The sequence below is a fragment of the Streptomyces manipurensis genome (assembly GCF_049570255.1).
Lineage (GTDB): Bacteria > Actinomycetota > Actinomycetes > Streptomycetales > Streptomycetaceae > Streptomyces > Streptomyces manipurensis.
Genome location: NZ_CP186950.1, coordinates 2,640,381 through 2,866,817 on the forward strand (window position 1 = coordinate 2,640,381; position 226,437 = coordinate 2,866,817).

198 protein-coding genes, 7 tRNA genes, 1 pseudogene and 1 riboswitch (2 of these 207 running past the window's edge) are annotated in these 226,437 nt (G+C 72.7%); of the genes and pseudogenes, 91 read left to right on the forward strand and 115 right to left on the reverse strand.

Annotated features, from left to right (window positions below):
- Positions 1–1,378 carry the 5' portion of a dynamin family protein gene (locus ACPU2J_RS12110; RefSeq protein ID WP_420080768.1) on the reverse strand. The gene continues 284 nt to the left of window position 1, outside the view, so 1,378 of the gene's 1,662 nt are visible here — the first part of the coding sequence; its start codon is at positions 1,376–1,378; its stop codon lies beyond the left edge, outside the window.
- A 332-nt stretch (positions 1,379–1,710) separates the two neighbouring features.
- On the opposite strand from ACPU2J_RS12110, the gene ACPU2J_RS12115 reads away from it, so the two are divergent.
- The 4 genes from ACPU2J_RS12115 (at position 1,711) to ACPU2J_RS12130 (ending at position 5,087) form a co-directional block, all read left to right on the forward strand.
- A tRNA-Arg gene (locus ACPU2J_RS12115) sits at positions 1,711–1,783 on the forward strand.
- 181 nt (positions 1,784–1,964) lie between these two features.
- Positions 1,965–2,321: a carboxymuconolactone decarboxylase gene (locus ACPU2J_RS12120; RefSeq protein WP_420080767.1), complete on the forward strand. Its 357-nt coding sequence runs from the start codon at positions 1,965–1,967 to the stop codon at positions 2,319–2,321.
- Between the two features lie 281 nt (positions 2,322–2,602).
- The gene (locus ACPU2J_RS12125) at positions 2,603–3,874 is read left to right on the forward strand and encodes a phosphoribosyltransferase family protein (RefSeq protein WP_420080766.1); all 1,272 of its coding nucleotides are present in this window, start codon (positions 2,603–2,605) and stop codon (positions 3,872–3,874) included.
- 94 nt (positions 3,875–3,968) lie between these two features.
- Complete coding sequence (locus ACPU2J_RS12130) at positions 3,969–5,087, forward strand: sulfite oxidase (RefSeq protein ID WP_423833231.1); 1,119 nt, start codon at positions 3,969–3,971, stop codon at positions 5,085–5,087.
- Between the two features lie 7 nt (positions 5,088–5,094).
- Here the strand turns inward: ACPU2J_RS12130 and ACPU2J_RS12135 are convergent, their stop codons facing one another.
- Positions 5,095–6,147 (reverse strand): ArsR family transcriptional regulator, encoded by a 1,053-nt coding sequence (locus tag ACPU2J_RS12135; protein ID WP_423833232.1) that lies wholly within the window; start codon positions 6,145–6,147, stop codon positions 5,095–5,097.
- A 47-nt stretch (positions 6,148–6,194) separates the two neighbouring features.
- Here ACPU2J_RS12135 and ACPU2J_RS12140 point away from each other — a divergent pair, with 47 nt between their 5' ends.
- The gene (locus ACPU2J_RS12140) at positions 6,195–7,109 is read left to right on the forward strand and encodes an oxidoreductase (RefSeq protein ID WP_423833233.1); all 915 of its coding nucleotides are present in this window, start codon (positions 6,195–6,197) and stop codon (positions 7,107–7,109) included.
- Positions 7,110–7,160: 51 nt separating this feature from the next.
- On the opposite strand, the gene ACPU2J_RS12145 is transcribed toward ACPU2J_RS12140, so the two are convergent.
- Positions 7,161–7,625, reverse strand: a complete 465-nt coding sequence (locus tag ACPU2J_RS12145) for a phospholipase (RefSeq protein ID WP_420080762.1) — start codon at positions 7,623–7,625, stop codon at positions 7,161–7,163.
- A gap of 218 nt (positions 7,626–7,843) precedes the next feature.
- On the opposite strand from ACPU2J_RS12145, the gene ACPU2J_RS12150 reads away from it, so the two are divergent.
- The 6 genes from ACPU2J_RS12150 to ACPU2J_RS12175 all read left to right on the forward strand — a co-directional run bounded on the left by ACPU2J_RS12150 (position 7,844) and on the right by ACPU2J_RS12175 (position 14,298).
- The gene (locus ACPU2J_RS12150; RefSeq protein ID WP_420080761.1) at positions 7,844–8,377 is read left to right on the forward strand and encodes a hypothetical protein; all 534 of its coding nucleotides are present in this window, start codon (positions 7,844–7,846) and stop codon (positions 8,375–8,377) included.
- Between the two features lie 44 nt (positions 8,378–8,421).
- Positions 8,422–8,949, forward strand: coding sequence for an N-acetyltransferase family protein (locus tag ACPU2J_RS12155; RefSeq protein WP_423833234.1), 528 nt, complete (start codon positions 8,422–8,424; stop codon positions 8,947–8,949).
- Positions 8,950–9,153: 204 nt separating this feature from the next.
- The gene (locus tag ACPU2J_RS12160; protein WP_420080759.1) at positions 9,154–10,356 is read left to right on the forward strand and encodes a S8 family peptidase; all 1,203 of its coding nucleotides are present in this window, start codon (positions 9,154–9,156) and stop codon (positions 10,354–10,356) included.
- A gap of 264 nt (positions 10,357–10,620) precedes the next feature.
- Entirely contained in the window at positions 10,621–11,916 is a 1,296-nt protein-coding gene (locus tag ACPU2J_RS12165; protein ID WP_361592186.1) for a hypothetical protein, read from the forward strand.
- Positions 11,917–12,002: 86 nt separating this feature from the next.
- Positions 12,003–13,067 (forward strand): WxL protein peptidoglycan domain-containing protein, encoded by a 1,065-nt coding sequence (locus ACPU2J_RS12170; protein ID WP_420080758.1) that lies wholly within the window; start codon positions 12,003–12,005, stop codon positions 13,065–13,067.
- A 64-nt stretch (positions 13,068–13,131) separates the two neighbouring features.
- Entirely contained in the window at positions 13,132–14,298 is a 1,167-nt protein-coding gene (locus ACPU2J_RS12175) for a hypothetical protein (protein WP_423833235.1), read from the forward strand.
- Positions 14,299–14,408: 110 nt separating this feature from the next.
- Here ACPU2J_RS12175 and ACPU2J_RS12180 read toward each other — a convergent pair whose 3' ends face one another.
- From ACPU2J_RS12180 to iolC, 4 genes are read right to left on the reverse strand one after another with little or no spacing between them, the layout of a single operon-like run.
- Complete coding sequence (locus tag ACPU2J_RS12180; RefSeq protein ID WP_423833236.1) at positions 14,409–15,908, reverse strand: CoA-acylating methylmalonate-semialdehyde dehydrogenase; 1,500 nt, start codon at positions 15,906–15,908, stop codon at positions 14,409–14,411.
- Positions 15,909–15,921: 13 nt separating this feature from the next.
- Entirely contained in the window at positions 15,922–17,805 is a 1,884-nt protein-coding gene (iolD, locus tag ACPU2J_RS12185; RefSeq protein WP_420080755.1) for a 3D-(3,5/4)-trihydroxycyclohexane-1,2-dione acylhydrolase (decyclizing), read from the reverse strand.
- The gene (gene iolB, locus ACPU2J_RS12190; protein ID WP_423834955.1) at positions 17,802–18,686 is read right to left on the reverse strand and encodes a 5-deoxy-glucuronate isomerase; all 885 of its coding nucleotides are present in this window, start codon (positions 18,684–18,686) and stop codon (positions 17,802–17,804) included. Before iolB ends, iolD begins: the two co-directional genes overlap by 4 nt.
- Before the next feature lie 7 nt (positions 18,687–18,693).
- Positions 18,694–19,653 (reverse strand): 5-dehydro-2-deoxygluconokinase, encoded by a 960-nt coding sequence (iolC, locus tag ACPU2J_RS12195; RefSeq protein WP_420080754.1) that lies wholly within the window; start codon positions 19,651–19,653, stop codon positions 18,694–18,696.
- Between the two features lie 40 nt (positions 19,654–19,693).
- Here iolC and ACPU2J_RS12200 point away from each other — a divergent pair, with 40 nt between their 5' ends.
- The 3 genes from ACPU2J_RS12200 to ACPU2J_RS12210 all read left to right on the forward strand — a co-directional run bounded on the left by ACPU2J_RS12200 (position 19,694) and on the right by ACPU2J_RS12210 (position 22,085).
- On the forward strand, positions 19,694–20,608 hold the full coding sequence (locus ACPU2J_RS12200; protein WP_420080753.1) for a sugar phosphate isomerase/epimerase family protein: 915 nt from the start codon (positions 19,694–19,696) through the stop codon (positions 20,606–20,608).
- A gap of 20 nt (positions 20,609–20,628) precedes the next feature.
- Positions 20,629–21,642 (forward strand): Gfo/Idh/MocA family protein, encoded by a 1,014-nt coding sequence (locus tag ACPU2J_RS12205; RefSeq protein ID WP_423833237.1) that lies wholly within the window; start codon positions 20,629–20,631, stop codon positions 21,640–21,642.
- Between the two features lie 242 nt (positions 21,643–21,884).
- A complete protein-coding gene (locus ACPU2J_RS12210) occupies positions 21,885–22,085 on the forward strand; it encodes a helix-turn-helix transcriptional regulator (protein WP_361592201.1) in 201 nt (66 codons plus the stop codon).
- 35 nt (positions 22,086–22,120) lie between these two features.
- Here ACPU2J_RS12210 and ACPU2J_RS12215 read toward each other — a convergent pair whose 3' ends face one another.
- On the reverse strand, positions 22,121–23,344 hold the full coding sequence (locus ACPU2J_RS12215) for a cation:proton antiporter (protein ID WP_423833238.1): 1,224 nt from the start codon (positions 23,342–23,344) through the stop codon (positions 22,121–22,123).
- A gap of 178 nt (positions 23,345–23,522) precedes the next feature.
- Here ACPU2J_RS12215 and ACPU2J_RS12220 point away from each other — a divergent pair, with 178 nt between their 5' ends.
- Together ACPU2J_RS12220 and ACPU2J_RS12225 are read left to right on the forward strand one after the other, a co-directional pair.
- Entirely contained in the window at positions 23,523–23,756 is a 234-nt protein-coding gene (locus ACPU2J_RS12220) for a heavy-metal-associated domain-containing protein (protein ID WP_365077029.1), read from the forward strand.
- Between the two features lie 119 nt (positions 23,757–23,875).
- On the forward strand, positions 23,876–26,134 hold the full coding sequence (locus ACPU2J_RS12225; RefSeq protein WP_423833239.1) for a heavy metal translocating P-type ATPase: 2,259 nt from the start codon (positions 23,876–23,878) through the stop codon (positions 26,132–26,134).
- A 390-nt stretch (positions 26,135–26,524) separates the two neighbouring features.
- Here ACPU2J_RS12225 and ACPU2J_RS12230 read toward each other — a convergent pair whose 3' ends face one another.
- Both ACPU2J_RS12230 and ACPU2J_RS12235 read right to left on the reverse strand, forming a co-directional pair.
- Positions 26,525–27,814, reverse strand: a complete 1,290-nt coding sequence (locus tag ACPU2J_RS12230) for a citrate synthase (protein ID WP_350995241.1) — start codon at positions 27,812–27,814, stop codon at positions 26,525–26,527.
- A 182-nt stretch (positions 27,815–27,996) separates the two neighbouring features.
- Positions 27,997–30,252, reverse strand: coding sequence for an SF1B family DNA helicase RecD2 (locus tag ACPU2J_RS12235; protein WP_365077022.1), 2,256 nt, complete (start codon positions 30,250–30,252; stop codon positions 27,997–27,999).
- A 279-nt stretch (positions 30,253–30,531) separates the two neighbouring features.
- Here ACPU2J_RS12235 and ACPU2J_RS12240 point away from each other — a divergent pair, with 279 nt between their 5' ends.
- Positions 30,532–31,113: a DUF937 domain-containing protein gene (locus ACPU2J_RS12240; protein ID WP_423833240.1), complete on the forward strand. Its 582-nt coding sequence runs from the start codon at positions 30,532–30,534 to the stop codon at positions 31,111–31,113.
- An 85-nt stretch (positions 31,114–31,198) separates the two neighbouring features.
- A complete protein-coding gene (locus ACPU2J_RS12245; RefSeq protein ID WP_420080748.1) occupies positions 31,199–31,738 on the forward strand; it encodes a GNAT family N-acetyltransferase in 540 nt (179 codons plus the stop codon).
- Here the strand turns inward: ACPU2J_RS12245 and ACPU2J_RS12250 are convergent.
- On the reverse strand, positions 31,689–32,609 hold the full coding sequence (locus ACPU2J_RS12250) for an EamA family transporter (RefSeq protein ID WP_420080747.1): 921 nt from the start codon (positions 32,607–32,609) through the stop codon (positions 31,689–31,691). The two genes, ACPU2J_RS12245 and ACPU2J_RS12250, sit on opposite strands and share 50 nt — an antisense overlap.
- Positions 32,610–32,709: 100 nt before the next feature.
- Between ACPU2J_RS12250 and ACPU2J_RS12255 the strand changes: the two genes are divergently transcribed.
- The gene (locus tag ACPU2J_RS12255) at positions 32,710–33,621 is read left to right on the forward strand and encodes a LysR family transcriptional regulator (protein WP_361592214.1); all 912 of its coding nucleotides are present in this window, start codon (positions 32,710–32,712) and stop codon (positions 33,619–33,621) included.
- A gap of 103 nt (positions 33,622–33,724) precedes the next feature.
- Entirely contained in the window at positions 33,725–35,542 is a 1,818-nt protein-coding gene (locus ACPU2J_RS12260) for a glycoside hydrolase family 3 protein (RefSeq protein WP_423833241.1), read from the forward strand.
- Positions 35,543–35,601: 59 nt separating this feature from the next.
- Here ACPU2J_RS12260 and ACPU2J_RS12265 read toward each other — a convergent pair whose 3' ends face one another.
- The 3 genes from ACPU2J_RS12265 to ACPU2J_RS12275 all read right to left on the reverse strand — a co-directional run bounded on the left by ACPU2J_RS12265 (position 35,602) and on the right by ACPU2J_RS12275 (position 41,594).
- Positions 35,602–37,035 carry an aminopeptidase gene (locus tag ACPU2J_RS12265; RefSeq protein ID WP_361592218.1) on the reverse strand — a complete coding sequence of 478 codons (1,434 nt, stop codon included), beginning with the start codon at positions 37,033–37,035 and terminating at the stop codon, positions 35,602–35,604.
- A gap of 84 nt (positions 37,036–37,119) precedes the next feature.
- The gene (locus tag ACPU2J_RS12270) at positions 37,120–37,485 is read right to left on the reverse strand and encodes a hypothetical protein (RefSeq protein ID WP_361592220.1); all 366 of its coding nucleotides are present in this window, start codon (positions 37,483–37,485) and stop codon (positions 37,120–37,122) included.
- A 239-nt stretch (positions 37,486–37,724) separates the two neighbouring features.
- Positions 37,725–41,594 carry an ABC transporter ATP-binding protein gene (locus ACPU2J_RS12275; RefSeq protein ID WP_423833242.1) on the reverse strand — a complete coding sequence of 1,290 codons (3,870 nt, stop codon included), beginning with the start codon at positions 41,592–41,594 and terminating at the stop codon, positions 37,725–37,727.
- A 280-nt stretch (positions 41,595–41,874) separates the two neighbouring features.
- Between ACPU2J_RS12275 and ACPU2J_RS12280 the strand changes: the two genes are divergently transcribed.
- Positions 41,875–42,093 carry a hypothetical protein gene (locus ACPU2J_RS12280; protein ID WP_423833243.1) on the forward strand — a complete coding sequence of 73 codons (219 nt, stop codon included), beginning with the start codon at positions 41,875–41,877 and terminating at the stop codon, positions 42,091–42,093.
- Between the two features lie 34 nt (positions 42,094–42,127).
- Here ACPU2J_RS12280 and ACPU2J_RS12285 read toward each other — a convergent pair whose 3' ends face one another.
- Both ACPU2J_RS12285 and speB read right to left on the reverse strand, forming a co-directional pair.
- Positions 42,128–43,813, reverse strand: a complete 1,686-nt coding sequence (locus ACPU2J_RS12285) for a thiamine pyrophosphate-binding protein (RefSeq protein WP_399822556.1) — start codon at positions 43,811–43,813, stop codon at positions 42,128–42,130.
- An 18-nt stretch (positions 43,814–43,831) separates the two neighbouring features.
- A complete protein-coding gene (gene speB, locus ACPU2J_RS12290; RefSeq protein ID WP_030655465.1) occupies positions 43,832–44,794 on the reverse strand; it encodes an agmatinase in 963 nt (320 codons plus the stop codon).
- Between the two features lie 116 nt (positions 44,795–44,910).
- Here speB and ACPU2J_RS12295 point away from each other — a divergent pair, with 116 nt between their 5' ends.
- Positions 44,911–46,407: a helix-turn-helix domain-containing protein gene (locus ACPU2J_RS12295; protein WP_423833244.1), complete on the forward strand. Its 1,497-nt coding sequence runs from the start codon at positions 44,911–44,913 to the stop codon at positions 46,405–46,407.
- A gap of 24 nt (positions 46,408–46,431) precedes the next feature.
- Here ACPU2J_RS12295 and ACPU2J_RS12300 read toward each other — a convergent pair whose 3' ends face one another.
- Both ACPU2J_RS12300 and ACPU2J_RS12305 read right to left on the reverse strand, forming a co-directional pair.
- Entirely contained in the window at positions 46,432–46,719 is a 288-nt protein-coding gene (locus tag ACPU2J_RS12300) for a hypothetical protein (protein ID WP_423833245.1), read from the reverse strand.
- Positions 46,689–46,883: a hypothetical protein gene (locus ACPU2J_RS12305; RefSeq protein ID WP_420080739.1), complete on the reverse strand. Its 195-nt coding sequence runs from the start codon at positions 46,881–46,883 to the stop codon at positions 46,689–46,691. Before ACPU2J_RS12305 ends, ACPU2J_RS12300 begins: the two co-directional genes overlap by 31 nt.
- Before the next feature lie 453 nt (positions 46,884–47,336).
- Between ACPU2J_RS12305 and ACPU2J_RS12310 the strand changes: the two genes are divergently transcribed.
- The 5 genes from ACPU2J_RS12310 (at position 47,337) to ACPU2J_RS12330 (ending at position 54,763) form a co-directional block, all read left to right on the forward strand.
- The gene (locus ACPU2J_RS12310; protein ID WP_423833246.1) at positions 47,337–48,494 is read left to right on the forward strand and encodes an acyl-CoA dehydrogenase family protein; all 1,158 of its coding nucleotides are present in this window, start codon (positions 47,337–47,339) and stop codon (positions 48,492–48,494) included.
- 5 nt (positions 48,495–48,499) lie between these two features.
- Positions 48,500–49,375 (forward strand): acyl-CoA thioesterase II, encoded by an 876-nt coding sequence (gene tesB / locus ACPU2J_RS12315; protein WP_423833247.1) that lies wholly within the window; start codon positions 48,500–48,502, stop codon positions 49,373–49,375.
- Between the two features lie 390 nt (positions 49,376–49,765).
- On the forward strand, positions 49,766–50,761 hold the full coding sequence (locus ACPU2J_RS12320) for a glycosyltransferase family 2 protein (RefSeq protein WP_361592236.1): 996 nt from the start codon (positions 49,766–49,768) through the stop codon (positions 50,759–50,761).
- 221 nt (positions 50,762–50,982) lie between these two features.
- On the forward strand, positions 50,983–53,292 hold the full coding sequence (locus ACPU2J_RS12325; protein ID WP_423833248.1) for a hypothetical protein: 2,310 nt from the start codon (positions 50,983–50,985) through the stop codon (positions 53,290–53,292).
- Positions 53,293–53,482: 190 nt separating this feature from the next.
- Positions 53,483–54,763, forward strand: a complete 1,281-nt coding sequence (locus ACPU2J_RS12330) for an acyltransferase family protein (protein WP_423833249.1) — start codon at positions 53,483–53,485, stop codon at positions 54,761–54,763.
- Between the two features lie 96 nt (positions 54,764–54,859).
- On the opposite strand, the gene ACPU2J_RS12335 is transcribed toward ACPU2J_RS12330, so the two are convergent.
- Positions 54,860–58,762 (reverse strand): FG-GAP-like repeat-containing protein, encoded by a 3,903-nt coding sequence (locus ACPU2J_RS12335; RefSeq protein WP_423833250.1) that lies wholly within the window; start codon positions 58,760–58,762, stop codon positions 54,860–54,862.
- A 429-nt stretch (positions 58,763–59,191) separates the two neighbouring features.
- Between ACPU2J_RS12335 and ACPU2J_RS12340 the strand changes: the two genes are divergently transcribed.
- Positions 59,192–65,533, forward strand: a complete 6,342-nt coding sequence (locus tag ACPU2J_RS12340) for an RHS repeat-associated core domain-containing protein (protein WP_423833251.1) — start codon at positions 59,192–59,194, stop codon at positions 65,531–65,533.
- Positions 65,534–66,084: 551 nt separating this feature from the next.
- Here ACPU2J_RS12340 and ACPU2J_RS12345 read toward each other — a convergent pair.
- Both ACPU2J_RS12345 and ACPU2J_RS12350 read right to left on the reverse strand, forming a co-directional pair.
- Positions 66,085–66,897: a phosphatase gene (locus ACPU2J_RS12345; RefSeq protein ID WP_423833252.1), complete on the reverse strand. Its 813-nt coding sequence runs from the start codon at positions 66,895–66,897 to the stop codon at positions 66,085–66,087.
- A gap of 56 nt (positions 66,898–66,953) precedes the next feature.
- Positions 66,954–67,532, reverse strand: coding sequence for a TetR/AcrR family transcriptional regulator (locus ACPU2J_RS12350; RefSeq protein WP_420080732.1), 579 nt, complete (start codon positions 67,530–67,532; stop codon positions 66,954–66,956).
- A gap of 99 nt (positions 67,533–67,631) precedes the next feature.
- Here ACPU2J_RS12350 and ACPU2J_RS12355 point away from each other — a divergent pair, with 99 nt between their 5' ends.
- The 10 genes from ACPU2J_RS12355 (at position 67,632) to ACPU2J_RS12400 (ending at position 80,828) form a co-directional block, all read left to right on the forward strand.
- Complete coding sequence (locus ACPU2J_RS12355) at positions 67,632–69,248, forward strand: carboxyl transferase domain-containing protein (protein ID WP_399312531.1); 1,617 nt, start codon at positions 67,632–67,634, stop codon at positions 69,246–69,248.
- Positions 69,249–69,274: 26 nt separating this feature from the next.
- Complete coding sequence (locus tag ACPU2J_RS12360) at positions 69,275–71,287, forward strand: acetyl/propionyl/methylcrotonyl-CoA carboxylase subunit alpha (protein WP_423833253.1); 2,013 nt, start codon at positions 69,275–69,277, stop codon at positions 71,285–71,287.
- An 11-nt stretch (positions 71,288–71,298) separates the two neighbouring features.
- Entirely contained in the window at positions 71,299–72,216 is a 918-nt protein-coding gene (locus ACPU2J_RS12365) for a hydroxymethylglutaryl-CoA lyase (RefSeq protein WP_401163607.1), read from the forward strand.
- 7 nt (positions 72,217–72,223) lie between these two features.
- Complete coding sequence (locus tag ACPU2J_RS12370; protein ID WP_361592254.1) at positions 72,224–73,384, forward strand: acyl-CoA dehydrogenase family protein; 1,161 nt, start codon at positions 72,224–72,226, stop codon at positions 73,382–73,384.
- A gap of 144 nt (positions 73,385–73,528) precedes the next feature.
- Positions 73,529–74,569: an ABC transporter substrate-binding protein gene (locus ACPU2J_RS12375; RefSeq protein WP_420080730.1), complete on the forward strand. Its 1,041-nt coding sequence runs from the start codon at positions 73,529–73,531 to the stop codon at positions 74,567–74,569.
- A gap of 65 nt (positions 74,570–74,634) precedes the next feature.
- Positions 74,635–75,543, forward strand: coding sequence for a siderophore-interacting protein (locus tag ACPU2J_RS12380; protein ID WP_423833254.1), 909 nt, complete (start codon positions 74,635–74,637; stop codon positions 75,541–75,543).
- A 147-nt stretch (positions 75,544–75,690) separates the two neighbouring features.
- On the forward strand, positions 75,691–77,181 hold the full coding sequence (locus tag ACPU2J_RS12385; RefSeq protein WP_420080728.1) for a pyridoxal phosphate-dependent decarboxylase family protein: 1,491 nt from the start codon (positions 75,691–75,693) through the stop codon (positions 77,179–77,181).
- Entirely contained in the window at positions 77,165–78,466 is a 1,302-nt protein-coding gene (locus ACPU2J_RS12390; protein WP_420080727.1) for a lysine N(6)-hydroxylase/L-ornithine N(5)-oxygenase family protein, read from the forward strand. The genes ACPU2J_RS12385 and ACPU2J_RS12390 overlap by 17 nt, the downstream gene beginning before the upstream one ends.
- Entirely contained in the window at positions 78,463–79,050 is a 588-nt protein-coding gene (locus ACPU2J_RS12395) for a GNAT family N-acetyltransferase (RefSeq protein WP_365497329.1), read from the forward strand. Before ACPU2J_RS12390 ends, ACPU2J_RS12395 begins: the two co-directional genes overlap by 4 nt.
- On the forward strand, positions 79,047–80,828 hold the full coding sequence (locus ACPU2J_RS12400; protein WP_365497331.1) for an IucA/IucC family protein: 1,782 nt from the start codon (positions 79,047–79,049) through the stop codon (positions 80,826–80,828). The genes ACPU2J_RS12395 and ACPU2J_RS12400 overlap by 4 nt, the downstream gene beginning before the upstream one ends.
- A 156-nt stretch (positions 80,829–80,984) precedes the next feature.
- Here ACPU2J_RS12400 and ACPU2J_RS12405 read toward each other — a convergent pair whose 3' ends face one another.
- Positions 80,985–82,565, reverse strand: a complete 1,581-nt coding sequence (locus ACPU2J_RS12405; protein WP_423833255.1) for a beta-N-acetylhexosaminidase — start codon at positions 82,563–82,565, stop codon at positions 80,985–80,987.
- A gap of 52 nt (positions 82,566–82,617) precedes the next feature.
- Here ACPU2J_RS12405 and ACPU2J_RS12410 point away from each other — a divergent pair, with 52 nt between their 5' ends.
- The 3 genes from ACPU2J_RS12410 (at position 82,618) to glmS (ending at position 85,756) form a co-directional block, all read left to right on the forward strand.
- Complete coding sequence (locus tag ACPU2J_RS12410; protein WP_391345142.1) at positions 82,618–83,499, forward strand: DUF4429 domain-containing protein; 882 nt, start codon at positions 82,618–82,620, stop codon at positions 83,497–83,499.
- A 97-nt stretch (positions 83,500–83,596) separates the two neighbouring features.
- A complete protein-coding gene (locus ACPU2J_RS12415; RefSeq protein ID WP_361592272.1) occupies positions 83,597–83,872 on the forward strand; it encodes a hypothetical protein in 276 nt (91 codons plus the stop codon).
- A 66-nt stretch (positions 83,873–83,938) separates the two neighbouring features.
- Entirely contained in the window at positions 83,939–85,756 is a 1,818-nt protein-coding gene (gene glmS / locus ACPU2J_RS12420) for a glutamine--fructose-6-phosphate transaminase (isomerizing) (protein ID WP_361592274.1), read from the forward strand.
- A 73-nt stretch (positions 85,757–85,829) separates the two neighbouring features.
- On the opposite strand, the gene ACPU2J_RS12425 is transcribed toward glmS, so the two are convergent.
- Together ACPU2J_RS12425 and ACPU2J_RS12430 are read right to left on the reverse strand one after the other, a co-directional pair.
- Positions 85,830–86,399, reverse strand: a complete 570-nt coding sequence (locus tag ACPU2J_RS12425) for an acetate uptake transporter (protein ID WP_365497333.1) — start codon at positions 86,397–86,399, stop codon at positions 85,830–85,832.
- A gap of 98 nt (positions 86,400–86,497) precedes the next feature.
- Complete coding sequence (locus ACPU2J_RS12430; protein ID WP_361592278.1) at positions 86,498–87,031, reverse strand: universal stress protein; 534 nt, start codon at positions 87,029–87,031, stop codon at positions 86,498–86,500.
- A gap of 482 nt (positions 87,032–87,513) precedes the next feature.
- Here ACPU2J_RS12430 and ACPU2J_RS12435 point away from each other — a divergent pair, with 482 nt between their 5' ends.
- From ACPU2J_RS12435 to ACPU2J_RS12450, 4 genes are all read left to right on the forward strand, one after another.
- The gene (locus tag ACPU2J_RS12435; protein ID WP_401163495.1) at positions 87,514–87,789 is read left to right on the forward strand and encodes a hypothetical protein; all 276 of its coding nucleotides are present in this window, start codon (positions 87,514–87,516) and stop codon (positions 87,787–87,789) included.
- Positions 87,790–88,165: 376 nt separating this feature from the next.
- On the forward strand, positions 88,166–89,338 hold the full coding sequence (locus ACPU2J_RS12440) for a helix-turn-helix domain-containing protein (protein ID WP_361592282.1): 1,173 nt from the start codon (positions 88,166–88,168) through the stop codon (positions 89,336–89,338).
- A 104-nt stretch (positions 89,339–89,442) separates the two neighbouring features.
- A complete protein-coding gene (gene orn, locus ACPU2J_RS12445; protein WP_361592284.1) occupies positions 89,443–90,045 on the forward strand; it encodes an oligoribonuclease in 603 nt (200 codons plus the stop codon).
- Between the two features lie 108 nt (positions 90,046–90,153).
- Positions 90,154–90,226, forward strand: a tRNA-His gene (locus tag ACPU2J_RS12450).
- An 89-nt stretch (positions 90,227–90,315) separates the two neighbouring features.
- Here ACPU2J_RS12450 and ACPU2J_RS12455 read toward each other — a convergent pair.
- Positions 90,316–91,443 (reverse strand): LacI family DNA-binding transcriptional regulator, encoded by a 1,128-nt coding sequence (locus ACPU2J_RS12455; protein ID WP_423833256.1) that lies wholly within the window; start codon positions 91,441–91,443, stop codon positions 90,316–90,318.
- A gap of 103 nt (positions 91,444–91,546) precedes the next feature.
- Here ACPU2J_RS12455 and ACPU2J_RS12460 point away from each other — a divergent pair, with 103 nt between their 5' ends.
- From ACPU2J_RS12460 to ACPU2J_RS12475, 4 genes are read left to right on the forward strand one after another with little or no spacing between them, the layout of a single operon-like run.
- On the forward strand, positions 91,547–92,893 hold the full coding sequence (locus ACPU2J_RS12460; RefSeq protein WP_423833257.1) for an ABC transporter substrate-binding protein: 1,347 nt from the start codon (positions 91,547–91,549) through the stop codon (positions 92,891–92,893).
- A 7-nt stretch (positions 92,894–92,900) separates the two neighbouring features.
- Positions 92,901–93,896 (forward strand): carbohydrate ABC transporter permease, encoded by a 996-nt coding sequence (locus ACPU2J_RS12465; protein ID WP_420080722.1) that lies wholly within the window; start codon positions 92,901–92,903, stop codon positions 93,894–93,896.
- Positions 93,893–94,717 carry a carbohydrate ABC transporter permease gene (locus ACPU2J_RS12470; RefSeq protein ID WP_365076943.1) on the forward strand — a complete coding sequence of 275 codons (825 nt, stop codon included), beginning with the start codon at positions 93,893–93,895 and terminating at the stop codon, positions 94,715–94,717. The genes ACPU2J_RS12465 and ACPU2J_RS12470 overlap by 4 nt, the downstream gene beginning before the upstream one ends.
- Positions 94,714–96,069, forward strand: coding sequence for a GH1 family beta-glucosidase (locus ACPU2J_RS12475; RefSeq protein ID WP_365137631.1), 1,356 nt, complete (start codon positions 94,714–94,716; stop codon positions 96,067–96,069). The genes ACPU2J_RS12470 and ACPU2J_RS12475 overlap by 4 nt, the downstream gene beginning before the upstream one ends.
- Before the next feature lie 25 nt (positions 96,070–96,094).
- On the opposite strand, the gene ACPU2J_RS12480 is transcribed toward ACPU2J_RS12475, so the two are convergent.
- Positions 96,095–96,712 carry a hypothetical protein gene (locus ACPU2J_RS12480; protein WP_423833258.1) on the reverse strand — a complete coding sequence of 206 codons (618 nt, stop codon included), beginning with the start codon at positions 96,710–96,712 and terminating at the stop codon, positions 96,095–96,097.
- A gap of 117 nt (positions 96,713–96,829) precedes the next feature.
- On the opposite strand from ACPU2J_RS12480, the gene ACPU2J_RS12485 reads away from it, so the two are divergent.
- The 3 genes from ACPU2J_RS12485 to ACPU2J_RS12495 all read left to right on the forward strand — a co-directional run bounded on the left by ACPU2J_RS12485 (position 96,830) and on the right by ACPU2J_RS12495 (position 98,157).
- Complete coding sequence (locus tag ACPU2J_RS12485) at positions 96,830–97,399, forward strand: MarR family winged helix-turn-helix transcriptional regulator (RefSeq protein WP_423833259.1); 570 nt, start codon at positions 96,830–96,832, stop codon at positions 97,397–97,399.
- 203 nt (positions 97,400–97,602) lie between these two features.
- Positions 97,603–97,962, forward strand: a complete 360-nt coding sequence (locus tag ACPU2J_RS12490) for a hypothetical protein (RefSeq protein ID WP_420080717.1) — start codon at positions 97,603–97,605, stop codon at positions 97,960–97,962.
- A gap of 12 nt (positions 97,963–97,974) precedes the next feature.
- Positions 97,975–98,157 (forward strand): hypothetical protein, encoded by a 183-nt coding sequence (locus tag ACPU2J_RS12495; RefSeq protein WP_420080716.1) that lies wholly within the window; start codon positions 97,975–97,977, stop codon positions 98,155–98,157.
- Between the two features lie 365 nt (positions 98,158–98,522).
- Here ACPU2J_RS12495 and ACPU2J_RS12500 read toward each other — a convergent pair whose 3' ends face one another.
- The 4 genes from ACPU2J_RS12500 to ACPU2J_RS12515 are packed head-to-tail and all read right to left on the reverse strand — an operon-like array spanning position 98,523 to position 101,477.
- Positions 98,523–99,176: a disulfide bond formation protein B gene (locus tag ACPU2J_RS12500; protein WP_365497351.1), complete on the reverse strand. Its 654-nt coding sequence runs from the start codon at positions 99,174–99,176 to the stop codon at positions 98,523–98,525.
- A 2-nt stretch (positions 99,177–99,178) separates the two neighbouring features.
- Positions 99,179–99,343 (reverse strand): DUF5993 family protein, encoded by a 165-nt coding sequence (locus tag ACPU2J_RS12505; RefSeq protein ID WP_365076925.1) that lies wholly within the window; start codon positions 99,341–99,343, stop codon positions 99,179–99,181.
- A gap of 36 nt (positions 99,344–99,379) precedes the next feature.
- Complete coding sequence (locus ACPU2J_RS12510) at positions 99,380–100,774, reverse strand: sensor histidine kinase (protein WP_420080715.1); 1,395 nt, start codon at positions 100,772–100,774, stop codon at positions 99,380–99,382.
- A 13-nt stretch (positions 100,775–100,787) separates the two neighbouring features.
- Positions 100,788–101,477, reverse strand: coding sequence for a response regulator transcription factor (locus tag ACPU2J_RS12515; RefSeq protein WP_423833260.1), 690 nt, complete (start codon positions 101,475–101,477; stop codon positions 100,788–100,790).
- Positions 101,478–101,580: 103 nt separating this feature from the next.
- Between ACPU2J_RS12515 and ACPU2J_RS12520 the strand changes: the two genes are divergently transcribed.
- A complete protein-coding gene (locus ACPU2J_RS12520; protein ID WP_420080714.1) occupies positions 101,581–102,114 on the forward strand; it encodes a hypothetical protein in 534 nt (177 codons plus the stop codon).
- Here the strand turns inward: ACPU2J_RS12520 and ACPU2J_RS12525 are convergent, their stop codons facing one another.
- The 3 genes from ACPU2J_RS12525 to ACPU2J_RS12535 form a co-directional block, all read right to left on the reverse strand.
- Positions 102,115–102,750, reverse strand: a complete 636-nt coding sequence (locus tag ACPU2J_RS12525; protein ID WP_361592306.1) for a class I SAM-dependent methyltransferase — start codon at positions 102,748–102,750, stop codon at positions 102,115–102,117.
- A 162-nt stretch (positions 102,751–102,912) separates the two neighbouring features.
- The gene (locus ACPU2J_RS12530; RefSeq protein WP_399312505.1) at positions 102,913–103,785 is read right to left on the reverse strand and encodes a spermidine synthase; all 873 of its coding nucleotides are present in this window, start codon (positions 103,783–103,785) and stop codon (positions 102,913–102,915) included.
- Positions 103,786–103,819: 34 nt separating this feature from the next.
- Complete coding sequence (locus tag ACPU2J_RS12535) at positions 103,820–104,227, reverse strand: hypothetical protein (protein WP_423833261.1); 408 nt, start codon at positions 104,225–104,227, stop codon at positions 103,820–103,822.
- Positions 104,228–104,476: 249 nt separating this feature from the next.
- On the opposite strand from ACPU2J_RS12535, the gene ACPU2J_RS12540 reads away from it, so the two are divergent.
- A complete protein-coding gene (locus ACPU2J_RS12540; RefSeq protein WP_423834956.1) occupies positions 104,477–105,790 on the forward strand; it encodes a tetratricopeptide repeat protein in 1,314 nt (437 codons plus the stop codon).
- Positions 105,791–106,410: 620 nt separating this feature from the next.
- Here ACPU2J_RS12540 and ACPU2J_RS12545 read toward each other — a convergent pair.
- Complete coding sequence (locus ACPU2J_RS12545; protein ID WP_420080711.1) at positions 106,411–107,025, reverse strand: histidine phosphatase family protein; 615 nt, start codon at positions 107,023–107,025, stop codon at positions 106,411–106,413.
- Between the two features lie 152 nt (positions 107,026–107,177).
- Between ACPU2J_RS12545 and ACPU2J_RS12550 the strand changes: the two genes are divergently transcribed.
- Genes ACPU2J_RS12550 through ACPU2J_RS12560 form a run of 3 tightly spaced genes read left to right on the forward strand, consistent with a single transcriptional unit; the run spans position 107,178 to position 111,267 of the window.
- Positions 107,178–108,359 carry a hypothetical protein gene (locus ACPU2J_RS12550; protein WP_423833262.1) on the forward strand — a complete coding sequence of 394 codons (1,182 nt, stop codon included), beginning with the start codon at positions 107,178–107,180 and terminating at the stop codon, positions 108,357–108,359.
- Positions 108,347–109,930 carry a hypothetical protein gene (locus ACPU2J_RS12555; protein WP_420080709.1) on the forward strand — a complete coding sequence of 528 codons (1,584 nt, stop codon included), beginning with the start codon at positions 108,347–108,349 and terminating at the stop codon, positions 109,928–109,930. Before ACPU2J_RS12550 ends, ACPU2J_RS12555 begins: the two co-directional genes overlap by 13 nt.
- A complete protein-coding gene (locus ACPU2J_RS12560; RefSeq protein WP_361592317.1) occupies positions 109,927–111,267 on the forward strand; it encodes an AAA domain-containing protein in 1,341 nt (446 codons plus the stop codon). Before ACPU2J_RS12555 ends, ACPU2J_RS12560 begins: the two co-directional genes overlap by 4 nt.
- A gap of 17 nt (positions 111,268–111,284) precedes the next feature.
- Here ACPU2J_RS12560 and ACPU2J_RS12565 read toward each other — a convergent pair whose 3' ends face one another.
- Positions 111,285–111,761 carry a MarR family winged helix-turn-helix transcriptional regulator gene (locus tag ACPU2J_RS12565; protein WP_389073215.1) on the reverse strand — a complete coding sequence of 159 codons (477 nt, stop codon included), beginning with the start codon at positions 111,759–111,761 and terminating at the stop codon, positions 111,285–111,287.
- Positions 111,762–111,872: 111 nt separating this feature from the next.
- On the opposite strand from ACPU2J_RS12565, the gene ACPU2J_RS12570 reads away from it, so the two are divergent.
- From ACPU2J_RS12570 to ACPU2J_RS12585, 4 genes and pseudogenes are all read left to right on the forward strand, one after another.
- A complete protein-coding gene (locus tag ACPU2J_RS12570) occupies positions 111,873–112,442 on the forward strand; it encodes an NADPH-dependent FMN reductase (RefSeq protein ID WP_420080707.1) in 570 nt (189 codons plus the stop codon).
- 299 nt (positions 112,443–112,741) lie between these two features.
- Positions 112,742–113,086: a hypothetical protein gene (locus ACPU2J_RS12575; protein WP_361592322.1), complete on the forward strand. Its 345-nt coding sequence runs from the start codon at positions 112,742–112,744 to the stop codon at positions 113,084–113,086.
- A gap of 134 nt (positions 113,087–113,220) precedes the next feature.
- Positions 113,221–113,845, forward strand: a pseudogene (locus tag ACPU2J_RS12580) (bifunctional DNA primase/polymerase).
- Positions 113,836–113,909, forward strand: a tRNA-Lys gene (locus ACPU2J_RS12585). Before ACPU2J_RS12580 ends, ACPU2J_RS12585 begins: the two are co-directional and overlap by 10 nt.
- A gap of 54 nt (positions 113,910–113,963) precedes the next feature.
- Here ACPU2J_RS12585 and ACPU2J_RS12590 read toward each other — a convergent pair.
- Positions 113,964–115,199, reverse strand: a complete 1,236-nt coding sequence (locus tag ACPU2J_RS12590) for a M6 family metalloprotease domain-containing protein (RefSeq protein ID WP_420080705.1) — start codon at positions 115,197–115,199, stop codon at positions 113,964–113,966.
- 345 nt (positions 115,200–115,544) lie between these two features.
- Here ACPU2J_RS12590 and ACPU2J_RS12595 point away from each other — a divergent pair, with 345 nt between their 5' ends.
- Together ACPU2J_RS12595 and ACPU2J_RS12600 are read left to right on the forward strand one after the other, a co-directional pair.
- Positions 115,545–117,521 carry a putative bifunctional diguanylate cyclase/phosphodiesterase gene (locus tag ACPU2J_RS12595; protein WP_423833263.1) on the forward strand — a complete coding sequence of 659 codons (1,977 nt, stop codon included), beginning with the start codon at positions 115,545–115,547 and terminating at the stop codon, positions 117,519–117,521.
- Between the two features lie 153 nt (positions 117,522–117,674).
- A complete protein-coding gene (locus tag ACPU2J_RS12600) occupies positions 117,675–118,382 on the forward strand; it encodes an ALF repeat-containing protein (RefSeq protein ID WP_423833264.1) in 708 nt (235 codons plus the stop codon).
- 58 nt (positions 118,383–118,440) lie between these two features.
- Here the strand turns inward: ACPU2J_RS12600 and ACPU2J_RS12605 are convergent, their stop codons facing one another.
- The 4 genes from ACPU2J_RS12605 to ACPU2J_RS12620 all read right to left on the reverse strand — a co-directional run bounded on the left by ACPU2J_RS12605 (position 118,441) and on the right by ACPU2J_RS12620 (position 122,751).
- Positions 118,441–118,701: a DUF397 domain-containing protein gene (locus ACPU2J_RS12605; RefSeq protein ID WP_423833265.1), complete on the reverse strand. Its 261-nt coding sequence runs from the start codon at positions 118,699–118,701 to the stop codon at positions 118,441–118,443.
- Positions 118,661–119,509: a helix-turn-helix domain-containing protein gene (locus ACPU2J_RS12610; protein ID WP_389073229.1), complete on the reverse strand. Its 849-nt coding sequence runs from the start codon at positions 119,507–119,509 to the stop codon at positions 118,661–118,663. Before ACPU2J_RS12610 ends, ACPU2J_RS12605 begins: the two co-directional genes overlap by 41 nt.
- A 158-nt stretch (positions 119,510–119,667) precedes the next feature.
- On the reverse strand, positions 119,668–121,350 hold the full coding sequence (locus ACPU2J_RS12615) for a glycosyl hydrolase family 18 protein (protein WP_423833266.1): 1,683 nt from the start codon (positions 121,348–121,350) through the stop codon (positions 119,668–119,670).
- 255 nt (positions 121,351–121,605) lie between these two features.
- Entirely contained in the window at positions 121,606–122,751 is a 1,146-nt protein-coding gene (locus ACPU2J_RS12620) for an LLM class flavin-dependent oxidoreductase (protein ID WP_420080699.1), read from the reverse strand.
- 249 nt (positions 122,752–123,000) lie between these two features.
- On the opposite strand from ACPU2J_RS12620, the gene ACPU2J_RS12625 reads away from it, so the two are divergent.
- On the forward strand, positions 123,001–123,759 hold the full coding sequence (locus ACPU2J_RS12625; RefSeq protein ID WP_420080698.1) for an IclR family transcriptional regulator: 759 nt from the start codon (positions 123,001–123,003) through the stop codon (positions 123,757–123,759).
- Positions 123,760–123,875: 116 nt separating this feature from the next.
- Here the strand turns inward: ACPU2J_RS12625 and ACPU2J_RS12630 are convergent.
- The 5 genes from ACPU2J_RS12630 to ACPU2J_RS12650 all read right to left on the reverse strand — a co-directional run bounded on the left by ACPU2J_RS12630 (position 123,876) and on the right by ACPU2J_RS12650 (position 129,916).
- Positions 123,876–123,949: transfer RNA gene (locus tag ACPU2J_RS12630), tRNA-Lys, on the reverse strand.
- 48 nt (positions 123,950–123,997) lie between these two features.
- A complete protein-coding gene (locus ACPU2J_RS12635) occupies positions 123,998–125,698 on the reverse strand; it encodes an AMP-binding protein (RefSeq protein ID WP_423833267.1) in 1,701 nt (566 codons plus the stop codon).
- A gap of 26 nt (positions 125,699–125,724) precedes the next feature.
- On the reverse strand, positions 125,725–126,318 hold the full coding sequence (locus tag ACPU2J_RS12640; protein WP_361592363.1) for a lytic polysaccharide monooxygenase auxiliary activity family 9 protein: 594 nt from the start codon (positions 126,316–126,318) through the stop codon (positions 125,725–125,727).
- 221 nt (positions 126,319–126,539) lie between these two features.
- Complete coding sequence (locus ACPU2J_RS12645; RefSeq protein ID WP_423833268.1) at positions 126,540–128,525, reverse strand: SPFH domain-containing protein; 1,986 nt, start codon at positions 128,523–128,525, stop codon at positions 126,540–126,542.
- Between the two features lie 11 nt (positions 128,526–128,536).
- The gene (locus tag ACPU2J_RS12650; protein WP_423834957.1) at positions 128,537–129,916 is read right to left on the reverse strand and encodes a peptidoglycan-binding protein; all 1,380 of its coding nucleotides are present in this window, start codon (positions 129,914–129,916) and stop codon (positions 128,537–128,539) included.
- Positions 129,917–130,132: 216 nt separating this feature from the next.
- Between ACPU2J_RS12650 and ACPU2J_RS12655 the strand changes: the two genes are divergently transcribed.
- Positions 130,133–130,206: transfer RNA gene (locus ACPU2J_RS12655), tRNA-Lys, on the forward strand.
- 75 nt (positions 130,207–130,281) lie between these two features.
- Here the strand turns inward: ACPU2J_RS12655 and ACPU2J_RS12660 are convergent.
- From ACPU2J_RS12660 to ACPU2J_RS12720, 13 genes are all read right to left on the reverse strand, one after another.
- Entirely contained in the window at positions 130,282–130,896 is a 615-nt protein-coding gene (locus tag ACPU2J_RS12660) for a class F sortase (protein WP_420082430.1), read from the reverse strand.
- A gap of 60 nt (positions 130,897–130,956) precedes the next feature.
- Positions 130,957–131,571, reverse strand: a complete 615-nt coding sequence (locus ACPU2J_RS12665) for a hypothetical protein (RefSeq protein WP_420080695.1) — start codon at positions 131,569–131,571, stop codon at positions 130,957–130,959.
- A gap of 114 nt (positions 131,572–131,685) precedes the next feature.
- On the reverse strand, positions 131,686–132,465 hold the full coding sequence (locus tag ACPU2J_RS12670) for an HAD-IIA family hydrolase (protein WP_361606071.1): 780 nt from the start codon (positions 132,463–132,465) through the stop codon (positions 131,686–131,688).
- 128 nt (positions 132,466–132,593) lie between these two features.
- A complete protein-coding gene (locus ACPU2J_RS12675; protein WP_423833269.1) occupies positions 132,594–134,114 on the reverse strand; it encodes an alkaline phosphatase family protein in 1,521 nt (506 codons plus the stop codon).
- A gap of 267 nt (positions 134,115–134,381) precedes the next feature.
- Positions 134,382–135,464: a 2-aminoethylphosphonate ABC transporter substrate-binding protein gene (locus ACPU2J_RS12680; RefSeq protein ID WP_420080693.1), complete on the reverse strand. Its 1,083-nt coding sequence runs from the start codon at positions 135,462–135,464 to the stop codon at positions 134,382–134,384.
- A gap of 78 nt (positions 135,465–135,542) precedes the next feature.
- On the reverse strand, positions 135,543–136,340 hold the full coding sequence (locus ACPU2J_RS12685) for an ABC transporter permease (RefSeq protein ID WP_420080692.1): 798 nt from the start codon (positions 136,338–136,340) through the stop codon (positions 135,543–135,545).
- Positions 136,327–137,169 carry a 2-aminoethylphosphonate ABC transporter permease subunit gene (locus ACPU2J_RS12690; RefSeq protein ID WP_420082429.1) on the reverse strand — a complete coding sequence of 281 codons (843 nt, stop codon included), beginning with the start codon at positions 137,167–137,169 and terminating at the stop codon, positions 136,327–136,329. The genes ACPU2J_RS12685 and ACPU2J_RS12690 overlap by 14 nt, the downstream gene beginning before the upstream one ends.
- Positions 137,170–137,275: 106 nt before the next feature.
- Positions 137,276–138,325, reverse strand: a complete 1,050-nt coding sequence (locus ACPU2J_RS12695; protein WP_420080691.1) for an ABC transporter ATP-binding protein — start codon at positions 138,323–138,325, stop codon at positions 137,276–137,278.
- Entirely contained in the window at positions 138,322–139,047 is a 726-nt protein-coding gene (locus tag ACPU2J_RS12700) for a phosphonatase-like hydrolase (RefSeq protein WP_420082428.1), read from the reverse strand. Before ACPU2J_RS12700 ends, ACPU2J_RS12695 begins: the two co-directional genes overlap by 4 nt.
- A 23-nt stretch (positions 139,048–139,070) precedes the next feature.
- Positions 139,071–140,198, reverse strand: a complete 1,128-nt coding sequence (locus ACPU2J_RS12705) for a TIGR03364 family FAD-dependent oxidoreductase (RefSeq protein WP_391348665.1) — start codon at positions 140,196–140,198, stop codon at positions 139,071–139,073.
- Between the two features lie 158 nt (positions 140,199–140,356).
- Positions 140,357–141,121: a GntR family transcriptional regulator gene (locus ACPU2J_RS12710; protein ID WP_420080690.1), complete on the reverse strand. Its 765-nt coding sequence runs from the start codon at positions 141,119–141,121 to the stop codon at positions 140,357–140,359.
- 162 nt (positions 141,122–141,283) lie between these two features.
- The gene (locus ACPU2J_RS12715) at positions 141,284–142,036 is read right to left on the reverse strand and encodes a hypothetical protein (RefSeq protein WP_420080689.1); all 753 of its coding nucleotides are present in this window, start codon (positions 142,034–142,036) and stop codon (positions 141,284–141,286) included.
- A 214-nt stretch (positions 142,037–142,250) separates the two neighbouring features.
- Positions 142,251–143,576, reverse strand: a complete 1,326-nt coding sequence (locus tag ACPU2J_RS12720) for an ROK family protein (protein WP_423833270.1) — start codon at positions 143,574–143,576, stop codon at positions 142,251–142,253.
- A 55-nt stretch (positions 143,577–143,631) separates the two neighbouring features.
- Here ACPU2J_RS12720 and ACPU2J_RS12725 point away from each other — a divergent pair, with 55 nt between their 5' ends.
- The gene (locus ACPU2J_RS12725) at positions 143,632–144,744 is read left to right on the forward strand and encodes a Gfo/Idh/MocA family protein (protein WP_420080687.1); all 1,113 of its coding nucleotides are present in this window, start codon (positions 143,632–143,634) and stop codon (positions 144,742–144,744) included.
- 78 nt (positions 144,745–144,822) lie between these two features.
- Here ACPU2J_RS12725 and ACPU2J_RS12730 read toward each other — a convergent pair whose 3' ends face one another.
- The 4 genes from ACPU2J_RS12730 to ACPU2J_RS12745 form a co-directional block, all read right to left on the reverse strand.
- Complete coding sequence (locus tag ACPU2J_RS12730) at positions 144,823–145,680, reverse strand: fumarylacetoacetate hydrolase family protein (RefSeq protein WP_420080686.1); 858 nt, start codon at positions 145,678–145,680, stop codon at positions 144,823–144,825.
- A 122-nt stretch (positions 145,681–145,802) separates the two neighbouring features.
- A complete protein-coding gene (locus tag ACPU2J_RS12735; protein ID WP_423833271.1) occupies positions 145,803–146,567 on the reverse strand; it encodes a hypothetical protein in 765 nt (254 codons plus the stop codon).
- 114 nt (positions 146,568–146,681) lie between these two features.
- Positions 146,682–147,038 (reverse strand): DUF6412 domain-containing protein, encoded by a 357-nt coding sequence (locus tag ACPU2J_RS12740; RefSeq protein WP_361606104.1) that lies wholly within the window; start codon positions 147,036–147,038, stop codon positions 146,682–146,684.
- Between the two features lie 151 nt (positions 147,039–147,189).
- Entirely contained in the window at positions 147,190–148,002 is an 813-nt protein-coding gene (locus ACPU2J_RS12745; protein WP_420080684.1) for a class E sortase, read from the reverse strand.
- Between the two features lie 56 nt (positions 148,003–148,058).
- On the opposite strand from ACPU2J_RS12745, the gene ACPU2J_RS12750 reads away from it, so the two are divergent.
- Positions 148,059–149,054, forward strand: coding sequence for an SEC-C domain-containing protein (locus ACPU2J_RS12750; protein WP_361606110.1), 996 nt, complete (start codon positions 148,059–148,061; stop codon positions 149,052–149,054).
- A 272-nt stretch (positions 149,055–149,326) separates the two neighbouring features.
- Positions 149,327–149,710: a very short patch repair endonuclease gene (locus ACPU2J_RS12755; RefSeq protein WP_423834958.1), complete on the forward strand. Its 384-nt coding sequence runs from the start codon at positions 149,327–149,329 to the stop codon at positions 149,708–149,710.
- Positions 149,711–149,759: 49 nt separating this feature from the next.
- On the opposite strand, the gene ACPU2J_RS12760 is transcribed toward ACPU2J_RS12755, so the two are convergent.
- Complete coding sequence (locus ACPU2J_RS12760) at positions 149,760–150,062, reverse strand: hypothetical protein (protein ID WP_420080682.1); 303 nt, start codon at positions 150,060–150,062, stop codon at positions 149,760–149,762.
- Between the two features lie 39 nt (positions 150,063–150,101).
- Complete coding sequence (locus ACPU2J_RS12765) at positions 150,102–150,293, reverse strand: hypothetical protein (protein WP_361606119.1); 192 nt, start codon at positions 150,291–150,293, stop codon at positions 150,102–150,104.
- A gap of 186 nt (positions 150,294–150,479) precedes the next feature.
- Here ACPU2J_RS12765 and ACPU2J_RS12770 point away from each other — a divergent pair, with 186 nt between their 5' ends.
- The gene (locus tag ACPU2J_RS12770) at positions 150,480–151,016 is read left to right on the forward strand and encodes a GNAT family N-acetyltransferase (protein WP_361606122.1); all 537 of its coding nucleotides are present in this window, start codon (positions 150,480–150,482) and stop codon (positions 151,014–151,016) included.
- Between the two features lie 35 nt (positions 151,017–151,051).
- On the forward strand, positions 151,052–152,074 hold the full coding sequence (locus ACPU2J_RS12775; RefSeq protein ID WP_420080681.1) for a hypothetical protein: 1,023 nt from the start codon (positions 151,052–151,054) through the stop codon (positions 152,072–152,074).
- Here ACPU2J_RS12775 and ACPU2J_RS12780 read toward each other — a convergent pair.
- The 5 genes from ACPU2J_RS12780 to ACPU2J_RS12800 all read right to left on the reverse strand — a co-directional run bounded on the left by ACPU2J_RS12780 (position 152,044) and on the right by ACPU2J_RS12800 (position 157,618).
- Entirely contained in the window at positions 152,044–153,438 is a 1,395-nt protein-coding gene (locus ACPU2J_RS12780; RefSeq protein WP_423833272.1) for a DUF445 domain-containing protein, read from the reverse strand. The two genes, ACPU2J_RS12775 and ACPU2J_RS12780, sit on opposite strands and share 31 nt — an antisense overlap.
- Positions 153,439–154,052: 614 nt before the next feature.
- Positions 154,053–154,745, reverse strand: a complete 693-nt coding sequence (locus ACPU2J_RS12785) for a DUF1707 SHOCT-like domain-containing protein (protein WP_420080679.1) — start codon at positions 154,743–154,745, stop codon at positions 154,053–154,055.
- A gap of 158 nt (positions 154,746–154,903) precedes the next feature.
- On the reverse strand, positions 154,904–155,872 hold the full coding sequence (locus ACPU2J_RS12790) for an ABC transporter ATP-binding protein (protein ID WP_420082426.1): 969 nt from the start codon (positions 155,870–155,872) through the stop codon (positions 154,904–154,906).
- A gap of 5 nt (positions 155,873–155,877) precedes the next feature.
- The gene (locus tag ACPU2J_RS12795; RefSeq protein ID WP_423833273.1) at positions 155,878–156,810 is read right to left on the reverse strand and encodes an ABC transporter permease; all 933 of its coding nucleotides are present in this window, start codon (positions 156,808–156,810) and stop codon (positions 155,878–155,880) included.
- The gene (locus ACPU2J_RS12800) at positions 156,803–157,618 is read right to left on the reverse strand and encodes an ABC transporter permease (RefSeq protein ID WP_420080677.1); all 816 of its coding nucleotides are present in this window, start codon (positions 157,616–157,618) and stop codon (positions 156,803–156,805) included. The genes ACPU2J_RS12795 and ACPU2J_RS12800 overlap by 8 nt, the downstream gene beginning before the upstream one ends.
- A 175-nt stretch (positions 157,619–157,793) precedes the next feature.
- Here ACPU2J_RS12800 and ACPU2J_RS12805 point away from each other — a divergent pair, with 175 nt between their 5' ends.
- Positions 157,794–160,229 carry a transglycosylase domain-containing protein gene (locus ACPU2J_RS12805; protein WP_423833274.1) on the forward strand — a complete coding sequence of 812 codons (2,436 nt, stop codon included), beginning with the start codon at positions 157,794–157,796 and terminating at the stop codon, positions 160,227–160,229.
- Positions 160,230–160,285: 56 nt separating this feature from the next.
- Here ACPU2J_RS12805 and ACPU2J_RS12810 read toward each other — a convergent pair whose 3' ends face one another.
- The 3 genes from ACPU2J_RS12810 to ACPU2J_RS12820 all read right to left on the reverse strand — a co-directional run bounded on the left by ACPU2J_RS12810 (position 160,286) and on the right by ACPU2J_RS12820 (position 161,471).
- Positions 160,286–160,606, reverse strand: a complete 321-nt coding sequence (locus ACPU2J_RS12810) for a DMT family transporter (protein WP_030009036.1) — start codon at positions 160,604–160,606, stop codon at positions 160,286–160,288.
- 31 nt (positions 160,607–160,637) lie between these two features.
- Positions 160,638–160,709, reverse strand: a riboswitch (guanidine-III (ykkC-III) riboswitch).
- A 56-nt stretch (positions 160,710–160,765) separates the two neighbouring features.
- Positions 160,766–161,107: a GroES family chaperonin gene (locus ACPU2J_RS12815; RefSeq protein ID WP_030009035.1), complete on the reverse strand. Its 342-nt coding sequence runs from the start codon at positions 161,105–161,107 to the stop codon at positions 160,766–160,768.
- A gap of 43 nt (positions 161,108–161,150) precedes the next feature.
- Positions 161,151–161,471 carry a DUF3618 domain-containing protein gene (locus ACPU2J_RS12820; protein WP_361605058.1) on the reverse strand — a complete coding sequence of 107 codons (321 nt, stop codon included), beginning with the start codon at positions 161,469–161,471 and terminating at the stop codon, positions 161,151–161,153.
- A gap of 104 nt (positions 161,472–161,575) precedes the next feature.
- On the opposite strand from ACPU2J_RS12820, the gene bcp reads away from it, so the two are divergent.
- The 4 genes from bcp (at position 161,576) to ACPU2J_RS12840 (ending at position 163,767) form a co-directional block, all read left to right on the forward strand.
- Complete coding sequence (gene bcp, locus ACPU2J_RS12825) at positions 161,576–162,043, forward strand: thioredoxin-dependent thiol peroxidase (RefSeq protein ID WP_423833275.1); 468 nt, start codon at positions 161,576–161,578, stop codon at positions 162,041–162,043.
- Positions 162,044–162,185: 142 nt separating this feature from the next.
- Positions 162,186–162,812: an HNH endonuclease signature motif containing protein gene (locus ACPU2J_RS12830; protein ID WP_420080675.1), complete on the forward strand. Its 627-nt coding sequence runs from the start codon at positions 162,186–162,188 to the stop codon at positions 162,810–162,812.
- Positions 162,809–163,681 carry an HNH endonuclease gene (locus tag ACPU2J_RS12835; RefSeq protein ID WP_423833276.1) on the forward strand — a complete coding sequence of 291 codons (873 nt, stop codon included), beginning with the start codon at positions 162,809–162,811 and terminating at the stop codon, positions 163,679–163,681. Before ACPU2J_RS12830 ends, ACPU2J_RS12835 begins: the two co-directional genes overlap by 4 nt.
- Positions 163,682–163,692: 11 nt before the next feature.
- Positions 163,693–163,767 (forward strand) — tRNA-Leu (locus ACPU2J_RS12840).
- Between the two features lie 57 nt (positions 163,768–163,824).
- Here ACPU2J_RS12840 and rdgB read toward each other — a convergent pair.
- The 4 genes from rdgB to ACPU2J_RS12860 all read right to left on the reverse strand — a co-directional run bounded on the left by rdgB (position 163,825) and on the right by ACPU2J_RS12860 (position 166,005).
- Positions 163,825–164,439: an RdgB/HAM1 family non-canonical purine NTP pyrophosphatase gene (gene rdgB, locus ACPU2J_RS12845; RefSeq protein ID WP_420080673.1), complete on the reverse strand. Its 615-nt coding sequence runs from the start codon at positions 164,437–164,439 to the stop codon at positions 163,825–163,827.
- A gap of 7 nt (positions 164,440–164,446) precedes the next feature.
- Positions 164,447–164,827 (reverse strand): hypothetical protein, encoded by a 381-nt coding sequence (locus ACPU2J_RS12850; RefSeq protein ID WP_361605073.1) that lies wholly within the window; start codon positions 164,825–164,827, stop codon positions 164,447–164,449.
- A gap of 118 nt (positions 164,828–164,945) precedes the next feature.
- Positions 164,946–165,671: a ribonuclease PH gene (gene rph, locus ACPU2J_RS12855; protein ID WP_361605076.1), complete on the reverse strand. Its 726-nt coding sequence runs from the start codon at positions 165,669–165,671 to the stop codon at positions 164,946–164,948.
- Between the two features lie 100 nt (positions 165,672–165,771).
- A complete protein-coding gene (locus ACPU2J_RS12860; protein ID WP_361605079.1) occupies positions 165,772–166,005 on the reverse strand; it encodes a PTS glucose/sucrose transporter subunit IIB in 234 nt (77 codons plus the stop codon).
- Positions 166,006–166,236: 231 nt separating this feature from the next.
- Between ACPU2J_RS12860 and ACPU2J_RS12865 the strand changes: the two genes are divergently transcribed.
- Positions 166,237–167,538, forward strand: coding sequence for a PTS transporter subunit EIIC (locus ACPU2J_RS12865; RefSeq protein WP_399823374.1), 1,302 nt, complete (start codon positions 166,237–166,239; stop codon positions 167,536–167,538).
- Positions 167,539–167,908: 370 nt separating this feature from the next.
- The gene (locus tag ACPU2J_RS12870; protein ID WP_423834959.1) at positions 167,909–169,132 is read left to right on the forward strand and encodes a PTS transporter subunit EIIC; all 1,224 of its coding nucleotides are present in this window, start codon (positions 167,909–167,911) and stop codon (positions 169,130–169,132) included.
- 74 nt (positions 169,133–169,206) lie between these two features.
- On the opposite strand, the gene ACPU2J_RS12875 is transcribed toward ACPU2J_RS12870, so the two are convergent.
- On the reverse strand, positions 169,207–169,959 hold the full coding sequence (locus tag ACPU2J_RS12875) for an MBL fold metallo-hydrolase (protein WP_399823373.1): 753 nt from the start codon (positions 169,957–169,959) through the stop codon (positions 169,207–169,209).
- Positions 169,960–170,154: 195 nt separating this feature from the next.
- On the opposite strand from ACPU2J_RS12875, the gene ACPU2J_RS12880 reads away from it, so the two are divergent.
- The 3 genes from ACPU2J_RS12880 (at position 170,155) to ACPU2J_RS12890 (ending at position 172,033) form a co-directional block, all read left to right on the forward strand.
- Entirely contained in the window at positions 170,155–170,574 is a 420-nt protein-coding gene (locus tag ACPU2J_RS12880) for a hypothetical protein (RefSeq protein ID WP_365497161.1), read from the forward strand.
- The gene (locus ACPU2J_RS12885; protein ID WP_423833277.1) at positions 170,571–170,927 is read left to right on the forward strand and encodes a DUF488 domain-containing protein; all 357 of its coding nucleotides are present in this window, start codon (positions 170,571–170,573) and stop codon (positions 170,925–170,927) included. Before ACPU2J_RS12880 ends, ACPU2J_RS12885 begins: the two co-directional genes overlap by 4 nt.
- 173 nt (positions 170,928–171,100) lie before the next feature.
- Positions 171,101–172,033, forward strand: coding sequence for an aminoglycoside phosphotransferase family protein (locus ACPU2J_RS12890; RefSeq protein WP_423833278.1), 933 nt, complete (start codon positions 171,101–171,103; stop codon positions 172,031–172,033).
- A gap of 50 nt (positions 172,034–172,083) precedes the next feature.
- Here the strand turns inward: ACPU2J_RS12890 and ACPU2J_RS12895 are convergent, their stop codons facing one another.
- The 7 genes from ACPU2J_RS12895 to clpS all read right to left on the reverse strand — a co-directional run bounded on the left by ACPU2J_RS12895 (position 172,084) and on the right by clpS (position 176,802).
- Entirely contained in the window at positions 172,084–173,034 is a 951-nt protein-coding gene (locus ACPU2J_RS12895) for a PLP-dependent cysteine synthase family protein (RefSeq protein WP_365081013.1), read from the reverse strand.
- The gene (locus ACPU2J_RS12900) at positions 173,034–173,321 is read right to left on the reverse strand and encodes a MoaD/ThiS family protein (protein ID WP_361605100.1); all 288 of its coding nucleotides are present in this window, start codon (positions 173,319–173,321) and stop codon (positions 173,034–173,036) included. The genes ACPU2J_RS12895 and ACPU2J_RS12900 overlap by 1 nt, the downstream gene beginning before the upstream one ends.
- 87 nt (positions 173,322–173,408) lie before the next feature.
- Entirely contained in the window at positions 173,409–173,516 is a 108-nt protein-coding gene (locus ACPU2J_RS12905) for a putative leader peptide (protein WP_311736929.1), read from the reverse strand.
- Positions 173,517–173,593: 77 nt separating this feature from the next.
- The gene (locus ACPU2J_RS12910; RefSeq protein WP_361605103.1) at positions 173,594–174,016 is read right to left on the reverse strand and encodes a M67 family metallopeptidase; all 423 of its coding nucleotides are present in this window, start codon (positions 174,014–174,016) and stop codon (positions 173,594–173,596) included.
- 122 nt (positions 174,017–174,138) lie between these two features.
- Positions 174,139–175,578, reverse strand: coding sequence for an amino acid permease (locus ACPU2J_RS12915; protein WP_361605106.1), 1,440 nt, complete (start codon positions 175,576–175,578; stop codon positions 174,139–174,141).
- Between the two features lie 319 nt (positions 175,579–175,897).
- On the reverse strand, positions 175,898–176,491 hold the full coding sequence (locus tag ACPU2J_RS12920; protein WP_399823383.1) for a DUF2017 domain-containing protein: 594 nt from the start codon (positions 176,489–176,491) through the stop codon (positions 175,898–175,900).
- On the reverse strand, positions 176,488–176,802 hold the full coding sequence (clpS, locus tag ACPU2J_RS12925; RefSeq protein ID WP_030852121.1) for an ATP-dependent Clp protease adapter ClpS: 315 nt from the start codon (positions 176,800–176,802) through the stop codon (positions 176,488–176,490). Before clpS ends, ACPU2J_RS12920 begins: the two co-directional genes overlap by 4 nt.
- Positions 176,803–176,882: 80 nt before the next feature.
- Between clpS and ACPU2J_RS12930 the strand changes: the two genes are divergently transcribed.
- Positions 176,883–178,211 (forward strand): nicotinate phosphoribosyltransferase, encoded by a 1,329-nt coding sequence (locus ACPU2J_RS12930; RefSeq protein ID WP_423833279.1) that lies wholly within the window; start codon positions 176,883–176,885, stop codon positions 178,209–178,211.
- A gap of 190 nt (positions 178,212–178,401) precedes the next feature.
- A complete protein-coding gene (locus tag ACPU2J_RS12935; protein WP_361605115.1) occupies positions 178,402–179,001 on the forward strand; it encodes an isochorismatase family protein in 600 nt (199 codons plus the stop codon).
- 26 nt (positions 179,002–179,027) lie between these two features.
- Here ACPU2J_RS12935 and ACPU2J_RS12940 read toward each other — a convergent pair whose 3' ends face one another.
- Complete coding sequence (locus tag ACPU2J_RS12940) at positions 179,028–179,330, reverse strand: hypothetical protein (protein ID WP_360878562.1); 303 nt, start codon at positions 179,328–179,330, stop codon at positions 179,028–179,030.
- A 115-nt stretch (positions 179,331–179,445) separates the two neighbouring features.
- Positions 179,446–181,797, reverse strand: a complete 2,352-nt coding sequence (locus ACPU2J_RS12945) for an immune inhibitor A domain-containing protein (protein ID WP_423834960.1) — start codon at positions 181,795–181,797, stop codon at positions 179,446–179,448.
- Between the two features lie 484 nt (positions 181,798–182,281).
- Here ACPU2J_RS12945 and ACPU2J_RS12950 point away from each other — a divergent pair, with 484 nt between their 5' ends.
- Complete coding sequence (locus ACPU2J_RS12950; protein ID WP_399823370.1) at positions 182,282–182,569, forward strand: hypothetical protein; 288 nt, start codon at positions 182,282–182,284, stop codon at positions 182,567–182,569.
- Between the two features lie 100 nt (positions 182,570–182,669).
- On the opposite strand, the gene ACPU2J_RS12955 is transcribed toward ACPU2J_RS12950, so the two are convergent.
- Positions 182,670–183,401: an RDD family protein gene (locus ACPU2J_RS12955; RefSeq protein ID WP_420080668.1), complete on the reverse strand. Its 732-nt coding sequence runs from the start codon at positions 183,399–183,401 to the stop codon at positions 182,670–182,672.
- Positions 183,402–183,500: 99 nt separating this feature from the next.
- Positions 183,501–185,006 (reverse strand): RDD family protein, encoded by a 1,506-nt coding sequence (locus tag ACPU2J_RS12960; protein ID WP_420080667.1) that lies wholly within the window; start codon positions 185,004–185,006, stop codon positions 183,501–183,503.
- 260 nt (positions 185,007–185,266) lie between these two features.
- Between ACPU2J_RS12960 and ACPU2J_RS12965 the strand changes: the two genes are divergently transcribed.
- Positions 185,267–185,746, forward strand: coding sequence for an SsgA family sporulation/cell division regulator (locus ACPU2J_RS12965; protein ID WP_365081033.1), 480 nt, complete (start codon positions 185,267–185,269; stop codon positions 185,744–185,746).
- 65 nt (positions 185,747–185,811) lie between these two features.
- Here the strand turns inward: ACPU2J_RS12965 and ACPU2J_RS12970 are convergent, their stop codons facing one another.
- On the reverse strand, positions 185,812–187,194 hold the full coding sequence (locus tag ACPU2J_RS12970; protein WP_365141578.1) for an FAD-binding oxidoreductase: 1,383 nt from the start codon (positions 187,192–187,194) through the stop codon (positions 185,812–185,814).
- Positions 187,195–187,290: 96 nt separating this feature from the next.
- Here ACPU2J_RS12970 and ACPU2J_RS12975 point away from each other — a divergent pair, with 96 nt between their 5' ends.
- Positions 187,291–188,829 carry a tetratricopeptide repeat protein gene (locus ACPU2J_RS12975; RefSeq protein ID WP_420080666.1) on the forward strand — a complete coding sequence of 513 codons (1,539 nt, stop codon included), beginning with the start codon at positions 187,291–187,293 and terminating at the stop codon, positions 188,827–188,829.
- Between the two features lie 186 nt (positions 188,830–189,015).
- Here the strand turns inward: ACPU2J_RS12975 and hppD are convergent, their stop codons facing one another.
- On the reverse strand, positions 189,016–190,170 hold the full coding sequence (gene hppD / locus ACPU2J_RS12980; RefSeq protein ID WP_423833280.1) for a 4-hydroxyphenylpyruvate dioxygenase: 1,155 nt from the start codon (positions 190,168–190,170) through the stop codon (positions 189,016–189,018).
- A 141-nt stretch (positions 190,171–190,311) separates the two neighbouring features.
- Here hppD and ACPU2J_RS12985 point away from each other — a divergent pair, with 141 nt between their 5' ends.
- From ACPU2J_RS12985 to ACPU2J_RS12995, 3 genes are all read left to right on the forward strand, one after another.
- The gene (locus tag ACPU2J_RS12985; RefSeq protein WP_420080664.1) at positions 190,312–190,797 is read left to right on the forward strand and encodes an Lrp/AsnC family transcriptional regulator; all 486 of its coding nucleotides are present in this window, start codon (positions 190,312–190,314) and stop codon (positions 190,795–190,797) included.
- Between the two features lie 75 nt (positions 190,798–190,872).
- Positions 190,873–191,508 carry an ArsR/SmtB family transcription factor gene (locus tag ACPU2J_RS12990; RefSeq protein ID WP_420080663.1) on the forward strand — a complete coding sequence of 212 codons (636 nt, stop codon included), beginning with the start codon at positions 190,873–190,875 and terminating at the stop codon, positions 191,506–191,508.
- A 127-nt stretch (positions 191,509–191,635) separates the two neighbouring features.
- Positions 191,636–192,991, forward strand: a complete 1,356-nt coding sequence (locus tag ACPU2J_RS12995) for an MFS transporter (protein WP_423833281.1) — start codon at positions 191,636–191,638, stop codon at positions 192,989–192,991.
- Here ACPU2J_RS12995 and ACPU2J_RS13000 read toward each other — a convergent pair.
- Both ACPU2J_RS13000 and ACPU2J_RS13005 read right to left on the reverse strand, forming a co-directional pair.
- Entirely contained in the window at positions 192,921–193,718 is a 798-nt protein-coding gene (locus ACPU2J_RS13000) for a S16 family serine protease (protein WP_361595422.1), read from the reverse strand. The genes ACPU2J_RS12995 and ACPU2J_RS13000 overlap by 71 nt on opposite strands.
- 170 nt (positions 193,719–193,888) lie before the next feature.
- Positions 193,889–194,530 (reverse strand): IclR family transcriptional regulator, encoded by a 642-nt coding sequence (locus ACPU2J_RS13005; protein ID WP_030662724.1) that lies wholly within the window; start codon positions 194,528–194,530, stop codon positions 193,889–193,891.
- Positions 194,531–194,905: 375 nt separating this feature from the next.
- Here ACPU2J_RS13005 and ACPU2J_RS13010 point away from each other — a divergent pair, with 375 nt between their 5' ends.
- Positions 194,906–196,273 carry a hypothetical protein gene (locus tag ACPU2J_RS13010; RefSeq protein ID WP_423833282.1) on the forward strand — a complete coding sequence of 456 codons (1,368 nt, stop codon included), beginning with the start codon at positions 194,906–194,908 and terminating at the stop codon, positions 196,271–196,273.
- Positions 196,274–196,421: 148 nt separating this feature from the next.
- Here ACPU2J_RS13010 and ACPU2J_RS13015 read toward each other — a convergent pair whose 3' ends face one another.
- The 4 genes from ACPU2J_RS13015 to ACPU2J_RS13030 form a co-directional block, all read right to left on the reverse strand.
- Complete coding sequence (locus ACPU2J_RS13015; protein WP_361595426.1) at positions 196,422–198,206, reverse strand: DEAD/DEAH box helicase; 1,785 nt, start codon at positions 198,204–198,206, stop codon at positions 196,422–196,424.
- Positions 198,207–198,341: 135 nt separating this feature from the next.
- On the reverse strand, positions 198,342–198,731 hold the full coding sequence (locus tag ACPU2J_RS13020) for a type II toxin-antitoxin system death-on-curing family toxin (RefSeq protein ID WP_423833283.1): 390 nt from the start codon (positions 198,729–198,731) through the stop codon (positions 198,342–198,344).
- Positions 198,728–198,928: a hypothetical protein gene (locus tag ACPU2J_RS13025; protein WP_420080659.1), complete on the reverse strand. Its 201-nt coding sequence runs from the start codon at positions 198,926–198,928 to the stop codon at positions 198,728–198,730. The genes ACPU2J_RS13020 and ACPU2J_RS13025 overlap by 4 nt, the downstream gene beginning before the upstream one ends.
- Positions 198,929–198,960: 32 nt before the next feature.
- Entirely contained in the window at positions 198,961–200,544 is a 1,584-nt protein-coding gene (locus tag ACPU2J_RS13030) for an MFS transporter (protein ID WP_423833284.1), read from the reverse strand.
- 185 nt (positions 200,545–200,729) lie between these two features.
- Here ACPU2J_RS13030 and ACPU2J_RS13035 point away from each other — a divergent pair.
- Positions 200,730–200,801: transfer RNA gene (locus ACPU2J_RS13035), tRNA-Cys, on the forward strand.
- A gap of 67 nt (positions 200,802–200,868) precedes the next feature.
- Here ACPU2J_RS13035 and ACPU2J_RS13040 read toward each other — a convergent pair.
- The 12 genes from ACPU2J_RS13040 to ACPU2J_RS13095 all read right to left on the reverse strand — a co-directional run bounded on the left by ACPU2J_RS13040 (position 200,869) and on the right by ACPU2J_RS13095 (position 216,573).
- Positions 200,869–201,456: a hypothetical protein gene (locus ACPU2J_RS13040; RefSeq protein ID WP_423833285.1), complete on the reverse strand. Its 588-nt coding sequence runs from the start codon at positions 201,454–201,456 to the stop codon at positions 200,869–200,871.
- Positions 201,457–201,614: 158 nt separating this feature from the next.
- Positions 201,615–203,903 (reverse strand): hypothetical protein, encoded by a 2,289-nt coding sequence (locus ACPU2J_RS13045; RefSeq protein WP_423833286.1) that lies wholly within the window; start codon positions 203,901–203,903, stop codon positions 201,615–201,617.
- A gap of 14 nt (positions 203,904–203,917) precedes the next feature.
- Positions 203,918–204,355 carry a hypothetical protein gene (locus ACPU2J_RS13050; protein ID WP_420080654.1) on the reverse strand — a complete coding sequence of 146 codons (438 nt, stop codon included), beginning with the start codon at positions 204,353–204,355 and terminating at the stop codon, positions 203,918–203,920.
- A 50-nt stretch (positions 204,356–204,405) separates the two neighbouring features.
- Entirely contained in the window at positions 204,406–205,539 is a 1,134-nt protein-coding gene (gene mycP / locus ACPU2J_RS13055; RefSeq protein WP_423833287.1) for a type VII secretion-associated serine protease mycosin, read from the reverse strand.
- Between the two features lie 51 nt (positions 205,540–205,590).
- Complete coding sequence (locus tag ACPU2J_RS13060; protein ID WP_423833288.1) at positions 205,591–207,027, reverse strand: WXG100 family type VII secretion target; 1,437 nt, start codon at positions 207,025–207,027, stop codon at positions 205,591–205,593.
- Positions 207,024–207,587 carry a hypothetical protein gene (locus ACPU2J_RS13065; protein ID WP_423833289.1) on the reverse strand — a complete coding sequence of 188 codons (564 nt, stop codon included), beginning with the start codon at positions 207,585–207,587 and terminating at the stop codon, positions 207,024–207,026. The genes ACPU2J_RS13060 and ACPU2J_RS13065 overlap by 4 nt, the downstream gene beginning before the upstream one ends.
- Before the next feature lie 141 nt (positions 207,588–207,728).
- Complete coding sequence (locus ACPU2J_RS13070; RefSeq protein WP_423834961.1) at positions 207,729–210,014, reverse strand: xanthine dehydrogenase family protein molybdopterin-binding subunit; 2,286 nt, start codon at positions 210,012–210,014, stop codon at positions 207,729–207,731.
- Positions 210,015–210,064: 50 nt separating this feature from the next.
- Positions 210,065–212,596, reverse strand: a complete 2,532-nt coding sequence (locus ACPU2J_RS13075) for a 2Fe-2S iron-sulfur cluster-binding protein (protein WP_423833290.1) — start codon at positions 212,594–212,596, stop codon at positions 210,065–210,067.
- On the reverse strand, positions 212,593–213,510 hold the full coding sequence (locus ACPU2J_RS13080) for an FAD binding domain-containing protein (RefSeq protein WP_391348562.1): 918 nt from the start codon (positions 213,508–213,510) through the stop codon (positions 212,593–212,595). Before ACPU2J_RS13080 ends, ACPU2J_RS13075 begins: the two co-directional genes overlap by 4 nt.
- Before the next feature lie 371 nt (positions 213,511–213,881).
- Positions 213,882–215,525 carry a beta-N-acetylhexosaminidase gene (locus ACPU2J_RS13085; protein WP_423833291.1) on the reverse strand — a complete coding sequence of 548 codons (1,644 nt, stop codon included), beginning with the start codon at positions 215,523–215,525 and terminating at the stop codon, positions 213,882–213,884.
- Positions 215,526–215,698: 173 nt separating this feature from the next.
- The gene (locus ACPU2J_RS13090; protein ID WP_402696614.1) at positions 215,699–215,983 is read right to left on the reverse strand and encodes a DUF3039 domain-containing protein; all 285 of its coding nucleotides are present in this window, start codon (positions 215,981–215,983) and stop codon (positions 215,699–215,701) included.
- Positions 215,984–216,012: 29 nt separating this feature from the next.
- The gene (locus ACPU2J_RS13095; protein WP_361595452.1) at positions 216,013–216,573 is read right to left on the reverse strand and encodes a YqgE/AlgH family protein; all 561 of its coding nucleotides are present in this window, start codon (positions 216,571–216,573) and stop codon (positions 216,013–216,015) included.
- Positions 216,574–216,848: 275 nt separating this feature from the next.
- Here ACPU2J_RS13095 and murA point away from each other — a divergent pair, with 275 nt between their 5' ends.
- The gene (murA, locus tag ACPU2J_RS13100; protein WP_361595454.1) at positions 216,849–218,195 is read left to right on the forward strand and encodes a UDP-N-acetylglucosamine 1-carboxyvinyltransferase; all 1,347 of its coding nucleotides are present in this window, start codon (positions 216,849–216,851) and stop codon (positions 218,193–218,195) included.
- A gap of 356 nt (positions 218,196–218,551) precedes the next feature.
- Here the strand turns inward: murA and ACPU2J_RS13105 are convergent, their stop codons facing one another.
- From ACPU2J_RS13105 to ACPU2J_RS13135, 7 genes are all read right to left on the reverse strand, one after another.
- On the reverse strand, positions 218,552–218,833 hold the full coding sequence (locus ACPU2J_RS13105) for an HU family DNA-binding protein (RefSeq protein ID WP_007264399.1): 282 nt from the start codon (positions 218,831–218,833) through the stop codon (positions 218,552–218,554).
- A 300-nt stretch (positions 218,834–219,133) separates the two neighbouring features.
- On the reverse strand, positions 219,134–220,570 hold the full coding sequence (locus ACPU2J_RS13110; protein ID WP_361595456.1) for an NAD-dependent malic enzyme: 1,437 nt from the start codon (positions 220,568–220,570) through the stop codon (positions 219,134–219,136).
- A 492-nt stretch (positions 220,571–221,062) separates the two neighbouring features.
- Complete coding sequence (locus tag ACPU2J_RS13115) at positions 221,063–223,381, reverse strand: HelD family protein (RefSeq protein ID WP_420080648.1); 2,319 nt, start codon at positions 223,379–223,381, stop codon at positions 221,063–221,065.
- A gap of 103 nt (positions 223,382–223,484) precedes the next feature.
- Positions 223,485–224,045, reverse strand: coding sequence for a CGNR zinc finger domain-containing protein (locus ACPU2J_RS13120; RefSeq protein ID WP_423833292.1), 561 nt, complete (start codon positions 224,043–224,045; stop codon positions 223,485–223,487).
- Between the two features lie 135 nt (positions 224,046–224,180).
- Positions 224,181–224,729 (reverse strand): GNAT family N-acetyltransferase, encoded by a 549-nt coding sequence (locus ACPU2J_RS13125; RefSeq protein ID WP_361595462.1) that lies wholly within the window; start codon positions 224,727–224,729, stop codon positions 224,181–224,183.
- 98 nt (positions 224,730–224,827) lie between these two features.
- A complete protein-coding gene (locus ACPU2J_RS13130; RefSeq protein ID WP_420080646.1) occupies positions 224,828–226,003 on the reverse strand; it encodes a uroporphyrinogen-III synthase in 1,176 nt (391 codons plus the stop codon).
- An 89-nt stretch (positions 226,004–226,092) separates the two neighbouring features.
- Positions 226,093–226,437, reverse strand: partial view of a nitrate/nitrite transporter gene (locus ACPU2J_RS13135; protein ID WP_365497217.1) — the 3' end only. The gene runs 1,026 nt beyond the window's last position; only the last 345 of its 1,371 coding nucleotides appear in the window; the start codon falls outside the window, past its right edge; it ends in the stop codon at positions 226,093–226,095.

Consider the following 226,437-nt stretch of genomic DNA (forward strand, 5'->3'; position numbering starts at 1 on the left):
TGTCGAGCTTGGCCACCTCCTCCTCGGCGAGTTCCTCCAGCACGCGCCGCCAGCGGCGCACGGCCACGTCGATGCGGTCGCCGGCCTCCCGGTCGGGTGCGGGCAGCGGCACGGCGCCGGAGGCCGGTTCGCGGCGCCAGGACTCGGCGATCCGCTCGTCGGCGGCGGCGACGGCGCACTGCAGGAGTGCGGAGAGGGATTCGGCGAGGGAGTCGAGGAGTTCGGCGGCGCTGGTGTCGAGGGGGTAGCCGCGCCACCGGGTCAGGGCGTCCCCGGCCAGTACGGCGCCGTTGTCGAGGCGGCCCCGGACCCGCTTGCCCTCGCGCCGGTACGCGTCCTCGACGGCCGAGGTCAGCCGTACGGCGGCGGCGTGCTGGGCGGCGACGGCGGAGGCGAGTTCGGGCATCCGGCGGCGCAGGGAGTCCAGCGCCCCATGGGCGGTGCGCCCGACGGCGTACTGGCGGGCGGCCGGGTCCTGGGCGTGGTGGGCGAGCCAGGCGTAGAGCGGGGCGACGGCGCTGGCGGGCAGCAGCCCGCCCCCGCCGGTCGATTCGGGGAGTTCGGGGACGGTGAAGCGGGGCACCTCGCCCAGGCCGGCCTTCGTGAGCAGGGCCCCGTACTGGCGGGAGACCTCGGCGAGCACCTGGTGGGGGACCCGGTCGAGGACGGTGACGAGTGTGGCCCGGTACTGCTTGGCGGTGCGCAGCAGGTGCCAGGGGACGGCGTCGGCGTACCGCGAGGCGGTGGTGACCATCACCCAGACGTCGGCGGCGCAGATGAGTTCGGCGGCCAGCGTCCGGTTCTCGACGACGAGGGAGTCGATGTCGGGGGCGTCGAGGATGGCCAGTCCGCGCGGGAGGCTGGAGACCGTCTCGATCCGCATCTCGCGGGTCTCGTGACCGCCGCGGCCGGTGCTCCGGGCGCCGGACCGACCGCGTCCCGGCCCGTGGAGCCCGTGGGCGGCGCGGCCCGCGGAGGAGGCGGGCGCCAGGTCCTCGTCCTCCTCGTGCGGCACCCAGACCCGCATCAGGTCGGGGAGCACCCGCATCCCGGCGAACCAGTGGTGGTCGTCCGGGTGGCAGACGAGCACCGGTGTGCGCGTGGTCGGGCGGAGCACGCCGGCCTCGCTGACCTGCCGGCCGACGAGGGAGTTGACGAGGGTGGACTTACCAGCCCCGGTGGACCCGCCGACGACGGCGAGCATCGGCGCCTCGGGCGCTTTCAGGCGCGGTACGAGGTAGTCGTCCAGCTGCGCCAGCAGCTCGGCCCTGGTCTGGCGGGCCCTGGGGGCGCCGGGCAGGGGCAACGGCAGACGTACGGACGCGACCCGGTCGCGCAGGGCGGACAGGGCATCGAGCAGCTGAGGCCGAACATCCAAGGTCACCACATGCGAAGAATGCCCAATTTAGGACCATTTTTGAAGCTTATACGTCCTCTGCGCGCCGACCGCGACTCCAGCGGGACAATCCAGTCACCGCGGACGAGTGGGGCGCAGGCATAACGAGTGCACAACACCAGGGGCGTCGCGGCGCAAAAGCGATGCGAGAATCGCACCTGCCTGCGATTATCGGGACCGCTTCACCGAACCTCCACATCGTGGCCCGCGAGTGAAGCAACCGGGACAAGGCGACCGGAGCCCTATCCTTGACCCGGCACGGAGCACAGCCCCACCCCCACCAGGGGCTCCAGGCCCACCACGGCCACCTTCCGGCCCCCGTAGCTCAGTGGATAGAGCAGGTGCCTTCTAAGCACTTGGCCGCAGGTTCGAGTCCTGCCGGGGGCACATCTTCTCCACCTCCCGAAGCCCTCCCCCAGCGGAGGGCTTCCGTGCAGGTCAGGGGTGTTCCGCCGAACTCCCTCCGGACGGCGCCGATATGCGGGCGGTCCGGGGCGACCGTACGGTGAGGAGGCAATGCGCCGGCGCGCCGCGCGCCGGCTCCCCCCGCACCTAAGGCGGAACGAGCATGGCCACTGCCTCCGACGCTCCCGTCCTCGAGACGCTCGCCGCGATGACGATCGATTCCATCGAGCACTGCAACATGGACCGGGAGACCCTGATCATCACCCGAATCGCCGCACTCGTGGCGATGGACGCCCCCGCCATCTCGTATATGGCCCACATGGATCCCGCCATCAAGGCCGACATGACGGTGGAAAAACTTCAGGACGTCCTGGTCGCGATCGCCCCCGTCGTCGGAACCGCGCGCGTGATGTCGGCCGCGGGCCACATCGCGCAGGCCTTCGGCGTCGCGATCGCCATGGCCGAGTCCGAGGCCGAGGCCATGGCCGCGGCCGAGTCGCGCAGCCAGGGCAGGGGCTGATCAGGAGCCGTTCCGGAACCCAACGGGGCTGCCACCGGGCCCCGTTGGCGCTCTACCGGTGGACACCGTGCGACGGCCCACCGGGGCCGTCGTACACCGTGGGAGCCCTCCCTGCGCGGAGGGCTTTCGCACGCGTCCCGTGCCTGTGCCCGTGCCCCGTGCCCGCTGTCCGTCGCCCGGGCCGACTTGCGGGTGTGCCGCGCATGGGGTTGCGTCGAAGTGTGTGCGGGCGGCCGCGCACGTGGTGCTCCTTCCCCTCCCCGGTTCGGGGGTGAACCGTCGTGCTGTTCCCCCATCGCGCGGGCGCCGGCGAACGTCTCGCCGCCGCGCTGCGGCATCTGGAGGGCGAGCGTCCCGTCGTCCTGGGCCTGCCCCGCGGGGGCGTCCCGGTGGCCTTCCGGGTGGCGCGTGCGCTCGGCGCCCCCCTCGACGTGATCGTGGTGCGCAAACTCGGCGTACCGCACCACCGGGAGCTCGGGTTCGGTGCCATCGGGGAGGGCGGCGTACGGGTCATCAGCGAGGACATCGTCCGGACCAGCCGGCTGACGCCGCAGGACCTGGAGGCCGTCGAACGCGCCGAGCAGACGGAGCTCGCCCGGCGCGCCCGGGCCTTCCGCGGGGACCGGCCGCGGGTGGCCCTGGACGGCCGGACGGTGATCGTGGTCGACGACGGGATCGCGACCGGGGCGACGGCCGCCGCTGCCTGCCAGGTCGTCCGCGCGCAGGGCGCGGCTCACGTGGTGCTGGCCGTGCCGGTGGCGCCGCCCGACGCGGTGGCCCGGCTGGGCGAGGCGGCGGACGAGGTGGTGTGCCTGTCCGCGCCGGCCGCCTTCCGGGCGGTCGGCGAGTGGTACGAGGACTTCTCCCAGACCTCAGACGAGGAGGTCGTCACCCTGCTCGCCCGCGCGGCGGCCTCGGCCAGGTCGCCGGCCTCGACCCCGGTGGAGGTGGACGCGGGCGGCACCGCGCTCGCCGGGGACCTCGCCGTGCCCGTGGGGGCCGCCGCCGTCGTGATGTTCGCCCACGGTTCCGGCAGCGGCCGCCGCAGCCCCCGCAACCGCTCGGTGGCGGCGGAGCTGAACCGGGCCGGGCTCGGCACGCTCCTCTTCGACCTGCTCACCCCCGCCGAGGAGGGTGACCGCGCCAACGTCTTCGACATCGGCACCCTCGCCGCACGGCTGACCGGGGCCACCGCCTGGCTGCGCCGCCGCGAACCGCTGGCCGTCGGCTACTTCGGGGCCAGCACCGGGGCCGCGGCCGCGCTGTGGGCCGCGTCCGCCGCCGACGCCGACATCGGCGCCGTGGTGTCCCGGGGCGGCCGCCCCGACCTCGCCGCGGGCAGGCTCGGCGGCGTACGGGCGCCCACGCTGCTCGTGGTCGGCGGCCGGGACCCGGCGGTGCTCGACCTCAACCGCCGGGCGCAGGAGGAGCTCCGCTGCGAGAACCGCCTGGACGTCGTGCCCGGGGCGACCCACCTCTTCGAGGAGCCCGGGGCGCTGGACGAGGTGGCCAGGCTCGCCAGGGACTGGTTCGTCGGCCACCTCACGCCGTAGGCCGTGTCCGCAGGCGTCCTCAGGTGTCCTCAGGGGCACGGCTCCGGCGGGCCGAGGAGGTGCCGTGCGGGGCGGACCGCGCGACGATGGGGGCATGGAACAGGTGTCCGTACGGGATGCCAGCGCCCCCGCGCGGACCGCGGCGGCCGGTGAGGGCATCAGCCGGGAGGAGCTGGCGCTCGCGGCCCGCAACCACGGCCTTCCACTGGAGGCCCTGCGCTACGAGGTCACCCCGCCCGGGCTGCACTACGTCCTGGTCCACTACGACATCCCCGCCGCCGACCCGGACGACTGGCGGCTCGCCGTCCGCGGGCTGGTCCGTGCCCCGCTGTCGCTGGACCTCGCGGCACTGCGGGCGCTGCCCTCCGTCACCCACCGCGTCACCATGGAGTGCGCGGGCAACGGCCGGGCGCTGCTGTCGCCCCGGCCGGTCAGCCAGCCGTGGCTGACCGGGGCCGTGGGCACCGCCGACTGGACCGGCGTCCCCCTGCACCTGGTCCTCGCCGAGGCGGGGGTGCGGCCGGAGGCCGTGGAGGCCGTCTTCACCGGCGCCGACCACGGCGTGGAACGCGGGGTCGAGCAGGACTACCGGCGCAGCCTTCCCGTCGGCGCCACCGGGGAGGGCTCCGGGGTGCTCCTCGCCCACACGATGAACGGCCTGCCCCTGCCGCCGCAGCACGGATCCCCCCTGCGGCTGGTCGTCCCCGGCTGGTACGGGATGGCGCACGTCAAGTGGCTGCGCGAGATCACCCTGGTCGACGCGCCGTTCACCGGCTTCCAGCAGTCCGTGGCCTACCGCTACCGGCGGGCCGACGAGGCCCCGGACTCCCCCGGTGAGCCGGTCACCCGGATCGAGCCGCGCGCGCTGATGGCCCCGCCGGGCTTCCCCGACTTCATGTCCCGCACCCGGGTCGTGCACCCGGGTCCCGTACGGCTGCACGGGCGGGCCTGGTCCGGGTACGGGCCCGTCGTACGGGTGGAGTTCAGCGGCGACGGGGGCCGCACCTGGACGGAGGCCGCGGTGGAACCGCGGGGGCCGCATCCGTGGGCCTGGCAGGCCTGGACCTGCGTGTGGGAAGCCGTACCGGGCCGGCACACGCTCAGCGTGCGCGCCACGGACGGCGAGGGCCGCACCCAGCCCCTCGAACAGCCGTGGAACCGCGGGGGTTTCGGCAACAACCTCGTCCAGCGGGCGCCCGTGCTGTGCTGCTGAGCGGGCGTCACGCTCCCCCGGCGCCCGCCCGCGTAGCGGCGGAGGCGGAGGCGGAGGCGGCGAGCAGGGTCTCGGCCGCGGCCGTACGGGCGTACAGCACACAGCGCCCCGCCCGGTGCGCACTCACCAGGCCGGCACCGCGCAGCGCGCCGAGGAACTGCGACACCGCGGGTGCCGACAGCGCGGTGCGGCGGGCGAGTTCGGCGGTGGTCGCCGGGGATTCCAGCTCGGCCAGCAGCAGGGCGCGCGACCTCCCGAGCACGGCGGCCAGGGCGTTGTTGCCGCCGTCCGCCCGCCGGACCTCCCACAGGGTGCCCGTACCGCGCGCCGGATAGGCCAGCTGCGGCGGATCGGGCGGCGTCACCCGGGTGAACGGGACCGGCCCGGTGAACACGGACGGGATCAGCAGCAGTCCGGGGCCGGCGCCGCGCCGGGACAGCGGCCGGTGCCGCCCGGACAGCCGCAGCGTGCTGTCGCCCCAGCTCACGGACGAGTGCAGGTCGTTGAAGAGGCGGCCGGCGCCGTGTTCGGCGACCTGCCGGGTGCGGTGGAAGACGTCCGCTTCGAGCACGGCGCGGATCCGGGCCCAGTAGGGGGCCAGCGCCACCTCCCAGTAGGCGGCGATCTCCTCCGTGAGGGCGGACAGGGCGTCGTCACGGCCGTCGTGGAGGGCGCGCAGCCGGGGCCCGAGGGAGCCCTGTTCGCCCGCCAGGCGGTCCAGTTCCGCGCGGATCCGCCCGAGGGGCGTCGCGCGGATCGCGGCCAGTTCCTCCTCCAGGGTGGGGGCCGGGCCGGCGGGCGCGGGGTTGAGGAAGTCGGGCACGTACCCGGTGGGCGGGACCAGTTCGGCGAGCCGGCCCCGGTCCAGGCCGGCGGCGGCCAGCCGCGGCCGCACCTGCGCGGTCCACCTGCGGTGCACGGGGTGGTCCCGGCCGGAGCGGAGCAGGCGCAGGCCGGGCCCGACCTCCCACATCGGCGAGACCGAGAACCGCATCTGGGCGAGGTCCCCCACCGAGAACGCCAGCTCCGCCCGCACCCTCGCCCCCCGGGATTCACACATGACTTAATCGTTGGCCCGGCAGCCTACCGGGCGGCCATCCTCCCGCCATGACCTCACAGACGATCACTGCGGGCGGCACCTGGACGCTCGGCGACCGCACGGTCCACCGGATCGGTTTCGGTGCCATGCGCCTCGCCCAGACCGGCGAGGCCCTCGTCGGCGACGCCGTACCCCGCGACCGCGACCGGGCCGTCGACGTCCTGCGCCGCGCCGTGGAACTCGGCGTCAACCACATCGACACCGCGGCCTTCTACTTCTCGCCGCTGCGCTCAGCCAACGAGCTGATCAACCGCGCCCTGGCCCCGTACCCGGAGGACCTCGTACTGGTCACCAAGGTGGGACCGGGCCGCGACGCCTCCGGGGAGTGGATCCCCCACGCCCGGCCGGACCAGCTGCGCGGCCAGGTCGAGGAGAACCTGCGCCAGCTCGGCCGGGACCACCTCGACGTGGTGAACCTCCGCATCGTCGGCTCCGATTCGATCGCCGAGCGCTTCGGGGCCCTGGCGGAGCTGCGGCAGGCCGGGCTCGTACGCCACCTGGGCCTGTCCAACGTGCAGCCGCACCACCTGGCGGAGGCGCAGGCCATCGCGCCGGTGGTGTGCGTGCAGAACATGTACGGCATCGGGGTACGTCCCGACCAGGACGCCTTCGTCCGCACCTGCGGCGAACAGGGCATCGCCTTCGTGCCGTTCTACGCGATCGCCGGCACCGGCCGGGAGGGGGGCGCGGACGCCGGCGGGGCGGAGCCCCCGCAGGTGTCGGCCGTGGCCCGGGAGCACGGGGTCAGCACGGCGCGGGTCCGGCTGGCCTGGACCCTCCGGCAGGGGCCGCACGTCCTCGCGATCCCCGGCACGGGCGACCCCGCCCACCTCGCCGACAACGTGGCGGCGGCCACCCTGCAGCTGACCCAGGACGACCTGACCCGCCTGTCCGCGGCGCACCGGGGGCAGTCACCCCGCTAGTGCTGTGGCCGGAGGGTTTTCGGGGCGCGGTGAACTTCTGCGGTCACCGCACTAGGAGATGCCGAGGAGGCGGACGGCCTGGTAGTAGGTCCAGGCGGTGCCCTCGCAGGAGGTGCGGCGCTTGCCCGGGTACGGGGCGCAGACCGCCTTCATGTCCGCGTGGAAGGCCAGGTCGAGGCGTGCCTTGGCGGCGGGGAAGAGGCCTGCCGCACGGTGGTTGCGGTAGCCGAAGTCGTGGCGGGCGCAGGCCATGGCGAAGGGGAAGCCGAAGGGGTTGTCCGGGGAGGAGGTGCAGTAGTCCGTCGACCAGTCGAAGGCGTACGCAGCCCAGGCGTCGCGGTGTGCGCGGGCGTCGGCCCAGGCGTCGCGGCTGGCGGCGTCGGGCTGTGTCCAGCGGCTCAGCACCTGCGGCTTGTCGGCGGGGACCGCGGGCGCGGCCCAGGCCGTGGGGGCGAGCGCGAGCACGGCGGTGGCCGCGGTGGTCGCGAGGGCGGGAAGGAGGCGGCGACGGCGCATGGGGTCCTCGGAGGGGGGCGGGGATGGGACTTGGGCGGGGACGGGGCCGGAACGGATCACTCCGGCCAACGGCGCGGACCGGCGTGCGGTTACTGCGCGTTGCGCTTCCCTGACCCGCACCCCTCCCAGGTATGACGCCGTGTGGGACCTGCGGCGCACGCCTGGTTCGTTCTGAGGAGGGACGCGCCCGGAGGGTGCGGCGGCCGAGAATGGTGGGCATGAACCGCCGTCCGCTCGTCATCGCCGCCGCCACCGTGGGAGTGCTCGCCACGGCCGCCTTCGCGCTGCCCAACCTCCCGCCCAACCCCGTGACCGACACGATCGACCACAAGGTCTACAAGGAGAAGGGCAGGCGCTTCGCCACGGCCGCCGACGCGCCGGTACGGGCCGAGGCGGCGTTCGCGCTCCCGTCGTGGATACCCAGGGACGCGACGGACGTCCGCATACGGGTGCGCACGACGGGCGAGGCCCGGCTGATCCGGTTCACCCTGGGCGAGACCCCGCTGGACGGCCCGCAGTGCACCGCGGGCACGCCGAAGAAGCTCGGCGATCCGGAGCTGCACGCCAAGTGGTGGCCGGGAGCGCTGCGGGCCGGGGTGCGCTCCGAGTGCCGTGACGTCCACCAGTACCAGGTGGCCGTGCGCGGCAAGCGGGTCTACGCCTGGACCGACGGCACCAGGTCCCCGGGCGCCCCCGCGCAGCCGGCCGCCCACACGCCCCGGACGCCGCAGGCACCGCGCACGACGGGCTGACCTCTCGCGGCGATGCCCGGCAACTGTGCGGTGGCCGCAGGTGGTTGCGCGGTGGGCAGTCGGGGGGACGGAGGAGGACCGGAGGGGTCCGCGGCGGACGGACGCGTCGTGCCCGGCTTCGGCTCGGAACGGGGCGGGCGCGCACTATCGTGACCGCCATGGACATCCGACGGGCCCTCACCACCGCCGAACTGTCGGCCGCAGAAGCCCTCTTCGACGGGCCTGCCCGCGAGGAGTGGTCCGAGCGCTTCCTCGCGGCGCCCGGACACCTGATGCTCATCGCCTACGTGGACGGCGTCCCGGCCGGGATGGTCTCCGGCGTCGAGATGAGCCATCCCGACAAGGGCACGGAGATGTGCCTGTACGAGCTGTCCGTGGACGAGGGGTACCGGCGGCGCGGCATCGGCCGCGCGCTGACGCTGGCGCTCGCGGAGGAGGCGAAGGCGCGCGGCTGCTACGGCATGTGGGTGGGGGTCGACACGGACAACGAGGCGGCCCTGGCCACGTACGACTCCTCGGGCGCGCGCGACGAGGGCGTGTTCACCATGCGCGGCTGGCCCCTCGAACCCTGACCCCGAGCCTGCCCCGACCCCTGGGGCCGGGGCGCCCACGGGCCGGGCGGGCGCGGGTAACCCGAGGCCGGGGCGCGGCTCCGGCTCTCCCCCGCGCCCCCGCGACCCTGGCCGGAGGGCGGTTCGCTCGGGGGGCGGCGTGTCGTGGGGCCAGTCGGCGCACCCTCCGCGCGGGCCGCGCACCGCTCGCCGAGCATCGGCCGCATGACCCCCATCGCCCCGCTGCTCCCCGCCGCCGCGCTCCTCGCCGTCGCCGCCACGGCCACGGCCGCACCGCCGCGCTCCGAAGCGCCCCTCGCCCCTTACGTCGTCGTCCTCAAGGACACCGCCTCGCGCGTGCCGACCCGTGCCCTGGTCGCCGAGGTGACGGCGGCCGGAGACCGGGTCCTGCACATGTACGAGGCCGCGCTGGACGGGTTCGCCGTGCGTACCACCGCCGCGCGGGCAGCCGCGCTGGCCGCCGACCCCCGGGTGGCCTCCGTGGAGCCGGACGCCGAGTTCCGCATCGCCCCCGCGGCGCCCGTTGCGCCCGACGCCCCCGACGCCCCGGCGGCGCAGGCGGCCGCTCCCTGGGGGCTGGACCGGATCGACCAGCGCGAACTGCCGCTGGACGGCTCGTACACGTACGCCACGAAGGCCGAGGGCGTGACCGTCTACGTCCTCGACACCGGGATCAACACCGGCCACCGCGAGTTCGGCGGCCGGGCCCGCAACGGCTACAACGCGGTGCGGACGGAGGGCTCCCGCGACTGCAACGGCCACGGGACGCACGTCGCGGGGACCGTGGGCGGGGAGACGTACGGGGTCGCGAAGGGCGTCTCCCTCGTGGCCGTCAAGGTGGCCGACTGCCGCGGCTCCGGGAGGGTGTCCGGGATGGTCAAGGGCCTCGACTGGATGATCAAGGACGCCGGCCGGAACCCCGCCACTCCGGCGGTGGCCAACCTGAGCATGGGCGGCAGCCGCAGCCGCGCCCTGGACGCCGCGGTGCGCCGGGCCGTCGCCTCCGGGATCACCTTCACCGCGGCCGCCGGGAACGGCGGCAAGGACGCCTGCAAGGGGTCCCCGGCCGCCGTCCCGCAGGCCCTCACCGTCGCCGCGACGGATGCCGCGGACGGGCGGGCCCGGTTCTCCAACCACGGCCGCTGCGTGGACCTCTCGGCGCCGGGGGTGGCCGTCACCTCCGCCGGGAAGGACTCCGCCAGCGCCACCGCCCGGGCCTCCGGCACCTCGATGGCCGCCCCGCACGTGGCGGGGGCCGCCGCGCTGCTGCTGGCGCGCGGCGCCGCCCGGACACCGGCGCAGGTGTCCGAGGCGCTGCGGCAGGCTGCCGTCCCGGACCGGATCACCGGACTCCCGGCCGGCACCGCGAACCTGCTGCTGCACACCTCGCCGACGGCCCACCGCTGATCCCGGCCGCCCCCACAGCCCCCACCGCCCCCACCGCCCCGCCGATCGCCACCCGTGCCACCCGTGCACCGGCCCGACCGGTCGGTACCGGGTGGCTCATCAGACCGTCCCTGATGGGCCATCAATTTGTGTGTGCTTCGGGCGAAAGCAAGTCATTGACTTCTCATCACCGCGACGCGTCAATGTCGGCCACCGCACCGGCTCGGCCTCCCCCACACAGCGGGTGGGGGGAGGGGTTCGTCATGACGAAGGAGTCGCGACCCAGTGAGTACGAGAACGCTCAGACGAAGAGTGCTGGCCGGGGCCGGGGCCCTCTCCCTGGCCCTGACGGGCGGAGTGATGGGCCTGGCGGGCTCCGCGCAGGCCGCGACCAAGACCACGACCGTCTTCGAGAACTGCGACGCCCCGGCGCCCCAGCCGGACGGCTCGGGCAACCAGAACTGGACGGTCACCCTGCCCGACGGAGCCAAGGCCGGCGACGTCGTCCCGATCACGATCGACCCGGGCGCGAGCCCGCTGATCCCCGGGTTCTCCGTCACCACGGTGAACACCACCAAGCTCACCCTGAAGGTCGGTGCCACCACCCAGACGGTCACCAGCCCGCCGGAGACCGTGTCGGTCGTCGCCGGCCAGCCGCTCGACCCGAAGCCGTTCTCCGGGACGATCAGGATCCCGGACGGTACGGAGGGCACCTCGGTCGGCGTCGCGCTGGACCTGGCGGTGACCGACGCGGACCTCTCCGGTTCGGTCTTCACCACCACCTGCACCCCGGCGCCGCGTCCGAGCGCCTCGCTCGGCTCGGTCGCGGTCGAGGCCCTGCCCAAGGATCCGGTGACCACGAGGCTGACGCCCAACAGCGGTGCGGCGGGCACCGCGGTCGTCGTCAACGGCGCCAACTTCGCCGCCGGTCCGGTGACCTGTTCCGCGCTGCTCGCCGGGACGGCGACCGGTGACACCGGCACCGGCACGGCGGACGCCTCCGGCGCCGCCACCTGCAACATCACCGTCACCAAGAAGGCCGACGCGATCCGGATCGACGGTTCGGTCACCCCGTACAAGTCCTTCGTGTTCATGGAGGACCAGCCCGGGGTGAAGAACCCGGTCGACGTCGAGGTCCTGCCCGGGCCGCTGGCCCTCGGGCCGAAGGACGGCCAGCCGGCCGTCAGCTTCGGCTCGGTCACCATCAACGGCAAGGCCCAGTCGGTGGTCGGCGTCTTCAACGCCGCGACCGTCCAGGACTTCCGCGGCGGCTCCCTCGGCTGGGACGTGACGGCGACGCGCACGCCGTTCGTGAACCAGGCGACCGGCCACTCGATGGCGAAGGCGCAGATCGGCATCCAGCCGTCCTGCACCGTGACCAACCCCGACAGCCCGAGCACCTGCACCGCGGGCACGCCCGGCGCGATCACCGACGTCCCGATGAAGGTGGCCTCCCAGGCCGCCGGGGGCGACGAGCTGACCGGCGGTGAGTTCGCCGTCGGCGGCGCCGGGATGATCCAGCTCCCGCCGTTCATGTTCGCGGACACCTACCAGTCGGTCGTGACCTTCTCGATCGCCTGACCCGTACGGCCGCTCCTCCCCGGGTGGTGCGGCGCTCCGGCGCCGCACCACCCCTTCCCCTTTCCGCGCCCGACTGGAGACCGCCCATGCGCACCCGCAGCAGCAGCCTGGCCCGCACCGGCACCGGCACCCACGCCTCCCCCTCCGCTCTGCTCCTCGGGCTGCTGCTCCTGGGCGCGGTCCTGCTGCCGGCCGGGCGGGCGGCCGCGGCCGACAACGGCACGTGGGGGGTGTTCCCGACGCCCGCCGCCGGCGCGGCCACGACCGACCGCGCGTACTTCTTCCACCAGGGCGCGGCCGGCACCACCCTGCGCGACAGCGTCACCGTCCTGAACTCCTCCGACCGGGAGCTGACGTTCCGGGTCTTCGCCACCGACGCGGTGAACACGCCCGCGGGCGGCGCGTTCGCCCTGCTGCCGGTGGAGGCGAAACCGAAGGACGTGGGGGCGTGGATCGCGCTGGAGGCCGGGCCGGACGCCACCGTCACCGTGCCCGCGAAGGGCCGCAAGGACCTCCCGTTCACCGTGACGGTCCCCGCGGACGCGACGCCCGGCGACCACGTGGGCGGGATCGTCGCCCTCGGCACGACCGTGGAGGGGGTGCAGCGCGAGGGCAAGGTCCAGGTCGGGGTGAAGCGGTCGGTGGGGGCCCGCGTCTACTTCCGGGTCCCGGGGCCCGTCACCGCGGGCCTGAGCGTGGAGGACGTACGCGTCAGCCGGTCGGCGCCGCTGCTGCCGTGGGTGGGCGACGCCCGTGCGACCGTCTCGTACACGCTGGTCAACCGGGGCAACGTGGTCGTCGAGCCGAAGGTGGCGGTGTCGGCGGAGGGGCTCTTCGGCCGTCGTGTCCTGGACCGGCCGGACCGTGATCTGCGGCTGTCCCTGCTGCCGGGCCAGCGGATCGAGCTGACCGAACCGTGGCCGGACGCACCCCAGTCGGACCGGGTGACCGTCCGGGTCAGGGCGGGCGCCGCGGCCCACCCCGATCTGGTCTCCGTGGCCGGGACGGACTTCGTGGCCGTGCCCTGGCCGGCCGTGGGCCTGCTCCTGGTCCTGACGGGCGCGGGCGCCGGCTGGGTGGTACTGCGGCGGCGCCGCCCCGTCGAGGGCGAACAGCACGAGCCCCTGGCGGACTTGGCTGGAACCCGCTGACCGGCGACAGTGTCCCCGGGTGACGGTATTCGGCCATCACCGTCGCGAGGGGGAGGCTCCTGCAATGGAACAACGGCACGGCGACGCGGCCAAGGGCACGGGACTGCTGTCCCGCATCGAACGGGCCCTGGGCACCGGCACCGCGGCCTACCTCCCCGGCGCAGGCTGGATCCGGCTGACGCTCCCGCTCGACGACGGCGGCCCGGCGCCCGTCACGGTGGACGTGGTCGCGGACACCGCGCGGGCCCCGCAGGGGATCGTCTACCTGCTGCCGGGCGGCGGGCTGAACTTCGCTGCCGACTTCTTCACCCCCGGCGGCCCCGGTGGGCACCACCTCGCGCACACCCTGCGCCGCCGGGGTTTCCTCGTCGTCGGGGTCACGCCCCGCGAGGACGCCGCCGCCGCTGCCGACATCACGGCCGACCGGGGGCTGGAGGCGTACCGCCGGGACCTGTCGGGGGTGGTGCGCGCGCTGGACTCGCTGCTGGAGCTGCCGTACACGTACGCCGGACACTCCGCCGGAGCCCTCCTGGCCCTGGACGCGGCCTCGCACGACACCTGCCCGCGGCTGCGCCGGGTGGTGGCCCTGGACACGACCGGGCCGTACACGGGTGAGCTCGCCGAGCGGGCCGCCGCGACCCGGGACGCGTACGCCACGCAGCTCGCGCAGGGCGTCACCACCGTCGATCCGGGGCTCGCGGCCGTGGTCGCGAAGGCGGTCGCCGACCCGGACGGGGTCTCCGCGGCGCCCTGGCCGCCGGACCCCTCGCTCCGTTTCACCCACGCGGGGCTCGCGCACTTCGCGCTGGTCCGCACGGCGTCGCTCCCGGGGCCGGCGAACTGGATCTACGTCCGGGGCCACGCCGCGGGCAGCCACTCCTTCGGCTCCTCGCCCGCCGAGGACCGGTTCACCCTGGCCCACACCCCGCTGCCCGTCTGGCACGCGGCCACCTCGGCCCTCGGCAGCGGGCTGGTGCCGACCGCGCTGATGCGTGATCTCGCCGCGGTCTGGGCGGGCGACGGCGAGCTGTACGCGATCGCCTGGGACCGGATCCGGGCCGAGGTGGCCTGGGTCAACACCGAGCTGGGGCGGGGCGACCACCCGCGCGGCGCCGAGCTGATCCGGGAGGGCGGCAACGACCGCGTCTCCTTCGGCGTGGTCCCCGGCTACGGCCACGGTGACGCGGTCTGGGGGAGCCGGGCCGCGGCGGACGTCTGGTCGAGGTTCTGAAGCCTGCCTCGGCCCCTGCCCCGGAACGGAACCGGCCCCCGCGGCGAGGTGCGCGGGGGCCGGTCGGTACGGAGGGGCGAAGGCCCCCGGGGGCCGGGGGGCCCGGTCGGTCAGTGGTTGCGCGGGAAGCCCAGGTCCACGCCGAGGTGGCCCTCGGACGGGTCCGGCCAGCGGGTCGTGACGACCTTGCCGCGGGTGTAGAAGTGCACGCCGTCGTTGCCGTAGACGTGGTGGTCGCCGAAGAGCGAGTCCTTCCAGCCGCCGAAGGAGTGGTAGCCCACCGGCACCGGGATCGGGACGTTGACGCCGACCATGCCCGCCTCGATCTCCAGCTGGAAGCGGCGGGCGGCGCCGCCGTCACGGGTGAAGATCGCGGTGCCGTTGCCGAACGGCGAGGCGTTGATGAGGGCCACGCCCTCCTCGTAGGTCTCCGCGCGCAGGACGCACAGCACCGGGCCGAAGATCTCGTCGCGGTAGGCGTCGGAGTCGGTGCGCACGTGGTCGAGGAGGGACAGGCCGATCCAGTGGCCGTTCTCGTTGCCCTCGACGGTGTAGCCGGTGCCGTCCAGGACCACGTCGGCGCCCTGGGCGGCCGCGCCCTTGACGTACGAGGCGACCTTGTCGCGGTGGGCCGCGGTGATCAGCGGACCCATCTCGGAGGCCGGGTCGTTGCCGGGGCCGATCTTGATCTTCTCGGCGCGCTCGCGGATCTTCTCGACCAGCTCGTCGCCGATGGCGCCGACGGCCACCACCGCGGAGATGGCCATGCAGCGCTCGCCCGCGGAACCGTAGGCGGCGGAGACCGCCGCGTCGGCGGCCGCGTCCAGGTCGGCGTCGGGCAGCACCAGCATGTGGTTCTTGGCGCCGCCGAGCGCCTGCACGCGCTTGCCGTTGGCGGAGGCGGTGGTGTGGATGTGGCGGGCGATCGGGGTGGAGCCGACGAAGGAGACGGCCGCGATGTCGGGGTGGGCGAGCAGCGCGTCGACGGCGGCCTTGTCGCCGTGGACGACGTTCAGCACACCGGCCGGCAGTCCGGCTTCGGCGGCCAGCTCGGCGAGCTTGTTGGCGGCCGACGGGTCCTTCTCGCTCGGCTTGAGGATGAAGGTGTTGCCGCAGGCCACGGCCAGCGGGAACATCCACATCGGGACCATCGCGGGGAAGTTGAACGGGGTGATGCCCGCGACCACGCCCAGCGGCTGGCGGATGGCGGCCACGTCGACCCGGTTGGAGACGGAGGTCGACAGCTCGCCCTTGAGCTGGGTGGTGATGCCGCAGGCCAGCTCGACGATCTCCAGGCCGCGGGCGACCTCGCCCAGCGCGTCCGAGTGGACCTTGCCGTGCTCGGCGGTGATCAGCTCGGCGATGGCGTCGCGGTGGGCGTCCAGCAGCGCCCGGTAGGCGAAGAGGACCTTGGTGCGGGCGGCCAGCGAGGACTGCCCCCAGGTCTGGAAGGCCTCCTTCGCGACGCGTACCGCGGCGTCGACCTCCTCGGCCGAGGCGAGCGCGACCTGCGTGGTGACCTCGCCGGTGGCCGGGTCGGTGACCGGGCCGTAGTTGCCCGACGCGCCCTCGACGGTCTTGCCACCGATCCAGTGGTTGACGGTCTTCATGCCTATTGCTCCTTCACAGATGGCGACGTCGCTGCGCGGCTTGCCGGTCGTACTCTTCACGGGCCTCGGCCGCCGCCTTGCGGGTCGCGGTCTCGGCCACAGGAACATCCCACCACGCCTGTGCCGGGGGCGGGCCCGACACAGTGTCGGGCGTTCGGGTCTGTACGTAGACACATGTGGGAACGGTCGCCGCACGCGCCGCCGCGAGGGCTTCTCGCAGGTCACGCGTGGTGCGGGCGCGGATCACGGCCATGCCGAGGGAGGCCGCGTTGGCCGCGAGGTCCACCGGAAGGGGGTCCCCGGTGTACGTCCCGTCGGGTGCCCGGAAGCGGTAGCCGGTGGCGAAGCCCTCCGCGCCGACCGCCCCCGACAGCCCGCCGATGGAGGCGTAGCCGTGGTTGTCGAGGACGACCACCTTGATCGGGACGCCCTCCTGGACGGCCGTGACGATCTCGGTGGGGTTCATCAGGTACGTCCCGTCGCCCACCAGCGCCCACACCGGCCGGCCGGGGTCGGCCAGCGCGACGCCGATCGCCGCCGGGATCTCGTAGCCCATGCAGGAGTAGCCGTACTCGACGTGGTACTGGTCGGCGGAGCGGGCGCGCCACAGCTTGTGCAGGTCCCCCGGGAGGGATCCGGCCGCGTTGACCAGGACGTCGCTGCCGTCGACCAGGGCGTCGAGCAGCCCGAGGACCTGCGTCTGGGTGGGCGGGAGGTCCTCGTCGGCGCCGGAGACGGCATAGGCCCGGTCGACGCGCGCCTCCCAGTGCCGCCACTCCTGCCGGTACGCGGTCTCGTACGCGGGGTCCGCGCGGTGCCCGGCCAGCGCCTCCCGGAGCGCGTCGAGGCCCTCGCGGGCGTCGGCGACCAGCGGGCGGGCGGCGAGTTTGTGGGCGTCGTACGGGTCCAGGTTCAGGCCGACGAACCGGACGGCGGGATGCCGGAAGAGGGTCGCCGAAGCGGTGGTGAAGTCGGTCAGCCTGGTGCCGGCGGCGATGACGAGGTCGGCCTCCCGGGCCAGCGCGTCGGCGGTGGCGGTGCCGGTGTGCCCGATCCCGCCGACGTCGGCGGGGTGGCCGTACGGGAGCACTCCCTTGCCCGCCTGGGTGACGGCGACCGGGATCCCGGTGGCCTCGGCGAACGCGGCGAGGGAGGCTTCGGCCCCGCTGTGCCGGATCCCGCCGCCGGCGACGATCAGGGGGCGGGCGGAGCCCCGTACGGCGTCGGCGGCCGCGGCGAGCTCGGCGCGGTCGGGCCGCGGGCGCCGCACCCCCCACACGCGCTCGGCGAAGAACTCCTCGGGCCAGTCGTACGCCTCCGCCTGGACGTCCTGGGGCAGGGCGAGGGTGACGGCGCCGGTCTGCACGGGGTCGGTGAGCACCCGCATGGCCTGGAGGGCGGCCGGGACCAGCGCCTCGGGGCGGGTGATCCGGTCGAAGTGGCGGGAGACCGGGCGGAGGGCGTCGTTGACGGAGAGGTCCCCGGCGTAGGGCACTTCGAGCTGCTGGAGCACGGGGTCGGCCGGGCGGGTGGCGAAGGTGTCGCCGGGCAGCAGCAGCACGGGGATGCGGTTGACGGTGGCGAGGGCGGCGCCGGTGACGAGGTTGGTGGCGCCCGGCCCGATGGAGGTGGTGACGGCGTGCGCGGAGAGCCGGCCGCTCTGGCGGGCGTAGCCGACGGCGGCGTGCACCATGGCCTGTTCGTTGCGGCCCTGGAGGAAGGGCATGGCGCCGGTCCCGTCCCGGCCGGTCTCCAGCAGGGCCTGCCCAATCCCGGCGACGTTGCCGTGTCCGAAGATCCCCCAGGTGGCGGCGACGAGCCGACGGCGCCGCCCGTCGCGTTCGGTGTACTGGGCGGCGAGGAAGCGGACGAGGGCCTGGGCGACGGTGAGCCTCATCGGGGGTCCTCCGCTGCGGTGGTGGGGAAGGGCAGCCGGGGGTCGACGGCCTGGTCCCGCCAGGTGCCGCGGATCCAGCCGTGGTCGGGGTGGTCGCGGATCAGCCACTCCCGGGTCTCGCCGGGGCCCGCCATGACGTTCAGGTAGTACATGTCGTGTCCGGGGGCGGCGATGGACGGGCCGTGCCAGCCGTCCGGGATCAGCACGGCGTCGCCGGTCCGCACCTCGGCCAGGACGTCGGTCTTCCCGGCCGGGGAGGGGCTGACCCGGTGGTAGCCGAAGCCGGGGGTGTCCCCGTGCGGGGCGATCTCGAACCAGTAGATCTCCTCCAGGCGGGATTCCTCGCCGGGGTGGTTCTCGTCGTGCTTGTGCGGCGGGTGGGAGGACCAGTTGCCGCCGGGGGTGAGCACCTCGACGGCGATCAGCCGGTCGCAGTCGAAGCCGTCCGGGCCGGCGGCGGCGAAGTTGTTGACCTGCCGTGAGCAGGTGCCCGCGCCGCGCAGTTCGACGGCCACGCCGGCGGCCGGGCCGTACCGGGCCGGCAGCCTCGCCGTGCACCGCGCCCCGGCGAGTGCGAACCGGCCGCCCGCCGCGGAGCGGATCTCCGCGTGCGCGTCGCGCGGCACGTAGGCGAAGTCGGTCGGCCCGCCGAAGACCCCGCTCCGCCCCCGCAGCTCGAACACCTGCGGTCCGTTGCCGGGCCCTGCCCCCACCCGTGCCCCGCGCGCCGGCGGGGCCGGTTCCGCGTCCGGGGCGGCTTCCCGGCAGCGGACCTCGCACCCGCCCGACAGCGGGAGCACGATCCATTCGCACTCCCCCGACGGGAACGCGTACGTCTCCCCCGGTTCCAGCGCGAGCACCCGCAGCCGGGTCCACTCCATCTCCCACTCAGACAGCACCGGCACGGCCCAGCACCTCCTCCACCTCGTCCGGGAACGGCATCGCGCTCGAACACTCCAGTCTCGACGCCACGATGGCCCCCGCCGCGTTGGCGTACCGCACGACGCGCCCCAACTCCCACCCGGACAGCAGACCGTGGCAGAGCGCGCCGCCGAACGCGTCACCCGCCCCGAGTCCGTTGACCACGTCGACGGCGACGGGCGCGGCCTCCGCCACCGTCCCGTCGCGGTGGACCGCGAGCACGCCCTCGGGCCCCCGTTTGACCACCGCGAGCTCGACCCCGGCGGCGAGCAGGGCGCGCGCCGCCGCGTGCGGTTCGGACTCGCCCGTGGCGATCTCGCACTCCTCGACGTTGCCGACGGCCACCGTCGCCCCGGCGAGCGCCCGTTCGTAGTGGGGCCCCGGCTTCTCCCGCCACAGCATGGGCCGCCAGTCCAGGTCGAAGACCGTGGTCCCGGCCCGGCCCCGGGCCTCCAGGGCGGCCAGCGTCGCCGCCCGCGAGGGCTCCTGGCTCAGGCCGGTGCCCGTCATCCAGAACACGCGGGCCGCCCGTACGGCGTCCAGGTCCACCTCGTCCGCCGCGATCTCCAGGTCGGGGGCCTTCGGCAGCCGGTAGAAGTACAGGGGGAAGCGGTCGGGCGGGAAGATCTCGCAGAAGGTGACCGGGGTGGGGTGGGCGGCGACCTCCGTCACCCAGCGCCCGTCCACCCCGAACCGGTCCAGCTGCGTGCGCAGGTAGGCCCCGAAGGGGTCCGCGCCGGTCCGGCTGACCAGGGCGACCCGCCGTCCCAGGCGGGCTGCGGCGACGGCCACGTTGGCCGCGGAGCCGCCGAGGAACTTGCCGAAGGTCTCCGCCTCGGCCAGTGGTACGCCGGTCGTCAGCGGGTAGAGATCCACCCCGATCCGGCCCATCGTGATCAGGTCGAACGCGAACGGATCACCGGTCACAGTCAGTCCTTCCCTCGTCCCCCACCCTAAGGTGGCCGCTATGACGTCCTCCCCGCCCGCGTTGACCCGTATCCGCGTCGGTTCGGCTCCGGACTCCTGGGGTGTCTGGTTTCCCGACGACCCCCTGCAGACGCCCTGGGAGCGTTTCCTCGACGAGGTGTCCGGTGCCGGATACGAGTGGATCGAGCTCGGTCCGTACGGCTACCTGCCCACCGATCCCGCCCGCCTCACGGAGGAGACGGCCCGGCGCGGACTGCGCGTCAGCGCGGGAACGGTCTTCACCGGACTCCATCACGGGCCGGCCGTGTGGGAGGAGACCTGGGAGCACGTGTCGCGGATCGCGGCGCTGACGCAGGCCATGGGCGCGGCCCACCTGGTGGTCATCCCCTCGTTCTGGCGGGACGACAAGACGGGGAAGGTGCTGGAGGACCGGGAGCTGACCGCGGGGCAATGGCGCGAACTGGCCTCGCAGACCGAGCGGCTCGGGCGGGAGGTGCTCGAGCGCTACGGACTGCGGATCGTCGTCCACCCGCACGCCGACACCCACATCGACACCCCCGGGAACGTGGCGCGCTTCCTGGACGCCACCGATCCCGAGCTGGTCTCGCTGTGCCTGGACACGGGGCACTACGCCTACTGCGGCGGCGACAGCGTCCGGGCGATCGAGACCTTCGGCGAGCGCATCGGCTACCTCCACCTCAAGCAGGTGGACCCCGCGGTGCTCGCCGAGGTCGTCGCGCGGGAACTGCCCTTCGGTCCGGCGGTGGGGCTCGGGGTGATGTGCGAACCGCCGTCGGGGGTGCCCGCGCTGGAGCCCGTCCTGGCCGCGGCCCAGCGTCTGGGCGTGGACCTGTTCGCCATCGTGGAACAGGACATGTACCCCTGCCCGCCCGACCGGCCGCTGCCGATCGCCCGCCGCACCCGCGACTACCTGCGCTCCTGCGGCGCCCGCTGACACTCCGGAGGGAACACGACATGACCAGCACGCTCGGCATCGCCGTCATCGGGGCCGGGAAGATGGGCGCGGACCACGTGCGCCGGTTCGGGCGGACCGTGGGCGGCGCGCGGGTGGTGGCCGTGGCCGACCCGGACGGGGACCGGGTCAAGGAGGTCGCGGGCGGCCTGGAGGGAGCGAGTGCGCACACGGACCCCGCGGCCGCGATAGCCGCCCCGGGGGTGGGGGCCGTGCTGATCGCCTCGCCCGGACCGGCCCACGAGGAGGCCGTCCTCGTGGCCCTGGAACGGGAACTGCCGGTGCTGTGCGAGAAGCCGCTGACCCCGGAGCCCGAGGGGGCCCTGCGGATCATGGAGGCCGAACAGCGGCTGGGGCGGCGCCTGGTGCAGGTGGGGTTCATGCGCCGGTTCGACGCGGAGTACGAGCGGCTGAAGGAACTCCTGGACGCGGGCGGTATCGGTCGGCCGCTCTTCCTCCACTGCCGGCACCGCAACGCCTCGTCCCCCTCCTTCTTCACCAGCGACATGCTGATCAGCGACTCCGTGGTGCACGAGGTGGACGCGGCCCGCTGGCTGCTCGGCCAGGAGATCACCGCCGTCACCGTGCTCTCGCCGAGGCCCACGGCCGCCGCCCCCGAGGGGCTGGCGGACCCCCGGCTGGTGCTGATGGAGACCTCCGGCGGCGCCGTGGTCGACGTGGAGATCTTCGTGAACTGCGGTTTCGGCTACCAGGTCCAGTGCGAGGCGGTCGGCGAGACGGGCAGCGCCCGGATCGGCGACGGCCACGCCATGGTGGTGCAGTCCGCGGGACGGTGGGGAGGCGAGATCGACCAGGACTTCACGGTGCGCTTCGCCGACGCCTACGACCGGCAGCTGCGGCGCTGGGTGGCGGCCGCCGGCCGCGGCGGGGTGGCGGGGCCGGACGCCTGGGACGGCTACGCGGCGGCCGCGGTCTCACGGGCGGGACTCGCGGCCGCGCGCAGCGGTGCGCGCACGGCGGTGGAGCTGGTGCCGCGCCCGGCCCTGTACCGCTGACCGGCGGGTCTTCCGTAGGGCCGGGGCCGCGGCCCCTGTGACGTGCGGGTCACAGAGGTCACCCCCGTGTCCGGGATGTCCGCATCACGCGGGTCTTCCGTCACAGGCGGGCGACAGCCCCGCCCCCGGCCCCGTCCCGCGTCGTTCCCCGGGCACAACCCGAGTGATCGTCAGCGTCCACGCGCGGTCTCCCCCGACGGCCTCCCGGCCGCACCGCGGCGTGGACAGGGAGGTGCCCCCGCATGAGCGACCGACAGCTGTGGTCGTACAAGGAGATCGCTGCCCACATCCGGGTCCAGCCGGACACCGTGCGCTCCTACCGCAAGCACGGCCTGCTCCCCCCGCCCGACCACGTGGAGGGCGGCAAGCCCTATTGGTACGCCGACACGGTCCGCGACTGGGTGGCCCGCCGCCCCGGCAACCGGGGCCGCCGCGAGGAGTAGGCGGGGAGCGGCGGCGGCGCGGGCCCGGGTCCGCCTCACCAGGACTCGTCCCCGCCCGCCCACGGCTTCGTACGGGTGCCGGTGCGGCCTTCGGCACCGGACCTCAGCCGCAGTGCCGCGAGCGGGAAGATCAGCACGGACAGCATGCCCGCCCCCACCAGCGCGGCCGCCTCGCCCGGCTGCATCTTCCCGTCCTCCACCCCCAGGGTGGTGATGGCGACCACCAGCGGCAGCGCCGTGGAGCCGTACAGCACCAGCGCGGAACGGTCGGTGCGCCCCAGGTCCCGCGGCGCCAGCAGCCACAGGGGCAGCCCGCGCACCAGCAGGAACAGCAGCAGGAACACCGGCAGCAACAGCAGCACCCGCCCGCCCGAGAGCAGCGCGTCCAGGTCGAATTCGATGCCGGTGACGACGAAGAAGATCGGCACGAGGAAGCCGAAGCCCATGGCCTCCACCTTCGAGAGCACGATCGCACTGCTCTCGGGGGCTGCCCCGGTCAGCACGAGGCGGGTGACGAGCCCGGCCGCGAAGGCGCCGAGCAGGATGTCGAGTCCGAGCACCTGGGCCAGCCCCAGCATCGCGACGATCAGGAACACGACCAGCCGCACGGCGAACTGCCCGCTGCTGTCCAGGGTGCGCGCGATCACCGCGGAGAACCAGGGCGGTTTGGGGCGCAGGGCCCAGAGGACCGCGGCCGCCGTCAGGACCGCGAAGACCACGAGCAGCACGGCCGATCGGGCCGGGGCCCGCCCGCCGAGCAGCAGGGCCATGGCGATGATCGGCCCGAACTCGCCGACGGAGCCCATGGCCATGGTCACCTTGCCGAAGCGGCTCTGCAGGTCCCCGCAGTCGCGCAGCACGGGCAGGATCGTGCCGAGGGCGGTGCTGGTGAGCGCGGTGCCGAGGTAGGCACCGCGGTCGAAGCCGCCGCCGAGGGCGAGCAGGGTCCCGATGGCGAGGCCCAGGGCGAGGGAGATCAGCCAGGCCCACAGGGACCTGTTGAGGGTGTCGCCCCTGATCCGGTCGAATTCCAGCTCGTAGCCCGCCAGGAAGATCAGCATCGCCAGGCCGAGCTGGCTCAGGACGTCGACCACCTCGCCGGTCCGCGCCCACCCGAGGACGTCGGGGCCGGCCAGGATGCCGAGCAGGATCTCGAAGATCACCAGGGGTACGGGCAGCCAGCGGGCGACGCCGTGGGCGAGGAGGGGTGCCAGGACGGCGATCCCCATGATCAGGACGAGACTTCCCGAGTGATCCATATGCGCCATTTACGTACATTCGGCCCCGTACCGGCCAGTTTGGCGCGCGCGGAGCGGAAGACTGGGGCGGACGCTCGCTTTATACCCCCCAGGGGTATAGTCTCGACGTGTCGGGAGGACGGTTGGACCATCGGCCGCCCACCCGGCGACCGGACGCACCCCTGAAGAGGAGAACGACATGACCGCCGAGACGGACACCCAGACCACCACCGTCTACCGGGTGACCGGCATGACCTGCGGCCACTGCGAGGGCGCGGTGACCGGCGAGCTGTCCGCCCTGCCGGGCGTCAGCTCGGTCAAGGCCGTCGCCGCGACCGGCGAGGTCACCGTGGTCTCCGACGCCCCGCTCGCCGAGGAGGACGTCCGCGCCGCCGTCGACGAGGCCGGCTACGAGTTCGCCGGCCGCGTCTGAGCGGCAGCGCCCCTCCGCAGCACGCGCATCACCCGCGGCACTCCGCGGCACCCTGCCGGGCCGTACCGTCCAGCTCATACTGGTTCCGTACGGCCCGGCCATCCCCCTGGAGCCGGAACATGACCAGCACTGTGCACGACGGACCGATAACGGCGGTCGAACTCTCGATCGGCGGCATGACCTGCGCCTCCTGCGCGGCCCGCATCGAGAAGAAGCTCAACCGGATGGACGGCGTCGAGGCCACGGTGAACTACGCCACCGAGAAGGCCCACGTCTCCTACGGCGGTGACGTGCAGGTCGCGGACCTGATCGCGACCGTCGTCAAGACCGGCTACACCGCCGAGGAACCGGCCCCACCCACCCCGCCGGCCGAAGGGGCCGACGCGCGGGAAGAGCCCTCCGAGGCCGCCGACCCGGTGCTCGCCGCCCTGCGGCAGCGGCTGCTCGTCTCCGCCGCGCTCGCCGTTCCCGTCGTCCTGATGTCGATGGTGCCCGCCCTCCAGTTCGACAACTGGCAGTGGCTCTCCCTGACCCTCGCCGCGCCCGTCGTGGTCTGGGGCGGACTCCCCTTCCACAAGGCGGCCTGGACCAACGCCCGGCACGGCGCCGCCACCATGGACACCCTCGTCTCGGTCGGCACGCTGGCCGCCTTCGCCTGGTCGCTGTGGGCCCTGTTCTTCGGGCACGCGGGCATGCCCGGCATGCGGCACGGCTTCGACTTCAGCGTCTCCCGCGACGACGGCTCCTCCGCCCTCTACCTGGAGGTCGCGGCCGGCGTCGTCACCTTCATCCTGCTCGGCCGCTACCTGGAGGCCCGCTCCAAGCGGAAGGCCGGCGCGGCCCTCAAGGCGCTGATGGAGCTGGGCGCCAAGGACGTCGTGGTGCTCCGCGCGGGCCGCGAGGTCCGCATCCCGGTGAGCGTGCTCGCGGTCGGCGACCGGTTCGTCGTCCGCCCCGGCGAGAAGATCGCCACCGACGGCACCGTCACCGAGGGCAGCTCCGCCGTGGACGCCTCCATGCTCACGGGCGAATCCGTCCCGGTGGACGTGGCCGTCGGCGACCCCGTCACCGGAGCCACCGTGAACACCTCCGGGCGGCTCGTCGTCGAGGCCACCCGGGTCGGCGCCGACACCCAGCTCGCCCGGATGGCGAAGCTGGTGGAGGACGCGCAGAACGGCAAGGCCGAGGTGCAGCGCCTCGCGGACCGCATCTCCGGGATCTTCGTCCCCATCGTCCTGGTACTGGCCCTCGGCACGTGGGTCACCTGGATGCTGATCACCGACGACCCCACCGCGGCGTTCACCGCCGCCGTGGCCGTCCTGATCATCGCCTGCCCGTGCGCCCTGGGCCTCGCCACTCCGACCGCGCTGATGGTCGGCACCGGCCGGGGCGCCCAGCTCGGCATCCTGATCAAGGGGCCCGAGGTCCTGGAGTCCACCCGGCGCGTCGACACCGTCGTCCTGGACAAGACCGGCACCGTCACCACCGGCCGGATGAGCCTGGCCGGCGTCACCACCGCCGAGGGCGTGGACGAGCTCGAACTGCTGCGCCTGGCCGGATCCCTGGAGCACGCCTCGGAGCACCCGATCGCCCGGGCCGTCGCCACCGCCGCCGAGCGGGCGGGCGCCCTGCCGGTGCCCGAGGGCTTCGAGAACCTGGCCGGCCTCGGCGTCCAGGGCGTCGTCGACGGGCACGCCGTCCTGGTGGGACGCCGTCAGCTGCTGGCCGACTGGTCCATCACCCTGCCGGACGCCCTCGCCGAGGCCCAGGCGGCCGCCGAGGCCGCGGGCGGCACGGCCGTGCTGGTGGCCTGGGACGGGGAGGCCCGCGGAGTACTGACCGTGGCCGACGCGGTCAAGGAGACCAGCGCCGAAGCCGTGACCCGGCTGCGCGGGCTGGGTCTCACCCCCGTCCTGCTGACCGGCGACAACCGGGCGGCCGCCGAGACGGTGGCCCGCGAGGTCGGCATCGACGAGGTGATCGCCGAGGTCCTCCCGCAGGACAAGGTCGACGTCGTCCGCCGCCTCCAGGCCGAGGGCCGTACGGTCGCCATGGTCGGCGACGGGGTCAACGACGCGGCCGCGCTGGCCCAGGCCGACCTGGGACTGGCCATGGGCACCGGGACCGACGCGGCGATCGAGGCCGGGGACCTGACCCTCGTCCGGGGCGACCTGCGGGTGGCGGCGGACGCGATCCGGCTCTCCCGCCGGACCCTCGCCACCATCAAGGGCAACCTGTTCTGGGCCTTCGGCTACAACGTGGCGGCCCTGCCGCTGGCGGCCGCCGGCCTGCTCAACCCGATGATCGCGGGGGCCGCGATGGCCTTCTCCTCGGTGTTCGTGGTGACCAACAGCCTCCGGTTGCGCCGGTTCCGCTAGAGGAGGCCCCTCCCCGGTCCCCACACACTTCCTTCACGGGAGACGCAGATCACAGTGATCTCCACGTAACCATCCGGGGGCGTCATGGGTCTAATGGGGCGATGCCAGTGAACGTCTTGGGGGACGTTCCTCGGAGACCTGGGGGTTTTCCGTAGGCATCCGCCGGCCGGGACACGTGCCCGCGGGGAGGCTTTGAGCGGCCCTCCCGAGCTGAACGGGTCCCGGCACACCGACGCCCCGACTCGGGTCCCGTGGGGGGAATCCGTTTCGGGGAAAAGGGAAGCGCCCCGACCGTCGACCCGTGGGGGGATCGACGGCGGGGCGCTTCTCGCGTACCGGGGTGGAACACCGCCGGCGGCCGCAGCCGCCACGACGGTCCGAGGACTCGGGTCAGCGGGCCTCGACGGGAACGAAGTCGCGCAGGACCTCGCCCGTGTAGATCTGGCGCGGGCGGCCGATGCGGGAACCCGGCTCCTTGATCATTTCCTGCCACTGCGCGATCCAGCCGGGGAGCCGGCCGAGCGCGAAGAGCACGGTGAACATCTCGGTCGGGAAGCCCATGGCCCGGTAGATCAGACCGGTGTAGAAGTCCACGTTCGGGTAGAGGTTGCGCTCGACGAAGTACGAGTCGGCCAGCGCGTGCTCTTCGAGCTTGAGCGCGATGTCGAGCAGCTCGTCGCTCTTGCCGAGCGCCGAGAGGACGTCGTGCGCCGCAGCCTTGATGATCTTCGCGCGCGGGTCGAAGCTCTTGTAGACACGGTGTCCGAAGCCCATCAGGCGGACGCCGTCCTCCTTGTTCTTCACCTTGCGGATGAAGGCGTCGACGTCGCCGCCGTCGTTCTTGATGCCTTCCAGCATCTCGAGGACGGACTGGTTGGCGCCACCGTGCAGCGGGCCCCACAGGGCCGAGATGCCGGCGGAGATCGAGGCGAACATGTTCGCCTGCGAGGAGCCGACCAGACGCACGGTGGAGGTCGAGCAGTTCTGCTCGTGGTCCGCGTGCAGGATCAGCAGCTTGTCGAGCGCCGAGACCACGACCGGGTCCAGGTCGTACTCCTGGGCCGGCACGGAGAAGGTCATGCGCAGGAAGTTCTCGACGTAGCCGAGGTCGTTGCGCGGGTAGACCACCGGGTGGCCGACCGACTTCTTGTACGCGTAGGCCGCGATCGTCGGGAGCTTGGCCAGCAGCCGGATCGTCGAGAGGTGGCGCTGCGTCTCGTCGAACGGGTTGTGGCTGTCCTGGTAGAACGTCGACAGCGCGCTGACCACGGAGGACAGCATCGCCATCGGGTGCGCGTCCCGCGGGAAGCCGTCGTAGAAGCGCTTCACGTCCTCGTGGAGCAGCGTGTGCTGGGTGATCTCGTTGCGGAACGACGCGAGCTGGTCGACGGTCGGCAGCTCGCCGTTGATCAGCAGGTACGCCACCTCGATGAAGGACGAACGCTCGGCCAGCTGCTCGATCGGGTAGCCGCGGTAGCGCAGGATGCCCTGCTCACCGTCGAGGTAGGTGATCGCGGACTTGTAGGCCGCGGTGTTGCCGTAGCCGCTGTCCAGCGTGACGAGCCCGGTCTGGGCCCGCAGCTTCGAGATGTCGAAGCCCTGGTCGCCGACGGTGCTCTCGACCACCGGGTAGGTGTATTCACCGTCCGCGTACCGGAGTACTACAGAGTTGTCGCTCACGTCATCCCTCACCGACGTAGTGCCTCTTCTTCGAGGTGCCCTGACTGCCTCTACCTTCCCCCATTTGGCGCAGGAGAGTGCACTCGGGGTCGGCCTTCGGTCTTTCCGACGGCACTGAGTGCCGCCAACCTGCTCATCCTGCCCCCTCCGCACCGGTGCGGGAACCCCAAATGATCGATCATCTAGGTGATGTTTCCCACCGGTACGCGTCCGGACAGCCTCGGCGCGACCGCCGTGTACCTCCTGCCTGCGGAAACGGTACGCACGGCCTGACCGAGCGCCTTGCGGGAACCGACGAGGACGACGAGCTTCTTCGCCCTGGTCACCGCCGTGTAGAGCAGATTCCGCTGGAGCATCATCCAAGCTCCGGTGGTGACCGGGATCACCACCGCGGGATATTCACTCCCCTGGGAGCGGTGGATGGTGACGGCGTAGGCGTGGGCCAGCTCGTCGAGCTCCGAGAACTCGTAGCCGACCTCCTCGTCCTCCTCCGTCCGCACGGTCAGGCGCTGTTCGTCCACGTCCAGGCCGGTGACCACGCCGACCGTGCCGTTGAAGACGCCGTTCGCGCCCTTCTCGTAGTTGTTGCGGATCTGGGTGACCTTGTCGCCGACCCGGAAGACCCGGCCGCCGAACCGCTTCTCCGGCAGGCCGGGCCGGGCGGGCGTCATGGCCTGCTGGAGCAGCCCGTTGAGGTGGCCGGCGCCGGCCGGTCCGCGGTGCATCGGGGCGAGCACCTGGACGTCGCGCCGCGGGTCGAGGCCGAACCTCGCCGGGATCCGCCGGGCGGCCACGTCCACGGCGAGCACGCCCGCCGCCTCGGTGTCCTCCTCGGGGAAGAGGAAGAAGTCCGGCAGGCCCTCGGTGAGGGGCGGGACACCGGTGTTGATGCGGTGCGCGTTGGTGACCACGCCGGACTGCTGGGCCTGCCGGAAGATCCGGGTCAGCCGCACCGCGGGCACCGGGCCGCCCTCCGCGAGCAGGTCCCGCAGCACCTCCCCGGCCCCCACCGACGGCAGCTGGTCCACATCGCCCACCAGCAGCAGGTGCGCGCCGGGGGCCACCGCCTTGACCAGCTTGTTGGCCAGCAGCAGGTCCAGCATGGAGGCCTCGTCGACCACGACCAGGTCGGCGTCGAGCGGCCGGTCCCGGTCGTAGGCCGCGTCCCCGCCCGGCTTGAGCTCCAGCAGCCGGTGCACCGTGGAGGCCTCGGCGCCGGTCAGCTCGGCGAGCCGCTTCGCCGCGCGGCCGGTGGGCGCGGCCAGCACCACCCTGGCCTTCTTGGCGCGGGCCAGCTCGACGATCGAGCGGACGGTGAAGGACTTCCCGCAGCCCGGCCCGCCGGTGAGGACCGCCACCCGGCGGGTCAGCGCGAGCCGGACCGCGTCCCGCTGCTCGGGGGCGAGCGTGGCCCCCGTACGGGTGGCGAGCCAGGCCAGGGCCTTGTCCCAGTCCACGTCCCGGAAGGACGGCATGCGGTCGTCCTCGGCGTTCAGCAGCCGCCGGACCTGCCCGACCAGCGACAGCTCGGCCCGGTGGAAGGGCACCAGGTACACCGCGGTCAGGGGGTCGGGGCCGCCCTGCGGATCGGGCACCTGCTCCCGTACGACGCCCTCCGGGTCGGCGGCCAGTTCGCCGAGGCAGTCGATCACCAGCCCGGTGTCCACCTGGAGCAGCTTGACCCCGTCGGCGATGAGCCGGTCCTCGGGCAGGAAGCAGTGTCCCTGGTCGGCGGACTGGGACAGGGCGTACTGGAGTCCGGCCTTGACCCGTTCGGGACTGTCGTGCGGGATCCCGACGGCCTGGGCGATGCGGTCGGCGGTGAGGAAGCCGATGCCCCACACGTCGGCGGCGAGCCGGTAGGGCTGGTTGCGCACCACCGAGATGGAGGCGTCCTCGTACTTCTTGTAGATCCGCACGGCGATGGAGGTGGAGACGCCGACCCCCTGGAGGAAGACCATGACCTCCTTGATGGCCTTCTGCTCCTCCCAGGCGGCGCCGATCAGCTTCGTCCGCTTGGGGCCGAGGCCGGGCACCTCGACGAGCCGCTTCGGTTCGGTCTCGATGACGTCGAGGGTGTCGGTGCCGAAGTGCTCGACGATCCGGTCGGCGATCCTCGGGCCGATGCCCTTGATCAGGCCGGAGCCCAGGTAGCGGCGGATGCCCTGGATGGTGGCGGGCAGGACGGTGGTGTAGTTGTCCACGCTGAACTGGCGGCCGTACTGCGGGTGGGAGCCCCAGCGGCCCTCCATGCGCAGCGACTCCCCCGGCTGGGCGCCCAGCAGCGAGCCGACCACGGTGAGGAGGTCCCCGCCGCCGCGGCCGGTGTCGACGCGGGCGACCGTGTAGCCGTTCTCCTCGTTCGCGTAGGTGATGCGCTCCAGCACGCCCTCGACCACCGCCGGTTGCACCGCGGCCGGTGCCCGCTCCGTTGCCATGCCCCGAAGCTACCGGGCGGCGCCGACATCCTGTCAGCCCTGTGGACGGGAGGGGCCGGGCAGCGCGAAGGGGGTCCCGCCTCGCGGCCGGACCCCCTCACGGTTACCCCTCCCTCGTCGGACTTCCCGATCCCCCCAGATCCCTCCCCGGAAGTCCCGACGCACCCTACGACCCGCGGTACCCCCGGAGGGTTGCATCCGGAGTCGCAGATTTACGTTTCCGTTACCCAACGCCTACCCGAGGTGCTGGCGAATCAGGACACACGTAGCGTTTCAGGCATGAGCGAACCTTCATTCCAGGACGACGTGCTGGGCGAGCTGGGCGACGACAAGCTGGGCGAGATCGCCTCGCTGCTCGGCACGGACACCGCCGGCGCGCGCGACACGGTGACGACCACGGTCGGGGCGATGACCGGCGACCTCCGGCAGAAGGCCGGCGCCGACGACGAGGACGGGGCGGAGGTCCGCCAGGCCTTCGCCGAGGTGGCCGAGCCCCCGCTGCAGGGCGTGTCCACCCTCGGCGGCGGGCTGGGCGGCATGCTCGGCGGCGGGATGATGGCCGGTGTGCTCGCGAAGGTGAGCAAGCCCGTGGCCAACGCCGTCGCGAAGAAGACCGGCATCCCCGCGGCCACCGTCAGCCGGGTCATCGAGATGCTGATCCCGGTGGTGCTCGCGGTCTTCGCCAAGCGCGCCGCCGCCCGGAAGGCCCCGGGCGCCCCCGCGGGCGGTGCCCCGGCCCCCGGCACCTCCGCGGGGGCCGCCCCCGGGGCGGCGCCGGGCGCGGCACCGGGCGCGGCCCCCGGAGCGGACGGCGGCCTCGGCGACCTGCTGGGGCAGATCCTCGGCGGCGGCCGGAAGTAGCCCGTGGCGTAGCCCGTTCGGCGCAGGGCGGACGCACGGTCCGGGTCATCCCGCCGGTCCGCCCCGCGCGCTATCCTCGGGCGCCATGGACACGCCAGAGGCATCTCAGGCATCCGGGGCGGCCGCGGTGCGCCTGCGCGATCCCGGGCCCGGCGAACTGGGCTGGGTCGTGCAGCGCCACGGCGCGCTCTACGCGGCGGCGCACGGCTGGAACGCCGGGTTCGAGGGTCTGGTGGCCCGGGTGGTCGCGGACTTCGCCGAGGACCACGACCCCTACCTGGAGCGGCTCTGGATCGCCGAGCTGGACGGCCGTCCGGCCGGTTCGGTGATGTGCGTACGCCACGAAGGCGCCCCCGGCACCGCCCGGCTGCGCCTGCTCCTGGTCGAGCCGGACCGGCGCGGCCGCGGCATCGGCACCCTGCTGATGTCCACGGCCGTCGCCTTCGCCCGGTCGGTGGGCTACCGCGAGCTCGTACTGTGGACCGACGACGTGCTCACCGACGCCCACGGGCTCTGCCTGCGGGCCGGGTTCACCCTCGTCGCCGAGCGGCCGCACCGCTCGTACGGGGCCTCCCTCACCGGGCAGGACTGGCGGCTGCCGCTTCAGGACGGCTCCCGGCGCTGACCGTGCCGGTCCGCCGCCGGGCCGGGGCCGGCGAGGTCAGGGCCACCCCGCCGACCAGCAGCACGGCCGCGACCCAGCGCAGCCCCGAGACCCGCTCCCCCAGTACCAGGGCCGCCGAGGTCATCCCGAAGACGGGCACCAGCAGGCTGAACGGGGCCACCGACGAGGCCGGGTAGCGGCGCAGCAGGTAGCCCCAGGCGCCGAAGCCGAACACGGTCGAGATCCATGCGACGTAGGCGATGACGGCCGCCCCGGAGAGGTCCAGGGAGCGGAGCGCGGCCAGGTCCCGGTCGGGTCCCTCCAGCAGCAGGGACAGCACCAGCAGCGGCAGCACCGGGACCGTGCAGACCCACACCATGAAGTTCAGCGCGTCGGGCGGGGAGGCCTTGCGGGTCAGCACGTTGGAGACGCCCCAGCAGGCCGCGGCCGCGACGACGAGGGTGAAGCCGAGCACCGGACCGGAGGTGCCCCCGTCCACGGCGGCCACCGCGATCCCGGCGAGGGCCACCCCCATGCCGAGCAGCCGCACCCGGCCGGGCCGTTCGCGCAGGAGGACGGCGGCGAGGGCGGCGGTGAAGACGGCCTGGACCTGGAGGACCAGGGAGGACAGCCCGGCCGGCATGCCCGCGTCCATTCCGGTGAAGAGCAGCCCGAACTTGGCGATGCCGAGGGCCGCTCCGACGCCGAGGATCCACTTCCAGGCGACCTTGGGCCGCCCGACGAAGAACACGGCGGGCAGGGCGGCGACGAGGAAGCGCAGGGCGGACAGCAGCAGCGGCGGGAAGTGGTCGAGGCCGATCTCGATGACCACGAAGTTGAAGCCCCAGACTGCTGCGACGAGCACGGCGAGTGCGGTGTGTACGGGACGCATGTACCGAGCATCGACCGCCGGACCGTGTAGCACCAGCGCGGATCTCTTCCCCGTTGGATGAAGCATTGCTTATGGATGGGGGTGGTGCCACGATGGGACCGTGCTCGATCTCGCCCGGCTGCGCGCCCTCCACGCCGTCTCCGTCCACGGCTCGGTCGCCGGTGCGGCGGCCGCCCTCGGCTACACCCCCTCCGCGGTCTCCCAGCAGATCGCCAAGCTGGAGCGGGAGACCCGTACCACCCTGCTGGAGCGCCGCGGCCGCGGCGTCGCCCTCACCGAGGAGGCCCGCCATCTGGCCGACACGGCACAGGAGTTGCTGGCGATCGTGGAACGCGCCGAAACCACCCTGGAGGAGCGGCGCGGGCAGCCCGGCGGCCTGCTGACGGTGGCCGCCTTCGCCTCGGCGGCCCGCGGGCTGCTCCCCGGCGTACTGGCCGAACTGGCCCGCCGGCACCCGGCGCTGGACGTGCGCCTCACCGAGGTCGACCCCCACCTGTCCGTGGACCTGGTGGCCCGGGGCGTCACCGACCTCGCGGTGGCCCACGACTGGGACATCGCCCCGCTGCCCGCGCCCGAAGGGGTGGAGCAGGCCCTCATCGGGGACGACCTCTGCGACCTGGTGGTGCCGGCCGGCCACCCCTTCACCACCCGCCGGACCGTCCGGCGCTCGGACCTCGGCGGGCAGCGCTGGGTCTGCCAGCCGCCGGGCCGGGTCTGCCACGACTGGCTGGTGCGGACCCTGCGCACCGCCGGGTTCGAGCCCGACATCGCGCACGTCGCCGAGGAGAACCACACCATCGTCGCGCTGGTCGCGGCCGGGCTCGGGGTGGCCGTCGTACCGCGGCTGGGCACCGGCGCGCTGCCGCCGGGGGCGGTGGCCGTACCGCTGGAGCCCGGGCCGGTCCGCCGCCTGTACGCGCTGTGGCGCACCGGGGCCGCCCGCCGCCCCGCCATCACCGAGGCCGTACGGACCCTCCAGGAGCACTGGCCGGCCGCCGCCCCGGGCCGGTAGCCCACCGGCGCAGGCCCGCACGCCGACGCCCGCGCCCCACCCCGACACGCCCACGCTCCGGCACTCCCCACCCGGCCCCGGAGGCAGCGGTAGGGTCCGGCGCGTGCCGAACCACGCATCACGCCGCAACCTCCTCGCCGCGGCCGCCGTGGTCGCCGCCTCGGCCGCCGCGGGGACCGTCGGCGCCGCCACGGGCGCGGCCCGCCCCGCCGACGACGCCCGCAACCCCTGGGCCCCGCAGGACCCCCGCCCCGACCGTGCGCGGCTGCGCCGCACCGTCGAGCGGATGAGCCTCGCCGAGAAGGTCGGCCAGCTCTTCGTGTCCCGGGCGTACGGGCATTCGGCGACCGACCCCGATCCGGCGGACGCCGAGCAGAACCAGGCGCAGTTCGGGGTGCGGACCGCGGCCGAGCTGGTCTCCCGCTACCACCTCGGCGGAGTCGTCTACTTCGCCTGGGCCCACAACACCCGGGCACCGCGGCAGATCGCGGAGCTCTCCTCGGGCCTGCAGCAGGCGGCCACCGCCTCCGGGGCCCGGATCCCGCTGCTGCTCTCCGTCGACCAGGAGCACGGGGCCGTCGCCCGGATCGGCCGGCCCGCGACCCTGTTCCCCGGGGCGATGGCGCTCGGCGCCTCCGGTTCCGTCGCCGACGCCCGGCGGGCCGCCCGGATCTCCGGCCGCGAACTGGCCGCCATGGGACTGCGGCAGGACTACGCGCCGGTGGCGGACGTGAACGTCAACCCGGCCAACCCGGTCATCGGCGTCCGGTCCTTCGGCTCCGACTCCCGGGCCGTCGCGGCGCTGGTCGCGGCCCAGGTCCGCGGCTACCAGGGGGCCGGGGTGGCGGCGACCGCCAAGCACTTCCCCGGCCACGGGGACACCGAGACCGACAGCCACGTGGGCCTGCCGGTGATGCGGCACAGCAGGGAGGCCTGGGAGGAGCTGGACGAGCCGCCGTTCCGCGCGGCGGTGGAGGCGGGCGTGGACGCCGTGATGACGGCGCACATCGTCTTCCCCGCGCTCGACCCCTCGGGGGACCCGGCCACCCTCTCCCGGCCGATCGTCACCGGCATCCTGCGCGAACGCCTCGGCTTCCGGGGGGTGGTGGTCACCGACGCGCTCGACATGGCCGGGGTCCGCCAGAAGTACGGCGACGACCGGGTGCCCGTCCTGGCCCTGCTGGCCGGCTGCGACCAGCTGCTGAACCCGCCGGACCTGGGGCTGGCCCAGCGCAGCGTGCTCGAGGCCGTCGCGTCGGGCGAACTGACGCAGGCCCGGATCGAGGAGTCGGTGCTGCGGATCCTGGAACTGAAGGCCCGACGGGGCCTGTTCGACGCGGCGCCTCCGGCCGCCGGGGACGTGGAGTCCGTGGTCGGGGCCCGGGAGCACCTCGAAGCCGCCGACCGGATCGCGGCGGCCACGACGACCCTGCTGGCCGACGCGGGCGGTCTGGTGCCCTTCGACGCGTCCGCCGCGCCGCGGCTGCTGGTCACCGGGACGGACCCGGTCTCCCCCACGGGGACCACGGGCCCCCCTACCGCGGTACTGGCTCGGGAGCTGGCCGCCCTGGGCTGCCGGGCCACGGCGGTGCCCCCCGGCCGCGCGCCGGCGGCGGCTCCCGGCCACGCGGCGGTGCTCGTGTGCACGTACAACGTCCCCGAGGGGGACGGCCCGCAGCGGACGCTGGTGACGGAGCTGATCGCCACCGGCGTCCCGGTGGTCCTGGTGGCGATCCGCAACCCCTACGACCCGGCCCGGCTGCCGGCCTGCGCCGCCGAACTGGCCACCTACGGCTGGACGGACGTGGAGATGCGGGCGGCGGCGCGGGTGCTGACCGGCGCGGTGCGGCCCGCGGGACGGCTGCCCGTCCCGGTGCCGGGCCGCTACCCGCTGGGCCACGGGCTCACCGGCCGCGCCTGAACACGGCGACGGCGCGCCCGCCCGGGAGGGGCGGACACGCCGTCGGTTACCGCGGAGCCCTACGGCCGCAGCTGCGGCTCGCGCTCCGCGTCACGCTGGTCGAGCACGGCGTCCGGCGCCGCCAGCGGCGCCGCCCGGCCCGTGTCGGCGAGCGCGGCGGCGGGCGCCACCCCGGCCCACTGGAGGATCTTCGCGGTGGCGAGGCTCTTCTCGCCGTCCAGGAGCTGGGCCACGTTCGCCCCGTGGTTGGCTCCCGGCGCGGTCATCACGTAGCTGTCGCGCGCCCCGTAGCCGATGCGGAACGGCTCGGCGCCCCACGGGTCGTTCTGCCCGTACACGAACAGCATCTGGTGGGCGTTGTCGCGCACCCACCGGTCCACGTCCGCCATGGCACCCGGCTGGAAGGTCATGGGGATGTCGCGGGGCACGAAGTTGCGCGGCGGCTGGTAGCCGTAGCGGCTCAGGTTGCCCAGGTGCGGCTGCTTGATGTCCGGGGAGCCCAGCTGGGTCCCGGCCTGGTAGTAGTACGGCGTGTACGTCTGCAGGCCCTGGTCGGTGTAGGCCGAGAACCCGGAGATCCCGTCGATCGAGTCCCAGATCTGCTGGTCGGTGGCGGTGGCGGCGGCCGGGATCGCGGAGCAGTCCGCGAGCAGGCTGTACTGCCAGAACGCCCACACGTAGTCGAGGACGACGGCCTCGTAGGCCTTGTCGAGGCTGCCGACGGTGGTGAAGGTCCAGCCCTCCGCGGCGGCGGTGGCCGCGTACTTGGCCTCCAGCGGCTCACGGCGTACGAGGGCCTCGCGCTGCACCGCGTTCAGCCGGTCGCGGCACTCCTTGGTGCCGACCTTGGCGAAGAAGCGGTCGTAGGCGGAGTCCTCCTTGTTGACCACGTCGTTCGGCGCGACGTAGGCGACGATGCCGTCCATGTCACGCGGGTAGAAGCGCTCGTAGTACGTGGCGGTCATGCCGCCCTTGCTGCCGCCCGTGGCCAGCCAGTTCTTCTTGTAGATCTTCTTCAGGGCGGTGAAGATGCGGTGCTGGTCGCTGGCGGCCTGCCAGATGTCCAGGTTGGCCCAGTTGGCCGGATCGGGCCGGGAGGGCGTGAAGAATCGATACTCCATGGAGATCTGGTTGCCGTCGATGATGGTCGTCGGCTCGCTGCGGCGCGGGTTGGTGTTGACGTTGTAGCCGGAGGTGAAGAACACCGACGGCCGCGAGACGTCCTTGTGCAGCAGGGTCAGGCGCTGCTTGAAGGTGCCCTTCCACGGCTGCCGGTGGTCGACCGGCTGCTCGTAGTTCAGTACGAAGAAGCGGTAGCCGGGGTACGGCTTCTCCTCGATCAGGCTCATCCCGGGAATGCCGAGGATCTGGTCCTTGATGTCCGCGGCGGCCGCCGGCTGCGCGGCTGTGGCCGCGTGCGCCGTGGAGCCGGCCGCGCTCACGGTGCCGATCAGCACCACGAGCGACAGCAGCCATCGGAGCGTCTTGCGCATGCACCCTCCCCTTGAGTTCACTTCGGTCGCCGTGAACCTAGCGGGGCCAACACGCCTCTGAACAGTCCCAGTTGGGCCGCCGCTTCAGCACAGGATCCAGCCGGACTCGGCAGATCCGGCCCCGACGCTCCCCCTTACATACACACAGCGGCTGATCGCCCCCACGGTGACCGGCCCGGCGTAACGGGTGAATCGCCCGGCGTCGCGCACGGGCACCCCGCCGCGCGGCTGGATGCTCACCGCCATCCGCCGCCGTTCGCCGGCGGTCCGGGCGACCGCCACCGCGCAGGCCCGGTTGCGGCTCTTGTAGACCCGCACCTCACCCGTCTCGAACGCCACCGTCCGGGCCAGCCGGCCCGTGCACCCGCCGCTCGCGGCCTGTACCGGCTGCCCGGCGAACAGACCGCCCACGCACAGCCACAGGGCGGCCGTGAACACCCCCAGGGACACGACCCGCCGGCCGCGCCCCCGCCATCCCTGAAACACCCAGTCCCCCGATCGGTCGTCCGCACGACGTGCGTACGCACGTACGACGCCCGGGTCTCGCGGAAGGTTGCGACGGGCAAGCACCCACGGCCCCGCCACCGCACCCGCACCCCTCGTACGGGTGCGCCCCCAACTCCCCGCCGTCACTGCGGATGTTCACGTTCCGCTCGGCTCCGGGCCCGCCGGCTCCGGGCCCGTCCCCCTCAGGCAGCGGCCCGCTCGTCCTCCCCGACGAAGGTGCGCCACAGCTGCGCGTACCGGCCGCCGCGCGCCAGCAGCTCGTCGTGGGAGCCGTCCTCGACGACGCGGCCGCGGTCCATGACCACCACGCGGTCGGCCCGGGCGGCGGTGGTCAGCCGGTGCGCCACGACCAGCGTGGTGCGCTTGCCCGCGAGCCGGTCCGTCGCCCGGTTGACCTGGGCCTCGGTGGCCAGGTCCAGGGCGGCGGTGGCCTCGTCGAGCAGCAGCACGTCCGGGTCGACGAGCTCGGCCCGGGCGAGCGCGATCAGCTGCCGCTGACCGGCGGACAGGTTGCGCCCGCGCTCGGCGACGGTGTGCAGGTAGCCGCCCTCCAGCGTGGCGATCATGGCGTGCGCCCCGACCGCGCGGGCGGCGGCCTCCACCTCGGCGTCGCTCGCCTCGGGGCGCCCGTAGGCGATGGCGTCGCGGACGGTCCCCGGGAAGAGGTAGGACTCCTGGGGGACGACGCCGAGCCGGTGGCGGTACGCCGTCAGGTCGAGCTCGCGCAGGTCGGTGCCGTCGGCGGTGATCCGGCCGGAGCTCGGGTCGTAGAACCGGGCGACCATCTTGACCAGCGTGGACTTCCCGGCGCCGGTCTCGCCGACGAAGGCGACGGTCTGGCCGGCGGGTATCCGCAGGCTGACCCCGGCCAGGGCCTCCCCCTGCTCGCCGCGCTCCTCGGCCGTCCCGTACCGGAAGCGGACGTCCTCGAAGGCGATCTCCCCGCGCAGCTCCGCCAGGGCGCGCGGCCGCTCCGGCCGCGGGGTGGTGGTGGGCTCGCGCAGCAGGCCCTGGATGCGGCCGAGGGAGACGGTGGCCTGCTGGTATCCGTCGAAGACCTGCGAGAGCTGCTGGACGGGGGCGAAGAACAGGTCGATGTAGAGCAGGTAGGCGACGAGCGCGCCGGTGGTGAGGGTGCCGACCTCCACCCGGCCCGCGCCGACGATCAGCACGGCCGCGGCGGCGGCCGAGGACAGCAGCTGCACGAACGGGAAGTAGACGGATATCAGCCACTGGCCGCGGACCCGGGCCTCGCGGTAGGAGTGGCTGCGTTCCTCGAAGCGGGCGGCGCCGGAGCCCTCGCGGCGGAAGGCCTGGACGATGCGCAGCCCGGAGACGGACTCCTGGAGGTCGGCGTTGACCAGGCTGACCCGGTCGCGCGCCAGCTCGTAGGCGGCCACCGACCTGCGGCGGAACACGATCGTCGCGAGGACCAGGACGGGCAGGGTGGCGAAGACGATCAGCGCGAGTTCGACGTCGAGGACGACCAGGGCGATCAGGATGCCGAAGAAGGTGAAGACGGAGACGACGGCGGTGACGAGCCCGGTCTGGAGGAACGTGCTCAGGGAGTCCACGTCCGTGGTCATCCGCGTCATGATCTTGCCGGTCAGCTCGCGCTCGTAGTAGTCGAGGCCGAGCCGCTGGAGCTGGGCGAAGATCTTGACGCGCAGGGAGTACAGCACGCGTTCGCCGGTACGGCCCGTCATGCGGGTCTCGGCGATCTGCGCGGCCCACTGGGCGAGCACGAGGCCGAGGCCGAGCACGGAGGCCGTCCACACCGCGCCGAGCACGGCCTGCTCCACACCCTGGTCGATGCCGTGCCGGATCAGGATCGGCAGGAGCAGTCCGGCGCCCGCGTCCACGGCGACGAGGCCGAGGCTGACGGCGAGCGGCGCCCAGAACCCGCGGAGCAGCCGGCGCAGGCCGTAGCTGTCCTCGGCGGCCGCGGCCCGGTCCTCGTCCACCTCGGGCCGGTCGTCGGCGGGCGGCAGCGCCGCGACCTGCGCGAGCAGTTCCGGGGTGGCGGGCATCCCGGCCACCGCACCGGCCATGGAGTGCCCGGCTCCGGGCGCCCCGCCGGCCGCGGCGGGGGCGAGGGGGCGTCCTGCGGCGGCCTCCTCGGCCTCGGCCTCCTCCTCTTCGCGGCGCCACAGCTCGGGGGTGATCCCGCCCGCCACCCGGCGCTTGGCGTTGACGGGCTCGGAGTCGATCTCCGCCTCGATCTCGATGTCCCGTTCGATGTCGTGGTCGAGATCGCGCTCGAACTCGCTCATCAGGGGGGCGTCCGGGGTGCGCGGCGATCCGGCGCCGAGGGCGTCGGGGTCGGTGAGCAGCCGGCGGTAGAGGGCCGAGCGCGCCTGGAGCTCCTCGTGCGTGCCGATGTCGGCGAGCCGTCCGCGGTCCAGTACGGCGATCCGGTCGGCGAGCGCGAGCGTGGAGCGGCGGTGGGCGATCAGCAGGGTGGTGCGGCCGGCCATGACGGCGCGCAGGGCCTCGTGGATCTCGTGCTCGACGCGGGCGTCGACGGCGGAGGTGGCGTCGTCCAGGAGCAGCAGGCGGGGGTCGGTGAGGATGGCCCGGGCCAGGGCGATGCGCTGGCGCTGGCCGCCGGAGAGGGTGAGCCCCTGCTCGCCGACCGTGGTGTCGTAGCCGGAGGGCAGCGCGCGGACGAAGCCGTCGGCCTGGGCGGCGCGGGCGGCGGCCTCGATCTGCTCGTCGGTGGCGCCGGGGTGCCCGTAGGCGATGTTGGCGCGGATGGTGTCGGAGAAGAGGAACGAGTCCTCCGGCACCAGGCCGATGGCGGCGCGCAGGGAGTCGTACGTCAGCCCGCGGACGTCGTGGCCGCCGACGCGGACGGTGCCGCGGTCGGCGTCGTAGAAGCGCGGGAGCAGGAGGGAGACGGTGGACTTGCCGCTGCCGGAGGCTCCGACGACGGCGACGGTCTCGCCCTCGGCGACGGTCAGCGAGAACCCGTCGAGGACGGGCCGTTCCGGGTCGTAGCCGAAGCGGACGTCGTCGAACTCGACGGTGGCGGGCGCGTCGGCGGGCAGTTCGCCGGTGCCCTCCTCGATCGCCGGTTCGGTGTCGATGAGCTCGAAGACCCGCTCGACGCCGGCGCGGGCCTGCTGGCCGACGGTGAGGACCATGGCGAGCATGCGCACCGGTCCGACGAGCTGGGCGAGGTAGGTGGAGAAGGCGACGAAGGTGCCGAGGGTGACCTGGCCCTCGGTGGCCATCCAGCCGCCGAGGGCCAGCATGGCGACCTGGGCGAGCGCGGGGACGGCCTGGAGGGCGGGGGTGTAGCGGGAGTTGAGCCGGATGGTCCGCAGCCGGCCGGCGAACAGCCGGCGGCCGGCGGCGCGCAGCTTGGTGGTCTCCTGCTCCTCCTGCCCGAAGCCCTTGACGACGCGGACGCCGGTCACTGCGCCGTCGACGACGCTCGCGACGGCGGCGGCCTGGCCCTGGGCGTACCAGGTGGCGGGGAACAGCTTCTTGCGGCTGCGCTTGGCGATGAACCAGAGGGCGGGGGCCATCAGCAGGGCGACGACGGTCAGCAGCGGCGAGAGCCACAGCATGATGCCGAGGGACATGCCGAAGAGCAGGAAGTTCCCGATCGTCATCGGGAGCATGAAGAGCAGGCCCTGGATGAGCTGGAGGTCGCTGGTGGCGCGGCCGACGACCTGCCCGGTGGACAGTTCGTCCTGGCGCCGGCCGTCGAGGCGGGCGATGGTCTCGTACATGTCGGTGCGCAGGTCGTGCTGCACGTCGAGGGCGAGCCGGCCGCCGTAGTAGCGGCGCACGTAGGTGAAGGCGTAGACGAGCAGGGCGGCGGCTATGAGCATGCCCGCCCAGGGGCCCATGGGCCGGCTGCGGTCCCCGATGACGTCGTCGATGATCACCTTGGTGACGAGGGGGACGACCGCCATGACGGCCATGCCGGCCAGTGAGGAGCCGAGCGCGAGCAGTACGTTCGTCCTGTACCGCCAGGTGTAGGCGGCGAGCCGCCTGCCCCAGCCCTGTTTCTCCCCAGCCGCCGTCTTCGCCGCCGCCACGTGAGGCCTCCCCGTTCGTCCAGTCCTGCCGGAAGCGGCAACGCCCCTACCGGCGGATTTCATCCCGCCGCAACAATTCGAACGTCCATGGCGGGCGGCTCCGGCGCACGCGGGGAGCAGCCGAAAGGGCGCCCCCGGGGGCCGCGGGGGAGCTGCCCCCCGGGGTGCGGCGCCGTGTCAAGCCACGGATTTCCGGGCCTGGGCGGGGCGGCCGGGGCCGCGGAGGCTGGTGGGACAGCCGACCGCCGACCGCGTCGGCGGGCCGAAGGGATCGAACGCCATGTCCATCCACCAACACCGCACGGGCGGCAGCACCCTGCACCGTGCCGTCGCGGCAGTCGTCGCGGCCCTGGCTCCGTTCTGCGCGGCCCTGTTCGCGGCGAAGGCCGCGGGGCTGGTGACCGACAACCCGTGGCTGCGGCTGGCGGCGGCCATGGCGGGCGCCGTGGTGGTCGCGATGGCGCTGCCCGAGCGCGAGGAGGAACGCGGACGTCCCTGAGGGACCCCGTGCTCACGGAGGGCCCCCGGGGGCCTCACAGGTGGGTGGGGGCGAACATCCTGAGCGTGGCCGGGAGGACCAGGACCGACGGGCCGGGGGTGGCCAGTGCCTTCGCCAGGTCCGCGCGGAGGGTGGCCGGGGTGGTGGTCGCCGCCGGTACGCCGAAGGACTCCGCCAGGGCGGCGAAGTCGGGGCGGGTCAGTTCGGTGCCCGTGGTGCGGCCGTCGAAGGCGTCGGTCATGTACTCGCGCAGGATCCCGTAGCCGCCGTCGTCCACGATCAGCCAGGTGACGTCCAGGTCGTGCTGCCGGGCCGTCGCCAGCTCGGCGATCGAGTACATGGCCCCGCCGTCGCCGGAGACGGCGAGCACCGGGGTGCCCGGCTCGGCGACGCACGCGCCCAGGGCCGCGGGGAAGGCGTAGCCGAGGCCGCCGGCGCCCTGGGCGGAGTGCATCGTGTTGGGGTGCTTGGCGTCGAAGGCCGACCAGGCCCAGTAGGACAGGATCGTCATGTCCCAGAAGGACGGGGAGCGGGCCGGGAGGGCGGCGCGCACGGAGGCCAGCAGCTCCTGCTCCAGGGTCAGGTCCTGGCCGGCGAGGCGGGCCGCCACGTCCGCGAGGAGGGCCCGGACCCGTTCGGGGGCCTGCGGGTCGGAGCGTTCGGAGACCGTCTCCAGCAGGGCCTGGAGGGCGAGGCGGGCGTCGGCGTGGATGCCGAGGGCGCTGTGGTTGGACTCCAGCTTGCCGAGGTCGGCCTCGATCTGGACGACCCGGCCGGTGGGGAAGAACGTGTGGTAGTTCGAGGACAGCTCGCCGAGGCCGGAGCCGACCACCAGCAGGACGTCGGCGTCCTCCAGGAAGTCGGTCGTGTGGCGGTCCTCCAGCCAGGACTGGAGGGACAGCGGGTGCGTCCAGGGGAAGGCGCCCTTGCCGCCGAAGGTGGTGACGACGGGGGCGTCGAGGCGTTCGGCGAGCTGCTTCAGCTTCCCGGCCGCGTCGGAGCGGACGACTCCGCCGCCCGCGACGATCACGGGCCGGGAGGCGTTCTCCAGCCAGTGCGCGGCGAGCGCGGTCAGCTCGGGGCGCGGTGCGAGCTCGTGCGGGGTGGCGTCCATGCCGGTGACCTGGGGGACGAAGGTCTCGGCGCGCAGCACGTCCTCCGGGATCTCCACCCAGACCGGGCCGGGCGGCACCGTGAGGGCCGATTCCCAGGCCTCGGCGATGACGGAGGGGATCTGGGAGGGGGTGCGGGCGGTGTGCACCGACTTCACCACGTCCCGGAAGGACGCGGCCTGGTCCCGCAGCTCGTGCAGGTGGCCGCGGCGCCCGCCGCCGAGGCCCGCGACCGGGATCTGCGAGGAGACGGCCAGGACCGGGGAGGAGGCGGCCGCGGCCTCGGCGAGGGCGGGCAGGGCGGTGAGGGCGCCCGGCCCCGTCGACAGCAGCAGCGGCACGGCCTCGCCGGTGATCCGGCCGTAGGCGTCCGCCGCGAAGCCCGCGTTGTTCTCCACGCGCAGGGTGACCAGGCGCAGGTCGGAACGGCCGACCGCGTCGAAGAGGCCCAGTGCGTGCTGCCCCGGCAGACCGAAGACGGTGGTCGCGCCGAGGCCGCGCAGCGTCTCCACGACCAGGTCCCCGCCCGTACGGCCCGGCGGCGGCGCCAGGGCGGCCGCCTTCTGGGCCTCGGTGGGACGGAGTACCAGGTCGTGGTCGTGCGTCACGGGGGTGTGGTGCCCTTCCTACTTCGCCTTCGCCGCCGCGATCTGGCGGCTCATGATCGTGGTCAGCTCGTACGCGGTGTGCGAGGCCGCGACCGAGGTGATCTCGGCGTGATCGTACGCCGGGGCGACCTCGACCACGTCGGCGGAAACGAGGTTGCAGGAGGAGAGCCCGCGGATGATCTCCAGGAGCTCGCGGGAGGTCATGCCGCCCGCCTCCGGGGTGCCGGTGCCGGGGGCGTGCGCCGGGTCCAGCACGTCGATGTCGATGGAGATGTACAGCGGGCGGTCGCCGATGCGCTGGCGCAGCTGGTCGGCGACCTCGTCGGCGCCGCGGCGGTAGACGTCCGCGGAGGTGACGATGCCGAAGCCCATCTTGGCGTCGTCGTCCAGGTCCTGCTTGCCGTAGAGCGGGCCGCGGGTGCCGACGTGGGAGAGGGCCTCGGTGTCGAGGATGCCCTCCTCCACGGCGCGGCGGAACGGCGTGCCGTGGGTGTACTCGGCGCCGAAGTAGGTGTCCCAGGTGTCCAGGTGCGCGTCGAAGTGCAGCAGGGCGACCGGGCCGTGCTTCTTGGCGACGGAGCGCAGCAGCGGCAGGGCGATGGTGTGGTCGCCGCCGAGGGTCATCAGGCGGGAGCCGTTGCCCAGCAGCTCGTCCGCGGCGGCCTCGACGGTCTCCACGGCCTCGTTGATGTTGAAGGGGTTCACGGCGATGTCGCCGGCGTCCGCGACCTGGGCCAGGGCGAAGGGGGAGGCGTCCTGGGCCGGGTTGTAGGGGCGCAGCAGGCGGGAGGCCTCACGGATGGCGTTGCCGCCGAAGCGGGCGCCGGGGCGGTAGGAGACGCCGGAGTCGAAGGGCACGCCGACGACGGCGACGTCGGCGGAGCCGACCTCGTCGAGGCGGGGCAGCCGGGCGAAGGTCGCCGGGCCCGCGTAGCGCGGGATGCGGGAGGAGTCGACGGGTCCGCGCGGCTGCGTGCTCATGGCTGTGCCTCTTTCTCTGGCCTGACGTGTGCGGTCCTTCGAGCGTAAGCGGGCCGCAGGAGGCTGGGGAGTGTACGTTTCATCCATCTGGACCCACCCTTGTGTACGGAGTATCCATGCCCGGTTCCGTCCGTGACCCCGAGCCCGGCGGCGGCCCCGCCCCGGCCGGGACGGCGCCCGCCGGGGAGCCGCTGACCCCGCCGGTGCTCCTCGGCGGCCTCCTCGCCGAGCGCCCGCTCGGCCTGCGCCGGCTCGCGGGCCCCCCGACGGCCGAACTGCACGGGGTGCACGCCTCCGAGATGGCGGACCCCTCCCCGTACCTGCTGGGCGGGGAGCTGCTGCTGACGGCCGGCGCCGAGCTGACCGAGGACGGCGCCGACGCCTACGTGGCCCGACTCGCCCGCGCCGGCGCGGCCGCGCTCGGCTTCGGTGTGACCCCCGTCCACGCGGTGGTCCCGGCCCGGCTGGCCGACGCCTGCGAACGCCACGGCCTGCCGCTGGTCGAGGTCCCGCCGGACACCCCGTTCACCGCGGTCGCCCGTACGGTCGGACGGCTCATGGCGGAGGCCCGCACCCGTGAGCTGCGCCGGGTCACCGAGGCCCAGCAGGCCCTGGCCGCCGCCGCGGCCCGCCCCGACCCGGTCCCCGCCGTGCTGTCCCGCCTGGCCGCGAGCCTCGGCGGCTGGGCCGCCCTGCTCACCCCGCCCGCCACCGGCCCGGCCGAGGACCCGGTGCGCACGGCCGGGGCCGCGCCCGGCCCCGAGGTCCGGGACGCCGTCGGCGCACTGGCCCGCCGGGTGGCTCCGGGCTCCGCCGCCACCGCCACGGACTCCCTCGGCCCCGCACACCTCGCCGCGTACGCGCTCGGCGGCGGCCGGGTGCTGGCCCTCGCCCTCCCGGGCCGGACCCCGGGCGACCACACCATCGCCTCCATCGCCGCCGTCCTCCTGACCCTGCTCACCGCCTCCCGCCCGGCCGGGGACGAGGCCGCGGCCCTCACCCGCCTGCTGCTCGACGGGGATCCCGCCCGGGTGCTGGCCCCCGGCCCCTGGTACGCCGTGCACGCCCGCGGCGTCGGCGACCCGCGGGCCCTGTCGGCCGCGCTGGGCACCGTACTGCTGGACCCGCGCGGGCCCGTCGTACGGCTGCTCACCGACCGGGAACCCGAGGCGCAGCCCGGGTGGCGGCTCGGGGTGAGCGCCCCGGCCCCGGCCGACGCGCTCGCGGCGGCCGACGCCCAGGCCGGACGGGCGCTGGGGCGGGCGGAGTCCGCGCGCACCCCGCTGGCCCGGCACACCGACCCGGGTCTCGCGGGCCTGGTCGGGGAGGCCGAGGCCCGCGCCCACGCACGGGGCCTGCTCGGCCCGCTGCCGCCCGCACTGCGCGAGACCCTGCGCGGCTGGCTGGCCCACCACGGCAGCTGGGACCGCACGGCCGCGGACCTGGGCGTCCACCGCAACACCGTTCGCCAGCGGATCGCCCGGGCGGGCGCGCTGCTCGGCCTCGACCTGGACGACCCGGACGTGCGGATGGAGCTGTGGTTCGCGCTGCGCACGGCGGCGGCCGGTACGGAGGGGGATGTGGGTGCCGGCGGGGATGCGGGTGCCGGGTGAGGGGCGGCGCGGGGGGGGGCGCGCTCAGCCGGGGTGGCCGTCCGGCGGGCGGAAGGCGGACAGCAGCTCGACGAACCGGGCGGACCCCGTGATCACGCCCGGCAGTCCGCTGCCGGGCGGCGCGGGCTCGACCCCGACCGCTTCGATCCCGTCCTCCCCGATCCACAGCAGGCGCGAGCTCAGCCGGTACTCCTCGGGCGCCTCCTCCCACATCTGCCGCACGAGCGGCCCGTAGGCGGTCACGCAGGTGTGCAACTCCGGCCCGTCCACGGCCCACAGCATCAGGTGGCCGTGGCCGCGGCCACGGCCCACGCCGGGGACGCGTCCACCCGGCAGGAGCGGAACTGCTCCTGCCCGACGGGAGCCGAGAGGTCCGGGCCCACCTGGATCACGAGGACGGCCGCGAGCTCGTCGGTGAGGGGCACGGCCGGCGCGTGGCCCGCGTCCACCGCTCCGGCGCGCACCAGACGCGGCATGAGGAGGTTGCGGACCTCGGCGAACCCGGCCCGCTCCAGCTCCCGGCGGCGCTCGGCGAGCCGCTGCTTGCGGCCGAGGAAGGCGACCGTGGCCGCCCGCCGGTGCTCGGGCGGCCGCGCGCGGACCAGTTCGGCGATCTTTGCGAGGTCCAGCGGGGCGCCGGGTTCCCCCTCGGCGGCGAGCGAGAGGTGGAGGGGCCATTTTCGGCCACGCCGGGGGTGCGCTCGGGCCCGCCCGGGGGCAGGAGGAGTCCGAGGGGCGAGGCCCCCGGGAGGGCGCGGCGAGGGGCGCGGCGAGGGTGTGACGGGGAGTTCGGGGTGGCCCCAGGGTGAGCCACCCCACCCTTTCCCCTGCGTCCCGGCTCTGGACAGCCAGATTGACCGGCGGGTAACTTAGGCTGAGCAAGCGCTTAGCCATAGGCGGCGGACCGCCGCGACCGAAGGGAGCCGGCCGTGCGCCGCACCGTTTTCAACGAGGACCACGAGGCGTTCCGCGAGACCATCCGCGCCTTCATCGAGGCCGAGGTCGTCCCCGTCTACGACGAGTGGTTCGCCGCCGGCCAGGCGCCGCGCGACTTCTACTACAAGCTCGGCGAGCTCGGCGTCTTCGGCATCAACGTCCCCGAGGAGTTCGGCGGCGCCGGCCTGGACACCCACAAGTTCGAGGCCGTCCTCTACGAGGAGACCTCCCGCGCGGGCGTGAACTTCGGCGGCTCCGGCGTGCACGTGCTGCTCGCCCTGCCGTACATCAAGATGCTCGCCGACGACGAGCAGAAGAAGCGCTTCCTGCCGAAGTTCGTCTCCGGCGAGGAGATGTGGGCCCTGGCGATGACCGAGCCGGGCACCGGCTCCGACGTCGCGGGCATGAAGACCACCGCCAAGCTCTCCGAGGACGGCACCCACTACGTCCTCAACGGCTCCAAGACCTTCATCACCGGCGGCGTCCACGCCGACCGCGTGATCGTCTGCGCCCGCACCTCCGCCCCGAGCGCGGACGACCGCCGCTTCGGCATCTCCCTCTTCGCCGTGGACACCAAGTCCGAGGGCTACTCCATCGGCCGCAAGCTCGACAAGCTGGGCCTGAAGACCTCCGACACCGCCGAGCTGGCCTTCGTCGACGTGAAGGTCCCGATCGAGGACCTGCTCGGCGAGGAGGGCAAGGGCTTCTACTACCTCGGCCACAACCTGGCCTCCGAGCGCTGGGGCATCGCCTTCGGCGCCTACGCCCAGGCCGCCGCGGCCGTCCGGTTCGCCCAGCAGTACGTGACCGAGCGCACCGTCTTCGGCAAGCCCGTCGCGCACTTCCAGAACACCAAGTTCGAGCTGGCCGCCTGCCAGGCCGAGGTGGACGCCGCCCAGGCCGTCGCCGACCGCGCCCTGGAGGCCCTGGACGCCGGCGAGCTGACCCCGGCCGAGGCCGCGTCCGCGAAGCTGTTCTGCACCGAGGTCGCGCACCGCGTCATCGACCGCTGCCTCCAGCTGCACGGCGGCTACGGCTACATGAACGAGTACCCGATCGCCCGCCTGTACGCCGACAACCGCGTCAACCGCATCTACGGCGGCACCAGCGAGATCATGAAGTCGATCATCGCCAAGTCGATGGGCCTGTAACCCACTTGAACGAGGCACTGACGGATCTCCTCGATCTGCTCGACCTGGAGCAGATCGAGGAGAACATCTTCCGCGGCACCAGCCGCACCTCCCTCGTGCCGCGCGTCTTCGGCGGCCAGGTCGCCGCGCAGGCCCTGGTCGCCGCCGGGCGCACCGTGCCCGCGGACCGTCTGCCGCACTCGCTGCACTCGTACTTCCTGCGCACCGGCGACTCCGGCGCGCCGATCGTGTACACCGTGGACCGGATCCGCGACGGGCGGTCCTTCACCACCCGGCGCGTGGTCGCCGTCCAGCACGGCCAGCCGATCTTCCACCTCTCCGCGTCCTTCCAGACGTACGAGGAGGGCCTCGAACACCAGGTCCCGATGCCGCCCGCGCCGGACCCCGAGTCCCTGCCGACGGCGGCCGAGGCGCTGCCGCCGTACCGCGAGACCTTCCGCGACCCGGGCACCGTCGAACGGCTGCTGGATGCGCGCGGCGCCGTGGACCTGCGGTACGCGACCACCCCGCCCTGGGAGTCGGTGGGCGAACCCCGCGAACCGCACTCCCAGGTCTGGTTCCGCACCCAGGGCAAGCTCGCGGACGACCCGCTGCTGCACACCTGCCTGGCCACGTACGTCTCCGACATGACGCTGCTCGACGCGGTGCTCCTCGCGCACGGCAGGGGCGGCTGGGCGGTGGGCGACGTGGTCGGCGCCTCGCTGGACCACGCGATGTGGTTCCACCGGCCGTTCCGCGCGGACGAATGGCTCCTGTACGACCAGGTCTCGCCGTCGGCACACGGCGGCCGCGGCCTGGGCCAGGCCCGCATCTACACCCAGGACGGCAGACTGGCGATCACGGTCATCCAGGAGGGCGTGGTCCGCGTCCCGCGCGCCTGACTCCGCGGCGGGAAAGGGGCGGTCCGCGGGCTCGTCGCCCACGGCAGGAACGGCCGCAGGACCGGCCGCAGGACCGGCCTGCCGCCCACGACCGGAGCATCGAACACATTCGGGCGAATGTATGATTGTCGCGATGTCTGGGTCCCTCGGGGGGCGGTGGAGCCGGTCTCTCGAGTTGCCGTGCAACCGAGGGGTGCGGGTGGACGGCGACCCCGGGCGGGGCGGGCCCTTCGGCCGGAGCCGCGGTCGCCTCTGATCGGATCGGTCGCCGAGGGCAAGGCCCCCATTCCTGCTGGACCCCGTCTTCTGCCCCGTGCCAGTGGGGTGGGACTGCGATCGTCAGGCATCCGCCGACGGTCTTGGCACTCGGAGAATGAAGGCAAGCCCTCCATGCAGCATGCAGCACCTCCGGCGCACGAGGCGGCCGGCTGGTCGGCGCCCGCGCTGTCCGTCGTGATCCCCATCTACAACGAGCAGGAGGCTCTGCCTCTGACCGTGGCGCGCCTGCGCCCGATCCTCGACGGCATGGGAATCGACTACGAGGTCGTCGGTGTCGACGACGGCAGCACCGACGCCACTCCGATGATCATGCAGAAGATCCACCAGGACTGGCCCGAGCTGCGCACGGTCCGCTTCGCCCGCAACTCGGGGCATCAGGCCGCGCTGACCGCCGGCATCCACCGGGCCCGCGGCAAGTACGTCGTGAGCATCGACGCCGACCTCCAGGATCCCCCTGAGAAGATCGTCGAGATGTACGAACTGGCCCTCGAGAAGGACCTGGACATCGTCTACGGCGTCCGCAGCGACCGCGGCACGGACACCTTCTTCAAGCGGCGCACGGCCGGCGTCTACTACTGGCTGATGCGCAAGCTCGTCGGCAAGAGCATGCCCAACCAGGCCGGCGACTTCCGCCTGCTCAGCCGGGCCGCCGTCGACGCGCTCAAGTCCCTGCCCGAGCACCAGCCCGTCTACCGGCTGCTCGTGCCGTGGCTCGGCTTCAACAGCGGCGAGGTCGTCTACGTCCGCGAGGAGCGGGTCGCGGGCAGCACGCACTACCCGCTGTCCAAGATGGTCCGCCTGGCCCTCGACAGCATCACCAACTTCTCCGCCAGCCCGCTGCGGCTCGCCACCTGGCTCGGCCTGCTCAGCTTCCTGGTCTGCTTCTGCCTGGCGATCTACACGACGCTCCAGTACGCGTTCGGTTCGACCGTGCCCGGCTGGTCCTCGCTGTTCATCGGCATGCTGTTCATCGGCGGTGTCCAGCTCATATGCGTGGGTCTGCTCGGTGAGTACATCGGCAGGATCTACTCGGCCGTCCAGGCCCGGCCCGCGTACTTCGTCGGCTACGACTCGGCCGAGGACACCGCGGTCGCAGCGCGGCAGTAACCGGACTCCGAGCGCGCGGCGTGGTCCCCGGCCCCTCGGGCCGGGGTGCCCCGGCAGCCCTCCTCGGGAGCAGTCGACGCACGGCAGGCAGAAGAGACACGAGAGACATGGCAACAGAAGCAACCGCAACACCCGGACGAACGCACCCGACGGTGCGGAATCGGGAAGGCGCGCCCCCGTCCTCGGCAACCGACCGGCCCGCACCGCACACGTTCTGGCGTGTGCTGCCGGCCGCCGCCGCGTACCTCTTCCTGGCCGCACTGCTGCTGGCCACGAACACCCCGGCCAGTGACATCGCCCGGTACACCTTCTACGCGCTCTGGGGTGTCCTCCTTCCCGGCACGCTGGTCTTCCGGGCCCTTCGCCGGCGTCCGCACTCCCTCGTCGAGGACCTGGCCTTCGGCGCCGTCACGGGTCTCGCCCTGGAGCTGGCCGCCTGGGCGGTCCTCGTCAGGACGGGCGCGCAGCCGTTCGCCGTCCTGTGGCCACTGGCCGTGGTGATTCCCTTCGCGGCCGTACCCGGGCTCCGCCGGCACTGGCGTCCGCGCAGCACCATCCGCCACTCGCTGGGCTGGTCCTGGTCGGTTTCCGGCACGGTGATGCTCACCAGCGTCTACTTCCACCAGACGTTCCTCTCCCTGTACCCGGTCCTTCCGGACAAGGAGGACAGCAGGCTGTTCGGCGACATGCCGTACATGCTCTCGCTCGCCGCGAACGCGAAGCAGAACGTTCCGCTGACCCTCCCCCAGGTCGCGGAGGAGCCGCTGCACTACCACTGGTTCACCTTCGCCCACATGGCGATGACCGACATGGTCGGTCACGTCGATCTGGCGGTCATCGAGTCCAGGCTCATGGTCCCCGCGCTTGCGGCGCTCGCCATGGTCATCACGGCCGTGGTGGCCCATCGACTCATCGGGCGGGCCTGGGCCGGCCCCGTTGCCGCGCTGCTGGTCTTCGCGGTGTCCGAGTTCACCGCCGCCTACCCCAACCCCGCGTCGACCTGGACCTTCGGCGCCCACGCCGTCCGGCTCATGTCCTGGTCCAGTCTCTCCCAGGCATACAGCCAGCCGCTGCTCATAGCCCTGATGGGCGTCGTCGGCGACGCGCTGCGCCGGAGCCGCCGAGACGGTGGGGCGAGCCCGGCCGACGACAGCCCGGACAGCCCGCCCCTCCTCGGTCGTGGGGTCTACGTCCTGGTCGCGTTCTTCGCCCTGGCCTCCAGCGCAGCCAAGGCGAGCACTCTGCCCGTCGCCGTCGCAGGGCTGGCTCTGTGCGGCTTCGTTCTCCTGATCACCACCCGGCGGATCCCCTGGCACGTCGTCGGCCTGGGCGCGATCCTCGGAGGTGCTCAGCTCTTCGCGACGGCCGCCATCTTCAACTTCGAGAGCTACGGCCTCGAGATCATTCCGTTCGCCAACGTGGAGACCTACTGGGCCGATCCGGAACAGCTGCGCTCGCCGGCGTTCCAGGCGGTCGTGGTCGTCGGCACCCTGGTCGCCTTCCTGCTCAACCACCAGCTGAAACTGCTCGGCGCGATCCCGCTGATCTCGAAGCGACGCTTCCGTCTGGAGCCCGTGCAGTGGTTCCTGCTGGGGGCTTCCGTGGCGGGGCCCTGCGCCTTTCTCGCGATCAAGGGCTACAACTCCAGCTACTTCACTCTTGCCGCCCTGAACTTCGGCGCCATGCTGTCGGCGTGGGGTTTCTGCGAGACGTTCGAACGCGCCTCGCTCGGCGTGCGGGGCAAGGCCGTACTCTCCTTCGGCGCCATCGCCTGGTCCGCCGCGCTCACCTACGGGATCTACCGCGGTTCCGACCGCTGGTCCGCCTACGTCGCGCGTCTCGTCGGCGATGAGCACGGCGCTTCCACGTCGTACTCCCTGCTGCTGCCGGCGCTGGTCATGGCCGCCGCCCTCGTCCTGACCGCCCTCGGCGGCGCGGCCCTGTGGTGGCTCGGCTCCCGGGTGTGGCCCCCGCTGCGCGGCCGCGGCACGATCGTCCTGCTGACCGCCGCCCTCGCGGCCGGAACTCCGGGGCTCTTCCACGACATCCTGCAGTCCCGGGAATCCCTGTGGTCGTACTCCTGGGTCATGCCCGGCTCGCAGGTGGAGGCGGCTCGCTGGATCCGCGCCCACAGCGAACCGTCCGACGTGCTGAGCACCAACAGCCATTGCTGGCAGCTCGAGGGCCCGCAACCCGCCGGGGAACCGTGCGACAACACCCGCTCGCAATGGCTCAGCGCCTACTCGGAACGGTCGGTGCTGATCGAGGGCTGGGCGTACGCGCCGCGGGGCATCGCGCTGTCCGGTGGCTCGGTCGCCTACAACGGCCCCTTCTGGGATCAGGAACTGTTCCGGCTCAACGAGGACGCCGTCTACCGGCCGACAGCCGCGATCCTCGACCGTCTCCGCGAACAGCACCACGTGCGCTACGTGGTGGTGCACCGCCCGTCGGGCTCCGAGTCTCCGCTGCTGGCCGATCTCTCGAAGAAGGTCTACGACAACGGCCGGATGGCGGTGTACGAGCTGTCCTGACACAGAGGCCGATGATTTCGGACTCGGGTCCCGGGACCACGGGCGTCATGTCCCGGGCCCGGGGCCTTTCCATGCCGCCCGGGTGGTTTGGTGCGCGTGGTGGCGCAACCGTACACTCGTGCTGATCTGATGGGTGTGGAGTGCTCCGTCCTGTCAGCCTTGCCTATTTGATCTCGGGGACGAGCACCACGTGGACAACCGCACTTCTCGGTGGTCGGGGCGGTGGTCCCACGGCACCGTCGCCGAGCTGCTGACCGGCCGGAACAACAGCCTCGGATTCATCCGGCTGATTCTGGCGACGGCCGTCGTCGTCTCCCACGCGCGCGTGCTGGGCTTCGGAAAGACCGAATTCGGCCACTCGTTCACGCAAGGTCAGGCCGACCTCGGAAAGTGGTCGGTCTACGGGTTCTTCATCCTCTCGGGAATCCTCGTCACGCGCAGCGGTATACGCCTGGGACTGGGGCGATTCCTGTGGCACCGGGCACTGCGCCTCTTGCCCGGACTGTGGGTCTGCCTGTTCCTGACGGCATTCGCCGCCGCACCGGTCCTGTACTGGAAACTCCACGGCACGCTGGACGGATTCTGGGGACACGCCTGGGGGCCGCTGGAATACCTGCGCTCCAACAGCGCGATCCAGGTCAACCAGAACGACGTCTCGAACGTGATGTCCGACGCCCTGAGCAAGGGCTTCGCTCACGACCGGAGCATCGACGGGGCCCTCTGGTCGCTGTACTACGAGGTCCTCTGCTACGCGGGTGTGGCCCTGCTGGCCGTGACGGGTGTCCTGGCACGCGCCCGCCGTGCCGTGTTGCTGATCGCCGGCCTCCTGGGGTGGCTCGTCATCAGTCCGGCCGTCGGCGACCGCTTCTGGGCGGGGGCCTTCGACGCCACCTACTTCCACCCGGTCGACATCCCGGTCCTGGGCTTCACGAATCCGGTCCTCGTCATCTACCTCGGATTCGCCTTCGCTCTCGGAACGGTCATCGAGCTGTACCGCGAGCGGATCCCCGTCAGCGACCTGCTCGGCTGGGCCTCCCTGCTGGTGCTCGTGCTCAGCGCGCACTACGGCTACCTCTTCGCCGTGGGCCTGCCGGCCTTCGCGTACTTCCTGGTGTGGCTGGCGATCCGCCTCCCGGCGCCCTTCCGCCGGGTCGGCGCGCGCAACGACTACTCGTACGGCATCTACATCTACGGCTTCGTGGTCGAGCAGGCGCTGGTCGTTCTGGGCTTCGCCCGCTGGGGCCTGCTGCCCTACCTGGGGCTGAGCCTGGCGGTGACGGTGCTGCTGGCAGTGTTCTCCTGGCACTGCGTGGAGAAGCCCGCGATGCGCCTGAAGGACCTGGGCGGCCGCCGAGGCGGAGCCCGGCGGCCGGGGAACGCGGGGCAGTCCCAGGCGGCTCAGGGTCCGGCGCTGCTGGACCCGGTCGTCGAGGCGGACGAGCGGGACAAGGCCACCCCCGTCCGCGCCTGACGGGTCGGGGCGTGACCACCAGCGCCGCGTTCATGCTGGAAACGATGAAAGGGTGAGATCCCTCCGGGATCTCACCCTTTCACGTGTTCACAGTGATCAGAGGACTGTGTCGAGTCCGACCCAGCCGACGCCGAGCAGGGTTCGGCCCTCGGGAAGGTAGTCGAAGAAGTCCCCGGTGCGGGTCACACCGACCTGCTCCGCCTTGCCGTCGGCGTTGAGGTCACTGATGAAGGGGGTCCATTCGTCGACCCACCAGCCCTCGCCGATGACGCTCGGGCCGGCGAAGTTCACGGAGCCTCCGGTGCCGTTGCCGGCGTTGGCGTAGAGGTAGAGCTGGCCGGTCTTGCGCTGCGCGACGATGTCGATCTTCTGGTCGTCGTTGAAGTCGGCGAGCCGGAGCACGCGCCAGTCGTCCGGCCACCAGCCGTTGCCGAGGAAGGACCGGTTGTCGAGCATTCCGGTTCCGGTGCCGCCCTTGTGGGGGTAGATCCACAGGTTGCCGTCGGCGCCGCGGGCGACGAGGTCGGTGCGGCCGTCACCGTTCACGTCTCCGAAGACCAGGTCGGCGTAGGTGTTCCAGCCCGTGCCGATCAGGACCGGGTTGCCCACCGTCTCGGTGCCCGACCTGCCCGTGCCCGGGTACAGGTACAGGTCGCCGAACCGGTCGCGGCCGATGATGTCGGTGTACCCGTCGTTGTTGAGGTCGGCGGAGTACACGTTCGTCCAGTGGTCGCGCCACCAGCCGTTGCCGGCGAGGTACCGCGGGCCCAGCGTGCCGGTTCCGGAACCGCCGGTGCCCGGGTAGATCCAGAGGTGCCCGTTGGCGTCACGCGCCACCACGTCGGTGTAGCCGTCGGCGTTGTAGTCGGGCCGGCTCTGGCTGCCGCTGGTCCACAGGCTCTGCCCGGTGGCGGTGTAGACGACGAGCACGCCGCGGGGCTGGAGCATCGCGTACGAGCCCGGGGTCTTGGTCCCGCTGGTCCACAGGGTGGTCTTCGCGTCGGCGCTGAGGACGACGAAGCTGCCGTCGCTCTGCATCCGGGCCGTGGCCCCCGGCTTCCCGGCGGTACCGGTGGCCCAGAGCTGCTTGCCGGTCTTGCTGAGGAGGACCAGGTTGCCGTCGGACTTCATCAGCAGCTTGGCGTTGCCGCTCGAGTACTCCTGGCCCGAGGCGAGAGTGGTGCCGGCCGGAATCCGGGCGCCCGGGACCCCGTCGATCTGGAACTGCGCGCCGAAGGAGCCGACGGTGGCACCGTCGCCGCTGAGCTTGCCGGGCCAGGCCACCATGGTGTTGTCCGCCTGGCGGGCCCACAGGTCGACGACCCCGTCACCGTTCAGGTCACCGGCCGAGCCGATCTGCGGGTAGCTCCCCAGCGGGAGGCCGGAGTGCACCTTGGCGGGCGTCAGGGTGCCCCAGGTGGCCAGGTCGACCGTGTGCCTCGGGTCCGGGCTCCTGCGCCCGAGACTGCTCAGGACGTCACCGGTGGCGTTGTCCCGCAGGAGCAGGTCAGGGACGGTGTCCTTGTTGAGGTCTCCGGGGGCGATGACCGTGTACTTGGCCCAGTCGGTGCCACCGACGAGCACGGGGGGCGTGTCGTCCAGCTGGCCGGCGGGGGTGTTGAAGTAGGCGTAGAGCTTGGCACCCTGCTTGACGAGGATGTCGGGGATGCCGTCCTTGTCGAGGTCTCCGGGCGCGATGACCTGATCGGCGTCGGACCAGTGGTTGTCCTCGGGCCGCGCAACGGACAGCTCGGTGGAGCCGATGACGGCGCCCTGCCCGTTGTTCCCGTAGGCCCACAGCTTCTTGCCCGACACCCCGGGCTTCGGGTGGAGGGCCAGCATGTCGTTGTAGCCGTCGTCGTCCCAGTCACCCAGATTGGCGACCTGGGCGTTGGCGAAGGACTTGGGCGAGCTGATCATCGCGGAGAACTTGCCGTTGCCCTGACCGGTGTAGGTCAGGAGGCTGCCGAAGAGGTCGTTGCTCCAGATGTCGCGGTTGCCGTCACCGTTGACGTCGTGCGGTCCGTCCTTCGCAACCTCGCGCGCCGCGTAGAAGCGGTACACCGCGGTGTCCGAGCGGTTTCCGGCGCGGTCCTGGGTGAAGGCGTAGACGAAGTGGGGGCCTGCGCCGGGCGGGGTGAGCTTCGCGGTGAACGCCGCGCCGGGGTCGACGAAGGTGCTCTTCACCTCCGGGTCCCAGTCGGTGTAGTAGCCGTACCAGACGACGTCCTTGTCACCGTTGACGGAGAGGGTGAAGTCGCCCGTGGTGCGCGCCTTGGCGGTGCCGGCGGGCCAGCCGTTCGTGCCGTCGGGGAAGGCGGTGGAGCTGATCTTCGGTGCGTCCGCGGGCCGCGCGCGGTCCACGGTGAACTTGCAGGCCTGCGACCAGCCCGACTGGGCACCGTCGCCGTCGGTCGTCCGGGCCCGCCAGGTGTAGGTCCCGTCGGGCAGGTTGGCGTCCGGCACGCTCCAGGTGACGAACTTGCCGTTGCTGGAGGGGAGGTTCTGGGTGAGCGCGGGGCTGCTCTGCCCCTCCTTGAAGAGCTGGAACTCCGTGCTCAGCTCTCCGGCGTCGCGGTCGGAGGCCGTCGCGTAGAGCCTGATCGCGGTGTTGCCGACCGAACCGCCCTGCTCACACGGAACCCAGGGGGCGATGCCCGGGTCGGAGGGCGTGTTGGGCGGGTTGTTGTACTCGATCTCCAGCGTGACGGTCTTGGGGTCGAACCGCTTCCAGTGGTACTCGTCGCTCTCGTTCGAGGCGTACAGCCCCACCGTCATGCTGGACCAGCCGTTGGACGCCGCTTCCTGCACACCGGCGGTGGCGTTGAACTCCAGGTTGCCGGCCTCGCACTCGGGCCTGCCCTTGGCCGCGCTGACGGTGTCGAGCCTGCTCCGCCGGTCGGGCTGGAACTTCCACGTGGTCTTCGGCGAGATGGCGTTGGTGGTCCAGAGTTCGACAGGCTTGGGTACGCAGGACCAGGACCAGGTTTCCTTGATCCGGAACGTCGCCTTGGACACCTTGACGCCCTTGACGGCGGAGGTGTCCAGCTGGAAGAAGGACCGCGACAGCCCGTTCGACTGGGACTCGTAGCCGACCCGCACGTCCTCCTTGGTGTTCCAGTAGGAGTTGTTCTCCCAGGTGCGGTAGGCCCAGGCCCAGTTCTGCCGCGCGCCCCACGCCACCGACGGATCGATGTAGACGGGGTACTTGGTCGTGGCACCCTTCAGGAGGGCCTGGTCGGGCTTGATCTCCAGATTGCCGCCCGTGATCGCGGTGGGCATCTGGGCACTCTTGGCACCGGACGGCGTCACGAAGGCGTCCGCGGGGGCGGGATTCGCCCCCGAATCGGCGCCTGCCACGGCCGCCGCACGCGCGGGCGCCTGGGCGGCGACGCCCGTCGTGGTGGAGTCCCACATCACGGGATTCGGCGAGGTGAACACGATCTCACCCGCCGGGTTGGCTGCGGTCAGCAGGCCGGTCGTGGCGTCCTTGGTGACGTTCAGACCCACCGTGTCGAGCTTGAACCGGAGCGTCGCGAGGTCGGGGTGCTGCGCGGCCGCGGGCGTCTTGACCACCAGCAGCTGGGAGAAGCCCTCGACCTCGGCCTTCAGCTGGAGGTCCACGTCGGGGAGCACGTTGGCGTACGTGGCCACGTTCCCGGCGAGCGTCGGCTTGGGCAGCGCCTGCGGCCAGGTGAACGACAGGGTCCGGCCGTTCCGCACACCGGTCAGCAGCGGACCGGTGCCGCCGCCGGAGAAGGCGATCGCGACGGCCGAGGCCTTGGGCTTGACCTTCCCGTCCGGCGCGAACTGCAGCGTCGGGTCGGTGGGCACCCAGGTGCCGTCCTGGCGCACGCGCACGGTCGTGCCGTGCCTCTTGGTCGACCACTTGCCCGTCGGCAGCGCCCAGGTGTCCGAGTTCTCGGTGCGGGCCGAGGTCAGCTCGTAGGGCTGTCCGGTCTCCTTCGCCTTGGCAAGCGCGAAATCCTCCGGGGACATGGATCCCTCGGCCACCGGATCCACGGCGGCGGCCGCGGTCGACGGCGGATGCACCACCGACAAACCGGTAGCCGCAATTCCGGTTATCAGGGCCATCGAAATGACCCTGGAAATCCCCCGCCTCCCCGGCACACCGGGAAGGCCCTGTCTTCTTCTCACATGAACTCCATCTGTCCGATTTCCCGGGAGACTCTACTCGGCTCCACCGACACCCACCCTGTTTGACCTGCGCTTTTGGTGACGCTTTCAGGAAAGCTGCCCGATTGTTACCCCAAGGTCTACTTTGCGGTAACAAGTGCGTTCCGGGTTGGATTAACACCATCGCCGAACCGGCGAACCCAAGGGAATTCCGACTGTTAGCCTGCGCCGGTAAATATTTCCTGAAGCATGGGGTGGGGTGTGAGAAAATCTCGTAAGAGAGGGCTTTCCGTGGCATTGGCCGCAGCCGTCCTCTCCGGCCTGCTGCCCGGCGCGGTTGCCGTAGCCGACAGCAAATCCAAGCCGTCGTTGCCCGAGGTCAAGCAGCCGAAGGCCGTACCGGTCAAGCCGGTGCGCACGGGCGGAGCGAAGAAGGCCGACGACGCGGGTGCGACCGCGTGGAAGTCGCCGAAGGTCTCCTGGCCGGCGGCCGGTTCCGCCGAGGTGGCCCTGGCTGCCGCTCCCGGTCCGGTCTCGAAGTCCTTCCTGTCGGGGGCCGCTCAGGGGCCGGTCCTCGGCTCGGGCTCGCAGCAGGCGGGCAAGCTCCCGGTCGCGGTCCACGTCGCGCCGGGGAAGGCGGCCGAAGCGCCGTCGAAGGTCAAGGTCTCCGTCGTCGGCAAGGACGCGGCACGCAAGGCGGGCGTCGACGGCGTCCTGCTCTCGGTCGGCCGCTCGGACGGCGGCGCGCAGCCCTCGTCCGCCACGGTCGAGGTGGACTACAACTCCTTCCGCGGCGCCTACGGCGGCGACTACGCCTCCCGGCTGCGCCTCGTGGAGCTTCCGGCCTGTGCGCTGACGACCCCCGACCGGGCGGAGTGCCGTACTCAGACGCCGCTGCGGACGCAGAACGACACGCGTACGGGCAAGCTGTCCGCGCAGGTCGACGCGGTGGGCGCGGCCACGGCCGGGTCCGGCAAGTCCGCGGGGGCTCCGGCCGCGAAGGCGGCGGCCTCGGGCGGCGCGACCGTACTGGCCGCGACGGCCGGCGACGCCGGCCCGACGGGTGACTACAAGGCGACGTCCTTGCAGGGTTCGGGTTCGTGGAGCGCTGGGGGATCGACAGGCGCCTTCTCTTGGTCCTATCCGGTCTCAACACCCGCAGTACCCGGCGGCCTGGGCCCGCAGATCTCGTTGGGCTACTACTCCCAGTCCGTGGACGGCCGTACGGGCATGTCCAACAGCCAGGGTTCGTGGATCGGTGACGGCTGGTCCTGGGAGCCAGGCTTCATCGAGCGCAAGTACAAGCCCTGCAACGACGACAAGACCGGCGGCACCAACACCGCCAAGGTCGGCGACCAGTGCTGGTTCAACGACAACGCCACGCTGTCGCTGGGCGGCAAGTCGACCGAGCTCGTCTACGAGCAGGGCAAGGGCTGGCACCCGGCCTCCGACTCGGGTGAGAAGGTCGAAAAGCTCACCGGCGCCGTGAACGGCGACAACGACGGTGAGCACTGGAAGATCACCACAACCGACGGCACGCAGTACTTCTTCGGTCTGAACCGACTCCCGGGCTGGAAGGACGCCTCCACGCCGACGACAAACTCGGCCTGGACCGCGCCCGTCTTCGGCAACCAGGCGGGTGAGCCCTGCTACAACGCCTCGTTCGCGAGCGCCTGGTGCAAGCAGGCCTGGCGCTGGCAGCTCGACTACGTGGTCACCCCCGGGGGTGACGCGATGGCGTACTACTGGAAGACCGAGACCAACAACTACGGTCGGAACTTCTCCGCGACCACGGGCAAGGCCACGGTCACCCCGTACATTCGCGGCGGCTGGCTGGACCGCATCGACTACGGCCTGCGCTCCGACGCCGTCTACAGCGGCAAGGCGATGGCGCAGGTGCAGTTCGGCGTCAGCGAGCGCTGCCTCACCAACTGCGGCACCTTCGACGAGGCCAACGCCAAGAACTGGCCCGACTCCCCATACGACTTGTTCTGCAAGGACGGCTCGACGGAGTGCAAGGGGCAGTACTCGCCGACGTTCTGGTCACGGATGCGCCTCACCGCGATCCACACCAAGCTCTTCACCGGCGGCGCCTACCAGGACGTCGACTCCTGGACCTTGGACCAGAATTTCCCGCCGGCCGGCGACGGCATCTCCACCCCGATGTGGCTGAAGTCCATCACCCGCACCGCAAAGTCGGGCGCCGCGGAGGACATCCGGCTCGATCCCGTCACCTTCGCAGGTGAGCAGCGCCCGAACCGGGTCGACAGGACCGGTGACGGACTGGCCCCCTACGTCCGGCTGCGGATGTCCCAGGTCAACACCGAGACCGGTGGCACCATCGGCGTCACCTACTCGCAGCAGGACTGCACCCCGACCACCCTCCCGGCCTCGGACGGGTCGAACACCACCCGCTGCTTCCCGGTGAAGTGGGCCTGGGAGGGTGACACCTCCAAGCTCGACTGGTTCAACACCTACGTCGTCAACCAGATCGTGGAGGGCGACAACCTCGCCTCTACGCCCGACAAGGTGACCTCGTACACCTACGTCGGCGGAGCGGCCTGGGACAAGGACACCAGCGAGTTCACCAAGGCCGAGGACCGCGTCCACTCGGTCGCGCGCGGTTACGGGCTCGTGCAGACCCGCACCGGTGCCGCCAGTGACCCGAAGACGCTGTCGGAGACCCGCTACTTCCGAGGCCTCGACGGCAAGGAGGTCAAGGACGGCACGGGAGCCGCGGTGACCGACCGTCCCGAGTTCGCCGGCATGGTCCGGGAGACAGCCACGTACGAGGGCGACGACACCACCAAACTCGTGGGCGCGACATCGAACACGCCGTGGCGTTCCGACGCTGTGGCCAAGCGCGTGCGCCCCGGACTGCCGGACCTCGTCTCCTACAAGACCAACGTCCAGAAGGAGTCCAACCGCACGACCGTTACCGGCGGCACCCGGACGACCGAAACCAGCCGTCAGTTCGACGGCTACGGCATGGTCGAGTGGGAGTCGAGCACGGGCGACACCGCCAAGACCGGTGACGAGTCCTGCACCACGACCACCTACGCGCGCAACTCGACAAGCTGGATTCTCGACCGGCAGAGCCAGGTCAGGACCGTCGCACTGCCGTGCGGGACGGCCGGCGCCACGACGGCCGACGTCATCGGCGACACCCGGACGTACTTCGACAACGGCACACTCGGCACCGTATCCGGTCGGGGCCTGGTGTCGAAGACCGAGAAGATCAACGGCAAGGGCGACGGCTACGACACCGCATCGACCATCCCGTCGACCTGCGGCGCTGCCGGCAACGAGCTCTGCTACGACCTCTACGGCCGAACACTGGCGGCCGCTGACACGTACGGGAAGGTGACCACCAGCACGTACACGCCCGCCGCGGGCGAAGTCCCGACCACCACGACGACGACGAACCCGCTGGGGCACACAGTGACCAGCCGGCTCGACCCGCTGCGCGGCCAGGCGACCAAGGTCACCGACGCCAACGGCAAGGTCACCACATCGGCGTACGACGCCCTCGGCCGCGTAACGAAGGTCTGGGCACCCAACTGGACGGAGGAGACAAACCCGAGCAAGCCGAGCCGCATTTTCGAGTACACCGTCCGCAACAGCGGGCCCAACGTCGTCACCTCCAAGACGCTGACGCACGACTACGAATACTCGGTCGTCCACTCCATCCAGGACGGTCTGCTGCGGGTGCGGCAGACCCAGACCCAGTCGCCCGACCTGGCGGGCCGCCTGGTCACAGAGACCTTCTACGACACTCGAGGCCTGGCCTGGCGCACCTCCGGCACGTACTACGCCGACGGCGCGCCCTCGCCCGACCTGGTCACCGGACAGGAGCTCAACTACCCCTCCTCCGCCGACACCCTCTTCGACGGCGCCGGCCGCCCCACAGCGGTCATCGCCAAGAAGAACGGCGTCGAGACCAAGCGCACGACGACCAGCTACACCGGCGACACCACCACGGTCAGTCCGCCTGCGGGCGGCACCGCGACCACTACCACCGTTGACGCACAGGGGCGCACGGTCGAGGTCAAGCAATACACCGATCCGGCCCGCACCACCTCGCAGTCGACCCTGTACACGTACAACAAGCTCGGACAGCTGGCCCAGGTCACTGACCCGGCCAACGCCAAGTGGACATACACGTACGACGTCCGTGGCCGCCAAGTCGAGGTGAACGACCCGGACAAGGGCCTCACCAAGACCGTGTACGACATCGGCGACCGCATCACTGACGTCACCGACGCCCGCGATATCACCCTGCACACCGACTACGACGACCTCGGTCGCGCTGTCGCCACCAAGCAAGGCTCCACCACCCTGACCTCGACCGTCTACGACACCGTGGCCAAGGGGCAGCTCTCGCAGTCGACCCGCCACGTGGACGGCAAGGCATACACCTCGAAGGTCCTGTCCTACAACGATCTGTACCAGCCGCTCGACACCCAGGTCGTCATCCCGTCCACGCCCGACACAGGCTCGATGGCCGGCACGTACCAGTGGACGAACGTCTACAACATCACGGGGCAGGTCCTCTCGACCCGGCAGCCCGCGATGGGCGGCCTCCCGGCCGAGTCGGTGGGCAGCACCTACCACTCGGTGTCGGGCCTGCTAAAGAGCATGGCAGCGGGCTCCAGTCGCCTGGTGACGGCCGCTTCCTACGACCACTACGGCCGCACTGTCCTGCAGCAGCTGGGCGCGTCCGGCCAGCGCCTGTACCGCTCCAACGAGTACGACCCCCACACCGGCGCACTCGTGCGCACGGTCATCGACCGCGATGTGGAACCGAAGCGGCTCGAGGACACCCGGTACACCAACGATCCCGTCGGCAACCTGACGGCGATAGCCTCGGCCTACGGCCAGGACGCTGCCCGGACCACGGACACCCAGTGCGTCAACCTCGACTCCCTGCGCCGTATCACCGAGGCGTGGACCAACAAGGGTGAGACCTGCGCGGCAACGCCCTCCACTCCCGTCATCGGCGGCGAGGACCCGTACTGGACCACGTACACCTACGACGCCGTCGGCAACCGCAAGACGGAGACCAAGCACAAGACCGCCTCGGGCCCGGCGGCGGACACAGTCCGCACGTACGCGCCCCCGACGCCCGGAAAGCACGACCTGCCGAAGGTCACCCAGACCGGCACCAACCCGCGCGATGAAACTTTCACCTACGACGCCACGGGCAACACCAAGACCCGCAATAGCGGCACCGGGGAGACCCAGTACCTCGACTGGGACGCGGAAGGACGACTCAAGTCCCTCGTCCAGGGGCTGACCACCGACGGGTTCGTCTACGACACGACCGGCAGCCGCCTCCTGCGCAAGGAGAAGGACGCCACCACGCTGTACCTGCCGGGCGGCAACGAGCTGAAGCTCGACAAGTCGGGCACGGTCACCGGCACCCGCTACTACGGCGACGTCGCCGTACGCACAGGCGGCAAGCTCAGCTTCACCCTCAACGATCACCACAACACCGGCACCACTCAGGTGACCGCCGACGCGACCCAGACGGTTACCCGCCGCAAGACGGGCCTGTTCGGGGAAGCCCGCGGCACCCAGCCGACGACGTGGACGGGAGAAAGGACCTTCGTCGGAGGTACGAAGGACAACGACAGCGGCCTGACCCACGTCGGAGCCCGCGAATACGACCCCCTGATCGGCCGCTTCATCTCAGTGGACCCGATCATGGATTTGAAGGACGCCCAGCAGCTCCACGGCTACACCTACGCAGCAAACAACCCGTTCACATTCTCCGACCCTGACGGCCTCAAGTACTTCGTTGGGGGCAATGAGGATAGTGGATTCCAATCGACCCCTCAGTCTGCCGCCAGCACTCAAGGGGCAGGCGGTAAGCACGAAAGGAGGTATTACCGAGGACAGACGACAAATGTCAATCTCGTCAAGGGACACATGAAGTCCACTTGCAACCGCGCCGGTTGCACTAGCAAGTGGGTAGCCCAGCCTCGCGGAAATGATCGCGACTATGCTGCCGGCCTCCTTACGGGAGCAGTCGAAACCATTACCTTCGGATGCCAGTTCTTCAAAATATTCGGCGAGGTCGAATGTGCTGGCGACGCGATGCGCAAGGAAGCCGCGAACGAGTATGGCGTCGATACAAGCAGCGCGGCATTCGAACAAGGGGCCGGTCAAGGCGGCGCCATCGCTTCGGCACCACTGGGGCCCCTCGGTCGTGGTGCTAGCGGTACAGCAAAGTTCTCCACTATGGTTCTCGCCCGAGGTGGAAACAATGGCGCCACACTCGAATTGACTATCGCAATGAATCGCAAAAACGTTAAGAAATATGCAGAAATGGGCGGGATCGACCTTTCTGGCACTTCCTGGAAAATTGCCAAGAAACCAGAGGATTACCGCGAAGGCTTCTACGGGTGGACCAACCCTGAGACCAGGCAGATGTACTTCTATCCTGCCGCATTCACCGACGCGGAACAGCTCGTGAAGACCATCGGGCACGAGCGTACCCACGTTATGCAACTTGAATTGCACGGGCAGGCGATGGATACTGTCTCCAGAGATGGATACGAGAAAACTGCACACGCCATCGAGCCGCAGTTCTGGACGTACTTCAACATGCGAGGCAAGGCCTATGAGTAATCGAGAAGCATGGATGAAGACCCTCGACCGCTACATCGAGGCAAAGTCAACCGCACAGTGCCCCCGCTGTAGCTCACCTCGCCTCGACCTCAGGTACGTGGGTGACCCAGAAAGTCGCATCGGGCATTTGATGTTCTGGTGCAACGAATGTTGCTACGGGATCACTTTTTCACGTGTAAGGATCCCTGAAGGAGCAACAATGGATTCATTTGACGACGAGAAGGCGGCTAAGAACGTACCCGACTTCATTCAAGTGAATTAGCCCTGCAGCAGGCAAATCGCCTGTGTACCGCTTCAACAGCGTTCGTGAGCCTCGACCGAAACCGTAAACTCTGCGATTCGCGCCGAGGGCATTGACGCGAATTCGGCTGGGGTGGGGTCCACTCAACTCGACTGGACCCCACCCCGACTTAGCCTCCAGATGCCAGGTTCGCACCCGGACCGTTCGGCTCTCGGAGTTCGACGCAGTGGATCTCCTCACGACCGACCAGAGTCCCTCGGCTCCACGCGAAGATAGCGCCTGAAGCCGGGAGGCTTGGCCTCCCGCGTCACTATGCCTCCGCCAAACCCGCCGCGTGCAGCACGTACGCCACCATCGGGTCGTAGTGGCGCGGGTCGCGGACGTGGTCGTCCAGGGGGATCGTCACCTGGAGGGTGCCCTCGGCCTCGCCGATGAAGAGGGCCGGGTCGTTGCAGTCGGCGTAGCCGACCGCGTCCAGGCCGCGCTGGGCCGCGCAGCCAGCCCAGCCGTGGTCGGCCACGACCAGGTCCGGCTGCGGGCGGCCCGCGGCCGTCAGGCCGTCCAGGATCGCCGCCATCGGCTCCGGCGAATGGGTGTGCCACAGGGTCGCGCCGCGTTCCAGTACGGCGACGTCCGCGAACTGCCACACCGAGCCCTCGTCGGCCGTCAGGCCGGACGGGATGACGACGATCTCGCAGCCGGCCGCCCGCAGGGCCGCCGCCGTCGCGCGGTGGACGTCCAGCAGGCCGCCCGGGTGGCCGGTGGCCAGCAGGACGCTCTGCCGGTCGGCCGCCGCCTTGCGCAGCCGGGCCGCCAGCCGGTCCAGGCCGGCCACCGTGAGCTCCGGGTCGATGGTGTCCTGGCCGAAGCGGAACGCCGGGTCGTCCACGACGCCGCAGCGCTCGGCCATCACGGCGAGGACGTCCTGCTCGTCGGTCCAGCGGTCGCCGAGTTCCAGGCCGAGCCAGTAGTGCCGGTCGCCGTTGGCGAGCTTGCGGTAGTGGGAGAGGTTGTTCTCGCGCGGCGTCGCGACCTGCCCCGCGATCCGGGTGCGGACCAGATGGTCGACGAGCTCGGCGCGGGTGGGTACGGGCGTCTCTATCGGCTTCGGCATACGCGCCATTCTGCCGCCGCCGGGGCGGAGGCGGCGCGTCCAGTCCGGCCCGCGGACGCCCCGGGTCATGCCGACAGGGCCTCGAAGGCCCCGTGCGCCAGGCGGCGCAGCAGCGCCTCGGTGGCCTCCCGGCCGAGCGCGGCCAGGTGCGGGGTGGAGTTGAGCAGGCCGAAGACGGCGTGCACGGCGACCCGTACCTCCGCCTCGCCGACCTGGGGGTGCAGTTCCCGTACGACCTCCACCCACAGCTCGACGTACTGGCGCTGGAGCTGCCGTACGAGCTTGCGGTCCGCCTCCCGCAGCCGGTCGAGCTCGCGGTCGTGGAGGGTGATCAGCGCGCGGTCGTCGAGGGCGAAGTCGATGTGGCCGTCGATGAGGGAGGACAGGACGCCGGCCGGGTCCCCGGCCGCCTCGGCGACCCGGTGCCGGCCGCCGGTGAGGAGGCGTTCGCTGATGCCGACGAGCAGCTCGGCGAGCATGGCGTCCTTGCCCGCGAAGTGCCGGTACAGGCCGGGGCCGCTGATGCCGACCGCGGCCCCTATCTCGTCCACGCCGACGCCGTGGAACCCGCGCGCGGCGAAGAGGCGGGCGGCCTCACTGAGGATCTGCTCGCGTCGGGTCGGGGCGGCCGCTCTGGTGCTCATGGGAAACCATTCTAGACAGGGCCGTTAGCGGTCGTTAACCTGAGCCCCACGAGCGTTAACGCTCATTAACCGCCTGGAACGAGCAAGGGAGCTCGACCGATGCAGCAGGCACCAGTGCTGACGAGCGCCGCGGACCCGGCGTCCGAGGCCTGGCGGACCAACGAGGCCGCCCACCGCGAGCTGTCCGAGGGCCTGCGGGCCCGGCTCGACGCGGCCCGGCTCGGCGGCGGGGAGAAGGCCCGCGCCCGCCACACCGCCCGCGGGAAGCTCCTCCCGCGCGACCGCGTGGACACCCTCCTCGACCCGGGCTCGCCCTTCCTGGAGCTGGCCCCGCTGGCCGCCGAGGGGATGTACGGGGGCGCCGCCCCCGCGGCCGGGGTCATCGCGGGCATCGGCCGGGTCAGCGGCCGCGAGTGCGTGATCGTCGCGAACGACGCCACCGTCAAGGGCGGCACGTACTACCCGATGACCGTCAAGAAGCACCTGCGCGCCCAGGAAGTGGCCCTGGAGAATCGTCTCCCCTGCCTCTACCTGGTCGACTCCGGCGGCGCCTTCCTGCCCATGCAGGACGAGGTCTTCCCGGACCGCGAGCACTTCGGCCGGATCTTCTACAACCAGGCGCGCATGTCGGGCGCCGGCATCCCGCAGATCGCCGCCGTCCTCGGCTCCTGCACCGCGGGCGGGGCGTACGTGCCGGCCATGAGCGACGAGGCCGTCATCGTCCGCAACCAGGGCACGATCTTCCTCGGCGGCCCGCCGCTGGTGAAGGCCGCCACCGGTGAGGTCGTCACGGCCGAGGAGCTCGGCGGCGGCGAGGTCCACTCCCGGGTCTCCGGCGTGACGGACCACCTCGCGGAGGACGACGCGCACGCGCTGCGGATCGTACGGAACATCGTGGCGACCCTGCCCGAGCGCGGGGCCCTGCCCTGGTCGGTCGAGGCCCCGGAGGAGCCGAAGGTGGACCCGGCCGGGCTGTACGGCGCGGTCCCCGTCGACTCGCGCACCCCGTACGACGCCCGCGAGATCATCGCGCGGGTCGTGGACGGCTCCCGCTTCCAGGAGTTCAAGTCCGAGTTCGGCCAGACGCTGGTCACCGGCTTCGCCCGGATCCACGGCCACCCGGTCGGGATCATCGCGAACAACGGCATCCTGTTCGCGGAGTCCGCCCAGAAGGGCGCGCACTTCATCGAGCTGTGCGACCAGCGCGGCATCCCGCTGCTCTTCCTCCAGAACATCTCGGGCTTCATGGTCGGCCGCGACTACGAGGCGGGCGGCATCGCCAAGCACGGCGCCAAGATGGTGACGGCCGTGGCCTGCGCCCGGGTCCCGAAGCTGACGGTGGTGGTCGGCGGCTCGTACGGCGCCGGCAACTACTCGATGTGCGGCCGGGCGTACTCGCCCCGCTTCCTGTGGATGTGGCCCAACGCCAAGATCTCCGTCATGGGCGGCGAGCAGGCGGCCTCGGTCCTCGCGACGGTCAAGCGCGACCAGATCGAGGGCGCCGGCCAGGAGTGGCCGGCCGAGGACGAGGAGGCCTTCAAGGCCCCGGTCCGCGCCCAGTACGAGGAGCAGGGCAACGCCTACTACGCCACGGCGCGGCTGTGGGACGACGGGGTCATCGACCCGCTGGAGACCCGGCAGGTGCTGGGGCTGGCCCTGACCGCGTGCGCGAACGCCCCGCTGGGCGATTCGAGCTTCGGCATCTTCCGTATGTGACGTGATGTGACGTGAGGACCTCACTGATGTTCAGCACTGTTCTGGTCGCGAACCGCGGCGAGATCGCGGTCCGGGTCATCCGCACCCTGCGGGAGCTCGGCATCCGCTCCGTGGCCGTCTTCAGCGACGCGGACGCGGACGCCCGCCACGTACGGGAGGCCGACACGGCCGTCCGGATCGGCCCGGCGGCGGCCGCGGAGAGCTACCTGTCCGTGGAGCGGCTGCTCGACGCCGCGCGGCGGACGGGCGCCGAGGCCGTGCACCCCGGCTACGGCTTCCTCGCGGAGAACGCCGCCTTCGCACAGGCCTGCACCGATGCGGGCCTGGCCTTCATCGGGCCGCCGGCGAGCGCCATCTCCCTCATGGGCGACAAGATCCGCGCCAAGGAGACGGTGAAGGCGGCGGGCGTGCCCGTGGTCCCCGGCTCCTCGGGCAGCGGCCTCTCGGACGCCGAACTGGTCGCGGCCGCCTCGGAGATCGGCATGCCGGTGCTGCTGAAGCCCTCGGCGGGCGGCGGCGGCAAGGGCATGCGGCTCGTACGGGACGAGGCGGTGCTGGCCGAGGAGATCGCGGCGGCCCGCCGCGAGGCCCGCTCGTCCTTCGGCGACGACACCCTGCTGGTCGAGCGGTGGGTGGACCGGCCCCGGCACATCGAGATCCAGGTGATGGCGGACGCCCACGGCAACGTGGTGCACCTGGGCGAGCGCGAGTGCTCGCTGCAGCGCCGCCACCAGAAGGTCATCGAGGAGGCGCCCTCGGTCCTGCTCGACGAGAAGACCCGGGCGGCGATGGGCGCGGCCGCCGTCGACGCGGCCCGCTCCTGCGGGTACGTGGGCGCGGGCACGGTGGAGTTCATCGTCCCGGGCGGCGACCCGTCCTCCTACTACTTCATGGAGATGAACACCCGTCTCCAGGTCGAGCACCCGGTGACGGAGCTGATCACCGGCCTGGACCTGGTGGAGCTCCAGCTGCGGGTGGCCTCCGGCGAGGCCCTGCCGGTCACCCAGGACGACATCCGGCTGACCGGGCACGCCATCGAGGCGCGCGTCTGCGCGGAGGACCCGGCGCGCGGCTTCCTGCCGTCCGGCGGTACGGTCCTGGCGCTGTCGGAGCCCTCGGGCGGGGCGGTCCGCACCGACTCCGGGCTGACGGCGGGTGTGCCGGTGGGCTCGACGTACGACCCGATGCTGTCCAAGGTCATCGTCCACGGCCCCGACCGCGCGACCGCCCTGCGCATGCTGCGGGGTGCCCTGGCCGACACGGTGATCCTGGGCGTGCAGACGAACGCCGGGTTCCTGCGGCGGCTGCTGGCCCACCCCGATGTGGTGTCGGGCGACCTGGACACGGGTCTGGTCGAGCGCGACCTGTCCGGGCTGCTGCCGGAGGGCGTCCCGCCGGAGGTGTACGCGGCCGCCGCCCTGCTGGCGGGCACCGCGCCGGAGCCGCGGGCGGCAAAGTGGGCCGACCCCTTCGACGCCGCGAGCGGCTGGCGCCTGGGCGGTACCCCCGCCTGGACGGTGCACCACTTCCGCCTGCCGGGCCTGGACCCGGTGGAGGTCCGTACCCGGCAGGTGGGCGCCGAGCAGGACATCCTGCTGGACGCGGTCGACAGCGGCGCACCGGCCCGCGGCCGGACGGTCGGCCGCACCCCCGACACCGTCACCGTCGAACTCGACGGCGTCACCCACCGCTTCAGCCACACCGCCTCCCCGGAGGGGGTCTGGCTCGGCCGCGACGCCGACTCCTGGCACGTGCAGGCGTACGACCCCGTCGCCGCGAACCTGGGCGGCGGCGGACGCGGGGGCGCGAACACCCTGGCCGCCCCGATGCCCGGCACCGTCACCGTGGTCAAGGTGGCCGTCGGCGACCGGGTGGCGGCCGGGCAGAGCCTGCTGGTCGTCGAGGCGATGAAGATGGAGCACGTCATCTCCGCCCCGCACGCCGGCACGGTCACCGGGCTGGACGTCTCGCCCGGCACCACCGTCGCCATGGACCAGGTCCTGGCGGTCGTCACCCCGGACGAGGAGGAGGGCGCGTGAACCGGCTCCCCATGCACGTCCCGGCCCCCGGCCTCCCGGCCCGGGTCCGCATCCACGAGGTGGGCGCCCGCGACGGGCTGCAGAACGAGAAGACGGCCGTCCCGACGGAGGTGAAGGCGGAGTTCGTGCACCGCCTGGCCGCCGCCGGGCTGACCACGATCGAGGCGACCAGCTTCGTGCACCCCAAGTGGGTGCCCCAGCTGGCCGACGCAGAGCAGCTCTTCCCGCTGCTCGGCGACGTGGACGCCGCGCTTCCCGTCCTGGTGCCGAACGAACGCGGCCTGGACCGGGCGCTCGCGCTCGGGGCCACCCGTATCGCGGTGTTCGGTTCGGCCACGGAGACCTTCGCCGCCCGCAACCTCAACCGGACCGTCGCCGAGTCCCTCGCGATGTTCGAGCCGGTCGTGGCCCGGGCCAAGGAGGGCGGGGCGCACGTGCGCGGCTACCTCTCCATGTGCTTCGGGGACCCCTGGGAGGGCGCCGTCCCGGTGCACCAGGTGGTCTCCGTGGCCAGGGCCCTGCTCGACCTCGGCTGCGACGAGCTGAGCCTCGGCGACACCATCGGCGTCGCCACCCCGGGCCACGTGCAGGCCCTGCTCTCCGCGCTGAACGAGGACGGTGTCCCCACCGACCGCATCGGCGTGCACTTCCACGACACCTACGGCCAGGCCCTGTCCAACACCCTCGCCGCCCTCCAGCACGGCGTCACCACGGTCGACGCCTCCGCCGGGGGTCTCGGCGGGTGCCCGTACGCCAAGAGCGCCACCGGCAACCTCGCGACCGAGGACCTGGTGTGGATGCTCGACGGCCTCGGCATCGAGACCGGGGTCGATCTGGCCGCCCTCACCGCCACGAGCGTGTGGATGGCCGAACAGCTGGGACGTCCCAGCCCCTCCCGTACCGTCCGCGCCCTCTCCCACAAGGAGTAGTCACACCATGTCCCTCGACCACCGGCTCACCCCCGAGCACGAGGAACTCCGCCGCACCGTCGAGGCCTTCGCCCACGACGTCGTCGCGCCGAAGATCGGCGACCTGTACGAGCGGCACGAGTTCCCCTACGAGATCGTCGCCGAGATGGGCCGCATGGGCCTGTTCGGCCTGCCCTTCCCGGAGGAGTACGGCGGCATGGGCGGGGACTACCTCGCCCTCGGCATCGCCCTGGAGGAGCTGGCCCGCGTCGACTCCTCGGTCGCCATCACCCTGGAGGCCGGGGTCTCCCTCGGCGCCATGCCGATCTACCTCTTCGGCACGGAGGAGCAGAAGCGCGAGTGGCTGCCGAAGTTGTGCTCCGGTGAGGTGCTGGGCGCCTTCGGCCTGACCGAGCCCGGCGCGGGCTCGGACGCCGGCGGCACCCGGACGACCGCCGTCAAGGACGGCGACGAGTGGGTGATCAACGGCTCGAAGTGCTTCATCACCAACTCCGGTACGGACATCACCGGCCTGGTCACCGTCACGGCCGTGACGGGCCGCAAGGCGGACGGCCGCCCGGAGATCTCCTCGATCATCGTCCCGTCCGGCACGCCGGGCTTCACGGTGGCCGCCCCCTACTCCAAGGTGGGCTGGAACTCCTCGGACACCCGTGAGCTGTCCTTCGACGGTGTCCGGGTCCCCCTGGCGAACCTGGTGGGCCAGGAGGGGCGTGGCTACGCCCAGTTCCTGCGGATCCTCGACGAGGGCCGGATCGCCATCTCCGCGCTCGCCACGGGCCTGGCCCAGGGCTGTGTGGACGAGTCGGTGAAGTACGCCAAGGAGCGGCACGCCTTCGGGAAGGCGATCGGCGACAACCAGGCGATCCAGTTCAAGCTGGCCGACATGGAGATGCGCGCCCACATGGCCCGCATCGGCTGGCGGGACGCGGCCTCCCGGCTGGTGGCCGGCGAGCCGTTCAAGAAGGAGGCGGCGATCGCGAAGCTGTACTCCTCGACGGTGGCCGTGGACAACGCCCGCGAGGCGACCCAGATCCACGGCGGCTACGGCTTCATGAACGAGTACCCGGTGGCGCGCATGTGGCGGGACTCGAAGATCCTGGAGATCGGCGAGGGCACCAGCGAGGTGCAGCGCATGCTGATCGCGCGCGAACTCGGCTTCTCCTCCTAGGAGAAGCCCCCGTACGGGCGGGGCGGAGCGAGGGGGCCCGAAAAAAACTAAGGGCCCCCTTACCGTTTTCGGCCAAGGTTAGGCTAACCTTCCCCACGAACGGCTCAGTCGCCGCCCCGGTACGCACGAAAACGGACAACGATTATGCCCAAGTCCCGCAGCCTCTCCCTCACCCGTCGCGGGTTCGTCGCAGCCGGCGGCGCCCTCGGCCTCGTCGCGGTCCTCGCCGCGTGCGGCGGCACCGACTCGGCGAAGGGCGACGGCGGCAAGGACAACGGCGCCTCGGCGTCCTCCGGCCCCTGGACCTTCACCGATGACCTCAAGCAGGAGGTCACCCTGAAGTCGAAGCCGAAGAACATCGTCGCCTTCACCGGCACCGCGGCCGCGCTGTACGACTACGGCGTCCAGGTCAAGGGCGTCTTCGGCCCGACCAAGACCGCCGACGGCAAGCCCGACGTGCAGGCCGGCTCGATGGACATCTCCAAGGTCGAGATCCTCGGCAACGTCTACGACGAGTTCAACGTCGAGAAGTACGCGGCCCTCCAGCCCGAGCTGCTCGTCACCAACACCTGGGACGGCTCGCTCTGGTACGTCCCCGCCGCCTCCAAGGACAAGATCACCAAGCTGGCCCCGGCCGCCGCGATCGGCGTGGGCGGCGACGTCTCCATGGACAAGGCCCTGGAGCGCACCGCGGACCTCGCCAAGGCGCTGGGCGCCGACATGAACGCGAAGGCCGCCGTCGACGGCAAGGCCCGCTTCGAGGCCGCGGCCGCCAAGGTCCGCGAGGCCACCAAGGCCAACCCGGGCATCAAGGTCCTGGTGGGCTCCGGCTCCGCCGACCTGTTCTACGCCTCCTCCCCCGACACCTCGGCCGACCTGAAGTACTTCAAGTCCCTGGGCGTCGAGTTCATCACCCCCGACAAGCTCGACGAGAGCGGCTTCTTCGAGAGCCTGAGCTGGGAGAACGCCGGCAAGTACAAGGCCGACCTCGTCCTGCTCGACAACCGCACCGGCACCCTGCAGCCGGAGGAGCTGAAGGCCAAGGCCACCTGGGCCGAGATGCCCGCGGTGAAGGCCAACCAGGTCGCCCCGCGCACCACCGAGCCGATCTTCTCGTACGAGAAGTGCGCGCAGATCCTCGAGGACCTCGCCAAGGCGCTGCAGAACGCCAAGAAGGTCAGCTGACGCCCGGCGCCCGGTGACCCCGGGCGCCCCGCACGTCACATCCGATCCACAGGGGGACCCTCCGCATGACCGAGACCGCGTCCGACGCCCCGGCCGTCGCACACTTCCGCTTCTTCGAGCTCGAAGTGCTCCGCACGCTCCGCCTGGGCCACTCGTTCCTGCGGGTCACGTTCGGCGGGGAGTCCCTCTCGGGTTTCCGCTCGGGCGGCTTCGACCAGAGCCTGTCGCTCTTCCTGCCGCCGGCCGGCACGGAGCACACCGTCCTCCCGTCCACGGACGAGGACACCTGGTTCGCCGCCTGGCGCGGGATGGCTGACGAGGAGCGGCCGGTGATGCGCTCCTACACCGTGCGCGAGCAGCGCCGCACCGACGGCGGAGCCGTCGAGGTCGACATCGACTTCGTGCTGCACGGGGACTCCTCCCCCGCCTCCCACTGGGCCGGACGGGCGCAGGCCGGCCGCCGGATCCTGGCGATCGGTCCGGCCGTCGCCGAGAACAAGTCCGTGCGCTTCCAGCCCCCGGCCGGCACCGACGCGGTCTGGATGTACGCCGACGAGACCGCGCTGCCGGCCGCCGCCGGGATCCTGGACCGGCTGCCCGCCGGCACCCGGGTCCGGGCCTGGTTCGAGGTCCCGCACGAGGACGACCGGCTCGCGCTCGACACGGCCGCCGACGCGGACATCACGTGGATCGTGCGCGAGGGAGACGGCCGCGAGCGGGCCGGGCGGGTGCTGGACGCGCTCCGCTCGGTGCAGCCGCAGGACGCGCAGACCGCCGAGGCCCCGTACGTGTGGCTGGCCGGTGGGGCCGGCACGGTGCGCGCGGTGCGCCGCCACTTCGTGCAGGAACGATCCGTCGACCGCCGTTCGGTGCGCTTCACCGGCTACTGGCGGCTCGGCGCCAGCGAGGAGCAGCTCCTCGCCGAGGCGTACGCGGGCAAGGCTCCCAGCGAGGACCCCGCGTCCGAGCTGTAGTCAGCTCCGCTTCGCCCCACAGCAGTTGGAGATGGGCCCTGGTCGCTACCAGGGCCCATCTTCATTTGGTCATTCCGTTTAGGTTAGGCTAACCTAAACATCACACACCACACCCTCCCCTTCTCCCCCCTGCCCGGAGGAAAGTTGATGCGCCAGCATCTGCTGAACGAGACGACCGCGGATATCTACCGCCGTTCTGTCACCGAGGGCGTCGACCGTGTCGCCGCCAAGCTCGCCACCACCGAACGGCCCCACACCGGCATATCCGTCGACGAACTCGCCCCGGTCATCGACGGGATCGACCTCGACACCCCGCTCGGCGACTCCTCCGCCGCGCTCGCCGAGCTGGAGGACGTCTACCTCCGCGACGCCGTCTACTTCCACCACCCGCGCTACCTGGGCCACCTCAACTGCCCGGTCGTCATCCCCGCGGTGGTCGGCGAGGCCGTCATGGCCGCCGTCAACTCCTCCCTCGACACCTGGGACCAGTCCATCGGCGGCACGCTCATCGAGCGCCGCCTCATCGACTGGACCGCGGGCCGCATCGGCCTCGGCCCCGACGCGGACGGCATCTTCACCTCCGGCGGCAGCCAGTCCAACTTCCACGCGCTGCTGCTGGCCCGCGACGAGGCCTGCCGCATCGTCATGCGCCGCGCCATGGACGCGGGCATCGGCCTGAGCAAGGCCGAACTCCTGCCGAAGCTGCGCATCTTCACCTCCGAGGCCAGCCACTTCAGCGTGCAGAAGTCGGCCGCCATGCTCGGCCTGGGCTACGAGGCCGTCATCTCCGTGCCCGTGGACCGCAACCGGCGCATGGACACCTCCGTCCTCGCGCTGGAGCTGGAGAACTGCGCCGCCGAGGGCCTCTTCCCGATGGCCGTCGTCGCCACCGCCGGCACCACCGACTTCGGGTCCATCGACCCGCTCCCCGAGATCGCCCGCCTGACGGCCGAGCACTCCGCGTGGATGCACGTGGACGCCGCCTACGGCTGCGGCCTGCTGATCTCCCCCACCCGCCGGCACCTCCTCGACGGCATCGAGCACGCGGACTCCGTCACGGTCGACTACCACAAGTCGTTCTTCCAGCCCGTGAGCTCCAGCGCCATGCTGGTCCGCAACCGCGACACCCTCAAGCACGCCACGTACCACGCGGACTACCTCAACCCGCGCCGCATGGCCGAGGAGCGGATCCCCAACCAGGTCGACAAGTCCATCCAGACCACGCGCCGCTTCGACGCGCTCAAGCTCTGGATGACCCTGCGCATCATGGGCGCCGACGGCATCGGCTCGCTCTTCGACGAGGTCGTCTCGCTCGCCGCCGCCGGGTACGACGTGATCGCCTCCGACCCCCGCTTCGAGGTGGTCGTCGAGCCGCAGATCTCCACCCTGGTCTTCCGCTTCCTGCCCGGTGAGGACGTCCCCGCCGACCTCGTCGACGAGGCCCAGCTCCACGCCCGCAAGGCGCTGTTCGCCTCCGGCGAGGCGGTCGTCGCCGGCACCAGGGTGGACGGGAAGCAGTACCTGAAGTTCACCCTCCTCAACCCGCAGACCACGACGGCCGACATCGCAGCCGTCCTCGACCTCCTCGCCGCACACGCCGAGCAGTTCCTGGGAGAATCCCTTGCCGTCCACCACTGAGCCCCTCGACTTCATCGGCATCGGCCTCGGTCCCTTCAACCTGGGACTGGCCTGCCTGACCGCGCCGATCGACGAGCTGAGCGGCCTGTTCATCGAGTCGAAGCCGCACTTCGAGTGGCACGCGGGGATGTTCCTGGACGGCGCGCACCTGCAGACGCCGTTCATGTCGGACCTGGTCACCCTCGCCGACCCGACGTCGCCCTTCTCCTTCCTGAACTACCTGAAGGACCAGGACCGGCTGTACTCCTTCTACATCCGGGAGAACTTCTACCCGCTGCGCGCCGAGTACAACGACTACTGCCGCTGGGCCGCCGACCGCCTCGACAACGTCCTGTACTCGACCTCCGTCACCGAGGTCACCTACGACGAGCAGGCCGGCGTCTACGAGGTCCGCACCGACAAGGGCGAGACCCACCGCGCCCGCCGCCTGGTCCTCGGCACCGGCACCACCCCGTACGTCCCGGAGGCCTGCGCCGGCCTCGGCGGCGACTTCCTGCACAACTCCGCCTACATGCCCCACAAGGCCGAGCTGCAGAAGAAGAAGTCCATCACGCTGATCGGCTCCGGCCAGAGCGCCGCGGAGATCTACTACGACCTCCTCGCCGAGATCGACGTCCACGGCTACCAGCTCAACTGGGTCACCCGCTCCCCGCGCTTCTTCCCGCTGGAGTACACCAAGCTGACCCTGGAGATGACCTCCCCCGAGTACGTGGACTACTTCCACGCCCTCCCGGAGGACACCCGCTACCGGCTGGAGACCCAGCAGAAGAACCTCTTCAAGGGCATCGACGGCGACCTGATCAACGCCATCTTCGACCTGCTCTACCAGAAGAAGATCTCGATGCCGGGCGCGGTGCCGACCACCCTGCTCACCAACACCTCGCTGAACAGCACGGCGTACGACACCACCACGGGCACCTACACCCTGGGGCTGCGCCAGGAGGAGCAGGAGCGGGACTTCACCCTCTCCTCCGAGGGCCTGGTCCTGGCCACCGGCTACAAGTACCGCACGCCCGACTTCCTGGACCCGGTGCGCGACCGCCTCAACTTCGACGGGCGCGGCCGCCTCGACGCCGCCCGCAACTACAGCGTCGACACCACGGGCCGCGGGGTGTACCTGCAGAACGGCACCACCCACAACCACTCCCTCACCTCCCCCGACCTGGGCATGGCCGCGTACCGCAACGCGTACATCGTGGGTGAGCTGCTCGGCCGCGAGTACTACAAGGTCGAGAAGTCCATCGCGTTCCAGCAGTTCGCCGCCCCGGAAGGCACGCACGCATGAGCACCACCGACACCCTCTACTCGCGTACGGACGCGGTCCTCGGGGACTTCGCGATCCGCCCGCTGGACCCCCTCTCCGACGCGGAGCTGCTGCACGGGTGGGTCACCCACCCCAAGGCCTCGTTCTGGATGATGCAGGACGCCTCGCTGCCGGACGTCGAGCGCGAGTACATGCGCATCACCGCCCACGAGCACCACCACGCCTTCATCGGCCTGCACCGGGGCAGCCCGGCCTTCCTGATGGAGAGCTACGACCCGCGCGAGCTGGAGCTGGTCGGCCTGTACGACCCGGAGCCCGGCGACGTCGGCATGCACTTCCTCGTCGCGCCGACGGAGACGCCGCTCAGCGGCTTCACCCGCGCCGTGATCACCACCGTGATGGCCGCCCTCTTCGCCGACCCGCGGACCCGTCGCGTGGTCGTCGAGCCCGACGTGCACAACAAGGCCGTCCACGCCCTCAACGAGGCCGTCGGCTTCGTGCCCGAGCGCGAGATCCGCAAGCCGGAGAAGGAAGCCCTGCTGAGCTTCTGCACCCGCGAGCAGTTCGAGGCCGCCACCGGCATCACCCAGGGAGCGTCCGCATGAGCCTCTCCGAAGCCGTCTCCCACCTCTCCCCCGAGCTGTGGGAGCGCGCCAACCGCGCGCTGGTTCGCAAGGCCCTCGCGGAGTTCGCCCACGAGCGGCTCCTGACCCCGGTGTCCCTCGGCGGCACCCGCTACGCGGTCGTCTCCGACGACGGCGCGGTGGAGTACCGCTTCGACGCCGACCGGCAGGCCCTGGACCACTGGTCGGTGGACGCCGCGAGCGTCACCCGGCTGCGCGACGGCGCCTCCCTGCCGCTGGACGCCCTCGACTTCCACATCGAGTTCCAGCAGACGCTGGGGCTCAGCGCCGAGGTCCTCCCGGTCTACCTGGAGGAGATCTCCTCCACCCTCGCCGGCTCGGCCTTCAAGTACACCAAGCCGCAGGTCACCGCCGAGGTGCTCGCCAAGTCCTCCTTCCAGGACATCGAGACCGGCATGACCGAGGGCCACCCCTGCTTCGTGGCCAACAACGGCCGCCTCGGCTTCGGCGTCCACGAGTACCACCAGTACGCCCCCGAGGCCGCGAACCCGGTGCACCTGATCTGGGCCGCCGCCCACAAGGACGTCGCCACCTTCACGGCGGGCGCCGGCCTGGAGCACGACAGCTTCATGCGGGACGAGCTGGGCGACGCCGCGGTCGGGATGTTCGCGGCCAAGCTGCGCTCGATGGACCTGGACCCGGCGGACTTCCTGTTCTTCCCGGTCCACCCCTGGCAGTGGTGGAACAAGACCACCATCACCTTCGCCACGGAGATCGCGAACCGGCGGCTGGTGCTGCTCGGCGAGGGCGAGGACGCCTACCTCCCCCAGCAGTCGATCCGCACGTTCTTCAACACCACCACGCCGACGAAGCACTACGTCAAGACGGCCATCTCGGTGCTGAACATGGGCTTCATGCGGGGCCTGTCGGCCGCCTACATGGAGGCCACCCCCGCCATCAACGACTGGCTGCACCAGCTGATCGAGTCCGACGAGGTCCTGCGGTCCGTCGACTTCTCGATCATCCGCGAGCGCGCCGCCATCGGCTACCGGCACCTGCAGTACGAGCGCGCCACCGACCGCTACTCGCCGTACCGCAAGATGCTCGCGGCCCTGTGGCGCGAGTCCCCGGTGAACTCCCTCGGCGACGGCGAGCGGCTGGCCACCATGGCCTCGCTCCTGCACGTGGACGACGACGGCAGGTCCTTCGTCGGCGCCCTGATCGAGGAGTCCGGGCTCACCCCGGCCGAGTGGCTGAAGCCGTACCTGCGCGCCTACCTGCTGCCGCTGGTCCACTGCTTCTACCAGTACGACCTCGCGTACATGCCGCACGGCGAGAACACCATCCTCGTCATCAAGGACGGCGTGGTGCAGCGTGCGATCTTCAAGGACATCGCCGAGGAGATCGTCATCATGGACGCGGACGCGGTGCTGCCGCCCGCGGTGGAGCGCATCCGGGCGGACATCCCGGAGGACATGAAGCTGCTGTCGATCTTCACCGACGTCTTCGACTGCTTCTTCCGCTTCCTGTCGTCCATCCTCGTCACCGAGGGCATCTGCACCGAGGAGACGTTCTGGCGGGCCGTGGCCGACTGCGCCCACGACTACCAGGACTCCATGCCGGCCCTCACGGAGAAGTTCGAGCGCTACGACTTCTTCGCCGAGGAGTTCCAGCTGTCCTGCCTCAACCGCCTCCAGCTGCGCAACAACAAGCAGATGGTCGACCTCTCCGACCCGTCCGCCGCGCTCCAGCTGATCGGCACCCTCAAGAACCCCGTCGCGGCCTACGCCCGGCGGTGAGACGCGGGGCGGGGGTGGTGCCGATACGGTCCCTCGGCACCACCCCCGCACCGACGGTGCGGGGGCGCGGGCGCGATGTCAGATGGCCCTCTTCGCGCTCGGCCCCCGCCCCACTCCCCTGCGCCACGTCACATCCCGCCCGCCCCGCCCCGGCGGTCACCGGCTCCAGGGCACGTCCGGGGAGCGGTGGAAGCCGATCCCCTGCGCCTCCATCCGGGGTCCCTGCGCCGCAAGCCGCCTGCTGTACGCGGTCCAGTCCAGGGCGGCCGCCGGGGACCAGCCCAGCTCGGCCAGGCCCAGCACCCGCGGGAACGCCATCAGCTCCCACTCGGCCCGCGTCGCGACGTTCTCCGTCCACAGCGGGGCCTCCACCCCGAGCACCGCGGACTCCGGCACCCCGGCCAGATAGGCCCCCGGGTCCCAGGAGTACGACCGGGCCACCGGGACGTACCCCGCCCAGGACAGCCCCGGCCCCGTCGCCGCCTCGTACTTCATGTCCAGGTACACCCGGTCCGCCGGTGACAGGACCAGCGGGTGCCCGGCCTTCGCCGCCGCCACCACCTCCGCCCGGTCCGCCGCGGAGGTCCGGTCGTGGCCCCAGTACTGGAGCACCGCCCCCGGCGCCGGACGCGCCCCCGCCAGCTGGTGCCAGGCCATCACCGTCTTCCCGTACCGCCCCACCACCTGCTGCGCCCGGTCCATGAAGGCCGCGTAGTCCGCGGCGGGCGTCGCGTGCGCCTCGTCGCCGCCGATGTGCAGGTAGCGGCCGGGGGTCAGCTCCGCCAGCTCGCCGAGCACCTCGTCCACGAACGCGTAGGTCCGCTCCTTCGCCACGCACAGCGAGCTGAAGCCCACCTTGACGCCCGTGTACCGCGGCGGTGCCTTGCCGTCGCAGTTGAGCTCGGCGTAGGAGGCGAGCGCGGCGTTGGTGTGCCCCGGCATGTCGATCTCGGGGACCACGTCCACGTAGCGCTCGCCCGCGTAGGCCACCAGCTCGCGGTACTCCTCCTTCGTCCAGTGGCCGCCGGGTCCGCCGCCGACCTCGCCGGCGCCCCCGTACTGCGCGAGGCGGGGCCAGGAGTCGATCGCGAGGCGCCACCCCTGGTCGTCGGTGAGGTGCACGTGCAGGGTGTTCACCTTGTACGGGACGAGCTGGTCGACGTACCGCTTGACCTGCTCCACGGTGAAGAAGTGCCGGGCGATGTCGACCATGGCCCCCCGGTACGCGAACCGCGGCCGGTCGGTGACCGTGCCGCCCGGCACGGTGCCCGGTCCGGACACGGGCAGCAGCTGGCGCAGGGTCTGCCCGCCGCGGAACAGCCCGGCCGGCGTCCGCGCGACGATGTCGACCCCGCCGGGTGCGGACACCAGCCGGTAGCCCTCGTCCCCCAGCCCGTCCTCCGCCCCGTCCACGCGCAGCCGGATCCCGTCGCCCCGGACCCCCGCGACCACCGGCAGCTCCGGGCCGTCCGGGCCGCGCAGCTGCCCGGCCAGGAGCTCGCCCACCCGCCGGACCTCCGCGCCCGCTCCGGGGCCGGTACGAATGACCGTGCCCGGGCCGAAGGAGTAGCCGGGACCGCCCGCCCGCACGGAGAGGGGGGCCGGCAGCAGCCGTTCGAACGGGGTGAGGGCGGCGGGCGGATCGTCGCCCGCCCGCGCGTCGCCGGTCTGGGCGGCGGTGCAGGAGACGGCACCGAGGACGAGGAGGGTGCCGAGCGCGCGACGCAGGACTCTCATGAGCCCAGGTATAGGCCAACTGGCCCGTCGGGGGCGGTGGGAGAATCGCCGAATGGCGGAAATCATCCAGAAGGACGGAACCTGGACGTTCGACGGCGACGCGGTGCGCATCGTGCCCGGCCGGGACAAGGGGGTCGCGCTGCTGCGGCAGAACCTCGGCGAGGTGGTCGTACCGCTGCGGGCGCTGGCGGGGATCTCGTTCGAACCCGGCCGCAAGGCGGGCCGGCTGCGGCTCCGGCTGCGGGAGGGCGCCGACCCCCTCCTCCAGGTGACCGGGGGACGGCTGCCGGAGGGCTCCGACCCGTACCGGCTGACCGTGGAGCCGGACCGCACGGGGGTGGCCGAGTACTTCGTGGACGCGGTCCGCAACGCCCTGCTGCTGGACCAGGTCGATCCCGGCGCCTGCGACGCGTACGTCCTGCCGGGCCCGGCCGTGCCGATCTCGGTGGGCGCGGGCGACGGGAGCGTCGCCTTCGACGGGGACCGGATCGTGCTGGAGTGGAACTGGACCACGGAGGAGGCCAAGAGCTCCGGCGGGCCGCGCGAGTTCCGGGTCGCGGACCTGCGGGCGGTGGAGTGGGCGCCGTCGAAGGGGCTGGAGAACGGCTGGCTCCGGTTCACCCTGGCGGGCGCCGGCCAGGCCGCCGCGCCCAAGTACGACCCGTACACGGTGGAGCTCTTCGGCTTCAAGAAGGACCCGCTGATGGCCCTGGTCGCGGCGGCCGTGGCGGTCCGGCTGCCGCACCCGGCGGCGCGGCCCGCGGCCCCGGCCGAGGAGGCCGTCGCGGTGCTCGCCGCGCCGGCCGCCTCCACGGCGGAGGACCACGACACCCTGCTGCGGCGGCTGCGGGAGCTGGGGGAACTGCACCGGTCGGGGATCCTCACGGCCGACGAGTTCACCGCGGCGAAGCAGGCCGTTTTGCGGAGATTCTGACCGGATGCATCCATTCCGCTGGTCCAGACCATAAGGATCCTGCCCGATATCGGGCAGGATCTTTGCACTCGGGAGCGCAAGACGTCAGTATCTACGGGTGCTCGACCGCCGACCGTCCTACGACGACCTCGTCGAACACCTGGTGCGCAGCACCCCGCTGCAGCGGGGCGAAGCCGCCCGGGTGGTCCTCGACGTGCTCGCCTACTTCGACGAGACGACGGAGGACTTCGTCCGCCGCCGCCATCGCGAACTCCAGGCCGGCGGAGCGGTGAACGCCGAGATCTTCGACCGGATCGCGGCGGAACTGCCGCACCGCGCCGTGGCACCCCCGGAGCTCTCGCTCCGGCAGCTGCGCCGCATCGTCTACGGCTGAGCCGGCCACCGCCGGAGCGACCGCGGACGGGCACCACGAACCGAACTTCAGGAGGGGCAAGACCTTATGTGCGGAATCGTCGGTTACATCGGAAAGCGTGACGTGGCACCGCTGCTGCTGGAAGGCCTGGCGCGGCTCGAGTACCGCGGCTACGACTCCGCGGGCATCGTCGTGAACAGCCCGAAGGCCGGCGCGCTCAAGATGGTCAAGGCCAAGGGCCGCGTCCGCGACCTCGAGGCCCGCGTCCCCAAGCGCTTCGCCGGGACCACCGGCATCGCCCACACCCGCTGGGCCACCCACGGCGCGCCGAGCGACATCAACTCGCACCCGCACCTGGACCCGGAGAACAAGGTCGCGGTCGTCCACAACGGCATCGTCGACAACGCCGCCGAGCTGCGCGCCAAGCTGGAGGGCGAGGGCGTCGTCTTCGCGTCCGAGACCGACACCGAGGTGATCACCCACCTCATCGCCCGCTCCCAGGCCGACAGCCTGGAGGAGAAGGTCCGCGAGGCGCTCAAGGTCATCGAGGGCACCTACGGCATCGCCGTCATGCACTCCGACTTCGCCGACCGCATCGTCGTCGCCCGCAACGGCTCCCCCGTCATCCTGGGCATCGGCGAGAAGGAGATGCTCGTCGCCTCCGACGTGGCCGCGCTCATCGCCCACACCCGCCAGGTCGTCACCCTCAACGACGGCGAGATGGCCACCCTCAAGGCCGACGACTTCCGCACCTACACCACCAGCGGAACGACGACCAACTCCACCCCGGAGACCGTCGAGTGGGAGGCCGCCTCCTACGACATGGGCGGCCACGACACCTACATGCACAAGGAGATCTCCGAGCAGCCCGACGCGGTCGACCGCGTGCTGCGCGGCCGGATCGACGACCGCTTCAACACCGTCCACCTCGGCGGCCTGAACCTGGACCCGCGCGAGGCGCGCGGCATCCGCCGGGTCAAGATCCTCGGCTGCGGCACCTCGTACCACGCGGGCCTGATCGGCGCCGGCCTCATCGAGGGCATGGCCCGCATCCCCGCGGACGCCGAGCCGGCCTCGGAGTTCCGCTACCGCAACCCGGTCGTCGACCCCGACACCCTCTACATCGCGGTCTCCCAGTCCGGTGAGACCTACGACGTGCTCGCCGCCGTCCAGGAGCTCAAGCGCAAGGGCGCCCGCGTCCTCGGCGTGGTCAACGTGGTCGGCTCCGCCATCGCCCGCGAGGCCGACGGCGGCGTGTACGTGCACGCCGGCCCCGAGGTCTGCGTCGTCTCCACCAAGTGCTTCACCAACACGGTCGTCGCCTTCGCGCTGCTCGCCGTGCACCTGGGCCGCATCCGGGACCTCTCGGTCACCGACGGCAAGCGGATCATCGACGGCCTGCGCCGACTGCCCGCGCAGATCCAGGAGATCCTCGACGGCGAAGAGGACATCAAGAAGCTGGCGGCCGAGTTCGCCGAGGCCAAGTCGATGATGTTCATCGGCCGGGTCCGCGGCTACCCGGTGGCCCTGGAGGCCTCCCTCAAGCTGAAGGAGATCTCCTACATCCACGCCGAGGCCTACCCGGCCTCCGAGCTCAAGCACGGCCCGCTGGCCCTGATCGAGCCCTCGCTGCCGACGGTCGCGATCGTCCCGGACGACGACCTGCTGGAGAAGAACCGCGCGGCGCTGGAGGAGATCAAGGCCCGCAGCGGCCGGATCCTCGCGGTCGCCCACCGCGAGCAGGAGAAGGCCGACCACACGATCGTGGTCCCGAAGAACGAGGACGAGCTCGACCCGATCCTCATGGGCATCCCGCTCCAGCTGCTCGCGTACCACACGGCCCTGGCCATGGGCCGGGACATCGACAAGCCGCGCAACCTGGCGAAGTCCGTCACGGTCGAGTAGTCGCACCCCGCACGTGTACGGCCCCCGGGATCCCCGGGGGCCGTACGTGTGTCCGCCGTGGCTGCCGCTCGGGTCAGCCCGTGGCCACCGCGCCGCGGCCGGCGGACCTGCCGAAGGCCATCGGCCAGTGGGCGAGGGCCGCGGTGGCTCCGTACCAGGCCAGCAGGCCGGCGACCGCGGCCACCCAGCCGGCCACCTTGGCCAGCATGCTGTTGCCGGCGAAGGCGCCTATCGCCAGGAGCAGCAGGGAGAGGGTGAACAGGCCGTACACGCCCTGTCCGAACAGGCCGCTCGCGGCGCCCACGGTGAGGGTGACGCCGAGGAGGGCGAACAGGACGAGGAAGCTTCCGGCGGCGTCTGCGGAAACCTTTCCGTCTGCTCCGGCGGCCCAGGTGAACCAGAAGGCCCCGAGGCCCGCGAACGCCGTGCCGTTGAATCCGTTGCCGCCGCGGAACTCCAGGAGTCCGAGCACGAACAGGGCGAGACCGCCGACGTACGTCGCGAGCGACACGGAGCCGGCAGCGGTCACGCCGTCGATGACACCGGTGTGGCCGATACCGAATGCGAGAAGGGTGAGACCCAGGGCGATGTGCCCGAGGGTCGAGGTCGAGGCCGTGCTTCCCGCAGAGACACCATTGTCCACGGCGGGCTCCCTTCGATCTGCAGTTGTTTGCTGCGTCCCAGCAGCATTTATCTACCCTTTACACGGGTGCACAACCGCACAATCGACTTAACAGCCGGTCACGGAATGACAACAACCGGTCGCTGTGCGCGCTTGGCCAGTCGCCCCGCGACCGACCCGAAGATCCGGCCCACGATGCCGTGGGTGGATCCCACCACGATGGCGTCGGCCGAATACTCCCGGCCTACCTCCTCCAGCTCATGGCAGATGTCACCGCCGCGCTCGACCAGGATCCAGGGCACTTCCGCCAAATAGTCGGCGCACGCAAGCTCCAGCCCGAGCACCTCGGTGCGGTGGTCCGGCACGTCCACGAAGACGGGCGGCTCGCAGCCCGCCCACACGGTCGTGGGCAGCCGGTTGGCCACGTGGACGATGATCAGCCCCGACCCCGAGCGCCGGGCCATGCCGATCGCGTACGCGAGCGCGCGCTCACTGGAGGTGGAGCCGTCGAAACCCACCACGACCCCGTGCCGGAAGGCCGGATCGCAGGGCGAGCGTGTCTGTTCCGCCGCGCGCGGCTCGGCGGCGGACGCGGGGTCGGCGAGCCGTTTGCGCTTGCGGTCCGCGGGTTCGGAGAATTCGTGACCGGCCATGGGTGTCTCGGCGAAGAGGTCCTTGGAGGAAGCGACAGGGGCGAAATCGGCGACGCAGGGTGACGGAGCTCTGTCCGGGAAGCATCTTCCCAAGCCCATACCCACCAGGGTACGGCGACACTCCTGTCCTGCACAGGGCTTGCCGCACTTGGAGAGCGTCCCAGGGAGCATGCCGGAGCGAGAGCGCCTTGGCAATGTCCGCTGCCCCCTACAGCCAGTGACGAGAGGGGGAGTTGCCACCCGTGCGCGCAGTGACCGAGCCCCACCGCGCGCCGTTGGGACATGCGTCCGACCTTGAGCGAAGAGCCCGCAGGGAGTACGCCGTGCCCGGCCATCCGGTCCACCCCGTCCAACCAGCTCAGCCGACGCAGCCCGTCCGCTTCCCCGATCCGGGGCGGCGGTTCGACCCCGCCGGACGTCCGTCCGTTCACCCGTCCGTGCCACCCTCCGGACGGCCCCACGAGGACCCTGCGGGTGACGTCGTGCGCTGGGCCGCCTTCAGCTGCCTGCTGGTTCCCGTGGTCCTCGTGGTCTACGGAACCTCGTTCGGCGGGGCGGCCGTCGCCACCCTCGGCCTGTTCGCGGTCACGGCGGCCTGCCGCACCCTGCTGCGCCGGTCGGAGGAGGCCGGGCGTTCCCTGGCGCGGGTGCCGGCGGAGGACCGGCTTCCGGCGGGAGCCCGGGGCCGCCACTCCCGGGCGGGGGCCGGGAACCGCCGCGGCTGCGGCGCCTCCGGCCCGGCATCCCCGCACGACTGACTCGTTCGCACACCCACACCCGCATGTTTTCAGCCAACTTCCCGGCAAGGTGCCCCCCTTGCCGGAATGTCCCCCCAACCGCCCCACCACCAGCGACGACACTCCGCAGGGCGCTTCCTGGCCGTACGGGTACTGGCCACGACCGGGGGACGCGCTTCCCACCCGGGTAGCGGAGTGGAACCCTTCCTGATCGAATGCTTTTCGCCAAGTTGAGAAGTCGACATAGCGCTGCGTGCTGAACTTGTCACGCCGACACCACGGGACGCAGTAGATTCGATCATGTATTTACGGCGGGGGATCCACGTGCAAGGCCGAGGGGAAACGTGCAGGTGCGACCAGACCAAGGAGTCGCGACACCCAAGGGGGGCTTAGCGCCATGAGCCAGGATTCCACCGCCGTCGTCGCGGACGCGGGACGGAAGCTCGCGGGGCGTCGCCGCAGGGAGATCGTCGCGGTGCTGCTGTTCAGCGGCGGACCGATCTTCGAGAGTTCCATTCCACTATCCGTGTTCGGCATTGACCGGCAGGACGCGGGAGTTCCACGCTACCGACTGCTCGTGTGCGCCGGGGAGGACGGTCCGCTCCGGACCACCGGCGGACTCGAACTGACCGCGCCGTACGGGTTGGAGGCGATCGCCCGGGCAGGCACGGTCGTCGTGCCCGCATGGCGCTCCATCACCTCACCGCCGCCGCCGGAGGCGCTCGACGCGCTGCGTCTGGCGCACGAGGAGGGCGCCCGGATCGTCGGACTGTGCACGGGGGCCTTCGTGCTCGCCGCCGCCGGTCTGCTCGACGGACGGCCCGCGACGACGCACTGGATGTACGCGCCGACGCTGGCCAAGCGGTACCCGTCCGTCCACGTCGACCCGCGCGAACTCTTCGTCGACGACGGCGACGTGCTCACCTCCGCGGGCACCGCGGCCGGAATCGACCTGTGCCTGCACATCGTGCGGACGGACCACGGCAGCGAGGCGGCCGGAGCCCTGGCCCGCCGGCTCGTCGTACCGCCCCGCCGCACCGGCGGACAGGAGCGCTACCTCGACCGGTCGCTGCCGGAGGAGATCGGCGCCGACCCGCTGGCCGAGGTCGTCGCCTGGGCGCTGGAACACCTCCACGAGCAGTTCGACGTGGAGACCCTCGCCGCCCGCGCCTACATGAGCAGGCGCACCTTCGACCGGCGCTTCCGCTCGCTCACCGGCAGCGCGCCGCTCCAGTGGCTGATCACCCAGCGGGTGCTCCAGGCACAGCGGCTGCTGGAGACCTCCGACTACTCGGTCGACGAGGTCGCCGGACGCTGCGGGTTCCGTTCGCCGGTCGCGCTGCGCGGTCACTTCCGGCGGCAGCTGGGGTCCTCCCCGGCCGCCTACCGCTCCGCCTACCGGGCGCGGCGGCCGCAGACGGACGTGGCCCAGGTCTCCGAGATCTCGGCCGGGCCGGTTCCGCACCAGCGCACTCCGCAGCCCCACCGGGCGGCGGCGGCCCTGGCCGCGGCGGGCCCGACGGTGACGGAGCTGTACGCCCCGGGCCGGGTGCTGCGCGAACACGCCTGACCCCACGACGGGTACGGCATCGAAGGTCCCCCATCGGCCACCGCCGACGGGGGACCTTCCGCATATGCGGTCCGGCCCCCGGCCTACCGCATAAGGTGGGACACATGAACGATCGCATGGTGTGGATCGACTGCGAGATGACCGGGCTCTCGCTGACGGACGACGCACTTATCGAGGTGGCCGCGCTGGTCACCGACTCGGAACTCAACGTGCTCGGCGAGGGCGTGGACATCGTGATCCGCCCGCCGGACCACGCCCTGGAGACCATGCCCGACGTGGTCCGCGAGATGCACACCGCCTCCGGACTCCTCGACGAGCTGGCCGGCGGAACGACGCTCGCCGACGCCGAGGCGCAGGTCCTCGCCTACGTCCGGGAGCACGTCAAGGAGCCCCGCAAGGCGCCGCTGTGCGGGAACTCGGTCGGCACCGACCGCGGCTTCCTGCTGCGCGACATGGCCGCCCTGGAGAGCTACCTGCACTACCGGATCGTGGACGTGTCCTCGGTCAAGGAGCTGGCGCGCCGCTGGTACCCCCGGGCGTACTTCAACAGCCCGCCGAAGAACGGCAACCACCGGGCGCTGGCCGACATCAAGGACTCCATCACCGAGCTGCGGTACTACCGGGACGCGGTCTTCGTGCCCCAGCCCGGCCCCGACTCGGACACGGCCCGCAGCATCGCCGCCCGGCACACCGCGCCGGGCGCCTGACCCGACGGCCGCGGCCCTCCGGAGGGGGGTGCGGGAAAAGGGTGGAGCGAGCACCCTCCCGGACCCTGTACCCTTTTCTTCGGCCGGTCGGTTCTCCGACCGGACATGGTGGGTGTAGCTCAGTTGGTAGAGCACCTGGTTGTGGTCCAGGTGGCCGCGGGTTCAAGTCCCGTCACTCACCCTGCGGGAAGGCCCCGGTACGCGGAAGCGGACCGGGGCCTTCTGCATGCGCGGGCCAGGTCGCCCGAGCCGGCGTGAGCCGGCCGCCGGTCAGGAGGACTCCCGGACCACGAGCCGGTTCGGCAGGACGACCGCGGAACCGTCCCGGCCGGCCCCGCCGGTGTCCGCGTACCCGTCCGCGGCGGTCCCGTGCTCGGCCGCGGTCCCGTGCTCGGCCGCGGTCCCGTCCGCGGCGGCCCCGGCGGCCCGCTTCCCGTAGACGTGCTCCAGCAGCATCCGTGCCATGGTCCGGCCCATCTCCTCGATCGGCTGGCGGACGCTGGTCAGCGGCGGGTCCATGTGGCGGGCCACCACCGAGTCGTCGAAGCCGACCAGCGCGACGTCCTGCGGGATCCGCCGCCCGGCCGCGCGCAGCTCGCGGCGGGCACCGGCCGCCATCACGTCCGAGGCGGCGAAGACCGCGTCGAGCGAGGGGCGGCGCGCCAGGAGCTCGCGCATGGCCCGGCCGCCGCCCTCCTCGGTGAAGTCGCCGACCGCGACCAGCTCCGCGTCGGCGGGGCGGCCCGCGGCCGCGAGGGCCTGCCGGTAGCCGTCGAGGCGGCACTGGGCCCCGTACACGTCCAGCGGGCCGGTGATCGTGGCGATCGTACGGCGCCCCCGGTCGAGGAGGTGGCGCACGGCGTCGGCGGCACCGGCCAGATTGTCGGAGTCCACGCAGGGCAGGGTCTCGGCGGCCGAGCGCCGGCCGCTGATCACCGTGGGGATGCCCAGCTCGGCCAGCAGGTCGGGAAGCGGGTCGTCGGCGTGGACGGAGACCAGCAGCACCCCGTCGACCCGGTGGCCGGAGAGGTACTGCGCGAGGCGGCGGCGCTCGCGGTCGCTGCCGGCCAGGGTCAGCACGAGCTGGATGTCGGTCTCGGCGAGGGCGGCGCCGACCCCGCTGACCACCGCGGAGAAGTAGGGCTCGGCGAAGAAGCGGGCCTCGGGCTCGGGGATCACCAGGGCGACGGCGTCGGTACGGTTCGCGGCGAGGGCCCGCGCCGCGCGGTTCGGGACGTAGCCCAGCTCGGCCACGGCCGCCTCGACGGCGGCCCTGGTCTGCTCACTGACCCTGGAGGATCCGTTGATCACCCGGGAGGCCGTGCCGCGCCCGACTCCGGCGCGCGCCGCGACCTCTTCGAGGGTCGGCCGTCCCCCACTGCGCCCATGCCCGTTCATGGCTTCCTCCCGGTTGTGAATCTACCTCTTGACGACTGTGGGAGCGCTCCCACACTGTGTCACACGACACCCGGCACGTTTCGTCCTTCAGGGAGGAAGCACCATGCGAGTCCGAGCCCGAGCCCGTTCCCGAAGAGCCCTCGTCAGCGCGGTCAGCGCGGCCGCAGCGGCGTCCCTGCTGCTGTCCGGCTGCGCACAGGACCCGAAGGAGGCCTCCGGGCCGAGCGGCGCCCCGTCCGGGGACAAGGCGCGGCTGACCCTGACCGTCGGCGTCTTCGGGGCCTTCGGCCTCCAGGAGGCCGGGCTCTACGACGAGTACATGGCCCAGAACCCCGGCATCCGCATCGAGCAGACCTCCATCGAGCGCAACGAGAACTACTACCCCCAGCTCCTCACCCACCTGGGCACGGGCGCCGGCCTCGCCGACATCCAGGCCGTCGAGGTCAACAACATCGCCGAGATCACCGCCACCCAGGCCGACAAGCTCGTGGACCTCGGCAAGACGCCCGGCGTCGACAAGGCCGCCTACCTGCCGTGGAAGTGGGCACAGGGCACCGCGCCCGCGTCCAAGGGCGGGGCGACCGTCGGCCTCGGCACCGACATCGGCCCGCAGGGCATCTGCTACCGCAAGGACCTCTTCGAGGCGGCCGGCCTGCCCGGCGACCGCGAGGCCGTCGGGGCGCTGTGGGCGGGCGACTGGAACAAGTACCTGGAGACGGGCAAGGCCTACAAGGCGAAGGCCGGCGACGGCAAGGCCTTCGTCGACTCGGCCTCGGGTGTCATGGCCGCGGTGACGGGCAGCAGCGCGCAACGGTTCTACGACGACCAGGGCAAGGTCGTCTACAAGACGAACCCGGCGGTGCGCGGGGCGTTCGACCTGGCCGCCTCCTTCGCCACGGAGGGGCTCAGCGCCAAGCTGCAGCAGTTCACCCCGGGCTGGGACCAGGGCTTCGCGAACGGCTCCTTCGCGACGGTGTCCTGCCCGGCCTGGATGCTCGGCTACATCCAGGACAAGGCCGGCCCGGCGGGCAAGGACAAGTGGGACGTGGCGCAGGCGCCCAAGCCCAGCAACTGGGGCGGTTCCTTCCTCGTCGTCCCCAAGGCCGGCAAGCACGCCGAGGAGGCGGCCAGGCTCGCGGCCTGGCTGACGGCCCCGGCGCAGCAGGCGAAGCTCTTCGAGAAGCGGGGCAGCTTCCCCAGCGCGAGCGCCGCGTACGCGCTGCCGGCGGTCTCGGGTGCGCAGCACGCCTACTTCGGCGGCGCCCCCATCGGCGAGATCTTCTCCAAGGCGGCGCAGGGCGTGCCGGTGACGGTGGTCGGGCCCAAGGACCTGGTGATCGCGCAGAACCTGGCGGACATCGGGATGCTCCAGGTCGACCAGAAGGGCCGCAGCCCGCAGGAGGGCTGGGAGGCCGCGGTGAAGGCCATCGACAACGCCCTGGACCAGTGAGACAGCGGTGACGGACGAGACGGCTGTCCTGTCCCCCTCCGCCGCGGCCCCGAAGCGGCCGGCGGCGGAGGGGGGCGGCCGGGACCGGCGGGGCCAGGCGTGGCGGTCCCGCCGCTACCGCTGGGACCTGCGCTGGAGCCCGTACGCCTTCGTGGCGCCCTTCTTCCTCTTCTTCGCCGCCTTCGGGCTGTTCCCGCTGCTGTACACGGGCTGGGCGGCACTGCACCAGGTGGAGCTGACCGACCCCGACACCATGACCTGGGTGGGGCTGCGCAACTTCACCCGGCTGTGGGACGACGAGTTCTTCTGGAACGCCCTGCGCAACACCGTCACCATCGGGCTGCTGTCGACGGTGCCGCAGCTGGCGATCGCCCTGGGCCTCGCCCATCTGCTCAACTACCGGCTGCGCGGCTCGGCGTTCTTCCGGGTCGCGGTGCTCACCCCGTACGCCACCTCGGTCGCCGCCGCCACGCTCGTGTTCGTCCTGCTCTTCGGACGGGACTACGGGATGGTCAACTGGGCCCTGTCGACGGTCGGTCTCGACGCGGTCGACTGGCAGAACGGCACCTTCGCCTCGCAGCTCGCGGTCTCCACCATCGTGATCTGGCGCTGGACCGGCTACAACGCGCTGATCTACCTGGCGGCCATGCAGGCCGTACCGGGCGAGCTGTACGAGTCGGCCGCGCTGGACGGCGCCTCCCGGTGGCAGCAGTTCCTCCACGTCACCGTGCCCTCGCTGCGGCCGACGATCCTCTTCACCTGCGTGGTGTCGACGATCGGGGCGACGCAGCTCTTCGGGGAGCCGCTGCTGTTCAACGGCGGGGCGGGCGCGACGGGCGGCTCCGACCACCAGTTCCAGACCCTCGGGCTCTACCTGTACGAACAGGGCTGGGTGAACCTGCACCTCGGGCGGGCCTCGGCGATCGCGTGGGCGATGTTCCTGATCCTGCTGCTGATCGCCGGAGCGGCGCGGCTGCTGCGCGGACGGAAGGACACCGCATGAGGGCCCTGCGCGCGGGCCGGCTCACCTACGTGGTGCTCGCCCTGTTCACCGCCGGTTCGCTCTTCCCCCTCGTGTGGACGGCGATCGCGGCGTCACGCACCAACACCCGGCTGGCACAGACCCCGCCGCCGTTCTGGTTCGGCGGGAACCTGGGCCGCAACCTGCAGATCGCCTGGACCGACGCCAACATGGGGACGGCCCTGCTGAACACGGTGATCGTCGCGGGCACGGTCACCGCCGGGACGGTGCTCTTCTCCACCCTGGCGGGCTTCGCCTTCGCCAAACTCCGCTTCCGCGGGCGGCGGGTGCTGCTCTCGCTGGTGGTCGGGACGATGCTGATCCCGCCGCAGCTGAGCGTCGTACCGCTCTACATGCTCGTCGCGGAGCTGTCGTGGACCGACCGCCTGCAAGCGGTGGTCCTGCCGTCGCTGGTGTGCGCCTTCGGGGTCTTCTTCATGCGGCAGTACCTGGTGCACGCGCTGCCGATGGAGCTGGTGGAGGCCGCGCGGACCGACGGCGCGAGCTCGCTGCGGGTCATGTGGCACGTGGTGTTCCCCGCGGCACGGCCGGCGATGGCGGTCCTCGGGATGCTGACCTTCGTCATGGCATGGAACGACTTCTTCTGGCCGATCGTCGCGCTGACCCAGAACGGCAGCCCGACGGTGCAGGTGGCCCTGACCGGGCTGGGCCGCGGCTACATACCGGACCAGTCGGTGATCATGGCGGGCGCGCTGCTGGGCACGCTCCCGCTGCTGCTGGTGTTCCTCGTCTTCGGCCGCCAGATCGTCGGCGGCATCATGCAGGGAGCGGTGAAGGGATGACGGTGAAAGCCACGGGCAGGGGGGAACTCCGCTTCCCCGAGGGGTTCATGTGGGGGACGGCCACCGCGGCCTTCCAGATCGAAGGGGCGGCCGACCGGCGGGGGCCGTGCATCTGGGACACCTTCTGCCGCACGCCGGGCAAGGTGTTCGGCGGACACACCGGCGAGGTGGCCGCCGACCACTTCCGCCTGTGGCGGGAGGACGTCCGGCTGATGGCCGAGCTGGGCCTGACGGCCTACCGGTTCTCGGTCTCCTGGCCGCGCGTGCTCGCCGGCGGGATCGGCTTCTACGACGCGCTCGTCGACGAGCTGCTCGCCCACGGCATCCGCCCCTGCGTGACCCTGTACCACTGGGACCTCCCGCAGGAACTGGAGGACGCCGGGGGCTGGCCCGAGCGGGAGACGGCCCACGCCTTCGCCGAATACACCACCCGGGTCGCGCAGTCGCTGGCCGACCGCGTGGAGCTGTGGACCACCCTCAACGAGCCCTGGTGCAGCGCCTTCCTCGGCTACGCCTCCGGGGTGCACGCCCCCGGCCGCACCTCGCCCGCCGACTCCCTGCGCGCCGCGCACCACCTCAACCTGGCCCACGGCCTGGCCGCCGCCGCCCTGCCCGCCGGGGCCCGCGTCGGCATCGCCCTCAACCCGAGCGCCGTACGCCCGCTGACCGACTCCGCCGCCGACCTCGACGCGGCCCGCCGCGTCGACGCACTGGCCAACCGGATCTTCACCGGGCCCCTGCTCCACGGCGCCTACCCGAAGGACCTGTTCGCCGACACCGCCGCACTGACGGACTGGTCCTTCGTCCGCCCCGGCGACGAGGCCCTGATCCACCAGCCGCTGGACTTCCTGGGCGTGAACTACTACACCCCGGCACTGGTCTCGGCGGCCCCGGACGGGAACGTCACCCGCGCCGACGGCCACGGAGCGGCCGAGCACTCCCCCTGGCCGGCCGCGGACACGGTGGCCTTCCACCAGCCCCCGGGCGACCGCACCGACATGGGCTGGTCCATCGACCCGAGCGGCCTGTACGACCTGCTGATGCGCTTCACCCGGGAGGCCCCCGGCCTGCCGCTGCTCGTCACCGAGAACGGCGCGGCCTACGCCCCGGACCTCGACGACCCGCAGCGCATCGCCTACCTGGAGTCCCACCTCGCCGCCGTCCACCGCGCCACGGCGGAAGGCGCTCCCGTGGAGGGCTACTTCCTGTGGTCCCTGCTGGACAACTTCGAGTGGGCCTACGGATACGACAAACGCTTCGGCATCGTGCACGTCGACTACGAGACCCAGATCCGCACCCCGCGCGCCAGCGCCCACTGGTACGCACGGCTGGCCCGGGAGGGAGCCCTCTGAGCCGGCCGCCCGGCAGCGCACCCCGTCAGGCGGCGAAGGCGCCGGCGTGGTCCCGGACCCGCTCCTCGAAGGTCCGGGCCGGGTGCCCGGTGAGCCGCTCGACGGCTCCTGTGACCGCTGCGGGGCTCACGTCCGCGGACGCCGCCCAGAAGTCCAGGAGCGCGTCGGCGTAGGGGCCCGGTATGCGGCCGTCGACCTCGGCCTTCCACTCCTCGGCCGACACCGGCTCGTAGGCCGTGGGCCGGCCGAGGACCTCGCCCACCACGGCCAGCTGGGCCGCGAAGGTCAGCGACTGCGGGCCGGTCAGCGTGTAGGCCCGCCCGGCGTGGGCCCGGTCCGTCAGGACGGCGAACAGCAGCACGACGTGCTCGACCCCGGCCGTGACGGCCTCGGCGACGAAGTCCTCGATGCGGGAGGCGTCGGCGTACAGGAACACCGAACGGACGCCTTCGAGAGCGGCGGGGAAGGTCCCCGGGTCGCCGAGGTCGCAGTGGACCGTCCCTGGGGTGTCGGGCGCGCGGGAGCCGAGGCGGTGCGGGATGCCGCGGGCGGTGAGGAGGGTGGTGAGACCGCGGGCAACGGCGACGCGGGCAACGGCGCCGCGGGCGACGGCGCCGCGGGCGACGGTGACGAGAATCGACATGGGGTCCTCCTTGCTTCGGTGCGTGAGCCGGACGGGCGCTAGAATGACTACGCGATGCAGATTCTGCACTGCACACTCTCTGCGCCACACAGATAAATTTGGAGTCCGGAGCAGCCGATGTCAACCGATTCCCCTCGTACGGGTGGTGGTGATGAGTGGAGCCGAGCCGAGCTGCTCGCGCGCATCGTCACCGAGAGCCAGCGCCACTACGCCGACTACTCGCTGTTCAACCAGGCGATGGCCGACCACGTCGGCCTCCACCCGACCGACATGCAGTGCGTCGCCCTGCTCGACATGGAGCCGGGGCCCGTCAGCACCGGTGACATCGCCCGCCTCACCGGCCTGACCTCGGGCTCCGCCACCCGCCTCGTCGACCGCCTGGTCAAGGCGGGCATCGTCGAGCGGAGCGCCGACCCGCACGACCGCCGCCGCTCCCTCGTCTCCCTCTCCCCCGCGGCCCGCGAACGGATCGGCGCGGCATGGGACACCCCCGGCCGCGCCTTCGGCGCCGTCCTGGAGGGCTACTCCGACGCAGAGTTGGCCGTCATCGCCGACTACCTGCACCGCGCCGCCGAGGTCGGCCGCACCCAGGCCCACCGCCTGACCACCGGCACCCCCGCACCCCCGCCCGCGAAACGGAACGAGGCCGGCAATGCAGATGGAGCGGTGCGCGACAGCCGACCGTGAGCGTCACCCATGCATACCCGGAGGCCGAATCCCGCAGCATTGGCGGGAATTAAACGCTTTCTTCAAGTAAGTGCTGGATCAAGCTCAGGATTTCCTCAAGTAGGGTTCCCCGCCACATACTTGGCAGGTACATTCACCTTCACTGCGAGCGTGAGATCTGACCAACTTCACGCCAAATGAATAGTGAATCGGGGAAATTGAAGATGAAGAACTTCACTTCTGGCATCCTGTCGGCAACTCTTGCCGCCAGCGTCATCATGACGGGCGGGGTCGGTGTGGCGCACGCAGACGCCGGCCCGCGCCCTGTCGTCCAGTCCGCCCAGGTGAACCCTCTCGAAGAGGCACGCTCCATGTGCATCATGTCGAAGAGCAAGCGGGACTGCGAGTACCTGATGACCCACACCAAGATGAACGACATGGTGAGGGAATGCCTGGTCAAGGGAGCAATCGGTGGTGCGGGAGCCTTGATCATCGGGCGCTTCGTGAGCAAGGACGTGGCGAAGGACATAGCCGCAAAGACCGTTGTCGCCGGGGCCACTGGCTGCCTCGCGGCTCTCGCCTAAGGCAGGAAAACCATGACCAAGATTGCATTCACTCTCGTCTGGGGCGTCATTCTGGTCGCCACCAATGGGGCTCTTCAGGATGTCACCTGGGCGCAGTACGTGGCGACCTTCATTCTGGGCGGAGCCTATGCTCTGGCGCTCAGCAAGGTGCCTTTCCTGCGCGGATCCGCAAACAATCCCGAGGAATCAAAGTGACTGCTTCTCTTGGTCCGCACCGCGGCAATTCCTTACGGACTCCCGGCGGTGGAACACCGGCCCGGGTGTGAGGAGCCACGACAGGTGAAGGCCCCGCCGGGCGAGTCCGGCGGGGCCTTCCGTCGCCCGCGGCCCGGGGCCCGGTGCCCTGGATGTGGAAGGTGAAGTCCGGGTGGTCGAGTGCGCCCATCGGGCGGCGCCGGGGCGGCGGGAGCGTTTCCGTGCCACTGGCGGTCTCGGTCCCGCCGAAGCCGCGGACGGCCGGCGGCGGCCGCCAGAAGGCGTGCGGCAGGGCGCGCGCCGCCGCCTCGGCGTCGGCGTCCTCACCGGAGCGCAAGACGCCGTGGCCGGCGGTCAGCAGGTGGTCAGGGGAGGATTCCCGTGTCGTGGAAGAAGCGGTAGCTGTTCGGGGCTTCCGGGAGGAACCAGTGGAAGCCCTCCTCCAGGAAGACGACCGCCATGTTCACGGCGATGACCGCGCCGAGGAACCACAGCGCGCACACCCCCACCGTCCGCAGCGGCCCCGGCCAGTCCGCCGGAACGCTGCGGTCCGCCGTCGCGTACGCGAACGCCAGCGCCACGCCGATGGCGAGCACCGACAGCTGGAAGAGGATCAGCGCCCACACGTACAGGTGCAGGCCGAACACCTCGCTGCCGTACCCCTTGGCCCCCGGCAGGATGTGCAGCGTGGTCTGCCGCCAGGACGCGAAGGAGCCCGCGACGACCGCGACCAGCGACAGGCCCCAGCCCGTCATGTAGTCGCGGCCGCCCACCGTGCCGTTCCACAGCGCGGTACGGATCACGTACGCCGCCCCGGTGGCCGCCAGCAGCATGCACATCCGCTGCACGACGCACAGCGGGCACGGGTGCTCCCCCGTCGCGAACTGCTGGAACAGGCCGGCGCACACCACTGCCGTCCACCCGGCGGCGAAGAGACACGCGAACCAGTACTGGACCTTGCCCAGCAGTACGGTGCCCTCCGGCGGGGCGTCCTCGACGAGGCTGTCGATCGTGGCCACGGTCAGTAGCTCAACGTCAGGGCGAGGCCGCTGGTGATGTGGTGCGCCGTGAGCAGCAGCACGGCGATCAGCACCGCCCACCACGCTCCGAGCACGACCAGCCGGGACGAGTCCCGGTACATGGCGATCAGCGTGGCCAGCAGCCCGCCGAAGATCAGGGTGTCCATGCGGCGGACCGTACCGACGCGGGCGCATCCTGCCTGCTAGGCGCGCCCCCGGGTACGTCGGTTGCCGCGTCGGCCGCGGCCGCGTCGGCCCTCGCCCGGGCCGCCCAGGCTCCGGCCGTCCAGGCCGATCCACACGCGGACCTCGGTCCCGCCGAGCACCGAACGGCCCAGCCGTACGTCGCCGCCGGTCGACTCCGCGACCCGGCGCACGATGTCCAGCCCGAGGCCGGTCGAGCCGTCGCGGCCCCCGTCGTTGCCACGGCGCAGGGCGGCGTCGGGGTCGGAGATCCCGGGTCCGGCGTCCGAGACGAGGACGATGACCGCGTCCGTCGCGTCGTGCACGTCCACGGCGAAGGGGGTGCCCTCGGGGGTGTGCCGGAAGACGTTGCCGAGCATGGCGTCGAGGGCCGCGGCGAGTTCGGGCCGGGCCACGGGGATGCGCACCGTCCGGTCCACTCCGGCGAGCCGTACCTCGCGGCCCTCGTCCTCCGCGAGCGCGGACCAGAAGGCCATCCGGTCGCGGATCACCTCCGAGGCGTCGCAGCCCGCGCCCGCGCCGACCAGGCCGGTGGCCGGGCGCTGCTCCCTGGCGGTGCGGATGATCGTGTCGACCTCGCGCTCCAGTTGTTCGACGGCGGCCCGGGTCTGTTCGGCGGCGGGGCCGTCCCCGAGCGAGGCCGTGTTCAGGCGCAGCACGGTCAGCGGGGTCCGCAGCCGGTGGGACAGGTCGGCGGCCAGTTCCCGTTCGTTGGCGAGGAGTTCGACGACCTGGTCCGCCATGGCGTTGAACGCCACGGCCGCCGAGCGCAGTTCCTTCGGTCCCGCCTCGGGCACGCGCGCCCCGAGCCGGCCCTCGCCCAGCTGGTGGGCGGCGTCGGCGAGCCGCTCGGCGGGGCGGACCAGCCGGGCGCCGAGCCGGTCGGCGACCGCCACCGAGCCCACGATCAGCGCGAGCCCGACGCCGGCGAGGACCAGCCAGGCCGTCCCGACGCCGTTGCTGACCTCGCTCTCCGGTACGAAGATCTCCACGACGGCGATGTCACCGGAGCCGAGCGCGGTCGGCTGGAGCAGCGCCGAACCCCCGCCGGAGACCGAGGCCGTCGTGGCCCGGCCCATGCGGCGGGTCTCCGCGACGGCGCGTTCCCCGGCGCGCCCCTTGCCGATGCCGACCGGCGGGCTGTCGCCGATCGCGGGCACGTGGACGGCCATCCGCCGGGCGGCGCCCATCTGCGTGGACTCCACGGCCTTGCTCAGCTGCACCGGGTCGGTGGTGATGGACAGCGTCGGGCCGATCGTGGCGGCCTGCCGTTCGGCGTTGGAGAACGCGCGGTCGCTGGCCATCTCCTGCACGACGAGCCCGAGCGGTACGGCGAAGGCCACGACCACCATGGCCGTGACCGCGAGGCACACCTTGACCAGGGCCCATCTCACGGCCGGCGCCCCTTCACTGCGGCGGCTCCAGCTTCACGCCGACTCCCCGCAGTGTGTGCAGGTAGCGCGGCCGGGCGGCCGTTTCGCCCAGTTTGCGGCGCAGCCAGGACAGGTGGACGTCGATGGTCTGGTCGTCGCCGTACGACTGCTGCCAGACCTCGGCGAGCAGTTCACGGCGGGCGACGACCACACCGGGCCGGCCGGCGAGGAAGGTCAGCAGGTCGAACTCGCGGCGGGTGAGGTCCAGGACCACGCCGTCCAGTTCGGCCTGGCGGCGCAGCGGGTCTATGGCGAGGCCGCCGACCCGCAGGACCCGGGAGGGGGGTTCGGCTCCGGCGGCGGCGCGGGCACGGCGCAGCACGGCGGCCATCCGGGCGGAGAGGTGCTCGACGGAGAACGGCTTGGTGAGGTAGTCGTCCGCGCCGTCGTTGAGCAGCCGGACGATCTCCGCCTCGTCGTCGCGGGCCGTGGCGATGATCACGGGTACGTCGGTGATGCCGCGCAGCATCTTGAGCGCCTCGGACCCGTCCAGGTCGGGCAGTCCGAGGTCCAGGATGACCACGTCGAAGCGGTGGTGCGCGACCTCGCGCAGGGCCTCCAGGGCCGTGCCGACGCTGCGCACGGTGTGCGAGGCCTCGGTCAGGTGCCGGATGAGGGCGGAACGTACGAACTGGTCGTCCTCGACCACGAGCACACTTGCCATGGGCGGCACCGTAGTCCATCCGGAGGACTCACCGGGGTGTCGGGCCGGTCTTGTGACGCGTGGTGCAGTATGTGCCCTGATGCAAAGAGGAATTGTTCATGCCATGGCCTGGACGCTGGCGACCGGGGCGGCGGTGACGCTGTCCTGGTGGGGCGTGCACACCGTCATGTCGGGCACGGCCTACGATCCGCCGCTGGCGGTGCCGCTGGCCACCCAGCCGCTGTCCTCCTCGACGCAGCAGGCGCGGCAGAGCGGCCAGGGCGGTGCGGAGCAGTCCCCGTCGGCGTCCCCGGAGGGCTCCCCCTCCGCCACGCCGACACCGTCCGCGTCACCGAGCGGAAGCTCCTCGGGCAAGCCGTCCTCGAAGCCGCCCGCCTCCCCCCGTGGCGACGAGCGGGGGGAGGGTCAGGACGCGGGCAAGGTCCAGGCGTACCCGGTCTCCGGCGGCCGGGTCGTCTTCTCGCTGGGTACGTCCTCGGCCGAGCTGGTCTCGGCGACGCCGGCGGCAGGCTGGCGGATGCAGGTGTGGAAGCAGGACTTCTGGATCCGGGTGACCTTCACCCGGGAGGGCCGTGAGGTGTCGGTCTTCTGCACCTGGCACGACCACCCGCCGATGGTGGAGATCGTCGACCCCTGATCAGGCGGGAACCGTCCCTACCAGCACGAACTCGTTGTACGGGAAGACCCGGCCCATGGAGCGGGGGAAGGGGAAGGAGTACGTGCGCCGGACGGCTATCCCGGCCTTGCCGGCGTGGCCGCGCAGCTCCTCGAAGCCGACCCAGCGGATGTGGGTGGCGTCCGAGCGGAAGCCGACCTCCTGCGGGGTGATCATGACGACCGAGCCGCCCGGCTTCACCAGGGGGAGGTACTCCTCCAGCAGGTTGCCCGCGGTCTCCTCGTCGACGTGCTCCAGCACGTGCGCGACCAGCAGGCTGTCGAAGGACCCGGGGCCGCAGTCGGCCGCCTCGGCCAGCTCGGCGGGGGTGTAGGCGTTCAGGCCGCGCTCCCGGCAGGTCTGCACGGAGTGCGGGTTGTGGTCCACGCCGACGCTGTCGGGTCCGCAGTTGAGGAGGTTGCGCCCCAGACCGCAGCCGATGTCGAGGACCCGGCCCAGGTTCAGCCGCTGCAGGTTCCACCGGTAGGGGGCCTGCGTGGGCACGAACCGCTTGATACCCGACTGCTCGAGGCGGGCGAGCCGCCGGGTGTAGTCCGAACCGGCGGTGCTCGGCGTGCTCGGGTTGGGAACACCGGGGGTTGCGGGAAAATCAGACATTACTCAGCCGTCTCCTGAACGCTGCATAGAAGGGCAGCCCTCCTAGGGGCTCTCAGGCTACGCAGGGTGGCCGCTCACCGGGAGCCCCCTCCCCGATCTTTATCACCGAGGAGCAGTTCCCGCGGGGGAAATCCCCTGTGATTTTGGCGACCGGCCGGGATTTCAACGGAAGACCGAGGGCGGTGGCTCGGGTGAAGCGACCGCCGAGGCGTCCCCGACCGGGGCCGCGCCGCCCGCGAAGTCCGCCAGCGCCCGGCCGTGCTCGACCCGTCCGGGGTGCGGATCGCTCGCGACCCGGCGGGTGAACTCCGCGACCGGGATCTCACGGTCCGAGGCCACCAGCACGGCGTTACCGAAACGTTTCCCCCGCCAGACCACCGGGTCCGCGGCGAGCGCCAGCTCCGCGAACCGGGACGCGGCCGTCGCGATCTGGCCCCGCAGGTGCGCCAGCGGCGGCCCGTCCGCCAGATTGGCCACGTACCACCCGGTGGGCGACAGGGCCCGGCGTACGTCGTCCAGGAACTCGGTGCTCGTCAGGTGCGCCGGGGTGCGCGCACCGCTGAACACGTCCGCGACCACCAGGTCCGCCCAGCCGTCCGGCACCTTGGCCAGACCGGCCCGGGCGTCCACCGCCCGGACCCGGACCCGCGCCTGCGGATCCAGCGGCAGGTGCTCCCGTACGAAGGCCACGAGCGCGGCGTCGATCTCCACGACCTGCTGGGTGGAACGCGGGCGGGACGCGGCCGTGTACCGGGCCAGGGTGAAGGCGCCGCCGCCCAGGTGCACCACGTTCAGGGGCTGCCGGGCCGGCGCGACGAGGTCGATGAGGTGGCCGATCCGCCGCTGGTAGGCGAAGTCCAGGTACGACGGGTCGTCCAGGTCCACGTGCGACTGCGGGGCCCCGTCGAGCAGCAGGGTCCAGGCGCGGGACCGCTCCCGGTCCGGCTCCAGCTCCGCCAGACCGCCGCCCACCTGCCCGGCGACCGCCTCCGCGCCACCGCGCTGCCTGCCTCTGTTCCTGTCCTTGCCCGCCACCACACCATTGTGCGGGTCGGCGGGCGGGGACGTTTCAGCGGCAGTTGTCCGCGGCCTCGATCAGCCGGGCCGCCTCGCCGAGCGCCGCCCGCAGCACCTCCGGATCGGTGACCGGCCCCACCGCCTCCGGCGGCAGCAGCCAGCCGGTGGCTCCCGCGGCGGGCAAGACGGCGTCCCCGAAGCGCATCCCCCGGCCGTCGGTCTGCGTGCACGCGCTGCCCGGCAGGTCCCAGGCGTCGGCCGTGCCGGGCGGGACGAGGAAACCGAGGGTGTCGCCCGAGCCGTCGTGCAGGACGGGTCCGACCGGGCCGGTCCTGTCGGCCCCGCGACGGATGATGTCCACGGCCTCCAGCCCCTGCCGCGCGGGCACGGTCACCAGGTCGAGGTCCAGGCCCGGGGCCGCGCAGGGCTCGGGTGCGGTGTTCGTAGCAGTGGTCTCCACGCCGGCCTCCAACAAGGGGAACCCTCCTCGATCCGTGTCCGCATGGGTTCAACGCACGGGGACGTCAACAGGTTCGGCACCAAGACGCCGCAAAGGATGGCAGTTCATGGCGGATCGCGGGTGAGATATCCCTTTTGTAGCCAAACATCGTGTGTACGTCCCCTCGCTGGCGGTACGTTCATGCGCGCCGGGCCCCGCACCACCAGCCACAGCACCGGCGCTGCGCTCCTCGCCAGAGAGGTCACGTCCATGGCGGCGTTCCCCCACTCACCCAACTCCACCTTCCGGCTGCTGCGGGGAAAGCAGTCGCCGGCCGAGTTCGCGGCGCAGGTGCGCCGCGCGGCGAGGGAAATCGGAGAAACGGTTTCCTGCGACGCCCGCTACGTCGGCCGGGTCGAATCCGGCGAGATCCGCTGCCCCAACTACGCCTACGAGCGGGTCTTCCTCCACATGTTCCCCGGCCGCACCCTGGCCGACCTGGGCTTCTCCCCCCGCGAAACCGTCCGCGGCCGGTCCGCGCAGCGCGGCCCCTGCACCGTCCCCACCCCCCGTTCCCCTACCAGTGCCAAGGAGAGCGACGTGCTGCGTCGCGCGTTCATGGCGGGCGGCTCCGCGACCGTGGCGGCCGCGACGCTCGGCCTCACCCTGCTCGGCGACAGCCGACGGCTCCCCTCCCGGCCCGGCGAGACCGAGGCCGCCGCCGTCGAGGACGCGGTACGCCGGATCCGCCTGCTGGACGACCGGCACGGCGCCGACGCCCTCTACCGCAAGGCGTCCGAACCGCTGCGCACCGCCTACGCGCTGCTCGACGCGGGCGCCACCCGGCAGTCCACCGACGACAGGCTCCACTCCGGCGCCGGCGAACTCGCCGTCTCCGTCGGCTGGCTGGCCCACGACTCCGGCCGCTTCGACGACGCCCGCTCCCACTACGCCGAAGCCCTCGCGACGGCGCGGGTCGCGCGGGACGCGCACCTGGAGGCGCACGCCTTCAGCAACATGTCCTTCCTGGCCCGGGACTGCGGCCGCCCCCGCGAGGCGGTACGGGCGGCCCAGGCGGGCAGCCGCGCCGCCGCCACCCTCGGCTCCCCGCGCCTGCTGTCCCTCCTCGCGCTGCGGGAGGCCGGCGGCTGGGCGGGGCTCGGCGACCGCAAGGCCTGCGAGGAGGCGCTGACCCGCGCCCACCAGGAGTTCTCCCGGGGCACCGCCGATGCCGACCCCGAGTGGATGTCCTTCTTCGGCGAGGCCGAACGGGAGTCGCTGGAGGCCCGCTGCTGGGCGGCGCTCGGCGAACACGCCCGCGCGGCCCGGCACGCGCGGCGCGCCGCCGACCTCCAGGACCCGCACTTCGCCCGCAACGTCGCGCTCTACACCGCCGAACTGGCCGGTGACCTGGCCCGCGCGAACGCCCCCGACGAGGCCGCGTGGGCGGGCGGGCGGGTGCTGGACCTCCTCGGCGAGGAGGTCCAGTCCACGCGGATCCGCACGATACTGGCGGACACGGCCGGAGCCCTGGTCCCCCACCAGCGCTCCCCCCGGGTCGGGGCATTCCTGTCCCGCCTGTGACCTGCCGTCGGCTTGGCCGGGTTGGGCTTGGCTGCGCCGGGTCGGTGTTCTGCCTGTGGGGCGGTGTCGTGGTGCGGCCGGGCCGTGGGGGGTGTGGGGTGGGGCCCCGGTGGAGTATCTCCTCGGCCGGGTCGCTGCGCACTGGGCGTCGGCGGGGCGGGTTTGGCTCCGCCGGGTCGGTGTTCTGTCTGTGGGGCGGTGTCGTGGTGCGGCCGGGCCGTGGGGGGTGTGGGGTGGGGCCCCGGTGGAGTGTCTCCTCGGCTCGGCGCGTGCGGGTGGGTCGGCCTGAGACGGGGTGGTCGCGCGCTCGTCCTGCGGGGACACTCCACCGCGTCCCCACCCCACGGCCCGTGCTTCGACACCACCGGACCGACCCCCTGGCCGTACGACGTCCGGTTGTGCTGTCGGTGCGGGGACGGGGAGGGGTGTCCCCGCAGGACGAGCGTGCAACCACCTCGCACGGGACGAACCCCGCCGCACGCGCGAGCCGAGGAGACACCCCTCACCGGCCCCGCACCCCACCCGCACAGGAACGCATCGACCCCGCATGCTCGCGATCCGGGCCCCGCGGGACCGCCCGGATCTGCGACCCCCCGCGGGAGCGGGACCGCCCGGATCTGTTACCCCCGCGGGAGCGGATCGGCGTCGAGGTGGCCCGTGTCGTTCCAGCGTTCCAGGGCCGGGGCTCCGTACGCCCAGCCCAGGACCGACAGGGAGGTCGGTTCCAGGCGGATGCGGGCCCCGAAGGAGGCCTCGAAGCCGAGCCAGCGCGCGGCCAGCGTCCGCAGGATGTGCCCGTGCGCGAACACCAGCACGTCGCGCTCCCCGGAGCGGGCCCAGGCGACCACCTCGTCCGCGCGCGCGGCGACGTCGGCGACGGATTCGCCGCCGGGGACGCCGTCGCGCCAGATCAGCCAGCCGGGCCGGACGGCCTGGATCTCGGCCGGGGTCATGCCCTCGTAGTCGCCGTAGTCCCACTCCAGCAGCGCGTCCCACGGCTCGGCCCGGACCCCGAAGCCCGCCAGCTCGCAGCTCTCGCTCGCGCGCAGCAGCGGGCTGGTGCGCACCTCCAGGCCGGGCAGGCCCTGCCACGGGTCGCGGGCCAGGCGTTCGCCGAGCAGTTTCGCGCCCTGCCTGCCCTCCTCCAGCAGCGGCACGTCCGTGCGTCCGGTGTGCTTGCCGAGCTTGGACCACGCCGTCTGGCCGTGGCGGGCCAGCAGGATGCGGGGGGCCATGCGAATCTCCCGATCGGTGCATGATTGTGCGTTTTTACGATGGTTTTCTCGTCCGTCCATCATCCATCACGCCGATGGTGGGCCGTCCCGCGCGGCCCTCCGTTTCCGCGCTCCGACCACGATTGTCAGTGGCGGATGGGACACTTCCGCGGGTGAGCTCTTACCCGCCCAGCAGCCCCGCGCAGCCGACCACGCTGCGGCAGCGGCTCGCCGGTCTGCGCGGCCCCGCCGTGCCGCCCCGCCCGCTCGACGCTCGGGCGCTGGCGGCCCTCGCCGCCAATCCCGGGTGCGGCAGACGCGCCCTGCTCGACGGTGCCGGAGTGGACAAGAACGCCCTGGCCACGGCGCTCGGTTCGCCCGCCGCCTTCGGTCAGTCGCAGTTCGCGATCGTCCGGGGGAACTCCTTCGAGGCGAAGGTCAAGGGCGACGGCGGGGCGGAGCTGCTGCGGCTGGTGCACGCGCGGCTGGATCCCGGCGCCGAACGGCCCGCCGCCGGGGCACGTGTTCCGGATCTGACGGCCGCGGGGCCCGAGGGGCGGGCCGCCCGGACGGCGCTGGCCCTGCGCGAGGCGACGGCCGCCGGGCGGGAGAGCGGCGCCTGGACGCTGCTGGACCATCCCATGCTGGCGCTGGAGGTGGCGGGTTCGCCCGCCTATCTGGAGCCGGACGCCGTCGTCGTGCATCCCGACGGCCGCTGGACCGTGGTGGAGATCAAGTCGTTCCCGATGATCGACGGCGCGGCCGACGCGGCGAAGGTGGGCGCCGCAGCCCGCCAGGCCGCCGTCTACGTGCTGGCCCTGGAGCGGACCGCGGAGAAGCTGGACGGCGCCCTGGTCGGGCACACCGTGCTGCTGGTCTGCCCCAAGGACTTCTCGAACCTGCCGACGGCCGCCCCGGTCGACGTCCGCCGCGAGCGCGCGGTGACGCGGCGGCAGCTGGCGCGGCTGACCCGGGTCGAGGAGCTGGCCGCGGCGCTGCCCGAGGGGCTGACCTTCGATCCGGAGCGGACGGCGGAGGAGCTGGCGGAGGCGGTGTCCGCGGTGGACGCCTCCTACGCCCCCGAGTGCCTGGCCGCCTGCGAGCTGGCCTTCCACTGCCGTGAGCGGGCCCGGGCCGCGGACCGGGTGACGGCGCTGGGCCGTTCGGTCCGGGGCGAGCTGGGGTCGCTGACCACGGTCGAGGAGGCCCTGGCGGCGGCCGCGGGGGGCGGCTGCGCCGACGATCCGACCGCGGTGGCCCTGCACCGCGCCGCCCGGCTGCGCGCCGAGGCCCTGGCCGAGGCCGCGGAGAGGCCGCCGTACGACGTTCCGGAGAGCCCCGAATGCCCCTGCTGAGCACCCTGGCCCGGCTGGAGGCCGTCCGTGCGGGGCGGGCGCAGCCGCTCGCGACCGTGCGGCACCGCCACCTGAGCGACAACCCGATGGTCCTCGTCCCGCTGACGACGGCCGGTGAGGCCGGTGCCCCGCTGGGGGCGCTGGTCGGCACGGACCGGCACGAGCCGCGGGTGTTCGTGATACCGCAGCCCCGCGACCGGGACCTGCGCTGGGCATTCCTGGCGGACCTCGCGGTGCACGTGCTGGCCCACATCGACGCGTACGCGGACGTGGTGGAGCCCGCCGAGCGCAGCGAGACCGATCCGGAGACGGGCAAGCGGGTCAAGGTCGAGACGGAGCTGTGCGTGGACGCGCCGCAGCTGATCGTGCCGAGCCGGGCGGGCATCGACTACGTGCGGCTGCTGGGCCGGTCTATGCGGTTCCGGCGGACCGCCGAGGAGGATCCGGACAATCCGTTCCCGGCGCCGTCCCGGGTGCCGATGCTGGGGCGCTGGTTCACGCACCTCGCGGAGCGTTCGCGGGTGCCCGGGTCGTCGATGCTGCTGGCGGCGACGGACCTGCTGTCGCGGCACTGGGCGACGGGCCAGAGCAATCTGGAGGACCAGCACCTGGGCGCGCTGCTGGGGTGGATCGACCCGCCGGAGGGCCGGTCGGGTGCGGAGGCGGCGCTGCGGGCGGAGCTGGGGCGGGACGCGGCGGGCCAGTTGCTGTGTCCGCCCGCGGGGCCGGCGACCGATCCGGCGTTCGACAACGGGCTGCTGGCTCCGGCGATCGGCCGGTACGACGCGGCGCGCGCGGCGCTGGCGGCCGGGCCCGGGGAGGACGACCGCGAGGTGCGCGCGGCCGAGCGGGCGGTGCGCCGACTGGTCGTGGAGCAGATGTCGAGCACGTGGTGGAGCACGTGGGAGGCGATCGACCTGGTGCGGGCGTTGCCGCCGGGCGAGCGGACGGAGGAGCGCTGGACGCGGGACCGCTGGTCGTACACGGGCCACCGGGACCGCGTACGGGCGGGTGAGCCGCCGCAGCCGCGCCGGGACGACGCGGTGACGGCGGCGCAGAAGCTGGCCACGCGGGAGACCGAGCAGGTGCGGCTCGACGCGCAGGAGGCGCTGGACGATCCGCTGGTGATGGCGGGCCGCCGGATGGCGGGCGAGGCGTTCGCGGGCGAGGTCACCGAGGTGGTGATGGAGTGGACGGAGTCGAAGCGGCCGAGTCCGCGGCCGCTGGTGACGGTGGTGACGGAGGACGTGCCGCAGCTCGCGGACGGGGGCGGCACGAAGGTGTTCCGCTCACTGGACGGGCGGCCGCAGAGCGCGCAGTTCGTCCGTTTCGAGGAGGGCGGCCGGGTGGTGCTGCGGCTCCTCGACAAGATGGGGCGCGGCCGGGATCCCGAGCCCGGTTCGGTTCCGGAGAAGGGCGACCGGGTGTGCTGGACGCTCTTCGAGCACGATGCGCGCGGTGGCCCCCGGCTGCCCGATCCCGAGCAGACGCCGTGGACCCACGGCGGGCCTCCGGGGTCCGTGAGCGCCGTTCACCTGCCCGACGCCGTCACCGACGAGGACCTGCTGTGACCGCACCCGCCGCCTTCGACCCGGGGGCCGCGGCCGCCCGGGCGACCGCCGCGATCCTGGACGACACCCTGCACGGCGCCGAGCGGGGGGTGGTGGTGGATTCCCCGCCGGGTGCCGGCAAGTCGACGCTGGTGGTGCGCGCGGCCCGGGAGCTGGCCGCGGCCGGCCGCCGGCTGATGGTGGTGGCGCAGACGAACGCGCAGGTCGACGACCTGGTGCTGCGGCTGGCGGACAAGGATCCGGAGCTGAAGGTCGGGCGGCTGCACAGCAGTGAGGGGGATGCCTACGATCCGGCGTTGCGGGAGCTGGCGTCGGTGACCCTGTCGGCGAAGCCGGGGGATCTGGCGGAGCTGCCGATCACCATTTCGACGGCGGCGAAGTGGGCGTACGTCAAGGACGTCGAGCCGTGGGAGCACGCGATCGTCGACGAGGCGTACCAGATGCGCTCGGACGCGCTGCTGGCGGTGGCCGGGCTGTTCGAGCGGGCGCTGTTCGTGGGCGATCCGGGGCAGTTGGACCCCTTCAGCGTGGTCGGGGCGGAGCAGTGGGCGGGGCTGTCCTACGACCCTTCGGCCTCGGCGGTGAGCACGCTGCTGGCGCACAATCCGCAGTTGCCGCAGCACCGGCTGCCGGTGTCGTGGCGGCTTCCGGCGACGGCCGCGCCGCTGGTGTCGCGGGCGTTCTACCCGTACACGCAGTTCCGCAGCGGTACGGGGCCGGGCGAGCGGCGGCTGGCGTTCGGGGTCGCCTCGGACGGGTCGGGGCCCGACCGGGTGCTGGACGAGGCCGCCGAGGCGGGCTGGGGTCTGCTGGAGCTGCCGGCGCGGCACACGCCGCGGACGGATCCGGAGGCGGTCGCGGCGGTGGCGGCGGTGGTGCGCCGGGCGCTGGACCGGGGGGCGGTGGCCTCGGACGAGCAGTCCGCGGTGCCGGTGGCGCTGACGGCCGACCGGATCGCGGTGGGCACCGCGCACCGCGACCAGGCGGCGGCGATCCGTGCGGCGCTGGTGGCGCTGGGGGTCACGGGCGTGACGGTGGACACCGCGAACCGGCTGCAGGGGCGGGAGTACGACCTGACGGTGGTCCTGCACCCGCTGTCGGGGCGCCCGGACGCCACGGCCTTCCACCTGGAGACGGGCCGGCTGTGCGTGCTGGCGTCGCGGCACCGGCACGCGTGCGTGGTGGTGGCCCGGGCGGGGATCGCGGAGCTGCTGGACGACCATCCGTCGACGGAGCCGGTGCAGTTGGGGGTGACGGTGAAGTTCCCGGACGGCTGGGAGGCGAACCACTCGGTGCTGGCGCACCTGGCGGAGCACCGGGTGTCCTGGCGGCCCTGACGGGGCCGGGGCGGGCCCTACGCCTTGCGGCGGGCGCCGAGGCGTTCGCGCAGGACCTCGCCCACCTCGGCGAGGGTCCGCAGCTGTTCCGGGGTGAGGGCGTCCACCAGGTGGCGGCGGACGGATTCCACGTGGAGCGGGGCGGCGCCGGTGATCGTGGCGACGCCCGCCGCGGTGAGGACCACCTCGGCGCCGCGGCCGTCGGTGGCCACCTCCTCGCGGCGGACGATCCCGCGCTGTTCCATGCGGGTGAGCTGGTGGGAGAGCCTGCTGCGGGACCAGCGCATCAGTTCGGCCAGTGCGCTGATGCGCATGCGGTGGCCTTCCGTGGAGCCGAGCACCGAGAGCACGTCGTAGTCGGCTTCGGAGAGTCCGCTGTCCCGGTTGAGGTCACGTGCGATCTCGGCGTTGACCAGGGGGAACATCCTCCGCCACGCGTACCAGGCGTCCTGCTCGGACTCGGTGAGCCAGCGGGGCTCCGGTGCGGGGGTCATGCCGTCCACTCTAGCCAGGTCGATGACACATCACCTATGTGGTTGACACGTCACCCATGTCCGGCTTCTATTAGGTGACACATCAACCATCATCCGACCGGGAGTCGCACCATGACCCGCCTGCACGTCATCTCCGCCGCCACCCGCCCCACCTCCTCCGGCCGCCCCCTCGCCCACTGGGTCACCGAGCAGGCCCGCGAACACGGCGGCTTCGACGTCACCCCCGTCGACCTCGCCGAGATCGCCCTGCCCTTCCTGGACGAGCCCGAGTACGCCTCCACCGGCAACTACGCCCACCAGCACACCCGCGACTGGAGCGCCCTGGTCGACTCCGCCGACGCCTTCCTCTTCGTCATGCCGATGTACAACGGCGGCTTCACCGCTCCCTTCAAGAACGCCATCGACTTCCTCTACAACGAGTGGAAGGGCAAGCCGGTCGGCATCGTCAGCTACAGCGCCGGCCCCACCGGCGGCGCCCCGGCCGCCGAGATGCTGCTCCCGGTCCTCACCCGCCTCGGCATGCTGCCCGCGGACCGCTCCGTCGCCGTCCCGGGCATCCCGAAGCTGATCGGGGCCGAGGGCTTCGAGGCCCCCGGGACGCTCGCGGGCGAGCTGGCCGGCGTCCTCGACGACGTCGCCGCGCTGGCCGCGCAGCGGGCCGCGCAGGCCGTCACCGTCTGACCCCGGGCCCGCTGACAGCACACGGCGCGCGGTCCCGCACGGCAGCGCGCCGACCCCGTGCCACCAGAGGGGCGAAGCCCGCCTGACGGCCGGTCAGCGCACCCCCGGACCGTGGCCGGAACCCGCCGCGCGGGGCCCCGGTCGGTCACCTGCTCGACTCCCCCGCCACCGGACCCGTCCTCCTGCTCCTGCACCTCACCGGCCGTACGCCTGTTCCAGACCGTCGGGGTGCGCACTTGCGCGGCGTTGGACAATGGACGGTGGCCCGGCAGGATTTCGCACCCAGCAGGAGGACAGGCATGGCAGAGCCCGAGCGGACCGAACGGCGGCTGCGGCCGGCGCCGCTGCTCTTCGAACCCGCGGAGGCCACGGCGGATCCGGAGCACTTCTTCGACCTGGAGTCGATCGAGGATCCCCGCGAGCTGCTGGCCCGCGCGACCGAGCTGACGCTGGCGTTCCGGGCGGCGCAGGAGCGTGCCGTGGAGTTCCAGGCCCTGGCGGCGGCCCAGCTGGCGGATCCGCGCCGGTTCGACCGGCTCTCCCCGGCTGCGATCGCCGAGCAGGCGGAGTGGACCGAGGACTACACCCGCCGCATGATCGAGTTCGGCGAGTCCCTGCAGCGCGGCCGCGCGGACTACGCCTAGGCCACGGCCCGGGGCTCCCGCCGGGACCGCGGACCGGCATATGCGGAGCGCAAGATACTCCCGTGCGCCCCGCCCTGTCCCGGTTTTCGGTAACTCCCGGGGTTCGGTCCGCTACGGCGGGTAGACCTTGGCATATGACGACGCTGACGACGGCTTCCGGTTGCCCCACCCTCGACGCGCGTTCCGCGCGCACGCGCACCGCCCCCGCCACACACGTCACCCCGCAGGGCGCCGCCTGGCTGGCCTCCGCCTCCGCCCGCCCGCACGGCACGCTGGCGCTCTGGCAGGCCCGGCCCGGCCTGCCGGCCACGCTCCCCTGCGGGGTCGCCTTCGACGTCGTCAACGTCCCGCTCGTCCCCGGACGGCGGATCCTGGACCTGCTGCGCACCGAGGGGCCCGGATCGGGGCCGGTGGCCGTGCACCGCGGCCGCATGCTGCTCTTCACGGCCCCCGGCACCGCCCACCGGCTGCCCGCGCTGCTGGCGTGGGAGGAGTGGGGCGCCTCCCGGAGCGCCCCGGCGCCGCTGTGCCACGGACGCGGCGACGCCGTGACCGTCCCGCCGCTGTCCGCCGCCCCCGCCTCCTCCCGGTGGGTCGTGGCCCCGGAGGCGCGGGAGCCCTGGCTTCCCGGGCCCGAGGCCCTGCTCTGGGCCTTCGTACGGGCCGCCCGCACCGCCGCACCGACCGGACCTGGGGATATCGATTTTTCGTTCCGCCGATCCTCCTGCTAATGTCTTCCTCGTCAGCAAGCGCCGCTAGCTCAGTTGGTTAGAGCAGCTGACTCTTAATCAGCGGGTCCGGGGTTCGAGTCCCTGGCGGCGCACAGACGGAAGAAGGCCCCCACGCGAGTGGGGGCCTTCTTCGTGTTCCGGGCTTGCTAGGTCGTGATCTTCACCGTGTACGCGCCGGACCGGGTCCGGTCCGCCACCTCGATGGTGATCCGCTCCCCCGGAACGGTGAAGGTCTCGCCGACCTCCAGCGGCGCGTCCGCGAGCGGCGGGTACACCGAGCGGTCCCAGCAGGCCTCGGTCTGCGGGTGACCGTCCAGGACCTCGATCGGGCCGCCGCCGGACGCCGCCTCGTTGCGGACCCGGTAGACGAGCACCCCCTCGGTGCAGGTGTCGCCGTCGTTGCCGGCGGAACCGCGTGCCTCGACGGCGATGACGCTTCCGGGGCCCGTGCGGACCACCGCGAGCCGGGTGCCGCCGGTGCCGCCGTCGGGCGGGGCCTGGCCGAGCGGCTGGAGGGTGTGCAGCGAGGACCCCGACTGCACGCAGTCCACCTGGGAGGCGTCCAGCCAGCCCAGCTTCCACTTGTGCCAGGCGAAGAGGTCGGGCGCCATGCCGAACTGGCTGCCCATGACGTCCCAGTCGCCGACGTAGGTGTCCCAGTCGCCCTTGCCGTCCGTGGGCCGGTGGTAGAGGTCGGGCAGGTCGAAGACGTGCCCGGTCTCGTGCGCCAGGACGTTGCGGTCGGGCGGGTGGCGCTCGAAGACGGTGACGATGCGCCGCAGCTCCGCGCCGTCCGCGACGATCGGCCGGTCGAAGTTGACGACCTTCGTGGCGTCGGAGTCCACACCGGGCGCGTCGGGATCCGCGACGAAGTAGACGACGTCGTACTTGCCGAAGTCGACCCGGGCGTCGGCGGCGGCGACCGCGTCGCGCAGGTAGGCCGCCCGGTCCGCCGGGGCCCAGTCCCGCTTTATGCCGTAGGCGGTGGACGGCCGGGGCATCCGGATCCACTCCTTCTGCGGGTGCGGGACGAGCTTGAACCGGCCGTACGAGGCCTGCTCGAAGAAGGTGCTGGTGGAGGGGAAGTAGTCGGCCGTGAGGGTCTTGACGGGGAGGGTGGCGGAGTGGTCGGGGAAGGAGAGGAAGACCATGACCGCGTTCAGCGTGCGCACGGGCTTGGGGTAGGCGCCGTTCCAGCTGTCCAGCCCCAGCGAGTGGTGCGCCGCCGTACGCGTCAGCGCGCACGGCGTGGCTCCGGGGTCGGCCACCGCGGGACCCGCCACGAGCGACATCGCGGCGAGCGCCGTCAGGGAGGTCAGTGCCGCACCGGTACTTCGGGCGCGAGAGCGGTCCACTCCCCCGGGTGTCTGCTGTCGCGTCACATCGACCTCCGGTGGTGGATTCGTTCCTGTTTAGCCACCTTGAGGCGATTGTCTGATGAATGCCCTGTTCCGGTGCCCCACACGAGTGAGCGGCATGGCAAGCCGGTGACCCCCGCGGTTCACGCCACTGCCTACAGAACGTCACGACCGATCACCTGAGATCAGGAGGGGTCGGATCCCGTTCAGAGTCGCGCAGAAACGATCGACCCGGTCGCGACCGACGTTCCGTCATCACGCCGAACCTCACCGTGCTCCACGGTGACGCCGCTGGATAGAGCCTCCCGACAGCCTCTATGATCGGCACACTTTCCTGCACGGACACTCACGAACACGGCGGGGCCCACGGTGAGCGGAACCTCAGAAGGAACCGGTTCGGCGGCCGACGGCACCCGATCGGCCATCACACAGCGTCACATGACGGTGCCGCCAGTGCCGTCCACCCCGGCCGTTCCGGCCATCCCCGCCGCCGCGGCCGTCCCCGGCTCCTCCGGATCCTCCGGCACGTCCGGCTCGTCGGGCACGTCCGCGTCCTCCACCGGCCCCGCCGACCGCCGCGCCGAGTCCGACCCGCGCGACTACCGGGCCGCCTTCAACGCGGCGCACCTCGCCATGGCCGTGGTCGACCGCAACGGCCTCGTGGTCACCGCGAACCAGGCCTTCGCCGGGCTCCTCGGCAGCGACCCGCACGCCCTCGTCCACCGCTGCGCCGCCGACCTGGTGGACCTGGGCGCGGAGGCCCGCACCTGGGCCGCGTACCAGGAGGTCCTGCGCGGCCGCCAGGCACGGCTGCGCTGCACCCGCCGGCTCAAGCACCCCGACGGACATTCGCTGTGGACCGAGGTGACCCTGGGGCCCGTACCGGAGACCGGGAACGTCCTGCTGTCCGTTGCCGACATCAGCGACCGGCGCGACCTCCAGGCCCGGCTGCGCCACCTCCAGATGCACGACCCCGTCACCCGGCTCCCCAACCGGGCGCTGTTCTTCGAACGGCTCTCCGGCGCCCTGGAGTCCGCCTCCTACGAGCACGGCGGCGGCACGGGCCGGATCGGCCTGTGCTACCTGGACCTGGACGGCTTCAAGGCCGTCAACGACACCCTCGGCCACCGGGTCGGCGACCGGCTGCTGACCGCCGTCGCCGCCCGGCTGACCCAGTGCGCCGACCAGTCCGGTTACGGGCGCACCGGCGGGCACCTGGTGGCCCGGCTCGGCGGCGACGAGTTCGCGCTCCTGGTGGAGGACTCCACCGGCACCGAGCAGCTCGCCGAACTGGCGCGCAGCGTCCTGACGGCGGTGCAGGAACCCTTCGACCTGGCCGGGCAGCGGCTGTCGGTCTCCGCCTCCATCGGCGTGGTCGAGCGGGCCGCCTCCGGGACCTCCGCGACCGGCCTGATGCAGGCCGCCGACACCACCCTGTACTGGGCGAAGGCGGACGGGAAGGCCCGCTGGACCCTCTTCGACCCGGAACGCAACGCGCACCGCATGACCCGGCAGGCCCTGTCCTCCACGCTCCGGCCGGCCGTGGAACGGGGCGAGTTCGCCCTGGAGTACCAGCCGCTGGTGGACCTGGAGAGCGGGGCGCTGCGCGGGGTGGAGGCCCTGGTGCGCTGGAACCACCCGCAGTTCGGCACGCTGACGCCGAATCGGTTCATCGGGATCGCGGAAGAGGACGGTTCCATCGTCCAGTTGGGGCAGTGGGTGCTGCGCACCGCCTGCCGGCAGGCACGGCGCTGGCAGATCGAGCAGCCGAGCGACGCGCCGGTCTTCGTGTCGGTGAACGTCGCCGTCCGGCAGGTGTGGGACTCGGACCTGGTGGGTGACGTCGCGGAGATCCTCGCCGAGACGGGCCTGGCGCCGCAGCTGCTGCAGCTGGAGCTGACCGAGTCGGCCGTGATGGGCTCGGCCGGGCGCCCGCTGCAGGCCCTCCAGGCGCTCAGCGACATGGGGGTGCGCATCGCGATCGACGACTTCGGCACGGGCTATTCGAACCTGGCGTACCTCAGCAGGCTCCCGGTGTCGGTGCTGAAGCTGGACGGCTCCTTCGTCAAGGGCTTCCGCTACGACGAGGGCGCGCACCCGAACCCGGCCGACGAGACCATCGTCGAGGCGCTGGTCCAGCTCGCACACCGGCTGGGCCTGACGGTGACCGCGGAGTGCGTGGAGACGGCCGGGCAGGCGGCCCGGCTGCGGCGCGTGGGCTGCGACACCGGGCAGGGCTGGCTGTACTCGCGCGCGGTCCCCCCGGACGTGATCGCCGGCATGATCGGCCGGCGTACGAAGCCCGTCGCCCAGGCGGACGTACCGGCCCCGCATCCGCCCGTCTGACGGCCGCGGCCGGCGGCCGTTCGGGAGTGTGAGATTGGCCGTCGGCGGGAACCGAACGGCCTGGCCCACTGGTCAGTTGTCCCGCCGGATCCCCCCTTGTGAAGATCGTCCTGCTGTCGCGACCGGACAGCTCTTTCGATCCGGGGGGATCCCATGAAAACGACCCGCACCGCCCTCGCCCTGACCGCCGGCGTCCTGGCACCGGCCCTGCTGCTCGCCACTCCGTCCCTGGCCACCGCCGCACCGGTCACGGCGTCGGTGAGCACGGTGATCGGCTCGGACACGGAGAACGCCGCGGCCATCGCCCGCATCCTCGCCGACCCGGCGAGCGGCAGGGGCGTGATCCGCGAGGCGAACGAGGCCCTCAGCGGCACGCCCGAGGACCGCGTCGCCTTCCTGACCACCGGCTACGCCAAGGCACAGGACGAGGACAACATGGTCGCCATCTTCCGCATCCTGCACACCAACCCGGCCACCGGACTCCAGGTCAAGCGCGAGGCGGTCGCGGCGCTCGAAGGCACCCCGGCCGACCGCGCGGCGTTCGTCGCCACCGGCTTCGCGAAGGCCCGCGACGACGACCACAAGGTCGCCATCCTGCGGATCCTGCACGCCAACCCGGTCACCGGAAAGGGCGTCAAGCGCGAGGCCAACAAGGCCCTGGACGGCACCCCGGCCGACCGTGCGGCGTTCCTCGCCACCGGGATGCGTCTGGCCCAGGCCGAGGACGACCGCGTGGACGTCGCCCGCATCCTGGCCCGTCCGGGCATCAGCGCCGCGCTGCGCGCCGCGGCCGAGAAGGCGATCGAGGGCACCCCGGAGGAGCTGCGGCACTTCATCACGGTCGGCCAGTACCAGGTCTGACCGGCCCCGCCCGCACCACGAGCCGCTTCGAGGGCCTGCCTCGAAGCGGCTCGGCGGGTCAGAGACTCCGGACGAAGGCGCCGAACGCCGCCGACCCGACCGTGAAGACGGGCCCGCCGGGGTCCTTGGAATCCCGCACGGCCACCCGGCACGGCTGCGCGGCCACCTCGACGCAGTCCCCGCCGTTGGTGCTGCTGTACGAAGCCTTGCGCCAGGCGGCGCCGTCGAGCGGGGCGCACTCGACGCAGTCGCCGCCGGTGTTCCCGCTGTAACTGGACTTACGCCACACAGCGCCCGCCGGGTTCTGGTTGCTCCGCATAACGCTCCTCCATGACCCGCGTGATCAACGCCGCCGAGTCCTCGACGGAGAGCGCGGCGGCCTGCAAGTGAGCGTAACGAAGCGCGGCTTCCCTGACCGTGTCAGGGTTGGCCGTCGTGTGGCCCGAGATGAGGTCCTCGGTGTAGACGAGGTCCGGGTCACTGTCGAATCGCATCGCGTTGAACGCCCCGATCAGACCGGCGTGTTCACCTGCCGCATTGGGCAACACCTGGATCTGCACCCACCGGTTCTCGCGGAAGCTCAGCAGGTGGGCGAGTTGCTCGCGCATCGCCTCGCGGCCGCCGATCTCCCGGTGGAGCACTCCCTCGTCGAGCACCACCCAGACCATCGGCGGCGTTTCCCGCCGCAGGATGCGGTGGCGCTCCATTCGGGCCGCGACCAGCTCTTCGAGCTTGTCCGGCAGCCCGCTCGCCAGCACGGCTCGTGCGTACGCCTCCGTCTGGAGCAGTCCGTGGACCAGTTGCGGCTGGTAGGCCGAGATGTACGCCGCCCGTGCCTCCATCTCCGCGTACGCCTGGAACCACGTCGGCAGCACGCTCCGCAGGACCAGGCCGACCAGGCGGGAGAAGTGGCCGCCCGTGTCCAGGGCGGCGTCCACCCGCTCGGAGAAGTCCCGCGTCGGGACGCGGCGGCCGTTTTCGACCATGCCGATCAGGGAGCCCGTGCAGAAGATGATCGCGCCGAGCTGCGACTGTTTCAGGCCCGCTTCCTCTCTCAGGCGGCGCAGCTCGTAGCTGTAGTAGTCCAGCGGCGAGGCGCTGGGATCGATGTCGCGGGCCAGGACCATGGAACGGCACCCCCAAGCGGGAAACGGGCTCGTGGCCGAGCGTAACGACCCCGCTACCGGCCGGTGTCCGAAATCCGGCAACCATGTCACACACCTCCGCCCCGCCCCTGGGAGAGGGGACGGGGCGGGGGCGTCGCTCGGCGCGGGGTGGGGGGAGATCAGCAGGCGCCGAGGTCCTTCCAGACACCCCATTCACCGGTGGTGCCCGGCGTCTCGTTCTGCGTCCACCACTGGGCCTTGTACTTGCGGCCGTTGTGGGAGACCTCGTTGCCGGCTGTGTAGACGGTGCCCGCGACGTACGCCGGGGTCGAGCCGCAGCCGGTCGGAGGCTGCGTGGTCGGCGGGGTCGTGGTGGGCGGGGTGGTCGTCGGCGGGGTGGTGACCGGCGGCTGCGTGGTGCCGCCCAGGGCGTCGGAGATCTGGCCCAGCAGGGTGGCGTTGTTGTCCAGGCCGAGCAGGGAGTACATCATCGCGCCGGCCAGGCCGCGCTGCTTGCCGTAGTCGACCCGGGCCTGGATGGACTTCTGGTTCAGGCCGGTGAAGAACTCGCCGTCCTTGTAGAAGTACGAGGACTTCGACTGGTCGTCCCAGAAGGTGGTCGACGCGTTGTCGACGATGCCGCCGAGCTCCTTGTAGTGCGCGATGCCCGCCTGCTGGCTGAGCGGTCGCGCGGCGGAGCCGCCGGTCGCGGTCTGGGCGAGGCCGTTGGTCGTCCCGGCCGGGACGCCCTTCCAGCCGCGGTAGTAGAACTCGTAGCCCAGGGTCAGCTTGTTGGCGGGGAAGCCGCCGGTGATGCCGTAGGCCGGGTTGCCGTCGATCCAGGAGTCGATGGCGTTGTCGATGCTGTACTTCTCGGTGCCCGGCGCGATCGGGTCGGTCGGGTCGGCCGCGGACGGGTACAGCGGGGACTGGTGGTACGTCGGCCCGTCGCCGTCCCAGGCGCCGTGCATGTCGTACGTCATGATGTTGGCGTAGTCCAAGTACTGGCCGATCTTGTCGGTCTCGATGTACTTGATCTTGTCCTGGCCGGCCGGAAGGGCCGCGGTCAGCATGTACTTCTTGCCGCCGCTGGCCGCGCCCTCGGCGTCGAGCTGCTTGCGGAACTCCTGGAGCAGCAGGGTGAAGTTCTGCTTGTCCTCGGGGCCGTAGTGGTTGCCCAGGTGGCCGCCGGAGGAGCCGGGGTACTCCCAGTCGATGTCGATGCCGTCGAAGATGCCGGCCGCGGTGCCGGCGCCGCCGAAGCCGCCCTCCACCGGGAGGTCGCCCTTGATGTACTGCTTGATGCAGGAGGCGACGAACTTCTTGCGGGAGGCGTCGGTCTTGGCCGCGTCGTGGAAGTACTTGGAGTACGTCCAGCCGCCCAGCGAGATGTTGATCTTCAGGTGGGGGTACTTGGCCTTCAGTTCCTTGAACTGGTTGAAGACGCCCACGATCGGCTGGTTCCAGGTGTCGGCGACGCCGTCCACGCTGTCGGCCGCGCTGAAGGACTTCTGGTAGTCGGCGTAGCTGTCGCCCGCGCCGTCACCGGCGTTGGGGTTGTTGTCGTCGCCCGCGGCCTTGTTCGCCTCGAAGCAGGTGAGCTCGGTGGGGTGGATGTTGCCGAACGAGTAGTTGATGATGTCCAGCTTGCTCGCTATGCCCCGGGTGTCGAGGTGCTTGGGGTAGAAGGCGTTCCCGTACACGCTCCACTGGTCGTAGTAGGCGATGCGGACGCCGCCGGTGGCCGCTCCGGCCGCGGCGTCGGCGGCCTGGGCGGTGCCGAGTCCCGCGAAGGAGGCGAGCGCTCCGGCTGCCAGCGCGGCCGTGGCGGCGGCCGCGGCGAGGGGTTTACGGATGTGCATGAACTGCCTCCGGGGGGCTGGGAGGAGAGTGCTGGAGGTTCGGGTGAGAGAAGTGATAGCGATCACTCCAGCCCCGCGTCAATGGTTCGGACCAAAGAAGGACTAGACCACTGAGGCGCCATTTCCCCAAGTCAGAGACCTGAGCGCACAGCAAGAACCGCTCGCCACCCCGGGTGACGAGCGGTTTAAGGCTGCCTTGAGACACGCTCCCGCAAGGTTTTGGCAATGAACCAGCCAAACCCCGTTCTTGCGCGGTCAGTCGGCGGCGGGGGCCTCCACGGGCATCCCGTACGCGTCCGCGACGAGCTCGTAGGACCGCAGCCGGGCCGCCCCGCCGTGGGCGTTGGCGGTCAGCATCAGCTCGTCCGCGCCGGTGCGCTTGGCGAGGGCGTCGAGCCCGTCGGCGACCGCGCCGGGCGTGCCGTGGACGACGTTGGCGAGCCAGCCGTCGACGAACTCCCGCTCCAGCGGGGTGTACGGGTACGCCGCCGCCTCCTCGGGCGTGGGCACCAGGCCCGGCCGCCCGGTGCGCAGCCGCAGCATCGACAGCGCGCCGGTGAGCACCTGGGCGCGGGCCTCCTCGTCGGTGTCGGCGGCGAGGGCCGAGACCCCGATCACGGCGTACGGGGCGTCCAGCACCGCCGAGGGCCGGAAGCTCTCCCGGTACAGGTCGAGCGCGGGGAGGGTCCCGGCCGCGGAGAAGTGGTGGGCGTAGGCGAAGGGCAGGCCGAGTTCGCCGGCGAGCCGGGCGCTGAAGCCGGAGGAGCCGAGCAGCCACAGCTGCGGCCGCCCGGTGGGGCCCTGCACCGGGCCGGGCACGGCGTGCACGCGGGCGTACGGGTGCCCGTCGGGGAAGTCGTCGTCGAGGAAGCGGGTCAGCTCCATCAGCCGCCGGGGGAAGTCGTCGGCGGCCTCGTCCGGCCGCCCGGGACCGCGCAGGGCCGCGGCCGTGCGGCCGTCGGTGCCCGGGGCCCGGCCCAGACCGAGGTCTACGCGGCCCGGGGCGAACGCCTCCAGGGTGCCGAACTGCTCGGCGACGGCGAGCGGGGCGTGGTTGGGCAGCATCACGCCGCCCGAGCCGAGCCGGATGCGGGAGGTGTGTGCGGCGAGGTGCGCCAGGATCACGGCCGGCGAGGAGCTGGCGACGCCGGGCATGGAGTGGTGCTCGGCGACCCAGTGGCGGTGGTAGCCGCGGGATTCCGCAAGGCGGGATATGGCCACGCTGGTGCGCAGGGATTCGTGCGCGGTGCTGCCGGCGCCGACGGTGGCGAGGTCGAGGACGGAGAGCGGTACGGGTGCGCGGCCGAGCGCGGTACCGCGGATACCGTGGGCGTCGCCGCTCCCGGCCCCGGCCGCGCGTCCGTCCCGTCGTGGCCGGTTCGCGTCCCCGGTGTCACTCATCGTCGCTCCCGTCTCGTGCTCCACGTCCGTACGGGCCGTGCGGCACCGTACGAAGAACTCGAACCGTGGGGAGGCGCCGGGCATTCCCGGCAGAGCCGGACAGTGAGCTTGACCACGGCATATGCCAGAGGGGTAGATGGAGGAAGACGGACGCGATCGAGCCGCCAATCTCCTCAACAGGCGCTCCACAGGGGCCCCTTGGTGGCTATCGTGGTAGGGCAAGCGGTAACAACCTGCTAGGGGGAAACCGTGGCGCTGAAGCCCGAGCCGACCGCGCCGTTCCACTCGGTGCAGTACGCACTGCGCGTACTCGAAACGATCGCGCGGCACACCGGCGGTGTGACCGACGCGCAGATCGCGCGTGAGACCGGCCTGCCCGCAGTCCACCTCTCCCCGATGCTGCTCATGCTGCGCCGCGAGGGCTACGTCCTGCAGGTGGCGGACGGCGCGTACGCCATAGGGGACTCCCTCGTCCTGCTCGGCTCCGGCACCGACCGCCAGCAGGCCCTGACCGACAAGCTCCAGGAGACCCTCGACCGGCTGCGCGACTCCGTCGGCGCGGCCGTGTACATCAGCCGGTACGTGGACGGCGAAGTGAAGATCACGCAGTTCGCGGACAGCCCGCGCACGCCGAAGGTCCACGAGTGGGTCGACTTCCGCTCCGCGGCCCACGCCAGCGCCGTCGGCAAGTGCCTGCTCACGCAGCTCGACCTGAACGGACGGCGCGACCACCTGTCCCGGCACAAGATCGCCCGGCTCACGTCGAAGACGATCGTGAACGAGCGGATCCTCTTCTCCAAGCTCGACGCCCAGCCCGCCACCGTGCCCACGCTGGACCTCCAGGAGTACGCCGTCGGCACGGTCTGCGCGGCGGTCCCGATCACCGCGGGCGCCGCGGTGGGCTGCCTGGCCCTGTCGATGCCGGTCGAACACGCGCACCGGCTGCGGGCCGCGGCCGACACCCTGAACCGGAAGGCGGCGCCGCTCCTGCTGTCGCTCACCCTCTAGAACCCCGTCGGCCCCTGCCAGGGCGCAGCCGGAGGGACGGCCCGGAGGCTTCGGCGGACAGGCCGGAAAACACTTCGGGCGGTTCCCGGTGAACCGGAAACCGCCCGAAGGACAGGTGCGCCGCCAGGGACTCGAACCCCGGACCCGCTGATTAAGAGTCAGCTGCTCTAACCAACTGAGCTAGCGGCGCCTGCTGACAGAGAAAATACTACCTGGTCCGCAGGGGTGCTCCAAACCATTACCGCGGGGGGCCGGGCGCCTGGTGATCCAGGAGGCCGAGGCGCCCCTGCTCCGCGTAGCGGGCCAGGAGGGCGGCGCGGGCCGGCGGGGTCAGGGGCACGTAGCCCCCGTCGGGAGACCGGTGCCAGACCGGGTCGGCGCAGCGGAAACCGGCGCGGCGCAGGGCCACGCGGTGGACCTTGTTCGTCGCGGTGACGGGCATCTCCGGGAGGACCCGGACGTAGCGCGGGGCCATCTTGGTGCCCAGGTCCGGCTGGCGGGCGAGGAAGGCCTCGAAGGCCGCCGGGGAGAAGGCCGCGCCGTCCCGCAGGGACAGGGCCGCCATCACCTGGTCGCCGGCGACCTCGTCCGGGACGCCGTACACGGCCACCGCGGCCGCGTCCGCCCAGCGGGCGAGAAGGTTCTCGATCACCGCGGCGGCCAGGTTCTCGCTGTCCACGCGGAGCCGGTCGTCCGTGCGGCCCGCGAAGTAGAGGAAGCCGGCCGCGTCCCGGAAGAAGAGGTCGCCCGTCCAGTACCAGCCGTCCCGGGTGCGCTCGGCCTCGGCCCCCGGGTTGCGCCAGTAGCCCTCGAAGAGGCTGCGGCCCCGGTTGACCAGCTCGCCGATGGCCTCGGAGCCGTTCAGCAGGCGGCCGGCCGCGTCCAGCACGGCGGGCGGGCACTCGACGCCCGTCGCCGGGTCCACCACCGCCAGGTCGTCCCCGGAGCCCGCCCGGCCCAGGGCGCCCGGCGGGGTGTCCGGGGTGTGCTGGACGGCGGCCCCGCCCTCGGTGGCCCCGTAGCCCTCCACCAGCCGGACCCCGAAGCGGTCCGCGAAACGGGCCGCGTCGACCGCGCCCGCCTCGGTCCCGAAGCCGAGCCGCAGGGGGTGGGAGCGGTCGTCGGGGCGGGGCTCGGTCGCCAGGAGGTACTGGACGGCCCGCCCGACGTACGTGAAGTACGTGGCACCGTAGGCCCGCACGTCGTCGAGGAACGCCGAGGCCGAGAAGCGGCGGCGCAGCGCCACCGCGGCCCCGCCGACCAGGGCGGGCATCCAGTCGGCGATGACCGCGTTGCCGTGGAAGAGCGGCATGCAGACGTAGTGGACGTCCTCGGGGCCGACGGAGAACCGGCGGGCCAGGGAGGCACCCGCCGCGGCGATCCGGCCCTGGCTGCACACGGCCGCCTTCGGGGCGCCGGTGGAGCCGGAGGTGAAGTAGAGGAGGAAGCGGGTGTCGGGGGCGGGGGTGCGCAGTCTCGCCCCGCCGGGCTCGGCGGCCGCGTAGGGGCGCAGGAGGTCGGCGTACTCCTGCGTGCCGGTGACGAGGAGCCGTACGCCCGGCAGGTCGAGGCCGCGCAGCAGTGGCAGGTGGGCGGGCTCGGTGACCAGGAGCCGGCAGTCGGTGTGCAGGATGTCGCGGGCCAGCTCGGGGCCCCGCCGGGTGGGGTTGATCCCGGCGACGGCGGCCCCGGCGAGGGCCGCCGCGCCGAGCCAGAAGGGGAACTCGGGCGTGTTGTCGAGCAGGACGCCGAGGTGCGGCTCGGCCCCGGCGGGCATGAGGTCGACGAGGAGCGCGGCGCGCGCGGCGGCCTCCGCGGCGGTCCGGTGGTGGGTGAGGACGCGGCGTTCGCCGTCCTCGTACTTCAACCCGGGCCGGTGATCGCCCCACCGGTGCGCGATGAGCTCCGCGACGGTCACGGGTGCAGTCGTCGTCCGCATGCCGCCGGAGGATAGCTGACGTAGCGTCAGAACTGAACGTCCGAGCAGGCGTAGAAGGCCATCGGGGTGTCGTTGACGGTCCAGACCGCGAGGATCAGGTGGCGGCCCGACTTGCCGGCGGGCAGGTTGCCCTGGTGGACGGTGGTCATGGCGGGGCGGGCGCCGTTGTAGGCGACGGTGAGGAAGGGCTGGGATTCGAGGTCGGCGCGAGTGAGGGCCTTGGTGCCGGTCCAGCCGTCCTTCGTGACGTAGTACTTGATGTCGGTGGTGGAGTGGTTGGCCGTGAACTGCCAGCGGAAGGAGTAGCTGCTGCCGCTGGTCAGCTTGGTGGTGGGCCAGGCCCCGCCGCGCGGGTTGTCCAGCTCGGCGAACTGCGGGAGACCGGCGGAACAGATCTTGCCGTCGGCGGGCCCCGCGGCCGGGAAGCCCTTGAAGCCCTCGACGCTCTGCGGCTCCCACTGGATCGCGCCGCAGTCGGCGACGGCCCTGTTGGCGCAGAGCTTCTGGCGGCTGATCGCCGTGTCGGTGTAGCCGTGGCCGCTGGCGCTGGGGGCGCCGAGCAGGGTGATTCCGGCGACGAGGCCGAGGCCGAGCGCGGCGACGCCGGCCCGTCCGGGCATGCGGACGTTACGCATGATGCTCCTTGAACGTGGGGGGAGTTCCGTGAGAGCGCGCGCATGGGGATTAGGTCTAGACCAAGTCCCAGATTATTGACGAGAGTTGGCCATGTCCAGACCAATGGGAGAACGGGTGGTCCGCATCCTTCCGGCCACCCGTTCTCCCGTACGCGCCCCGCTCCCCCGCTACCGCTCCCCCGGTCCCGCTCCGCCGTCCCCCGGCGCTACTCCGGGCGGCCCGTGTAGAACGCGACCGTGAGGTCCTTCACCAGGGCCTTGCGCTCGTAGTCGTCCAGCTCGACGAGCCCGCGCGAGGTCAGCCGGTGGACGGTGTCGTCGACCGCGTCCACCACCGAGCTCAGCACCGTGTCCCGGTGCTTGGCGTCGATCGCCGCGACCCGGCGGCGGCGCATCGCCTCGGCGACCTCCTCCGCGTACTCGATCCTGGTCGGCTGGGCCGAGAACACCTCGATCCCGACGGCCTCGGTCTCGGCCGCCAGCATCCGGGTCAGCGCGTCCCCGACGGCCTCCGCGTCGCGCAGGGTCGGGGCGTCCTCGTGGAAGGCGTCCGCGGGGAGCTGGGACAGGACCCGGGCCATCGCCGACTCGACCTGCTCGGCGAGGTACTCGGTGTGGTCCTCGACCGCGAGCGTGGCCCTGGCCGTGTCCCGCACCTGCCAGACCACCTGCACGACGACCTGGAGCGCCAGTCCGCCGGAGTCCACGGCGGGCATCGGGTCGCTGCGCCAGTGGCGCAGGCGCACGTCCACCCGGCGGCGCAGCAGGAGCGGGCTGATCCAGGTCAGGCCGGTACGGCGGACCGTGCCCCGGTAGCGCCCGAACAGGGTGAGCACCCACGCGTGGCCGGCGCGGGCGCGGCCCAGCCCGCCGAGCGCGACGAGGGCCACGATGCCGAGGAAGGCGAGCGGGGGCCAGTGCGCGGCGTGCAGTCCGCGGTAGGCGCGGGGCGCCGCCCCGAAGGCCGTCAGCAGGGCGTCGGGCACGGCACCGGCCCGCCAGAGCACGGCCGCGCAGCCGGCCAGGGCGAGACCGCCGACGGTCACGCCGACCCAGCCGGGGAGCACCGGACCGCGGTGCTCGCGCAGCCGGTCGTCCCCGCGCGGGACCCGGCGCCCGGGGGCGGGGCGCGGGGTCCTGGCCGCCGGGGCGGCCGGGGCGCGCCGGGCGGCGGGGGCCGGCGCGGGGCCGCGTACCGGCAGCGGCGCGGCCGCGTCGCGGAACGGCAGGTGCAGGGGCACCGCCGTGACGGCGCCGCCCCGGTGGGGGGCGCCGGCGGCGACGGCCGGGAGGTCGAGGCTGTCGTCCTCGTCCAACCCGCGCGCCACCGCCTGCGCGACGATCCCGGCGACCCCCGGGCCGGGCACCCCGGACGGGGACGGCTGCGCGGGCCGGGCGTCGGCCGGGGAGTCGGGCTCGGGGCCGCGCGCGGGCGGGGCGGCCGCCTCGGGCTGCGGCTCCTCCTGCTGCGGGTGCGGAATGTCCAGGACCGGGGCCGGGCCCGCCGCGTCGAAGGGGTCGTACGGCTCGCGCCCGCCGTGCGCGGCGGGCGCGGCCGGGGCGTGCACGGGCTCGGGCTCGGAGCGGACCCGCGCGGCCGGCACCTCGGGCAGCTCGGGCAGCTCCTCCGGCGGGGACACCGGGAGCGCCTCCACGACCGGGGGCCACGCCCCGGAACCCGTCACCGGTACGGGGGCGGGCGCGGATCCCTGCGACGCCGCGGCGGACACCGGTTCGGGCAGCGGCCGGGCCGCCTCCTCCCGGATCGCGTCCTCCCGGGCCGCGGACGCGGGGACGGGGCCGGGGCCGGGGGCCGTGGGGGCGGGCAGGGCCACCGGCATCGCCGCGCGGGGGTCGACCGACGGCCACGGTTCCCGCCCGGACGCGGCCGCCCGCTCCGGTTCCGGCTCGGGCCGCGCGACGGGCACCGGCTGGGGGTCCGGCGCGGGCCACGCGACCGGCCCGGAGGCGGGGACGGGCACGGGCACGGAGTCCGCCTCCGACACCGGCGCAGACGCAGGCACCGGCACCGGCACCGGCACCGCGGCGGACGCGGGCAGCGCCGTGCCGTAGGGCGGGGTGGCCTCCGCCCAGCCGAAGGTGGTCGAGGCACGGACCGCGGGGGCCGGGGCGGCGGGAGCCGGCGGCACGCGGAAGGTGCCCGTCGTCGAGGTGGTGCGCGTGGGGTACATCGTTACCTCCGTCATGCGAACAGCCGGCGCCAGGTTTCCGGGCCCGGGTAGCCGTCGGCCGCGGCCCCCCGCCAGCCCTGTGCGCGCTGGAAGGCCTCGACGTTGCGGCGGTCCGCCTCGCCCCAGCGGGGGCCCGGCCCGGTCGTGTAGTGCTTGCCGAAGCCCTTCTTCACGAGCTGGCGGCCCAGGGCCTCGACGGCCGGGTGCGAGCTGCCCGGGCGGAAGACCGCCGCACCGGGATAGGCCCGTACGCCGCCCGGACCGGGCGCGCCCGCGACCAGCGGCGGGATGTTCTTGCCCTTGCGTTCGACCAGCAGCCGCCAGGTGTGCGCGCCCGGGACGCCGTCCGCCTCCGCGCCGGTCCAGCCCTGTGCCCGCTGGAAGGCCTGGGTGGCCAGCTTGTCGTGGTCGCTCCAGGTGCGGTCGGCCACGCCCTTCGGGTAGAAGCGGTACGCGCCGCGCTCGATCAGCATCCGGCCCAGCTGGGCGACGGAGTCGTTGGTGGCGCCGGGGGCGAACTTGGCCGCGCCCGGGAACACCGTGGCGTCTCCCGGCTTCGGGCCGGGCGCGGGGGGCTCCGCGCCGGAGCCCGGGGCCTCCGGGACGACCCCGCCGGTCACCCCGTTGAACCGGTAGGGGAGGTACTTGGCGGAGTTGGCCCAGTAGCCGTAGGGCGTGGCGAGCTTCCGCGTCGTGGGGCGCGTCTGCTCGTAGGCGACGTAGTGGGTGCGCGTCGCGTCGACCCAGCCGCCGAAGATCACCACGTGCGAGCCGTTGGTGGGGTCGGCCGGGTTGTGGAAGAGCAGCATGTCGCCCGGGAGCAGCTCCTCCTTGGTGATCTTGGTGGCGAACTTGTCCAGGCTGCCCGTCCACTCGTTGGAGCCGAGGTTCCAGGCCATGGAGACGTAGCCCGAACAGTCCTGCCGGTAGCCGTCCGTCCAGTAGTCGGACATGCTGTACGGGACCTTGGCGTCCAGCCACAGCTTCGCCCGGTTGATGATCGTCGTACGGTCGATCCGCTTGACCACCCCGGGGCGGGCCGGGGCACCGGGGTTTCCGGCCGGGCCGGCCTTGGGGCCGTGCAGGGGGGTGCGCCCGCCCTGCGGAGAGCCCGGATCGTCCTGCGCGGCGGAGCCGGGGGCCGGGGTGTCCACGGAGTCGGCCGCGCCCACCGCCTCGACCGCGACCGCGGTGGCGCCGCCCGTGCCGCCGAGGACCACTCCGGCGGCGGTGGCCAGGACCAGGGCGCGGCGGGCGCCGCGCGCGGCCGGGTGTCCCCCGTCGCGAAGCGGTATGGCCCGCGCGCGGGCGAGGGAGCGGCGGCGCTCGGCACACCCGCGGCACACACAGTCGCCGGCGGGCTCGTACTCCTCGAAGGCGGGCATCGGCATCGGCGCCTGCGCCGGGGGCTGCATGGTCATGCGGTTCCGTCCACTCCCCTGCTCATCCACTGGTGGGCCGGTGCTCGACCTGATGCGGCATCAGATTCGGCACGGCGCAGACATATCGTGCACGATAAACCCCCCAAACATGGGTTAATCGGACAAGGTGGGCGTGGCTGGTCACGACCACCACCGGAGGTGGGGTAGAGTTTTCCCTGTCAGCAGGCGCCGCTAGCTCAGTTGGTTAGAGCAGCTGACTCTTAATCAGCGGGTCCGGGGTTCGAGTCCCTGGCGGCGCACAGACGGAAGAAGGCCCCCACGCGAGTGGGGGCCTTTTTCGTGTTCCGTCGACCCGGGCTCTCGTCGGCCGCGGGCTAGACCGTCGTGCCGGGGCGGGCTCCCACACCGGTCAGGTAGGCGGAGACCACCACGTTCGCCGTGTACGCCTTCGCCGCCTTGTCGTAGGTGCCGCCGCAGGTCACCAGCCGCAGTTCCGCCCGGCCGCGGACCCGCGGCCCGTACGCCTCGTGCGGGTCGAAGGCCGTGCGCTCGAAGACCCGTACGTCCTCGATCGTGAACTCGGCGACCGAGCCGTCCGCGCGGACCACGCGGACCTTCTCGCCCTTCCGGGCCGAGCTCAGACCGTAGAAGACCGCGGGCTTCGAGCGGGTGTCCACGTGCCCCACCATCAGCGCGGTCCCTGCCGTACCCGGCTGGCTGCCCTGCCCCCACCAGCCGACCGTGCCCGGAGTGTCGTACGGGGGCGGATCGATGGCGCCGTCCTTGTCCAGACCCCGCGGGACCACCGGGGCCTGGATACCTATGGACGGCACGTCGACCCGCTGCGGCGCGGAGGCCGGGAGCGGGGCGTGCGCCGCGGGCATCCCCGGGAGCGCCGACCCGGCGGCCGGGCCGGACGGCACGGTCAGCTCACGGCCCCACAGCCACAGCCCGAGCACGAGCACCGACCAGGCCGCGAAGGTCAGCATCCGGCCGCCGGCGGGCCCCTTGCCGCCGCCAGACCGCCACTCGCTCACGCGCCGCCCGCCTCACTCGCCGCTGCGGCGCCGCCGCAGGGCCAGCGCACGGCCCGCGACCGCCAGGGTCGCCACCGCGGCGAGGGCCGCGCCGATCACCGTGTGCGGCATGCCCGGGCCGTCGCTGCCGTGCTCCTTCGCCGCCGCGGCGGGGGCGGGCGCCCCGGCCAGCTCGGAGGCCATCCCGCCACCGCCGGCGTGCACCGGCCAGATGGGCGAGGCGTGGTGGGACGGGTGGCGGTAGGGGGAGATCTGGATCGAACCGCTGAACTTCTCGTCGCCGTCGCAGTACACCCGAACGGTGTGCCAGCCGGGCGAGGCGTGCGAGCTGATCACCGCCTCGCCGTAGAGCGGGCTGCGGCGGCCGCCGTCCCTCCCGTACAGGTCGGCGTCCGACACGAAGACGGCGGACTTCGCCCGGCCCCGGTCCCCCTCGCACCCCAGGACGCGCAGCTTGACCTGCGCTCCGGGGTGCGCCGGGCTCGGGTCGACGGCGATGCTGCCCCTGCCTCCGCGGTCCTCCTCGCCCGCGAGGGCGGTGGGGGCGGACACGACGGTCACCGCGGAGAACGCCGCCAGGGCGGCGGCCACGGCGGAGACGCGGACAGCGATCGGAACACTGCGCATGGTGAACCTCCTCGTCAAGGAGATTCACGCGCGGCGCGCCGCTCCGCATCCGGAGCGGCGCCGTACGTGTCAGCCGGACGCCCCGAACGCGGTACGCACCGTCGGCCGAACGCGTCAGACCAGGTCGACCAGGTCCGCGATCGACGCGACCGTCCTGGTCGGGCGGTAGGGGAACTTCTCGGTGTCCTGCTCGGTGGTCAGACCGGTGAGGACCAGGAAGGTCTGCATGCCCGCCTCCAGCCCGGCCAGCACGTCGGTGTCCATCCGGTCGCCGATCATCGCGCTGGTCTCCGAGTGCGCGCCGATGGCGTTCAGGCCCGTGCGCATCATCAGCGGGTTGGGCTTCCCGGCGAAGTACGGCTGCTTGCCGGTCGCCTTGGTGATCAGCGCGGCGACCGCACCGGTGGCCGGCAGCGGGCCCTCGGTGGACGGGCCGGTCTCGTCGGGGTTGGTGCAGATGAACCGCGCCCCGGCGTTGATCAGGCGGACCGCCTTGGTCATGGCCTCGAAGCTGTAGGTGCGGGTCTCGCCCAGGACCACGTAGTCGGGCTCGTGGTCGGTGAGGATGTAGCCGATGTCGTGCAGGGCCGTCGTCAGGCCCGCCTCGCCGATCACGTACGCCGTACCGCCCGGGCGCTGGTCGTCCAGGAACTTCGCGGTGGCCAGGGCGGAGGTCCAGATGTTCTGCACGGGGACCGCCAGGCCCATGCGGGCCAGGCGGGCCTGGAGGTCGCGCGGGGTGTAGATCGAGTTGTTGGTCAGCACCAGGAAGGGCTTGCCGGACTCGCGCAGCCGCTTGATGAAGGCATCGGCGCCCGGGATCGGGGTGCCCTCGTGGATGAGGACCCCGTCCATGTCGGTGAGCCAGGATTCGATCGGCTTGCGCTCTGCCACGGGACTGTTCTCCGCTCTCACTGACCTGCTGCCTCTGGTCTGTACCACCCTATCGGGGCCGGGCCGTGGACGTGGTTGACGTCCACAGCCCGGACGCGGGGAGGGGCGGGCGGTCAGGTCAGGTCAGGTCAGGTCAGGCGGACGTCGTCGACGGTCCAGAACCAGTTGTTGTTGCCGCTGTAGCGGAAGCGGACCTGGACGTCGGTGGCACCGGCAGGGACCTGGAGGGCGACGGAATCGGCCTTGGCCACGGCGTCGGCGGTGTAGGTCTTCACCACCGTCGGGGCGGCGCCGTTGTAGGAGACGAGGACCTGGGCGGTCTGGCCGGCCTCGTGGCGGTAGTGCGTCTGGAAGGCGAGGGTGCGCGTACTGCCGCCCGCCACCGGCCACTTGGGGGTGACGAGGGTGGAGTCGAAGGTGCCGGTGCGGGCCTTGTCGTCCCACTCGTCGGAGTCGGCGACGGCGAAGACGTCACGGGAGCGGACGTTCAGCTCGCGCCACTGGTCGCGCTGCGACTGGGTCCAGAACTCGTCGGTCGCGAAGGCCCACCCGGCCCACTCGGTGACCCCGCCCGTGCCCATCTTCGAGTTGTCGACGGACCAGCCGGCGGGCGGGGTGTGCGTGAAGCCCTTCACCCCGGCCGGGATGCCCGTCTCGTCCACCCGGGCCCGCAGGGCGGGACGCAGGGTGTCGAAGGGGTCGGAGTCCGGGGAGCCCAGCGCGACGCCGTCGATGCCGGGGGCGGTGACGCCGACGTGGGCGAGGGCGGTCGCGGCCACGTCAGCGAGCCTGACGTCGTCGCGGACCGAACCGGCGGGGATCCCGGCACCCTTGGCGATGACGAAGGTGCCGCGCTCGGCGGGCGTCGAGCCACCGTGGCCGCCGGCGGGGGTGTGGCCGTGGTCGGTGGTGACCAGGATCCTCCAGTCCTCCTGCCCGTACGTCGGACGGTTCTGCACGGCGGTGAGGAGCTGGCCGACCAGGGCGTCGACGCGGGCGACGGCGTCGAGGTACTGCTGACTCGCGGCGCCGTGGGAGTGGCCGGCGGCGTCGATCTCGCCGAGGTAGACGAAGGCGGCGTCCGGGTTCTGGGTGCGCAGCTCGGTGGCGGCCGCGGCGGCCACCTTCGGGTCCTCGCTCCGGTAGCCGTCGCGGTCGCCCTTGAGGGAGAGCCGCTTGTCGACCTTGGCCGAGAAGATCGGGCCGTTCTGGTCGGAGGAGGTGATCGGCTCCCAGTCGGCGGCCGCGTAGGTGTTGAGCGACGGCTTGGCGTTCTCGATGCGGGTGAGGAAGTCCGGGTACGCGGCGTAGTTCTTGCCGATGAAGGAGTTGTCCTTCACCCCGTGCTTGTCGGGCCAGACCCCGGTGGCGATGGTGGACCAGCCGGGACCCGAGGAGGTGGCCGCCATCGGGCCCGCGTACAGGCTGCTGCGGGCGGTCAGCCCCTGGGCCATCAGGCCTTGGAGATGCGGGGCGTTGGCGGCTTTGACGCGGTCGAGGACCGCGCCGTCGATGCCGAGGACGAGGACCTTGTCGGTGCCGGCCGCCGGGGCGGCGGCGGCGGTGTGGGTGCCGAGGGCGGCGGCGAGCAGGGCGGTGGCGGTGACGGCCACGGCGAGGGTGCGTCCGGTCGGGACGGCAGTGGGCACGAGCTCCTCCGGGAGTCGTCGCGGGGAAGGCGCTGGGGACGTGCGGTGCGGTGGGCGCTGCGGGGGTGCGGTGCGGTGCGGTGCCATGTGCGGTGCGGCGGGCGGGGAGAGTGGGGGGTGCGGTTGTGTGCCGGGCCGCCGTGGGGTGGGGGGCGGTGGTGGGGGTGCGCCGGGCCGGAGCGGGGGTGCGCGTTCGGTCCAGACCCGTTATCCGGGCCGGGCGTCGAGCCTCACTCTCGGGGAGCCGGGTGACAAGGAGGCAACAGGTCAGCTTCCGGTTGCCGACTTCCACGCGTCGACGTAGCCGGTGAGGTTCCTGCCGATGTCGGCCCAGTCCGGCTCGAAGATCTCCACCCCGGTCATGAGCCGAGTGAGCTCGACGGCGTTGGCGTCGGTCGGCTTGACGTCGGACCGGGCCGGGAAACCGCCGCCCACCTCGCTGACCAGCCGCTGCGCCTCCTCGCCGAGCAGGTGGTCCAAGAGCTTGCGGCCGTTCTCGGAGTGCGGGGCCCCGGCGACCAGGCCGGCCGCGTACGGCAGGGCGAAGGTGGTGGGCCTGCCGCCCTCCTTCGCCGGGAACCAGATGCCCAGGTTCGGCATGGACTTGGACTGCGCGACGTTCATCTGGACGTCGCCGTTGGCCACGAGGAGCTCGCCCTTGTCCGTCTTGGGCGCGAGCTTGCTGGTGGAGGAGGACGGGCCGACGTTGTTGGCCTGGAGCTTCTTCAGGTACTCCATCGCCGGCTCCTTGCCGCCGAAGTCGTGCATCGCCTTGATGAGGACGGCGGTGCCGTCGCCCGCGACACCGGGCGTGGAGTACTGCAGCTTGCCCTTGTAGCGGGCGTCCAGCAGCTCCTCCCAGGTCTTGGGGGCCTCGGCGAGCTCCTTCTTGTTGTGGATGAAGCCGAAGTAGTTGTTCACGACCGAGGTCCACTTGCCGTCCGTGGACTTGTCCGCGCCGTTGACCTTGTCGGCGCCCTGCGGCACGTAGGACTGGAGCAGGCCCTTGCCGTCGGCCTGCTGGATGAACGGGGGCAGGGTGATCAGCACGTCGGCCTGGGTGTTGGTCTTCTCGCGGACGGCACGCTGCACCATCTCGCCGGAGCCGCCCTCGACGTACTTGACCTCGATGCCGGTCTTCTTGGTGAAGTCGGCGAAGACCCGGTCGTACCAGCCGTCGCCCTTCTCCCCCTTGAGGCCGTCGGCGCTGTAGACCGTGACGACCTTCTCGTCGCTCCCGGAGCCGGCCTGGCCGGCCGGGGAGGAGCCTCCGCAGGCGGTGAGGGCGGCGCTGAGGGCGAGGCTGCCGGTGACCGCGGCGGCGGCGCGGAGCAGGACGGTTCTGGGCATGGAAGTTCCTTACGGGAGAGGGGAGTCGGCGGAGGCCGGGAGGGCCTGGAGGGCCGGGAGGCCGAGGCGGGCCGGGGATCAGCGGTACGAGGCCCTGGTGCGGATGCGGGACACGGCCAGCAGGACCAGCAGGGTGCCGGCCATCAGGACCACGGCGACGGCGGACCCGCCGAAGAGCGCGCCGCGGTCGGTGGCGGTGAAGACGCGGACCGGGAGGGGCATCCAGTCCGGCGGGTAGAGCATCATCGTGGCGCTGAGCTCGCCCATGGACAGGGCGAAGCACAGGCCGGCCGCGCCCGTGAGGGACGGCAGCAGCAGGGGCAGCCGGACCCGCCACAGCACGTACGCGGGACGGGCGCCGAGGGAGGCGGCCGCCTGCTCGTAGGCGGGGTCGAGCCGGACGATCGCGGCGGACACCGACTGGTGGGCGAACGCCGTGACGAGGACGGTGTGGGCCAGGACGACGATCGGCGCGGTGCCGTTGAGCAGGAGGGGCGGGCGGCTGAACGCGACGAGCACGGCGAGGCCGACGACCACGGACGGCACGGCCACGGGCAGCACGAACAGCGCGTCGACGAGCCGCTTGCCCCGCTTCCCCAGCGCGGCCCCGGCCAGCGCGGACCAGGTGCCGACGGTGAGCGCGAGGAGGCTCGCGGTGACGGCGGTGACCAGGCTGGTGGTGAGGGCCTGGAGGGATTCGCCGCGTACGGCGGCGGCGTAGTTCGCGGTGGTCGGTCCGGAGGGGAGCGGGCCGGACCAGTGGGTGGCGAAGGACGCCGCGACGACGACGGCCAGGGGCAGCGCGAAGAGCGGCAGGAAGAGGAGGGCGAAGAGGCCCCAGGCGGCCCGGCGGCCGACCTTGCTATGCACCAGCACGCTTGCCCACCACCCGGTAGAGGCCGAACAGGCCGACGGAGATCGCGATGTTGACGACGGCGACCACGCAGGCGGCCGGGTAGTCGGATTCGAGGATGGCCTTGCCGTAGATGAGCATGGGCAGGGTCGTGACGTCCTTGGCCCCGGTGAACAGGACGATCCCGAACTCGTTGAGGCACATGACGAGGACGAGGCTGCCGCCGGCGCCGAGGGCCGGGAGGGCTTCGGGCAGGATCACCTGCCGGACGACGCGGGCGGGGCGGGCGCCGAGGCCCGCCGCGACCTCCAGCTGGGCGGTGTCCAGCTGGGAGAACGCGGCGAGGAGCGGGCGGACCACGAAGGGCGTGAAGTACGTGATCTCCGCGAGGAGGACGCCCCAGGGGGTGGCGAGGAAGCGGAACGGGCCCTCGGCGGCGCCGGTCAACTCGGTGACCAGGCCGTTGGCAATCCCCACGGTGCCGTAGAGGAAGAGGAGGGCGAGGGTGATGAGGAAGGAGGGGAAGGAGAGGAAGACGTCGATGAACCTCGCGACGGCGCGGGCTCCGGGGAAGGGCACGAACGCGATGATCAGCGCGAGGACGAACCCGAGGACCAGGCAGCCGAGGGTGGCCGCGACGGCCAGCCAGACGGTGGTCCCGAGGGCGTCGCGGAAGGCGTGCGACGCGAAGACGCGGGCGTAGGCGTCGAGGGCGCCGCCCCCGCCCTCGGGGGTGAGGGACTGCCGGCCGACCAGCGCGAGCGGATAGAGGAACAGCAACGCAAGCACGGCCACGGGCGGCAACACCCACACACCCCGTGACACCCGCTCCAGCCGCGCCGCCGGATACAGCCCCGCCGGCGTTCGAGGCGCGGGGTCCGGGGCGGAGCCCCGCGCCTGCCCGGGCACGGGCACCGGCACCGGCACCGTCACAGCCGCATCGGCCCGCCGCGAGGCGTCACGCACGGGCCACCCCCGCCCCCAGCAGCACCGCGTCCCGCGGCTCGAAGTGCAGCGTGACCCGGTCGCCCAGCGCGGGCGTCTCCCGCAGTTCGGGGAGGTCCGCCTTCACCCGGTGCCCGCCGACGTCCACGTACAGCCGGTGCGTCGAGCCGCGCCACTGGACCTCGGTGAGGGTGCCGTCCAGCGCGTTGGGGCCGGGCCCGAGCCCGAGCAGGTGCGGGCGCACGCACAGGGTGGCCGTCGCCCCCGGTGCGGTCCGCCCGGGGTCGAGGGCCAACGCGCGGCCCGCGAAGACCGCCCCGCCCTCCGCGACCGTCACCGGCAGGAGGTTCGCGTTGCCGACGAAGGACGCGGTGAACTCCGTACGGGGAGCCCGGTACAGCTCCTGCGGCGTCCCGCAGTCCTGGAGCCGGGCCCGGTCCATGACGGCGATCCGGTCGGCCAGGGTGAGCGCCTCCACCTGGTCGTGGGTGACGTACAGGATGGACACGTCCGGCAGTTCGCGGTGCAGCCGGGCCAGTTCGGCGAGCATCCCGGAGCGCAGCTGGGCGTCGAGCGCGGAGAGCGGCTCGTCCAGCAGGAGGACCCCGGGGCGGATGGCGAGCGCGCGGGCGATGGCGACGCGCTGCTGCTGTCCGCCGGAGAGTTCGCGCGGGTGGCGCCGGGCGTAGGCGGCCATGCCCGTCATCTCCAGGGCCTCGGCGACCCGCCCGGGTATCTGCGCCTTCGGCACCCGCTGCGCCCTGAGGCCGAAGGCCACGTTCTCCGCGACCCGCATGTGCGGGAAGAGCGCGTACTGCTGGACGACCATGCCGATGCCGCGCTTGTGCGGCGGGAGCGCGGTGACGTCCCGGCCGCCGATGAGCACCCGGCCCGCGACGGGCCGTACGAAACCGGCGACCGCGCGCAGGGCCGTGGTCTTGCCGGAACCGGACGGCCCGAGCAGCGCCATCACCTCGCCCGCCTCGACGGTCAGGTCGAGCCGGTCCAGGACGGTGGTGCCGCCGTAGGCGACGCTGACCCCGTCGAAGCGGATGCCGCTCACGCCGACTCCGCGAGGAGCCGCGGGAGTTCGGTGACGGTGCCGAGGACGTGGGTGGCGCCGTTCCGGGTGAGCGTCGCGCGGTCGTGGGCGCCGGTGAGGACACCCGCCACGATCCCGGCTCCGGCGCGGCATCCGCTGAGCATGTCGTAGGCGGTGTCGCCGGCGACGACCAGCTCGCGCACGTCCGCCGCGGCGCCGGTGCGCAGGAACGCGGTCAGCACCATGTCCGGGAAGGGCCGGCCGCGGCCGCCCGCGTCGGCGGGGCAGAGGGTGAGGTCGGCGAGGTCCTGCCAGCCGAGGGCGTCGAGGATGGCGTCCTGGGTGACCCGGGCGAAGCCTGTGGTCAGGACGACGGTGCGGCCGTCGGCACGGAGCTGTTCGACGGCGGCGCGGGCGCCGGGCACGGGGGTGACGAGCCCGCCGTCGACGAGTTCGCCGTACGCCTCCTCGAAGGCGGAATTGGCCCGCCGGGCGAGTTCCTCCGTGCCGAAGAGGTGCCGGAAGACGGAGATCTTGGACTCGCCCATGGTGTCGAGGACGTACCGGAGCTTCGCGGCGTGGTCGGGGGTGCCGGGCTCGACGCCGAGGCGCTCGGCGGCCCGCTCGAAGGCGCGCTCGACGAGGCCTCCGTCGGAGACGGTGGTCCCGGCCATGTCGAGGACGACGAGCCGGTTCTTCTTGTCCATGGTGCTGGTCTCGTTCGTCTCGTCCGTCGCGTTCATGTCGTCCGTCGCGTTCATCTCGTTCACCAGCCCAGTTCGTTCGCTGTGGTCTCGGCTATCGCGGGCGAGCAGGTCATGCCGCGCCCGCCGGGTCCGGTCACCAGCCAGACGCCGTCGGCCACCTGCTGGCGGTGGACGACGCGGGTGGTGTCCGTGCACTGCGCGTACACGCCCGCCCAGCGGTGCCGGATCTTCGGCAGGGGGCGGCCCAGGAAGGACTCGACCACCTCGGTGAGGTGCTCGTAGGGGTCCTCGAGGGTGTCGAACGCGAAGGGGTGCTCGTATTCGTGGGTGTCTCCGATGGTCAGTCCGCCGTCCTGGCGCTGGACCATCAGCAGTTGCATCCGGTGGGCGGCGGCGGTCGGCGTCTGGGCCTGCGCGGCGTTCAGTTCGTCGAGGGCGGCGGACCGGTAGGCGGGGTAGTAGCGGAAGCTGTCGGCGTCGGCGACGGAGGTGGTGAGCTCCTCGCCGAGCGGGGCGGTCTGCATCATCTGGAGCCGGACGCGACGCACGGGCAGGTCGGGAACCAGTTCGCGGACCAGGCCGGACAGCCACGCGCCGGTGGCGAGGACCACCACGTCGCCGCGGTGGACGTCGCCGTGGTCGTCCCGGACGGCTCCGGGGCCGGTCACCTCCCGGACCTCACGGCCGGGCAGGAAGGTGTAGCGGCCGCCGGCCCGGGCGTGGAGGGCTTCCCGGAGGCGCAGTTGGGCGGTGCGGGGCTCGACGGCCGCGTCCCGTTCGCACCACAGCGCGGCGTCGAAGGCGCCGCGCAGGGCGGGGTTGATCTTCCGGGCCCGTTCGGCGGTGACCAGCTCGTAGCCGCGGGCGGCGGCGTCGGGGCGGGCGGCGGCCGCCTCGGCGACCGCGAACTCGCGGGCGGTGCGGACCGGGGTGAGCGAGCCGATGGCCCGGAAGCCCAGGCCGGGCACCTCGGCGCCGATGCGTTCCCAGAGCTCACGGGCGCGCAGGGCGGTGTCGAGCTCCTCGCCGCCGGCCCTCCCGCTGACCCAGATCTGGCCGAAATTGCGCAGGGAGGCGCCCCGGGCCTCGGCCTCCCGCTCGATCTGGACGACCTCGTGGCCGCGTTCGACTGCTTGCCAGGCGTGCATGGTGCCGACCACGCCGCCTCCGATGACGATGACTCTCACGCCGGAAACGGTGGGCGCGCGCCGTGTCCCGCGAGGGGCCGCGCGGCGACCGGACGGTGAACAGCCCTCGACGCTTGGACTAGACCCGTTATCTTTTTGTGACTTCACTACGCCCCTTTTCGGTGGGTACGGGGGTTTGCCGGTGAGCCACCGGTCCGCTATTCGGCCCTCAGACGGGTCGTGAAGCTGAACCTGTCACCACGGTAGAGGGAACGCACCCGCTCCAGGGGACGGCCCCCCTGGTCCCGTGAAAAACGGTGGATGAGCAGCATGGGAAGGGCCGGCGGGGTGCCGATGAGCAGTGCCTCGCGGGGCGTCGCCAGCACCGTCTCCAGCTTCTCGTCGGCCTCCCCGAAGGAGATGCCGAGGCTGTCGCGGAGGTAGCCGTAGAAGGAGGAGTCCGGCGGGAAATCGCTGGCCAGGCGCGGGGCCCGGGCCACCCGGACGTACGTGCTCTCCAGGCCCACCCGCTCGTCGTCCGCCAGCAGCACGCGCTCCATGTGCCAGACCGGCTCCCCGGGCTCGGCACCGATGCCGGGCGCCAGGTCGGGCGGGCAGGGGAAGCTCTCCAGGCCGATCAGCCGTCGGCCCGGTCGGCGGCCCTGGCGGCGCACGCCCTCCGTGTAGCTCGCGAGGGACAGCGGCTGCTCCAGCTTCGGGCCGGCGACGACCGTGCCCCGGCCGGAACGGCGCAGCCTGCCCTCCAGGAGCAGCTCGCGCAGCGCCTGCCGGACGGTCTCGCGAGACACCTCGTAGCGCTCGGCGAGATCCCGCTCGGTGGGCAGGGTGCCGCCCTCGCCGAGCTCGTCGAGGAGTCCGGCGATCCGGGCCTTGACGGCGTAGTACTTGGGGATCCGGCCGTGCTCGGGAATGCCGGAGCGCACGGGCGCGCCGGCGACGTGACGCGGGGTCTGTTCTTCCACGGTGGGACTCTATGCGCGCGACGGCCGGCCCCCGGAGCGCGGGCCCCGCGGTGCGCGGCGCGTACGGCGGATCAGGCGGCCGGGGGTCGCGGGCGGCGGGTGCGGCCACGAGCGGCGGGTGCGGGCGGGGCCGCGGCCGGGCTCTCGGATCAGGCGCCCGGATCAGGCGCCCGGGGTGCGGCGCAGTCGGCGGGCCCCCAGCAGGAGCCCCCCGCCCGCGGCGAGAGCGGTCACGGCGCCCGCCCCGTACGCCCACTCCCGCGGGCCGGTGTGGGCGAGGGAGCCGCCGCCGTACGCGTCGTCCTCGTCGTCGGCGACGGTGAACCGGTACCCGCCGGACTCGCCGACCCAGTCACCGTCGTCACCCTTGCGCTGGACGAGCGCGGCGTCGGCGACGACCTCGCCGGTGGGGGCGTCGGGGGCGAAGGCGAGGGCCACTTTGACGGTCAGGGACCCGCCGGGGCCGACCGTGTAGCCGGGGAAGGCGTCACCGCCGTCGAAGACGGCGATGATCTCGTCCCGGTCGCTGCGTTCGAGGCTGGCCGGGAACGTACCGCCCGGCGCGTCGAACTCCATCCGCAGGTGGGCGGGGCGCAGGGTGCGGGCCTGGTCGGTGAGGACGACGACGGGGTGGATGGCCGTGCACCGGGAGTTCGTGGTGTTGGTCAGGTCCAGGTACCAGGTCTGCGGCTCGCCGCCCGTGCGGTAGACGGCCGGGCCGCCGCGGATGCGCGCCCCGATGGGGAACGCGGCGGCCTTCCCGTCCCCGCAGCTCGCCTGCGCACGCGACGGCAGGGCCGGGGCGGGGCGGGCGCCGCCGCCGTTGCCGATGTCCGCACCCGCGGTGGGGGCGGTGACGGCGGCCAGGGCGGCGGCGAGAACGGCGGTGAGGGCAAGGGCTTTGCGGAGTCGCATGGAAGACCTTCGCTGCTCGCCGGACGGGATGATGGTCGGACGAGGTGACAATCACCCCGGCCTGGCCGCACCCTCCCACGCACGCGCGAACCCTCACCGCGCACCACGCCTGAATCGTTCCGGTTTACGCCCGAACGGTGCACGACGTCAACCCCCACCCCACCAGCCCCACCCGAACCACCACTGGGGGGTGCAGCCGCAACCCGCGCCCACCTCACCCCGCGTGGCCGAACAGCGGGGCCAGGGCCATTTCCGCGGCCCCCTCCGCCACGCCCGCGCCCGCCAGGGCGACCACCGGCCGGGCGGGGTCCAGCCTGCGGGCCGCGAGGACGGCGCCGACGCGGGCCACGAACACGTCCGGGGCGGCCGCCACCACGCGCCCGCCGAGCAGCACCCGGTCCACGTCCAGCAGCGCGACCAGGTTGGCCGCCGCCTCGCCCACGATCCGTGCCGCCCCGGCGAGGTCGCCGCGGTTCGCCGCCTCCAGGCAGAGCACCTCCACGCAGCCGCGCGCCCCGCACCGGCACGGCGGGCCGTCCAGCAGGAGCACCTGGTGGCCGAACTCCCCCGCCGCCGAGCGGACGCCCCGGTAGACCCCGCCGCCCAGCCACAGGCCCGCGCCGAGCCCGGTCCCGACGTGCAGGTACACGCAGGTCCGGGGGCCACCGCCGGCATGGCCGTCCCCGCCCGGCCCGGCGCCCACACCCGTACCCGACCCCGCACCGACGTCCGCCTCGACTTCGGAATCGACATCGGCATCGGCATCGGCATCGGCATCGGCGTTGATATCGGCTTCGGCGTCGGCGTCCGGCCAGGTGGCGCGGAGCCAGGCCCCTGCGGCCGCGGTGGCACCGGCGTTGGTGTCCTTGTCCAGCAGCACCGGCAGCCCCAGCCGCCCCTCCAGCACCCCCCTCAGCGGGAAGCCCTTCCAGCTCGGGAACCCGGTCACCCGGCCCATCACCCCGACCCGGTGGTCGAGCGGGCCCGGCGCGGCCACCCCGACGCCGAGCAGCGGCGGCCCGGACGGGTCGACGACGCGCGCAACCGCCCGTACGACCGCCTCCACCGCCTCCTCGGGTCCGGCCCGGAAGTCCAGCGGGCCCTCGCTCTCGGCGACGACGCGGCCCGCCAGGTCCACCCGTACCGCCCGGAGCTCGTCGCGGTCCAGGTGCACTCCGACGGCGTGCCGGACGTCCGGAACCAGCCTGAGCAGGGTGCGCGGCTTGCCGCCGGTGGACGCGGCGCGGCCCGCCTCCGCGACGAGGCCGTCGGCACCGAGCCGGGCGGTGATCTTGCTGACGGCCTGCGGGGTGAGCCCCGTCCGGGCGGCGAGCTCCGTACGGCCCAGGCCCGCCGGTCCGGCGCCGCGCAGCAGGTCCAGCACCAGCGCGTCGTTGTGGCCGCGCAGCGCGGGCAGGTTCACGCCGTTGCGGCGGCCGTACGCGTACGCGTCCTTGCGGCCGCCGGTCCCGTGCCCGGACCCGCCGTGCCCGCTCACGGCCCCGCTGTTCCCGCCGCCGCTACCGCTACCGCTGTTCACTCGCCCATTGTCCACCCTCCTTGCACTTCGGCAACACTGTTGCCAAAGTGGATGTATGAGCACCCCCGCCCCCACTGCACCACTCCGCGTCGGCGTCATCGGCTACGGACTCGCCGGTTCCGTCTTCCACGCCCCCCTGGTGGCCGCCACGGACGGCCTCGTCCTCGACACCGTCGCCACCTCCGCCCCCGACCGGCAGGCGCAGGTCCGCGCGGAGTTCCCCGACGTCCGCGTCGCGGCCACGCCGGACGAGCTGTGGGGCCGGGACCCCGCCCTCGACCTCGTCGTGATCGCCTCCCCCAACAAGACGCACGTCCCGCTCGCCACCACCGCCCTCGAAGCCGGCATTCCGGTGGTCGTGGACAAGCCGCTGGCGGCCACCGCAGCCGAGGCCCGCGGGCTCGCCGCGCTGGCGGAGCGGAGCGGCACCTTCCTCTCGGTGTTCCAGAACCGCCGCTGGGACAACGACTTCCTCACCCTGCGACGCCTCCTCGCCGACGGCGAACTGGGCGAGATCCAGCGCTTCGAGTCCCGCTTCGAACGGTGGCGTCCGCAGCTCAAGGGCGGCTGGCGGGAGTCCGGAGCCCCGGAGGAGATCGGCGGCCTGCTCTACGACCTCGGCAGCCACGTCGTCGACCAGGCCCTGGTGCTGTTCGGACCGGCCGTACGGGTCTACGCGGAGACCGACACGCGCCGCCCGGGCGCCGAGACCGACGACGACACCTTCATCGCGGTCACCCACGCCAACGGAGTCCGCTCCCACCTCTACGTCAGCGCGACCACCGCCCAGCTCGGGCCGCGCTTCCGCATCCTGGGCTCCCGGGCCGGCTACGTGAAGTACGGCCTCGACCCGCAGGAAGGGGCCCTCCGGGAGGGGCTGCGCCCGGACGGGCAGCTGCCGTGGGGCGAGGAACCGCCGCACCTGTGGGGGCGGATCGGCTCCGGCGAGTCCCCGCTGACCGGCGGCGGGGCCACCGTACCGACCGAACAGGGCGACTACCCGGCGTACTACGCGGCGGTGGAGCGGGCCCTGCGCACGGGCGGCCCGGCACCGGTCACCGCGCACGAGGCGGCGCAGTGCCTCGACGTGCTGGAGGCGGCGCGGCGCTCGTCCGAGGAGGGCGTGACGGTGGAGATCCCCGCCGCGTCCTCCCCCGGCGAGCGCTGAGGGGGCGGGCCGGCCGACGGCGGCAGGGCCATCCGGGTGGCGGCGGGGGCCGGCCGACGGCGGCCCCCGCCCCTCGCGTCACGCGCTCTTGAACTCCTGACGCTGCCGGCCCAGGCCCTCGATCTCCAGCTCCACGACGTCCCCCGCCCGCAGGTACGGCTTCGGTTCGGGCTGGCCCATGGCCACCCCGGCCGGGGTGCCGGTGACGATCACATCGCCCGGGTACAGCGTCATGAACCGGCTGAGGTACCGGACGACCTCGCCGACCGGGAAGATCTGGTCCGAGGTGTTGCCGTCCTGCCTGAGCTCACCGTTGACCCACAGCTTGACGTCCAGGACCTGCGGGTCCGGGATCTCGTCCGCGGTGACCAGCCAGGGGCCGAGCGGGGTGAACGTCTCGCAGTTCTTGCCCTTGTCCCAGGTGCCGCCGCGCTCGATCTGGAACTCGCGCTCGGAGACGTCGTCGGCCAGGACGTAGCCGGCCACGTGGGCGAGGCCCTCCTCGGCGGAGTCCAGGTAGCGGGCGGTGCCGCCGATGACCACGCCGAGCTCGGCCTCCCAGTCGGTCTTCACGCTGCCGCGCGGGATCAGCACGTTGTCGTCCGGGCCGACCACGGTGTCCGCGGCCTTCAGGAACAGGATCGGCTCGGCCGGCGGCTCCGCGCCGATCTCGGCCGCGTGCCCGAAGTAGTTCAGGCCGATGCCCACGATCTTGCCGATGCCGCCGACCGGCGCACCGATCCGCAGCCCCTCGGCGGCCAGCACCGGAAGCCCGCCGGACGCGGCCGCGTCCCGTACCCGGGACAGCACGGAGTCGTCGGCGAGCAGCGCGCCGTTCACATCCGTGATCAGGCCGGACAGGTCCCGCAGGGTCCCGTCCTGGTCGAGCAGCGCGGGGCGCTCCGACCCGACGGGTCCGACACGCAGCAGCTTCATGGGCATTCTCCCGTGGTCGTGGGTGGTCGGCCCAGGGGTGTGCCCCGGGCCGGCCGATGGGTTGCGGCCATCGGAGGATTGGTTGATCCTCCAAGATGGCCACCCAATCCGCAAGACCCTGTTCACAGACTGGAACGCACGGCTCCACCGGCCGGCCGCCCGGCGGCCGCGCCCACCGGGCGGCGGTCCAGCCAGGCGCGCTCCGCCACCGACCACGCGGTGGTCGTGAGCAGGTAGAGGCCGGCGGCGAGCGGCACCACGGCGGCGGTGATCAGCGTCCCGAACGACAGCAGGGGCAGTACGGAGCCCACCGTGCGCAGGAGCTCCCGCTGCTCGGCGGTCAGCTCGGGCAGCCCGGCCGCCGCACCGGTGCCGGAACCGGAACCGGCCGCACGGGCGGGACCCTTGGGCGCTCCGGACCGCCGGGCGGACTTCTTCGGGGCCGCGGCGGCCTCCGCCGCTGCAGCCGCGGCGACCGCCGCCGAGCGGCGCCCGCGCACCGCGCTCCACGCGGCCACCACCGCGATCGCCCCGAACAGCCCGAGGAACACCAGCCCCTGCGCCCCGAACGGGCCGCCCACCCCGAGCACCTCGAACCACCGGGCCCCCAGCGGCACGGCGAACAGCCGGTGGTCCAGCAGCTCCCCCTCCGTGGTGAACGACCGGTACATGAGCCAGAACACCGGCAGCTGAAGCAGCAGCGGCAGCAGGCCGGACACCGGGGTCGCCCCGCGGGCGGCGGCACGGCTCAGCGGATGCAGGGCGAGCCGTACGAGCACGGTGATCAGCACGATCGCGGCGGCGGTCGCGGAATGGGCCGCCAGCGGCTCCAGGAGACGGGCCAGCGCCGTGACGAGATGGGTGAAAGGGTCGGTGAGAACGGACACGTGGGCCCTCCGAAGGGATGCGTCGGACGTCGAAAGAGATGCGTTTCGGCGTGACGACCCGCGAGGGGCGACGACAGTGTGCGATCAGCAGAAGGCGAGGAGAACTGCGCGCCCCTACGCGGCCGTCGGGAGGGGACGGCCCGGAGCCCTGGGCCGCGACCGGCCCGAGGCGTCGGGGTCGCGCTGCGGCAGGAAGGCCGTACGCTGCTCGCGATCACGGATCGCGGTGCGTATGAGATGGGGCGGCACGGGCCGCACGAGCCGTGCCACCGCGGCGAGGGCCTCCGAGCCCACGGCGACGGTGGCCGCGAGGGCCACCACCACGGCGCCCAGACCTGCGACGCCCTCGCCCCCGAGGAGGCCGGGCAGCGCGCCGATCAGCGCCAGCGGGAGCAGGACGGCGCACACGCGCGCGACCAGGGTGAACAGGACGAGGGACGCCGAACGCCCGCCGCTTCGCCGCCGAGCCATACCAACCTCCCCCTCTCCACCGCCGCGCGCGAACTCCCGTACGGGATGCGCCCCTCCGTACGAGGAACGCTCCTCGCGATCGATGGTAGCGGGCCCCTCCGACAGCGGGCCTTCCGCCCAGAGTTCGGCCGCGGGGCAGGGGGTCAGCGGGTCAGGACCTCAGCGTCCCCCACACCACCAGGCGGTACTTGGAGCTGTACTCGGGCGTGCAGGTGGTGAGCGTGATGTACGCGCCCGGCTCGTCGTACCCGTACCCCGGCTTCACCAGGCTGCGCGGCACGGGCGCGATCACCCCGGTGTCCCGCTCCGTCGTCTCCGGCAGGACCTTCCCCACCACGTAGGTGTGGCGCCGTCCCCGCACGTCCACGATCAGCTCGTCGCCCGCCCGCAGCCGGTCAATGCGGCGGAACGGCTCGCCGTGCGTGTTGCGATGCCCGGCCAGCGCGAAGTTCCCCCGCTCCCCCGGACCGGCGGTTCCCGGGTAGTGCCCGGCGTAGCCCTTGTCGAGGACGGCTCGTTTGTCGATCCCCTGCGCGACGGGCACCACCAGGCCGAGCCGCGGGATGCGCAGGACGGCGTAGGCCCCGTCCCGCCGCGGCGCCGTCCCGGCCGGCCCGCCCGGCGGGGACGCGGCCGGCCCTACCGCGGGCCCGGAAACGGAATCGGACCCGGACGCCGGCCGGGCCCCCGGCCCGGACGTCGGACCCGGCAGCGGCGTGGGCACCGCTCCGGCACCGGGGCCCGCCGGCCCGTCCTCCCAGGCCCGCTCCAGGGCCCGGACCTGCTCGTGCGCGGCGGCCGCCGCCTGCCGGTTGGTCCACCACACCTGGTGCACCACCAGCAACAGGACCACCACCCCCACGGTGACGGTCAGCTCCGCGGCCGCCCACAGGACCCCCGCCGCACCGGCCCGCCGCACCCGCCGGCCGCTCCCCTGCACCACCACCGGTATGTGATCCCGCACGGGCGGCACCCTAAGACCTCCCCCGCCAACTGACCAGCGGCAGTACGGTGTGAACCATGCGCCCCGACACGCCTGCCGAGCACATCGCCGAAGCCGAGCGCCTCATCCGCACGGCGACCCGCTACCCCGAGGACCAGGAGCCGTTGCTCCTCCAGGCCGCGGCCCACCTCGAACTGGGCGACGCGCGCGACCGGGCGAGCGCCCTCTACGACCGGCTCCTGTCCTCCTCACCCTCCGACCCCCACCTGATCAAGGCACTCCAGGCCGCGAACCTCTGGGAGTACGGCCACGAGCCGGAGGCCCGCGCCCTCATCTCGGGCATCCGCACGGCCTCCCCCAAGGACCCCGCCCCGTGGGAGGTCATCGCGGAGGCCCTCGAGGCGCACGACGAACTGGAGGCCGCCGAGGACTGCTTCACCCAGGCCGCCACCCTCCTCATCGCGGACTCCACCCCGCTCACCCCGGCCACCACCGCCCTCCTGACGGGCCGCCACCGCGTACGCCGCCTCCTCGGACGCCCCCACGACGACTGGGACATGGTCGCCGACACCCGCCACATCGGCCCGATCCCCCTCGACGAACTCCACGACCCCAAACGCATCTGGGCCCTGGGCTCCGACGACCCCGCCGAACTGCGCGCCGAGATCGCCCGCCTGCGCGCGGAACTGGGCGACCGCCGCGCGGCCCTGTCCCGCCCCTTCCCGGTGGCGATCCTGCACTGGCCGCAGCGCGAACTCTCCGAGCTCCTGACCGGCTACCCGACCCTCGCCTCGGAGTACCCCTCGCACGAGGCGCACCTGCGCGACATCGAGACCTCCCTGCGCGCCCTGGCCGCCTCGGGCACCACCAACCTGGGCATCGTCACCGCGAGCGTCCCCTCGTACGAGGCCTTCGCCGCATCGGAACGCACCTCCCCGGCCTCCCCGTCCCTCCTGGCGGAGTACGCCACCACCCTGGCGGCCCGGGGCAAGGCCACCCCCTGGCCCCCCACCCCCACCGCCACCTGCTGGTGCACCTCGGGCAAGCCGTACGCGGAGTGCCACGGGGAGTAGTCCGGGGCGACCCGCATCCGGAGTCGGGAGGCCCCTGGACCGGTGAGGCACTGGATCAGTCCCGCGGCGGACCGACAACGAAGAGGCTGCTCCCACGTGCGTGATCGCGAGAACATGAATGCCTGCACGCACTTCGACCGGTCATGGCTCGCACCTGCATCGATCGGTGCGGGCCCGTCCGCCCCTCACCCGCCCGATGCCATGGCCGGGAGGAGTGACATCATGCGTACGTGACCGGTGTCGTGCCCTCTTCCCCCTCCGTGTCGGCGCGGATGAGCCGACAGGCCTCGCGCGACACCACCCAGGAGGTGGCGGTCCGTCGCATCCTTCACGCGTCGGGCCTGCGCTATCGCGTGAACCTCCCCGTACCCGGGATGCGCCGCCGCACGATCGACATCGCCTTCACCCGCGCACGGATCGCCGTCTTCCTGGACGGATGCTTCTGGCACGGCTGCCCCCAGCACGCGACGCGCCCGAAGGCGAACGCGGAGTGGTGGCGGCTCAAGCTCGAGAAGAATATCGCCCGCGACCGCGACACCACGCTCCATCTGGAGGGCTCCGGCTGGACGGTGCTGCGGTTCTGGGAACACGAATCCCCGGAAGAGGTGGCGCGAAGAGTCACCCTGGCCAGGGAGCAGTCGTCCCCCTCGCCGTAGCCGTCCGCCCCGAACACCGATGGCGACGGGGCTTCGGCGGGGCAGGGGACTACCCCTGGCGGTCCGCCGCTGCGTAGGTGGCGGCCGCCATGGCCGCTGCCGCCGTGAAGACCGCCGGCCAGGCGCCGATCTTCTTCGCCAGGGGGTGCGAGCCCGCGAACGCCGCCACGTAGCCCGCGCCCAGCAGGGCCGTCGTCGTCGGCGACGTGCGGTGGTGCCACTCGCGGGCGGCCAGCGTGCCCGCCGCCGCGAGGACGACGCCGCCGAGCGGGCGCTTGCCCGTCCAGCGTGCGGCGGCGTAACCGGCGACCAGGCCGCCTGCGGCTACGACCGATGTGGGGAACTGCGCCATCGTGAGGGCCTCCTGCCGTTCGAACGTCTGCGTTCGAGGCTAACGCGCCCGCCGGGTGAACCGGCGCGCGGCCGCCACCGCCAGCACGACGGCCGCCCCGCCGAGGACGTTGTCGGGCAGGGCGTCCTGGAGGGCCCGCGGGAGCACCGCCACCACCCCCAGGATCACGAAGAACGCCACCGCGCACGCGGTGATACCCATCAGGGCCCGGCTCAGGAGGTTGTTGCGCACACCGGGCTCAACGCCGGGCCGGGCCGGTCGATACGGGCGGCACGGGGCGCCGTACGGAAGTCGGATTTGTCGCACACCCTCCGGATCTGTGGACCTGCGGGCCGAAGCGCCCGGCAGGCGTAGATTCGGACGGCGACGGGGCGATACGACCGAAGCCGCCCGAGCCCGGCCCGAGGAGCTGCACACGTGATCTGTTACGGACCGGCGGTCCTGGACCTGGTGGACGAACTGGCCGACGCGTACGGCGAGGTGTTCTCCGCCCCGCCTTGGAACGAGGATGAAGAAACCATTCGCCAGTTCGCCCCGCGCCTCCAGGCCGACAGCCGCCGCCCCGGCTTCCGCACCGCCTTCGCCCAGTCGCCCATCGGCGTCGACGGCTTCGCCACCGCATGGCTGACCCCCCGGGCCTTCCCCACCGACCGCGGATACGGCCGGGTCGCCGCACAGCTCGGCGCCCGACGCGTCCGCGAACTGCTCGTCGGCGCCCTGGAGATCGACGAGCTCGCCGTCCGCGCGCACGCCCGCGGCCACGGCACCGGACGCGCCCTCCTCGCCGAGATCACCGCCGACGCCCCCGACGACCGGGCCTGGCTGCTGACCGCCCGCGCGGCCACCGACACCGTCGCCACCTACCACCGGCTCGGCTGGCACGAGGTCCCGCCGCTGCCCGGCACGGAGAACGGCGTCGTCGTCTTCCTCGCCCCGAACCACCCCGCCGCCTGAGCGTCCCGCCACGCGCCACCGGGCATACCCGGGGCATGATCACCCGAATCGCCCGACGCCAGCTGAACATGGCCACCCACCACCAGCTCCACCGGGCCGGAGTCCCCACCGCCACCATCAGCGGCCGCAGCCGCCGCGGAGGACCCTGGCAGCGGCTCCTCCCCCGGGTCTACCTGCTGCAGACCGGCCCGCCCGACACCCGACAGCACGCCCTCGCCGCCGTCCTGTACGCCGCCCGGCCCGGCACCGACCCGCTCTCCGGAGCCACCGCCGCCCTCACCGGCGGTGCCGCCCTCGCCCTCCTCGGGATCCGCGACGCACCACCCGAACCCCTCGACGTCCTCGTGCGCGCCCCCCGCTCGGTCGCCCCCGCCGGCACCGTCCGACCCGCCACGACCTCCCGGTGGCCCGCGACCATCACCCTGTCCGGCGTACCCAGCACCCGCCCCGTCCGGGCCGCCACCGACTTCGCGGCCCGCACCGACGACCCCGACCTGGTCCGCTCCGTCCTCGCCAACGTCGTCCAGGGCGGCTGGTGCCACCCCGACGACCTGCACGCCGAACTCCGCGCCGGCCGGATCCGCGGCCGCCCCGCCGTCCGCGAGGCCGCCGCCGAACTCCTCGCCGGGGTCCGCTCCATCGCCGAGGGCCGCGCCCGCGACGCCCTGACCGGCACCGACCTGCCCGCACCCCTGTGGAACGCCCGCCTCTACGCCCCGGACCGCGCCTTCCTCGCCAGCCCCGACGCGTACTGGCCCGAGGCGGGCGTGGCCCTGGAGGTCGACTCCGCCGAATACCACTACACGCGCGACTCCTGGCAGGCCACCCTGCGACGCCGGCTCCGCCTGGAAGCCCACGGCGTCCTCGTCGCCGGCACCACACCGGGCATCCTGCGGGACGGCACATCGGAGGTCGTCGCCGCGCTCCGGGCCCTCCTCGCCCTCGGCACGGCCCGCCCGACACCCCCGCGGGTCACGGTCCGCGGACACGCCCAGCTCGAACTGCCCCTGGGGCCCGGGTCCGGCCGCTACGCGCCGAAGGCCTTGGACACCGTGTAGATCAGCAGGCCCGCCAGGGCGCCGACCACCGTGCCGTTGATACGGATGAACTGCAGGTCACGACCGATGTGGGCCTCGATCTTGCGGGAGGTGTGCTCGGCGTCCCAGGCCGCCACCGTGTCCGTGATCAGCGAGGTGATCTCGCGCCGGTAGGTCGTGACGACGTAGACGACCGCCCCCTCGATCCACCCCTCCACCTTCGCCTGGAGCCGCCCGTCGGTGGCCAGCCGCGCACCCAGCGAGATCAGCGAGGACCGCACCCGCAGCCGCAGCTCGCTCCGCTCGTCCTCCGCCGCCGAGATGATCGTCGAGCGTACGGCGGACCAGGCCGAGGCGATGACGTCCTGCACCTCGTCGCGCGCCAGGATCTCGGACTTCAGGCGCTCCACCTTCGCCCGCGTCTCCGTGTCCGACTGGAGGTCCGCCGCGAAGTCCCGCAGGAAGCGGTCGATCGCCGCGCGCGCCGGGTGCTCCGGCATGTCCCGCATCTCCGTCACGAAGCGGAGCAGCTCCTTGTAGACGCGCTCGCCGACCTTGCGGTCCACGAACCGCGGCGTCCAGCCGGGAGCCCCGCCCTGCACGGCGTCCGTGATCGAGTCCCCATGGGTGACCAGCCAGTCGTGGGCCTTTGCACAGACCAGGTCGACGCCGCGGCGGTGACCGCCGTCCGAGACGATCTTCTGCAGGGTCTTGCCGAGGCCCGGCGCGATCTCCGCGCTCTCCGCCCGCCGCGTGATCGCCTCGCCCACCACGGCCTGGACGTCGGAGTCGCGCAGTACGGTCAGCGCCCCGCGCAGGGCGGTGGCCAGCTCCGCGGTGACGCGGTCCGCGTGCGCGGGCTCGGCCAGCCAGGAGCCGAGGCGGCCCCCGATGCCGAGGGAGTGCAGGCGGGCCCTGACCACGTCGGCGGAGAGGAAGTTCTCCCCGACGAACTCACCCAGGGTCACCCCGAGCTGGTCCTTCTTGGTCGGGATGATCGCGGTGTGCGGGATCGGCAGGCCGAGCGGACGTTTGAACAGGGCGGTGACGGCGAACCAGTCCGCGAGCGCGCCGACCATGCCGGCCTCCGCCGCGGCGGCGACGTACCCGGACCATCCGCCCGCGCCCCAGGCGTGCTGGGCGTACTTGGCCAGGACGTACACCAGCGCGACCAGGACCAGCAGGCCGGTCGCGGTGGCCTTCATCCGGCGCACACCGCGGCGGCGCTCCTCGTCGGCCGCGTTGAAGACGAACGCTCCGCGGGCCTGAGCCGGGGCCTCCGGCGGTGGTGGCGGTGGCGGTGGCGGTGCGATGGCGCCTCCGGCTGTGTTGCGGTTGTCCACGTGCTCCTGCCTTCCCCCGGGGCGTGCCGGTTTTGTCTGCATAGCATCCGACTCCCGGGAGCCCGGTGGAGTTCCCGCCACGCCCGTCCGCTCCCGCGGGGGGTCGCAGATCCGGGTGGTCCCGCGGGGTCGGGATCGGCCTGTGCGGGGTGGTGCCGGTGCGGCCTGGGCCCGCGGGGTCCGGATCGGCCGGTGCGGGGTGGTGCGGGTGCGGCCTGGTCGTGCGGGGCCCGGATCGCGAGCATGCGGGGTCGATGCGTTCCTGTGCGGGTGGGGTGCGGGGCCGGGGAGGGGTGTCTCCTCGGCTCGCGCGTGCGGCGGGGTTCGTCCCGTGCGAGGTGGTTGCACGCTCGTCCTGCGGGGACACCCCTCCCCGTCCCCGCACCGACAGCACAACCGGACGTCGTACGGCCAGGGGGTCGGTCCCGTGGTGTCGAAGCACGGGCCGTGGGGTGGGGACGCGGTGGAGTGTCCCCGCAGGACGAGCGCGCGACCACCCCGCCTCAGACCGACCCACCCGCACGCGCCGAGCCGAGGAGACACTCCACCGGGGCCCCACCCCACACCCCCCACGGCCCGGCCGCACCACGACACCGCCCCACAGACAGAACACCGACCCGGCGCAGCCAAACCCGCCCGGCCAGGACAACGGCAGGTCAGAGTTCCTTGCGGAGGGACGGGCCGCCGCCCAGGGGCCGCTTCGGGGGCTTCACCTTGACCTCCACGCCGCCCCAGAACGCGAAGCCCGTCACCACCACCCGGGGCGCGCCCGGGCGGCGCGGGCCCGGGGAGTCGCGCTGGTCGAACGCGCCCATGAAGCCGAAGCCGCGGACGTCCACGTCGACGCCCGGCGGCACCGTGATCTCGATGCCGCCCATGATGGCGACGCAGTTGATCACCACCTCGGACCGGGCGAAGTCCGCCTCGCGCAGGTCCAGTTCGCCCCCGCCCCAGAACGCCACCGCGTCGAAGCGGGCCGGCACCGTCCAGTGGCCCTTGCGCTGGAAGCCCGACATGACCGCCACCGCCAGCGCCGAGCTGCCCGACCCGCCGATCCGGCCCTGCCAAGGCTCCGCGCCGCCGCCCGCCGCGGCCGTCGGCGCGCCGGCCTGGCCCGCCGGCGACGGCAGGTCCCGCGTCAGCGGTTCCAGCTCGGCGTACGTCCGGGACGCGTAGACCGCTTCCAGCCGTTCCTCGAACTCCCCCATGTCGAGCCGACCCTCGGCCAGGGCGTCCCGCAGGCGCTCCGCTACTCGGTCCCGGTCGGCGTCGGACGCCCTCAGCTCCGGCTGCGCCTTCTGCGGCACCGCCTTCTCCGGCAACGGCTTCTCCGGCCGCTCGTCACTCATGCGCACCAGACTAGGCAGGCTCGGCCGGGAGTTGTACGGGTACTCCCCTGAGATCGTCCCGGAGCGAGCCCTGAGACCGCCCCCGACAGACCGGCCGGCTCCCCCGACAGACCCGCCCGCTCCCCCGGGCCGCTCCGGACGCGGCCCCGCCACCCGCCTCAGTCCCGCCCCGCGTACATCCGCGCGATCACGTCCTCGATGTCCGGCTCCCGCACCGACAGGTCCACCAGCGGGTAGCGGGCCGCCACCGCCGCCACCAGCGGGGCCGCCGACGCGCCCGCCGGGAACGCCAGCCACTGCCGCGGGCCCTCCACCTTCACCACCCGCGCCCCCTCCACGGCGATCGGCGCCGTCTCCCGTTCCAGGTCCACCACCAGCGTCCGCTCGCCGGCCCCCGCCCCGCCCGCCGCGTGCAGCCCGCCCAGCGGGCCGTCGTACACGAGGCGGCCGTGGTCGATCACCATCACCCGCTCGCAGAGCTGCTCGATGTCCTGGAGGTCGTGCGTGGTGAGCAGCACCGTCGTGCCGAGCTCCTGGTTCAGCTGCCGCAGGAAGCCGCGCACCTTGGCCTTGCTCACCACGTCCAGCCCGATCGTCGGCTCGTCCAGGTACAGCACGTCGGGGTCGTGCAGCAGCGCCGCCGCGATGTCCCCGCGCATCCGCTGGCCCAGCGACAGCTGCCGCACCGGGACGTCCAGCAGCTCCGCCAGGTCCAGGCGGTCCACGCACCGCTCCAGGTTCTCCGCGTACCGCTTGTCCGGCACCCGGTACATGCGGCGCACCAGCTCGTACGAGTCCTTCAGCGGCAGGTCCCACCACAGTGTGGTGCGCTGCCCGAACACCACCCCGATGCGGTGGGCGAGCCGCACCCGTTCCCGTGCCGGGTCGATGCCGGCCACCCGCAGCCGGCCGCCGCTCGGGGTGAGGATGCCGGTGAGCATCTTGATGGTGGTGGACTTGCCCGCGCCGTTGGGGCCGATGTAGCCGACGACCTCGCCGCGGGCGACCTCGAAGCTGATCCCGTCCACCGCCCTGACCTGGCGTTTCTCCCGGCGCATCCGGCCCACCCGGCGCCTCACGTCGAAGACCTTCTCGACCCGGTCCAGCCGGATCAGCACCTCGTCCACCACGGCTAGCTCCCCGTGCTCCGGTACGAACGGACTCCCGCGCGCCAGGCCAGCGACGCGGGCACGAACACCGCCAGGGCCACCACGGGGCTCAGGTACGCGACCCACCCGGGCAGTCCCAACGGATCCGGCCGCCCCAGCACGTGCAGTGCGGGCAGCCAGTTGACGAAGGCCAGCGGGACGACGAAGGTCACCCCGCGCAGCAGTTCCTGGGTGAAGACCGTCGGCGGGTACTGGAGCATGGTGGCGCCCCCGTAGGTGAAGGAGTTCTGCACCTCCGCCGCGTCCCCGGCGAGGAACTGGAAGGCGGCTCCGGCCACCATCACCGCCGCGAAGATCGCCGCGCCCGCCACCACCATCACGGCCACCAGCAGCGCCTTCGCCGGCGTCCAGTCCAGGTCCAGGGCGTGGACGGCCCAGGAAAGCACCGCCAGCCCCTGGAGGATCCGGCCGAGCCGGCGCAGCGCGAAGCGGTCCGCGGCGACCTGTGCGAGCACCGGGACGGGCCGCACCAGCATGGTGTCCAGGGAGCCGTCGCGGATCCGGGCGCCGATCCGGTCGGTGTTCCCCATCAGCAGCCCGGCCAGGGCCAGCGACGCCGACGAGGAGCCGTACAGGAGGGCGACCTCGGCCAGCGTGAAGCCTCCGAGGACGTCCACGTGGGAGAACATGATGTAGATCGCGATGAAGTCGAGCGAGGTGAGGGCCGCGTTCCCGAGGACCGCGAGGACGAAGGACGTCCGGTACGTCAGCGTCGAACGGATCCACATCGACGCGATCAGCCCGTAGCCACGCAGCCCCTCCCGGACCCGGCCGTACGGACCCGCCGCGCGCGCCGCCGCGTACCCGTCCCGCCGGCACCCGTCCCGCCCCGCGCCCTCCGGGACGTCGCCGGCAGCCGCCTCCGCCGCGACCTCGGACGCCGTGACCTCAGCCACCCTGGACCACCACCTTCCGCGTCGCCGTCGACTGCAACACCCGCCCCGCGCCCAGCAGTACGAGCGCCCACCCCGCCTGGAAGGCCAGCGCCCCGGCCGCCCCGCCGGCCCCCGCGTTCTTGCCGAGCAGCACGTCCAGCGGCACCTGGAGCACCGCCGCCCACGGAAGCATCCGGACGAACTCGCCGAAGCCGCCCGGGAAGACCGTCAGCGGCAGCAGCATCCCCGAGAAGAAGATCGAGACGACGGTGGCCATCATGTTGATCCCGGACCCGTCCATCAGCCAGAAGGCCAGCAGCCCCAGCAGGTAGCGCAGCGCGAAGCCGACCACGAGCCCGAACCCGACGGACACGAGGAACAGCAGCCAGCGCGACGGGTCCGCGGGCAGCGCCAGCCGGAAGGCCAGCGCCCCGGCCGCCAGCGGGACCAGGCCGCGCCCCAGCAACTGGAAGGCCGCCCGGCCCAGGTCGGCCGCGAGCCACCACATCTGCAGGTCCACCGGCCGGTACAGGTCGACGGCGATGTCGCCGGTCCGGACCCGTTCCTGGAGCTCCTCGTGGAAGCCGCCGCCGATCAACGCCCCTGCCGCCAGCAGCGACTGGCTCACCCATACGAAGGTCAGCGCCTCCGCCTGGTCGTAGCCGCCGAGCCCGGGCCGCTCCTCCCACAGGGCGACGAACGTGAACGCGACGATGAAGCCGAAGACGGTGTTGGTGAACACCCCGGCCGCCGTGGCCGTCCCGTAGGTGGCATACCGCCGGAACCCGCCTGCCGCGACCGCCAGGTAGAGCCGCACTCTCCAGCGCACCGTATCCCTCCGAATTCCCGGTCGTTCCTACGTCGGCCAAAGCGCGCGAGCTTAGTGCGGTGGGGCGAGCCACGCGACCGTTTTATGCCCGTCCGGAGCGGAGCCGACCGGCCATCGGGTAGACACCATGAGGTACAGAAGTGGATATTTCGAACAGCGCCGAGGAGTTCTGGAGATGAGCGACCGGTCACCGAACCCGGGCTGGACCCCTCGCGACCCGGACATCCCGCACCAGGCGTCCGCGGACACCCCCCGCGGGCAGCGGCAGGCCGACCCGCCCGGCGGGAAGATCCGCCGCCCGCGCACCGGCCGGCGCCGCCTGCTCCCGACCTGGCGCATGCTCCTGGGCGGCGTCCTGCTGCTCGCGATCCTGCTCGGCGGCGCCCTGGTCGCCGGCTACCTGCTCGTCGACATCCCGCCGGCCAACGCCGCCGCCACCGCCCAGTCGAACGTCTACCTCTACTCCGACGGCTCGCAACTCGCCCGCGACGGCGAGGTCAACCGCGTCAACGTGCCGCTCTCGCAGGTCCCCCGGACCGTCCAGGAGGCCGTACTCGCCGCGGAGGACCGCGACTTCCACTCCGAACGGGCGGTGGACCCCAAGGCGATGGTCCGCGCCGCCTGGAACACGGCGACCGGAAAGGGCACCCAGTCCGGCTCGACCATCACCCAGCAGTACGTCAAGAACTACTACCTCGGCCAGGAACAGACCATCAAACGCAAGGCCAAGGAGTTCTTCATCGCGATCAAGCTGGGCCGCGAGAAGTCCAAGAACTACATCCTCGAGGGATACCTCAACACCAGCTACTTCGGCCGCAACGCCTACGGCGTCCAGGCCGCCGCCCAGGCCTACTACGGCAAGGACGTCAGCGCCCTCACCACCGCCGAGGGGGCCTACCTCGCCACCCTGCTCAACTCCCCCAGCGCCTTCGACGTCGTCTCCCACCCGCAGAGCCGCGGCCGGGCCCTCGCCCGCTGGAACTACGTGCTCGACGGCATGGTCAAGAAGGGCTGGCTGACGCCCTCCGCCCGCGCGGCGACCACCTTCCCCGAACCCGGCAAGGTGCGGGCGGCGGCGGGACTGTCCGGCCAGCGCGGCTACCTCGTCGAGGCGGTCAAGGACTACGTCGTCGAGCACGGCATCCTCGACGAGAAGACCCTCGCCGAGGGCGGCTACCGCATCACCGCCACCTTCGACAAGCGCCGCCAGGCCGCCCTCGTCGCCGCCGTCGACGACCGGATGGCCGCCCGGCTCGACCCCGAGAAGAACAAGGCCGACCGGCTGGTGCGGGCCGGCGGCGTCTCCATCGACCCGGCCACCGGCGAGGTCGTCGCGATGTACGGCGGCGTCGACTACACCCGCCAGTACGTCAACAACGCGACCCGCCACGACTACCAGGTCGCCTCCACCTTCAAGCCGTTCGTCTTCGCGTCCGCCGTCGAGAACGGCTCCCGCACCCAGGACGGCCGCAGGATCACCCCCAACACCGTCTACAACGGCGACAACAAGCGCCCCGTCGTCGGCTCCCGGGTGCGCTTCGCCCCGGAGAACGAGGGCCAGGTCTCGTACGGGAACATCACCGTCAACACCGCCACCGACCTCTCCGTCAACGCCGTCTACGCGCAGATGGCCGTCGACGTCGGCCCCGCGGCCGTCAAACGGACCGCGATCGACCTCGGCATCCCGGAGGACACCCCGAACTTCGTCACCGGGCCCGCCATGGCCCTCGGCACCCTCCAGGCCAGCGTCCTGGACATGGCCCAGGCGTACGCGACCCTCGCCGACCACGGCCGACGCACCCCCTACACCCTCGTCCAGAAGATCACCAAGGGCGGCGACACGATCCCCCTGCCCGAGCGCACCCCCGTCCAGGCCATCAGCCGCGAAGCGGCCGACACCACCACGTCCATGCTGGTCAGCGTCGTGGACAACGGCACCGGTACGGCGGCCCTCGCCGCCGGGCACCCCGCCGCGGGCAAGACCGGCACCGGCGAACTGGACCGCTCCGCCTGGTTCGCCGCCTACACCCCCGACCTGGTCACCGTCGTCGCGATGATGGGCCAGGACCCCGACACCGGGACCCTCCAGTCCCTGTACGGGGCGCTCGGCGAGCAGCGCATCAGCGGAGGCGGCTACCCGGCCCGGATCTGGGCGGCCTACACCAAGACCGCCCTGGAGGGCACCGACCCCGTCGACTTCGAACTCGACCTCCAGCCCGGTGCCGCACCGCCCCCGCCGCCCTCCACCGAGACCGGCCCGCCGTGGCAGACCCCCGGTGAGGACGGCACACCGCCGCCCCCGCAGCGGCCCACCCCGCCCGACGGCGACCAGGGCGACGGCGGCCGGGACGGCGGCCGAAGCCAGGGCGGGCAGGCCAACGCGGGGCAGGCCAACGCCGGGCAGGACGGCGGCGGCGGCCGGAGCGACGGCGGCCAGGGCAGCGGCGGCCGGACCCAGGGCGGACAGACCCAGGGCGGCCAGGACGGCGGGCGCTCCCAGGGCGGCCAGGACAACGGCGGCGCCACCGGGGGCACGTGGGGCAGCACCGGCGGAGCGACGAACGGCGGGCCCGCCGAGGACTACCGCCCGCCGTCCGCGTTCCTGGAGTGACCGGCCCCGGCGCGGGTCGGCCGGGGTCGGTCGGGTCGGGGCCGGCTTGGGCCGGGTCAGTGACCGGAGGTCGCCTTCAGCCCCACCACGGCGACCAGCAGCAGACAGATGAAGAAGATCCGGGCGGCGGTGACGGGCTCACCCAGCACCGCCATCCCGAGCACGGCGGCGCCGGCGGCACCGATGCCCACCCACACCCCGTACGCGGTACCGATCGGCAGGGTCTTCGCGGCGTACGACAGCAGCACCATGCTCGCGACGATCCCGGCACCCGTGAACACGCTCGGCCACAGCCGGGTGAACCCGTCGGTGAACTTCATGCCGATCGACCAGCCGACCTCGAGCAGACCGGCGACGAGAAGAAGAACCCATGCCATGACGGCACCTCCGAGACATCGAGCGATACGGGGTGCGTCGTCTTGTCGTACCCGGTACGGCGCGTCTCGTCGGGGTTCCCCACCACCGTAGCAAAGGGCAGCCAAAAGGGCCGGTGACCTGCGCCACCAGCCCTTTCTCTCATCCCGCTGCCGCGCCCCTCAGAGGTACAGCCCGGTGGAGTCCTCCGATCCCTCCAGCCGCTCGGCGGCCACGGCGTGCAGGTCCCGCTCGCGCATCAGCACGTACGTCGCACCCCGCACCTCCACCTCGGCGCGGTCCTCCGGGTCGTACAGCACCCGGTCGCCGGGCTCCACGGTCCGGACGTTCTGCCCGACCGCGACCACCTCGGCCCAGGCCAGCCGCTTGCCCACGGCGGCCGTCGCGGGGATCAGGATCCCGCCGCCCGAGCGCCGCTCGCCCTCGGGCAGGTCGGACTTCACGAGCACGCGGTCGTGCAGCATGCGGATGGGCAGCTTGTCGTGGGTGGTGTTCTCGCTCACGCCCCGAACCTACCTGTCCGGGGCCGCCCCGTACCCCGCAGGGTCATCCGCGCTTGCGGCGTGCCGACACCAGGACCAGCCCGACCAGGCCCACCGCGACCAGCGCCACGGGCACGATGCGCTCCAGGCGCGGGGCGCCGTCGTCGTGGCGCAGACCGTCCCGCACGTCCGTCACCAGCCGGTTCACCGTGGCGAGGGCCCGGCCCGCGGTCTGGTCCACCTTCGACTCGACCTTGGCGCGCGCGTCCCCGATGATCGTCTTGGGGTGCACGCGGACGCCGATCTCGTCCAGCGTCTCCGCGAGCTGCTCGCGGCGACGCACGATGTCCGCCTCGATCTGGGCGGGGGTCCTGGCTTCCGACACCGCGCATCCTCCGTCGTCGTGGTCCTGTGGGGCGTGGTCCGCCATGAACAGTCTGTCAGCTTAGTCTCAAGGCGTACCGATCCCCTCCCGAGGAGACTGTCAAGATGAGCGAGCGACTCCAGCCGGGCGACACCGCCCCCGCCTTCTCCCTGCCCGACGCGGACGGCAACGAGGTCTCGCTCGCCGACCACAAGGGCCGCAAGGTCATCGTCTACTTCTACCCGGCCGCCCTGACGCCGGGCTGCACGAAGCAGGCCTGCGACTTCACGGACAACCTGGACGTCCTGGCCGCCGCCGGCTACGACGTCATCGGCGTCTCCCCCGACAAGCCGGAGAAGCTCGCGAAGTTCCGCGAGAAGGAGGACCTGAAGGTCACCCTGGTCGGCGACCCGGAGAAGGAGACGCTGACCGCCTACGGCGCGTTCGGCGAGAAGAAGCTGTACGGCAAGACGGTCACCGGGGTGATCCGGTCCACGGTGGTGGTGGACGAGGAGGGCAGGGTGGAACACGCCTTCTACAACGTGAAGGCGACGGGCCACGTAGCCAAGATCATCAAGGACCTGGGCATCTGACACCCCCGTCCACCGGAACGGGCCGCCCCTCCCCGGGGCGGCCCGTTCCGCTTATCGGACGAGAACCCCCGTGACCGTCCGCCCACCGAACCCGTTGTCCCGTACGAGGCCCGCACACGCGGCCGGGAACGAGGGGGAGACGATGGCGGTCAGGTACACGCGGGAGCTGCTGGAAGAGGCGGCCCGCCGGACGAACAGCTGGGACGAGGCGGTCAGATGGTGCGGCGGCACTCCGAGCCCCGGCAGCAGGCGCTACCTGCGGGCGAAGATGCGGGAGGCCGGGGTCGACTGTTCGCATTTCCCGACCAGGTGGGCGAGGCACACGGAGGAGCGGCTCAGGGAGCTCGTGGCCGGGTCCACGTCCGTCGTGGAGGTGGTCACCCGCCTCGGCATCGACAACGTCGGCGGGAACCAGACCCACATCGCCCGCCGGATCGCGACGCTGGGCATCGACACCTCGCACTTCGGGCGTACGCGGAGCCCCCGTCCCAAGGGAGCACTGGGGCCGACGCTCTCGCTCAGGGATCCGCAGGAGGGCAGGGTCCCGGGTGAGCGGTTGCGGCGACAGCTGCTGAAGAACGGTGTCCCGGAGCAGTGCGCCGCATGCGGAGTCGGCCCGCTGTGGAACGGCAAGCCGCTCCGGCACGAGGTCGACCACATCAACGGCGAGTGGTGGGACAACCGTCGGGAGAACCTCCGACTCCTGTGCCCCAACTGCCATGCGACCACGGACACCTACCGCGGCCGCACGGTGCGGAAGCCCGTATGAGCAAGGTCAGGTACACCCGGGACCTGCTGAGCCGCACCGCGCCGTCGGCCACCAGCCTCGTCGATCTGATGAGGCGGCTGGACGCACCCCTGCTGGCCGGACCTCGCCGGTACCTGCGCGGCCGGCTGGCCCACTACGGCATCGACACCTCCCACTTCGCCGACGAACCACTGCCCGCCCGGACCAGGCAGCGCTACACGCCGGAACGGCTGCGGGAAGCGGCCGCCCGTACGGACAGCGTCTCGGGGATGCTCGCCCACATGGGCGTCGATCCCTACAACAGCGCCCGCGCCCATGTCGCCCAACGGCTGGAGCGGTTCGGGATCGACACGTCGCACTTCTCCCGTCGGGACGCTCCCGCGTCACAACGGCTCTTCCCCCGCGCGGTGATCGCGCCTGCGGTAGCCGGGGCGAAGACCATGGCAGGGGTCATGCGCGCACTGGGGCACCGTCCGTTCGACGGATCCGCACGTGCCAAGGCACGGCGGAGCATCAAGGAGTACGAGCTGCCGACCGGGCACTTCACCGGCCGGGGACACGCCGCCGGCAGCCGTTCCCCTGCCCGCAGGTCACCTGCGGAGATCCTCATACGGCTCGAAACGGGGTCCTCCCGCACCAGGACGGCGCTGCTCCGCCGCGCGCTCGACGACCTCGGAGTCCCGCACGTGTGCGCCGAGTGCGGCATCGGAGACGTCTGGCACGGCCGCAGACTCGTGCTCGAGATCGACCACGTCAACGGCGACCGACTGGACAACCGCCGGGAGAACCTGCGCTACGTCTGCCCCTCCTGCCACAGCCAGACTCCGACCTTCGCCAGGCCGTCGGGCAAGGCAGTCCCTTCGCGACGAACAGCCGTCGACGACCAGTAAGGTGGTGGCACGGGTCCGTACCCCAGCTGGCCAGAGGGCGCCGGTTTAGGTCCGGTGTGTCGTGGGTTCGAGTCCCACCGGGCCCATCGACGAACGGGCGGTGCTCCTCTCAGGAGGAACACCGCCCTTCGGCGTATCCGGCGTCAGCCCAGGAGGGCGCGGACGAAGGGGATCAGGGCTCGGAAGGCCTGGCCGCGGTGGGAGATGGCGTTCTTCTCGTCCGGGGTCAGTTCCGCGCAGGTGCGGGTCTCGCCCAGGGGCTGGAGGATCGGGTCGTAGCCGAAGCCGCCCGTGCCCGCCGGGGTGTGGCGCAGGGTGCCGAGGAGGCGGCCCTCCACCACGCGTTCGGTGCCGTCCGGCAGGGCCAGGGCCGCGGCGCACGCGAAGTGTGCGGCGCGGTTCTCGTCGGCGATGTCGCCGAGCTGGGCCAGCAGCAGGTCCAGGTTGGCCTTGTCGTCGCCGTGGGTTCCGGCCCAGCGGGCGGAGAAGATGCCGGGGGCGCCGTGCAGGACGTCCACGCAGAGGCCGGAGTCGTCGGCGATGGCCGGCAGTCCGGTGGCGCGGGCGAGGGCGTGGGCCTTGAGGAGGGCGTTCTCCGCGAAGGTGACGCCGGTCTCCTTGACGTCCGGGATCTCCGGGTACGCGTCCGCGCCGACCAGTTCGTGCGGCAGGTCGGCGGCGGACAGGATGGCGCGGAGTTCGGTGACTTTGTTCGCGTTGCGGGTCGCGAGGATCAGGCGGCTGGGCGTCGGGGTCATGGGGTCATTATCCCGGGGTGCAGACCTTGGAGAGCTCGCTCGCGGCGTCCGCGACCGGCTTGACGTCCGGGGCGGTGTTGCCGCTCTCGATGGAGGTGCGGACGTTCTTGACGGCCGTGTTCATCGAGTCGAGCGCCTTGCCGAGGTCGGTGTTGTCGGTCTGGTCGCCGATCTTCTTGAGGTTCGCCTCGATCTGGTCGAGGGCGTTCTTCGCGTCCTGGGGGCTGTTGCCGGCCTGGGAGACGGCCTGCTGGAGGTCGGTGACGCCTTCGGTGACGGCGACCGCGGTGTTCGCGCAGTCCATGGCCGTGGAGATCGCGTCGCAGGCGGTGAGGGCCGGGACGGTCAGGACGGCTGCCACGGCGACGGCCGCTATGCGGAGCTTCATGCGGTTCTCCCCCAAAGGACTTGGATGCGGGTACGGGTGCGGGTACGGGTGGACGCGCGGCTCGGCACCGCGCGCCCTGTGTCTGTGGGGACGCCGCCCGCCCCCGGACGGTTGCCGGTTACAGCTCCAGCGCGCCGCGCTGGATGGCCTCCAGGTCCGCGCAGCCGCCGGCGGCGAGGTCGAGGAGGGCGTTGAGTTCCTTGCGGTCGAAGGGCTCGCCCTCGGCGGTGCCCTGGACCTCGACGAAGCGGCCGTCGCCGGTGCAGACCACGTTCATGTCGGTCTCGGCGCGCACGTCCTCCTCGTAGCAGAGGTCGAGGAGCGGGACGCCGTCGACGATGCCGACGCTGACGGCGGCGACGGTGCCGGTGAGGGGCTTGCGGCCGGCCTTGACCAGCTTCTTCTTCTGGCCCCAGGCGATGGCGTCGGCGAGGGCGACGTAGGCGCCGGTGATGGCGGCGGTGCGGGTGCCGCCGTCGGCCTGGAGGACGTCGCAGTCGAGGACGACGGTGTTCTCGCCGAGGGCCTTGTAGTCGATGACGGCGCGCAGCGAGCGGCCGATGAGGCGGGAGATCTCGTGGGTGCGGCCGCCGATCTTGCCGCGGACGGATTCGCGGTCGCCGCGGGTGTTGGTGGAGCGGGGCAGCATCGAGTACTCGGAGGTGACCCAGCCTTCGCCGCTGCCCTTGCGCCAGCGCGGGACGCCTTCGGTGAAGGAGGCGGTGCAGAAGACCTTGGTGTCTCCGAAGGAGATGAGGACGGAGCCCTCGGCGTGCTTGCTCCATCCGCGTTCGATGGTGACCGGGCGGAGCTGTTCGGGCGTGCGGCCGTCGATGCGAGACATGGCTCCGAGCCTAGTCCCTGTGGGGGTGGGCCCCTGCACGTGTGCGAGGACCCCGTCCGGGGCTTCCGGTACGGGGTCCGTCGGGTGGTGAGGGGTCAGCTCACATCATGTCTTCGATGTCGGCGGCGATCGGGTCGGCGTCGGTGCCGATGACGACCTGGACCGCGGTGCCCATCTTGACGACGCCGTGGGCGCCGGCGGCCTTGAGGGCGGCTTCGTCGACGAGGTCCGGGTTGACGACCTCGGTGCGCAGGCGGGTGATGCAGCCTTCGACCTCTTCGATGTTCTCGATGCCGCCGAGCCCGGCGACGATCTTCTCAGCCTTGGTGGCCATGTGTTTCTCCCTGAGTGATGCGAAGAACGGGTCTCAGCGGCCGGAACATGGATTCCCACCTGCGCGGTCCGCGTTGTCACGGTAACGCACGGTTGGCCCATCTACGCGAGCGCATGACCGGTCTCTGCCGAATGATGACGATCAGCAGCAGCCTGCCCACAACTGGTCTACACCAGTGTGCACGCAAGTGGTACGGCAACCAAAAAAACAGGCCGGTGAGGGAGGATGCCGATGAGTGCCAGCAGTGCCGCGGCGGTGCCGCAGCAGAAGTGGTGGAACGGCCTGTTCCAGGGTCTGCAGAAGATGGGGCGCAGCCTCCAGCTGCCGATCGCCGTGCTGCCGGCCGCCGGCATCCTCAACCGGCTGGGCCAGCCGGACGTGTTCGGGGACCAGGGGCTGGGGTGGACGGACGTCGCGAAGGTGATCGCGGCGGCGGGCGGGGCGCTGCTGAACGCCGACCTCGGCCTGCCGCTCCTGTTCTGCGTGGGTGTCGCGATCGGCATGGCGAAGAAGGCGGACGGTTCGACGGCGCTGGCGGCGGTGGTCGGCTTCCTGGTGTACCGGAGCGTGCTGCGGGTGTTCCCGACGCCCTGTCCGGTGGGGACGGTGGACATCGGCGGCGGGTGCCTGGGGCAGGACGACACCTTCGCGGAGTACACGTTCCAGAATCCGGGGGTGTTCGGCGGCATCGTGATGGGTCTGCTGTCGGCATGGTTCTGGCAGCGCTACCACCGGGTGAAGCTGGTGGACTGGCTGGGCTTCTTCAACGGCCGGCGACTGGTGCCGATCATCATGGCGTTCGTCGGCATCGTCTTCGCGGTGGTGTGCCTGTGGGTGTGGCCGCCGGTCGGTGACGCGCTGGAGAGCTTCTCGGACTGGCTGGTGGGTCTGGGTTCGTGGGGTGCGGGGATCTTCGGGGTCGCGAACCGCGCCCTGCTGGTGATCGGTCTGCACCAGTTCCTGAACGTGCCGGTGTGGTTCCAGTTCGGCAGTTACACGAAGCCGGACGGGGAGGTGGTCCACGGTGACATCAACATGTTCCTCAGCGGCGACCCGGAGGCGGGGCAGTTCCTCTCGGGGTTCTTCCCGATCATGATGTTCGCGCTCCCGGCGGCGGCGCTGGCGATCACGCACTGCGCGAAGCCGCAGCGGCGCAAGGAGGTGGGCGGCCTGATGCTGTCGGTGGCGCTGACCTCGTTCGTCACGGGCATCACGGAGCCGCTGGAGTACTCCTTCCTGTTCGTGGCGCCGGCGCTGTACGTGATCCACGCGATCCTGACGGGCGTGTCGATGGCGGTGACGTGGGCGCTGGGCGTGCACGACGGCTTCAGCTTCTCGGCGGGCCTGATCGACTACGTCATCAACTGGGGGCTGGCGACGAAGCCGTGGCTGATCATCCCGATCGGCCTGTGCTTCGCCGTCGTCTACTACGCGGTGTTCCGGTTCGCGATCACGAAGTTCGACATCCCGACGCCGGGCCGGGAGTCGGACGAGGAGATCGCGGCGATGGAGGCGGACAACACCAAGGCGTAGCGCGCGGCGGCGGACACAACGCATCCCCCGCACGGGGCCGTTCGGCCCGGTGCACGAAGGCCCTCGGATCCGGGATCCGGGGGCCTTCGGCACGGGCGGGAGGGGGGCCGGGAGGGGTGGTCCGGGAACCGCCGGAGCGTGTGGCGTAGACCACAGGAAAACGAAGGTTCCTTATCTATCCCTCACCGTGTTACAACTGGTCTACACCACGATTGGTGTAGACCACGCAGGCCCGTTCGGGCCCCCGCGTACCCCCATTTCCCGAGACGTCGCCGTCCCCCGTTTCCCTCTGGCGTCGCCTTGCCCACTGGAGGAAGTTGTGTCCACGGCTACCGCCCCCGCGGCGGAGAAGAAGAAGGGCGCTGGCGTGATGGCCGTCATGCAGCGCATCGGCCGGAGCCTCATGCTCCCCGTCGCCGTGATGCCCGCCGCCGCGCTGCTCGTCCGCTTCGGCCAGGACGACATGCTGGCGCGCGCTTCGTTCCCCGACTTCGTCCAGAAGCTCGCCGGTTACATGGCCGCCGGCGGCGACGCCATCCTCGGCAACATGGCCCTGCTCTTCTGCGTCGGCATCGCCATCGGCTTTGCCAAGAAGTCCGACGGCTCCACCGCCCTGGCCGCCGTCGCCGGTTACCTCGTCTTCCAGAAGGTGCTCGCCACCTTCACCGACAGCAACCTCCCGAAGGTCGCCAAGGTCGTGGACGGCAAGATCGTCAACGTCGACGCCCCGGTCAACGCCGGCGTCCTCGGCGGCGTGGTCATGGGCATCGTCGTCGCCCTGCTCTACCAGAAGTTCTACCGGACCAAGCTGCCGGACTGGGCGGGCTTCTTCGGCGGCCGCCGCCTCGTGCCGATCCTCTCCTCCTTCGCCGGTCTGTTCATCGGCATCGTCTTCGGTCTGATCTGGCCGGTCCTCGGCACCGGCATCCACAACTTCAGCGAGTGGCTGGTCGGCTCGGGCGCGGTCGGCGCGGGCATCTTCGGTGTCGCCAACCGTGCGCTCATCCCGATCGGCATGCACCACCTGCTGAACTCCTTCCCGTGGTTCCAGGCGGGCACCTACACCGACGCCGGCACCGACTACCACGGTGACATCGCCCGCTTCCTGCACGGCGACCCGACCGCCGGCCAGTTCATGACCGGCTTCTTCCCGATCATGATGTTCGCCCTCCCGGCCGCCTGCCTCGCGATCGTCCACTGCGCCCGCCCCGAGCGCCGCAAGGTCGTCGGCGGCATGATGCTCTCCCTCGCGCTCACCGCCTTCGTCACCGGCGTGACCGAGCCGATCGAGTTCACCTTCATGTTCATCGCCCCGGTGCTGTACGCGGTCCACGCGGTCCTGACCGGTGTCTCCATGGCCCTGACCTGGGCGCTCGGCATGAAGGACGGCTTCGGCTTCTCCGCCGGCGCGGTCGACTACCTGCTGAACCTGGGCAAGGCCACCAACCCGCTGGGCCTCGCGGTCGTGGGCCTGTGCTTCGCGGTCCTGTACTACGCGATCTTCCGCTTCGCGATCACCAAGTTCAACCTCCCCACCCCGGGCCGCGAGTCCGACGAGGAGCTCGCCGAGCTGCAGAAGGCCGAGGCCAAGTAGGCAGCGCGCGCACGACGGAGCCCCCGCTCTCCCGGAAGGGAGGGCGGGGGCTCTCGCGTACGGAGGGGCCGCGCTCAGACCTCGTAGACCGCGCCCGCGTACGCCAGGTCGACCGGGCCGTCGTAGACCGCGCGGGCGTCGGCCAGGTTCTGCGCGGGGTCCGTCCACGGCGGGATGTGCGTGAGGACCAGCCGGCCGACGCCACCGCCGCGGGCGTACTCGCCGGCCTCGCGGCCGTTGAGGTGGAGGTCAGGGATGTCCTCCTTGCCGTGCGTGAAGGAGGCCTCGCAGAGGAACAGGTCGGTGCCGTCCGCGAGCAGGCCCAGCTCGGGGCAGGCGCCCGTGTCGCCCGAGTAGGTGAGCGAGCGTCCGCCGTGCTCGACGCGGATGCCGTACGACTCGACGGGGTGCGCCACCCGCTCCGTGCGGACCTGGAAGGGCCCGATCTCGAACGTCCCGGACTTCAGGGTGCGGAAGTCGAAGACCTCGCTCATGGAACGCTCGTCGGGGACGTCGTCGTAGGCCGTGGTCAGACGCTTCTCGGTGCCCTCGGGACCGAAGACGGGGATCGTGCCGCAGCGGCCGCCCTCGTGGCGGTAGTAGCGGGCGACGAAGTAGGCGCACATGTCGATGCAGTGGTCGGCGTGCAGATGGCTCAGGAAGATCGCGTCGAGGTCGTAGAGGCCGCAGTGGCGCTGGAGATCCCCGAGGGCGCCGTTGCCCATGTCGAGGAGCAGGCGGAAGCCGTCGGCCTCGACGAGGTAGCTCGAACAGGCCGATTCCGCGGACGGGAACGACCCCGAACAGCCGACGACGGTGAGCTTCATGGAGCGTGAACCTCCGTGGACGGTCCGTGGACGGAATGCGGGCCGTGCGTGCGTCGAGCGTAAGGCGCGAAACGTCCGGTCGCTCCTCCGCGGCAGGCCGTTGTGGGGGGAATCACCTGCGCTGTCACCCGGGGGAGCGACGGTGGGCACGGGCGTTGCCGTGCCGGGTCGCGTCCGCGCGGCTACGGTCGGAGCATGGACACGTCCTGGTGGCCGGCGGTGGTCGCGGTCGTGGCCGTGGCGCTGGTGGTCCTGGTCGCGGGCGGACGGGCGGGACGCCCCCGCCGCCCGCCGCCCGCCCACGGCACGGGCCCGCCGCCGCGGCCGCGGGCCGGTGAGCTGTGGGTCCTCACGGACGGACGGCCGTGCCTGGTCCTGGCGGTGGGCTCGGTACGGGGCCACCGGGCGCGGGTCGCGTGGATCACCGGCAAGTACGACGACCGGCGGGCCGGGGTGATCGCCCTGCCGCCGGGCACGGCCGCCCGGGGCGGCCGTACGAGCTTCCTGGAGGCCGACCGGCCGGACGAGGTGTCGCTGTGGGAGTTCCGCACCCGGACGGGGACGCTGGACCCGGCGGTGTGGGACGAGGTCAAGGGACTGGGAGGCGGCCGGTGAGGCCGGGGATCCGCCTGCGCCGGGTGTACGACCCGCCGGAGCCGGACGCGGACGGCGTACGGATCCTCGTGGACCGGCTGTGGCCGCGCGGGCTCGCGAAGGCGGCGGCCGCGGTGGACGAGTGGCCCAAGGCGGTGACGCCCTCCACGGAACTGCGCAGGTGGTTCCACGACGGGGGTTCGGCGGAGGAGTTCCGGGCGCGGTACGAGGCGGAGCTGGCGGCGCCGGAGGCGGCGGCCGAGCTGGCCCGCCTGCGGGCGCTGGCCGGGGCCGGGCCGGTGACGCTGCTGACCGCCGTCCGGGAGCCGGGCTCCGGCCATGCCGCGATCCTCGCGGAACACCTCGCGGCCTGATCCGACGGCCCGCCGGCCGTCGGCCTGTCGGCCCGTCGCCCGATGCCCGGGCCCGGGCCCGTCGGCCGAGCCTCAATGCGGCTGCGCGGCGCCGCGCCGTGCGCCAGACTGGCCCGGCCGCCAGGGCCGCCGTACGCCCGCGTGCCCGCCTGCCCGCCCGCCCGAGGGAGCCCATGAGTTCGCCGAGTTCACCGCACGGCATCGAGGTCCCCGGGTCCCTCGTCGCCTCGTACACGAGGAACGGTGGTCCGCAGGAGCGGGCGTGGATCGCCCGGCTGCCCGCCCTGGTGGCGGACCTGCTCGGCCGGTGGGAGCTGGAGCGCGACGGCGCCCTACGGTCCGGCGAGAGCGCGCTGGTGGTTCCGGTGCGCCGCGCGGACGGCGCCCGCGCCGTGCTCCGGCTCCAGCCGGCCAGCGCGCAGACGGCCGCCGCGCTGATCGGGCTGCGGGCGTGGAACGGCGACGGCATCGTGCGGCTCCTCGACCACGACCCGGAGAGCGGCGCCGTGCTGCTGGAGCGCCTGGACGGCTCGCGCACCCTGGCGGACGCCGGGGACGACGACGCGGCCATGGGGATCCTGGCCGGGCTGCTGGCACGGCTGCACTCCGTCCCGGCGCCCGGGGGCCTGCCCGGACTGGGCGACGTCGTCCGCGCCATGCTGGAGGCCGTGCCGGCGGCCGTCACCGGCCTGGCGGACCCCGCGGACCGGCGGCGGCTGCGCGACTGGGCCGCGGCGGCCGCCGAGCTGGCCGGGGAGCCCGGGGACCGGATGCTGCACTGGGACCTGCACCACGGCAACGTGCTCGCCGCCGAGCACGAGCCCTGGCTGGCGATCGACCCCGAACCCCTCGTCGGTGACCCGGGCTTCGACCTGTGGCCGGCGCTGGACACCGGCTGGGAGGAGCTGCACGCCGCCGGGAACGCGCACCGGACGGTGCGGCGCCGGTTCGACCTGCTGACCGAGGCCCTCGGCCTGGACCGGCCGCGCGCGGCCGGCTGGACCCGGGCACGGCTGCTGCAGAACACCCTCTGGGACATCGAGGACGGACGGACCTCCCTCGCCCCCTCCCAGGTCTGCGTCGCGGAGTCCCTGCCCACCCGCTGACACCGCGCCGGCGGGGCCGGGGAACGGCCCCGCCGGGTCGGGTCGGGGCGTCAGGCCCAGAGCTGGCCCTGGAGGACCTCGATGGCCTCTTCGGTCGTCGCCGCCGTGTAGACGCCCGTCGACAGGTACTTCCAGCCTCCGTCGGCCACGACGAAGACGATGTCCGCCGGCTCGCCCGCGGCCACCGCCTTGCGGCCGACGCCGATGGCCGCGTGCAGGGCGGCTCCGGTGGAGACGCCCGCGAAGATGCCCTCCTGCCGGAGCAGTTCCCGCGTGCGGGTCACCGCGTCGGCCGAGCCGACCGAGAAGCGGGTGGTCAGCACGGAGGCGTCGTACAGCTCGGGGACGAAGCCCTCGTCGAGGTTGCGCAGGCCGTAGACGAGGTCGTCGTAGCGCGGCTCGGCCGCGACGATCTTCACTCCGGGCACGTGCTCGCGCAGGTAGCGGCCGACGCCCATCAGGGTGCCGGTGGTGCCGAGGCCGGCCACGAAGTGGGTGATCGACGGGAGGTCGGCGAGGATCTCCGGACCCGTGGTGGCGTAGTGCGCGCCCGCGTTGTCCGGGTTGCCGTACTGGTAGAGCATCACCCAGTCGGGGTGCTCCGCGGCCAGTTCCTTGGCCACCCGGACGGCGGTGTTGGAGCCGCCGGCGGCCGGCGACGAGATGATCTCGGCTCCCCACATGGCCAGCAGGTCGCGCCGCTCCTGGCTGGTGTTCTCCGGCATCACGCACACGATGCGGTAGCCCTTGAGCTTGGCCGCCATCGCCAGGGAGATGCCGGTGTTGCCCGAGGTCGGCTCCAGGATGGTGCAGCCGGGACGGAGCCTGCCGTCCTTCTCGGCCTGCTCGACCATGTGGAGCGCGGGGCGGTCCTTGATCGAGCCGGTCGGGTTGCGGTCCTCCAGCTTGGCCCAGATGCGGACGTCCTCCGAGGGGGACAGCCGGGGCAGCCGGACCAGCGGCGTGTTGCCGACCGCGGCCAGCGGGGAGTCGTAACGCATTACTTCGATCCGCCGGCCACGGCCGGGAGGATGGTGACGTTGTCGCCGTCCTTGAGGGCGGTGGAGATACCGTCGAGGAAACGGACGTCCTCGTCGTTGAGGTAGACGTTCACGAAGCGGCGCAGCTGCCCACCGTCAGCCTGGTCGATGAGTCGCTCTCGAATGCCCTTGTGCCGGGTCTCCAGGTCCGCGAACAGGTCCGCGAGCGTGGCGCCCTCCCCGGACACGGCCTTCTCGCCGTCGGTGTAGGTGCGGAGGATGGTGGGGATGCGGACCTCGATGGCCATGCTGGGCTCCAGTCGTCAGGGCGTGGCAGGTGTGCGTGAGAAAGGGGCGCGCGGTCGTGCAGCCCCCGCGCGCGAGGGCTCTGGTGCTCAGGCAGCAGGACAGATGGCGCTGGCGAGGCGGCACAGGTCGACGTGCAGCCGCGCCACGAGCAGCAGCCTGCCGGGCGTCTCGATGCTCACGTCGTGGGAAACCATGCGGTCATGTTAACGATTCCCGGTCCCCGGTTTGGAGTGTGATCCCGCATCATGGACGCCATCGGCTCACATGCTGGTCAGTAGGCGGCCACGACCTGCACTTCTTCCTCGGTGATCACTCCGTCGACGATGCGGTACGACCGGAACTGGAACTCCCCCAGGCCGTCCTGGTCGGCCGTGGAGACGAGCACGTAGTGCGCCCCGGGCTCGTTCGCGTAGGTCACGTCCGTGCGCGAGGGGTAGGCCTCGGTGGCGGTGTGCGAGTGGTAGACGATCACGGGCTCCTCGTCCCGGTCGTCCATCTCGCGGTAGAGCTTCAGCAGATCCTTCGAGTCGAACTCGTAGAACGTGGGCGAGCGGGCGGCGTTGAGCATCGGGACGAACCGCTCGGGGCGGCCGGTGCCGGCCGGGCCGGCGACGACGCCGCACGCCTCGTCGGGGTGGTCCTGGCGGGCGTGCTCGACGATCCGGTCGTACAGGTCCTGGGTGAGGGTCAGCATGAGCGACAGGATAAGCAGACGGGCCCTTCCGTACCGAGGAGTGGTACGGAAGGGCCCGCATGGTGGACACGAGGTCCACGGGAGCGCGGTTCCCGGCCGCGGCAGGCGGCCGGGACCCGGCGTCAGGACGCCTTGGTGAAGGCCGCGCCGCGCGGGTCGCGGTTCTTCATGACCAGGTAGGACACGCCCAGGAGCAGACCCCACAGCGGGGCGCAGTAGAGCGAGACGCGGGCGTCCTTGTCGGCGCCCATCATCACGATGACCATGCCGATGAAGGCCAGGGCGAACCAGCTGGTGTACGGGGCGCCGGGGGCCTTGAACTTCGACGCGGGCAGCTCTCCGCGGTCGGCCTTGGAGCGGTAGCGGATCTGGCAGACGAGGATCATGATCCAGGCCCACATGCCGGAGATGGTGGCGAAGGAGACGACGTAGTCGAAGGCCTTGCCGGGGGCGACGTAGTTGATCCAGACGCCCACGAGCATCAGCGCGGCGGAGAAGGTGGTGCCGATGAGCGGGGTGCCGCTCTTGGTGAGCCGGGTGAAGAACTTCGGGCCCTGGCCGTTGAGCGCGAGGTCGCGCAGCATGCGGCCGGTGGAGTACATGCCGGAGTTGCAGGAGGACAGGGCCGCGGTCAGGACGACGAAGTTGACGATCGCGGCGCCGACGCCGAGGCCCATGCGCTCGAAGGCGGCGACGAAGGGCGAGACGCCGGGCTGGAAGTGCGTCCACGGGACGACCGAGAGGATCATGATGAGCGCGCCGACGTAGAAGACGGCGATGCGCCACGGCACGGTGTTGATGGCCTTGGGCAGGGTCTTCTCGGGGTCCTTGGACTCGCCGGCGGTGACGCCGACCAGCTCGACCGCGAGGAAGGCGAACATCACGATCTGCAGGGTCATCAGCGTGCCGCCGATGCCCTTGGGGAAGAAGCCGCCGTCGTTCCACAGGTTGGTGACGGAGGCGGTCTCGGCGGCGTCGGAGAAGCCGATGGTGAGGATGCCGGCGCAGATCAGGATCATGCCGACGATGGCGGTGACCTTGACCATGGAGAACCAGAACTCGAGCTCGCCGAAGAGCTTCACGGAGATCAGGTTGGCGCCGTAGAGGATGACCGTGAAGATCAGCGCGTAGGCCCACTGCGGGAAGCTGTCGTGGGTCCAGTACGCCATGTACTGCGCGGCCGCGGTGACCTCGGTGATGCCGGTGACCACCCAGAACAGCCAGTAGGTCCAGCCCGTCACGTATCCCCAGAACGGGCCGAGGAACTCCCGGGCGTAGTCCGAGAAGGAACCGGAGACCGGGCGGTACATGAGCAGCTCGCCCAGGGCCCGCATGATGAAGAAGATGACCAGGCCCGCGATCGCGTAGGCCAGGATCAGGCTGGGGCCGGCCTTGGAGATGGCCTTGCCCGCTCCCAGGAAGAGGCCGGTGCCGATGGCCCCGCCGATCGCGATCATCTGGATCTGACGGGCGCCGAGCGTGCGGTGGTAGCCCTCGCCGCCGTCGCCCCCGGTGCCCTCGCCGGGCGTGTTGCCGTGCTGTTCGACCTGCACTGAGGTCATGTCTGGTGCGCCTTTCTCCACGCCGGTCCGCGGCCTTCGAAGGCTGCGGACCGGGTCCTCGATCCCCCCGGATACGGATGGAGTTGCACGCCGGCGGTCTGCCGGTTCAAGCGGACCGGGGGACATGGGTGGCGTCCCCGCGGTGATCGTGAAGATTTATCACGTGCTTACGACAGTCGGAGGGGGAGAAAGGTGATGCAGGCCCCCAAAATTTCCGGACAAAGGCATGCGAAAGGATCAGATCACCGCATGGCGGTGATCTGATCGTTATCCGGATTTGAGCGTCCGCTGAGCGAACGCCGCACCCTCGGATGGACTTTCAGAGGGTTTCGATCAAGGACTCCTGGAGCCCGGTGAGCCAGTGGTAGGCCATCACGATCGGCTTGCGCGGGTCCTCGTCGGGCAGCCCGACGAGCGCGGCGCCCTGCTCGTCCTCGGTGATGTCCAGCCGGGCCGCGATGGTCAGCCGGAGGTCGTTGAGCGCCCCCAGCCAGCGCAGCGGCAGCTCGCCGGTCAGCTCCAGCACCGCCACCCCGTCACCGCCCGGGGTGAGGGCGTCCAGGCTGCGGACGACGGCCAGCGCGTCGTCCCGCTTGCGGGCGCGCAGGTCGTTCTCGGTGTAGCGGCGGAACTCCGCCGACCGCTCCACCGTCTCCGCCGGGTCCACGCCCTCCTCGGCCGCGCCGTCCGGGGAGCCGTAGGCGTCGGGGAAGAGCCGGGCCAGCGCCGGGTCGGACGGGGGCTCGCTGGGCCCCTCGGCGAACAGCGCCGCGAGCGGGTCGGCGTCCTCGGGGATCCCGGGACCGATCAGCTCCAGCAGCTGGACGGTGAGCGTGCGCAGGATGGAGATCTCGATCTCGTCCAGCGCGACGGCGGCGCCGCCGCCCTTCCGTTCCTCGAAGAACCCCATCAGGTGCGGTCCTGGGAGAGGGTCGCCCACAGGCCGTAGCCGTGCATGGCCTGCACGTCGCGCTCCATTTCCTCGCGGGTGCCGCTGGACACGACCGCCCGCCCCTTGTGATGGACGTCCAGCATCAGTTTGTGCGCCACGTCCTTGGAGTATCCGAAGTACGCCTGGAACACGTACGCCACGTAGCTCATGAGGTTGACCGGGTCGTTGTGCACCAGGGTCACCCAGGGGACGTCGGGTTCGGGGACGGCGAAGGTCTCCTCGGCCGATTCGGTGCGTTCGATCTCAATGGGAGCAACACTCACTCGTCCCATGCTGCCACCGTGACGGGCCCGTTGCACAAACGGGACCCACATCTCGTCACTTTGACGAAATGTGCGCTAGCATCCCAGCCATGAACACTGCGGACCTGGGCCTGCCGGTGGACGTGCCGTCGACAGCGCTCTTCACGGACCATTACGAGCTCACGATGCTGCAGGCCGCACTGGCCAACGGCACCGCCGACCGGCGCTCCGTCTTCGAGGTCTTCACCCGGAGGCTCCCCGAGGGACGCCGCTACGGGGTGGTCGCCGGAACGGGGCGCGTGCTCGACGCGGTGGAGAACTTCCGCTTCGACGGAGCGGTGCTGGAGTTCCTGCGCGAGCGGGCCGTCGTCGACATGCGGACGCTGGACTGGCTGTCCTCCTACCGCTTCTCCGGCGACATCTGGGGCTACCCGGAGGGCGAGGTCTACTTCCCCGGCTCCCCGGTGCTGCGGGTCGAGGGCAGCTTCGCCGAGTGCGTGCTGCTGGAGACGGTGATCCTCTCGATCCTCAACCACGACTCGGCGATCGCCGCGGCGGCCTCCCGGATGTCCTCGGCGGCCGGCGACCGGCCGCTGATCGAGATGGGCGCCCGGCGCACCCACGAGCTGGCCGCCGTGGCCGCGTCGCGGGCGGCGTACGTGGGCGGCTTCGCCTCGACCTCGGACCTCGCGGCCGGCTTCCGCTACGGCATCCCCACCGTCGGCACCAGCGCGCACGCCTTCACCCTGGTCCACGACAGCGAGCGGGACGCCTTCACCGCCCAGGTGGCCTCGCTGGGGCGGGGCACCACCCTCCTCGTGGACACCTACGACGTGGCCGAGGCGGTGCGCACCGCCGTGGAGGTGGCGGGCGCCGACCTGGGGGCCGTCCGGATCGACTCCGGCGACCTGCTGCTGGTGGCCCACCGGGTGCGCCAGCAGCTGGACGAGCTGGGCGCCACCTCGACGAAGATCGTGGTCACCTCCGACCTGGACGAGTACGCCATCGCCTCGCTGGCCGCGGCGCCGGTCGACGCGTACGGCGTGGGCACCCAGCTGGTGACGGGCAGCGGGCACCCGACCTGCTCGATGGTCTACAAGCTGGTGGCGCGGGCCACCTCGGCGGACCCGAAGGCGGCGCTGGCCCCGGTGGCGAAACGGTCCTCCGGCGGGAAGACCTCGCTCGGCGGCCGCAAGTGGGCCGCCCGGCGGCGGGACGCCGAGGGCGTGGCCGAGGCGGAGGTCGTGGGCCTGGGGCCGGTCCCCGCGGCCCTGGCCGACGACCAGCTGCTGACCCACCTGGTCAAGGCCGGCGAGGTGATCGCGCGCGAGCCGCTGGAGGCCGCCCGCGACCGCCACCGCGCGGCCCGCGCGGCCCTCCCGCTGTCCGCGACCCAGCTGTCCCGCGGGGAGGCCGTGCTCCCCACGGAGTACGTGTAGCCCTGCGGGCACGCCCGGCCGTGAGCCGGTGCGGCGGCGTCGCGGGCCCCGCCTGCGTTTGAGGCGCGGGGGTCCGGGGGCAGAGCCCCCACGCGGCGCAGCCGCCGCACAGCACAGTGGGAAGGGGCGGGGTGGGGGAAGAGCCTCCCGCAGGGCCCGCAGCACACCATCGAGCCGAAGGGCATGCGAAATGCACCGCGCACTGATCGTCGTCGACGTACAGAACGACTTCTGCGAGGGCGGCAGCCTCGCGGTCGACGGCGGGGCCGACGTCGCCGCCGCCATCACGGAGCTGATCGGGCAGGCCACCGCCGGTTACCGGCACGTCGTGGCCACCCGCGACCACCACGTCGACCCCGGGGCGCACTTCGCGCACCCCCCGGCCGAGCCGGACTACGAGAACTCCTGGCCGGTGCACTGCGTGGCGGGCACGGAGGGGGTCGGCTTCCACCCGAACTTCGCGCCCGCCGTGGCCTCGGGCGCGGTCGCCGCGGTCTTCGACAAGGGCGCGTACGAGGCCGCGTACAGCGGTTTCGAGGGCGCGGACGAGAACGGCGAGGGCCTGGCCGCCTGGCTGCGGGAGCGGCACGTCGCCGAGGTCGACGTGGTCGGCATCGCGACCGACCACTGCGTGCGGGCCACCGCCCTCGACGCCGTCCGCGCCGGCTTCACCACCCGCGTCCTGCTGGACCTGACGGCGGCCGTGGCCCCGCACACCACCGCGCGGGCCCTGGACGAGCTCCGCGCGGCCGGTGTGACCCTCGTGGGCGCGGTCGGGCCCCGCCCGTAGCGCCCGGGGCCCCGCGGCGCTACGCGCTAGGTGCCCAGCAGGGCCCGGATGGGGTGCCAGAGCTCCTGGGCCCGGTCGGGGGCCCCGCGCCACAGCAGGCCGTCCGGGTGGTGCAGGACGGCGGTCACCTCGTCCGGCGTCGGGGGCTCGGCGTTGCCCCGCAGGTAGACCGCCCGCATCCCGAGGTTCCGCAGCCTGGTCAGGGCGCGGGCCCGGTTCGCGGCGTGCACGAGCACGCGGACGTTTCCTCCCTCTCCGGACGGCCTGGGCAGCGTCAGCGCCACCACCACGCTGCCGCCCGGCAATCTCACGAATCCGCCACCTGGCACGGCTGTCATCTCCCCCGTCAATAAGAAACTCGTACCGGGCATCTAAACGCGATCGGCCGCCGCCCGCTAGAGGGCGACGGCCGATCATGCTTTGACCTGCTGTTTTACCGAGTGACTACTTGGAGGGGCCGACCTCGACGGTCATGACCTCACCGTCGTAGGTCTCCTTCAGGATCTTGATCTTGGTGTTGGTGTCAGTGACCTTCACCGATCCGGTCGGGTTCTCGTCGTAGTAGTACTTGCCCTTGCGGTCGTCGAAGACCAGGTTCGCGGGCTTCGGCTTCAGGAAGAGCGACTCGCCGTTCTTGTGCAGCGTGAACGCGTCCGTCGAGTACGCGCTGAAGGTGGCGTCGTACGGCTGGATCTTGTTGCGCAGCAGGGTGCCGTCCGACCACTTCATCGGCTTGGCGTTGGCGTCGATCGGGAGGATCAGACCCTGGCCCGGGTGGACGCTGGTGTTGTTGTCCTTCTGGCTGGTGTCCCACTGCCAGATGAGCAGACCGTCCTGGTACGGGTAGTGCTCGACCCAGTCCGGCTTGGTGTTGCCGAAGCCGAAGTTGTACGGGCCCACCTTGAGGGTGGAGTCGTACGAGACGTAGCGGCGGTTCTCCGCCAGGTAGTACTGCGCGTACTCCTTGGTGAAGTTGGCGCCGATGCGGGAGAAGCCCTTGCCGGTCCAGCCGTTGTCGCCGTTCTCGGCGCCGTCGGTGAACAGCGCGGAGCCGTCCGCGGTGATGGTGAGGGCGTCACCCGTGAAGCCCTTGCCGCCCGCGCCGCCGTCCGTCTGGTAGCGGAAGCGGAGGTCGACCTTCTTGCCCACGTAGGCGTCGAGCGAGAAGTTCAGGTTCTTCCAGGCGCCCGAGACACCGGTGAGGGACGGGCTGCCGGCGGCGTCGACCGGGATGGCCGTGCCGTCGGCGGTGCCGGCGAGGGCGGTCCAGTTGGCGCCGCCGTCCGTGGACACCTCGGTGTAGAGGTAGTCGTAGTCGGCCTCGATGTCCCACCAGCCCTTGAGCGACAGGGCGGCGGACTTCTTGCCCGTCAGGTCGACGGAGCGGGTGAGGGTGTTCTTGAGGTCGTCACCCATGTTGCTCCACCACTGGGTGGAACCCTCGGCGGGAGCGACGACGTCCGTCTGCACCTTCTTCTTCGGCAGCTCGACGACCAGGGCCTGCTTGTCCTTGGTGTTGAACGCCGACACACCGAGCTTGTGGGTGGACTTCGTCGCGGCCTTGGCCGTGTCGTAGTTCAGCCAGCCCAGCTGGAGCTTGTCCCAGGCGGTCATGTCGCCCGGCATGTCGCCTATGGAGTCCTTGCCGGTGCCGAGCCAGGAGCCGGCCGACATCAGGGACCAGAAGCCGACGCCGTTCTCGCCGCCACCGGAGGTGTCGTAGAGGTCGGGCAGGCCCAGGTCGTGGCCGTACTCGTGGGCGAAGACGCCGAGGCCGCCGTTCTCGGGCTGCATCGTGTAGTCGCCGACCCAGATGCCGGAGTCGCCGATCTGGGTGCCGCCGGCCTTGTTGTTGGCCGGGCCGGTCTTGCCCGCGGAGGTGCCGTAGGCGTACCAGCGGTGCGCCCACAGGGCGTCGGGGCCCTGCACGCCGCCGCCGGCCGACTCGTCCTCGCCCGCGTGGACGATCTGGAAGTGGTCGATGTAGCCGTCGGGCTCGTTGAAGTTGCCGTCGCCGTCGAAGTCGTAGCGGTCCCAGACGTCGTACTGGGCCAGCTTCGCCTTGATCTCGGCGTCGGTCTTGCCGGCCTTCTTCTGGGCGTCGACCCACGCCGTGACGCCGTCCTTGACGGTGTCCCAGACGTTGGCGCAGTTGCTCTGGCCGCAGTAGTTGGAGCCGTAACGGGCCTCGTTGTAGGGGACCTTGACCCAGTCGGAGACCTCGCCCTCGACCGAGTAGCGGCCCGAGGAGGTCTTCTCGTAGTACGTCTTCAGGGAGTGCTTGCCCTCGCCGGTGGCGAAGTACAGGTCCTGGAAGTACTGACGGCTGAAGTCCTTGCGCCAGGCCGTGCTGTTGTCCTTGGCACGGTCGGGCTGCGCGATGGTGTTGTGCAGCGGACCGGGGGTGCCGCCGTACTTCGGCACGGCCGGCTTGGGGCCGGGGCCGTCCGGGTCGTGCATGGTGGTGCTGTCGACCTGGTCGCCGAACTCGACGAGGATCGTGAAGATCTTGTCGGTCTTCTCGCGGCCGAGCTCGACGTACTTCTTGTCGTCGAGCTTGACGACCTTGGAGGCGCCGCGCTGCTCGACGCCCTTCTTGCCCTGGAGCACCTGGTCCAGGGCGGCCTTGCGCTGCTGGGCCTGCTGCTCGCTGAACGGGCCCTTGAGGTCGTGGTCGACGACCTTGGCAGGAGTGGTCGGGTCCTGCCGGTCCGCCACCGGGGCGGCCGGGGCCTTGCCCTCGGCCTGGGCCGCGGTGACGGTGAAGAAGGTTGCACTGGTCGCGCATGCGGCCATGGTCACGGTGACGGCGGCAGCGCGGATCGCACGCCGTCGGGCGGAATTGCTGGTCACTTGATGTCGTTCCCCTCCCGCGGCCGCAACGTCTGAGTTCGGAACTTCTCCATAGGAGCGGGGGGTTCCGCGCGGCGCGCGTCTCAAGTGACGACATTTGACCGGAGAGACGCGAGAAAAGACAGACCTTGACTTGAACCTTACAACTGCACTATGCGGTCAGGGAGTTCCGCTATCCGGACGATCCGCAGCCATATGGGGCGAAGGGCGCTTCCCGCCCCGGGGACCGGTCCGGACCGTCCCCTTTCTCCCCCCTACCGGGGCGCGTACGTGACCCCGTGCGCCCCCTGTGCTCCGGCACCGTGTGTTAGGTCACGCTTACCGGCGGCTCCTCCCGGGCATCCCGTCAGGGAGTCACCCGAGTCACCTGACGCGCGACCTGGTCGAGGCGACTCCCCCGCCCCCTCCCCTGAGGACGGATACCGCCATGCCGCGTCCGACTGCCGCACAGCTCGCGTACGGGTCCGCCACGGTCATCGTGTCGACGATCGCCATGCTGCTGCTCTCGCAGACGAGCACCGGCCTGGGCGTCGCGGTCATCTCCGCCGCCGCGCTCGCCCTGGGTCTGCTCGTCGCCCTCACCGTACCCGCCCCGAAGCGCCGCGGCCGCCACGCGGCGCGCCCGGGCAACGCCGCGGACGCCGGCGCGTCCGCGGCGTCCGCCCGGGCCCCGCAGCAGCGCCCGGCGGCCTCCGAACACCCCGTCCACCACTGACCGTTCGCCCCTCGGGCGCGCGGGCGGGACGGCGGACGACGCGGCGCGGGCGGCCGCCCCGATGGGGGCGGCCGCCCGCGCCGCGGTGTGCCGCGCTGCGCTAGGTGGCCTGGACGACCACGGTCTTGGCGACCTTGTCGTGCAGGCCCTGCTTGTAGGGCTTGTCGACGAGGATCGAGACGATGAGCGCGATCGGCCAGAGGCAGAAGCAGCAGATCAGGGTCGGGAGCCAGAGCACCGCGGCCCGGGACAGGGCCGGACCGGACTGGGGCACGCTGCCGTCGTTGAGCATGGCGACCCGCAGGCCGAGCGCCTTCTTGCCCATGGTCTGGCCGTTCTTCTTCGTGAACCACCAGTCGTAGCCGAGGTACGCCACGATCGAGATCAGCGTCATCACCAGACCGCTGCCGCTGTACGACTTGGTGAGGACCTCGCTGACGTCCTCGCCGCGCTCGGTCTCCACCATGTAGCGGTTCGTGCCGAAGGCCAGCTGGATGAGGAACAGCGGTACGGCGACGATCAGCACGTCGATGATGCGCGCCGCGAGCCGCCTGCCGAAGTCGGCGAGCGGGGGCATGCCGGCCAGCGGGTCGGGCATGCCGTAGCCGCCGCCACCCCCGTACGGATCACCGCCGCCGTACGGGGGCGGGGGCGGCGGGTAGCCCCCGCCCGCGCCGGGGCCGCCGGGGGGCGGCGGAGGCGGCGGGGGGCCGCCGCTGCCGGGGGGCGGCCCGTACGGCGAACCGCTCGACGGGGGCGTCGGCTCCTGGGGCTTCTTGAGGAACGGGTCCTCCTCGGGCGGCTGGCCCGGCGGCGGCTGGTCGGTACTCATGGCCCGAGTCGAACCCGGCCCCGCCGGGCCCGCAACGGGAGCGCGTCCGTTCGGGGAGGGCCGCGGGCCGGGCGGCGGCCCGGTGGGACCGGGGCGGGCTCAACGGGCCACGTACGTACGGGCCGCCTTGTCGTGCCAGGCCTGCCGCCGCGGGCGGTCCACGAGGGCCCACAGGCTCCCGGGCAGCCCCAGGAAGGCGTACGCCAGCCAGCGGCCCAGGGCCGCGCCGAACCGGGGCGGGCGCAGGCCGGCCGTCGTCAGGACGCGGACGCCGAGCAGCTTCTTGCCCGGGGTGCGGCCCCAACGGGCCGTGGGCAGCACCTCGTAGAGGATCCCGAAGAGGAGGACCGCACCGAGGACGAGGGCCAGCCGGCCGGCGATCGGCCCGTCCAGGAGCCAGACCGTGGTCGTACGGCCGCTCGCGCGGGCCGCGTCCACCTTGGCCCGGACGTGCTCGGTGGCGGCGGGCAGCTGCGGCACGACGGCCGCCGCGGCGACGGCCGCGTAGACGACGGTGTCGAGGGCCCGGGCGACGGCGCGGCGCACGAACCCGGCGGGGCGCACGGCCCGTTCCGCCATCCGCTCGAACACGGCCCGGGAGGCGGCGGCGCGGGAGGCCCCGGCCTCGGGCGCGGGCGCCGTGGTGGCGGGGGCGGCGGCGCGGGCCTCCTCGGTTCCGCGCGGCTCGCGGACGGCGGAGCCGGCCCCGGCCGGCGGGGCGGCGCTCTCGGGCCGCACGATCCGCGGCCGGGCCCCCGCGGGCCGGGGCGCCCACACCTCGGGGCGGGCGGACGCGGCGGGCCGCTGCTCCTCCCGGGCCGGCGGCCCCTCGGGGGCGGAGGAGGGGGCGGGCTCGGCGGGCCGGGGCCGGGCCGCCGGGGCGGCGACGGCCTCGGGCCAGGAGGAGGTGATCCCCGGCTCGGCTCCGGGCGCGTCGGGCCACTGCGGGGCGGGGGAAGCGGAGGGCGCGTGCTCCCGGACCCCCTCGGCGGCGGGGGCGGGGGCGGACGGCGCCGGGGTCCGGGCGGCCGGGGAGCGCGCCGACAGGATGCCCGCGGCGGGCTGCGCGGAGGCGGGAGCGGAGGGACCGGCGGCGGCCTCGGCGGCGCCTGCCGCGCGGGCCGGGGAGGCCGCCTCGCGCGGGGCGGCGTCCTCGGCGGCCGTGGCCTCGGAGGGGCTGCCCCACGACACGCGGTGGTCCCTGGGGCCGCCGAAGCCCGCCTGGTGGGCGGGGTCGGCCTGCCAGACGGCGGGTTCGGCGGCCGGTTCCGGCAGCGTCTCGGTCATGGAGGTCTCGTCCAGGAACACCGGGCCGGTCTCGTCGGCGCGGACGGCGGGCGCGGCGACGGGCAGGCGCGCGGGAGCGGCCCCGGGGACGGCGGCGGGGACCGGGGCGGGGCCCGGGACGCGGAGGGCGGGTGCGGGGACGGCGGGGGCCGCGGCCGGGGCCGGATCGGGCACGGGAGCGGGACCCGCCGGGGCCGGGCGGCTCGTGCCCGGGACCCAGGCCGCGCCGTTCCAGTACCGGATGTACCCCGGGATGGACGGGTCCGGGTAGTAGCCCTCGCGGGCCGCGTGCTCGCCGTCACCAGGGGAGGCCGTCATGTCCCCAACTCCGATCGTGGCTCAAGGCTTGTGCAAGGGGAGGACCATAGCCAAGAACCGCGGCCCGACAGGTCGGGTAACGGGAGAATCCAAGCCATTGAGCGAACGTCACTCCTCCGACCGTTTTCGGTCAGTCAATAGATTTCGGCCAATCTCCGGCCGGTTGACGGAAGTCGCGTCATAGCCGGGCACGCCGGGGCTCTCTGCAGGTGTGGGGCACCGTCCGGCCCCATGGACCGAACCGGAGAAGCGAGGCCGTCATGCACCACCCCGTCGTCGAGCGCGAGCTGGAAGTCAAGCTGGTCCTGTCCCCCGAGCGCAGCGTCCCCGTCCCCGCGCGGCTGCTGTACCTGGCGGAGGACCCGTACGCCGTCCACATCACCTTCCACACCGGTTCCAGTGCCCCCGTCGAGTGGACCTTCGCCCGCGAACTGCTCGTGGAGGGCGTGTTCCGCCCGTGCGGTCACGGTGACGTCCGGATCTGGCCCACGAAGGTCGACAACGAGGCCGTCCTCTGCATGGCGCTCAGCTCGCCCGACGGCGACGCCCTCCTGGAGGCCCCCGCCGGCTCGGTGTCGGCGTGGCTGGAGCGGACCCTGCGGGCCGTGCCGCCCGGCAGCGAGTGCGAGCGCCTCGGCCTGGACGCCGCCCTGGCGGAGCTCCTCGCCCCCACCCCGGCCGACGACCTGTGGATGCGGGACCCCTGGCCGTCGGACGAGTCGGGGGACGGGGAGCTGTGATGCGGGGCGAGGGACCGCGGCCCCTGCGGCCTCTGCCGCCCCCGCGGTCACCGCGGTCCTCCCGGTCAGAAGAGCTTGCCCGGGTTGAGCAGTCCCAGGGGGTCGAAGGCCGCCTTGACGGCGCGCTGCATCTCCAGTCCCACGGGGCCCAGTTCGCGGGCGAGCCAGTCCTTCTTCAGCACGCCGACTCCGTGTTCGCCGGTGATGGTCCCGCCGAGGGCCAGGCCGAGGGCCATGATCTCGTCGAAGGACGCCCGGGCCCGCCGCGTCTCGTCCTCGTCGGCCGGGTCGAAGCAGACCACGGGGTGGGTGTTGCCGTCCCCGGCGTGCGCGCAGACCCCGATGAGCAGGTCGTGGGAGCGGGCGATGGCGGCCGTGCCGTCCATCATCTCGGCGAGCCGGGAGCGCGGCACGCAGACGTCGTCGATCATCGTGGCGGGCTTGAGGGCCTCCAGCGCGGTCAGCGACATCCTCCGGGCCCGGAGCAGCAGTTCGGACTCCGCCTCGTCCTCGGCGGGCACGACGGCGGTGGCCCCGGCGGCCGTGCACAGCTCCCCCACGGCGGCGAGCTCCTCGGGGGCGTGCGGGGTGTCGAAGGCGGCCAGCAGCAGGGCCTCGGTGGTCTCGGGCAGGCCCATCCTGCCGAGGGAGTTGACGGCGCGGACGGTCGTGCGGTCCATCAGTTCCAGCAGGGAGGGCGAGAGTCCGGCCTCCATGACGGCGCACACGGCCGCGCACGCGGCGGCCGTCGACGGGAACTCGGCGGCCAGCGCCAGCTGCCGGGGCGGGGCCGGGCGCAGCGCGAGGACGGCCTGGACGACGACGCCCAGGCTGCCCTCGGAGCCGACGAAGAGGCGGGTGAGGTCGTAGCCGGCGACGCCCTTGGCGGTGCGCCGGCCGGTGCGCAGCAGCCGTCCGTCGGCGAGGACCACGTCGAGGGCGAGCACGTACTCGGCGGTGACCCCGTACTTGACGCAGCACAGGCCGCCCGAGGCGGTGCCGATGTTGCCGCCGATGGTGCACTGCTCCCAGCTGGAGGGGTCGGGAGGGTAGGCGAGGCCGTGTTCGGCGACGGCCCGGGAGAGCACGGCGTTGACCACGCCGGGTTCGACGACGGCGATCCGGTCGACGGTGTTGATCTCCAGGATGCGGTCCATCTTCACCAGGGACAGCACGATGCAGCCGTCGGAGGCGTTCGCGGCGCCGGACAGTCCCGTACGGGCGCCCTGCGGCACCACGGGAACCCGTAGGGCGGTCGCGGTGCGCAGCACGTGCCGGACCTGCTCGACGGTCCGCGGGAGGACGACCACCGCCGGGGTGCCGGCGGCGCAGAAGCCGGCCATGTCGGTGGCGTAGGAGGTGGTCACCTGCGGGTCGGTGAGCAGGGCCTCGGCCGGGAGCCCTGCCAGGAGGGCGGTGTGCAGACGTGCGGAGAGGTCATCGTCCATGGGGTCAGCGTGGCAGCCGGGGCCATCGGTGTGAACACGCCCGCGCACGTCTTCGGCCACCTCGGCGCGCTCTTCATATTGACGCACAGTGACCCCATGGACCGTATCGACGAGGAATCGCAGACGCCGGCGCCGCCCGTGACCTTCACCGGCCGCAAGACGCTCGTGGCCGCCGCGGTCGCCGTGGTCCTGATCGCCGGGGCCCTGCTGATCCGTCCCGCCCGGACCGGTGACGACGCGCGCCCTCCGGGGCCGAGCGAGCGTGCCGCGACGGCGGTGGGCATGGGCGCGCCCGCGGCGGCGACGGACGTGACCGCACTGGTCGCGGACCGGGAGAAGTGGGTGGCGGCGCACCCGGACGACGAGGCCTCGTGGGCGGTGCTGGGCTCCGCCTACCTGGAGCAGGCGCGGCGGACCGCTGACCCGGGCCTGTACCCGAAGGCGGAGCGGGCGCTGAAGCGGTCGCTGGAGGAGCGCCCGGCGGAGAAGGGCAACTTCGACGCGATGACGGGCATGGGCGCGCTGGCCAACGCCCGGCACGACTTCGCGACCGGCAAGAAGTGGGGCGAGCTGGTCCGGGCGCAGTCGCCGAAGCGGTGGACGGCGTACCCGGTCCTCGTCGACGCGTACACGGGGCTCGGCGACTACAAGGGCGCGCAGGCGGCGATGGAGCTGCTGCTGGAGCTCCGGCCGGGGCTGACGGCGTACGTGCGGGCCTCACAGGTCTACCGGGACCGCGGCTGGCGCGAGGACGCGGTGATGGCCATGGAGGAGGCCGCCGCCTCCGCCAAGGCGCCGGCGGAGAAGGCGTACACGCTGTTCCGGCTGGGCGAGCTGGCCTGGGAGCGGGGTGACGCGCGGGAGGCGCTGCGGCAGTACGAGGGCGCGCTGCGCACCGATCCCGCGCAGGCGGAGGGCCGGGCCGGGCGGGCGCGGGCGCTGGCCGCGCTGGGCCGCGCCGGGGAGGCGCTGCGGGACTACCGGATGGCGCTGGGCCGGACCCCGGTGCCGCAGCTGGCCCGGGAGCTGGGCGAGCTGCTGGAGTCGCTGGGCCGGGAGCAGGAGGCGCGCGCGCAGTACGACGCGCTGGCCGCTCTGGCGGTGCGCGGCGGTGCGCAGGGGGTGGACGAGGCCGTGGTGCTGGGCCTGTACGAGGCGGACCACGGGGATCCGGCGGCGGCGGTGCGCCGGCTGTCGCAGGAGTGGACGCGGCACAAGAGCGTGCAGGTGGCGGACGCGCTGGGGTGGGCGCTGTACAAGTCGGGCGAGTACACCGAGGCGCTGGAGTACGCGAAGAAGGCGATGGAACCGGGGCTGCGCAGCGCCGAGTTCGCCTATCACCGGGCGATGATCGAGCGGGTGCTCGGCGACGAGGCGGGGGCCCGGCGCCACCTGGAGGAGGCGCTGCGGACGAACCCGTACTTCTCGCCGTTGCGCGGACCGCTGGCGAAGGAGGCGCTGGAGGCGCTCGGCCAGCCTCCGCCGGGGGGCCCGGAGAACATCCGGCCGACCGGGCGGTGGGTCGAGCCGGAACTGCCGAAGCCGAACCCGAAGCCGTCTCCGGCGCCGAAGGCCAAGGGCGGCGCATCGAAGCCGTCCGCCGCGCCGTCACCGTCGGCGTCCGCGTCGGCCTAGCCGGCGTCCGGGGCCGTACGGCAATCCGTACGGCCCCGGTGTGCGGGCGGCGGCGGGGCTCCGCGGTTCGGCCCACTCCCCTCCGGAGGGCACCGCGCGGCGGCCCGTCCGGCCCCCGCGCACCGGGGCCGACGGCAGCCCGAGGCCCCCGGCGACTGCCGGGGGCCTCGGGCCGTGTCTCGCAGGTCAGAGGTTTCCGCGCTTCTCCTGCTCGCGCTCGATCGCCTCGAACAGCGCCTTGAAGTTGCCCTTGCCGAAGCCCATGGAGCCGTGGCGCTCGATGATCTCGAAGAAGACCGTCGGCTTGTCCTGGACCGGCTTGGTGAAGATCTGCAGCAGGTAGCCGTCCTCGTCGCGGTCGGCGAGGATCTTCAGCTCGCGCAGCTCGTCGATCGGCACCCGGGTGTCGCCGACCCACTCGCCGAGGGTGTCGTAGTAGGTGTCCGGGACGGACAGGAACTGGACGCCCGCCGCGCGCATGGTGCGGACGGTGGCGACGATGTCGTTCGAGGCCAGGGCGATGTGCTGGACGCCGGGGCCGTTGTAGAACTCCAGGTACTCGTCGATCTGCGACTTCTTCTTCGCGATCGCCGGCTCGTTGATCGGGAACTTGACCTTCTTCGTCCCGTCCGCGACCACCTTGGACATCAGCGCCGAGTACTCGGTCGCGATGTCGTCGCCCACGAACTCCTTCATGTTCGTGAAGCCCATGACCTTGTTGTAGAACGCCACCCACTCGTTCATCCGGCCCAGTTCCACGTTGCCGACGCAGTGGTCGATGGCCTGGAAGGTGCGCTTGGCCGGGGGCGCGACGATCGGCTCGGCGGCCACGTAGCCGGGCAGGTAGGGGCCGGTGTAGTCGCGGCGCTCCACCAGGGTGTGGCGGGTCTGGCCGTACGTCGCGATCGCGGCGAGGACGACGGTGCCGTGCTCGTCCTTGACCTCGTGGGGCTCGTCCAGGCCGCGGGCGCCCTGCTCGACGGCGTACGCGTAGGCGGCGCGGACGTCGGGGACCTCGATGGCGAGGTCGATCACGCCGTCGCCGTGCTCGGCGACGTGCTCCGCGAGGAAGCGGCCGTGGTCGGTCGTCGGCTTGATGACGGAGGTCATGACGAAGCGGGCGGAGCCGTTGGTCAGGACGTAGCTGGCCGTCTCGCGGCTGCCGTTCTCCGGGCCGGAGTAGGCGACGAGCTTCATGCCGAAGGCCGTCGAGTAGTAGTGAGCGGCCTGCTTGGCGTTGCCCACGGCGAAGACGACGGCGTCCATGCCCTTCACCGGGAAGGGGTCGGCCTCACGCGCGGTGTGCGGGGTGGTTTCGAGGTTCGCCAGAGACTCAGTCATGAGCGCAGATTCCCGCCGATCCACAAGCTGCGCAATAGTTTCCTCATTGACTGTACAAACTGTGCAGGCGAGCCGGAGGATGACTGAAACATCTGTGCACTATGACCACCCGAGAGCGGGGGTGGGCACCGGGAGGCGTACATGGGCATCGACGAACTCGACGGCCGGCTCATCGTCCTGCTCGCGCGCGAGCCGCGGATCGGGGTGCTGGAGGCCTCGCGCCGCCTCGGCGTGGCCCGCGGAACGGTGCAGGCACGTCTGGACCGGCTCCAGTCCAACGGGGTGATCCGCGGCTTCGGCCCGCAGGTCGATCCGGCCGCCCTGGGTTATCCGGTGACGGCGTTCGCCACGCTGGAGATCAAGCAGGGCCAGGGCGCGGACGTACGGGCCCACCTGGACGGGGTCCCGGAGGTGCTGGAGCTGCACACCACCACCGGGCACGGGGACATGCTGTGCCGGCTGGTGGCCCGGTCCAACGCGGACCTCCAGCGGGTGATCGACCGCGTGGTCGGGTTCGAGGGGATCGTCCGGGCCTCGACGGCGATCGTCATGGAGAACCCGGTGCCGCACCGGATCATCCCGCTGGTGGAGCAGGCGGCGGCGGACGACGACACCACCCGCCCCTGACGACTCCCGGCGACACAAAGACTTCTTTGCAAATAAATCGTTGCAGAGAAACCTTTGCATTCCTAGGGTCGAGCCATGCCCGAAAGCGACCCCCAGGACCTCCCCGCGAGCACTCCGGCCCCCGGACCGGAGTCCGCACCGGTGGAGCCGAGCCTCCGCATGCTCGACGCCCGCGCGCTGCGCGGTCTCGCCCACCCCCTGCGGATGCGGCTGCTGGCCGAGCTGCGCCGCGAGGGCCCGGCCACCGCTTCCCAACTCGCCGAACGCTTCGGGGAGTCCAGCGGATCCACCAGCTACCACCTGCGCCAGCTCGCCGCGCACGGCTTCGTCGAGGACGCGGCCGGCCACGGCAAGGGGCGGGAACGGTGGTGGCAGGCGCTGCACGAGGGCACCGGCTTCGACGGGTCGCTGATCCACGACGCCGACCCGGACACGAGCAGCGCGGCCGGGATCTTCCTGCAGACCGTCGCCGCGAACCACGCCCAGGAGGTCGCCGTCTGGATCGCCGAGGCGCAGACCCGGCTGACCCGCTGGCAACCGGGCGCCGACCTCAGCGACTTCACCCTCCGGCTGACCCCCGGGCAGAGCGCGGAGCTCGTCGGCCGGCTGCACGAGGTGATCAACGGCTACCGCGACCTGCCCGAGTCGCCGGAGACGCAGACCGTGCGCCTCCACACCCACGTACTCCCCCGGTCGGCGCCCGCCGGCTGAGAGGCCCCGCCGAGCTGAGAGGCCCCGCCGGACCGACGGGCCCCGGCCGGCCCGGGCACGTACGGCGGCCCCCGCACCCCGTCGCAGCGCACCGCACCGCCGCCACCACCCGCGAAGGAGTCCCTCCGTGTCCGGCGCCGCACCCTCCCTCGGCAAGGCCCCCTCACCCACCACGGACCGGCGCCCGCTGGCGGCCGTACTGGGTGCCAACACCATCTCCACAGCGGGCAGTTCGCTCACCATGATCGGCGTGCCCTGGTTCGTGCTCCAGACCACCGGCAGCGCCGGCCGCGCGGGGATCGTCGCCTTCTGCGCCACCCTTCCCGTCATCGTCGCCGCCCTGATCGGCGGCCCGGTCATCGACCGGATCGGCCGGCGCCGGGTCTCGGCCGTGTCCGACCTGGTCTGCGGCCTGTCGGTCGGCGCGATCCCGCTGCTGCACCACGCGGGCCTGCTGGAGTTCTGGATGCTGTGCGCGCTCATGGCCGTCGGCGGGCTCGTGCACACCCCCGGCCTGACCGCCCGCGGCGTCATGCTGCCGAGCCTCGCCGAGCACGCCGGCACCACCGTCGCCCGGGCCGCCAGCCTCTACGACGCCGTCTCGCGCGGCGCCCGGATGATCGGCGCGGCGCTGGCCGGCGTACTGATCGCGGCCTTCGGCGCCGAGACGGTGCTGCTGCTGGACGCGGCCACCTTCGGGGTGTCGGCGCTGCTGGTCTCCGCCTTCCTGCGCGGGGTCCCGGCCGCCGAGCCCCAACGCACCGGCGGGCGGATCTCGTTCGCCGGGTACCGGGCCGAACTCGCCGAGGGCATGGCCTTCCTGACCCGCTCCCGGCTGCTGCTCGGCATCACCGTGATGGTCATGATGACCAACGGCCTGGACCAGGGCTGGTCCGCCGTCCTGCTGCCCGTGCACGGCCGCGACGACCTCGGCGGCGCCACCGCCCTCGGCCTGCTGATCTCGCTCTTCGGCGGCTTCGCCCTGCTGGGCGCGCTGCTCTACGGGGCGTGGGGCGACCGCTTCCCGCGCCGGGCCGTGTTCGCCGCGGCCTTCCTGATCGGCGGCGCGCCCCGCTACGTGGTGGCCGCCCTCACGGACACCGCCCTCCCCCTGGCGGTGACGATGGCCCTCGCCGGCCTGGGCGTCGGCATGCTGAACCCGATCCTGTCCACCGTCATGTACGAGCGGATCCCGGAGTCGCTGCGCAGCCGCGTCTCGGGGGTGACGACGGCGGGCTGCGAGCTGACCATGCCGCTGGGCGGACTCGCCGCGGGTCTGCTCGTCGACGGTTTCGGGATCGGCACCGCGCTGCTGCTGTTCGGCGGGACGTTCCTGCTGACCACGCTCGCCCCGCTGGTGTTCCCCGCCTGGCGCGGGCTGGAGCGCCGGCCGGAGGGGGAGGACAGGGAGGTCAGCAGGACGGCGGAGCCTCTCCCCGGTTCAGCGCGCGAAGGGAGTTCACCGCATCCGTCAGCGAGGTGACGGGGATCAGCCGCAGCCCCTCGGGGAGCTCCGACCGCGCGTCCGCGCACTCGGCCTTCGGCACCAGGAACACGCTGGCCCCGTCGCGTCGCGCTGCCTGGGTCTTCAGGGCCACGCCGCCGACGGGGCCGACCGTGCCGTCGGCGGTGATGGTGCCCGTACCGGCGATGCTGCGCCCGCCGGTGAGGTCGCCGCCGCTGCCGTCGCCGTCGAGCTTGTCGATGATGCCCAGGGAGAACAGCAGGCCGGCGCTCGGGCCGCCGACATCGGCGAGGTTGAGGTCGACCTTCACGTCCTTGGGGTCCTTGTGGAGGAAGCCGAGGGCGGCGTCGGCGGCCGCCGACTGCGACTTGGCCATCTCCTCCAGGTTGTGCTTCTCGATCTCCTCGTCGCTCCCGCCCGAGGAGTAGACGGCCTCGCGGGGCAGGACCGCCTCGTCCGTCTCGAACCAGTGGCCGAGCAGTTCGTGCAGGCGCATGGTCGAGGAGGGGCCGGTGGCCCGGATGGTGGTCATCCGCAGCTGGCCGCTGGTGTCCCGGACGGGTGCGCCGGTGACGGTGATGACCGGCTTGCCCTGGTCGGAGCCCAGCACGTCGGCCGTGAGACCGGGTACGGCGACCACGAAGGGCAGCGGTGCGAGGGCCGCGGCGGCGAACAGCCCGAGCACGGGCACGGCGCAGACGGCCAGGGCGGCGGGACGCGGCAGACGTGTGAGGCGAGAGAGCACCCGCCCAATCTATCGGGGCGCGCCGCCGGCCCCGGGCGCGGCGGCCCCGCGGACCTGCGCCAGGCGGCGCGGGCCTGCGCGGAGCGGAGCGGACCCGGCACGACGGGCGCGGGGCCGGCGCGGGTCCTGCGACGTCCGGAGGAGGCGGCCGTGATCCGGCGGGCGGGCCCCTAGCGCAGGGCGTCGGCCACCTCGCGCGCCGCGTCCACCACGCGCGGCCCGACCCGCTCGGGCACGGCGTCCGCCAGCATGACGACGCCGACGCTGCCCTCCAGCCCGGAGATGCCGACGAGGGGCGCGGCGGCACCGCTGGCGCCCGCTTCGAGCTCTCCGTGGGTCAGCGTGTACCCGGGCTCGATGAGGGAGCCCTGACGGGCGGCCAGGATGGCCCGGCCGGCGGCCCCGCGGTCCAGCGGGTGGCGGAAACCGGCCCGGTAGGCCACGTGGTAGTCCGTCCAGGTCGGCTCCACGACGGCGACGGCGAGCGCCTCGGTGCCGTCGACGAGGGTCAGGTGCGCGGTGGCGCCTATGTCCTCGGCGAGCGACCGCAGCGCGGGCAGGGCCGCCTCGCGCACGAGGGGGTGCACCTGCCGGCCCAGCCGCAGGACACCGAGGCCGACGCGGGCCCGGCCGCCGAGGTCGCGGCGTACGAGGGCGTGCTGTTCGAGGGTGGCGAGGAGGCGGTAGACCACGGTGCGGTTCACGCCGAGCCGGTTGGACAGCTCGGTGACGGTCAGACCGTGGTCGGTGTCTGCGAGGAGCTTGAGGACCCTGAGCCCTCGGTCGAGAGTCTGGGAGGTTTCCGCGGTCACGACGCCTCTCCCTCTTTCGGTGGGCGGCGGTGACTCTCGCAACGGTGCGCCGCCGGTCCCGCGGCGGCGCACAGGAGAGGCCGCCGGTAGCGGCCATTGCACCGGCTGCGCTCCCGCGGCGGCGCTGCCACGGTGCGTTCGATGCGGGGACAGTAGCGAGCCGGTCCGCTCAGCGGAAGGGCTCGTCCAGAATCCGGGCGCAGGCTACCCCTTTATGCCGTTTCCTGATCGACTCCGGTGTCATTTCGTGACCTCGAATCGCACAGGAGTCCTTTACCACCCCATTACTCTGAGCATGTTCAAAAAGATGACTCCACGGCCCCGGGGGGATGCGCGGTGCGCACCGGGAACCGTGCAGAGGGGGAAACCGACCGTATGAAGATCAAGCACATCGCCATCGCGGCCGCCGCCGCGGTGGTCGGCCCGACCGTCCTGATGACCACGCCCGCCGTCGCCGACGAGGTCCGCAACCCGGCACTCACCACGCCGGACACGGCGCCGAAGGACGAAACGGCCCCGGCTGCGGGAAGCGGGACGGAGGCCGGGACCGGCTCCGGCGCCGGCGCCGGCGAGCAGGCGAAGCCGGCCGCTCCGGCATCCGGGGGCGCCGGGAAGACCGCGGAGAAGCAGGAGCAGGCCGCCGCCGGGCCGAAGCTGACCCTGGACGGGCTGCCGGAGAAGTTCCGGGCCGGCGACGACTGGCGCGAGTTCTCGATGCACGTGGACAACACGGGCCGCGACGCCGTCGACGACCACTCGCTCGAACTGGTCCTGTGGACGCTCGACACCTTCCGGTGGGAAGCGGACGACATCCGGGCGGAGATCTACGCGCCCGACTCCCAGGGCGTCTGGGGCTGGCACGCCGTAGAGGCGGACGGCTCCGAGGAGGTCTACAGCTTCTCCCTGGCCGACGTCGACATCGAAAAGAACGAGGTCTTCGACCTCAGGCTTCGTATGAAGTTCGGCAAGGACACGCCCGCCTCCCGCTTCTCGCTCTCCACGACCGCCGAGGGCGGCACCGCGGACCGCGTCCGCTACGTGTCCGAGGTGACCGCGGCCGGCGAGCAGGAGAGGAACCAGGGGCCGAAGATCACGGTGAACGGCCTGCCGACCGGCGGCTTCACCGCCGGCGGCGCCTGGCAGGAGTTCTCCATCGGCGTCGACAACACGGGCAAGAGGAAGATCGACACGTACGGCTTCGCCGTCTTCTTCGACAACAGCATCGGCACCATCCGCTCCGAGCACCTCTCCCTGGAGGTCTGGGACGGAACGCGCTGGATCGCCGAGAAGGACGCCCAGGGCGCGTACCTCAAGCGGGCCGTCGCCGAGGACTCCGTCTCGGAGATCCGGCTGCGCGCCCGGTTCCACGCGAACGCCCCGGTCGGGAACATCAGCATCACCGTGGTCGGGGACGAGCCCGGTCCGGACGGGGTCACCTCCGACGTGGCCTTCGGCCGCACCTCGGTCAACGCGCCCGCCACCGGTGACGGCGGCACCGGCGGCCTCCCGGACACCGACGGCGGCACCGGCGACAGCGGCGACACCGGGGGCAACCGGCCGGAGCCCGACGGCGGCACCACAACCCCCGTCAAGGACACGACGCCCGGCACCACCGCGGGCAAGCTGGCCGAGACCGGCAGCGACGCGGCCACCAGCTGGGCCGTCGGCGGCGCCGGCCTGGCCCTGTCCATGGGCGCGGCGCTGGTCGCGGGCACCGGACGCCGCCGCCGCCCGACCGCGTGACCGTGTGACTGCGTGACTGCGTGACTGCGTGACCGTGTGACAGCGCGCAGCAGCGCGTGACACCGCGCAGTGCTGCGTGACACGGCGTACTACGGGGACGGGGTCCGTGCGATGCTCCGCACGGACCCCGTCACCGCTCTGTGGGGACTCACCGCATCCGGGTGGCCCACTCCTGCACCTTCTTGATGCGCTCGCGCAGCTGTCCCGCCGTCGCCTCCGCGCTCGGCGGACCGCCGCACACCCGGCGCAGCTCCGTGTGGATCACGCCGTGCGGCTTGCCGCTCTGGTGGACGTACGCGCCCACCATGGTGTTCAGCGACTTGCGCAGCTCCAGCAGCTCCTTGTGCGAGACCACCGGCCGCCGGTCGGCCGGCAGCTCCAGCAGGTCCGCCTCCGCGTCCGGCTTGCGGCGGCTGTGCGCGATCTGCCGCGACTGCCGCTTCTGCAGCAGCATCTGCACCTGGTCCGGTTCGAGGAGCCCGGGGATGCCGAGGTAGTCCTGCTCCTCCTCACTGCCCGGGTGCGCCTGCATGCCGAACTCGGCGCCGTCGTAGAGGACCCGGTCGAAGACGGCGTCGGACTCCAGCGCCTCGAAGGACATCTGCTCCTCCTCGCCGGTGTCCTCGTCCTCCTGCCGGTTCGCCTCCTCCATCTCCTTCTCGGACTCGGCGTACGGGTCCTCCTCACCCTGCTTCTTCGGCCGGTCGAGGACGTGGTCGCGCTCGACCTCCATCTCGTTGGCGAAGCCGAGCAGGTAGGGGATGGTCGGCAGGAACACGGACGCCGTCTCGCCGCGCCTGCGCGACCGTACGAAACGGCCGACGGCCTGCGCGAAGAACAGCGGCGTCGAGATCGTCGTCGCGTACACGCCCACGGCCAGGCGCGGGACGTCGACGCCCTCGGACACCATGCGGACCGCCACCATCCAGCGGTCGGAGTTCCCGCTGAAGGTGTCGATGTTCTTCGACGCGCCGGTGTCGTCGGACAGGACGAGCGTGGCCTTGGTGCCGGTGATCTCCCGGATCAGCTTGGCGTAGGCGCGCGCCGAGTCCTGGTCGGAGGCGATGACGAGGCCGCCCGCGTCCGGGATGCCCTTGCGGACCTCCGTCAGCCGCTGGTCGGCGGCGCGCAGCACGTTCGGCATCCAGTCGCCGCGCGGGTCCAGGGCGGTGCGCCAGGCCTGGGAGATGGCGTCCTTGGTCATCGGCTCGCCGAGGCGGGCGGCGATCTCGTCCCCCGCCTTGGTGCGCCAGCGCATGTTGCCGCTGTAGGAGAGGAAGATGACCGGCCGCACGACGCCGTCGCCGAGGGCGTTGCCGTAGCCGTAGGTGTAGTCGGCGGAGGACCGGCGGATCCCGTCGTTGCCCTCCTCGTAGGTGACGAAGGGGATCGGGTTGGTGTCGGACCGGAAGGGCGTACCGGTCAGGGCGAGGCGCCGGGTGGCCGGGTCGAAGGCCTCGAGGCAGGCCTCGCCCCAGGACTTGGAGTCGCCGGCGTGGTGGATCTCGTCGAGGATGACGAGGGTCTTGCGCTGCTCGCAGCGGTTGCGGTGCAGCATCGGCCGCACGCCGACACCGGCGTAGGTGACGGCGACGCCGTGGTACTCCCGGCTGAGCGGACCGGCCGAGTACTCGGGGTCCAGCCGGATGCCTATGCGGGCCGCGGCCTCCGCCCACTGCTTCTTCAGGTGCTCGGTGGGCGCGACGACGGTGACCTGCTGCACGACGTGGTGGTGCAGCAGCCAGGAGGCGAGGGTGAGGGCGAAGGTGGTCTTACCGGCTCCGGGGGTGGCGACCGCGAGGAAGTCGCGGGGCTGGGTCTGGATGTACTTGTCCAGCGCTCCCTGCTGCCAGGCGCGCAGCTTGCTGGCGGTGCCCCAGGGGGCGCGGCCGGGGAAGGCGGGTGAGAGGTGGTGGGAGGCGGTAGTAGTCACGGTCTCCGGTTCGTGCTCTCGGCGTACTCGGTACGGGGGCAGGCGGTCGTACGTAGGACAACCGGGCCACCCTACCGGGGCGGGCCCGCCCCTCGCGGAGGGACAGGCCCGTGACCTCGGCGGGTGCGGCGAGCGTCACACCGGGAGCAACTCCCGCAGCCGGTCTGCGATCACCGCCACCTCGGCCGCGGCACCCGAGGCCACGTCGACGACCAGTGCGTACGCGGCGTCCTGGTCGGCGTCGGCGAGGTCGATGCCGTTCACGGAGAGGAAGGTGGCGGCGGCGAGCCACGCGGTGCGCTTGTTGCCGTCGACGAGCGGGTGGTTCACGGCGATGCCGTGGAGCAGGGCGGCGGCCTGCTCGTAGGGGTCGGTGTAGGCGGGCGTACCGTACATGCGGGCCCGGGGCCGGTGCACGGCGGACTCCAGCAGCCCGGGGGCGCGCAGCTCGGCCCGCTGCCCGTTCGCGAGGCAGGCCGGCCCGGCCAGGTCGGTGACCTCGGCGAGGGTGAGGTGGCGGGTCATGCGCCGAGCCTCTCCAGCAGCGCCGCGTGCCGCTCGGCCAGCCGCCCGGCGTGGGCGGCGACGGCCTCGCGCTCGGCGGCCATCCGCTCGCGCACCACGGCGAGGACGTACTCCTGCGGGGTACGGCCGGTCGCGTCGGCGAGATCGGCGAGCTCCGCGTGCTCGGCGGCGGGGAGGTGGAGGGTCAACGCGTTCATCGGCGCAGCGTAGGCGCCGGGGCGGGGCGGTGTCAGAGCTTTTCCGGGCCGGCGGGGGCGGTGGCGGGCGCCTGGGCCGGGGCCGGGGCGGCGGGACCGGCCGGTCCGGGGGCTTCGGCCGGGGCGGTGACGTCGGCCGGTTCCGGGGCATCGGCCGGTCCCGGGGCATCGGCCGGGGCGTGCAGCCGGGTGGCGACCCAGGCGCCGACCAGCGCCACGCAGGCCATCGGCAGGAAGACCACCACGAACGCCGCCGGGTGCGAAGCCGTCGTCCCCGCGGCGGGAACGGCGTGCGCGGCTCCCACCGTGCCGCCGCCCAGCGCGGCGAAGGCCGCTCCGCCGCCGGCCAGCAGCACCACGTTGGCGAGGGCGTCGGAGATCTGCAGGGCGGCGGAGTTGCCACCGACCTCCGCGGGCCGCGACAGCTTCAGCAGCAGCACGCTCGTCGAGCCGATCACCAGCCCCATCCCGAGGCAGCCGACGGCCCACACCAGGGCGAGCGTCCACACCGGGACCCAGTCGATCAGCACGGCGGGCGCGCCGGCTATGGACAGCGCCACCAGCACCATGCCGAGCACCATCAGCCGTTCCCGGTACGGGGCGACCCGGCCCTGCGACTGCACCCACGAACCGCCGGCCCAGGTCAGCCCGCCCAGCGCCAGCGAGAACCCGGCCAGCGTCGGACTCAGCCCGCGCTGCGTCACCAGCATCAGCGGCACGAAGCTCTCGGCGGCGATGAACGACCCCGCGGCCAGCCCGCGCAACAGCACCACGGACGGCAGCCCGCGCCGCGCCAGGTAGGTGCCGCGCGGCAGCAGCCCCAGCACGGCCGGCACCAGCAGGGCGGCGCCGGCGACGCCCGGCAGCAGCGACAGCCACCGCAGGTCCTGGGCGGCGTACTGGAGCAGACCCGCACCCACCGAGATGCCGAGGGCCAGCCGGATCCGCCGCCGGTCGAAGGCGACGGGCTCCCCGCCCACGGGACCGGAGGCGGTCCGGCGGATGGCGGGCAGCGCGACGGCCAGCGGTACGACGACGAGCGCCGGTATCCCGAGGAACACCCACCTCCAGCCGAGATGCTCGGTGACGGTGCCGGAGGCCAGCGGTCCCACGATCGACGGGACGACCCAGCTCGCGGCGAAGGCCGCCATGATCGCGGGCCGCAGCCGTTCCTCGTAGGCCCGGCTGACGACGACGTAGAGCGCGACGATCACCAGGCCGCCGCCCAACCCCTGCACGGCCCGTCCGACGACGAACACCCACATGGCACCGGCCGTGCCGGACACCACCAGCCCGGAGGCGAAGGCGGCGATGCCCACGGTCAGCGGCCTGAGCGGCCCCTGCCGGTCGGCCCACTGCCCGGACAGCACCATGCCGAAGAGGCTGGTGGTGAAGTAGGCGGAGAAGCCGAAGGCGTACAGCCCGATGCCCTCCAGCTCGCGGGCGGCGACCGGCATGGCGGTACCGACGGCCGTCGCCTCGAACGCGATGAGGAAGACGACGGAGATGATCCCGATGCTGAGCGTCCGGTACGCGGGACCCATGACGCCGCTGTCGCGAGGCGGTGACGGGACGGGTGCGGTGGTCGGGGGCTTACCGGGTTCGAGGGCGCTCATCGCCCCAGAGTAAGGTGCGCAGCCCGGTTTAGACCCTGTCCGTTCGACGGATCCCGCCCTCGGTCCCGAGACCTAGGCCCCCGCCGCCGGCCCGCGTGTGAACGCGGCATGGCGGTCCTGTTGCGGCCCGCCCGGTCTCCTTCCCCCGCCCGCGGAGGGGCCCGTACGGTCGAGGACATCGCCACAGCCGTGTGCCCGAGTGGTTGAGGGACTCGCCTGCAAAGCGGGTTACGCCGGTTCGATTCCGGTCACGGCTTCGAGGCGGAGGCCGCTCGGAGGCAGGCGCACCCCCGAGCGGCCTCGGCCTTTTCCGCGTGCCTGCCGCTACGACGCGGGCGGGGTGGCCGGGGCGGCAGGGGGAAGGTCCGCCGCCTTCGCGGGCAGACCGGCGCCGTTCGCACACCCCAGTTCCTTCGCCACCGCCAGCGCGGCGGAATGCGCCACGACGAGGTAGTCGGCGGTGGAACCCTCGTCGGCGCCGGGCTTCTGCCGGCGGTCGGCGAAGACGCTCGTGACCCGCAGGGGAACCTCGGCGGTCGAACCGGCCCGCGCACTCACGCAGTCGAAGGCGACCACGCCCTGCCTTTCCCCCACGCTCACGCGAACGCCTTCGCCGCCGGGGGCGGACGGGCCCGCCCGGCCGCTGTCCGCACTCAGCCGGAGCTCCGCCTTACGGTCCCCGCCGCCCACCTGGCCGGTCACGACGCACTCGGGGACGACCGCCTCACGCACCTTCGCTCCGGCCTTGTAGGCCGCTTCGAGAGCCGCCCCCACGGCGACGGCTCCGACGGCCTGCCCCTCGTCCCGCAGGAACGCGGACGACTGCACCGTACGCTGCACGGCTTCGGCAGCCTCGGCGTTCAGCAGGCCGGGGCACGCCGCCGCGGCCTCGACGGTGGGCGGCTCGACCACCCGCTCCTCGGCCCCGGCCCCGGACCCCCCAGACGAGCACCCGGCGACCAGCACCAACCCCGCCGCCCCGGCGACAAGACGCCCCAGTCCCCCGGCCGAACGCCTCATGCCCCACCTCTCCCTGCGGTCACCCTGAGCCGCCACCGTATGCCCACGGCTCACGACCGTGCCGCTGCGGAGGCCACCTGGTCCCGGCCCACGGAATGCGCGTTGGCGGTCTCCTTCGAAGCAGCACCGGCCAGCACGTCGACATCGGCCGCCGCCATTCCGGTACCGGCCGCCGCGTTGCGTACCGCTTCCTCGGCCGACTTGCTCGACCGTGTCTGAGCAGCCGCGTACATCTCGGAGACGCTCTGCTCCGCCTGGCCGGTCTTCCCCTCCCCCTCCTTCTTGGCCTCCTCGACGAAGTGCTCGGTCACGTCCTCCTGGACCCACTCCACTACGTCACCGGCCAGCGGAACCAGCTCCAGGTACTTGCCGCCGGCCGCCGTGATGCCCCGGTTGATCCACTTGGCGTTGTCCTCGACGCCCTTGACGTACTCCTCGTTCTTGTGGGCGGTCTCGGCGTGCATGTTCTGGGCCCGGGCCTCCGTCATCATCCCGGCGATCTGGCCACCGGGGTGGACGGCGTTCTCCACGGCGCCGTCGAGGTTCCCGGCCTTGGGCTGGTTCACGATGACGTCGTTGACGAGGACCGCCGTGAACGCCTGGTTGGCGTTGGTGATGGCACCGTAGGCATCGGGGTCCTGGCCGACGGCACCGAGGAACCGTGCCATGTGCGACTTGTTGAACTCCGCCATCTCCCCATTGGGCTTGATGCGCCCGCTGCCGTTCTCGGCAGACGCCTGCAGATCCGGCATGTACTCGGCTGCCATGTTCCCGAAATGTCCCGACAGCCCGGCCAGCGGTGGCCGGGCGTCGTCACCCGGCTTGGCCACCACCAGTTCCGGCTTGTCGCCGATCTTCTCGACGATCCGTTCCATGACGGCCGCCATCTCCCTGGTGTGCGCGACCGGCGGCGCGTCCTCGTCGCCCGGGGTGCGGTGGGAGACCGCCGCCATCAGGGCGTCACCGAGGGCCTGCTGGGCCGGGTGCAGGTCCGCGCTGCGGGTGATGTCGAAGCCGTCCATGTACGGCGGCTTGTCGAGCATGTAGTCGACCATGCCCCGGTCCATGCCGTGCCGGCCTCCGACCGGCTTGTCGTCCTTCGTGACGAGACCGTCCTTGTTGCTGTCCTCCCGGACCGGCTCGTTGAAGAAGGCCGTCGCCGCGTCCGGGTTGTTGCCCAGCGCCGCCATGAGCCCGGTCAGCGGGTAGAAGCCGCGGCCGCCGTTCGGGTCCTGGTTGAGGACGGTCTCCAGGCCGATCGGCGTGTGGAACTCCCACGCCCGCGGGTCCTTGCGGTCCATCGCGACCATGTCGCGGCCGACCGAGGTCAGGAACTCCGTGTCGTACTTCCCCTCGCGCAGCAGCGCGCCGAGCGCCTGGTAGCCGTAGATCTGCCGGACGCCGCCGAAGACGTCCATCTCCTTGCGGCCCGCCTTCATCAGCTGGGTCGTCCAGGCCGCGTCGAGATGGCCCGGCACGTCCTTGTGCGTGGCGAGGCCGAGCATCGCGCCCATGTCGCCCTGGATGTGCGCGACCATCAACGCCCGGTCCTTCCCGGCGGCGCCCAGGCTCGTCGCGTCCAGGGACATCCTGGAGTACATCTCCAGGGTGCCTTCGGCGCCGATCGTCCGGTAGAAGCCCGTAGAGAACTCGGGGTCCTCGCGGTTGTCGTCGAGGAGTTCCTCCAGCTCGCGCAGCGCCTCGACGTTGCGGGCCGTCCCGCCCGGGCCGGTGACCTTCTTCATCAGGTCGGCGGCGCGGGCCACCTGCTCCGCGTCGAGAGTGGTGAACTTCGGCGCGCTGAAGTCGTGTTCGTCCGCGGCGTTCGCCCGGAGCACGCGGACCAGTGAGTCGTCGGCGTCCTGGGCGTTCTCGACGGCCCGGTCGACCCGGGACTGCCAGGCGCTGCGGTTCGCGTTGAGGGTCTGCTGGTGGTCGGGGTCGTGGCGGGCGGCGTTCCGGTCCGCCTCCGTGGCGAGCGGAATGGCGCTGACCCGGCCGGTCGCGTCGATCCGGAACCCGGCCGCGGGGGCCTCGTCCGCGAGCTTCTTCAGCTCGTCCTGGGCGGCCTTGAAGGTGGCGTGGGCGTCGGCGAGGACCGTCTGCATCCCCTTGGCCGCCTTCGCCGCGTCCTCGAACTCCTTGGCCGTCTTGTCCACGAACCCGCGGGCCACCCCCGCGGTGACCCCGCTCCACTCGGCCTTGTCGGACTTCGCCTTCATGCCGGTGCGGGCGGCCTCGGCCATCTCGTCCAGCTTGCCGGCCATGGCCGTCCAGTCGGTGACCGCGGCCTGGAGCTTGGCCAGGGGCGCGTTCATCACGTTCTCGTACGTCAGCATGCGGGCCCCCTGGCCTACTTCAGGTACGTGTCGATGGCGGACGCCGTGAAGTCTGCGTGGAGCTGCTGCTCGTCCTTGGCGTGGGAGGCGAGCGAGTAGTTCAGGCCGTTGGAGATGGTGGCGCAGGCGGCCACGAGGGTCTTCACCTGTGTCTCCCACAGGGTGTTGGCCTTGAGCAGGGCGGCCCCGCTCGCGAAGCCCTCCCCGGTGAGGGCGCCCGCGGCCTCGGAGGTGGCGGTGGCGGCGTGCTTGCCGTCGGTCTGCAGACGGGTGTGCAGCTTGTACGCCTCGGAGCCGACGGCTCCGATCTGGTCCTGGTTCAGCGCGAGGTCGGCGCCGCCGGCACCGCCGCCGGGCCCGGGGGCGGGGTCGGTGGGGGCCTGGTTGAGCCGCATGGTGGCGTGCGAGGCGGCCGTGGCGCGCGCCGCCGACCACTCTTCGTCGAACGACATCGCGGGGACCTCCGGGGGGGGTGGGCGGGCGGGGCGGGCTGATGGTGGGTTCAACGATTGCGGCGTACGAGGGCTGCGGTGACGGCGCCGCCGATGAGCACGCAGGCGGCGAGCCCGAGGCCGATGCCGGTCCAGGGGGTTGTGCTGCCGTCGCTCTTGGGCGCGGTGGCCGCCTTGTCTCCGGGGGCGGGGGCGGGGGCCTGGGTGGGGGGCGGCGCGGCCGCGGCCAGGTCGGGCAGCGGATAGACGTCGGCGGGGCCGGGGTCCCCGGGCGTCTGCAACGCCACGCGGGGGCGTACGACGCCGTAGCCGACGTAGTCGTTGCGGCCGGACCCGTCGACGGGCTTGCCGGCGGTGTTGAGCAGGACCCGCAGGACCTGGTTGTTGGTCCAGTCGGGATGGGCGGCCCAGAGGAGGGCGGCGGAGGCGGAGGCGAGGGCGGTCGCGTCGCTGGTGCCGTGGGTCTTGCAGAGCCCGGAGTTGCTCTTGCAGGCCGCGACGATGTCAATGCCCGGTGCTGCGAGGTCGATCTGAGGCCCGTGCTGCGACTCCTTGGTCGGCTCGCCGTTGGCATCAACCGCACCAACGGCGATCACTCCGGGTGTCGCGGCCGGATACTCCAACTGATTCGTGGAGTAACCACTGTTGCCAGCGGCTGCGAAGACAAGCTTCCCCTTGGAAATCGCATACTTCACCGCTTCCGCGCGCGCTCTATCGTCTTCCGGCGTGCCGGCGCGGCCCTGGGAGATGCTCAGAACTTTGGCCTCGGAGTCGGCCGCGTACCTGATCGCCTCGACCCAGCTGGGAGTGGTCGATTCCTCCAACATGTCAGGCACTCTGATCGGGAGGATCTTGACGCCGGGTGCGAGGCCGTATGCGCCGTCACCACTTGGGTGCTGCCCGGTCGCGGCGATCATCGCCGCCATGCCGGTGCCGTGCCCGTAGTAGTCGTTGTCCCTGCCCACCTCAGCGTCACCCAGCGGAAACGCCTTGCCGGGAAGAACCTGGCCTTCGAGCTCCGGGATCTGGTTCACGCCCGTGTCGATGACCGCAACAGTGATCCCTTTGCCCGTGCTGATCTTCCAGATCTCGTCGGCCTTCATGGCGTCGAGATGCCACTGCTGCGATCGGATGGTCTCCGCATGGGCCGGGGTCGCCGCGACCCCGGCCAACAGGAGACCCATCAGGACCGAGGTCGCCCTACGCATGTGCATCCCGCGCTACGTCCGTTCTGCTCAGTCGACGACCGGCGGGACAACGCGACGGTTGCCCTGCCAGGTCTCTTCGTCCTCGGCCAGGTAGCCGGGGCGCCCGCCCTGCTGGTCGTTCCGTCGCGATCCCGGAGCCGGGGCATGCGCTCCCACCGGTCCCACGGCTCCAGCGCCGTTGCGCACGAGGCCCGAGCCGCCCTGGGTGAAGGGCTGACCGACCACACCACTCGGCCGACCACCGATGACGCCACCCGGCTCCGAGGCCAGTCGCCGCCCTGCGGGGATCCCGTTCTGGCCGCCGTAGTGGCCGCCTCCGGTGCCGGGCCCCATGGGGCCACCGACCACGGGTCGGCCGGCCTGGGCCCCTTCGCCGATGACCGTCCCGCGTGGAACGCCGGTGCTGGGGCCGGTGGTGGGCACCGGTCGGCCGCCCATGATTCCGCTGTCGCGCGGCGGCAGGCCGGGCGTACCGATGACCTTGCCGCCAGGAACCCCGGGACCACCCATTGTCGGGTACGGGCCAAGGCCCGGACTGGCGCTGATCGGACCAGGGCTCTTCAGGCTGCCGACAGGGGGCAGGGGCACAGAGGGAACGAGCGGGCTGGGGTTGGGAATCCCGGGCGTCGTCGGAAGCTGCGTGCTTGGAGGCGTGCCCACCGGCGGAATGGCCAAGGGCGGCAAGGTGCCTACCGAGTCGATGCCGACGTGTACATCACGGTCCGGGATGACCGGCCCGCGCGGCGGCGGAAGGGACGCATCGGGCTGCCCGCGGTTCACCGACGCCCAGCCCGACTCATTCGTTGATCCGCTGGGCGGCTGTGCAGCCGTCGATCCATACGAAGAGCCGCCCGCGCTCGGACCTCCAACCGGACGCGCGATTTCGATCTGATCGTTGTGGTCCGCCGGCACGAAGATCGGAGGCGGTGGCGGGAACATCGGGATGGTGGCGTTGGTCATCTGGGTCGTCGACTGTTCGTACGCCCCCGCCAGCTTGTTCAGCGCGTCCACCGCCCGGGCGTGGTCGCCGCTCAGTTTCGACCAGGCCTCCTGGCCGAGCTGTACCGCGTCCGGGTCGTTGTGGTACTTGCGGGACGTCGCCAGGTTCTCCTTCAGCTGCGTCTCCGCCGCCGCGTCGTACGGCGGCATGTTGCCGCCGCCGTCCGCCGTCGGTTTGACCTCGCGCATGATCACCGCGGCCTCGGTCATGTACTTGCCGCCCGAGCTGCTGTACTTGGCCAGCTCCAGGGTGACGCTGCCCGCCTGGTTCACCCACTCCTGGAAGGCCGTGGCCGCGTCGCCCTCCCAGCCCTTGACCTTGTGGTCCTTGAGCTTGGTGCCGATCTTCTCGATCGTGTCCGCGGCTTCCTTGAGCTTGGTGCCCAGCGACTCCACCTTCGCCGGGTCGATCGACGCGACCATGGCGTAGAGCTGCGCGTGCGTGTAGCCCTCGAAGTCCGTCATCCCAGAACACCGCCCTTCCTCGTCCCGCCCGGCTGCGTGCTCCCCGGCTGCGTGCCGCCCGGCGGCTGCGCTCCCGGCGGCTGGGCGGCGCCGGGGGCGTCCTTCTTCAGGTACGGGTCGCGCTCCGCGTCGTAGTGGTCCTCGGCCTGCTTGGAGAGGGCGAGCATGCGCCGCTTCGCCTCCTCGTCCACATCGGCGAAGCTCTTGCCCGCGAAGCCGACCGCCAGGCCCAGGGCCTCGATCTGCCCCGCCAGCCCCTTCGAGAGCTTCTGCAGCTCCGTGTGGACCGTCTTGTACGCCTCGTACAGCTTGTCCGCCTGCGGGAAGCCCTTGCCCAGGGCTCCCGTCGGGAGGGTGCCGTCGGCCAGGGTGCCGTGGTGGGCCGGGGACTCCTGGAGGGTGGACAGGAGGCCGTCCACCAGCTTCTTGTACTGGCTCAGGTCGTCGTACTGGACGCGCAGCGCCGCGGCCTTCTCCTGGGCGGCGGCCTGGGCTCTGATCGACGCCTCCAGACCACCGGCCACGTCGACCGACAGGAACCCGACCTTGTCCTCCGCCACGATGGTCTCCCCCGAATCCCGGATCCCCGGCTCTCCGGTTCCCCGTCCCCGTTCACACCTGCGCGCGCCGTCTCGCCGATCACTCTAGCGACAGGCGCCGACAGGCCCAACTCCGCATTGCGTATGCAATGCGGAGTTCTCTCAGCCGCCCGCGACGGCCGCGGACGGCCTGATCGGGAGCCGGTTGACCGGGCGGCCGGTGGCCGCGCGGACCGCCGAGGCCACCGCGGCCGGTGCGGTCACCACGGGGACCGCGCTCGCCGCCTTCGCGCCGAACGGGGCCACCACGTCGCGCTCCTCGACCAGCTTGACGATGCGGACCGCCGGGGCGTCCAGGGTCGTCGGCAGGGCGTAGCCCGTCAGGTCGGGGTGGCGGACCAGGCCGGAGACCGTGCGGAGGTTCTCGGTGAGGGCCGCGCCCACGCCCTGGGTGACGCCCGCCTCGATGCGGGCCCGGAGCTGGCGGGGGTTGAGGATCCGGCCGACGTCCTGGGCGACGGCGAGTTCGACGACGCGGACGGAGCCCAGCTCGATGTCCACGTCCACCACCGCGCGGATCGCGCAGAAGGCGAGGCCGACGAAGGCATCACCCTGGCCGTCGCCGTCGAGGGGCTCCGTCGGGTGGGGGCGGCACTGGGCCGTCGCCCAGAGTTCCTTGCCCTCCATCGCCTCGGTGACCGGCATCGAGAACGCGCCGTCGTACGAGGTGATCCGGCCGTCCGCGATCTGGAGGAGCTCGGTGGACATGCCGAGCTTGTGGGCCATGGGCTGGAGGAGCTGGGTGCGGACCATCTTGGCGGCGCGTTCGACGGCCCCACCGGACACCCACGTGTGGCGGCCGTGCGCCGCCGGCCCGGCCGGGGGCTGGTCGGTGTCGACGGGGGCGACCGCCACCTCGTCGACGCCCAGCACCTCCTGGACGATCTGGCGGGCGAGGGTGGCGAAGCCCTGGCCGGTGTCGACGGCCGCGCAGATGACGGTGGCCGCGCCGTTCACCACCTTCACGGTGGCGGTGGAGACCTCGTCGGTGCCCTCGGCGCCGAGCATGTGCACCATGCCGACGCCGTAGCCGACGCCGCGGCGCACCGCGCCCGGCTCGCCGGCGCCCTCCGGGCCGCCGGGCAGCAGCCATTCGTCCTCGGGGGTGTCCTTGGGCAGGCCGGGCAGCTCGAAGTCCCTTACGGCGCGCAGCAGTTCCGCCACCGGGGCGGGGCAGGTCACGGTCTGGCCGGTGGGGAGGAGGTCCCCCGTCGCCAGCACGTTGCGCATGCGCAGTTCCGCGCCGTCGATGCCGAGGGCGGCGGCGAGCTTGTCCATCTGGCCCTCGTACGCGGCGCACACCTGCATCGCGCCCTCGCCCCGTACGTGGCCGGACGGCGGGTTGTTGGTGCGGACGGCCCAGCCTTCGACGAAGGCGTGCGGGACGACGTACGGGCCGCAGGCGAAGGCGACGGCGGCCGCGAGGGACTCGGAGGAGGCGTCCGCGTACGCGCCGCCGTCCATCAGGATCTGCGCCTCGACCTTGACCAGGCGGCCCTCGGCGTCCGCGTGGTGGCGGTAGCGCAGCAGGGTCGGGTGGCGGTGGGTGTGGCCGAGGAAGGACTCCTCGCGGGTGGCGGCCAGTTTCACCGGGCAGCCGGTGCGCAGGGCGAGCAGGCCGAGCGGGAGCTGGAACGCGGCGTCCTCGCGGTCGGCGGTCGCGCCGGGCACCCCGGTGACGACGACGCGTACGCGGTCCGGCTCCAGGCCGAAGCAGGCGGCGGCCAGGTCGCGGTCGGTGTGCGGGTCGGTGGAGGCGGTGTACAGCTCCACGCCGCCGTCGGGGCGGGGCACGGCCAGTCCGGCCTCGGCGCCGATGGGGGCGGGGTCCTGCCGGCCGATGCGGTACAGGCCCTCGACGACGACCTCGCCGGTGACCTCCGGGTCGCCGTAGCGCAGCGGGATGTGCCGGATCAGGTTGCCGTCGGGGTGCAGGGCGGGGGCGCCGAAGGCCTGCTCGGGGTCGGTGACCGGGTCGAGGAGCTCGTACTCGACGGCGATCGCGGCGGCGGCGAGGCGTGCGGTGTCGGGGTGGTCGGCGGCGACGGCGGCGATGGGCTCGCCGTGGTGGCGTACGACGTCGTGCGCGAACACCGGCCGGTCGGCGATCCGGCGGCCGTGGGTGGTGGCGCCGGGAACGTCGGCGTGGGTGACGACGGCGCGGACGCCGGGCATCGCGGCGGCGGCCGCGGTGTCGATGGAGAGGATCCGCGCGTGGGCGTGCGGGGAGCGCAGCACGGCGGCCCACAGCAGGCCCTCGGCCCAGAGGTCGGCCGCGTAGGGGAAGGTGCCCTCGGTCTTGGCCCGGGTGTCGGCGGCGGGGACGGACGCCCCGATGCCGCGCGGCACCTGATCCTCGGACACCTCGGGACCCGGTGCGGCGGCCATGGCCGTCACCGTGGTGTTCACCGTCGTCGCGGTCGCCGCGTCCTGCCCGCTCACGCCGTGCCTCCGTGGTGGATGCCGCCCTCGCCGGGCGCTGCCTGGTGCGGGATGCGCGCCTCGGAGGGGCTCTGAGGCGCTTCGGCGGAGGCCGCGGAGGCCGCTTCGCGTTCGGCGACGACCTCGCGCACCGCGTCGACGACTCCCGCGTAGCCGGAGCAGCGGCAGAGGTTGCCGCAGAGTGCCTGACGGGTCTCCAGCTCGCTGGGGGCGTGATTGCCCTCCAGCAGGTCGTGGATGGTCATGGCCATGCCGGGCACGCAGAATCCGCACTGGACCCCGCCCGACCTGCACAACGCCTGCTGCACGTCGGAGAGTTCCCCGTTCGTCGCGAGGCCCTCGACGGTGCGCACCTCGCTTCCCGCGGCGGTGGCCGCCGGGACCAGGCAGGAGGCGACGAGCCGGCCGTCGACCTGTACGGCGCAGGCGCCGCACTCGCCCTGCGAGCAGCCGTCCTTGGCTCCGGCGAGGCCGAGGCGCTCACGCAGCACGTAGAGGAGGGATTCGCCGATCCAGGCGCCGGTGACGGGGCGGTCGGCGCCGTTGACGCGCAGGACGTAGGACGCGTGGGGGTGTTCGAGGTGGGCGACCGGGGCCTCGTGCGCGCCGGGCACGGGGTGCGCGGCGTGTTCGGGGTACGCCGGCGGCTCGGCCGCGCCGTCGGCGGTCTCCTCGCCCGGCACCGGGGCGGCCGGCGCCGCGTCGTGGTCCGCGGCGGCCGGGGCGGGGGCCTCCTCGCCGACGGGAACGTCGGCGTGGCTCTCGCCCTGGCCGTCGGCGGGACCGGCCGCAGGCGCGGGCTCGGGCGCCTGCCCGAAGGCGGAGAACCCGTGCCCGTCGGTGTCGGCGGGGTGCGCGAGCCCGGCGGTGCGTCCGGGCCCGTCGGATCCGGGCTGCTCCGCGGGCTGTGCGTCGGCCGCGGCGGCGGACGCCGGTGCGCCGCCGAAGAGGCCGTGGCCGCCGGGGGCGGGCTCCGGCACGGCGTGACCGGCGGCCTGCCCGGCGTCGCCCACGTGCTCGGCATGCGCGGCGTGCGTGGCGTGCCCCGGGTGCTCGGCGTGCACGGCATGGCCCGTCTGCGCCGCGTGACCCGCGTAGCCGCCGTGCCCGGCATCGCCCACGTGCTCGGCGCGACCCGCATAGTCGGGCTGTTCGGTGTGGCCCGCCTGCTCGGCGTGACCCGCGTAGCCGCCGTGCCCGGCATCGCCCACGTGCTCGGCGCGACCCGCATAGTCGGGCTGTTCGGTGTGGCCCGCCTGCTCGGCGTGACCCGCGTAGCCGCCGTGCCCGGCATCGCCCACGTGCTCGGCGCGACCCGCGTAGCCGGCCTGTTCGGTGTGGCCCGCCTGCGCCCCGTGATCCGCGTGCCCCGCGTGACCCGCGTAGTCGGCGTGCCCCGCATCGCCCGCCTGCTCGGCGTGGTCGGCCTGTTCCGCGTGGACCGGGTGCCCCGTGCGGTCCGCCGACGGGTAGGTCTCCTCGGCGCCGGCCGTCGGCCGGGGCCGCTCCCCCGCGGGCGGGTTCGCGGACGGGGCGTGCGCGGCCTCGACGTCGTGGGGTGCCCCGTGGGCGGGCTCGGCCTCCTGCAGCGCGGTGCCCACGCCGGGGCCGCCGAGCACCCGGGGGCCGCGGCCCGCCGCGCCCACTCCGGGTCCGCCGAAGAGCCGTCCGGCGGCGTGCGCCGTGGCGGCAGCGGCGGCCGAGGCCGCGGCTGCCTCGTCGGTGCCGGGCAGCACGCCCGGATCGGCAGACGGCTGCTGCGTCAGGTAGGCCCAGGGGGCCGGAGCGCCACCCGGCAGGGTGGCCGGGGCCTGGCTCCAGTCGGCGTCCAGGGCGCCCGTGCGGAAGTCGCCCTGCGGCCGGGGGTGGTCGGCGGGGTCGCCCTGCTGCGCGCCCGGGTGGCCGGTGCCGCCCGTGTAGTCGGTGCCGTCCCGGAAATCGGTGCCGTCCCGGTAGTCGGCGCCGTCCCGGTGGTCCGGGCCGTCCTGGTAGTCGGCGTCGGCCGGGTAGCCGGCGTACTCCGGCACGGCCCACTGGCCGGTCGTCGACGGGGTGGCCCCGGGCTCGTGCGCCGCTTCCGGGAAGCGCCACTCCGCGGTCGCGCCGGGGTCGTGCGCGGGGTCCTGCTCCGTCTCCGGCCCGGTGGCGGCGAACGCGGCGGCGACCGCCGCCGGGATCGGGACGGAGGCGGGGATGGGCCCCGTCACCGGTCCGGAGCCCGTGCCCGGGACAGCGGCCTCGCCGCCGGCCTCCGGCCACTGCGCGGGGAGCGTCCAGGTCCCGGTGGCGGCCGGGTCGGTGCTGCCGGTGCCCGCGGTGCCGAGCGGAACGATCATCGGCGGCGGCACGTAGCCGTGTCCGGGCGCCGCGAGCGGCTCCCCGGTGCCGAGCGCGTCGAGCATGTCCTGCGGCAGTTTCACGAAGGCCGTGGCGTCCGAGTCGTACTCGCCGCCCTGCGGTACGGGCTCCCAGCCCCAGCCCGCCGCACCGTTCCCCTGGGTCACGTTCTCGTTCTCGTTCTCGCTCATGAGGTCAGTGCCCTCCCGAGGGCCCTGCGTGCCAGCACGGCCACCGTCCGCCGCAGATGCAGTACACCGGGAGCCACCGGTTCCCCCTGGTCGGGCACACAGGCGGCCGCGACGTACTCGCCGAAGGCCTCCAGCGCCTCGGGGGCCAGGCTCCGCCCGCCGTCCCAGTCGATCAGCGAGGCCACCCACTGCTCGGCCTCCAGCGGGCGCAGCGGCATCGGGGCGACGGCGCCGATCGCGCAGCGCACCCCGCGGCGCGCGGGGTCCAGCACGAGGCCCACGGAGGCCACGGCGCGGCCCGGCCCGGTGCGCCCGGTGGCCTTGAGGAAGACCTGCGGCGCGTGCAGCAGCGGGACCCGCACGAAGCCGATCAGTTCGCCGGGCCGGAGCATCTCGCGGCCGGCCAGCAGGTGGGAGACCGGGATCTCGCGCCGGCCCTCGGGGCCGACGATGACCAGTACGGCTTCCAGGGCGGCCAGCACGGGCAGCGCGTCCCCGGTGGGCGCGGCGCTGGCGATGTTCCCGCCGAGGGTGCCCGCGTTGCGGATCTGCGGCGGTCCGGCGGCGCGCGCGGCGGCGGCGAGCGCGGGGATCAGGGCGGCGAAGTCGGGCCGGCCCATCCGCGCGTGGGTGAGGCCGGCGCCGAGCAGGGCGTGGCCGTCCTGGTACTGCCAGCCGCGGATCTCGTTGATCCGTCCCAGGCCGACCAGGGCGGCGGGCCGCAGCAGTCCCGCGTTCACGGCGGCCATGAGGTCGGTTCCGCCCGCGACGGGAACGGCGGCGGGCATGGCGGTGAGCGCCGCGACGGCCTCGTCGAGCGAGGCCGGCAGCGTCACGGACTGCGCCGCCTGCTGCCCCTGAGCCCCCTGAGGTGAATCAGGTGCGTGCGGTGCGTGCGGTGCGTGCGTGGTCAACCCAGCTGCCCCTTCCCGATGTCCCGGTCCTGGCGCTCACGCCTGTCCGCCGTACGGTACGTGCTCACCGCCGGGACGTGGCAACTCTGGCACATCTTCCGGGCCGCCCGGCGCGAGGGTCCTCCCGGAGACCCGCGACCCCCGTGACGGCCCCCGGCACCCCCGTCGGCCCCCGGGGCGGGGCCCGTCCACGCCGTACGTGGCGGAACGTTCCGAACACCCTCTAAGGACCGTACGACCCCCGCTGCGCCCCTTGGCCGGATCTCGCCCCCGAACGCCCGTTTTCCCCGTATAGGAGGAAATTCAGACAGAGTTCCGGCCCGGCGGGGCGGCCGCGGCCCGGCTCCCGGCCGATCTTCCGGCCGCCCCCGTCACACGTTCGGGGGCGGGCCCTCGAGGGGACGTCCGAGCACCCCCGGGCGCCGCTGGCGGGCCAACGGGCCGCCCGGGGGCCGGTAGTCGACGCCCAGTACGTCCAACCGCCGGTAGTGGGAGGTCATTCGGGCCTCGAAGTCCGCGTAGTCCCGCTCCGCCGGCCCGGGCAGCCGCGACCACACCACCTCGGCGAACGCCGCCAGCCGCGGGAACACCTGGTAGTCGAGCCTGCTCCGGTCCTCGACGACCTCGGTCCACATGTTGGCCTGGGCGCCGAGCACATGGGCCGCGGCCTCGGGCGACAGCTTCGGCGGCACCGGCTCGAACCGGTAGACGTCCTCCAGGGAGCGCACGTAGCCGATGGGCACCGGCTCGTCCGGGCCGTCCGCCTGACGGTGGTCCAGGTACACCTGCTGCTCGGGGCACATGACCACGTCGTGCCCGGCCTCGGCGGCGGCCGTCCCGCCCGCGTAGCCGCGCCACGAGGACACGGCCGCCCCCGGCGCGAGTCCGCCCTCCAGGATCTCGTCCCAGCCGATGAGGCGCCGCCCGCGGTCGGCGAGCCAGCGGTCGAAGTGCCGGACGAACCAGGACTGCAGCCCGTCCTCCCCGTCCACCCCCAGCTCGCGGATCCGTGCCTGGGCGGCGGCGGAGGCCTTCCACTGCGCCTTGGGGCACTCGTCCCCGCCGATGTGCACGAACGGCGAGACCTCCGCCGGGAACAGCTCCAGCACCTCCTCCAGGACGCCCTCGTAGAAGCGCAGCACGGCCTCGGTCGGCGCCAGCACGTTCTCGCTGATGCCCCAGTCCTCCCACACGCCGAGCGCCGCGGTGTCCACCACGTCGGTGTTGCCGAGCTCCGGGTACGCGGCGACGGCCGCCTGGGAGTGGCCCGGCAGCTCGATCTCGGGGACCACCCGGACGTGCCGCTCGGCGGCGTAGGCGACGATCTCGCGGATGTCGTCCTGGGTGTAGAAGCCGCCGTGCGGGCTCTCGTTCCACAGGGGCGAGGCCCGGTGCCCCCACCGGCTGCGCGCCCGCCACCCGCCTACCCCGGTCAGGCGCGGCCGGCTCCTGATCTCGATCCGCCAGCCCTGGTCGTCCGTCAGATGCAGGTGCAGCACGTTGAGCTTGTGGGCGGCGAGCAGGTCGATCTGGCGCAGTACCCCGTCCTTCGGCGTGAAGTGCCGGGCCACGTCGAGCATCATGCCGCGCCAGCCGAAGCGGGGGCCGTCCACGACCGTGCCGTACGGCAGGCTCCACGTCCGCCCCGGTCCCGGCAGCGGCGCCCTGCGGTAGGCGTCGGGGCCGAGCAGCTGACGCAGCGTCTGGGCGGCCCAGAACAGTCCGGCCGCCGTCTGCCCCGCCAGCTCGGCGCCGTCCGACCCGACCTCGATGCGGTACGACTCCGGACCGAGGCCGCCGGTGGCGTCCGGGTCGACGCGCAGCCGTACGTCGCCCGGCGTGCCGGGGGCGGGGGCGGGCAGGTCCCAGCCGGTGGCCGCGCCGATCTCGCGGCGGAGCCAGCGGGCGACGGACCCGGCCCCGTCGGCGACGGCCAGGGTCGGTGCGGGGCCGAGGGCGAAGCGGCGTCCGCCCTCGTCGGGAACGGCGGTCCGGGGTGCGGGGATCAGGTCCATGCGGCGGCCCTTCGCGAGAGCGGTTGCGCCCTGCGCAACGCACGTTCCGCAGAGTGCTCGTCGCGCCGACCCTAACGCGCCCCGCAGGCACGGAAAAGGCCCCCGGGCGCGCTGCGGCGCACCGGGGGCCTCGGTCCTGCGGACGTCCCGCGGAGGGGGCGGACCGGGTCGGACTACTTGTCCTTGCCGCCCTTGCCCTTGTCCCCGCCGGGTCCCATGGACTCGTAGATCTCCTTGCACATGGGGCAGACCGGGTACTTCTTCGGGTCCCGGCCCGGTACCCAGACCTTGCCGCAGAGCGCGACGACGGGGGTCCCGTCGAGCGCGCTCGCCATGATCTTGTCCTTCTGGACGTAGTGGGCGAAGCGCTCGTGGTCGCCGTCACCGTGCGACACCTGCGGCGTCGGCTCTACGAGGGTCCCCGTGCCAGTCCCGCGCTCGGGCTCAAGAGTGCTCATGGGACCCAGGGTAATTGACCCCGCGCCCGTCAGTTGAGCGACGGGTCGTCCGGATAGGTGGCGACCATCGCCAGTTCGCTGCGCTGGCGGCGCAGGACCGACCGCCACAGCCGTTCCGGATCGGGAGAGGAGACGTCCCCCGGCTCCGACTCCACCACGTACCAGGCGCCCTCGCCGAGCTCCTGTTCCAGCTGGCCCGGCCCCCAGCCCGAATAGCCGGCGAAGATCCGCAGCCCGCCCAGGGCCGCGGCCAGCAGCTCGGGCGGGGCCTCCAGGTCGACCAGGCCGATGGCCCCGTGCACCCGGCGCCAGCCCAGCGGCCCCTCCTCCCCCGGGATCACCGCCAGCCCCAGGGCCGAGTCCAGTGCCACGGGACCGCCCTGGAAGACCACGCCGGGGGCGCCGGCCAGCGGCGCCCAGGGGAGCAGGACGTCACCGACGCCGACGGGGGTGGGCCGGTTGAGGACCACCCCGAGCGAGCCCTGCTCGTCGTGGTCGAGCAGCAGCACCACCGCGCGGTCGAAGTTCGGGTCCGCGAGGGCTGGGGTGGCCACGAGCAGCCGCCCTGTGAGGGAGGACACCTCGGTCATGCCGCCATGATCCCGCACATTCGCCGTTCGCGGGGGTCAGGAGCGGTATCGGATGCCGCCGTGCGCACCCGCGCACGGCGGCAACGGGAGCGCGCACGAACGGAGCAGCGGGACGAACCGGACGGAATGCAACGCTCCGCCATGCGGTGGGTACGGAGGGTGTTGTACCGAATTCATGACAGTCCTACGGCCACGTCGGCCTTACGAACAAAGGGGTACTGGCCCTTACTCTTTTCTCTGATCCCCTGCCCACCCCTCTCCGGAACGCGAGATTCATGACCGGCACAGACAGTGATGACGTCCTGCTCGTCCATGGCGGTACCCCGCTCGAGGGCGAGATCCGGGTCCGCGGCGCGAAGAACCTCGTGCCCAAGGCCATGGTCGCCGCTCTGCTCGGAAGCGAACCCAGCCGGCTGCGCAACGTTCCCGACATCCGTGACGTACGTGTCGTGCGCGGGCTGCTCCAGCTGCACGGGGTGACGGTCCGTCCCGGCGAGGAGCCGGGCGAGCTCGTGCTCGACCCCACCCACGTCGAGAGCGCCAACGTCGCCGACATCGACGCCCACGCGGGCTCGTCGCGCATCCCGATCCTGTTCTGCGGCCCCCTGCTGCACCGTCTGGGCCACGCCTTCATCCCCGGCCTCGGCGGCTGCGACATCGGCGGCCGGCCGATCGACTTCCACTTCGACGTGCTGCGCCAGTTCGGCGCGACCATCGAGAAGCGCGAGGGCGGCCAGTACCTGGAGGCCCCGCAGCGGCTGCGCGGCTGCAAGATCCGCCTGCCCTACCCCTCGGTCGGCTCGACCGAGCAGGTGCTGCTGACGGCCGTCCTGGCCGAGGGCGTCACCGAGCTCAGCAACGCCGCCGTGGAGCCGGAGATCGAGGACCTCATCTGCGTGCTGCAGAAGATGGGCGCGATCATCTCCATGGACACCGACCGCACCATCCGGATCACCGGTGTGGAGCGCCTCGGCGGCTACAACCACAAGGCGCTCCCGGACCGCCTGGAGGCGGCGTCCTGGGCTTCCGCGGCCCTGGCCACCGGCGGCAACATCTACGTGCGCGGCGCCCAGCAGCGCTCGATGATGACCTTCCTGAACACGTACCGGAAGGTCGGCGGCGCCTTCGAGATCGACGACGACGGCATCCGCTTCTGGCACCCGGGCGGCCCGCTCAAGGCCATCGCGCTGGAGACGGACGTCCACCCCGGCTTCCAGACCGACTGGCAGCAGCCGCTCGTGGTCGCCCTGACGCAGGCCTCCGGCCTGTCGATCGTCCACGAGACGGTCTACGAGTCCCGGCTCGGCTTCACCTCGGCGCTCAACCAGATGGGTGCCCACATCCAGCTGTACCGCGAGTGCCTGGGCGGCAGCGCCTGCCGCTTCGGCCAGCGTAACTTCCTGCACTCGGCGGTCGTCTCCGGCCCCACCAAGCTGCAGGGCGCCGACCTGGTCATCCCCGACCTGCGCGGCGGCTTCTCGTACCTGATCGCGGCGCTGGCCGCCGAGGGCACCTCGCGCGTCCACGGCATCGACCTGATCAACCGTGGCTACGAGAACTTCATGGAGAAGCTCGTGGAGCTCGGCGCGAAGGTCGAGCTCCCGGGCGGCGACCTCGTCTGACCCGCGGACCGCACCCCCGCACCACGCACCGCGTGAAAGCCCCCGGCCCCAGGGCCGGGGGCTTTCGCGTACGGGGTCCGGACGGCCCGCGGGGCGCGGTGCGGGCGGGAGGGCGCCCCGGAGCCTGACGGGCCCTCACGGGGCCGCAGGGGCCGCCCGCGGGGCCGTGACGGCCCCACGGGCGCCGCGGATTGGCTGCGCACGGGCCCGGACCCGCTCCGCAGCCGCTTCGGGCGGCCCCGGACACGCCGGAGGGCGGTCACCCCGTCGGGGTGACCGCCCTCCACAGTGCTGCGTATCGCCGCGCACCGCTGCCGTTCCGGAGGCCTGTGCGGCCCCCGGCACCGGAACAGGACTTACTTGCCCTTGGCGGCTTCCTTGAGCTTGGAGCCCGCGGAGACCTTCACGCTGTAGCCGGCCGGGATCTGGATGGGGTCGCCGGTCTGCGGGTTGCGCGCGGTGCGAGCGGCACGGTGGGTGCGCTCGAAGGTCAGGAAGCCGGGGATGGTGACCTTCTCGTCGCCCTTGGCGACGATCTCGCCGACGGTCTCGGCGAGCGCGGCCAGAACGGCGTCGGCGTCCTTGCGGGTCACCTCGGCGCGCTCGGACAGAGCGGCCACCAGCTCACTGCGGTTCATGTTGTACTCCCGTGTTCAACTTGCCTTAGAGGCGTGAGATCGAAGCCGATGCTGCCAGGGCCCTAGGACAGTCCCCGGACCCGGGTCTGAACGTCAGACCCTCTCGCCCGGTTACGCATCCTGCCCCCACCAGCGGCGGGAAAGCCAATCCGGCACCCGCCGGGGTCACACGAAAAGCGCCACAGTCACGCCCCGGTGACGCTCCGTCGCACCCGAGGGATGCGAACAGCGGAGCTCGTCGGCATCCCCGCAAACCCTAGAGGCGGCCCGGCGGGCCCGCATCTCGCGACGCGCCGGGGATCAGGGAGCCGTGAGGCCCGTCACAGCGTCCGCCTGGGTGGCCGTGGCGGCCTTGCGAACGGCTCCGGCGACGGCTCCGGCGACCTTGTCGTTGAACACGGACGGGATGATGTAGTTCGCGTTGAGCTCGTCCTCGCCCACGACGTCGGCCAGCGCGGTCGCGGCGGCGAGCATCATGCCGGTGTTCACGGTGCGGGACTGGGCGTCCAGCAGACCGCGGAAGACACCCGGGAAGACCAGCACGTTGTTGATCTGGTTCGGGAAGTCCGAACGGCCGGTCGCGACGACGGCGGCGGTCTGGCGGGCGACGGCCGGGTCCACCTCCGGGTCCGGGTTCGCGAGCGCGAACACGATGGCGCCCTCCGCCATGGCGGCGACGTCCTCGCCGGACAGCACGTTCGGGGCGGAGACCCCGATGAACACGTCGGCTCCGACGACGGCCTCCTTCAACGTGCCGGTGTAGCCCTCGGGGTTGGTGTTGTCGGCGATCCAGCGCAGCGGGGAGTCCGCGGCGGCGTCGACGAGGTCGGGGCGGCCCGCGTGCACGACACCGTGGATGTCGGCGCTGACGGCGTTCTTCACGCCCGCCGCGAGGAGCAGCTTGAGGATGGCGGTACCGGCTGCGCCGGCACCCGACATGACCACCTTGACGTCCTCAACTGCCTTGCCCACCACGCGCAGTGCGTTGGTGAGGGCGGCGAGCACGACGATGGCGGTGCCGTGCTGGTCGTCGTGGAAGACGGGGATGTCGAGAGCCTCGCGCAGCCGGGCCTCGATCTCGAAGCAGCGCGGCGCGGAGATGTCCTCCAGGTTGATGCCGGCGAAGCCCGGGGCGATGGCCTTGACGGCGGCCACGATCTCGTCGGGGTCCTGGGTGTCCAGGCAGATCGGCCAGGCGTCGATGTCGGCGAAGCGCTTGAAGAGGGCGGCCTTGCCCTCCATGACCGGCATCGCGGCCATCGGGCCGATGTTGCCCAGGCCCAGCACGGCGGAGCCGTCCGTCACGACTGCGACGGTGTTGCGCTTGATGGTCAGGCGACGGGCGTCCTCGGGGTTCTCGGCGATCGCCATGCACACGCGGGCGACGCCCGGGGTGTAGATCATCGAGAGGTCGTCACGGTTGCGGATGGGATGCTTGGACGCCATCTCGATCTTGCCGCCGAGGTGCATCAGGAAGGTGCGGTCGGAGACCTTGCCGAGGCTGACGCCCTCGATGCCGCGGAGCTTCTCGACGATCTCGTCGGCGTGCGCCGTGGAGGTCGCGGCGATGGTGACGTCGATCCGGAGCTTCTCGTGGCCGGAGGCGGTGACGTCGAGGCCGGTGACCGATCCGCCGGAGGACTCCACGGCGGTGGTGAGCTGGGAGACCGCGGTTCCGCTCGCGGGCACTTCCAGGCGGACCGTCATCGAATACGAGACGCTGGGCGCCGTTGCCATGGCCGTGTTTCCTCTTCTGTCCCTGGTTCGCTTAACACACAGGGCCCCGCTGCACAGCGGGTGCGGCTGGGCCTGTTGTCCGATCGTCCCACCTACCAGCCGGTACAAGGTAACCAGCTACAAAATTCGGAAAGACTCTTCCACCATACGAGATTTGAGGGGTCTTCGGAATGGGTGGTCCATACAAAAAGGTCCGCGCCCCCCACCGAGTGGAGGACGCGGACCTGGTGATCTGTACGTTTGTGACACCGACCCGCCATGCTCGCCTCGCGGCAAGTGGTCGCTCTGAGCGACGAAGGTTGGGCCCGGGGGCTTGGATCGAGTCGGTGCCGTACCCAGGCTAACAAAGGATCGCCGGATGTGATCCCCCTGCTCGCGGTCGGTTCCGCCGCACCACGCTCCCGGCCGCCGACCATCCGGCCGAACGGCCCGCGGCTGCCGGGACGGCCTGCGGCTGCCGGGACCGCCGTGGCCACCGGGACCGCCGTGGCACTAGCCGCGCAGGAGCGCCGGCACCCCGTCCTCGCCGGGCTCGTCGCCCTCCGCCGAGACCACCGTCAGCTGCTGCGTCGCGCGGGTCAGCGCCACGTAGAGCACGCGCAGGCCCGCCGGGGACTCCTGCGCGATCTCCGCCGGGGCGACGACCACCGTGGCGTCGTACTCCAGGCCCTTGGCCTCCAGGCTGCCCAGGGCCACCGCCCGTTCGCCCAGGTCGGCGAGCCAGCCCGCCGCCTCGGCGCGCCGGTCCATGGCGACGACCACGCCCACCGTGCCGTCCACCTGCTCCAGCAGCCGCCGGGTCTCCTCCCGCACGGTCGCGCCGAGGTCGCTCCCGGCCGCCGTGAAGCGCGGCTCCAGCCCGGTCGAGCGCACCGCCGTGGGCGGCTCCATGCCGGGCATCGCCAGCCGCAGCACCCGGGAGGCTACCTCGGCCACCTCGGCCGGGTTGCGGTAGTTGACCGTCAGCGTGAACCGGCGGCGCGGCCGGGACCCCAGGGCCTCGTCGCGTGCCGCGGCGGCCTCCTCCGGATCCGTCCAGGAGGACTGCGCCGGGTCGCCGACCACCGTCCAGGTACCGTGCCGGCCCCGGCGGCCCACCATCCGCCACTGCATCGGCGTCAGGTCCTGGGCCTCGTCGACGATGACGTGCGCGTACTCGGTGCGCTCCGCCGCGAGCCGTTCGGCCCGCTCCCACTGGGTCTCCTCGCGCGTCGGCATCAGCTCCTCCAGCCCGGTGAGCTGGTCGAGCGGGTCGAGCTCCCGCCTGCGCTTGGGCCGGGCGGGCGCGCCGAGCAGCTGCTGGAGCTCGTCGAGCAGCGCCACGTCGTGCACCGACAGGGGGCCCTTGCCGTCCTCGCCGACCCGGCGCAGCGAGCGCGCCAGCCGGCGGGCCTCGCGCGGGTTGAGGTCGCGGCGCGACCAGCGGCCGAGCTTGCGCTCGTCGGCCATCGCGGCGAGCACCCGGCGCGGCGTCAGCTCCGGCCACCAGGCGTTCAGGAAGTCGAGGAAGGGGTCCTCGGTGGAGATGTCCTCGTCGAAGGCGGAGCGCAGTTCGGCGGCCAGCTCCGGGTCGCTGTGCCGGCCGGCCGCGCCGGTCTTGGCGTAGAGGGCGTCGAGGAGCAGCTTGCGGGCGCGCGGGCGGAGCAGGTTGACGGGGGCGGTGCCGCCGAGGACGTTCTGCCGGATCCGGTTCAGCTCGTCGGCCTCCAGCTCCTGACGGCGGCCGAAGGCCACCACGCGCAGCCGTTCGGGGGCGGGCCCCTGGGGGCCGCCGAGCTCCAGGGCGCCCCGTACGGCCTTGCGCAGGACCTTGAGCATGCGGGAGGAGCCCTTGATCCGGGCCACGGACGGCTCGTCGTACGTGGTGGCCTCGGCCCCGTCGACCAGCGAGCCCAGCGCGCGGATGGCGACCTGGCCCTCCTCGCCGAGCGAGGGCAGCACGCCTTCGGTGTACGCGACGAGCAGCGGGGTCGGGGAGACGATGAGGATGCCGCCCGCGTAGCGGCGGCGGTCCTGGTAGAGCAGGTAGGCGGCGCGGTGCAGGGCGACGGCGGTCTTGCCGGTGCCGGGGCCGCCGGCGACCTCGGCGACGGAGGCGGCGGGTGCCCGGATGACGAGGTCCTGCTCGGCCTGGATGGAGGAGACGATGTCGCGCATGGAGTGGGTGCGGGCCCGGCCCAGCGCGGCCATCAGGGCGCCGTCGCCGATGGCGGGCAGCTCCTCGCCGTCCAGGTGGGCGGTGATCTCCGGGCGCATCAGGTCGTCCTCGACGCCGAGCACCCGACGGCCCTTGGACCGGATGACGCGGCGGCGCACGACCCGGCCGGGGTCCTTGGGGGTGGAGCGGTAGAACGGTGCGGCGGCGGGCGCCCGCCAGTCGATGACCAGCGGCGAGAAGTCGGCGTCGAGCACGCCCATGCGGCCGATGTGCAGGGTCTCGGCGATGTCGGCGGTGAGGTCGTCGCGGATCGCGCCGTCGGCCGGCTCGACGGAGGTGTAGGCGCCGTCGGGGCCGCGCTCCCCGTCCTTGCCGAGGACCAGGTCGATGCGGCCGAAGAGGAAGTCCTCGAACTCGTTGTTCAGCCGGTTCAGGTGGATGCCCGCCCGGAAGACCTGGGCGTCGCGCTCGGCGAGGGCGCCGGGCGTCCCGACCTGGCCGCGCTGGGCGGCGTCGTTCATGAGGAACTCCGCCTCGTGGATCTTCTCCTCGAGGCGTCGGTACACCTGGTCGAGATGCGTCTGCTCGACCACGATCTCCCGATCGCGGACGGAATCCGCCGTGCTGTCGACAGCGGCATTCTGCGCGGCCACCAAGGCCCCCTTCTGACGTGCATGGGCGACCGTCAACCGTACGCGAACCGGCACCCTGTGCGCACGCCCGTTCCGCGACGCGTCTCGCCCAGTGGTCGGCCGGCTACCGGGATCCGGACGCGAGGGCCCGGCGCCGGTGCCGGGCCACGCGTTCGCGGTTCCCGCAGAGTTCGCTGGAGCACCAGCGGCGCCGGTGGCCGCGGGAGGTGTCCAGGTAGACCCGGGTGCAGCCGTCGCCGGCGCAGGCCCGCAGCAGGGCCCGGTCGCCCGGGTCGGTCAGCAGCTCGACGGCGTCCCGGGCCACCGCCGCGAGCAGCGCCCCGCATTCGACGCCGCCGCACAGCTCCCGTACGAGGTGCCCCTCGCGGTCCCGTACCGCGCACAGGCCCGGGGGTGGTCCGGCGGCCAGGGCGTTGACCCGGGCGAGGGCGTCCTCGTCCGGCTCGGCGCCGGCCAGCTCCGCCCGTACGAGGCTCTCCACGTCGGCGCGCAGCACCCGGAAGGCCGCCACCCAGTCGGGCCCGACGCGGGCGAGGGGGGTCCGGTCGGGGACCAGTCCGGCCCCGGCGAGCCACAGCCGCAGCTCGTCGCCGTCCCGGATCCCCTCGTGCGGGGTGAAGGTGGCCACCAGGTCCAGGCAGACCCGTCCGGAATCGAAGCGCATGCCGTCAGCCTCCCGTCGTGGGGTGCCGTACCAGACTGCCGCCCGGCGGGTCGGAGGGGAAGCCCCCGGACCGATGCCCGCGGGGGCCTTCGTGCCGGGGCCGCTCGGTCGGCGCCTCCTCGGCGGCGCGGGGGCTCACAGGGCGGGCGGGTGGTCGTGCAGGATCCGCTGGAAGAGGCGGTGGTCGCGCCAGGCGCCGTTGATGTGGAGGTAGCGCGGGGCGAGTCCGTAGCTCTCGAAGCCGGCCTTCGCGAGCACCCGCTGCGAGGCCAGGTTGTCGACGAGGGTGCCGGCTTCCACCCGGTGCAGGCCCAGTTCGTCGCGGGCGATCCGGCAGACCTCCTCCAGGGCGGTGGTGGCGAGCCCCTTGCCCTGCCAGGCCCGGTCCACCCAGTAGCCGACGCCGCCGCTGCACAGGGGCCCGAGGGTGATGGAGCCGAGGTTCATCGCGCCGACGGGTGCGCCGGTGGCCGTCTCGACGAACACGTACGGCACGATCCGTCCGGCGTCCCGTTCGGCGAGCACCCCCTCGATGCGCGCCCGCTGTCCGCGCTCGGTGTAGAACGCGTCCGGCCGGACCGGCTCGACGTGGGCCATGTGCGCCCGGTTCCGCGTGAACACCTCGGCCAGCCCGGCGGCGTCGCCGAGCTCGACGCCCCTCATCTCCACCCCGTCAATGATCATCCCGGCATGCTAGTGCGGTGACCGGGCCGGACGGCAGGGGCCGGACGGCGCGGGGGTGCCGGTCAGGGGCTCGAGGTCCCGAGCGGGCGCGGTGCGCGTCAGGCCGGGGCGCCGCCGGCCGCCGCCGCCCGTTCGGGCAGTTCGCCGTACTTGCCCTCGCCGCCCGCGTCCAGCGAGAGCCGGTAGCCGCGCTTGACCACCGTCTGGATCAGGTTCGGTGCCCCCAGCGCCGCCCGCAGGCGGGCCATCGCCGTCTCCACGGCGTGCTCGTCGCGGCCCGCGCCCGGCAGGGCGCGCAGCAGGTCGGCGCGGGCCACCACCCAGCCGGGGCGCCGGGCCAGGGTCCGCAGCAGGGCCATTCCGGCGGGCGGGACGGGCCGCAGCTCCTCGTCGACCAGGACGGCGTGCCCGCGGATCTCCAGCCGGTGCCCGGCCACCCGCAGCACCCGTGCGCGGCCCGGCAGTTCCCGGCAGAGCAGTTGCACCAGCGGGCCGAGCCGGAAGCGCTCCGGCTGCACGGTGTCCACCCCGAGCGCCTGCAGCGGCAGTGCGGTCACCGGCCCGACGCAGGCGGAGAGCAGCCCCCCGCGCAGCGCGTCGAGGACGGCGTCCCGCATGCCGCGTTCCGCGGCGCGGGAGAGCAGCGAGGCCGCCGCCGGAGCCGAGGTGAAGCTGACCGCGTCCAGCTGGCCTGCGGCGATGGCGTCCAGCAGCCGGTCCAGCGGTGCGATCTCGGCCGGGGCCATCCACCGGTAGACGGGGACCACCACCACGTCGGCGCCGCCGGCCCGCAGCGCCTCGACGAAGCCGGGCAGCGGTTCCCCGTGCAGCTGGAGGGCGATCCTGCGGCCGGCGACCCCGGCCGTCAGCAGCCGGTCCAGCACCTCGGCGAGGGACTCCGAGTCCGGGGACCAGTCCTCCACGAGCCCGGCGGCCCGTACGGCCCCCTTGACCTTCGGCCCGCGCGCGAGGAGTTCGGTGTCCCGCAGGCGCGCCAGCAGTTCCTCGCCGATCCCCCATCCGTCGGCCGCCTCGATCCATCCCCGGAAGCCGATGGCCGTGGTGGCGACGACCGCGTCCGGCGGACGGGCGATCAGTTCCCCGGTGGCGGCGAGCAGTTCGCCGTCGTCGGCGAGTGGCACGATCCGCAGCGCCGGCGCGTGCAGGACCGCCGCCCCGCGCCGCCGCAGCAGCGCGATGAGCTCGTCGGCCCGCCGGGCTGCGGTGACCCCTACGGTGAAGCCCGCGAGCGGGCCGGTGTGCGTGACGTCCATCGTGACCTGCCTACTGACCATGGGGGTGCGGGCGGACCGAGCCTGCCAACTCGGCGTGTCGGGCTCGGTTCACCCGTATTTCGCCCCGGTTACACCGACGTGAGCTGGGGTTTCGCCTCGGCTCCGGCCACCGGCCGGGCGGCCGGGGCGGGCCGGCGAAGGTATACCGCCCAGGTGACCGTGCAGCACACGGCGTAGAAGCCGAGGAAGGTGACGAAGGCCGCCGTGCCCGAACCGGAGCTGCGGAAGGCCTCGCGGAAGACCAGGTTGATGCCGAGTCCCCCGAGCGCGCCGACGGCTCCGATCAGGCCCATCGAGGCGCCGGAGAGCCTCCGCCCGTAGGCCGCGGCGGCCTCCCCGCCCATCCCGCGGGCCAGGGCCTTCGCCTGGAAGATGCCCGGGATCATCTTGTACGTCGATCCGTTGCCGAGGCC

Coding starts and splice junctions, on each gene's coding strand:
- ACPU2J_RS12915 (WP_361605106.1), bottom strand. CDS start 175,578: ATGACCTCAGTGCAGGTCGAACAGCACGGCAACACGCCCGGCGAGGGC.
- ACPU2J_RS12235 (WP_365077022.1), bottom strand. CDS start 30,252: ATGGCAACGGAGCGGGCACCGGCCGCGGTGCAACCGGCGGTGGTCGAG.
- ACPU2J_RS13030 (WP_423833284.1), bottom strand. CDS start 200,544: ATGAGCGCCCTCGAACCCGGTAAGCCCCCGACCACCGCACCCGTCCCG.
- ACPU2J_RS12145 (WP_420080762.1), bottom strand. CDS start 7,625: ATGCGCCGTCGCCGCCTCCTTCCCGCCCTCGCGACCACCGCGGCCACC.
- ACPU2J_RS12485 (WP_423833259.1), top strand. CDS start 96,830: ATGTCAACCGATTCCCCTCGTACGGGTGGTGGTGATGAGTGGAGCCGA.
- ACPU2J_RS12700 (WP_420082428.1), bottom strand. CDS start 139,047: ATGAACGCGACGGACGAGACGAACGAGACCAGCACCATGGACAAGAAG.
- ACPU2J_RS12525 (WP_361592306.1), bottom strand. CDS start 102,750: ATGTCTGATTTTCCCGCAACCCCCGGTGTTCCCAACCCGAGCACGCCG.
- ACPU2J_RS12555 (WP_420080709.1), top strand. CDS start 108,347: ATGCCCCTGCTGAGCACCCTGGCCCGGCTGGAGGCCGTCCGTGCGGGG.
- ACPU2J_RS12930 (WP_423833279.1), top strand. CDS start 176,883: ATGAACACTGCGGACCTGGGCCTGCCGGTGGACGTGCCGTCGACAGCG.
- ACPU2J_RS12455 (WP_423833256.1), bottom strand. CDS start 91,443: ATGAACGGGCATGGGCGCAGTGGGGGACGGCCGACCCTCGAAGAGGTC.
- ACPU2J_RS12950 (WP_399823370.1), top strand. CDS start 182,282: ATGCCGCGTCCGACTGCCGCACAGCTCGCGTACGGGTCCGCCACGGTC.
- ACPU2J_RS12220 (WP_365077029.1), top strand. CDS start 23,523: ATGACCGCCGAGACGGACACCCAGACCACCACCGTCTACCGGGTGACC.
- ACPU2J_RS12650 (WP_423834957.1), bottom strand. CDS start 129,916: ATGCCGATGCCCGCCTTCGAGGAGTACGAGCCCGCCGGCGACTGTGTG.
- ACPU2J_RS12365 (WP_401163607.1), top strand. CDS start 71,299: ATGCACGTCCCGGCCCCCGGCCTCCCGGCCCGGGTCCGCATCCACGAG.
- ACPU2J_RS12395 (WP_365497329.1), top strand. CDS start 78,463: ATGAGCACCACCGACACCCTCTACTCGCGTACGGACGCGGTCCTCGGG.
- ACPU2J_RS12490 (WP_420080717.1), top strand. CDS start 97,603: ATGAAGAACTTCACTTCTGGCATCCTGTCGGCAACTCTTGCCGCCAGC.
- ACPU2J_RS12865 (WP_399823374.1), top strand. CDS start 166,237: ATGAGTGCCAGCAGTGCCGCGGCGGTGCCGCAGCAGAAGTGGTGGAAC.
- ACPU2J_RS12570 (WP_420080707.1), top strand. CDS start 111,873: ATGACCCGCCTGCACGTCATCTCCGCCGCCACCCGCCCCACCTCCTCC.
- rdgB (WP_420080673.1), bottom strand. CDS start 164,439: ATGACCCCGACGCCCAGCCGCCTGATCCTCGCGACCCGCAACGCGAAC.
- ACPU2J_RS12835 (WP_423833276.1), top strand. CDS start 162,809: ATGAGCAAGGTCAGGTACACCCGGGACCTGCTGAGCCGCACCGCGCCG.
- ACPU2J_RS12635 (WP_423833267.1), bottom strand. CDS start 125,698: ATGCGGACGACGACTGCACCCGTGACCGTCGCGGAGCTCATCGCGCAC.
- ACPU2J_RS12350 (WP_420080732.1), bottom strand. CDS start 67,532: ATGAGCACCAGAGCGGCCGCCCCGACCCGACGCGAGCAGATCCTCAGT.
- iolB (WP_423834955.1), bottom strand. CDS start 18,686: ATGGAGTGGACCCGGCTGCGGGTGCTCGCGCTGGAACCGGGGGAGACG.
- ACPU2J_RS12170 (WP_420080758.1), top strand. CDS start 12,003: ATGCGCACCCGCAGCAGCAGCCTGGCCCGCACCGGCACCGGCACCCAC.
- ACPU2J_RS13020 (WP_423833283.1), bottom strand. CDS start 198,731: ATGACCCGCCACCTCACCCTCGCCGAGGTCACCGACCTGGCCGGGCCG.
- ACPU2J_RS12280 (WP_423833243.1), top strand. CDS start 41,875: ATGTCCATCCACCAACACCGCACGGGCGGCAGCACCCTGCACCGTGCC.
- ACPU2J_RS12870 (WP_423834959.1), top strand. CDS start 167,909: ATGGCCGTCATGCAGCGCATCGGCCGGAGCCTCATGCTCCCCGTCGCC.
- ACPU2J_RS12385 (WP_420080728.1), top strand. CDS start 75,691: ATGCGCCAGCATCTGCTGAACGAGACGACCGCGGATATCTACCGCCGT.
- ACPU2J_RS12760 (WP_420080682.1), bottom strand. CDS start 150,062: ATGGCGCAGTTCCCCACATCGGTCGTAGCCGCAGGCGGCCTGGTCGCC.
- ACPU2J_RS12890 (WP_423833278.1), top strand. CDS start 171,101: ATGAGTTCGCCGAGTTCACCGCACGGCATCGAGGTCCCCGGGTCCCTC.
- ACPU2J_RS12210 (WP_361592201.1), top strand. CDS start 21,885: ATGAGCGACCGACAGCTGTGGTCGTACAAGGAGATCGCTGCCCACATC.
- ACPU2J_RS12360 (WP_423833253.1), top strand. CDS start 69,275: ATGTTCAGCACTGTTCTGGTCGCGAACCGCGGCGAGATCGCGGTCCGG.
- ACPU2J_RS12975 (WP_420080666.1), top strand. CDS start 187,291: ATGGACCGTATCGACGAGGAATCGCAGACGCCGGCGCCGCCCGTGACC.
- ACPU2J_RS13045 (WP_423833286.1), bottom strand. CDS start 203,903: ATGCTGACGTACGAGAACGTGATGAACGCGCCCCTGGCCAAGCTCCAG.
- ACPU2J_RS13120 (WP_423833292.1), bottom strand. CDS start 224,045: ATGCGCTTCGATTCCGGACGGGTCTGCCTGGACCTGGTGGCCACCTTC.
- ACPU2J_RS13025 (WP_420080659.1), bottom strand. CDS start 198,928: ATGAACGCGTTGACCCTCCACCTCCCCGCCGCCGAGCACGCGGAGCTC.
- ACPU2J_RS12880 (WP_365497161.1), top strand. CDS start 170,155: ATGGACACGTCCTGGTGGCCGGCGGTGGTCGCGGTCGTGGCCGTGGCG.
- ACPU2J_RS12965 (WP_365081033.1), top strand. CDS start 185,267: ATGCACCACCCCGTCGTCGAGCGCGAGCTGGAAGTCAAGCTGGTCCTG.
- hppD (WP_423833280.1), bottom strand. CDS start 190,170: ATGACTGAGTCTCTGGCGAACCTCGAAACCACCCCGCACACCGCGCGT.
- clpS (WP_030852121.1), bottom strand. CDS start 176,802: ATGGGACGAGTGAGTGTTGCTCCCATTGAGATCGAACGCACCGAATCG.
- ACPU2J_RS12405 (WP_423833255.1), bottom strand. CDS start 82,565: ATGAGAGTCCTGCGTCGCGCGCTCGGCACCCTCCTCGTCCTCGGTGCC.
- ACPU2J_RS13105 (WP_007264399.1), bottom strand. CDS start 218,833: ATGAACCGCAGTGAGCTGGTGGCCGCTCTGTCCGAGCGCGCCGAGGTG.
- ACPU2J_RS12740 (WP_361606104.1), bottom strand. CDS start 147,038: ATGGCTCGGCGGCGAAGCGGCGGGCGTTCGGCGTCCCTCGTCCTGTTC.
- ACPU2J_RS12730 (WP_420080686.1), bottom strand. CDS start 145,680: ATGAAGCTGCTGCGTGTCGGACCCGTCGGGTCGGAGCGCCCCGCGCTG.
- ACPU2J_RS12240 (WP_423833240.1), top strand. CDS start 30,532: ATGAGCGAACCTTCATTCCAGGACGACGTGCTGGGCGAGCTGGGCGAC.
- ACPU2J_RS12910 (WP_361605103.1), bottom strand. CDS start 174,016: ATGCTGACCCTCACCCAGGACCTGTACGACCGGATCGTCGAGCACGCC.
- ACPU2J_RS12135 (WP_423833232.1), bottom strand. CDS start 6,147: ATGTGTGAATCCCGGGGGGCGAGGGTGCGGGCGGAGCTGGCGTTCTCG.
- ACPU2J_RS12130 (WP_423833231.1), top strand. CDS start 3,969: ATGGAACAGGTGTCCGTACGGGATGCCAGCGCCCCCGCGCGGACCGCG.
- mycP (WP_423833287.1), bottom strand. CDS start 205,539: ATGGGTCTCCTGTTGGCCGGGGTCGCGGCGACCCCGGCCCATGCGGAG.
- ACPU2J_RS12295 (WP_423833244.1), top strand. CDS start 44,911: ATGCCCGGTTCCGTCCGTGACCCCGAGCCCGGCGGCGGCCCCGCCCCG.
- ACPU2J_RS12640 (WP_361592363.1), bottom strand. CDS start 126,318: ATGCCCGGACGGGCCGGCGTCGCCGCGCTCGGCCTCGGCCTCGTCGCC.
- ACPU2J_RS12945 (WP_423834960.1), bottom strand. CDS start 181,797: ATGGCCGCATGCGCGACCAGTGCAACCTTCTTCACCGTCACCGCGGCC.
- ACPU2J_RS12380 (WP_423833254.1), top strand. CDS start 74,635: ATGACCGAGACCGCGTCCGACGCCCCGGCCGTCGCACACTTCCGCTTC.
- iolD (WP_420080755.1), bottom strand. CDS start 17,805: ATGAGGCTCACCGTCGCCCAGGCCCTCGTCCGCTTCCTCGCCGCCCAG.
- ACPU2J_RS12345 (WP_423833252.1), bottom strand. CDS start 66,897: ATGGCGCGTATGCCGAAGCCGATAGAGACGCCCGTACCCACCCGCGCC.
- ACPU2J_RS12410 (WP_391345142.1), top strand. CDS start 82,618: ATGGCGGAAATCATCCAGAAGGACGGAACCTGGACGTTCGACGGCGAC.
- ACPU2J_RS12250 (WP_420080747.1), bottom strand. CDS start 32,609: ATGCGTCCCGTACACACCGCACTCGCCGTGCTCGTCGCAGCAGTCTGG.
- ACPU2J_RS12205 (WP_423833237.1), top strand. CDS start 20,629: ATGACCAGCACGCTCGGCATCGCCGTCATCGGGGCCGGGAAGATGGGC.
- bcp (WP_423833275.1), top strand. CDS start 161,576: ATGAGCGAGCGACTCCAGCCGGGCGACACCGCCCCCGCCTTCTCCCTG.
- ACPU2J_RS12245 (WP_420080748.1), top strand. CDS start 31,199: ATGGACACGCCAGAGGCATCTCAGGCATCCGGGGCGGCCGCGGTGCGC.
- ACPU2J_RS12355 (WP_399312531.1), top strand. CDS start 67,632: ATGCAGCAGGCACCAGTGCTGACGAGCGCCGCGGACCCGGCGTCCGAG.
- ACPU2J_RS12200 (WP_420080753.1), top strand. CDS start 19,694: ATGACGTCCTCCCCGCCCGCGTTGACCCGTATCCGCGTCGGTTCGGCT.
- ACPU2J_RS12430 (WP_361592278.1), bottom strand. CDS start 87,031: ATGGCCGGTCACGAATTCTCCGAACCCGCGGACCGCAAGCGCAAACGG.
- ACPU2J_RS12850 (WP_361605073.1), bottom strand. CDS start 164,827: ATGAAGCTCCGCATAGCGGCCGTCGCCGTGGCAGCCGTCCTGACCGTC.
- ACPU2J_RS12805 (WP_423833274.1), top strand. CDS start 157,794: ATGAGCGACCGGTCACCGAACCCGGGCTGGACCCCTCGCGACCCGGAC.
- ACPU2J_RS12905 (WP_311736929.1), bottom strand. CDS start 173,516: ATGGTTTCCCACGACGTGAGCATCGAGACGCCCGGCAGGCTGCTGCTC.
- ACPU2J_RS13060 (WP_423833288.1), bottom strand. CDS start 207,027: ATGACGGACTTCGAGGGCTACACGCACGCGCAGCTCTACGCCATGGTC.
- ACPU2J_RS12480 (WP_423833258.1), bottom strand. CDS start 96,712: ATGTCGATTCTCGTCACCGTCGCCCGCGGCGCCGTCGCCCGCGGCGCC.
- ACPU2J_RS13010 (WP_423833282.1), top strand. CDS start 194,906: ATGAAGATCAAGCACATCGCCATCGCGGCCGCCGCCGCGGTGGTCGGC.
- ACPU2J_RS12875 (WP_399823373.1), bottom strand. CDS start 169,959: ATGAAGCTCACCGTCGTCGGCTGTTCGGGGTCGTTCCCGTCCGCGGAA.
- ACPU2J_RS12265 (WP_361592218.1), bottom strand. CDS start 37,035: ATGCGCAAGACGCTCCGATGGCTGCTGTCGCTCGTGGTGCTGATCGGC.
- ACPU2J_RS12160 (WP_420080759.1), top strand. CDS start 9,154: ATGACCCCCATCGCCCCGCTGCTCCCCGCCGCCGCGCTCCTCGCCGTC.
- ACPU2J_RS12985 (WP_420080664.1), top strand. CDS start 190,312: ATGGGCATCGACGAACTCGACGGCCGGCTCATCGTCCTGCTCGCGCGC.
- ACPU2J_RS12785 (WP_420080679.1), bottom strand. CDS start 154,745: ATGAGTGACGAGCGGCCGGAGAAGCCGTTGCCGGAGAAGGCGGTGCCG.
- ACPU2J_RS12120 (WP_420080767.1), top strand. CDS start 1,965: ATGGCCACTGCCTCCGACGCTCCCGTCCTCGAGACGCTCGCCGCGATG.
- ACPU2J_RS12715 (WP_420080689.1), bottom strand. CDS start 142,036: ATGCGACTCCGCAAAGCCCTTGCCCTCACCGCCGTTCTCGCCGCCGCC.
- speB (WP_030655465.1), bottom strand. CDS start 44,794: ATGAGCACGCAGCCGCGCGGACCCGTCGACTCCTCCCGCATCCCGCGC.
- ACPU2J_RS12615 (WP_423833266.1), bottom strand. CDS start 121,350: ATGCACATCCGTAAACCCCTCGCCGCGGCCGCCGCCACGGCCGCGCTG.
- ACPU2J_RS12620 (WP_420080699.1), bottom strand. CDS start 122,751: ATGAGTGACACCGGGGACGCGAACCGGCCACGACGGGACGGACGCGCG.
- ACPU2J_RS12140 (WP_423833233.1), top strand. CDS start 6,195: ATGACCTCACAGACGATCACTGCGGGCGGCACCTGGACGCTCGGCGAC.
- ACPU2J_RS12610 (WP_389073229.1), bottom strand. CDS start 119,509: ATGGTCCTGGCCCGCGACATCGATCCCAGCGCCTCGCCGCTGGACTAC.
- ACPU2J_RS12725 (WP_420080687.1), top strand. CDS start 143,632: ATGAGCACCCCCGCCCCCACTGCACCACTCCGCGTCGGCGTCATCGGC.
- ACPU2J_RS12775 (WP_420080681.1), top strand. CDS start 151,052: ATGATCACCCGAATCGCCCGACGCCAGCTGAACATGGCCACCCACCAC.
- ACPU2J_RS12475 (WP_365137631.1), top strand. CDS start 94,714: ATGACGGTGAAAGCCACGGGCAGGGGGGAACTCCGCTTCCCCGAGGGG.
- ACPU2J_RS13110 (WP_361595456.1), bottom strand. CDS start 220,570: ATGGCAACGGCGCCCAGCGTCTCGTATTCGATGACGGTCCGCCTGGAA.
- ACPU2J_RS12470 (WP_365076943.1), top strand. CDS start 93,893: ATGAGGGCCCTGCGCGCGGGCCGGCTCACCTACGTGGTGCTCGCCCTG.
- ACPU2J_RS12180 (WP_423833236.1), bottom strand. CDS start 15,908: ATGAAGACCGTCAACCACTGGATCGGTGGCAAGACCGTCGAGGGCGCG.
- ACPU2J_RS12600 (WP_423833264.1), top strand. CDS start 117,675: ATGAAAACGACCCGCACCGCCCTCGCCCTGACCGCCGGCGTCCTGGCA.
- ACPU2J_RS12970 (WP_365141578.1), bottom strand. CDS start 187,194: ATGGACGATGACCTCTCCGCACGTCTGCACACCGCCCTCCTGGCAGGG.
- ACPU2J_RS12150 (WP_420080761.1), top strand. CDS start 7,844: ATGAACCGCCGTCCGCTCGTCATCGCCGCCGCCACCGTGGGAGTGCTC.
- ACPU2J_RS13095 (WP_361595452.1), bottom strand. CDS start 216,573: ATGACCGAGGTGTCCTCCCTCACAGGGCGGCTGCTCGTGGCCACCCCA.
- ACPU2J_RS12540 (WP_423834956.1), top strand. CDS start 104,477: ATGGCGGCGTTCCCCCACTCACCCAACTCCACCTTCCGGCTGCTGCGG.
- ACPU2J_RS12565 (WP_389073215.1), bottom strand. CDS start 111,761: ATGACCCCCGCACCGGAGCCCCGCTGGCTCACCGAGTCCGAGCAGGAC.
- ACPU2J_RS12810 (WP_030009036.1), bottom strand. CDS start 160,606: ATGGCATGGGTTCTTCTTCTCGTCGCCGGTCTGCTCGAGGTCGGCTGG.
- ACPU2J_RS13070 (WP_423834961.1), bottom strand. CDS start 210,014: ATGGCCGCCGCACCGGGTCCCGAGGTGTCCGAGGATCAGGTGCCGCGC.
- glmS (WP_361592274.1), top strand. CDS start 83,939: ATGTGCGGAATCGTCGGTTACATCGGAAAGCGTGACGTGGCACCGCTG.
- ACPU2J_RS12320 (WP_361592236.1), top strand. CDS start 49,766: ATGCAGCATGCAGCACCTCCGGCGCACGAGGCGGCCGGCTGGTCGGCG.
- ACPU2J_RS12575 (WP_361592322.1), top strand. CDS start 112,742: ATGGCAGAGCCCGAGCGGACCGAACGGCGGCTGCGGCCGGCGCCGCTG.
- ACPU2J_RS12830 (WP_420080675.1), top strand. CDS start 162,186: ATGGCGGTCAGGTACACGCGGGAGCTGCTGGAAGAGGCGGCCCGCCGG.
- ACPU2J_RS12375 (WP_420080730.1), top strand. CDS start 73,529: ATGCCCAAGTCCCGCAGCCTCTCCCTCACCCGTCGCGGGTTCGTCGCA.
- ACPU2J_RS12335 (WP_423833250.1), bottom strand. CDS start 58,762: ATGTCCCCGGAGGATTTCGCGCTTGCCAAGGCGAAGGAGACCGGACAG.
- ACPU2J_RS12460 (WP_423833257.1), top strand. CDS start 91,547: ATGCGAGTCCGAGCCCGAGCCCGTTCCCGAAGAGCCCTCGTCAGCGCG.
- ACPU2J_RS12860 (WP_361605079.1), bottom strand. CDS start 166,005: ATGGCCACCAAGGCTGAGAAGATCGTCGCCGGGCTCGGCGGCATCGAG.
- orn (WP_361592284.1), top strand. CDS start 89,443: ATGAACGATCGCATGGTGTGGATCGACTGCGAGATGACCGGGCTCTCG.
- ACPU2J_RS12935 (WP_361605115.1), top strand. CDS start 178,402: ATGCACCGCGCACTGATCGTCGTCGACGTACAGAACGACTTCTGCGAG.
- ACPU2J_RS12495 (WP_420080716.1), top strand. CDS start 97,975: ATGACCAAGATTGCATTCACTCTCGTCTGGGGCGTCATTCTGGTCGCC.
- ACPU2J_RS12505 (WP_365076925.1), bottom strand. CDS start 99,343: ATGGACACCCTGATCTTCGGCGGGCTGCTGGCCACGCTGATCGCCATG.
- ACPU2J_RS12545 (WP_420080711.1), bottom strand. CDS start 107,025: ATGGCCCCCCGCATCCTGCTGGCCCGCCACGGCCAGACGGCGTGGTCC.
- murA (WP_361595454.1), top strand. CDS start 216,849: ATGACCGGCACAGACAGTGATGACGTCCTGCTCGTCCATGGCGGTACC.
- ACPU2J_RS13085 (WP_423833291.1), bottom strand. CDS start 215,525: ATGGACCTGATCCCCGCACCCCGGACCGCCGTTCCCGACGAGGGCGGA.
- ACPU2J_RS12370 (WP_361592254.1), top strand. CDS start 72,224: ATGTCCCTCGACCACCGGCTCACCCCCGAGCACGAGGAACTCCGCCGC.
- ACPU2J_RS12755 (WP_423834958.1), top strand. CDS start 149,327: ATGAGCCGACAGGCCTCGCGCGACACCACCCAGGAGGTGGCGGTCCGT.
- ACPU2J_RS12225 (WP_423833239.1), top strand. CDS start 23,876: ATGACCAGCACTGTGCACGACGGACCGATAACGGCGGTCGAACTCTCG.
- ACPU2J_RS12990 (WP_420080663.1), top strand. CDS start 190,873: ATGCCCGAAAGCGACCCCCAGGACCTCCCCGCGAGCACTCCGGCCCCC.
- ACPU2J_RS13130 (WP_420080646.1), bottom strand. CDS start 226,003: ATGGACGTCACGCACACCGGCCCGCTCGCGGGCTTCACCGTAGGGGTC.
- ACPU2J_RS12305 (WP_420080739.1), bottom strand. CDS start 46,883: ATGCCGCGTCTGGTGCGCGCCGGAGCGGTGGACGCGGGCCACGCGCCG.
- ACPU2J_RS12895 (WP_365081013.1), bottom strand. CDS start 173,034: ATGCGTTACGACTCCCCGCTGGCCGCGGTCGGCAACACGCCGCTGGTC.
- ACPU2J_RS13050 (WP_420080654.1), bottom strand. CDS start 204,355: ATGTCGTTCGACGAAGAGTGGTCGGCGGCGCGCGCCACGGCCGCCTCG.
- ACPU2J_RS12645 (WP_423833268.1), bottom strand. CDS start 128,525: ATGTACCCCACGCGCACCACCTCGACGACGGGCACCTTCCGCGTGCCG.
- ACPU2J_RS12605 (WP_423833265.1), bottom strand. CDS start 118,701: ATGCGGAGCAACCAGAACCCGGCGGGCGCTGTGTGGCGTAAGTCCAGT.
- ACPU2J_RS12400 (WP_365497331.1), top strand. CDS start 79,047: ATGAGCCTCTCCGAAGCCGTCTCCCACCTCTCCCCCGAGCTGTGGGAG.
- ACPU2J_RS13125 (WP_361595462.1), bottom strand. CDS start 224,729: ATGATCATTGACGGGGTGGAGATGAGGGGCGTCGAGCTCGGCGACGCC.
- ACPU2J_RS12515 (WP_423833260.1), bottom strand. CDS start 101,477: ATGGCAAGTGTGCTCGTGGTCGAGGACGACCAGTTCGTACGTTCCGCC.
- ACPU2J_RS12215 (WP_423833238.1), bottom strand. CDS start 23,344: ATGGATCACTCGGGAAGTCTCGTCCTGATCATGGGGATCGCCGTCCTG.
- ACPU2J_RS12175 (WP_423833235.1), top strand. CDS start 13,132: ATGGAACAACGGCACGGCGACGCGGCCAAGGGCACGGGACTGCTGTCC.
- ACPU2J_RS12780 (WP_423833272.1), bottom strand. CDS start 153,438: ATGCAGACAAAACCGGCACGCCCCGGGGGAAGGCAGGAGCACGTGGAC.
- ACPU2J_RS12750 (WP_361606110.1), top strand. CDS start 148,059: ATGCGCCCCGACACGCCTGCCGAGCACATCGCCGAAGCCGAGCGCCTC.
- ACPU2J_RS12520 (WP_420080714.1), top strand. CDS start 101,581: ATGGCCTGGACGCTGGCGACCGGGGCGGCGGTGACGCTGTCCTGGTGG.
- ACPU2J_RS12440 (WP_361592282.1), top strand. CDS start 88,166: ATGAGCCAGGATTCCACCGCCGTCGTCGCGGACGCGGGACGGAAGCTC.
- rph (WP_361605076.1), bottom strand. CDS start 165,671: ATGTCTCGCATCGACGGCCGCACGCCCGAACAGCTCCGCCCGGTCACC.
- ACPU2J_RS12680 (WP_420080693.1), bottom strand. CDS start 135,464: ATGCCCAGAACCGTCCTGCTCCGCGCCGCCGCCGCGGTCACCGGCAGC.
- ACPU2J_RS12665 (WP_420080695.1), bottom strand. CDS start 131,571: ATGCGCAGTGTTCCGATCGCTGTCCGCGTCTCCGCCGTGGCCGCCGCC.
- ACPU2J_RS12955 (WP_420080668.1), bottom strand. CDS start 183,401: ATGAGTACCGACCAGCCGCCGCCGGGCCAGCCGCCCGAGGAGGACCCG.
- ACPU2J_RS13090 (WP_402696614.1), bottom strand. CDS start 215,983: ATGAGCACTCTTGAGCCCGAGCGCGGGACTGGCACGGGGACCCTCGTA.
- ACPU2J_RS12960 (WP_420080667.1), bottom strand. CDS start 185,006: ATGACGGCCTCCCCTGGTGACGGCGAGCACGCGGCCCGCGAGGGCTAC.
- ACPU2J_RS12900 (WP_361605100.1), bottom strand. CDS start 173,321: ATGGCCATCGAGGTCCGCATCCCCACCATCCTCCGCACCTACACCGAC.
- ACPU2J_RS13075 (WP_423833290.1), bottom strand. CDS start 212,596: ATGAGCGAGAACGAGAACGAGAACGTGACCCAGGGGAACGGTGCGGCG.
- ACPU2J_RS12660 (WP_420082430.1), bottom strand. CDS start 130,896: ATGCTGACCTTCGCGGCCTGGTCGGTGCTCGTGCTCGGGCTGTGGCTG.